Origin of the sequence: Granulicella sp. L56 (assembly GCF_009765835.1) — a bacterium.
GTDB lineage: Bacteria > Acidobacteriota > Terriglobia > Terriglobales > Acidobacteriaceae > Edaphobacter.
Genome location: NZ_LMUS01000001.1, coordinates 973,541 through 1,202,976, shown reverse-complemented (window position 1 = coordinate 1,202,976; position 229,436 = coordinate 973,541). Strand labels below are relative to the sequence as shown.

213 protein-coding genes, 1 tRNA gene, 1 other RNA gene and 1 riboswitch (2 of these 216 running past the window's edge) are annotated in these 229,436 nt (G+C 59.1%); of the genes, 114 read left to right on the top strand and 101 right to left on the bottom strand.

Annotated features, from left to right (window positions below):
* The 3 genes from GSQ81_RS05010 to GSQ81_RS05000 form a co-directional block, all read left to right on the top strand.
* On the top strand, positions 1-814 hold the 3' portion of the coding sequence (locus GSQ81_RS05010; protein WP_158909571.1) for an Fpg/Nei family DNA glycosylase. It extends 98 nt beyond the left edge of the window; the window shows 814 of its 912 coding nt (coding positions 99-912); its start codon lies off the left edge, out of view; it ends in the stop codon at positions 812-814.
* A 61-nt stretch (positions 815-875) separates the two neighbouring features.
* Entirely contained in the window at positions 876-2,114 is a 1,239-nt protein-coding gene (locus GSQ81_RS05005) for a DnaJ C-terminal domain-containing protein (RefSeq protein ID WP_158909570.1), read from the top strand.
* A 17-nt stretch (positions 2,115-2,131) separates the two neighbouring features.
* Positions 2,132-2,584, top strand: coding sequence for a helix-turn-helix transcriptional regulator (locus GSQ81_RS05000; protein ID WP_158909569.1), 453 nt, complete (start codon positions 2,132-2,134; stop codon positions 2,582-2,584).
* A 37-nt stretch (positions 2,585-2,621) separates the two neighbouring features.
* Here the strand turns inward: GSQ81_RS05000 and GSQ81_RS20230 are convergent, their stop codons facing one another.
* Entirely contained in the window at positions 2,622-2,756 is a 135-nt protein-coding gene (locus tag GSQ81_RS20230) for a hypothetical protein (protein ID WP_256369655.1), read from the bottom strand.
* A gap of 52 nt (positions 2,757-2,808) precedes the next feature.
* Here GSQ81_RS20230 and GSQ81_RS04995 point away from each other — a divergent pair, with 52 nt between their 5' ends.
* Positions 2,809-3,996 (top strand): glycosyltransferase, encoded by a 1,188-nt coding sequence (locus GSQ81_RS04995; RefSeq protein WP_158909568.1) that lies wholly within the window; start codon positions 2,809-2,811, stop codon positions 3,994-3,996.
* 88 nt (positions 3,997-4,084) lie between these two features.
* Positions 4,085-4,456, top strand: a complete 372-nt coding sequence (locus tag GSQ81_RS04990) for a PilZ domain-containing protein (RefSeq protein WP_158909567.1) — start codon at positions 4,085-4,087, stop codon at positions 4,454-4,456.
* A gap of 4 nt (positions 4,457-4,460) precedes the next feature.
* Here the strand turns inward: GSQ81_RS04990 and GSQ81_RS04985 are convergent, their stop codons facing one another.
* Both GSQ81_RS04985 and GSQ81_RS04980 read right to left on the bottom strand, forming a co-directional pair.
* On the bottom strand, positions 4,461-6,482 hold the full coding sequence (locus GSQ81_RS04985) for a glycosyltransferase family 39 protein (protein ID WP_254059994.1): 2,022 nt from the start codon (positions 6,480-6,482) through the stop codon (positions 4,461-4,463).
* A 118-nt stretch (positions 6,483-6,600) separates the two neighbouring features.
* Positions 6,601-8,778 carry a glycosyltransferase family 39 protein gene (locus GSQ81_RS04980; RefSeq protein ID WP_158909566.1) on the bottom strand — a complete coding sequence of 726 codons (2,178 nt, stop codon included), beginning with the start codon at positions 8,776-8,778 and terminating at the stop codon, positions 6,601-6,603.
* A gap of 220 nt (positions 8,779-8,998) precedes the next feature.
* On the opposite strand from GSQ81_RS04980, the gene GSQ81_RS04975 reads away from it, so the two are divergent.
* Positions 8,999-10,555 (top strand): Ppx/GppA phosphatase family protein, encoded by a 1,557-nt coding sequence (locus tag GSQ81_RS04975; protein WP_158909565.1) that lies wholly within the window; start codon positions 8,999-9,001, stop codon positions 10,553-10,555.
* Here the strand turns inward: GSQ81_RS04975 and GSQ81_RS04970 are convergent.
* The 4 genes from GSQ81_RS04970 to GSQ81_RS04955 all read right to left on the bottom strand — a co-directional run bounded on the left by GSQ81_RS04970 (position 10,507) and on the right by GSQ81_RS04955 (position 12,151).
* The gene (locus GSQ81_RS04970) at positions 10,507-11,058 is read right to left on the bottom strand and encodes a histidine phosphatase family protein (protein ID WP_318523747.1); all 552 of its coding nucleotides are present in this window, start codon (positions 11,056-11,058) and stop codon (positions 10,507-10,509) included. The genes GSQ81_RS04975 and GSQ81_RS04970 overlap by 49 nt on opposite strands.
* A 56-nt stretch (positions 11,059-11,114) precedes the next feature.
* Positions 11,115-11,438 (bottom strand): hypothetical protein, encoded by a 324-nt coding sequence (locus GSQ81_RS19780; RefSeq protein ID WP_216846381.1) that lies wholly within the window; start codon positions 11,436-11,438, stop codon positions 11,115-11,117.
* 58 nt (positions 11,439-11,496) lie between these two features.
* Positions 11,497-11,769 (bottom strand): hypothetical protein, encoded by a 273-nt coding sequence (locus tag GSQ81_RS04960; RefSeq protein ID WP_158909564.1) that lies wholly within the window; start codon positions 11,767-11,769, stop codon positions 11,497-11,499.
* Positions 11,770-11,971: 202 nt separating this feature from the next.
* A complete protein-coding gene (locus tag GSQ81_RS04955; RefSeq protein WP_158909563.1) occupies positions 11,972-12,151 on the bottom strand; it encodes a hypothetical protein in 180 nt (59 codons plus the stop codon).
* Positions 12,152-12,304: 153 nt separating this feature from the next.
* On the opposite strand from GSQ81_RS04955, the gene GSQ81_RS04950 reads away from it, so the two are divergent.
* Positions 12,305-12,691, top strand: coding sequence for an iron-sulfur cluster assembly accessory protein (locus GSQ81_RS04950; protein ID WP_158909562.1), 387 nt, complete (start codon positions 12,305-12,307; stop codon positions 12,689-12,691).
* A 55-nt stretch (positions 12,692-12,746) separates the two neighbouring features.
* On the opposite strand, the gene GSQ81_RS04945 is transcribed toward GSQ81_RS04950, so the two are convergent.
* Positions 12,747-13,355 (bottom strand): TetR/AcrR family transcriptional regulator, encoded by a 609-nt coding sequence (locus tag GSQ81_RS04945; RefSeq protein ID WP_158909561.1) that lies wholly within the window; start codon positions 13,353-13,355, stop codon positions 12,747-12,749.
* A gap of 84 nt (positions 13,356-13,439) precedes the next feature.
* On the opposite strand from GSQ81_RS04945, the gene GSQ81_RS04940 reads away from it, so the two are divergent.
* The 3 genes from GSQ81_RS04940 (at position 13,440) to GSQ81_RS04930 (ending at position 17,111) form a co-directional block, all read left to right on the top strand.
* Entirely contained in the window at positions 13,440-15,083 is a 1,644-nt protein-coding gene (locus tag GSQ81_RS04940) for a DHA2 family efflux MFS transporter permease subunit (RefSeq protein ID WP_158909560.1), read from the top strand.
* A gap of 77 nt (positions 15,084-15,160) precedes the next feature.
* Entirely contained in the window at positions 15,161-16,360 is a 1,200-nt protein-coding gene (locus GSQ81_RS04935) for a type II secretion system F family protein (RefSeq protein WP_158909559.1), read from the top strand.
* A gap of 52 nt (positions 16,361-16,412) precedes the next feature.
* Positions 16,413-17,111, top strand: coding sequence for a DUF2306 domain-containing protein (locus GSQ81_RS04930; protein ID WP_254059993.1), 699 nt, complete (start codon positions 16,413-16,415; stop codon positions 17,109-17,111).
* Here the strand turns inward: GSQ81_RS04930 and GSQ81_RS04925 are convergent.
* Positions 17,108-17,671 (bottom strand): HdeD family acid-resistance protein, encoded by a 564-nt coding sequence (locus tag GSQ81_RS04925; protein ID WP_158909558.1) that lies wholly within the window; start codon positions 17,669-17,671, stop codon positions 17,108-17,110. The two genes, GSQ81_RS04930 and GSQ81_RS04925, sit on opposite strands and share 4 nt — an antisense overlap.
* 153 nt (positions 17,672-17,824) lie before the next feature.
* Between GSQ81_RS04925 and GSQ81_RS04920 the strand changes: the two genes are divergently transcribed.
* From GSQ81_RS04920 to GSQ81_RS04895, 6 genes are read left to right on the top strand one after another with little or no spacing between them, the layout of a single operon-like run.
* Positions 17,825-19,459: a GspE/PulE family protein gene (locus GSQ81_RS04920; RefSeq protein WP_158909557.1), complete on the top strand. Its 1,635-nt coding sequence runs from the start codon at positions 17,825-17,827 to the stop codon at positions 19,457-19,459.
* A 46-nt stretch (positions 19,460-19,505) separates the two neighbouring features.
* On the top strand, positions 19,506-20,600 hold the full coding sequence (locus tag GSQ81_RS04915) for a hypothetical protein (protein WP_158909556.1): 1,095 nt from the start codon (positions 19,506-19,508) through the stop codon (positions 20,598-20,600).
* Complete coding sequence (locus GSQ81_RS04910) at positions 20,600-21,250, top strand: PilN domain-containing protein (RefSeq protein ID WP_158909555.1); 651 nt, start codon at positions 20,600-20,602, stop codon at positions 21,248-21,250. Before GSQ81_RS04915 ends, GSQ81_RS04910 begins: the two co-directional genes overlap by 1 nt.
* The gene (locus tag GSQ81_RS04905; RefSeq protein ID WP_158909554.1) at positions 21,247-21,930 is read left to right on the top strand and encodes a hypothetical protein; all 684 of its coding nucleotides are present in this window, start codon (positions 21,247-21,249) and stop codon (positions 21,928-21,930) included. Before GSQ81_RS04910 ends, GSQ81_RS04905 begins: the two co-directional genes overlap by 4 nt.
* Positions 21,927-22,517 (top strand): hypothetical protein, encoded by a 591-nt coding sequence (locus GSQ81_RS04900; protein ID WP_158909553.1) that lies wholly within the window; start codon positions 21,927-21,929, stop codon positions 22,515-22,517. The genes GSQ81_RS04905 and GSQ81_RS04900 overlap by 4 nt, the downstream gene beginning before the upstream one ends.
* 13 nt (positions 22,518-22,530) lie before the next feature.
* The gene (locus GSQ81_RS04895; protein WP_254059992.1) at positions 22,531-23,577 is read left to right on the top strand and encodes a type II secretion system protein; all 1,047 of its coding nucleotides are present in this window, start codon (positions 22,531-22,533) and stop codon (positions 23,575-23,577) included.
* Between the two features lie 4 nt (positions 23,578-23,581).
* On the opposite strand, the gene GSQ81_RS04890 is transcribed toward GSQ81_RS04895, so the two are convergent.
* The 4 genes from GSQ81_RS04890 to GSQ81_RS04875 all read right to left on the bottom strand — a co-directional run bounded on the left by GSQ81_RS04890 (position 23,582) and on the right by GSQ81_RS04875 (position 27,891).
* Positions 23,582-24,667: a glycosyl hydrolase gene (locus GSQ81_RS04890; protein ID WP_158909552.1), complete on the bottom strand. Its 1,086-nt coding sequence runs from the start codon at positions 24,665-24,667 to the stop codon at positions 23,582-23,584.
* A gap of 321 nt (positions 24,668-24,988) precedes the next feature.
* Positions 24,989-26,575 (bottom strand): DHA2 family efflux MFS transporter permease subunit, encoded by a 1,587-nt coding sequence (locus GSQ81_RS04885; protein WP_158909551.1) that lies wholly within the window; start codon positions 26,573-26,575, stop codon positions 24,989-24,991.
* Positions 26,576-26,728: 153 nt separating this feature from the next.
* Positions 26,729-27,655, bottom strand: a complete 927-nt coding sequence (locus GSQ81_RS04880; protein ID WP_158909550.1) for a TerC/Alx family metal homeostasis membrane protein — start codon at positions 27,653-27,655, stop codon at positions 26,729-26,731.
* Between the two features lie 50 nt (positions 27,656-27,705).
* Positions 27,706-27,891: a hypothetical protein gene (locus tag GSQ81_RS04875; protein WP_158909549.1), complete on the bottom strand. Its 186-nt coding sequence runs from the start codon at positions 27,889-27,891 to the stop codon at positions 27,706-27,708.
* A gap of 187 nt (positions 27,892-28,078) precedes the next feature.
* On the opposite strand from GSQ81_RS04875, the gene GSQ81_RS04870 reads away from it, so the two are divergent.
* A complete protein-coding gene (locus GSQ81_RS04870; RefSeq protein ID WP_158909548.1) occupies positions 28,079-28,573 on the top strand; it encodes a DUF3761 domain-containing protein in 495 nt (164 codons plus the stop codon).
* A gap of 74 nt (positions 28,574-28,647) precedes the next feature.
* On the opposite strand, the gene GSQ81_RS04865 is transcribed toward GSQ81_RS04870, so the two are convergent.
* From GSQ81_RS04865 to GSQ81_RS20225, 4 genes are all read right to left on the bottom strand, one after another.
* Positions 28,648-29,667 (bottom strand): isoaspartyl peptidase/L-asparaginase family protein, encoded by a 1,020-nt coding sequence (locus GSQ81_RS04865; protein WP_254059991.1) that lies wholly within the window; start codon positions 29,665-29,667, stop codon positions 28,648-28,650.
* Positions 29,668-29,782: 115 nt separating this feature from the next.
* Complete coding sequence (locus GSQ81_RS04860; RefSeq protein WP_158909546.1) at positions 29,783-30,763, bottom strand: M28 family peptidase; 981 nt, start codon at positions 30,761-30,763, stop codon at positions 29,783-29,785.
* Entirely contained in the window at positions 30,760-31,545 is a 786-nt protein-coding gene (tatC, locus tag GSQ81_RS04855) for a twin-arginine translocase subunit TatC (protein ID WP_158909545.1), read from the bottom strand. The genes GSQ81_RS04860 and tatC overlap by 4 nt, the downstream gene beginning before the upstream one ends.
* A complete protein-coding gene (locus GSQ81_RS20225) occupies positions 31,538-32,089 on the bottom strand; it encodes a twin-arginine translocase TatA/TatE family subunit (protein WP_158909544.1) in 552 nt (183 codons plus the stop codon). The genes tatC and GSQ81_RS20225 overlap by 8 nt, the downstream gene beginning before the upstream one ends.
* A gap of 365 nt (positions 32,090-32,454) precedes the next feature.
* Between GSQ81_RS20225 and nadA the strand changes: the two genes are divergently transcribed.
* From nadA to GSQ81_RS04825, 5 genes are all read left to right on the top strand, one after another.
* The gene (nadA, locus tag GSQ81_RS04845; RefSeq protein WP_254059990.1) at positions 32,455-33,606 is read left to right on the top strand and encodes a quinolinate synthase NadA; all 1,152 of its coding nucleotides are present in this window, start codon (positions 32,455-32,457) and stop codon (positions 33,604-33,606) included.
* 12 nt (positions 33,607-33,618) lie between these two features.
* Positions 33,619-34,056 (top strand): DUF2203 domain-containing protein, encoded by a 438-nt coding sequence (locus GSQ81_RS04840; RefSeq protein ID WP_158909543.1) that lies wholly within the window; start codon positions 33,619-33,621, stop codon positions 34,054-34,056.
* A gap of 91 nt (positions 34,057-34,147) precedes the next feature.
* Positions 34,148-34,564, top strand: coding sequence for a transcriptional repressor (locus tag GSQ81_RS04835; RefSeq protein WP_318523749.1), 417 nt, complete (start codon positions 34,148-34,150; stop codon positions 34,562-34,564).
* 102 nt (positions 34,565-34,666) lie between these two features.
* Positions 34,667-35,206: a peroxiredoxin gene (locus GSQ81_RS04830; protein WP_158909541.1), complete on the top strand. Its 540-nt coding sequence runs from the start codon at positions 34,667-34,669 to the stop codon at positions 35,204-35,206.
* A gap of 83 nt (positions 35,207-35,289) precedes the next feature.
* Positions 35,290-35,835, top strand: a complete 546-nt coding sequence (locus GSQ81_RS04825; RefSeq protein ID WP_158909540.1) for a carboxymuconolactone decarboxylase family protein — start codon at positions 35,290-35,292, stop codon at positions 35,833-35,835.
* A 53-nt stretch (positions 35,836-35,888) separates the two neighbouring features.
* Here the strand turns inward: GSQ81_RS04825 and GSQ81_RS04820 are convergent, their stop codons facing one another.
* Positions 35,889-36,956, bottom strand: a complete 1,068-nt coding sequence (locus tag GSQ81_RS04820; RefSeq protein ID WP_254059989.1) for a M28 family peptidase — start codon at positions 36,954-36,956, stop codon at positions 35,889-35,891.
* Positions 36,957-37,039: 83 nt separating this feature from the next.
* Here GSQ81_RS04820 and GSQ81_RS04815 point away from each other — a divergent pair, with 83 nt between their 5' ends.
* The 3 genes from GSQ81_RS04815 (at position 37,040) to GSQ81_RS04805 (ending at position 40,293) form a co-directional block, all read left to right on the top strand.
* Positions 37,040-38,206, top strand: a complete 1,167-nt coding sequence (locus GSQ81_RS04815) for a beta-propeller fold lactonase family protein (RefSeq protein ID WP_158909539.1) — start codon at positions 37,040-37,042, stop codon at positions 38,204-38,206.
* A 300-nt stretch (positions 38,207-38,506) separates the two neighbouring features.
* A complete protein-coding gene (locus tag GSQ81_RS04810) occupies positions 38,507-39,553 on the top strand; it encodes an SH3 domain-containing protein (protein ID WP_254059988.1) in 1,047 nt (348 codons plus the stop codon).
* 65 nt (positions 39,554-39,618) lie between these two features.
* Positions 39,619-40,293: an MgtC/SapB family protein gene (locus GSQ81_RS04805; protein ID WP_158909537.1), complete on the top strand. Its 675-nt coding sequence runs from the start codon at positions 39,619-39,621 to the stop codon at positions 40,291-40,293.
* 327 nt (positions 40,294-40,620) lie between these two features.
* On the opposite strand, the gene GSQ81_RS04800 is transcribed toward GSQ81_RS04805, so the two are convergent.
* Positions 40,621-41,787 (bottom strand): DegT/DnrJ/EryC1/StrS aminotransferase family protein, encoded by a 1,167-nt coding sequence (locus tag GSQ81_RS04800; protein WP_254059987.1) that lies wholly within the window; start codon positions 41,785-41,787, stop codon positions 40,621-40,623.
* A 253-nt stretch (positions 41,788-42,040) separates the two neighbouring features.
* Here GSQ81_RS04800 and hfq point away from each other — a divergent pair, with 253 nt between their 5' ends.
* The 8 genes from hfq to atpC all read left to right on the top strand — a co-directional run bounded on the left by hfq (position 42,041) and on the right by atpC (position 49,297).
* Positions 42,041-42,373 (top strand): RNA chaperone Hfq, encoded by a 333-nt coding sequence (gene hfq / locus GSQ81_RS04795; RefSeq protein ID WP_158909536.1) that lies wholly within the window; start codon positions 42,041-42,043, stop codon positions 42,371-42,373.
* Between the two features lie 488 nt (positions 42,374-42,861).
* Positions 42,862-43,383 (top strand): ATP synthase F0 subunit B, encoded by a 522-nt coding sequence (locus GSQ81_RS04790; RefSeq protein WP_254059986.1) that lies wholly within the window; start codon positions 42,862-42,864, stop codon positions 43,381-43,383.
* Positions 43,384-43,406: 23 nt separating this feature from the next.
* On the top strand, positions 43,407-44,126 hold the full coding sequence (locus GSQ81_RS04785; protein ID WP_158909535.1) for an ATP synthase F0 subunit B: 720 nt from the start codon (positions 43,407-43,409) through the stop codon (positions 44,124-44,126).
* Entirely contained in the window at positions 44,126-44,665 is a 540-nt protein-coding gene (atpH, locus tag GSQ81_RS04780; RefSeq protein ID WP_158909534.1) for an ATP synthase F1 subunit delta, read from the top strand. The genes GSQ81_RS04785 and atpH overlap by 1 nt, the downstream gene beginning before the upstream one ends.
* A 60-nt stretch (positions 44,666-44,725) precedes the next feature.
* Positions 44,726-46,273: a F0F1 ATP synthase subunit alpha gene (gene atpA / locus GSQ81_RS04775; protein ID WP_158909533.1), complete on the top strand. Its 1,548-nt coding sequence runs from the start codon at positions 44,726-44,728 to the stop codon at positions 46,271-46,273.
* A 3-nt stretch (positions 46,274-46,276) separates the two neighbouring features.
* A complete protein-coding gene (locus tag GSQ81_RS04770; RefSeq protein ID WP_158909532.1) occupies positions 46,277-47,368 on the top strand; it encodes a F0F1 ATP synthase subunit gamma in 1,092 nt (363 codons plus the stop codon).
* 49 nt (positions 47,369-47,417) lie between these two features.
* Positions 47,418-48,860: a F0F1 ATP synthase subunit beta gene (gene atpD, locus GSQ81_RS04765; RefSeq protein ID WP_158909531.1), complete on the top strand. Its 1,443-nt coding sequence runs from the start codon at positions 47,418-47,420 to the stop codon at positions 48,858-48,860.
* A gap of 2 nt (positions 48,861-48,862) precedes the next feature.
* Complete coding sequence (atpC, locus tag GSQ81_RS04760) at positions 48,863-49,297, top strand: ATP synthase F1 subunit epsilon (RefSeq protein WP_158909530.1); 435 nt, start codon at positions 48,863-48,865, stop codon at positions 49,295-49,297.
* Between the two features lie 75 nt (positions 49,298-49,372).
* On the opposite strand, the gene aroE is transcribed toward atpC, so the two are convergent.
* Positions 49,373-50,959 carry a shikimate dehydrogenase gene (gene aroE / locus GSQ81_RS04755; RefSeq protein WP_254059985.1) on the bottom strand — a complete coding sequence of 529 codons (1,587 nt, stop codon included), beginning with the start codon at positions 50,957-50,959 and terminating at the stop codon, positions 49,373-49,375.
* Positions 50,960-51,096: 137 nt separating this feature from the next.
* Between aroE and pgeF the strand changes: the two genes are divergently transcribed.
* Positions 51,097-51,948, top strand: a complete 852-nt coding sequence (gene pgeF, locus GSQ81_RS04750) for a peptidoglycan editing factor PgeF (protein ID WP_158909528.1) — start codon at positions 51,097-51,099, stop codon at positions 51,946-51,948.
* A 185-nt stretch (positions 51,949-52,133) separates the two neighbouring features.
* The gene (gene dxs / locus GSQ81_RS04745; protein ID WP_158909527.1) at positions 52,134-54,032 is read left to right on the top strand and encodes a 1-deoxy-D-xylulose-5-phosphate synthase; all 1,899 of its coding nucleotides are present in this window, start codon (positions 52,134-52,136) and stop codon (positions 54,030-54,032) included.
* 51 nt (positions 54,033-54,083) lie between these two features.
* Here the strand turns inward: dxs and GSQ81_RS04740 are convergent, their stop codons facing one another.
* Together GSQ81_RS04740 and GSQ81_RS04735 are read right to left on the bottom strand one after the other, a co-directional pair.
* Positions 54,084-54,632: an SRPBCC family protein gene (locus GSQ81_RS04740; RefSeq protein ID WP_158909526.1), complete on the bottom strand. Its 549-nt coding sequence runs from the start codon at positions 54,630-54,632 to the stop codon at positions 54,084-54,086.
* 101 nt (positions 54,633-54,733) lie between these two features.
* The gene (locus tag GSQ81_RS04735; RefSeq protein ID WP_158909525.1) at positions 54,734-55,291 is read right to left on the bottom strand and encodes a fasciclin domain-containing protein; all 558 of its coding nucleotides are present in this window, start codon (positions 55,289-55,291) and stop codon (positions 54,734-54,736) included.
* Positions 55,292-55,463: 172 nt separating this feature from the next.
* Between GSQ81_RS04735 and GSQ81_RS04730 the strand changes: the two genes are divergently transcribed.
* The 12 genes from GSQ81_RS04730 (at position 55,464) to murG (ending at position 69,456) form a co-directional block, all read left to right on the top strand.
* Positions 55,464-55,997: a DUF2127 domain-containing protein gene (locus GSQ81_RS04730; RefSeq protein ID WP_158909524.1), complete on the top strand. Its 534-nt coding sequence runs from the start codon at positions 55,464-55,466 to the stop codon at positions 55,995-55,997.
* Positions 55,998-56,384: 387 nt separating this feature from the next.
* Positions 56,385-56,825 carry a division/cell wall cluster transcriptional repressor MraZ gene (locus tag GSQ81_RS04725; RefSeq protein ID WP_158909523.1) on the top strand — a complete coding sequence of 147 codons (441 nt, stop codon included), beginning with the start codon at positions 56,385-56,387 and terminating at the stop codon, positions 56,823-56,825.
* 6 nt (positions 56,826-56,831) lie between these two features.
* Complete coding sequence (gene rsmH, locus GSQ81_RS04720) at positions 56,832-57,758, top strand: 16S rRNA (cytosine(1402)-N(4))-methyltransferase RsmH (protein WP_371715217.1); 927 nt, start codon at positions 56,832-56,834, stop codon at positions 57,756-57,758.
* 219 nt (positions 57,759-57,977) lie between these two features.
* Positions 57,978-58,502, top strand: a complete 525-nt coding sequence (locus GSQ81_RS04715) for a cell division protein FtsL (RefSeq protein ID WP_158909522.1) — start codon at positions 57,978-57,980, stop codon at positions 58,500-58,502.
* Positions 58,503-58,551: 49 nt separating this feature from the next.
* Positions 58,552-60,897 carry a penicillin-binding transpeptidase domain-containing protein gene (locus GSQ81_RS04710; protein WP_158909521.1) on the top strand — a complete coding sequence of 782 codons (2,346 nt, stop codon included), beginning with the start codon at positions 58,552-58,554 and terminating at the stop codon, positions 60,895-60,897.
* A gap of 77 nt (positions 60,898-60,974) precedes the next feature.
* Positions 60,975-62,468, top strand: a complete 1,494-nt coding sequence (locus tag GSQ81_RS04705) for a UDP-N-acetylmuramoyl-L-alanyl-D-glutamate--2,6-diaminopimelate ligase (RefSeq protein WP_158909520.1) — start codon at positions 60,975-60,977, stop codon at positions 62,466-62,468.
* Positions 62,465-63,844, top strand: a complete 1,380-nt coding sequence (gene murF, locus GSQ81_RS04700; RefSeq protein WP_158909519.1) for a UDP-N-acetylmuramoyl-tripeptide--D-alanyl-D-alanine ligase — start codon at positions 62,465-62,467, stop codon at positions 63,842-63,844. The genes GSQ81_RS04705 and murF overlap by 4 nt, the downstream gene beginning before the upstream one ends.
* Before the next feature lie 521 nt (positions 63,845-64,365).
* Entirely contained in the window at positions 64,366-65,502 is a 1,137-nt protein-coding gene (gene mraY, locus GSQ81_RS04695) for a phospho-N-acetylmuramoyl-pentapeptide-transferase (RefSeq protein ID WP_158909518.1), read from the top strand.
* A gap of 22 nt (positions 65,503-65,524) precedes the next feature.
* The gene (locus GSQ81_RS04690; RefSeq protein WP_158909517.1) at positions 65,525-65,836 is read left to right on the top strand and encodes a hypothetical protein; all 312 of its coding nucleotides are present in this window, start codon (positions 65,525-65,527) and stop codon (positions 65,834-65,836) included.
* A gap of 55 nt (positions 65,837-65,891) precedes the next feature.
* Positions 65,892-67,247: a UDP-N-acetylmuramoyl-L-alanine--D-glutamate ligase gene (gene murD / locus GSQ81_RS04685; protein WP_158909516.1), complete on the top strand. Its 1,356-nt coding sequence runs from the start codon at positions 65,892-65,894 to the stop codon at positions 67,245-67,247.
* A 15-nt stretch (positions 67,248-67,262) separates the two neighbouring features.
* On the top strand, positions 67,263-68,357 hold the full coding sequence (ftsW, locus tag GSQ81_RS04680; protein ID WP_158909515.1) for a putative lipid II flippase FtsW: 1,095 nt from the start codon (positions 67,263-67,265) through the stop codon (positions 68,355-68,357).
* The gene (murG, locus tag GSQ81_RS04675; RefSeq protein WP_254059984.1) at positions 68,344-69,456 is read left to right on the top strand and encodes an undecaprenyldiphospho-muramoylpentapeptide beta-N-acetylglucosaminyltransferase; all 1,113 of its coding nucleotides are present in this window, start codon (positions 68,344-68,346) and stop codon (positions 69,454-69,456) included. Before ftsW ends, murG begins: the two co-directional genes overlap by 14 nt.
* A gap of 49 nt (positions 69,457-69,505) precedes the next feature.
* Here the strand turns inward: murG and GSQ81_RS04670 are convergent, their stop codons facing one another.
* The 5 genes from GSQ81_RS04670 to GSQ81_RS04650 all read right to left on the bottom strand — a co-directional run bounded on the left by GSQ81_RS04670 (position 69,506) and on the right by GSQ81_RS04650 (position 73,766).
* Entirely contained in the window at positions 69,506-70,387 is an 882-nt protein-coding gene (locus GSQ81_RS04670; RefSeq protein ID WP_158909514.1) for a YXWGXW repeat-containing protein, read from the bottom strand.
* A gap of 119 nt (positions 70,388-70,506) precedes the next feature.
* Entirely contained in the window at positions 70,507-70,830 is a 324-nt protein-coding gene (locus tag GSQ81_RS04665) for a hypothetical protein (protein ID WP_158909513.1), read from the bottom strand.
* A 27-nt stretch (positions 70,831-70,857) separates the two neighbouring features.
* Complete coding sequence (locus tag GSQ81_RS04660) at positions 70,858-71,850, bottom strand: NAD(P)H-dependent glycerol-3-phosphate dehydrogenase (protein ID WP_158909512.1); 993 nt, start codon at positions 71,848-71,850, stop codon at positions 70,858-70,860.
* Positions 71,847-72,458, bottom strand: a complete 612-nt coding sequence (gene plsY, locus GSQ81_RS04655; RefSeq protein WP_158909511.1) for a glycerol-3-phosphate 1-O-acyltransferase PlsY — start codon at positions 72,456-72,458, stop codon at positions 71,847-71,849. Before plsY ends, GSQ81_RS04660 begins: the two co-directional genes overlap by 4 nt.
* Before the next feature lie 51 nt (positions 72,459-72,509).
* Entirely contained in the window at positions 72,510-73,766 is a 1,257-nt protein-coding gene (locus GSQ81_RS04650) for a competence/damage-inducible protein A (protein ID WP_158909510.1), read from the bottom strand.
* A 187-nt stretch (positions 73,767-73,953) separates the two neighbouring features.
* On the opposite strand from GSQ81_RS04650, the gene GSQ81_RS04645 reads away from it, so the two are divergent.
* A complete protein-coding gene (locus GSQ81_RS04645; protein WP_158909509.1) occupies positions 73,954-74,718 on the top strand; it encodes an ABC transporter ATP-binding protein in 765 nt (254 codons plus the stop codon).
* Positions 74,711-76,453, top strand: a complete 1,743-nt coding sequence (locus tag GSQ81_RS04640; RefSeq protein ID WP_158909508.1) for a hypothetical protein — start codon at positions 74,711-74,713, stop codon at positions 76,451-76,453. Before GSQ81_RS04645 ends, GSQ81_RS04640 begins: the two co-directional genes overlap by 8 nt.
* A gap of 6 nt (positions 76,454-76,459) precedes the next feature.
* Here GSQ81_RS04640 and GSQ81_RS04635 read toward each other — a convergent pair whose 3' ends face one another.
* The 8 genes from GSQ81_RS04635 to GSQ81_RS04600 all read right to left on the bottom strand — a co-directional run bounded on the left by GSQ81_RS04635 (position 76,460) and on the right by GSQ81_RS04600 (position 85,301).
* A complete protein-coding gene (locus GSQ81_RS04635) occupies positions 76,460-78,073 on the bottom strand; it encodes a DHA2 family efflux MFS transporter permease subunit (protein ID WP_254059983.1) in 1,614 nt (537 codons plus the stop codon).
* Positions 78,074-78,159: 86 nt separating this feature from the next.
* Entirely contained in the window at positions 78,160-78,771 is a 612-nt protein-coding gene (locus tag GSQ81_RS04630; protein ID WP_158909507.1) for a TetR/AcrR family transcriptional regulator, read from the bottom strand.
* A gap of 129 nt (positions 78,772-78,900) precedes the next feature.
* The gene (locus GSQ81_RS04625; protein WP_158909506.1) at positions 78,901-80,220 is read right to left on the bottom strand and encodes a Gfo/Idh/MocA family protein; all 1,320 of its coding nucleotides are present in this window, start codon (positions 80,218-80,220) and stop codon (positions 78,901-78,903) included.
* Positions 80,221-80,552: 332 nt separating this feature from the next.
* On the bottom strand, positions 80,553-81,605 hold the full coding sequence (locus GSQ81_RS04620; protein ID WP_158909505.1) for a gluconolaconase: 1,053 nt from the start codon (positions 81,603-81,605) through the stop codon (positions 80,553-80,555).
* A 40-nt stretch (positions 81,606-81,645) separates the two neighbouring features.
* Complete coding sequence (locus tag GSQ81_RS04615; RefSeq protein WP_158909504.1) at positions 81,646-82,155, bottom strand: phosphatidylglycerophosphatase A; 510 nt, start codon at positions 82,153-82,155, stop codon at positions 81,646-81,648.
* A 311-nt stretch (positions 82,156-82,466) separates the two neighbouring features.
* Entirely contained in the window at positions 82,467-82,682 is a 216-nt protein-coding gene (locus GSQ81_RS04610) for a DNA gyrase inhibitor YacG (protein WP_158909503.1), read from the bottom strand.
* A 194-nt stretch (positions 82,683-82,876) separates the two neighbouring features.
* Positions 82,877-84,535, bottom strand: a complete 1,659-nt coding sequence (locus tag GSQ81_RS04605; RefSeq protein ID WP_158909502.1) for a hypothetical protein — start codon at positions 84,533-84,535, stop codon at positions 82,877-82,879.
* Positions 84,528-85,301, bottom strand: a complete 774-nt coding sequence (locus GSQ81_RS04600) for an ABC transporter ATP-binding protein (RefSeq protein WP_158909501.1) — start codon at positions 85,299-85,301, stop codon at positions 84,528-84,530. The genes GSQ81_RS04605 and GSQ81_RS04600 overlap by 8 nt, the downstream gene beginning before the upstream one ends.
* 168 nt (positions 85,302-85,469) lie before the next feature.
* Here GSQ81_RS04600 and GSQ81_RS04595 point away from each other — a divergent pair, with 168 nt between their 5' ends.
* Positions 85,470-86,225, top strand: coding sequence for a CAP domain-containing protein (locus GSQ81_RS04595; protein ID WP_158909500.1), 756 nt, complete (start codon positions 85,470-85,472; stop codon positions 86,223-86,225).
* 17 nt (positions 86,226-86,242) lie between these two features.
* On the opposite strand, the gene GSQ81_RS04590 is transcribed toward GSQ81_RS04595, so the two are convergent.
* From GSQ81_RS04590 to GSQ81_RS04545, 10 genes are all read right to left on the bottom strand, one after another.
* Complete coding sequence (locus GSQ81_RS04590; protein ID WP_158909499.1) at positions 86,243-87,550, bottom strand: VWA domain-containing protein; 1,308 nt, start codon at positions 87,548-87,550, stop codon at positions 86,243-86,245.
* A gap of 129 nt (positions 87,551-87,679) precedes the next feature.
* On the bottom strand, positions 87,680-89,224 hold the full coding sequence (gene rimO / locus GSQ81_RS04585; protein WP_158909921.1) for a 30S ribosomal protein S12 methylthiotransferase RimO: 1,545 nt from the start codon (positions 89,222-89,224) through the stop codon (positions 87,680-87,682).
* A 197-nt stretch (positions 89,225-89,421) separates the two neighbouring features.
* Positions 89,422-89,979, bottom strand: coding sequence for a PEP-CTERM sorting domain-containing protein (locus tag GSQ81_RS04580; protein ID WP_254059982.1), 558 nt, complete (start codon positions 89,977-89,979; stop codon positions 89,422-89,424).
* A gap of 334 nt (positions 89,980-90,313) precedes the next feature.
* Entirely contained in the window at positions 90,314-91,453 is a 1,140-nt protein-coding gene (locus GSQ81_RS04575) for an FUSC family protein (RefSeq protein WP_158909498.1), read from the bottom strand.
* Between the two features lie 49 nt (positions 91,454-91,502).
* Positions 91,503-92,270, bottom strand: coding sequence for a hypothetical protein (locus GSQ81_RS04570; RefSeq protein WP_216846380.1), 768 nt, complete (start codon positions 92,268-92,270; stop codon positions 91,503-91,505).
* Between the two features lie 113 nt (positions 92,271-92,383).
* Positions 92,384-92,818: a hypothetical protein gene (locus GSQ81_RS04565; protein WP_158909497.1), complete on the bottom strand. Its 435-nt coding sequence runs from the start codon at positions 92,816-92,818 to the stop codon at positions 92,384-92,386.
* The gene (locus GSQ81_RS04560; protein WP_158909496.1) at positions 92,815-93,306 is read right to left on the bottom strand and encodes a heavy-metal-associated domain-containing protein; all 492 of its coding nucleotides are present in this window, start codon (positions 93,304-93,306) and stop codon (positions 92,815-92,817) included. The genes GSQ81_RS04565 and GSQ81_RS04560 overlap by 4 nt, the downstream gene beginning before the upstream one ends.
* Positions 93,307-93,318: 12 nt before the next feature.
* Positions 93,319-94,170 carry a hypothetical protein gene (locus GSQ81_RS04555; protein ID WP_158909495.1) on the bottom strand — a complete coding sequence of 284 codons (852 nt, stop codon included), beginning with the start codon at positions 94,168-94,170 and terminating at the stop codon, positions 93,319-93,321.
* Positions 94,171-94,270: 100 nt separating this feature from the next.
* On the bottom strand, positions 94,271-94,624 hold the full coding sequence (locus GSQ81_RS04550) for a hypothetical protein (protein ID WP_158909494.1): 354 nt from the start codon (positions 94,622-94,624) through the stop codon (positions 94,271-94,273).
* 45 nt (positions 94,625-94,669) lie between these two features.
* On the bottom strand, positions 94,670-95,719 hold the full coding sequence (locus GSQ81_RS04545) for a pectinesterase family protein (protein WP_254059981.1): 1,050 nt from the start codon (positions 95,717-95,719) through the stop codon (positions 94,670-94,672).
* A 41-nt stretch (positions 95,720-95,760) separates the two neighbouring features.
* Here GSQ81_RS04545 and ffs point away from each other — a divergent pair.
* Both ffs and GSQ81_RS04535 read left to right on the top strand, forming a co-directional pair.
* Positions 95,761-95,858, top strand: an RNA gene (gene ffs / locus GSQ81_RS04540) — signal recognition particle sRNA small type.
* 149 nt (positions 95,859-96,007) lie between these two features.
* Complete coding sequence (locus GSQ81_RS04535) at positions 96,008-97,024, top strand: beta-ketoacyl-ACP synthase III (RefSeq protein WP_254059980.1); 1,017 nt, start codon at positions 96,008-96,010, stop codon at positions 97,022-97,024.
* Positions 97,025-97,123: 99 nt separating this feature from the next.
* Here the strand turns inward: GSQ81_RS04535 and GSQ81_RS04530 are convergent, their stop codons facing one another.
* Both GSQ81_RS04530 and GSQ81_RS04525 read right to left on the bottom strand, forming a co-directional pair.
* Positions 97,124-97,897 (bottom strand): YqaA family protein, encoded by a 774-nt coding sequence (locus GSQ81_RS04530; protein ID WP_254059979.1) that lies wholly within the window; start codon positions 97,895-97,897, stop codon positions 97,124-97,126.
* Positions 97,898-97,940: 43 nt separating this feature from the next.
* Positions 97,941-98,801, bottom strand: coding sequence for a menaquinone biosynthetic enzyme MqnA/MqnD family protein (locus tag GSQ81_RS04525; RefSeq protein WP_254059978.1), 861 nt, complete (start codon positions 98,799-98,801; stop codon positions 97,941-97,943).
* A gap of 39 nt (positions 98,802-98,840) precedes the next feature.
* Between GSQ81_RS04525 and GSQ81_RS04520 the strand changes: the two genes are divergently transcribed.
* The 7 genes from GSQ81_RS04520 to GSQ81_RS04490 all read left to right on the top strand — a co-directional run bounded on the left by GSQ81_RS04520 (position 98,841) and on the right by GSQ81_RS04490 (position 106,299).
* On the top strand, positions 98,841-99,053 hold the full coding sequence (locus GSQ81_RS04520; protein WP_158909492.1) for a DUF3565 domain-containing protein: 213 nt from the start codon (positions 98,841-98,843) through the stop codon (positions 99,051-99,053).
* A 56-nt stretch (positions 99,054-99,109) separates the two neighbouring features.
* Positions 99,110-99,859, top strand: a complete 750-nt coding sequence (locus GSQ81_RS04515; protein ID WP_158909491.1) for a hypothetical protein — start codon at positions 99,110-99,112, stop codon at positions 99,857-99,859.
* Positions 99,860-99,953: 94 nt separating this feature from the next.
* Positions 99,954-101,078, top strand: coding sequence for a DNA-processing protein DprA (dprA, locus tag GSQ81_RS04510; RefSeq protein WP_158909915.1), 1,125 nt, complete (start codon positions 99,954-99,956; stop codon positions 101,076-101,078).
* Between the two features lie 285 nt (positions 101,079-101,363).
* A complete protein-coding gene (topA, locus tag GSQ81_RS04505) occupies positions 101,364-104,183 on the top strand; it encodes a type I DNA topoisomerase (RefSeq protein WP_158909490.1) in 2,820 nt (939 codons plus the stop codon).
* 21 nt (positions 104,184-104,204) lie between these two features.
* Positions 104,205-104,630, top strand: a complete 426-nt coding sequence (locus tag GSQ81_RS04500; protein WP_158909489.1) for a hypothetical protein — start codon at positions 104,205-104,207, stop codon at positions 104,628-104,630.
* 159 nt (positions 104,631-104,789) lie between these two features.
* The gene (locus GSQ81_RS04495) at positions 104,790-105,074 is read left to right on the top strand and encodes a DUF427 domain-containing protein (protein WP_158909488.1); all 285 of its coding nucleotides are present in this window, start codon (positions 104,790-104,792) and stop codon (positions 105,072-105,074) included.
* Between the two features lie 25 nt (positions 105,075-105,099).
* Positions 105,100-106,299, top strand: a complete 1,200-nt coding sequence (locus tag GSQ81_RS04490; protein ID WP_158909487.1) for an acyltransferase — start codon at positions 105,100-105,102, stop codon at positions 106,297-106,299.
* 13 nt (positions 106,300-106,312) lie between these two features.
* Here the strand turns inward: GSQ81_RS04490 and GSQ81_RS04485 are convergent, their stop codons facing one another.
* The 13 genes from GSQ81_RS04485 to GSQ81_RS04425 form a co-directional block, all read right to left on the bottom strand.
* Positions 106,313-107,800, bottom strand: coding sequence for a sensor histidine kinase (locus GSQ81_RS04485; protein WP_158909486.1), 1,488 nt, complete (start codon positions 107,798-107,800; stop codon positions 106,313-106,315).
* A gap of 134 nt (positions 107,801-107,934) precedes the next feature.
* Positions 107,935-108,963, bottom strand: a complete 1,029-nt coding sequence (gene ilvC / locus GSQ81_RS04480; RefSeq protein ID WP_371715224.1) for a ketol-acid reductoisomerase — start codon at positions 108,961-108,963, stop codon at positions 107,935-107,937.
* A gap of 88 nt (positions 108,964-109,051) precedes the next feature.
* Positions 109,052-109,660: an acetolactate synthase small subunit gene (gene ilvN, locus GSQ81_RS04475; RefSeq protein ID WP_158909484.1), complete on the bottom strand. Its 609-nt coding sequence runs from the start codon at positions 109,658-109,660 to the stop codon at positions 109,052-109,054.
* A 393-nt stretch (positions 109,661-110,053) separates the two neighbouring features.
* Complete coding sequence (locus GSQ81_RS04470; protein WP_158909483.1) at positions 110,054-110,485, bottom strand: hypothetical protein; 432 nt, start codon at positions 110,483-110,485, stop codon at positions 110,054-110,056.
* A gap of 86 nt (positions 110,486-110,571) precedes the next feature.
* Positions 110,572-110,847 (bottom strand): hypothetical protein, encoded by a 276-nt coding sequence (locus GSQ81_RS04465; protein WP_158909482.1) that lies wholly within the window; start codon positions 110,845-110,847, stop codon positions 110,572-110,574.
* A 13-nt stretch (positions 110,848-110,860) separates the two neighbouring features.
* On the bottom strand, positions 110,861-112,615 hold the full coding sequence (gene ilvB, locus GSQ81_RS04460; RefSeq protein WP_158909481.1) for a biosynthetic-type acetolactate synthase large subunit: 1,755 nt from the start codon (positions 112,613-112,615) through the stop codon (positions 110,861-110,863).
* 481 nt (positions 112,616-113,096) lie between these two features.
* Positions 113,097-114,794 (bottom strand): dihydroxy-acid dehydratase, encoded by a 1,698-nt coding sequence (gene ilvD / locus GSQ81_RS04455; RefSeq protein ID WP_158909480.1) that lies wholly within the window; start codon positions 114,792-114,794, stop codon positions 113,097-113,099.
* Between the two features lie 77 nt (positions 114,795-114,871).
* The gene (leuD, locus tag GSQ81_RS04450) at positions 114,872-115,510 is read right to left on the bottom strand and encodes a 3-isopropylmalate dehydratase small subunit (protein WP_158909479.1); all 639 of its coding nucleotides are present in this window, start codon (positions 115,508-115,510) and stop codon (positions 114,872-114,874) included.
* A 2-nt stretch (positions 115,511-115,512) separates the two neighbouring features.
* The gene (locus tag GSQ81_RS04445) at positions 115,513-115,992 is read right to left on the bottom strand and encodes a hypothetical protein (RefSeq protein WP_158909478.1); all 480 of its coding nucleotides are present in this window, start codon (positions 115,990-115,992) and stop codon (positions 115,513-115,515) included.
* A gap of 15 nt (positions 115,993-116,007) precedes the next feature.
* Positions 116,008-117,435, bottom strand: a complete 1,428-nt coding sequence (gene leuC / locus GSQ81_RS04440) for a 3-isopropylmalate dehydratase large subunit (protein ID WP_158909477.1) — start codon at positions 117,433-117,435, stop codon at positions 116,008-116,010.
* Positions 117,432-118,124 carry a hypothetical protein gene (locus GSQ81_RS04435; protein WP_158909476.1) on the bottom strand — a complete coding sequence of 231 codons (693 nt, stop codon included), beginning with the start codon at positions 118,122-118,124 and terminating at the stop codon, positions 117,432-117,434. Before GSQ81_RS04435 ends, leuC begins: the two co-directional genes overlap by 4 nt.
* Positions 118,125-118,235: 111 nt before the next feature.
* A complete protein-coding gene (leuB, locus tag GSQ81_RS04430) occupies positions 118,236-119,345 on the bottom strand; it encodes a 3-isopropylmalate dehydrogenase (RefSeq protein ID WP_158909475.1) in 1,110 nt (369 codons plus the stop codon).
* Between the two features lie 27 nt (positions 119,346-119,372).
* Positions 119,373-120,548 carry a 2-isopropylmalate synthase gene (locus GSQ81_RS04425; RefSeq protein ID WP_158909474.1) on the bottom strand — a complete coding sequence of 392 codons (1,176 nt, stop codon included), beginning with the start codon at positions 120,546-120,548 and terminating at the stop codon, positions 119,373-119,375.
* Positions 120,549-120,671: 123 nt separating this feature from the next.
* On the opposite strand from GSQ81_RS04425, the gene GSQ81_RS04420 reads away from it, so the two are divergent.
* The 3 genes from GSQ81_RS04420 to GSQ81_RS04410 all read left to right on the top strand — a co-directional run bounded on the left by GSQ81_RS04420 (position 120,672) and on the right by GSQ81_RS04410 (position 122,993).
* Positions 120,672-121,595 (top strand): LysR family transcriptional regulator, encoded by a 924-nt coding sequence (locus GSQ81_RS04420; RefSeq protein WP_158909473.1) that lies wholly within the window; start codon positions 120,672-120,674, stop codon positions 121,593-121,595.
* 116 nt (positions 121,596-121,711) lie between these two features.
* Complete coding sequence (locus GSQ81_RS04415) at positions 121,712-122,191, top strand: Spy/CpxP family protein refolding chaperone (protein WP_158909472.1); 480 nt, start codon at positions 121,712-121,714, stop codon at positions 122,189-122,191.
* Positions 122,192-122,387: 196 nt separating this feature from the next.
* Positions 122,388-122,993, top strand: a complete 606-nt coding sequence (locus tag GSQ81_RS04410) for an outer membrane beta-barrel protein (protein WP_158909471.1) — start codon at positions 122,388-122,390, stop codon at positions 122,991-122,993.
* 103 nt (positions 122,994-123,096) lie between these two features.
* On the opposite strand, the gene GSQ81_RS04405 is transcribed toward GSQ81_RS04410, so the two are convergent.
* Both GSQ81_RS04405 and GSQ81_RS04400 read right to left on the bottom strand, forming a co-directional pair.
* Entirely contained in the window at positions 123,097-123,933 is an 837-nt protein-coding gene (locus tag GSQ81_RS04405; RefSeq protein WP_158909470.1) for a formate/nitrite transporter family protein, read from the bottom strand.
* Positions 123,934-124,178: 245 nt separating this feature from the next.
* Positions 124,179-124,850 (bottom strand): hypothetical protein, encoded by a 672-nt coding sequence (locus GSQ81_RS04400; RefSeq protein WP_158909469.1) that lies wholly within the window; start codon positions 124,848-124,850, stop codon positions 124,179-124,181.
* A gap of 68 nt (positions 124,851-124,918) precedes the next feature.
* Between GSQ81_RS04400 and GSQ81_RS04395 the strand changes: the two genes are divergently transcribed.
* The 10 genes from GSQ81_RS04395 (at position 124,919) to GSQ81_RS04350 (ending at position 136,484) form a co-directional block, all read left to right on the top strand.
* Positions 124,919-127,444 (top strand): LptA/OstA family protein, encoded by a 2,526-nt coding sequence (locus GSQ81_RS04395; RefSeq protein ID WP_158909468.1) that lies wholly within the window; start codon positions 124,919-124,921, stop codon positions 127,442-127,444.
* Positions 127,441-128,169 carry an LPS export ABC transporter ATP-binding protein gene (gene lptB, locus GSQ81_RS04390; RefSeq protein WP_158909467.1) on the top strand — a complete coding sequence of 243 codons (729 nt, stop codon included), beginning with the start codon at positions 127,441-127,443 and terminating at the stop codon, positions 128,167-128,169. The genes GSQ81_RS04395 and lptB overlap by 4 nt, the downstream gene beginning before the upstream one ends.
* 208 nt (positions 128,170-128,377) lie before the next feature.
* Entirely contained in the window at positions 128,378-130,099 is a 1,722-nt protein-coding gene (rpoN, locus tag GSQ81_RS04385; protein WP_158909466.1) for an RNA polymerase factor sigma-54, read from the top strand.
* A gap of 30 nt (positions 130,100-130,129) precedes the next feature.
* Complete coding sequence (gene hpf, locus GSQ81_RS04380) at positions 130,130-130,765, top strand: ribosome hibernation-promoting factor, HPF/YfiA family (protein ID WP_158909465.1); 636 nt, start codon at positions 130,130-130,132, stop codon at positions 130,763-130,765.
* Positions 130,766-130,808: 43 nt separating this feature from the next.
* On the top strand, positions 130,809-131,714 hold the full coding sequence (gene rapZ, locus GSQ81_RS04375) for an RNase adapter RapZ (protein WP_158909464.1): 906 nt from the start codon (positions 130,809-130,811) through the stop codon (positions 131,712-131,714).
* A gap of 109 nt (positions 131,715-131,823) precedes the next feature.
* Entirely contained in the window at positions 131,824-133,695 is a 1,872-nt protein-coding gene (locus GSQ81_RS04370; RefSeq protein WP_174237931.1) for an ABC transporter ATP-binding protein, read from the top strand.
* Positions 133,692-134,600: a YicC/YloC family endoribonuclease gene (locus GSQ81_RS04365; RefSeq protein WP_158909463.1), complete on the top strand. Its 909-nt coding sequence runs from the start codon at positions 133,692-133,694 to the stop codon at positions 134,598-134,600. Before GSQ81_RS04370 ends, GSQ81_RS04365 begins: the two co-directional genes overlap by 4 nt.
* 53 nt (positions 134,601-134,653) lie before the next feature.
* Positions 134,654-135,313 (top strand): guanylate kinase, encoded by a 660-nt coding sequence (gmk, locus tag GSQ81_RS04360; protein ID WP_158909462.1) that lies wholly within the window; start codon positions 134,654-134,656, stop codon positions 135,311-135,313.
* A gap of 76 nt (positions 135,314-135,389) precedes the next feature.
* Positions 135,390-135,599 (top strand): DNA-directed RNA polymerase subunit omega, encoded by a 210-nt coding sequence (rpoZ, locus tag GSQ81_RS04355; RefSeq protein WP_158909461.1) that lies wholly within the window; start codon positions 135,390-135,392, stop codon positions 135,597-135,599.
* Positions 135,600-135,623: 24 nt separating this feature from the next.
* A complete protein-coding gene (locus GSQ81_RS04350) occupies positions 135,624-136,484 on the top strand; it encodes a uracil-DNA glycosylase (RefSeq protein ID WP_158909460.1) in 861 nt (286 codons plus the stop codon).
* Positions 136,485-136,500: 16 nt separating this feature from the next.
* Here the strand turns inward: GSQ81_RS04350 and GSQ81_RS04345 are convergent, their stop codons facing one another.
* Positions 136,501-137,199: a ribonuclease T2 gene (locus GSQ81_RS04345; protein WP_158909459.1), complete on the bottom strand. Its 699-nt coding sequence runs from the start codon at positions 137,197-137,199 to the stop codon at positions 136,501-136,503.
* A gap of 299 nt (positions 137,200-137,498) precedes the next feature.
* On the opposite strand from GSQ81_RS04345, the gene GSQ81_RS04340 reads away from it, so the two are divergent.
* From GSQ81_RS04340 to priA, 4 genes are all read left to right on the top strand, one after another.
* Complete coding sequence (locus tag GSQ81_RS04340) at positions 137,499-138,857, top strand: Gfo/Idh/MocA family protein (protein ID WP_158909458.1); 1,359 nt, start codon at positions 137,499-137,501, stop codon at positions 138,855-138,857.
* A 21-nt stretch (positions 138,858-138,878) separates the two neighbouring features.
* Entirely contained in the window at positions 138,879-140,183 is a 1,305-nt protein-coding gene (locus GSQ81_RS04335) for a VCBS repeat-containing protein (protein WP_158909457.1), read from the top strand.
* 124 nt (positions 140,184-140,307) lie between these two features.
* Positions 140,308-140,817 carry a hypothetical protein gene (locus GSQ81_RS04330; RefSeq protein WP_158909456.1) on the top strand — a complete coding sequence of 170 codons (510 nt, stop codon included), beginning with the start codon at positions 140,308-140,310 and terminating at the stop codon, positions 140,815-140,817.
* Positions 140,818-140,973: 156 nt separating this feature from the next.
* Positions 140,974-143,460, top strand: a complete 2,487-nt coding sequence (gene priA, locus GSQ81_RS04325; RefSeq protein ID WP_158909455.1) for a primosomal protein N' — start codon at positions 140,974-140,976, stop codon at positions 143,458-143,460.
* A 17-nt stretch (positions 143,461-143,477) separates the two neighbouring features.
* On the opposite strand, the gene GSQ81_RS04320 is transcribed toward priA, so the two are convergent.
* Positions 143,478-143,747: an HU family DNA-binding protein gene (locus GSQ81_RS04320; protein ID WP_121472085.1), complete on the bottom strand. Its 270-nt coding sequence runs from the start codon at positions 143,745-143,747 to the stop codon at positions 143,478-143,480.
* Between the two features lie 230 nt (positions 143,748-143,977).
* Between GSQ81_RS04320 and dcd the strand changes: the two genes are divergently transcribed.
* The 8 genes from dcd to GSQ81_RS04280 all read left to right on the top strand — a co-directional run bounded on the left by dcd (position 143,978) and on the right by GSQ81_RS04280 (position 151,470).
* Positions 143,978-144,532, top strand: a complete 555-nt coding sequence (dcd, locus tag GSQ81_RS04315) for a dCTP deaminase (protein ID WP_158909454.1) — start codon at positions 143,978-143,980, stop codon at positions 144,530-144,532.
* Positions 144,533-144,615: 83 nt separating this feature from the next.
* Positions 144,616-145,263, top strand: a complete 648-nt coding sequence (locus GSQ81_RS04310) for a response regulator transcription factor (protein WP_158909453.1) — start codon at positions 144,616-144,618, stop codon at positions 145,261-145,263.
* A gap of 284 nt (positions 145,264-145,547) precedes the next feature.
* Positions 145,548-146,246 (top strand): lipid-binding SYLF domain-containing protein, encoded by a 699-nt coding sequence (locus GSQ81_RS04305; RefSeq protein WP_158909452.1) that lies wholly within the window; start codon positions 145,548-145,550, stop codon positions 146,244-146,246.
* Positions 146,247-146,335: 89 nt separating this feature from the next.
* Entirely contained in the window at positions 146,336-147,277 is a 942-nt protein-coding gene (locus GSQ81_RS04300; RefSeq protein WP_158909451.1) for a lysophospholipid acyltransferase family protein, read from the top strand.
* The gene (lpxD, locus tag GSQ81_RS04295; RefSeq protein ID WP_254059977.1) at positions 147,238-148,197 is read left to right on the top strand and encodes a UDP-3-O-(3-hydroxymyristoyl)glucosamine N-acyltransferase; all 960 of its coding nucleotides are present in this window, start codon (positions 147,238-147,240) and stop codon (positions 148,195-148,197) included. Before GSQ81_RS04300 ends, lpxD begins: the two co-directional genes overlap by 40 nt.
* A gap of 137 nt (positions 148,198-148,334) precedes the next feature.
* Entirely contained in the window at positions 148,335-148,952 is a 618-nt protein-coding gene (locus GSQ81_RS04290; protein WP_158909450.1) for a hypothetical protein, read from the top strand.
* A 354-nt stretch (positions 148,953-149,306) separates the two neighbouring features.
* Positions 149,307-150,026, top strand: a complete 720-nt coding sequence (locus tag GSQ81_RS04285; RefSeq protein WP_158909449.1) for a TIGR03435 family protein — start codon at positions 149,307-149,309, stop codon at positions 150,024-150,026.
* Between the two features lie 265 nt (positions 150,027-150,291).
* Complete coding sequence (locus tag GSQ81_RS04280; RefSeq protein WP_158909448.1) at positions 150,292-151,470, top strand: GGDEF domain-containing protein; 1,179 nt, start codon at positions 150,292-150,294, stop codon at positions 151,468-151,470.
* A 55-nt stretch (positions 151,471-151,525) separates the two neighbouring features.
* On the opposite strand, the gene GSQ81_RS04275 is transcribed toward GSQ81_RS04280, so the two are convergent.
* From GSQ81_RS04275 to GSQ81_RS04260, 4 genes are all read right to left on the bottom strand, one after another.
* The gene (locus tag GSQ81_RS04275) at positions 151,526-152,503 is read right to left on the bottom strand and encodes a ferritin-like domain-containing protein (RefSeq protein ID WP_158909447.1); all 978 of its coding nucleotides are present in this window, start codon (positions 152,501-152,503) and stop codon (positions 151,526-151,528) included.
* A 12-nt stretch (positions 152,504-152,515) separates the two neighbouring features.
* Positions 152,516-153,445: a ferritin-like domain-containing protein gene (locus tag GSQ81_RS04270; RefSeq protein WP_158909446.1), complete on the bottom strand. Its 930-nt coding sequence runs from the start codon at positions 153,443-153,445 to the stop codon at positions 152,516-152,518.
* Between the two features lie 112 nt (positions 153,446-153,557).
* Positions 153,558-154,271, bottom strand: a complete 714-nt coding sequence (gene bshB1 / locus GSQ81_RS04265) for a bacillithiol biosynthesis deacetylase BshB1 (protein ID WP_158909445.1) — start codon at positions 154,269-154,271, stop codon at positions 153,558-153,560.
* Positions 154,272-154,368: 97 nt separating this feature from the next.
* Positions 154,369-155,913 (bottom strand): hypothetical protein, encoded by a 1,545-nt coding sequence (locus tag GSQ81_RS04260; RefSeq protein WP_158909444.1) that lies wholly within the window; start codon positions 155,911-155,913, stop codon positions 154,369-154,371.
* A gap of 179 nt (positions 155,914-156,092) precedes the next feature.
* On the opposite strand from GSQ81_RS04260, the gene GSQ81_RS04255 reads away from it, so the two are divergent.
* Together GSQ81_RS04255 and xseB are read left to right on the top strand one after the other, a co-directional pair.
* Entirely contained in the window at positions 156,093-158,030 is a 1,938-nt protein-coding gene (locus GSQ81_RS04255; protein ID WP_158909443.1) for a bifunctional homocysteine S-methyltransferase/methylenetetrahydrofolate reductase, read from the top strand.
* Positions 158,030-158,263 carry an exodeoxyribonuclease VII small subunit gene (gene xseB / locus GSQ81_RS04250; RefSeq protein WP_158909442.1) on the top strand — a complete coding sequence of 78 codons (234 nt, stop codon included), beginning with the start codon at positions 158,030-158,032 and terminating at the stop codon, positions 158,261-158,263. The genes GSQ81_RS04255 and xseB overlap by 1 nt, the downstream gene beginning before the upstream one ends.
* A 2-nt stretch (positions 158,264-158,265) precedes the next feature.
* Here the strand turns inward: xseB and pabB are convergent, their stop codons facing one another.
* The 4 genes from pabB to GSQ81_RS04230 all read right to left on the bottom strand — a co-directional run bounded on the left by pabB (position 158,266) and on the right by GSQ81_RS04230 (position 163,635).
* Positions 158,266-160,149, bottom strand: a complete 1,884-nt coding sequence (gene pabB, locus GSQ81_RS04245; protein WP_158909441.1) for an aminodeoxychorismate synthase component I — start codon at positions 160,147-160,149, stop codon at positions 158,266-158,268.
* 204 nt (positions 160,150-160,353) lie between these two features.
* On the bottom strand, positions 160,354-162,828 hold the full coding sequence (locus GSQ81_RS04240) for an alpha-L-rhamnosidase C-terminal domain-containing protein (protein WP_158909440.1): 2,475 nt from the start codon (positions 162,826-162,828) through the stop codon (positions 160,354-160,356).
* 176 nt (positions 162,829-163,004) lie between these two features.
* On the bottom strand, positions 163,005-163,220 hold the full coding sequence (locus GSQ81_RS04235) for a hypothetical protein (RefSeq protein WP_158909439.1): 216 nt from the start codon (positions 163,218-163,220) through the stop codon (positions 163,005-163,007).
* 28 nt (positions 163,221-163,248) lie between these two features.
* Positions 163,249-163,635, bottom strand: coding sequence for an MliC family protein (locus tag GSQ81_RS04230; RefSeq protein ID WP_216846379.1), 387 nt, complete (start codon positions 163,633-163,635; stop codon positions 163,249-163,251).
* A gap of 293 nt (positions 163,636-163,928) precedes the next feature.
* Between GSQ81_RS04230 and GSQ81_RS04225 the strand changes: the two genes are divergently transcribed.
* Both GSQ81_RS04225 and GSQ81_RS04220 read left to right on the top strand, forming a co-directional pair.
* Complete coding sequence (locus GSQ81_RS04225; RefSeq protein WP_158909438.1) at positions 163,929-165,038, top strand: substrate-binding domain-containing protein; 1,110 nt, start codon at positions 163,929-163,931, stop codon at positions 165,036-165,038.
* Positions 165,039-165,048: 10 nt separating this feature from the next.
* On the top strand, positions 165,049-166,182 hold the full coding sequence (locus GSQ81_RS04220; protein ID WP_158909437.1) for a hypothetical protein: 1,134 nt from the start codon (positions 165,049-165,051) through the stop codon (positions 166,180-166,182).
* 3 nt (positions 166,183-166,185) lie between these two features.
* Here the strand turns inward: GSQ81_RS04220 and GSQ81_RS04215 are convergent, their stop codons facing one another.
* A complete protein-coding gene (locus GSQ81_RS04215) occupies positions 166,186-168,912 on the bottom strand; it encodes a family 78 glycoside hydrolase catalytic domain (RefSeq protein ID WP_158909436.1) in 2,727 nt (908 codons plus the stop codon).
* Positions 168,913-169,118: 206 nt separating this feature from the next.
* Between GSQ81_RS04215 and GSQ81_RS04210 the strand changes: the two genes are divergently transcribed.
* Positions 169,119-170,279 carry a M48 family metallopeptidase gene (locus tag GSQ81_RS04210; RefSeq protein WP_158909435.1) on the top strand — a complete coding sequence of 387 codons (1,161 nt, stop codon included), beginning with the start codon at positions 169,119-169,121 and terminating at the stop codon, positions 170,277-170,279.
* 40 nt (positions 170,280-170,319) lie between these two features.
* Here GSQ81_RS04210 and GSQ81_RS04205 read toward each other — a convergent pair whose 3' ends face one another.
* Positions 170,320-171,000 carry a flavin reductase family protein gene (locus GSQ81_RS04205; protein ID WP_158909434.1) on the bottom strand — a complete coding sequence of 227 codons (681 nt, stop codon included), beginning with the start codon at positions 170,998-171,000 and terminating at the stop codon, positions 170,320-170,322.
* A 126-nt stretch (positions 171,001-171,126) separates the two neighbouring features.
* On the opposite strand from GSQ81_RS04205, the gene queF reads away from it, so the two are divergent.
* On the top strand, positions 171,127-171,546 hold the full coding sequence (gene queF / locus GSQ81_RS04200) for a preQ(1) synthase (RefSeq protein WP_158909433.1): 420 nt from the start codon (positions 171,127-171,129) through the stop codon (positions 171,544-171,546).
* A 22-nt stretch (positions 171,547-171,568) separates the two neighbouring features.
* On the opposite strand, the gene GSQ81_RS04195 is transcribed toward queF, so the two are convergent.
* Complete coding sequence (locus tag GSQ81_RS04195; protein ID WP_158909432.1) at positions 171,569-172,810, bottom strand: acyltransferase family protein; 1,242 nt, start codon at positions 172,808-172,810, stop codon at positions 171,569-171,571.
* A gap of 279 nt (positions 172,811-173,089) precedes the next feature.
* Here GSQ81_RS04195 and GSQ81_RS04190 point away from each other — a divergent pair, with 279 nt between their 5' ends.
* The 4 genes from GSQ81_RS04190 (at position 173,090) to GSQ81_RS04175 (ending at position 177,524) form a co-directional block, all read left to right on the top strand.
* Entirely contained in the window at positions 173,090-174,451 is a 1,362-nt protein-coding gene (locus GSQ81_RS04190; RefSeq protein ID WP_158909431.1) for a Gfo/Idh/MocA family protein, read from the top strand.
* A gap of 141 nt (positions 174,452-174,592) precedes the next feature.
* Positions 174,593-175,015, top strand: a complete 423-nt coding sequence (locus tag GSQ81_RS04185) for a fosfomycin resistance glutathione transferase (protein WP_158909430.1) — start codon at positions 174,593-174,595, stop codon at positions 175,013-175,015.
* A 41-nt stretch (positions 175,016-175,056) separates the two neighbouring features.
* Positions 175,057-176,352 (top strand): MFS transporter, encoded by a 1,296-nt coding sequence (locus tag GSQ81_RS04180; protein ID WP_318523886.1) that lies wholly within the window; start codon positions 175,057-175,059, stop codon positions 176,350-176,352.
* Complete coding sequence (locus GSQ81_RS04175; protein WP_158909429.1) at positions 176,349-177,524, top strand: glycosyltransferase; 1,176 nt, start codon at positions 176,349-176,351, stop codon at positions 177,522-177,524. Before GSQ81_RS04180 ends, GSQ81_RS04175 begins: the two co-directional genes overlap by 4 nt.
* A 2-nt stretch (positions 177,525-177,526) precedes the next feature.
* Here GSQ81_RS04175 and GSQ81_RS04170 read toward each other — a convergent pair whose 3' ends face one another.
* Both GSQ81_RS04170 and ispG read right to left on the bottom strand, forming a co-directional pair.
* Positions 177,527-177,874, bottom strand: a complete 348-nt coding sequence (locus GSQ81_RS04170) for a hypothetical protein (RefSeq protein ID WP_158909428.1) — start codon at positions 177,872-177,874, stop codon at positions 177,527-177,529.
* Between the two features lie 6 nt (positions 177,875-177,880).
* Complete coding sequence (gene ispG / locus GSQ81_RS04165) at positions 177,881-179,113, bottom strand: flavodoxin-dependent (E)-4-hydroxy-3-methylbut-2-enyl-diphosphate synthase (protein WP_158909427.1); 1,233 nt, start codon at positions 179,111-179,113, stop codon at positions 177,881-177,883.
* 121 nt (positions 179,114-179,234) lie between these two features.
* Between ispG and GSQ81_RS04160 the strand changes: the two genes are divergently transcribed.
* The 3 genes from GSQ81_RS04160 to GSQ81_RS04150 all read left to right on the top strand — a co-directional run bounded on the left by GSQ81_RS04160 (position 179,235) and on the right by GSQ81_RS04150 (position 183,484).
* Positions 179,235-179,311, top strand: a tRNA-Arg gene (locus GSQ81_RS04160).
* Between the two features lie 90 nt (positions 179,312-179,401).
* A complete protein-coding gene (locus tag GSQ81_RS04155) occupies positions 179,402-182,284 on the top strand; it encodes a protease pro-enzyme activation domain-containing protein (RefSeq protein WP_158909426.1) in 2,883 nt (960 codons plus the stop codon).
* A 225-nt stretch (positions 182,285-182,509) separates the two neighbouring features.
* Positions 182,510-183,484, top strand: coding sequence for a glycosyltransferase family 2 protein (locus GSQ81_RS04150; RefSeq protein WP_158909425.1), 975 nt, complete (start codon positions 182,510-182,512; stop codon positions 183,482-183,484).
* A 36-nt stretch (positions 183,485-183,520) separates the two neighbouring features.
* Here GSQ81_RS04150 and GSQ81_RS04145 read toward each other — a convergent pair whose 3' ends face one another.
* Entirely contained in the window at positions 183,521-184,048 is a 528-nt protein-coding gene (locus GSQ81_RS04145) for a hypothetical protein (protein ID WP_158909424.1), read from the bottom strand.
* Between the two features lie 251 nt (positions 184,049-184,299).
* Here GSQ81_RS04145 and GSQ81_RS04140 point away from each other — a divergent pair, with 251 nt between their 5' ends.
* From GSQ81_RS04140 to GSQ81_RS04130, 3 genes are all read left to right on the top strand, one after another.
* Positions 184,300-185,265: a quinone oxidoreductase gene (locus tag GSQ81_RS04140; protein ID WP_158909423.1), complete on the top strand. Its 966-nt coding sequence runs from the start codon at positions 184,300-184,302 to the stop codon at positions 185,263-185,265.
* 39 nt (positions 185,266-185,304) lie between these two features.
* Complete coding sequence (locus tag GSQ81_RS04135) at positions 185,305-185,790, top strand: group II truncated hemoglobin (RefSeq protein ID WP_158909422.1); 486 nt, start codon at positions 185,305-185,307, stop codon at positions 185,788-185,790.
* A gap of 153 nt (positions 185,791-185,943) precedes the next feature.
* A riboswitch (cobalamin riboswitch) is annotated at positions 185,944-186,155 on the top strand.
* Between the two features lie 35 nt (positions 186,156-186,190).
* Complete coding sequence (locus GSQ81_RS04130) at positions 186,191-188,656, top strand: TonB-dependent receptor (protein ID WP_158909421.1); 2,466 nt, start codon at positions 186,191-186,193, stop codon at positions 188,654-188,656.
* 73 nt (positions 188,657-188,729) lie between these two features.
* Here GSQ81_RS04130 and GSQ81_RS04125 read toward each other — a convergent pair whose 3' ends face one another.
* Complete coding sequence (locus tag GSQ81_RS04125; RefSeq protein WP_158909420.1) at positions 188,730-189,272, bottom strand: DinB family protein; 543 nt, start codon at positions 189,270-189,272, stop codon at positions 188,730-188,732.
* Between the two features lie 368 nt (positions 189,273-189,640).
* Here GSQ81_RS04125 and GSQ81_RS04120 point away from each other — a divergent pair, with 368 nt between their 5' ends.
* Positions 189,641-190,564: a hypothetical protein gene (locus tag GSQ81_RS04120; RefSeq protein WP_158909419.1), complete on the top strand. Its 924-nt coding sequence runs from the start codon at positions 189,641-189,643 to the stop codon at positions 190,562-190,564.
* A 22-nt stretch (positions 190,565-190,586) separates the two neighbouring features.
* Here the strand turns inward: GSQ81_RS04120 and GSQ81_RS04115 are convergent, their stop codons facing one another.
* Genes GSQ81_RS04115 through GSQ81_RS04070 form a run of 10 tightly spaced genes read right to left on the bottom strand, consistent with a single transcriptional unit; the run spans position 190,587 to position 199,727 of the window.
* A complete protein-coding gene (locus tag GSQ81_RS04115; RefSeq protein ID WP_158909418.1) occupies positions 190,587-191,204 on the bottom strand; it encodes a GNAT family N-acetyltransferase in 618 nt (205 codons plus the stop codon).
* Positions 191,205-191,214: 10 nt separating this feature from the next.
* The gene (gene argH, locus GSQ81_RS04110; RefSeq protein ID WP_158909417.1) at positions 191,215-192,630 is read right to left on the bottom strand and encodes an argininosuccinate lyase; all 1,416 of its coding nucleotides are present in this window, start codon (positions 192,628-192,630) and stop codon (positions 191,215-191,217) included.
* A gap of 57 nt (positions 192,631-192,687) precedes the next feature.
* Positions 192,688-193,113: a hypothetical protein gene (locus GSQ81_RS04105; RefSeq protein WP_158909416.1), complete on the bottom strand. Its 426-nt coding sequence runs from the start codon at positions 193,111-193,113 to the stop codon at positions 192,688-192,690.
* 36 nt (positions 193,114-193,149) lie between these two features.
* Positions 193,150-193,656 carry a hypothetical protein gene (locus GSQ81_RS04100; protein WP_158909415.1) on the bottom strand — a complete coding sequence of 169 codons (507 nt, stop codon included), beginning with the start codon at positions 193,654-193,656 and terminating at the stop codon, positions 193,150-193,152.
* Positions 193,657-193,675: 19 nt separating this feature from the next.
* Positions 193,676-195,016 carry an argininosuccinate synthase gene (gene argG, locus GSQ81_RS04095; RefSeq protein ID WP_158909414.1) on the bottom strand — a complete coding sequence of 447 codons (1,341 nt, stop codon included), beginning with the start codon at positions 195,014-195,016 and terminating at the stop codon, positions 193,676-193,678.
* 34 nt (positions 195,017-195,050) lie between these two features.
* Entirely contained in the window at positions 195,051-196,148 is a 1,098-nt protein-coding gene (gene argF / locus GSQ81_RS04090; protein WP_158909413.1) for an ornithine carbamoyltransferase, read from the bottom strand.
* Positions 196,141-197,394 carry an aspartate aminotransferase family protein gene (locus GSQ81_RS04085; RefSeq protein ID WP_158909412.1) on the bottom strand — a complete coding sequence of 418 codons (1,254 nt, stop codon included), beginning with the start codon at positions 197,392-197,394 and terminating at the stop codon, positions 196,141-196,143. Before GSQ81_RS04085 ends, argF begins: the two co-directional genes overlap by 8 nt.
* Positions 197,391-198,173: an acetylglutamate kinase gene (argB, locus tag GSQ81_RS04080; protein ID WP_158909411.1), complete on the bottom strand. Its 783-nt coding sequence runs from the start codon at positions 198,171-198,173 to the stop codon at positions 197,391-197,393. The genes GSQ81_RS04085 and argB overlap by 4 nt, the downstream gene beginning before the upstream one ends.
* A complete protein-coding gene (argC, locus tag GSQ81_RS04075; RefSeq protein WP_158909910.1) occupies positions 198,170-199,246 on the bottom strand; it encodes an N-acetyl-gamma-glutamyl-phosphate reductase in 1,077 nt (358 codons plus the stop codon). Before argC ends, argB begins: the two co-directional genes overlap by 4 nt.
* A 40-nt stretch (positions 199,247-199,286) precedes the next feature.
* A complete protein-coding gene (locus GSQ81_RS04070) occupies positions 199,287-199,727 on the bottom strand; it encodes an arginine repressor (protein ID WP_158909410.1) in 441 nt (146 codons plus the stop codon).
* Between the two features lie 332 nt (positions 199,728-200,059).
* Here GSQ81_RS04070 and GSQ81_RS04065 point away from each other — a divergent pair, with 332 nt between their 5' ends.
* From GSQ81_RS04065 to GSQ81_RS04040, 6 genes are all read left to right on the top strand, one after another.
* A complete protein-coding gene (locus tag GSQ81_RS04065) occupies positions 200,060-204,547 on the top strand; it encodes a glutamate synthase-related protein (RefSeq protein ID WP_158909409.1) in 4,488 nt (1,495 codons plus the stop codon).
* Between the two features lie 229 nt (positions 204,548-204,776).
* On the top strand, positions 204,777-205,385 hold the full coding sequence (locus GSQ81_RS04060; RefSeq protein ID WP_158909408.1) for a TetR/AcrR family transcriptional regulator: 609 nt from the start codon (positions 204,777-204,779) through the stop codon (positions 205,383-205,385).
* An 80-nt stretch (positions 205,386-205,465) separates the two neighbouring features.
* Positions 205,466-206,263, top strand: coding sequence for a class I SAM-dependent methyltransferase (locus tag GSQ81_RS04055; protein WP_158909407.1), 798 nt, complete (start codon positions 205,466-205,468; stop codon positions 206,261-206,263).
* Positions 206,264-206,370: 107 nt separating this feature from the next.
* Positions 206,371-208,161: a long-chain fatty acid--CoA ligase gene (locus GSQ81_RS04050; protein ID WP_158909406.1), complete on the top strand. Its 1,791-nt coding sequence runs from the start codon at positions 206,371-206,373 to the stop codon at positions 208,159-208,161.
* A gap of 9 nt (positions 208,162-208,170) precedes the next feature.
* Positions 208,171-209,040, top strand: coding sequence for a deoxyribonuclease IV (locus tag GSQ81_RS04045; protein WP_158909405.1), 870 nt, complete (start codon positions 208,171-208,173; stop codon positions 209,038-209,040).
* Positions 209,041-209,111: 71 nt separating this feature from the next.
* Complete coding sequence (locus tag GSQ81_RS04040; protein WP_158909404.1) at positions 209,112-209,810, top strand: hypothetical protein; 699 nt, start codon at positions 209,112-209,114, stop codon at positions 209,808-209,810.
* Positions 209,811-209,876: 66 nt separating this feature from the next.
* Here the strand turns inward: GSQ81_RS04040 and GSQ81_RS04035 are convergent, their stop codons facing one another.
* Positions 209,877-210,716, bottom strand: coding sequence for a hypothetical protein (locus tag GSQ81_RS04035; RefSeq protein ID WP_158909403.1), 840 nt, complete (start codon positions 210,714-210,716; stop codon positions 209,877-209,879).
* 274 nt (positions 210,717-210,990) lie between these two features.
* On the opposite strand from GSQ81_RS04035, the gene GSQ81_RS04030 reads away from it, so the two are divergent.
* The 4 genes from GSQ81_RS04030 to guaA all read left to right on the top strand — a co-directional run bounded on the left by GSQ81_RS04030 (position 210,991) and on the right by guaA (position 218,005).
* Complete coding sequence (locus GSQ81_RS04030; RefSeq protein WP_158909402.1) at positions 210,991-212,874, top strand: peroxidase family protein; 1,884 nt, start codon at positions 210,991-210,993, stop codon at positions 212,872-212,874.
* Between the two features lie 75 nt (positions 212,875-212,949).
* On the top strand, positions 212,950-215,478 hold the full coding sequence (gene leuS, locus GSQ81_RS04025) for a leucine--tRNA ligase (protein WP_158909401.1): 2,529 nt from the start codon (positions 212,950-212,952) through the stop codon (positions 215,476-215,478).
* Entirely contained in the window at positions 215,478-216,419 is a 942-nt protein-coding gene (locus GSQ81_RS04020) for a hypothetical protein (RefSeq protein WP_158909400.1), read from the top strand. Before leuS ends, GSQ81_RS04020 begins: the two co-directional genes overlap by 1 nt.
* Positions 216,420-216,445: 26 nt before the next feature.
* The gene (gene guaA / locus GSQ81_RS04015) at positions 216,446-218,005 is read left to right on the top strand and encodes a glutamine-hydrolyzing GMP synthase (RefSeq protein WP_158909399.1); all 1,560 of its coding nucleotides are present in this window, start codon (positions 216,446-216,448) and stop codon (positions 218,003-218,005) included.
* A gap of 65 nt (positions 218,006-218,070) precedes the next feature.
* Here guaA and GSQ81_RS04010 read toward each other — a convergent pair whose 3' ends face one another.
* From GSQ81_RS04010 to GSQ81_RS03965, 11 genes are all read right to left on the bottom strand, one after another.
* A complete protein-coding gene (locus tag GSQ81_RS04010) occupies positions 218,071-219,081 on the bottom strand; it encodes a tagatose 1,6-diphosphate aldolase (protein WP_158909398.1) in 1,011 nt (336 codons plus the stop codon).
* Between the two features lie 178 nt (positions 219,082-219,259).
* Positions 219,260-219,673, bottom strand: coding sequence for a VOC family protein (locus GSQ81_RS04005; protein WP_158909397.1), 414 nt, complete (start codon positions 219,671-219,673; stop codon positions 219,260-219,262).
* A 91-nt stretch (positions 219,674-219,764) separates the two neighbouring features.
* On the bottom strand, positions 219,765-220,073 hold the full coding sequence (locus GSQ81_RS04000; RefSeq protein WP_158909396.1) for a MoaD/ThiS family protein: 309 nt from the start codon (positions 220,071-220,073) through the stop codon (positions 219,765-219,767).
* On the bottom strand, positions 220,070-221,185 hold the full coding sequence (locus GSQ81_RS03995; protein ID WP_158909395.1) for an exo-alpha-sialidase: 1,116 nt from the start codon (positions 221,183-221,185) through the stop codon (positions 220,070-220,072). The genes GSQ81_RS04000 and GSQ81_RS03995 overlap by 4 nt, the downstream gene beginning before the upstream one ends.
* Complete coding sequence (locus tag GSQ81_RS03990) at positions 221,172-221,663, bottom strand: helix-turn-helix domain-containing protein (RefSeq protein WP_158909394.1); 492 nt, start codon at positions 221,661-221,663, stop codon at positions 221,172-221,174. The genes GSQ81_RS03995 and GSQ81_RS03990 overlap by 14 nt, the downstream gene beginning before the upstream one ends.
* A gap of 196 nt (positions 221,664-221,859) precedes the next feature.
* Positions 221,860-222,003, bottom strand: coding sequence for a hypothetical protein (locus GSQ81_RS19695; RefSeq protein ID WP_174237930.1), 144 nt, complete (start codon positions 222,001-222,003; stop codon positions 221,860-221,862).
* Entirely contained in the window at positions 222,000-222,734 is a 735-nt protein-coding gene (ccsA, locus tag GSQ81_RS03985; RefSeq protein ID WP_158909393.1) for a cytochrome c biogenesis protein CcsA, read from the bottom strand. Before ccsA ends, GSQ81_RS19695 begins: the two co-directional genes overlap by 4 nt.
* 176 nt (positions 222,735-222,910) lie before the next feature.
* Entirely contained in the window at positions 222,911-223,594 is a 684-nt protein-coding gene (locus GSQ81_RS03980) for a heme exporter protein CcmB (protein ID WP_158909392.1), read from the bottom strand.
* Complete coding sequence (ybaK, locus tag GSQ81_RS03975) at positions 223,591-224,091, bottom strand: Cys-tRNA(Pro) deacylase (RefSeq protein ID WP_158909391.1); 501 nt, start codon at positions 224,089-224,091, stop codon at positions 223,591-223,593. The genes GSQ81_RS03980 and ybaK overlap by 4 nt, the downstream gene beginning before the upstream one ends.
* On the bottom strand, positions 224,088-224,795 hold the full coding sequence (locus GSQ81_RS03970) for an ABC transporter ATP-binding protein (protein WP_158909390.1): 708 nt from the start codon (positions 224,793-224,795) through the stop codon (positions 224,088-224,090). Before GSQ81_RS03970 ends, ybaK begins: the two co-directional genes overlap by 4 nt.
* Positions 224,796-225,248, bottom strand: coding sequence for a cytochrome c maturation protein CcmE (locus GSQ81_RS03965; protein ID WP_158909389.1), 453 nt, complete (start codon positions 225,246-225,248; stop codon positions 224,796-224,798).
* A 174-nt stretch (positions 225,249-225,422) separates the two neighbouring features.
* Between GSQ81_RS03965 and GSQ81_RS03960 the strand changes: the two genes are divergently transcribed.
* The 3 genes from GSQ81_RS03960 to thiC all read left to right on the top strand — a co-directional run.
* Positions 225,423-225,773 (top strand): PadR family transcriptional regulator, encoded by a 351-nt coding sequence (locus tag GSQ81_RS03960; protein WP_158909388.1) that lies wholly within the window; start codon positions 225,423-225,425, stop codon positions 225,771-225,773.
* On the top strand, positions 225,773-228,433 hold the full coding sequence (locus tag GSQ81_RS03955) for an ABC transporter permease (RefSeq protein ID WP_254059976.1): 2,661 nt from the start codon (positions 225,773-225,775) through the stop codon (positions 228,431-228,433). The genes GSQ81_RS03960 and GSQ81_RS03955 overlap by 1 nt, the downstream gene beginning before the upstream one ends.
* 94 nt (positions 228,434-228,527) lie before the next feature.
* Positions 228,528-229,436: the 5' portion of a phosphomethylpyrimidine synthase ThiC gene (thiC, locus tag GSQ81_RS03950; RefSeq protein WP_158909387.1), read on the top strand. It continues 576 nt past the right edge of the window; only the first 909 of its 1,485 coding nucleotides appear in the window; its start codon is at positions 228,528-228,530; its stop codon lies off the right edge, out of view.

Sequence of the window (229,436 nt, the reverse complement as noted above, 5' to 3'; positions counted from 1 at the left end):
CGATGCGGCGGTAATCGACGGGCGAAAGCTGGTGCGCGTCATGGCCGTCGGCAAGCATCTGGGTTACGACTTTGGCAGGGACCGGATTCTGCATGTGCATCTTGGTTTGCAGGGAGATTTCACGGAGGGCTCAGGGCCGTTGCCTGAGGTGCGTGGAGCGCTGCGGCTGCGGATGTGGAATGCTGCTGCTGTAAAGCGTCCGGCCGAGCCAGGTGTAAGTAAGAGGCATGGCTGGTACTCGGAGGACGATGGCACGGGGCATGTCGCTCCGGAGAAGGTTGCGTGGGTTGAGTTGCGCGGGCCGATGGACTGCTCGGTTTACACGCAGGCGATGTGGGAGAAGCTGCTGAAGCGGCTGGGCCCCGATCCTCTCAACGGCGATGGGCCGGAGCGGGCGATGGAGAAGATTCGCAAGAGCAAGAAGGCGATTGGCGCTTTGCTGATGGATCAGGCGGTAGCGGCAGGGATTGGCAATATCTATCGCGCGGAGCTGCTCTATCGAGCGAGGCTGAATCCGTTTACTCCGGGCAGCGAGGTGCAGGAGAAGCTGTTGCGGTCGATATGGAAGGATGCGGGGATTCTGATGAAGGCGGGAATGGTCGACCGGCGTATCGTCACGACCAGGGCCTCGGACCGCCCTCACCGAAGGGGCAAGGTTTTAAAGGAAGAAGCGCACTATGTGTATCGGCGGCAGGGCAGAGAGTGCTTTGTCTGCGGGACGAAGATTTTGACGCAGGTGATGGCGGGACGGAACCTGTTCTGGTGTCCAACATGCCAGCCTGGGATAAGCAAGGGGAATAAGCAGGAGAAGTAATCAGATTTCGAGGTGCGCGGGGCGCGCGCTGTTGCAGAATGGAAGAGGCTGAAGAGAGATTATGGCGACACAGACAAAAGATTATTACGGCACGTTGGGCGTGAAGAAGACGGCGACGTCGGATGACATTCGCAAGGCGTTCAGGAAAGCTGCGCGCAAATATCATCCGGACGTGAATCCGGGCGATAAGAAGGCCGAGGAGAAGTTCAAGGAGATCTCCGAGGCGAACGATGTTTTGAGCGACGACAAGAAGCGCAAGATCTACGACCAGTTCGGCTTCTACTCCGACAACATCGATCCGGCGGCGGCTGAGGCTGCGGCACGCGGCGGCTACGGCGGCGGATTTACGGGCGCTCCGGGCGGTGGACGGGCGCGTACGAGTGGCGGTGCCGGGCAGGAGGTTCCGTTCGATTTTGGAGGATTCGACTTCTCGGACTTTCAGGGCGGCGCTCGTGGGGGGCAGCAGGAGTCGAGCGGCGGATTTGGCGGCAGCTTCAAGGACATCTTTAGTGGCATGTTCACCGGCGGTGGGCAGAAGGCACAGCAGCGCGGGCCGCAGCCGGGAACGGACCTTGAGTATCAGGTGAGCGTCGATTTCTGGACGGCGGTGCGCGGCGGTGTGACCCGGCTGGAGATTCAGCGGCAGGAGGTCTGCCCAAGCTGCAAAGGGAAGTCAACGACCGGCGGCAGCATCGAGTGCCCGGAGTGCCACGGCAGCGGGCAGGTGACGCAGATGGGTGGCCGGATGAAGTTCAACATCCAGTGCCCGCAGTGCGGCGGCACAGGCAAGATACAGAACTCCTGCAAGACCTGCGATGGCGCCGGTGTCGTCATCAAGCGCGAGCCGCTGGAGTTCCGCATCAAGCCGGGAACGCGCGACGGTCAGCGGATTCGGCTGGCGGGCAAGGGCAACGCCGGGATGCACGGCGGCCCTGCGGGGGATCTGTTTCTGATTATCAAGGCCGGGACGAATCCGGTTTTCAGCCGCAACGGCGACGATATCTATGTAACTGTCCCGGTTACAGTGACGGAGGCGGCACTGGGCGCGAAGATCGAGGTGCCTACGATTGACGGACGGACGCAGTTGAAGATTCCACCGGGGACGCAGGCGGGGCAGAAGCTGCGGCTGCGTGAGAAGGGCGTGCAGAGCGCTGCTCGCGAAGGCACTCGCGGCGACCAGATCGTAGAAGTGAAGGTCGTGGTGCCGAAGGTGCAGGATGAACGGAGTAAAGAGATACTGCGGGAGCTGGCGAAGTTGAATCCCGACGATCCGCGGACCGGGTTGTTTGCTGACGTTTAAATTTTCGAGGTTGTGAGATGGCTACGAAGCGGAAGAGCAAGGGCGCGTACATGATTTCGTCGGTGGCGGAGATGTATGAGATTCATCCGCAGACGCTGCGTCTTTACGAGCGGGAGGGATTGTTGCGGCCTTCGCGCAGTGAGGGCAATACGCGGCTCTATACCGACGAGGACCTGGAGCGGCTGGAGTTCATTCTGAACCTGGCACGCGACCTTGGCGTGAATATTGCCGGTATCGCCATCGTGTTGCAGATGCGCGAGCGCATGGAGGAGATGAACCGCCAGATGCAGGGGTTCGTCGACTATGTGCGGACGGAGATGCTGTCGCGCATGCAGCAGCAACAGGACCCGGGATCGGGGCTGGTGCCTATGCGGCGTCCGATGGTGGTTCCGGTGAAGGTGGTTTCGGTAAAGACGGCTTCAGTGAAGACGGTTTTGGTAAAGACGGCGAAGGTGGGGAAGAAGAAGTAGCCCTGCCGGAGGACGGAGAAATACAGGGGTCTCTCCACTACGCTGCGCTCCGGTCGAGATGACGTGCGGTTGCGGTGAGCGAGATGATTCGAGATGATGTGCGGTTGTGGCGCGTGGGCTGGTCGAGATGCGGCGCGCACTTCTTCGCCGACAAAAGAACTACTTCAACCATCACTGCGATAAACTTGAAGACTGCGTGTTAATCAGGGTTTCGCAAGGGTGAGATGAGTCTTCTGCTTCATATCTTGTTTTGGGTCGCGCTCGTCGGCTCGGTGACGTCTACGATCTACTGCCTGATGGTGATGGCGGCGGCGGCACGCTTCGGCTTGCGTAAGCGGCGGGAAGATGCCGCAGAGACTACATTTTTGCCCCCCTTGAGCGTGTTGAAGCCGCTGCATGGCACCGAGCCGGGGATGGAACGCAACCTCGAATCGTTCTTCGAGCAGGACTATCCCGAGTTCGAGTTGTTGTTTTGTGCCCGGCATGACACCGACGAAGGGTTGCGGCTGGCGCGGCGGGTGGCCGAGCGTTATCCCCATGTCGATGCGAAGTTTGTGACCTGCGGCGAGCCTCAGCCGAAGTTTCATAACGCGAAGGTGTACTCGCTGGCCAAGCTGGATTCGGTGGCGCGGCACGAGCTGTATATCACCAGCGATGCAGATGTCCGGGTAACGCGAGATTATCTGCGGCGCATGGTGCAGAACCTCAAGGACCCGCATGTCGGGCTGGCTTCGTGCGTGTATCTGGGAACGGTGGATGGCGGCGCTTCGGCTGGGTTTTCGGCGCAGTTGGACGCGGTGGGCAAGAGCGTGGAGATGACCTCGGGCGTTCTGGTGGCGGACATGCTGGAGGGAACGAAGTTCGCTCTGGGGGCGACCATGGCGGTGCGCAAAAAGTCGTTCCAGGAGGCAGGCGGCTTCGAGGAGCTGGGCCAGTTCTATGCCGATGACTTTGTGCTGGGCAACCGGCTGGCGGCGCAGGGAACCGGCGTGCAGATGGCGACGCACATCATTCGCCTGATGGTGCAGGACACGCCGTTCGGGCTGTCGTTCCGCAACCAGTTGCGCTGGATGCAGAGCACGCGGCGGTCGCGTCCGTGGGGCCATCTGGGCAGCGGGCTGACGTTTGCCATGCCCTTTGGCCTGCTGGGCCTGCTGTGGGGGCTGTTGAGTGGCCATGCGGTAGTAGGGCTGCTCTGGCTCTCGTGGATGGTGGTGCAGCGCTGGATGCAGGCTGGGGCGATTCTGCGGGTGATGGGCGATCCGGACTGGGTGCGGGGAACGATGCTCTACCCGATACGGGACCTGCTCGGAAGCATCCTGTGGCTGGGAAGCTACGGGGGCGACCGCTTCTACTATAGGGGGAAGATTTATCGGCTCAAGGACGGCGGCAGGGTGGAGGCACCGAAGTAGTTTTCTATGCGAGCTGCGAGCTGCGAGCTGCGAGTGCAGGGTGCGGCTAAGATCGTCGCCACTTTCTGTCGATATATCGAGGATGGAGTTGCAGGAACGCCGGAAGGAAGCGCGCTATCTCTGCTTTGGGCAGGTGAAGCTGCATCGGATGCCCGGCATTGTGCGGTCGGGCCGGATCATCGATCTGAGTCTTAGCGGATGTCTGATCGAGCTGCGGTCGCCCGTCTATGTCTCGCAGGGGTCAGCGATTGAGCTGGCCGTGCAGATGAAGGGAGTCGCCTTGCGCATGTTGGGCGAGGTCACCTTTGTCGACAGGCCAAGGCCGGGGCTGATTGGAATCTCTTTTGTGAGATTGAGCGAGCGCGGGCAGTTGCAGTTATCTGAACTGGTCACAGAACTCGGATTGGTTCCGGCGCGCAATCGAAATCGTCTGTCACTGCGCAGGCTGCGGATTTGGTAGGTCTCTAGCGGTTGGTCAGGACGGTCTTGCCTCCGGCGGCGGCGAGGGTGTGGACGGGTGCGTACGGAGTCAGGTCTTCGATGCGCGCTTCGGGCTTGTAGGTGAAGAGGAAGACGCGCCGCGGGCTGGCCCATAGCTGTCGCAGCGTGGATTCGGTCTCGAAGATATGGGGTGCATCGGGCCAGAAGCTGCCGTACCAGAGGCCGTTGACGCGGCCATCGACGAGGTGAATCTGTTGCTGGGTGTAGAAGACCAGCGTCGAGCCGGAGGTCAGTTCGCCGTCCAGAATAATGAGGTCGTTGGGGGTGGGATGGTCCGCGTTGATGGCTTCGGCGAGTCCTTTTGAGCCGAGGATCGGGTAGAAGCGAGCGAGGCCGACGTGTGCGGCCAGAAGCGTCACGATCATGCCAGCGGCGAGGGTGAGGTTGGCGGCAAAAGTGCGGCCTCTGCGGCGCAGCAGGTAGCTGCCGAGGCCGATCGCGATCATGCTGAGAGCTACTGCCGTCAGCGGACCACGGAAGAGACCCATGGCGGCTCCGGTCAGGTCGAAGAGGTGGCCGAGAGAGAGGTTGTAGAAGCGAGGGTTCGCGGCCAGCAGGGAGGCGATGTCGGTGCCGGGAGCCGGGTGGGGCGCGGTGATGGCGAAGTAGCTGCAGATGATGGCGGCGGCGGTGGCGAGAGGCAAAAGGAAATACAGGGACCAGTTGAGGGCGCTGTTGTGTGCCTTGGTGTCTTGCGGAGAAAGACGAAATACAGGGGTCTCTCCACTTCGCTTCGCTCCGGTCGAGATGACGTTATTTGGGGTGGCAGCATAGACATCGGCGCGTGTGAGTAGGGCAGCGGCGATCAGCGCCAAGGCTGGCAGAGCGGGGAGGCCGTAGTACTCCTGCCGGCTGGAGAGGGTGAAGAAGCCTAGAACTACCAGAGGCCACAGGAGGAGAGACAGGGCGGCTTCGTGCTGGCGTGCTGTGGTGCTGATTTTGCCACGGAGGATGCGAAGGTCCTCTGCCAGAGCGCCGGGCAGGAAGGTGGCCCAGGGCATGATCCAGATGGCGGTGAGCAGCCAGAAGAGAGGGATCGGGACCTGGCCATAGTCGTGGGGGATGCGGTGGCCAAGGAAGCGGGCGATGTGCTCGTTGTAGAGATAGAACCAGGCCCAGCCTCCGGTGGCGGGCAGACCGAGGCCGGTGGGGAGTGCGATGGCCGGGGTGCGCAGGGCCGCGAGGATGTGCCATGGAGCGGCGATGGCGAGAAAGACGGCGGTGCTTGATAGGAGATGGAAGCGGGTGAGGAGGCGGAGCTGCTTTGTGAAGGCAAGGTAGAGGAAGACGAAGGCGATGGGGAAGATGAGACCGATGAGGCCTTTGGTGAGGACGTTCAGGGCCATGACGGCGGCGAAGGCGAGGCAAGGGAGGAGCGGGGATTTTGCTGAAAACCCATGTCCCAGAAGCGGGACATGGGGCATCCGGTTTTGTGTTTGATTTTGAGGTGGTGCGAGCTTGATGCGGTCGAGCGCGATCAGGAAGAGGTGGACGGCGAGCGTCATCCACAAGGCGAGCAGAATGTCGGGGATGTAGAAGCGGGTGTAGAGGTAGGGGCCGATGCTGGTGGCCATGGCGAGCGCGGCGTAGAAGCCTCCTCGGTCGGGGTGGGCAATAAGGGATATCTCCGCGAAGAGGCGGATGCCGAGCGCGTAGACGGCCAACAGCAGGGCGAGCACGGCGAGGGCGAGCGGAAGGCGGGCAGCCCAGTCGTGGACGCCGAAGAGATGCATGGAGCCGGCGGCCATCCAGTACATGAGCGGCGGCTTGTCGAAGAAGCGGATGCCGTTGATGTAGGGGGTGACGAAGTCGTGGCGGCGGAGCATCTCGCGGGCGATCTCGATATAGATCGAGTCGACATCGTCGAGCAGGCCGGGGGTGAAGAGCCCGCCAATCTGGAGGATGAGCCAGGTGACAGTAAGGATGGCGATGGAGAGGGGGCTCCAGCGGCGGGTGGTGGCGGATTGGGTAATGGTTTCGTTCACTCGTGCTTTGGGGTAATGGCGGATTAGGTTGCCGGAGGTGACTTGTTGGATTTGGTGGGAGCGGTTCGCCCTTTGTGTGAAGGCCCATGTCCCAGAAGCGGGACATGGGGCACCCGGTCTATGGGTGGGTTTGAAGACTTGGCTGGTTGAGGGGGCGGTCGGTGTAGAGCGCCTTGCCGGAGGTCTCCTGCAGGAGGATTTTGTTGGTGCCGAGGAGCTGGTCTACGTTATCGCGCTTTTCGAGCGGGACAAAGAGAAGTTTGCGGTCCCCGGTTCCCCAGATCTTGAGCAGATCGGCGTTGCTGAGAAAGATGTGCGGCGCGTCGGGAAAGTAGGAGCCGAAGAGCATGGAGGTGGAACGGCCTTCGACGAGATCGACCTGCCGCCCAAGGTAGAAGGGGATCGACGAGCCGTAGGCCTGGTCGCCGTACAGGAGAACGGTGTTGTCGCGGGAGATGGCCCCGGTGGCTTCGAGGGTTTGGATCTTGTCGGCGACTTTTTTGGAAGAGAGCATCGGAGCGAAGCGCACGAAGGCGATGTGAGCGGCGATGAGGAAGACGGTGGAGGTAAGGGCGATGGTCGTTGTCGCGGCGAGGTGGCGCTTTTTTGCGCGCAGCATCCATGCGATGGCGGGGCCGAGGCAGAAGGTGATGGCGGCGAGGGCGGCGGGCAGGCGCAGGGCGGCGAACGAGGCGTCGGTGAGGTCGAAGAAGTGCGACATGGAGAGGGTGTAGTTGCCGACGTCGCGGTGGGCGAGGAGGTCTCCTATGTCGGGGACGAAGGGCAGATGGCGGGAGCTCCAAAGACCGGAGACGAGGGCGATGGCTACGGCAAAGCCGATGAGCATGAAGGCGACGTGGGCGAAGATGATCCAGCGGCGGGAGGATTTGTCGGTGGCGAAGGTGTCTTCGGCGTGGGTGAGGGCGACGGCGACGAGCAGAAGAATGGCGAGGTAGACGGGGAAGGTGTAGTACTCCTGATTGGTCGAGATGGAGAAGAAGACGAGGACCAGGACGGAGTAGAGCGTGAGGATGAGCGTGGTGCTTTGCTGGAAGGTCGTCACTCCGAGCAAAGGTGTGGGGACGGGAGAGACCTTTTGCCGGTGGTACAAGGCCTGGATCAGGAAGAGCGCGAGCGCGACGAAGACGGTGAAGAGGTATGGGATGTGCTCCGCATCTCTAAGGAAGATCCCGGCGATAGCGACTGCGAACGGCTGCCAGAAGAAATTTTGCGTTTGAAAGAAGGGGTTTGCCCCGGCATAACGCTTGAAGGCGCGGTAGGCCTGCACGATGAGGGCGCCCCCGAAGAGGCTCCACGGGAAGAGCCAGACGATGTGCAGCGACCAGAAGAGATAGCCGGGGAGCTTGTTGTAGTCCTTGGGGAAGCGCTTGCCGAGGAAGCGGAGGAAGTGCTCGTTGACGAAGTAGAACCAGAAGAAGCCGTGGCCGTTCATTCCGTTGGTGTTGCGCAGCCCGGCAAGGATGTGCCACGGCGCGGCGATGGCGAGGAAGAGGAGGGTTCCGGTGAAGGGCTTGAGGGCGCGCCAGTTTTTGTAGTCGCCGGTGAGCGCAAGGTAGACGATGGCTGTGCCGAGGAGGAAGACGATGGCTACGAGGCCCTTGGAGAGGACAGCCAGAGCCAGCGAAGCCCACATGAGGTAGGCGTAGGTGGCGGAGGGAAAAGAAAATACAGGGGTCTCTCCACTGCGCTTCGCTTCGGTCGAGATGACGTGCTTTTTCGGCGCTTCGGTGGAGGAGACAATGTTTGGTTCAGAGGATTGGAGGCAGCGGAGTAGGCAGTAGAGAGAGGTGCAGAGGAAGAGGGTAAGCAGGACTTCGGGGATATAGATACGGGTGAAGAGGAAGACCCCGATGGAGGTGAGGATTCCGAGGCCAGTGTAAAAGGCGGTACGGTTGCCGAAGGCGCGGCTTGCCCAGTGGAAGCCGATGAGAGCGAGCAGGAGGACTGCGATGGCCTGGGGGAAGTGCGCGGCGAAGGTGTTGAAGCCGAAGATGCGGAAGCTGAGCGCGTCGAGCCAGTAGGGAAGCGGCGCCTTTTCGAGATAGCGGATGCCGTTGACGTGCAGGGTGACGAAGTCGCCGGTGAGGGCGATGTGGCGGGCAGCGTTGGCGTGGGTGGCGTCGGCGTCGTCGAGCAGCGGCGGAGCGAAGAGGGATGCGAAGAAGATGACCAGCCAGAGGCCAAGGAGGATGGCGACGGCGGTGGAGCGGCGGGGAGTATCGGCGGGGTTGAAAGAGAGACGGGCGGGTGTTGCGGAGAGAGTTTGGTTGGTCATGAATTTTGAGTGCCTTTGTAAGCATAAATTGTTGAGCACATGAAGGCTGGGGCAAAGACGAAATACAGGGGCCTCTCCACTGCGCTTCGCTCCGGTCGAGATGACGTGCATTGGGGGATGGAAAGAGACGGCACCAAAAAGGAAGTGCGAGGAGAGAAGCTGTGCGGGGATGTATCTTGCTTGTGTTGGGTGATTTTTGGTTTGAGGTGTGTGAAGAGCGATGCCTACGTTTGCCGCAGTCGATATTGGGTCGAATTCGTGCCGGTTGAAGATTGCCTCGGTGCATATGCACCGGCTGAAGACGCTGCACGAAGACCGCGAGGTGACGCGGCTGGGGGAGAGCGTGTTTCAGACCGGGTCGATCTCGCCGGAGGCGATGTCGGTGACGATTCGGGCGCTCAAGCGGTTCTATAAGGCGGTGCAGCTTCATGCGGTGGACAAGGTTCGCGTGGTGGCGACCAGCGCCATGCGCGATGCGCGGAATGCCGCGGCGTTTACGGAGTGGGTGAAGTCTGCGACGGGATGGGACGTGGAGGTCATCTCCGGCCTCGAAGAAGGGCGGCTGATTCACCTGGGCGTGGTCACCCACGAGGCGGGCGCGAAAGGGAAGTGCCTGCTGATCGATCTGGGTGGTGGAAGCTGCGAGGTAACGGTATCCGATGGCGGCAGGATCAAGTCGATGGTGAGCCTGTCGCTGGGCGCGGTGCGGCTGCAGCAGGAGTTTTTGCCGACCGATCCTCCGGCAAAGGAGGAGGTGGCGCGGCTGAAGCAGTATATCGACCGCGAGTTAAAGCGTGGCGAGAAGAAACTAGGCCTGCCGCGGGTAGGACTGGTGATTGCCACCTCGGGGACGGCGGCGGCGCTGGCAGAGGCCAGTGTGGCCATGGCGAAAAAACTGCCGGTGAAGAAGTCCGCTCCAAAAAAGTTTGTGCGGCTGAAGCCGAATGAGGCGACCACAGCAGATGTAAGGACGCTCGCCGACAAGCTGCTGAAGATGAACAATGCGCAGCGCGAGGCGGTGCCGGGAATCGGGCCGCGACGGTCGGAGATTATCGTCGGCGGCGCGCTGGTCTATGCGAGTTTGCTGGAGCGTATGGGGTTGAAGGGGTTTCGTTACTCTCCGCTTGGGTTGCGGGACGGGATGCTGGCGCAGATGCTGGCGGAGTCGGACCTGCGGACCTCGGTGCATCGGAAGATAGAGGACGAGCGGTGGACCGGAGTTCTTGAGGTTTGCCAAAGATATGGGGTCCAGCTAAAGAATGTCGAGCCGGTGCGGCAGCATGTGGTGCAGCTCTTCGATTCGCTGGCGCGGGTGCATGGGCTGCCGGAGGAGTACAGGCTATGGCTGGAGTCGGCGGCCATGATGAACGATGTCGGCAAGTTCATGAACCACCAGGGGCACTATCGTCACACGCAGTACATCATTGCGAACTCGGAGATCTTTGGATTTTCGCCGGAGCAGAGGTCCATCGTAAGTGCGATTGCGCGCTACCTCGGCAAGACGCGGCCGGATGTGACCGACCGGCCGATGCGAACAATTCCTTTGGAGCTTGAGCATGTGCGGCGCGCGGTGGCATTGCTGCGGCTGGCGGTGGCGTTGAATCAGGACAGGGCCAGCGCTGTGGTGCGGATGCGGGTACACGTCTATCCCAAGCGTGTGGTGCTGGAGCTGGTTCCGGGACGCGGTGGAGCGGAGCTGGAAGCGTGGTCGCTGAGGAAAGAGGCGAGCTACTTTTTTGATGTCTTTCGACGGGAGCTCTTGGTCGAAGTGGCGTAGAGGGCGCGGACGGTGCGAGGGTCGAGCAGCCACTGGAGCGTCGCCGGGCCACGGGTGAGCGAAAGTCGCGCGATCGAACCCTTGCGCAGGCGCACCTGAGCGGTGGCGTGGGTAGAAACCGGTACGAGCAGCGAGCCCAGAAAGATGTTGATATTGGGGTTGTGGCCGACAAAGAGGACGTTTTCGCGGTCACGGCACTCGTGGAGCAGGTGCTGGAAGTCGCGGGCCGTGGCCTCGGGTGCAAGCGCTTTGGAGATTTGAATCGGGGACTCGTAGCCCATCTCGGTGCCGACGAGAGAGGCGGTCTGCAGGCTGCGCTTGAGATTGCTCGAAACGATGAGGTCGAACTGGATGTCCATTGCGTTCAGGACGTAGGCGAGCTGGAGGCAATGACGCTTGCCGTCTTTATCGAGTGGCCGTTTGACGTCGAGAAGCGGGTTCGGGCGGCGGGTTCCAGCGCTCGCGTGGCGGAGGATGAACAGGTTCATGGGTCTTGTTTTCATGGTCAGTTTACTGAAAGAAGCAGATTCTGGTGGTTACAGGATAGTAAATATGGCAGCTATGGCTTTGGCGGAGCAGGCTTTGGAGGGGAGTGGCGGAAGACGCCGGGATCGGGCTCGTCGAGGGACGGGCTGGCAGGCTCAGGATCGGGGATAGGGTCCTCGACTTGGTGCTTGGTGGGATCGGGCTTCGACGTGCTCATACTCATGGAGGATGAGATGCTCGCAGTGAGGTGCGCGGCTATCGGCAGAGGAGATTGCGCGGCTGGAGGCGGCTGTACCAGCGGCGAGATCGCAGGAAGCCGTTGTGACCCACACCAGATGGCGATGCTGGACAGCGAAAAGTAGCGGCAGGTTGTTGGCAGAATGGATACAAGGATCAAGGCACTGAGCTGGCCCTGTCGGTGGAACAGGGCCGGCCAGTGAAGAGACGGCAGAGAGCTAGCGCAGGTGCTGCCAGGCGTCGTAGGTGAAGAGGCCGACGATGCCGATGGTCATCAGGGCTGCGGCGTAGCCGAAGAGGTTAACCATAGGTCTGATCTTGTTGACCTTGCGGATGATCTCCGTTTGTTCGTCCTGCTCGTTGGAGTGGGTGTCTCCGAGGAAGAGCTGGTCCTCCTCGTAACGGGTTAGCTGGCCGCGATAGGCGAGCAGCGCCAGGAAGCAGGCTGCGACTGCAGCCCAGACGATGAGCAAAACAGGAAGGTAGCTCATAGCGTATTTCCTCCGCCCTTTGAGAAGGGGTCCGGTTATGGGAAACCTGGGTGTACGGGGCGGGTCCGGTTGGGGGCTCGGAGGGTAGCACTAAGGCTTCCGAGGGCATCATACGCCTGAATCAGAGGAAGGATGCAAGATTTTTCGTAGTGGAAATCGGGCCGAAAATCGAACCGAAGATGGGCTCTGAGGTCTAGGAGATCTAGTGGCGGAAGGCCACGTGAAGCACGACGGCTGCGACTGTTGCCACCGCAGCAATGACAAGGATCAGCATGATCGCGATAAACCAGGCGGTGCGGCGCTCGTCCTTTTGCGATGGCTGGGTGATGCCAAAGGTGTTAATGAAGGCATTCGACAGGAAGAGTAGCGGGCGCATCATCATTGGATGATACCCGACGACAGACGGAGCGGTTTTTGCGTTTTGTGCAGCTTTTCTGCATCCGAGCGGCCGGAGGCGCATCCTATTCGCAGGTGCCTGCCACTCTGGTAGCGGGCACGACTGTGGAGTAGACTAGTAACTAAGGAGATTTGCCCGATGTCCACTGCAACCGTTACCCCTTCTGCTGAAGTCGTTACTGGAGCGCCTACCTCGAATGCGCCGGTGAATCTGACACCTTCCGCTATCACGAAGGTGAAGGAGATTATGGCGACACAGGATCCCGTCCCTGCGGGACTGCGGATCGGTGTGGTTGGCGGCGGATGTTCGGGATTCCAGTATTCGATGTCGTTCGAGAACCAGAGCGGCATGATGGACAAGGTCTATAAGTTCGACGATCTAAAGGTGTTTGTCGATGCTACCTCGGCTGCCTATCTCAGCAATTGCCAGGTGGACTATGTCGAGACGCTTGAGGCCGCGGGCTTCAAGTTCGAGAACGCCGCGGTGAAGAGCACCTGCGGTTGCGGCTCTTCCTTCAGCGTTTAGGTTCAGTTTGTTGGTGGACGCATGGCCCCGGCTTCGGCTGGGGCTTTTTGCTGCTTCAGGGAACCTTGATTTGCAGGGCGCGCAGTAGAAATTCGGTCAGGAACTTCGTGTCGTCTTCCGTTGAACGGCCTTCGGTATAGATGCGGCGCTCGCTGCTGCCGCGAATGGCATCCATTATCGTCCAGGCTGCTCCGAGAAAGTCCTGCTGGGGAATCTCGCCGGATTTCGCGCCTTCAGCGAAGATCGATTGGAGGTAGAGCACGGTCTCCCTCTGCCATGCGATGCTCCGTTTGCGGTACTGGCCCTCGCGGCTGAGACTGAGGATGACGCCATAGAGCGATTGCTGCTCGTCCCAGAAGGCGACGCGGACGCGGATGAAGGCCGCAATCTTGCCTGCGATGGTCGACTCTTTCTGTACCTGCTCCTCGGTCAGCGCGGCGAGTTCGACGAGCGCCTGGCGCACGGTCGCCTGGTAGATGGCGTCCTTTGAGTCGAAGTAGAGATAGAGCGTTCCCTTGGCCAGACGGGCGGCCTTGGCGATGTCCTCCATGCGCGTCGCCTCGAAGCCCTTGTTGCCAAAGACCTTGGTCGCCGCGGCGAGGATCTCCGCACGGCGGAACTCGGCGACGATCTTTTGCTTACGGTCTACTGCGGCTCGCGGCATGGACGGGGCTCTCTGAAGTTCTTCACAAGCATAAACGTGCATCGTAATGACTCATCGGTCATCTAAAATGACTGTAGGGTCATTATGCCAGCGGTCTTAGAGGAAGAAGAGCTTGTACAACCCGAAGCAGCGCTGGCGGAGATAGCGACGCCGTTCGATAACGAGCGCCTTCCCCAGCCTAAAGTCTTCAATCCCTGGATCATCGCGCTGGTGGTCACCATCGGCACGTTTATGGAGGTGCTGGACACCTCGATTGCCAACGTCGCGCTGCCGCATATCTCGGGCAGCCTTTCGGCGTCTCAGGACGAAGGCGCATGGGTGCTGACCAGCTATCTGGTGGCGAATGCCATTGTTCTGCCCATCAGTGGCTGGATCTCGTCGGTCTTTGGCCGCAAGAATTTCTACCTTGTGTCGGTGTTTTTCTTCACGGTCTTTTCTGCTGCGTGCGGCATGGCGCCTACGCTGGGTGTGCTGATCCTGTTTCGAGTGGCGCAGGGGCTGGCGGGCGGAGGATTGCAGCCTTCGGTGCAGGCGATTCTGGCGGACACGTTTTCGGTGCAGAAGCGCGGCATGGCGATGGCGCTCTACACGGTCGCGATTCTTGTCGCGCCGGTGCTGGGGCCGACGCTGGGCGGGTGGATTACAGATAATTACTCGTGGCGCTGGATCTTCTACATCAATATTCCGGTGGGGATCGTCTGCGTCTTTCTTACGCGCATCGTGCTCGAAGATCCTCCGCATATGAAGGAACTGAAGGTGAAGGCGCGGAAGCTTTCGGTCGACTGGGGCGGGCTGGGATTCATCTCGATTGGGCTGGCCACGCTTGAGATTGTGCTGGACAAGGGGCAGGAGCTGGACTGGTTCGGCTCGCCGTTTATCGTTTTCTTCGCCAGCGTCTCTGTGATTGCGCTGACCAGCGCGGTGATCTGGGAGCTGAAGCGCAAGAACCCCATCGTCAACCTGCGGCTGCTCAAGGAGCGGAACTTTCTCGTCTGCTGCCTCATCATCCTGGGGCTCTACGCGGTTTTGTATGCGACGACCTATCTGATTCCTGTCTATTTGCAGCAATTGATGGGATATACGGCGACCTCTGCGGGTATTGTTCTCTCTCCGGCGGGAATCTTCACCATGATCGAAGTGCCGTTTGTCGGATTCATGCTCACCAAGGGCTACGATCCGCGCAAGATGGTCTTTTCTGGGATGCTGCTGATCGCCTCTTCGCTGTGGTGGATGGGCACGCTCAACCTCGATATCACCGAGTGGAACATGATCCTTCCGCGCATTGTGCAGGTGATGGGGCTCGGCCTGATTACCGTTCCGGTCAGCACGATGGTCTTTCGCTTTATCCCCAAGACGGAGAGCTCGCAGGGCGCGGGGCTTTATGCGCTGGTGCGGAACGAGGGCGGGAGTCTCGGCATCGCGCTGGTGAGCACCATGCTGCAACGCCGGACGCAGGTATTTCAACAGGTACTGGGGCAGCACATTACCGCTTCGAACCCGATGGTCCAGCAGGCGGTGGGGCAGATGTCGGCTGGTCCGGGCAATGCGGCTGACAATCATTACTTCGCGCTGGCGCAGCTCTATGCCGGGATGCAGCGGCAGGCTTCGCTGCTGGCGTATATGGACCAGTTCAAGATGCTCTGCATCCTGATGGTCTGCATGATGCCGCTGGTCTTCTTCCTGAAGCGGCCGCCTGTGCAAAAGCATATCGAGCTGGAAGCGCACTAGCTCTCGACGTCTGACAGGCTGTCCCGCTGGGTCGTGATCAGACGGTTGCAGCGGCGAAACGTCTAATATGGACTTCGATGACTGAGTTTGTAATTAAGCTGGCGGATGAACGGGGCCGGGTGCAGGAGCAGACCCATGCGGCGGCGACGGCGGAGGAGCTGCGGGCGCGGTTTACGCAGGCGGGATACTACGTCTACTCGGTGAAGGCGCGGAGTGCGCTGGGGGGATCGAGCAAGAAAAAGGTCAATCTGGAGACATTTCTGATCTTCAACCAGCAATTTTTGACCCTGATTCGAGCCGGGTTGCCGATTCTGGGGTCGATGGAGCTGCTGGCGCGGCGGCAGAAAGAGGCGAGCTTCAGGGCTCAGTTGGAAGATGTTGCAGCGCGAGTGAAGACCGGTGAGTCGATCTCGCAGGCGTTTGAGGCGCAGGGCGGCTTTCCCGTTGTTTATACGACGACCCTGCTGGCTGGCGAGCGGTCGGGAAATCTTGAAGAGGTTTTGCAGCGGTATCTGGACTTTCAGCGGGTCTCGCTGACCTTCCGCAAGAAGCTGAAGGCGAGCCTTATCTATCCGGCTCTGCTGGTGGTGATGGTCGTGGGTCTGCTCATCTTTTTGATCACATTCGTTGTGCCGCGGTTTGCGCAGCTCTACGACCAGTTGGGGACGCATCTGCCCTGGCTGACGCTGATGATGCTGCAGATGGGCCAGTATGCGCAGCACTATGGGATCTATGCGGCGATTGTTGTGGCGGTCGTGGTTTTTGCGGTGTTGCGGTGGATCAAGACCGACTCCGGCGCGACGACGGTGGACCGGATTCGGATAAGCCTGCCCATCTTCGGTAATGTCTGGCTGAAGTACCAAGTAGGGTTGTTCAGCCGAACGTTATCGACGCTGCTGACCGGCGGTCTGCCGCTGGTGCCGAGCCTGGAGACGGCGGCGCGCTCGATCGATTCGCGGCAGATTGCCAATGCGGTTTACCGGTCAGTGGAGACGGTGCGCGAGGGCAGAGGGCTGTCGGCCAGCCTGCAGTCGACCAAGGTCTTTCCGGAGCTGGCGATTGAGATGGTCGAGGTTGGCGAGTCGACGGGTGCGTTGCCGCAGATGCTGAACTCGGTAGCCGAGTTCTTTGAAGAGGACGTGCAGACCAACCTGACGGCGGCGATGAGCCTGATCGAGCCGGCGATTCTTGTCGTGATGGGCATCGTGGTGACCGGCATTTTGATCGCGCTTTATCTGCCGATCTTCAACCTGAGTGCGGGTGGAGTGAGCCACTAGGGCGCGCAGGTCTTATCATTCCACTGTCGATGTCTTCGCAGGAAAGAAGGCCATGATGAGTCCTGTATCCGAACAATCTGCACCAACAGCTGGCATTGAGAAGGCTGGTTATCCTTACTGGCTGAGAATAGGTTTCTGGGCTTGTATCGTTATTGCAATTGCCGTGGTTTTGCGAAGGGTCGTTGAGCTTGCTTATCCTCAGCAGTCCGGACCCCCGCAGTTGGTTCAGACGAACGCTGTATTCGCCTCTCATGCCGGGCTGACACTGGCCCATATTCTTCCGGCACTGGCGTTTGTCGTCCTGGTCCCGGTTGTTCTTCTGCGGTGGTCCAAGGCGGCGTGGCTGGAACAGGCGCTCTTTTTGTTAGGACTGGTGGTAGGCATCACTGCCTATGGAATGAGTGCCTATGCCGTCGGGGGATGGGTGGAACGCTCGGCCGTCCTTTTCTTCAATACCCTGTTTTTGTTTTCGTTGGTGCGTGCCTATTGGCATATGCGCAACGGAACATTCCTTCAGGAGAGGCGGTGGCTGATACGAGCGATTGGAATATTGCTTGGAATTGCCACGACTCGTCCTGTGATGGGGGTATTCTTCGCTACCAGCAGGTTGACGCACCTTGAACCGAGACAATTCTTCGGCATTGCCTTCTGGGTTGGTTTCTCGATCAATACCATTGCGGTTGAACTCTGGTTACGCTCCCGGAACTATCAGATTCAGAGTGCCAAAATGGCATCTGGGCTGGAACCCTAATTGAGTCCGGCAGCTTGGCTGCGGCGGCAGGCGAGCGCGAACATAAGGCGCGAGAAGCCGCTGAAGATCATGCTGATGCCGACCAGCGTACCGATGGCCCAGATGGTGCTGAAGGGCCACGTCCGCCAGATCATGATGGCCAGAATAATCGTGACGACACCTTCGAGAATCATCCAGAAGCGGCCATTGCGGGTAAGTTTGAAGGCGAGCACGATCTCGAAGATTCCTTCGATCAGCAGATAGATGGCCAGCAGCAGCGTCAGCGACAGCAGACCGGCGAGGGGATGCAGGATCAGGTAACCGCCTGCAAACAGATAGACCAGGCCGACGAGCACCTCCCACAGCACGGCACCCGCAGAATGGGACTTCCAGGCGAAGGCGAAGTGCGCGATGGCGCTGAAGATCAGCAGCCAGCCGATGTACAGGGTGACACCCAGGCCCATGAGGGGCGGAAGGAGCATGGCGACAAGCCCGGCCAGGATCAGGAAGAGGCTGAGTGCGATGGACCAGCCGATGGATTTGTGGGGAATCGAGGAACAGGCAGTGGATGCATCGTTCATGGATCGTCTCCAGAAGCTGCGCAGTGCTGTCAGATATCAGGCCACGAGAATACCACGGGAGCCCCCCTTCCTAGATAATGGAGATACGGTCAGAATTTCCGGTTTGAGAGCCATTCGGCAGTGACGGATGGGGTGGAAGGGAGTCTTACAGCTATGGCAAATGTTCCTTTGGCGATCCCAATCAACGAATTGGGCGTGGACGAGACCGAGCGCGCGCAGGGGTTGGCGCGGCGCTACCATGCGGAGTTTGTCGACCTGAAGAACTTCAAGATCCAGCATGAGCTGTTTAAAACGGTCCCGGTGGACATGATGTTCCGCTACAACTTCGTTCCGCTGGAGCAGAGGGACGGGCGGCTGGCGATTGCGGTCTCGGACCCCTCGAAGCTGATGGTGCTCGACGAGATCTCGGGGCTGCTGGGCACGCGGCTGATTACACGGGTGGCGACGCTCTCGCAGATTACCGATCTGCTGAAGAAGACGGAGCAGTCACAACGCGTGCTCGATGAAGCGAGCGAGGGGCTGGCCTTCGATGTGCTTTCGAGCGAGGACAATGCCGATGAGAACATCTCCATCGAGCGGTTGACCAGCGAGGACGATATCTCGCCGATCATCCGGCTGGTGGATACGACCATCTTTACCGCGCTGGAGCGGCGGGCCAGCGATATTCACCTGGAGACGTTCGACGATTGCCTGATGGTGAAGTACCGCATCGACGGCGTGTTGCAGCAGGCCATGGCTCCGATTGCGCGGGAGCACCACCAGACGATTCTTTCGCGAATCAAGGTCATGAGCGAGCTGGATATCGCCGAGCGACGCGTGCCCCAGGACGGCCGTTTCCGCGTTCGCTACAAGGGCAGGCTGATCGACTTTCGTGTCTCGATCATGCCTACGGTGCATGGCGAGAACGCTGTGCTGCGCGTACTCGATAAAGAGTCGATGAGCGAGAAGTTCAAGAAGCTCTCGCTCGATGTGGTGGGTTTTGCGGACAGGGACCTGGAGCGGTTTCGGCGCTACATCAAGGAGCCGTACGGCATGGTGCTGGTCACCGGGCCGACCGGGTCGGGTAAGACGACGACGCTCTACGCCGCGCTCAACGAGATCAAGAGCGAAGAAGACAAGATCATCACCATCGAAGACCCGGTTGAGTACCAGATTCGCGGCATCACGCAGATTCCGGTGAACGAGAAGAAAGGGCTTACCTTTGCCCGAGGGCTGCGGTCGATTCTGCGCCACGACCCGGACAAGATTCTGGTCGGTGAAATCCGCGATGCGGAGACGGCGCAGATCGCGATCAACTCGGCGCTCACCGGGCATCTGGTGTTTACCACCGTCCACGCGAACAACGTGGTCGATGTGCTGGGGCGCTTTTTGAATATGGGTGTCGAGCCATATAACTTCGTCTCGGCGCTGAACTGTATTCTGGCGCAGCGACTGGTGCGGCAGGTCTGCGACTTCTGTGCACACGAGGTGCATTACAGCGATGCGGAGCTGATCGCAAGCGGGCTGGAGCTGGAGGAATGGCGCGGGTTCAACTTCCGCGAGGGCACTGGATGTATCGAGTGCGGCGGCACGGGGTATCGCGGCCGGTCTGCCATCCATGAGCTGCTGGAGCTGGATGACGAGATTCGCGAGATGCTGCTGGCGAAGAAGCCGGGCAGCGAAATCCGCAAGAAGGCGAGAGAGAAGGGGATGGCGTTTCTACGCGATTCGGCGCTGGAGCGGGTTCGCGCTGGGATTACGACGCTGCGGGAGATCAACAAGGTTACGTTTATTGAGGCGGGACGTTAAGTCTGGTTTCGATGGTTGTGCGGTTGGGAAGGTAAGCTAGGACGGCATGGATTTTTTACCGACAAGTTTAGGCACGCGGCCTCGGCTGGCTGTGGAGATACGGGCTGAGGGCATCATCGCTGCGCGTGCCGAGGATGCGGCTGCGCTGTTGACGGCCGTGGCGCGGGTGGATGTGCCTGACGGCGCGGTGGTTCCGGGGTTGAAGGTAGGCAATCTTGTAGATCGCCAAGGCGTGACGACGGCGGTTCGCAAGGCTCTGGATGAAGTTTCAGGGAAGGGCTCGGAGAGAAGTGTTGGCAGGCATGTGACGTTGGTCGTTCCGGATGCGGCGGTGCGTGTGCTGCTGCTGGACTTCGACCAGTTGCCGTCGAAGGCTGTGGAGGCGCTGCCGGTGGTTCGCTTTCGGCTGAAGAAGCTGCTGCCGTTCGATGCGGACGCGGCGGCGGTGAGCTATCAGGTGATGGCGAGCGAGCGCAGCGTGGTGCGGGTGCTGGCCGTGGCGATGCCGAAGGATGTGTTGGACGAGTACGAAGGCGTGGTAATAGCAGCCGGATATCTGCCGGGCGCGGTGGTGCCGAGCACGCTGGCTGCGCTGTCGGGACTGGATGTGGCGGACGCTCCTGCGCTGGTGGTGAATGCGGAGCCGGGAGGCGTAACCACCGCGATTGTGAAGGGTGGAATACTGCTGCTGCATCGCGCCTTGGATTTGAGCGCGAATACGGATGCTGCTACGGCGATAGCGGCGACTGTCGAGGAGACGCAGGCCGCCAGGGAAGTACAGATACTGGGTGACTATGACCGGTTCGAGGCAGAGGCCGCCATGCAGACCGCGGTGATCGAGAAGGCAGAGATGCACGATTGGGTTGCAACCGCTGTTGCACAGGCAACGGCCAGCGAGATTACGCAGACGGTGAGCGTCGCCGCCGCTTATTTTGAAGACACGCTGCAAACTGTTACGGAGAGTCTGCTGGTGGCGGGGACGATAGGAGCTCACGAAGTAGCTGCGATGATGGAAGCGAATGGGCTGGAAGGTTTGCGCGTGCAGGAGATGGTCGATGTGACGATGTTGGAGACGGGTGCGGTATCGGCGAGTGTGCCGCGCGGCTGGCTGGCCGGCGTGCGGGGAGCGTTGAAGAGCTGATGCGTATCTCCGTCAATCTGGCAACACGTCCTTTTGTTGAGCTGCGTCCTCTCTTTGCGCGGCTGCGCCTGGCAATCGTGGCGCTGGTGGCTCTGGCGATTGGGCTGGGGTTCTGGCTCCATGTGCTGAACGGGCGTGCGAGCGTAGCGCAGGCGCAGATGGACGCGCTAAGGGCGAAGACGCAGCAGTTTCAGCAGGAGCGGCAGGCGAACGAAGCGAGGATGCGCCAGCCGCAGAACATGTCCGTGCTGGAGCGGTCGCAGTTTCTCAATGACTTGTTCGAGCGCAAGAGTTTTAGCTGGACCGCGGTGATGATGGACCTCGAAAGAGTCCTGCCCGTCGGCGTCCAGGTCACCAGCATCGAGCCGGTGATTACCAAGGACGGCGACGTCAACATTCGGCTGCGGGTGAGCGGCGACCGCGACCGTGCGGTGGAGTTGGTGAGAAATCTGGAGACATCGCAACGGTTCATTGCTCCACGGCTGGTCAACGAGGCCGCCCAGAAGCAACAGGGCAATCGGAATCAGATGCAGATGCAGATGCCGGCAGCGGTGGAGTTCGATATTTTGAGTGGCTACAATCCGTTGCCCGCGGCTGTGGTGAAGCGTGGCGCCGAGGTCAAAGCAGACCGGACCGGAGGCAAGCGATGACGGTGATGACCCGGAACATGCTGCCGCCGAATATGACCGAGCGTACGCGCGCTTTGCTGACGCGACTGAATATCTACTACGCAGGGATTGCGGTGCTGGCGCTGGTGAATCTTTATCTGCTGATTCATATTGGCTTTGCATGGCAGGCGGCGAACAGCCAGGATGCCACTGCGCTGGAACAGCAGACCGTCTCGATGAAGACGGCGGACATTGCGAGAAAACCGCTCCAGGGACTGGATGCGAAGCTGGACCAGGCGACGACGGAAGCGAATGAGTTTTATGACCGGCGGCTGCCGTTTGCCGACTCTGAAGTGGTGGGTGAGCTGGGCGTGCTGGCGAAGAAGGTTGGCGTGAAGCTCAATCAGGGAGCATATTCGTCGGCGCCGGTGATGACGGGCAGTGCCGGTGCGTTGACGGAGCTTCGCATGGACTACAGCCTCAGCGGAGACTACAGGCCGTTGATGCTGTTTATCAATGGGCTGGAACGCGACAAGATGTTCTTCCTGATTCGCGGAGTTCAGCTGACCGGTGAGCAGAGCGGTACAGTCGGCCTGCGGTTGAAGATGGTGACGTATCTGCGCGCTCCGGTGGGAGCGGAGAGCAAAGAGAAGAATGTGGTCGCGCCCTCGGGCGATGCGGCGGTAGGCGGCTCGCCTGCCGATGGAGGTGCATCGCGATGAAGATGGGAGCGGAGGACAAGAAGAAGCTCAGGATTCTCGTGATCGTCGGTGTATTTGCGTTGGCCGCGATCGTCTATATGTACACGCAGCTTTCTACCCCGGATGCTGCCCGGCCTGTGACAACAACGGTGACGGTTCCGGTGAGAACTCCAGCGAGGGCAGGCGAGGCGAAGAATGTAGGCACGGCGGCGACGCACCTCGATCCGACGCTGCATATGAAGGCGATGCTGGTGACCGAATCGCTGGTCTATTCTGGGAGCGGACGGAATATCTTCTCCGTCAACTCGGCTCCCGTAGTCGTGATTCCGAAGGCGATTGCCTCGGCTCGTCCCAGGGGACCGGTCGGTCCGGTAGGGCCGCTGGGGCCTCCGCCTCCTCCGCCGATCGACCTCAAGTTTTTTGGAACGGCCACCTCGGCCAAAGGAGTGCGAAGGGCGTTCCTGCTGCACGGCGAAGATGTCTTTCTGGCGTCGCCGGGAGATATTGTGCAGCGGCGATATAAAGTCGGAACGATCTCGGCGAACTCCATCGTGGTGGAAGACCTGACCGACAACAATACGCAGACGCTGCCGCTGATTATTCAGTGAGGTGAAGAAGCAGATGCCTAATACCGATCTACACCGATTGCACCGATCAGAGACCATTGACGGTAGATCTGCGTGTGCGGGTGAGCGCGAGGGGGAGCAGGGCTTTCTTCTGCTGGGGCTGATTGTCGCGATTTTTTTGATATTGCTGGCGCTCGGGGTTGCGGCTCCACGAGCCGCACATGAGCTGCGGCGCGAGCGCGAGGTGGAGACGGTGCGCCGAGGCAATGCCTATGTGCGGGCCATCGAGGTGTACTACCTCAAGAATGGCAACTATCCTACGTCGATCGAACAGTTGGAGAAGACCAACAACGTCAGATTCCTGCGCAAACGCTATATGGATCCGATGACCGGTAAGGACGACTGGCGGGTGATCCATTTGGGCGAGGCCAAGACCACGGTAAAGACCTTCTTCGGCAAGCCGTTGGGAGGGATTGAGAGCACCAGTCTTGGCGGCTCGTCTGCTGGCGGAGCGGGTTCAACAGGCTCGGCTTTTGGCTCGTCTGGTTCGTCATCGGGCGGCGGTTTAACCTCCTCTTTTGGATCGTCTTCGTCTTCTGGATCGGGCGGTTTGACCTCTTCCTTTGGCTCGTCTTCATCTGGAGCGGGAGGAACTGGTTCAACAGGCTTGTCATCGTCGAGCACGTCTGGAACCTCGTCCGGTTCAGGATCGAACGGGATTGGAGGCCAGTCAGGGATTGGCTCTGCGGCAACGGCTGGCCCGATTGTCGGGATCGGGCTGGTGAAGAGTGGCAACTCGATCAGGACGCTCAACGAGCAGACGACCTATGAGACGTGGGAGTTTCTCTACGATCCCCGGATCGAGCAGTTGAAGGCCAAGGTGAGTCTGTTCGGCGGCGGAATGGCTTCGACGGATGCCGCAAATCTTGGGTCGGCTGCCGATTCCAAGTCGTCGACTTCAGGAGACCTTAATTTCGGGTCGGGTTCAAGCTCGGGTGGTCAATCTACGGGCGGCGGCTTGGGAAGCGGAAGTTCTGGCAGCAGCGGCTTCGGAAGCGGAACGAGTTCCAGCCCATCTCCGACGACGAATACTCCTCAGTAGCAATTTATGGATTGAGTGCTGTGGGGCGAAGTTTGCCGATTCGACCGTTGGGGCCTACGACGAAGGGGAGTGAGAGAGCGTTCCAGTTCTTATCGGCGTCGGGTGCGTCTTCTTTTGTGGGTTTGAGGGGTTTCCAGTTGCGACCGTCGTCGCGGGAGATGTCGGTGCCATTGGGGCCTACGGTGATCCAGGTCTGAGTTGCGGAATCGAAGACTACTGCACTGCGATAGCCCCCTGGCATCGTCTGAGCAAGGAGCCATGTCTTGCCGCCGTCGCTGGAGGTGGCGGCAGTGCGGTCGGACAGTTGTGGCTTGTCATGCACTCCGCCTATGGCAACTAAAGCGGTCTGCACCTTGCCTGACAAGTTCATTGTTGCGCGCAGGGCGAGGGAAAAGACACCTGAAGCAGGGCTTCCAGCGGCGATGGGTACCTCTGACTTTGCCCAGGCCATTGGACAGTTTCCGCTGGCGCCGCATTTGGAGTAGGAGTAGTACACGTGGGCTGCTGAACCTCCGCCTGTGCCAAAGAATAAGAAGATTGCCTTTGAGGTGAAGGAGCTATTGCTGGCGGCGAAAGCTCCATCGCCTTTGTCGGCATCAAGGCCGGGGTCGTCCGTGCCGAACCAGGTTGCGCCAGCATCGGAGGAAAAGTACATGGAGAACTTGCCGTCGACCGGGTCACCAAGCAGATAGAGCTGTTTGGTCGTGACACGGTTCACGGAGTCGAAGAATCCGTCTGCGTCTGGGTTGGTGAAGACGAGTTTCCAGGTTTGGCAGCCGTCGGTGGTTTTGTAGATGCGGGAGAGGTCGCCTTTGCCGCTGGACATGACGATGGCGGTGTTGGCGTCGAAGACCTGTATGCCGCGGAAATCGAGTTTGTCGGCTCCGGGTGGGATGGTGCAGGCTTGCCAGTGGCTGCCGTCGTCCTGGGTGCGGAGGACGGTGCCGTTGGTTCCGCTGGCCCAGGCGACGCCGTCGCCTATGCTGTCGATGCCGCGCAGGCTGGCGGTGGTGTGGGAGTCTTCGATGTCCCATTGGGCTTTGGCCTGGGAGGTAAGGGTGAGGATGAGAATAAGGATGGCGAGGCGCACGAGGACATCGTAACTGATAGTTCGGCTGTGGCGCTGACGGCTTTTCGTTATGTGCTGCACTGGTACTTTATTCGGTGCAGGAGAGAATACCCAGGGGCTAAAGCCCGTCTTAGTTTGCTGATCGAGAGAACCAAGGCTAAAGCCTTGGTGTACCCAGAAGCACTTGCAATTGCAGTGGCAAATGTAAATGCAGCGGCAAATCTAAATGCGACTACAGATCCTTCGACTCGGCTTCGCCTTCGCTCAGGATGACAAATCTTTCTCTCAGCCAGGATGACAAGGTTTTGTTTGGATTGGTGATCGAAACCGGATGGATGTTGTCTAGTGGGCTCCGGCGGGGCCGCGGCCGGGTTTAACTTTCTTGAAGAGCCAGACGATCACGATGCAGCCGAAGCTGAGCAGCGAGAGCCAGCGGAAGACGTCGACGAAGGCCCAGCTTAGTGCCTGGCGTTGGAGCTGTTGGTAGAGCATCGATTGGGCGGGAAGCGTGGCGTTGGACTTGCCGAAGAAACCGGTCAGCGCGTGGGTGGTAGCTCCAAGGCTGTTCTGGAAGTTCTGCCCGGTTATTGGAACGGAGCCGGAGATGAGGTTCTGGTGGACGTCGCTGCGCCGGGTGAGCAGGGTGGAGGCGAGCGAGATGCCGATGGAGCCGCCGACGTTGCGCATCAGGTTGAAGAGGCCGCTGGCGTTGCCGATCTGCTCGTTGCTGAGGGTGCCGTAGGCTGCGGTGTTGATGGGCACAAAGACGAAGCTGAGGCCGAAGCCGGTGATCAGGATCGGCAGGAGCAGCGTTGTAGGCGATATCTCCAGCGTAAGGCCGCCGAAGTAGAGCGTTGTCAGGCCGAAGGTGAAGAAGCCAAAGGTGAGGAGCCAGCGCGGGTCGGCCTTGTTGGAGAGGTAGCCGATGATGGGCATCCCGCAGATGGCTCCGATGCCGCGAGGCGCGACGACGAGACCGGCGGTGAAGGCGGTGTAGCCCAATAATTCCTGATAGAAGAGCGGAAGGACGACGACGGTGGAGTAGATGGCGATGCCGAAGAGGAAGATGAGCGTTGCGCCGATGGCGAAGTTGCGGTCTTTGAGGACCTTGAGATCGACGAGCGTGTCCTTGTCGTTCCATGAGTGCCAGATGAAGTAGACGAAGGAGACGACCAGAGCGAGAGCGGCCCAGCGGACCCAGGTGGCTCCGAACCAGTCGACTTCCTGCCCCTTGTCGAGGATGACCTGAAGGGAGCCGGTCCAGATGACTAGTGCGGCGAAGCCGTAGCGGTCGAAGAAGGGTGCCTTCGCGTTCTTGATGTAGGCCGGGTCGTGGACGAAGCGGTTGATCATGTACAGCGCAAGGATGCCGATGGGGATGTTGATATAGAAGGCGTAGCGCCATGAATAGGTATCGGTGAGCCAGCCGCCGAGGGTGGGGCCGAGGACGGGAGCGACGACGACTCCGAAGGCGAAGACGGCCATGGCGGCTCCGCGTTTTTTTGGAGGGAAAGACTCGAGCAGGATGGCCTGTGAGAGCGGCTGGAGGGCTCCGCCGCCTGCTCCCTGAACGACACGGGCGATGAGCATGAAGGCGAGCGTGGGCGCGGCTCCGCAGGCAAAGCTGGCTACGGTGAAGATGACGACGCAGGACATGAGGAAGCGCTTGCGGCCGAATTTGAGGGAGAACCAGTTGCTGGCGGGGAGGACGATGGCGTTGGCGACGAGGTAGCTGGTGAGGACCCAGGTGGCTTCGTCGGTCGTGGCCGAGAGCGAGCCGCCGATGTAAGGGAGCGCCACGGCGGCGATGGAGGTGTCGAGTACCTCCATGAAGGTGGCGAGCATGACGGCGGCAGCGATGAGCCAGGGATTGACTCCGAAGGTAGCTTCATTCGACTGGTCTGCCGGTGCTGTTGCCGTTGCGGCCATGTACTGATTTATATCCTCAACTGGGTTCGGCGCAAGCAGGCAAGCGCGGTTCGGTTAAACGGCCATCGATGAGGCTACATATGGTTAGAGGCGCAAACACAGTGTTTTGATGCAAAGTTTGCCGTAAGTGGCGGTGTAGATTTCTTTGGATATTTACGCTTGCGCTGATGGCTTGGCGAGGAGCGAGGCCGTGACCGTGATGGCGAGCAGAGCGACGATCACGCCGAGCGAGAGCAGAGGCCCGATCTCGATCCAGTGGCCGGAGAGCATCTTGAGCGCGGCGAAGGCGAGCACGGCGGCAAGGCCGTAGTGGAGGAAGCGCAGCTTGGCGAGGAAGTGGACGAGCAGGAAGTAGAGCGAGCGTAGGCCCATGACCGCCATGATGTTCGAGGTATAGGCGAGGAAGGGATGGCGGGTGATGGAGAGGACGGCAGGGATGGAGTCGAGGGCGAAGACGACGTCGGCCAGCTCGATGGCGACCAGCGCGAGGAAGAGGACGGTGGCCATGCGGCGGTTGTCCTCGATGACGAAGAAGTGGTCCTGGGTGAGGCTGACGGGGTGGACTTTGGAGAGCCAGCGTATCCAGACTGGGGTCTCCTCGCTGTGAGACGACGGTATGACGAGGCGGATGGCGGCGACGAGCAGGATGGCGGCGAAGACGTAGCTGATCCAGGCGAAGCGGTTGAGGAGACCTAGCCCGGCCGCGATGAAGGCCCCGCGCATGAGGATGGCGCCGAGGACTCCCCAGAAGAGGACGCGGGGCTGCTTGAGCGGCTGGATCTGGAAGAGGCGGAAGAGGAGAAGGAAGACGAAGAGGTTGTCGATGGAGAGCGACTCTTCGATGGCGTACCCGGCGAGGTATTGGACGGCGGACTCGCTGCCGAGGCTATAGAAAACGAAGACGGCAAAAGCGAGGGCGGCGGCGATCCACAGGACGGTCGAGACGACGGCGTTGCGGTGGGCCTTGGCCGGCGAAGGCGCGGAGGTGCGGCGGCGCGTGTAGAAGAACTCGAACGCGAGCAGGACGAGGAGAAAAAGGTGGAAGCCGATCCAGTGGCTGATGGGGGTGGCAGCGGGCATCTGTCTTACGATGCTATCGCGAGGCTGCTACTGAGCGCATATCGATTTAGCTAATGGGCGACGATGAGGGCATAGACGCCGTAGACGGCCAGGGCCAGAAAGATCCACAGAAGTGAGGAAAAGAACACGCCGCGGAGGACGGGAAGCAGGGGGTGAGTCAGCAGAAAATCGGCTGCCGAGGCCCGGTGCGGGGTGGCGGCGTTGTCGTAGGTCGAGTGGAGCGTAGGCGCGTGCATGGTACTACCTCGTTGATTTTGAGAGTAGGAGCGGGGGTTGAAGGGCTGCTATCCCCGAAAAGGGGGAGGGGCTGCACCGTTTGGGTGAGGTGGGAATAGAAATCGTGATGACAGGTTTTCCGGGTTGGCGTAGCATAAGTCCGTATTTCGGCAGAAGTTAGTGATCTCGTTAGTCTCAGGAGAATTTATGAGGATATGTACTCGGTTGTTGGCGGTTGCGGCAGGGCTGCTTGCCGTAAATGTGGCTCTGGCACAGGCGCCTGCGGGATCGACTGGGCAGTGCAAGGACGGAACGTACACGACGGCTGCGAGCAAAAGCGGCGCTTGCCGAGGGCATAAGGGAATTCAGACGTGGTTGGCGGCGTCGGCTGCACCGACTTCGGCCAAGCAGGCATCCCCGGCTGTTGCCCCGGCTCCGATGGCGATGAAGTCAACTGCACCGGCGGCGGCACCGGTTCCAATGACGGCTGCTCCGGCCAAGGCTCCGAAACAGTCAGCAGCTACGATGCAGCAGGCGGCAGGCGGCGGACCGGGGATGGTCTGGGTGAATACCTTGTCGAAGGTCTATCACTGCTCGGGAACGAAGTACTACGGCAAGACCAAGGAAGGGAAGTATATGTCTGAGGCGGATGCAAAGGCTTCGGGCGCGCGCGCCGACCATGGAAATGCCTGCAACAAATAGAGATTGGGCCTGGTTAGAAGAGAGCGGCGGCACAGAGGCTTGTGCCGCCGCTGTTATTTAATGGATGGTTGAAACTACTTCACCCAGACTGTTGCTGCGCTGCCTTCGACCTGCTGTGCATGGAAGATCCCGACCGTATTGTTGCTCCAGACCGGCTCGCCCGTACGGCCCAGCACGATCACGCCGCCTTCGCCGCCTTTGAGCGCGGGCAGTTCGGTGTGGATCATCTGGTCAGCGGCCTGCTGTAGCGTCTTGCCTTGTTCCACCAGCGTACCGACCTGACGCGCCAGCGTGAGCCGAATGAAGTACTCCCCAACCCCGGTGCCCGAGACTGCGCAGGAACGGTCGCTCGCATAGGTACCCGCGCCGATGATCGGCGAGTCTCCCACGCGTCCAGGGAGCTTGCCCTGCATGCCCCCGGTTGAAGTAGCAGCAGCGAGATGCCCTTGCACATCGCGCGCAACCGCTCCCACGGTGCCAAAGCGGTGCGAGAAGATGTGAGGGTCGAGTCCGGAGAGCGCCGCATGGCCGCTTCCTTGAGGCGGCGGCGTGCCGGCGGGGTGAGGGGGCACAGCGCGGCCACTCGTACGCATCACGTCGGCAAACTCCTGCCAGCGCATTTCGGTGAAGAAGAATGCGGGGGGTTCCTGTTGTAAGCCTTGCGCGCGGGAGAAGGCATCGGCTCCTGAGCCCACCATCATGACGTAGGGTGTGTGCTCCATGACAGCGCGAGCCAGTGCGATAGGATGTCGCGTAAAGTGAATGCTCGCTACGGAACCGGCTTCGAGCGTTGCGCCATTCATCAACGCGGCGTCCATCTCGTTGGTGCCGTCGGCGGCAAAGGCTGATCCCCGACCGGCGTTAAAGAGGGGATCATCTTCCAAGACTTCCACAGATGCTTCCACGGCATCGAGAGCGGAGCCGTGACGGGCCAGCACGGCGGAGCCTGCCGCGAGCGCCCTGGCCAGTGAGGCGTGATAGGCCGATGCAGTCGCCGTGTCCATGTGCTTCCACTCCGACTCGCCCGCGCCACCGTGGATGGCGATGGCCCAGGGCTGTGCTTGCGCTACGAGGCTGGTAAGAAGAAGCGGCATAAGGAAGGATAGACGCATGCGGGCAATTGTAGATGCAGACTATGGCCGCCGATGAGGCGATCAGGAGATAAAGTCAACATCGACACTGCGATACATGGCAACATGCCGCACGGTTCTAGCTGTGCTGGTCGATCAGGCGGATCATCTCTAGGAAGAGGTCGCCTGCAATCTGGAGCGAGTGTGCGCTGATCTTGTCGATGGTGTCGAAGGCGGTGTGGTGGTAGCCGTCGGGCAGAGTCATGGTGTGGGGACCGTAGTCGATGTCGATGATGTCGAGGACGGGGACACCGCGCTGCTGGAAGGGGAGATGGTCATCCTGCACGGCGGTCTCGTTTTTGAAGACGTAGCTGGAGTGGCCGGTATTTTTTGCCGCCTGCTTGAGCATGTCGAGGAGCCAGGGAGTTGAGTTCTGGTCCTTGTCTATATTGAGGTCTTTGTCGCCGATCATGTCAGCGACCATAAAGGCCTTGATCTTCTTGAGGGTGCCATCCTGCGACCATTTAGCGGCGAGGTGGCGAGTGCCATAGAGGGAGTCGGAGTCGGACCATGACTGGACGGCCTCTTCGCCGTCGTCGAAGACCAGCCAGACACTGTAGCCCTGCGGCGGATGAGTGCGGAGGTAGTTGCCGATCTCGATGAGCAGGGCAGAGGTGCAGGCGCCGTCGTTGGCGCCGACGAAGCCGATGTCGCGCAGCGGGTAGTTGGTCTCGTAGTGGCTGGCGAGGACGATGACGCCGTCCTTTTTGCCGGGATAGCGGACGATGTAGTTGCGCATGTCCATCAGGCCGGCGGGGGTGCTGGCGGTAAAGCTATCGGTCTCGAAGTGGCCCTTGGCGATCTCGGGTTTGAAGTGGTCTTTGATGAAGGCTTCGGCTTTGGCGTGGCCGGGGGAGCCGATGTAACGCTTGGGCGCTACGTTAAGGAACTGCTGCGTGAGGGCGAAGGCTGCTTGTCCGTTGAAGCGTGCCGGGGCTTCTGCCGGAGCTTTGGCGGCTGCGAGGAGAAGAACAAGCAAGGGCAGAAGCAACCGCAGATCCTTCGACTTCGCTGCGCTTCGCTCAGGATGACAGACGTTTACCAATGCGGCAGAGGTCATGAGGGCTTGAGTTCCTTGGCTTTGCGGCGGGCCGGGTGGACGAAGAAGGCTACGCCGACGCCGACAAAGTAGAGCGCAAGCATAGGAGCGGCGAAGAGGCACATGCTGTACGGGTCGGGCATGGGGCAGATGATGGCCGCGATGAGGAAGATGATGAGGATGGCGTAACGGAAGTGTTTGACGAGAAATTTGGCGTCGACGATACCGAAGAGTGCGAGGAAGAAGATGAGGATGGGCAGTTCGAAGGTGATGCCCAGGCCGAGAATGATGGCGAGGAAGAAGCCGGTGTAGTCCTCGATGGTGATGATGGGGTGGAAGTCTTTGCCGAAGTCGAGGATGAGGACTTTGAGCGCGCCGGGAAGGACCCAGCGATAACCGAACCATGCTCCGATGAAGAAGAGGCCGATGGTTGCGGCCATGAAGGGGATGACGTAACGTTTCTCGTTGGCGTACATGCCGGGCGAGATGAAGAGCCAGACCTGATAGAGGATGAAAGGCGAGGCGAGGATGGCTCCGCCGAGAAAGGCCACCTTGAGATAGAGGTTCAGGCCGTCGGTGGGATGCGTGAAGTTAAGCTGGAGGTGGAGATTGGTGAGCGGCTGCTGCACCCAGCCATAGAGATGCTCGTGAAAGAAGTAGGCGACGGCGAAGCCGACGAGCAGATAGCCGGCAGAATGCATGAGGCGCGTACGCAGCTCGCCGAGATGCTCCATGAGGCTCATGCCGGGAAGTTCTGCGCGATCGGTGACGGCGGCCCGGGCGCGATCGACGAAATCAGCCATGAACGGGGGCCTCGGTCGTCTGGTCAGATACGGGCACCGGCTCCGGTGCGCGCGGGATGGAGCTGAAGGCCTGCGAGATGGAAGAGCTGCTGGCTACGGGAAGGCCGGTCGATGGAGGCATGATGTTGAGGTCGCCTGAGGTTGCGATGGGAAGTGGTTCGGGGGCCGGTTCGGCGTTGGCTTCGGAGACGGGTTCGACTGCAGTTTCGATGCTCGGGGTCGAGTAGTCGTCCTTGAAAGAATCCATGTAGGGATGCTCTTCGATGGGGTCTTCGCTGAGGGGAGGAGCGATGGTGTTTTCGCTGCCGTCGGTGATGGCAGGGGTGACGGGGGCAGCAGCTTCCATGGCGGCGATCTTCTTCTGCTGATCGGCCTGTTCGGCCATGCGCAGCTCGTCCTCCATCTGCATACGGAACTCGTTCGAGGCACGGCGGAACTCGCCCATGAGCTTGCCCAACTGGCGGGCGAGTTCGGGCAGCTTCTTCGGGCCGAAGAGGATCAGGGCGAGAACGAAGATGAGTGCGCTGTCCTGAAAGCTAGGCATAGGTAAGTCTCATGATACGGCTTACGTTGGAGGGTAACAAATAGATGGCTTGTATTGACACTGTTGTAAGATTAATGGAGTAGGGCTGACGGATTGCGGGGCTGAATTGAGGACGAAAGATGCATCTTTTGAGTGCGCCCTTCGTCCAATGAAATAAGAGCGGCGAAGATGGCCGCGAGCGCAGCAAAAGGTAGTAAGGGTTGCAACACCCCCGTGGGTTGGAGGGCGGTTTGAAACGGGCCGCCCCTAGCGAATCCACTGCAGCCTCGGTAGTTCATGCTTTCAACATCCCCGTCTCGGAGGCGAAGGACGGTGCCGGCTTCAGCCGACCCCTAACGACCTCGTGAGACTGAAGGCGGAGTACATTGAACGGACTCATGGAAGAGGTCGCGGCAACGGCCGTGGCAGAGCGTGTTGCGGATACGTGTTCTCTGGATCACTATCTCTCGCAGCCTGATCACACGATGGATGCGCGAATCGCCGCGGCACGGGCTACTCTGGGCACTGACGTGGTTCTGCTGGGGCATCATTATCAGCGCGACGAGGTGATACGGTTTGCCGACTATACCGGCGACAGCTACAAGCTGAGCAAGGCTGCTGCGGAGACCAATGCCAAGTACATGCTGTTCTGCGGCGTGCACTTTATGGCGGAGACGGCAGACATTCTGGCTCAATTGTGGCAGCAGGTGATCCTGCCGGATTTGAACGCTGGCTGCTCGATGGCCGATATGGCCGAGATTGGCCAGGTAGAAGATTGCTGCGATTCGCTGGAGCGCGCCGGATTGACCAGTGAGGCTTCGGGCGGATTGATTCCTCTGACTTATATGAATTCGGCTGCGTCGATCAAGGCTTTTTGCGGAGAGCGGGGCGGATTGGTCTGCACCTCCTCGAACGCTCGTGGGGCCTTTGAGTGGGCATTTGCGCGGGCGGGGAAGATTTTGTTTCTGCCCGACCAGCATCTGGGCCGCAATACGGCGTTTGCCATGGGCATTCCGCGTGAGCAGATGGTGGTCTGGGACCCCTATCAGATCAACGGCGGTCTCTCGCCGGATCGGCTCAAAGCCGCGAAGGTAATTTTGTGGAAGGGACACTGCTCGGTGCATCAGCGGTTTCTGCCGGAGCATGTCGACCGCGTGCGCCGGGAAGAGCCGGGGATGCAGGTGATCGTGCATCCCGAGTGCCGCTGGGAGGTCTGCCAGAAGGCCGATGCGATTGGCTCGACCGAGCGGATTATCAAGTGCATCGAGGATGCTCCCGAAGGCGCGAGCTTTGCCGTCGGTACGGAGATTCACCTGGTCAACCGGCTGGCGAAGCGGTTCGCTCCGCTTGGCAAGCGCGTGATTACGCTGGACGATGCCGGTTGCCTGTGCACGACGATGTATCGCATCTCGCCGCAGCATCTGGCGTGGGCGCTGGAAAATCTCGTCGAAGGGCGTGTGGTGAATCGCATCAAGGTGGAAGATGATGTAAAGCAGTGGTCGCGTGTCGCGCTCGACCGCATGCTGGAAGTTTCGTGAGAGAGGGTGGGCGTGAGTAAGACATTTACATTGGGCGAGGCGCAGACGATGTTGCGGGTGCTGGAGTCCCTGCTGCGCAAGGCGCAGGCCGCGGGACTTCGCGCTGGTGCCTTCGAGGCGGAGATGCAGCAGTTGAGCTACCGGATCTTTCTGTCGGGCGGCATGCATGTGGATGTAACCACCGCGGCCAAGCGACGGGCGCAGCGCGACAAGGCAGCGCAGGAGACGGCCGACACGCTGGGCGAGATCGAAGCGATCGGGGTGCAGGTGCAGGACCTCGACGAAGGGCTGCTCGATTTTCCCTGTGTGATGGACGGCAAGACGGTCATGCTCTGCTGGAAGCTGGGTGAGGATGCGATTACGCACTGGCACGAGCCGGAGGATGGTTTCGCGGGGCGGAAACCGCTCGATGAGGGCTTTGGGAAGTCGGAGCGCGAGCGGCTAAACTGAAGAAATTTTGACAGATAATAATCCTTGGAAAGATTAATCTATCAAACGATAACTATTATCGTTTGATATGAGGTACACTTGTTAAGTGCAAGTGGCGCCCTCCAAAACGTTTCGTGAACTTTGTAGCGAGCATGGCATTGCCGTGACGCATCAGCGGCAGGTCTTGTACGAAGTCATGCAGGGGATGAGTGGGCATCCCAGCCCGGAAGAAGTCTATGTCCGGGTGAAGAAGAAGATTCCAGCGATCTCGCTGGCTACCGTTTACAAAAACATTCATCTCTTCGTCGAGAGCGGTGTCTTTCGCAAGATGAGCATGCACCACGGTTCCGTGCGCGTGGAGATGAACAATGAGGCGCACCATCACATGGTGTGCTCGCATTGCAAAGCGATTACCGATATAGGCGAACGAGAGTTGGGACTGGTGTCCAAGCGCACCCGTCTGCCGGGAGGCTTCCTGGTGGAGCGGTACGCCGTGGATGTCATCGGTCTCTGTCCGAAGTGTCAATAGGCCGGCAACTGGCCGGCAAGTCAGAGTGAAGCAGCAATTGTTTTAAATAGGTCTGCCGATGGGCGGAAGACCTGGAACTGTCTCAAAAAGGAGTTACTTTCTATGTTGCAAATTGGCGAAAAATTCCCCAACTATAGCGTTACGGCCACTGTTTCAACGGACAAGGATGAAGCAAAGGCATTCACTACGATTACCGACGAGTCTTATCCGGGCAAGTGGAAGCTGTACTTCTTCTGGCCAAAGGACTTTACGTTTGTCTGTCCCACTGAGATTGCGGCGTTCGGTAAGTTGAATAGCGAGTTCGCTGACCGCGATTGCCAGATTCTTGGCGGCAGCACAGACAACGAATATGTCCACGCCGCGTGGCGCACGCATCACGCCGACCTGAAGGACCTGCCGTTTCCCATGCTGTCGGATATCCGGCGCGATCTTTGCGGCCAGCTCGGCATTCTGGATGAGCAGGCAGGCGTGGCGCAGCGAGCGACGTTTATCGTCGATCCGGAGAACGTAATCCGGTTTATCTATGTGACCGATCTGTCGGTGGGTCGCAATCCGCAGGAGGTCCTGCGTGTGCTCGATGCGCTGCAGACCGATGAACTGTGCCCCTGCAATTGGCAGAAGGGCGAAGCCACTTTGGCGTAGTTTGTTTTTGGCGGAAGGGCGCGGCTGCTGACTGCCGCGCCTTTTCTGTAGCATGAATCCCTGACGGGGAAAGGATTAATGAGATGGCATTGGAAGATCTGATTGGCGGGCTGCCCGCGTACGCGAAGGACCTGAAGCTGAACTATTCTTCGCTGGTAAAGCAGAACACGGAACTGACTCCGCAGCAGTTGTGGGGAACAGTGGTGGTAGCTGCGATTGCTACGCGAAGCCCGGAGTTGACCACGGAGGTCATCGCAGAGGCTGAGGCGGTGTTGAGCCCGGCTGCTCTGGACGCGGCGAAGGCTGCTGCGGCGATCATGGGCATGAACAATATCTATTACCGCTTTCACCACCTGACGAGCAACGAGAAGTATGCGACGCTGCCGTCGCGGCTGCGGATGAACGTGCTTCGCGGGCATTCGGTTGAAGCGCTTGACTTCGAGCTGTGGTGCCTTGCGGTGAGCGCGGTGAACGCTTGTGGCAAATGTGTGGACTCGCACGAGAAGGTGTTGCGCGAGAAGGGTGCCACGGAAGAGTTGATCAATGCTGCGATCCGCGTTACTTCGGTGATTCACGCGATTGGCGTTGTGCTCGATTCGGAGAAGGCTTCGCCTACGGCTTCCGCATAGGTGTTATATCGACTCATGGTGAAGAGGACGCGGGCATCTGCTCGCGTCCTTTTTTATTTGGGTATTGCCTGATGCCAGGGTTTGCGGCCGAAGTTCCACTGAGGCTTCCAGGTAGTGTTTGCCAGCCAGTTGACAGGGGCGACCATTGAGGCGATGGCATGGGTCATGTGAGTGAAGTCGATGCTGCGGAGTTCGTCGCTGGGCTGGTGGTAGTCCTTGTGTAGACCGAAGCTGGAGACGGTCTGAGCGATGATGCCTTGTAGCGCGAGGGCGTAGTTGTCGGAGCGGCGAAAAAAGTGCTGCCCCATATGAGGATCGTTGACCAGATGGGCACCATGCTTTGCCAGTTCGGGGCCAAGATTGGTGCGGCTGAAGCCTGTAAGCCAAAGAGTTCCAGCGGGAACGGTCGGGTCGGGCCGTCCGATCATCTCGAATTCGAGGTTGGCGACGATGCTGGTCAGCGGGACGGCCGGGTGCGCGAGGAAGGCGCGGTTGCCGAAGCCGCCGATCTCTTCCGATCCGAAGAGCGCAAAGACGATGGTGCGGCGCGGACGGTGGCCGGTGGCGAGGATGTGCGCGAGAGCGAGGACCGCTGTCGTTCCTGAGGCGTCGTCGTCTGCGCCGTTATAGATGCTGTCGCCGTTGACGGCGGGGCCGATGCCGAGGTGGTCGAGGTGCGCGGTGAGCAGGATGACCTCGTTGGGCTCGCTGCTGCCGCGAAGAATCGCGATGGCGTTCCAGGTCTCTTTGCGGGGCGTGTCTTCGAACTTCGAGAGGCGTTGCTTGATGTCCGCAGGAAGAGGATTGGGCAGCGGTACTTTCTGCAGAAAGGTGCCGTTGTCGCCGCCGGGTTCGAGGCCGAGAGACTGGAACTGCGAGGCGGCAAAGAGAGCGGCGATGTGCTCGTCGCGCGTAGCGGAGCCGCGTCCATGAAGCTCATCGTCGGCGAGGAAGGCCATGTCGGCGTGGACTTCGCGTTGAAGTTCAGGAAGAATGGATGCCGTTTGTGAAGGCAGCGAGTCAAACGAGTGGATTCGCTGACCATTCAAAGCAGGACTGGCAATCGGTAGCCAGAGAAGTATTGCAAATCCGAAGAGAGATACGCGCCGGGGCGAAGACATGGCGCAGATTATATCGAAGCATGAGCAAGATCTATTTTGAGAAGTGCATGTCTGCTGCGAAGATAGCTGCAAGAGGATTGAGGATGAGAGTACGGGCCGCAGGTGTGCCATGGTTGATCTGCTTGATGGCAGCGGTAGGGCTAACGGTGCTGACTGGGTGCAGCGGTTTCTTTCCGCCCGTAACTCCGACTCCGCCGCCGGGGTCGACGGGGAATTATGCCTATGTCGCCAATACCACGGGGACGGCGGCCAGTGGAACCAACCCCGCGACAGGCACCGTAAGCGGCTTTGCGGTGGGCACGGGAACCCTGACGGCGGTACCGAGTTCTCCGCTGACGCTGGGGTATCAGCCGGTTGCGATGGCGGTGACGCGAAACAACCAGTTTTTGTACGTGGCGACGCTGGGCAACATCAATGTGTACGCGATTAATTCCGATGGCTCGTTGAGCGCGCCGAGCACCGGCACGGGTGTCGCGATTGTGAACGCGGTCTCGATGGATGTGTCACCGGACGGGCAGTGGCTGGTGGCTCTGGATGGGAACACGCTGCAGGCGCAGGTCGATGTGTTTCAGATCAACACTTCCACCGGCGCGTTGGCGGCTGTATCGAATGGGACCTTCGCGCTTCCGAATGCCGTGATTAACCCCAGAATGGTGAAGATATCTCCGAATGGCGCCTATATCTTTGCTGCGTTTGGGACGGGTGGAGATGTAGTCTTTACCTTCAATACCTCGACCGGTCTTGCGATTGGTGTTCAGAACCTGGCGGTGTCGAGCCAGACCAGCGACAACGGCCTCACAGTCGATAGCGCTTCGGCGTACCTCTACATCGCGCGCAGCGGAACGGGAGGCGGTGTGCGCGTCTTCGCCATCGGCAGCGGCGGAACGCTGAACGAGATCGCGGGCTCGCCTTTTGCGTCGGGAGGTCAGGCGTACTCCGTGGTGCTGGACAATGCCGGCAAGTATGTCTATGCGGCGAACCGAACCAACGGCACGATCTACGGCTATTCCATCGGCACCGGAGGCGCGCTGACGGCCCTGGGCGGATCACCTTACGCGAGCGGTTTGCTGGTGACATCGCTGGGCACGGACAGCAGCGGAGATTACCTGCTGGCAGCAGCGTTTGGCGGCAACGCCGACCTCTCGATGTACAGCTTCGATACGACTACTCCGGGCAAGCTGGACCTCGCGACCAGCACGGCGACGGGAACTGATCCTGCCGGAGCGATTGCCGTCGCGTTGACACACTGAGGGCAGTAACTCATCTTGTTCGCTTGCCGGAATGCGCTGAATCGGTGAACAACTGTGCGTGGGTTCAACGCATCGGCCAGTAGTATGGAGAGAGAAGTTCCTCAGTTTTGCTGGAGTTTTAGGGCCATTCTTTCTTCTTTCTGCCAACCCGTTCCCTCTCGATCTGCTTCCAGTCGATCTGTTTCCAGACGAAATCGAATCTGGCTTGCGGCCTGTGCGCTGCTGTCCGTGTGCCTGCTGGCCGGCATCACCGGTTGCTCGCGGCTACGGCCCAGACCGCATCGTGAATATGTGTACGTGATGGCGAAGAAGACGTACCTGCGCGACCGTGTGGCGGCGGTATCGAACCGGACCGCGGATGTGGCGAACGGCGACAGGCTACAGGTGCTCGATCACGGGCGGCGCTTCTTCAAGGTGCAGACCGACCAGGGCGCGCAAGGCTGGATCAACGAGAAGATGGTGGCGACGCAGGACGTCTTCGACCAGTTTGCCATATTGACGAAGGCGCACGAAAAGGACCCCATCGTGGCCACCGGTGTCGTGCGGGACGATGTGTACATGCACCTCACTCCGGGACGTGAGACGGAGCATTTCCTCCGCCTGGGCGAGGGTGAGAAGCTGAAGCTGCTGCGGCGCGCCACGCTGCCCAAGCCGGTGCCGCCGGGCCTGCAAGCCATTCCGTCCGTCGTGGTGAAGGGCAAGGCGGTGGAGGCCACGCCGCCAGCACCACCGGCGATGGACGACTGGTGGCTGGTGCGCGACTCGAGAGGCAATGCAGGCTGGGTCTATAGCCGTCTCATCGATGTGGACGCTCCCGACTCGCTGGTGCGGTACTCCGAAGGCCAGCGAATCGTGGGCGCCTACATTCTGACCAGGGTATACGACCCCGATGCTCCGCAGGATGACAAGAACATCCCCGAATATGTAACCGTAACCAGTCCATATGTAGCGGGACTGCCCTACGACTTCAACCAGGTGCGCGTCTTCATCTGGAACGTGAAGAAGCACCGCTACGAGACGGCGTACCGTGACAAGAACATTGAGGGCTATCTGCCGCTGAAGGTGACGATGGCGAGCGACCCCTATGGCAAGGCTCCAGCGTCTGCGACGGTGGCGCCCACGTACAGCTACCATGTGCTGGCCGGAGACGCTCCCCGGGTCGTGCCCGATCCTGCCACCGGAGCGATTGTGCCGGGCAAGACGGTGCTGAAGACCTATCGGCTGGAAGGGAACCTGGTGCGGAGAGTTCTGCCTCCGAATACGACCGCGCCAGACGAGGCCCATCCTGAGCCTGTCCAGAAGAAGGCGAAAAATGCCGCGAGGGTGAGAAGCAGGCGCAGGCGGTAAGTCGTCCCATGGATTCCGCAGTGATATAAGTGGCTGTACGATTTACCGCGAACTCGGAGCGCACGATGACTCTTCCCCCGCACGAAATCGCATTGCGGCTGGTTACGGCCACGGTGCTGGCAGGTCTGGTTGGCCTCGATCGAGAACGTCATCGAAGCGCGGCTGGTCTGCGCACCCATGCGCTGGTGGGGATGTCGTCCTGCCTGCTGATGATCGTCTCCGCCTTCGGCTTTGTCGATATTCTGGGCACCCCCGGTGTGGGATTGGACCCCTCTCGCATTGCGGCGCAGATCGTCACGGGCATCGGTTTTCTGGGGGCGGGCACGATCATCGCGCATGGGGACTCTGTTCGCGGATTGACGACTGCCGCCAGCATCTGGTCTGTCGCTGCTCTGGGAGTTGCGGTTGGAGGCGGCATGTATCGCGCTGCCATCCTCGGCACAGCGCTCGCGCTGATTCTGCTTCTGGTGATGCGCCCGATCGAGCGCCGGTTGGATACGCGCTGGCGCAAGCAGACGATCAGGGCACTCTATGATCCACAGCTTGTTACGCCGGAGGTAGTTCTGGGAGCTTTGCGGCGCGCGAACCTCAACGTCATCGGGCTGAGCGTGGAGGCGCAGGGAGACAGCGGTAAAGATGAGATTGAGGTCACGCTTCTCCAAAGCGGAGATGTGGTTCTGGCGAATGCCCTGCAAATCGTCGCTCAGCTTGAGGGCGTGCAGAGCGCGAAGACGCAATAGCTCGCCCTGAGGGCTCGTGTAAAAAACTCGAAGCTGCGTCATCTCGACCCCATCTGTACCGTCCCTGCCATACGTCATCTCGACCGAAGGCGGCGCTTTTGCCGCCGTAGCGGAGAGACCTCTGTATTTCGCCGTTGTTCTGGTCGTTGCCTATTCTTTCTAGCCTGATGCACTACATCCATGACAGCTTTTAAACAAATTCTGACAGAACACATTTGCAGCGTGAACTTCCTTTCCTCTCCCAGAGGGTGAAATACAGGGGTCTCTCCACTCCGCTGCGCTGCGGTCGAGATGACGTGTTCCTTATACGAGAAATTTAAACAATATTCAGGCGTAAAAGGCGGCGATGGCGTCCACCACTGTCTGCTGCTCGTCTTCGCGCAACTCTGGATAGATCGGCAGCGCAAGCACCTCGGCGGCGGCAGTTTCGCTGGCAGGGAAGTCTCCCCGTTGATAGCCCAGCCCGCTGAGGCTCGTCTGCAGGTGCAGCGGCAGAGGGTAGTAGATCTCGCTGCCGATCTCGCGGTCTGCGAGGTACTCGCGCAACGCGTCGCGTCGTGGTGCGCGAATGACGTACTGGTGAAAGACGGGCGTGGCACGAGGATCGGTGATGGGCAGCACGATACCTTCGCCGGTATTCGCAGCGGCAAGCCCAGCCCCGCGAAGCAGTTGATCGTAGCGCGCAGCGCGATCGCGGCGCTGCTGGTTCCACTCCGGCAGATAGCGTAGTTTCACTTCGAGCACGGCGGCCTGCAGCGTGTCCAGCCGCGAGTTCCAGCCCACCTCGTCGTGGAAGTAGCGGCGCCGCATTCCGTGGGCGCGCAACATGCGGGCGTGCTCGTCGTACTCGGCGGAGAGGGTCGTGAGCAAACCGGCATCCCCAAAGGCGCTGAGGTTCTTGGTGGGGTAGAAGCTGAAGGCGGCAAGGTCCCCCAGCGCTCCCGCCGGAGTGCCGTTCCATGCTGCTCCGAAGGCCTGCGCGGCGTCCTCGATCAGCAATAGATTGTAGCGTTGCTTCAGGGCGGCAAAGGCGTCCCAGTCGGCGCACTGGCCGTACAGATGGACGGGGAGGACAGCTTTGACCGTCCTGCCCGCGTGGGAATGCAGCAGCACTTCTTCGACCGCATCGGCTGAGAGGTTGAAGGTCAGGGGATCGATATCTGCCAGAAAGGGTTGCGCACCGCAGCGCAGGATGGAACTGACCGAGGCAAAGAAGCTGAACGGGGTCGTGACGACGGCATCCCCGGGGCCGATTCCGGCTGCGGCCATGGCCAGCCAGAGAGCGTCCGTGCCGCTGGCGCAGCCGATAGCGTAGGGCGCGGCGCAGGCCGCTGCGGCGTCCCGTTCGAAGCTCGTGACCTGGGGGCCGAGGATAAACCGCTGCGAGTCGCAGACTTTTTCGATGGCGGCAAGGACTTCCTGGCGAATCCCGGCAAACTGGCGGGTGAAGTCAAGCATCGGAACAGGTTGGGAGTTATGGCTCACGTCTGTCATGGTATATCGCAGAAAGTGTGCGAGCAGGCGTCCATTTTGCCGTGGGCTGCGTCTAATAAACTCGGCATGGCGAAAGTGTAGCCAAAGCTACAGGCCGCGCCGGTTGATAAATGCAGCAGAGGGTCGTATGGTTTCACAATCTTGGCTTCAGTCCCGGCTGCTACGAAGGTTGGGTTTTTTGCTGAAGTAAATGCGGTATGGCGGACTTTTTACGGAACACAAATTTAGCTCAAAGCTAAAGGAGATCGGCCCTATGGATTCAAAGCCGGCACAGAACATTCAGGACACATTTCTCAACACGGTTCGGAAAGACAAGAGCCCAATTACGATCTATCTGGTGAGCGGCGTCAAGCTGACCGGCAAGATACGGTCGTTCGATAAGTACTCCGTGCTGTTGGAGAACAACAGCCAGGAACAGTTGATCTTCAAGCACGCCATCTCCACGGTGGTGAGTGGCCGTGCCGGGGCCCATCTGGAGCTTCGTTCGGATAAGCCCGACGTGCGGTCGTCGATTCCCCATCCATCGCCCGCAGCCAGTTCCCCTTCGTCCGAGGCGACCGGAACCCAGGGTGCTGTTAGTCGTTGATCAAAACCAGAAATAAGAATGCAGTCGCCGCAAGGCCTGCACGGCGCAGTCTCGTGCCGCGCAGGCCTGGTGGCGATGATCGTTGCGTGCCGTTTGCATGTTGAGAGGGAGCGGTACGAAGAGGGAAGTCTACGCTCCCGCAGAAGTGCGGCATCGCTCCTTAATCGGTTCAACAGATCTTCGGAGCACCCTTAACTAGCATAGGTCGCCTGAATGGGAGCGGAGGTGGTGTCCCAATCACGCGACCTATGTGACCCAGAATATAGGGTCCGGGTGGTATCTTTCAGTTTAACCCCTTTGCCGCAAAAGTCAAAGGGGGGAATTTTGAGAAAAACGGCGTCTGTAACCCTTGCAGCTTGTACGGTTATCGAATCACCCTGATTGCGCGTGTCTGGTTTGACACTCGTGTAAACGCTTTGCTAGAACTAGATGTATCGCATCCAGCAGGTTAAGCCACACACTCGACGTAGGTTGAACAAGATAAGTGTGTGAACTCGGCTGCGAAGGAATCTCTGAACGGCTGCTGCGACCCCTATTCCATGGAAGACATACTCAATCAACTCGGTGGACTTGTGCTCGGCTCCGTGCCGACCATGGTTCTTTTTATCCTGCTGGTCATCTCCTATGGCCTGCTGGTGCGTCGTCCGCTGGACCGTCTTCTCGCCGAGCGCCGCAAGCGCACCACCGGCGCGGTTGAACAGGCGCGGGGCGCCATCGCTGCTGCCGAGGCCGAGACCACCGCATATGAGGACAAGCTGCGCAAGGCAAAGGCCGAGATCTTCAAGGCCCGCGATGAGAAGCTGAAGCAGTGGAACGCAGAGCGCGAGGCCGCCATCGAAGAGGTTCGGAAGGCCACCCAGCAGCGCACGCTCGCGGCAAAGCTCGAGATCGAGCAGAGCGCAGCCGCAGCCCGCGCCCAGATCGAAGGCATGAGCGCTGAACTCAGCTCGCGTATCCTCGCCGCCGTGTTGCCCGCTGGCATGACGCAGCCGGAAGAGGTCGCCCAGTGAAGTTTCCCACTCGATTCCCCGCAATGAGAAAGCTGCTCCCTGCCCTGGTTCTGACGACGCTGCTCTTCGCGCCTGTCTGCCATGCGGTTGCCCAGCAGCCGGCCAGCGTAGCCTCTGTCAACTCTGACAGCGGCCGCATGAGCACGCCCGAGGCCCAGTCTCCCGAGAAGAACCAGCAGGAGAAGGACGAGAACGACGAGTATCGCCACTCTGCCACAGTACGTGCCCTGGGCGCGAAGCTGGGCATGAACGCCGATCAGGCAGCGACCGCCTTTACCGTCACCAACTTCATCGTGCTCGCCATTCTGGTCGGCTGGTTTCTGCTCAAGACGCTCCCCAAGACCTTCCGTGACCGCAGCTCTGCAATTCAGAAGCACCTGGTCGATGCCCGCACCGCGACCGAAGAGGCCAGCGCCCGCCTGAACAGCGTGGAAAACCGCCTCGGCAAGCTCGATGAGCAGATTGCCGCCATGCGCGTACAGGCTGAGAAGGACGCAGCCCTCGACGAACAACGCATCAAGGCCGCTGTCGAAGAGGAGAAGCAGAAGATCCTCAAATCGGCGGAGCAGGAGATCTCTGCGGCAACGAGTCAAGCCCGCAAGCATCTCCAGCAGTACGCTGCCGAGTTGGCCATCGAGCAGGCCGCCCGCAAGCTGGTCGTCACCGCGGAGACCGATCGTCTTCTGGTACAGGGTTTTGCCCGCCGACTCACCGGCGACGAGACGAAGGGCGGCGAAAACTAATGTCAGCGCTCACTCTTCGCTACGCCCACGCCTTTGCCTCGGTAGCTGCATCGAACCATCTGGATGCAACCGCCGCCCAGCAGCAGCTACGCGACTTCAGCGACACCTTCGCCGGTAGCCACGAGTTGCGTGAAGTCCTGATGAATCCGTCGATCGTCAGCGAGCAGAAGTTGAAGGTCCTCGATGCCATCGCCGGTCGTATCGGCATGATTTCGCAGGTGCGAAACTTCCTCGCTGTCATCATGGACCACCAGCGTCTCGCGGAGCTCGATGAGATTCTCGCCGAGTACCACGAGATCGCCGACGAGCAGTCGGGCCTTGCCGAAGCCGAGATCACCAGCGCGCATCCTTTGAACGATGAAGACCGCGTCCAGCTTGAGGCGCAGGTGGCCAAAGTGGCGGGAGGCCGTGTTCGCGCATCGTACCGTCAGGATGCTACATTGCTGGGCGGGGCTGTGGTGCGCATCGGATCGACGGTTTATGACGGCTCGCTCCGGGGGCAGTTCCAGCAACTGAAGCAAAAGCTGGCAAACGCCTGAGTTTCTCCCGCATCGCACCAAAAAATTTTGAGATTGAAACGAATCGAGTAGAAGGAAGACATGGCAAAGATTAAGGCTGATGAGATAACAGAGCTGCTTCGCCAGCAGATTGAGAACTACGAGCAACGCATTCAGGTCGACGAAGTCGGCACGGTCATCTCGCTCGGCGACGGTATCGCCCGCGTTCACGGCCTCGACAAAGTCATGGCCGGCGAGCTGATCGAGTTCCCCCACGGTATTGCCGGACTCGCGATGAACCTTGACGAGGACCAGGTCGGCGCCGTGCTCCTCGGCGATTACACCCAGATCAAGGAAGGTGACGAGGTCAAGCGCACCGGACGCATCATGTCCGTGCCTGTCGGCGAAGCCCTGATTGGTCGCGTCGTCAACGCGCTCGGCGAGCCCATCGACGACAAGGGCCCCATCAACACCGACAAGTTTCTCCCCGTCGAGCGTCTCGCTCCCGGCGTCATCGACCGTCAGTCGGTGCGCGAGCCCATGGCCACCGGCATCAAGGCCATCGACACGATGATTCCTATCGGCCGCGGCCAGCGCGAGCTGCTGATCGGCGACCGCCAGACCGGCAAGACTGCCATCGCGCTCGACACCATCATCAACTCGGCGAAGAACAACCTCATCTGCATCTACTGCGCCGTCGGCCAGAAGCGCTCGTCGGTTGCGCAGGTGGTACAGACGCTCGAAGAGTACGGCGCGATGGCTTACACCATCGTCGTTGCCGCGACTGCTTCCGAGCCCGCGCCGATGCAGTACCTCGCTCCCTTTGCCGCGACCGCCATGGGCGAGTACTTCCGCGACAGCGGCAAGCACGCCCTCATCATCTACGACGACCTCTCGAAGCACGCTGCCAGCTACCGCGAAATCTCGCTGCTGCTGCGCCGTCCGCCAGGCCGCGAAGCCTATCCCGGCGACGTCTTCTATCTTCACTCGCGTCTGCTCGAGCGCAGCTCCAAGGTCTCCGACAAGCTCGGCGGCGGCTCGCTCACCGCGCTGCCCATCATCGAGACCCAGGCAGGCGACGTCTCGGCCTATATTCCGACCAACGTGATCTCGATCACCGACGGACAGATCTTCCTTGAGACTGACCTCTTCAACTCAGGCGTGCGTCCCGCCGTCAATGTCGGCCTCTCGGTCTCGCGCGTCGGCTTCTCTGCGGCTACCAAGGCGACCAAGCAGGTAGGCGCCACGCTGAAGCTCGATCTCGCACAGTATCGCGAGCTTGCCGCCTTCGCGCAGTTCGGCTCCGACCTCGACAAGGTTACGCAGCAGCAGTTGAACCGTGGCCAGCGCCTCACCGAACTTTTGAAGCAGCCGCAGTTCCAGCCGCTCTCGGCAGAGAAGCAGGTAGCCATCCTCTTCGCCGGTGTCAACGGCCTGCTCGACGATGTTGAAGTGAAGGACCTCCGCGCCTTCGAGGACGGCTTCTATCCGTATCTCGAATCCTCACAGGCCTCCATCCTCACCGACATTGCAACGAAGAAAGCGCTCGACGACGACCTGAAGGCCCGCCTCACCGCAGCCATCAAGGACTACAAGTCGAGCTTCCTCGCCGGAATCAAGGACAAGAAGGAAGCGGTCGCGGCTAAATAATCCATGGCAAACGTTCTCGATTTACGGCGCCGCATCCGCAGTGTGAAGAATACGCGGCAGATCACCAAGGCCATGAAGATGGTGTCGGCGGCCAAGCTGCGCCGAGCGCAGGAGCGTGCCATGCTGGCGCGGCCCTACGCGCAGATGGTGTCGAACGTTCTGGAGTCGCTGGTACGCCGCACCGACCTCTACAATCCGCAGACCGGAGATGTCGTTCATCCGCTGCTGGTCGAGCGCGAAGAGAAGAATGTTCTCGTCGTGGTCGTCGCCGGCGACAAGGGATTTGCCGGTGCCTTCAACTCGAACATCGTCAAGGCAGCGCAGGGCTTTATCGACGCCCGCCGCGCACTTGGCCAGACCGTCGATATCGAGCCGGTGGGCCGCAAGGCGCGCGATATGTTTCGCAAGCGCTATCCGGTGGCCAACTACGAGAAGAAGGAAGAGCACTACGACAACGATCTCGCCACCCACTTCGAGATTCTGCGCCATCGCGCCGCCCCCATCGAAATCGTGGGCGACCATCCCACGATGCTGCTCAAGATCGAGATCGACGAAGTATCGGACATGGCACACTCCATCATCGACCGCTATACGCGTTCGGAGATCGATTCGGTCTACGTCGTCTATAACGAGTTCAAGTCCGTCATCTCGCAGCGCGTCGTCGTCGAAAAGCTGCTGCCCATCCGCAAGCTTGGCTCGCACGAGATCACCGTGGCCGAGGTCATGAGCGAAGAGCAGCGCGATGCGGCGGCCCATGCGGCGCGCACCTCGGGCATCACCATCACCGATCAGGGCGAGTCGGCGCTCGACGCCGAGGCAAAGAAGTTCGGTACCGCCGAGGTCGACTACATCTTCGATCAGGAGCCAGAGCGTCTGTTCCGCCACCTGATGCCGCGTTACGTCACCACGCAGATCTTTCATGCCCTGCTGGAATCGGTCGCCGCAGAACATGCCGCCCGCATGACGGCAATGGATGCAGCAACCAGCAACGCCGGAGATATGATCGACGCCCTCTCGCTCACCATGAACCGTGTGCGGCAGGCGGCAATTACGAAGGAAATTATTGAGATTGTGAGTGGCGCAGCCGCTCTGTAACTAACAGGCAACTTCTGTAAAGCAGACCACTGCGAGACGAAAGAGACTTATGGCAGACAACATTGGAAAAGTAATTTCGATCAGCGGCCCGGCCGTTGACGTTCAGTTCGAAGAGGCGCACATGCCGCCCATCTTCCAGGCGCTGCGCATCGTCAGCGAGGGCTTCGACGTTCCCACCCCGCTCGATGTCGTCGTCGAGGTGCAGCAGCATCTCGGTGAAGGACGCGTGCGCTGCATCGCGATGGTCGCCACCGAGGGCATGGTCCGCGGCATGAAGGCGATCGACACCGGTTCGGGCATCATGGTGCCGGTAGGCCGTGAGACGCTGGGCCGTGTGCTCAACGTCCTCGGCGAACCTGTAGACGAGCTTGGCCCGATCAACGCCAAGGTGCACCTGCCCATCCACCGGCAGGCCCCTGCGTTCGACGAGCAGTCCACCAGCGAAGAGATGTTCGAGACCGGCATCAAGGTCATCGACCTCATCCAGCCCTTCCTTAAGGGCGGCAAGATCGGCCTCTTCGGCGGCGCCGGTGTCGGCAAGACCGTCATCATTCAGGAACTGATCAATAACGTTGCCACCAAGCATGGCGGCTTCTCGGTATTCGCCGGAGTCGGAGAGCGCACCCGCGAGGGCAACGACCTCTGGATGGAGTTCCAGGAGTCCGGCGTTATCGATCTCAAGGACCTTCCCAAGAGCAAAGCAACGCTTGTCTACGGACAGATGACCGAGCCCCCAGGGGCGCGTCTCCGCGTGGCGCTCACTGGGCTCACCGTCGCCGAAAACTTCCGCGACCAGGAGGGTGCCGACACGCTCCTCTTCATCGACAACATCTTCCGCTTCACCCAGGCGGGTTCCGAGGTCTCCACCCTGCTCGGGCGTATGCCTTCGGCCGTAGGTTACCAGCCTAACCTCGCCACCGAGATGGGCGAGTTGCAGGAGCGCATCACCTCGACCAAGAAGGGTTCGATCACCTCGGTGCAGGCCGTCTACGTGCCCGCGGATGACTTTACCGATCCCGCTCCAGCCACTACCTTTGCTCACCTCGACGCCACCACCGCGCTCTCCCGTCCTTTGTCGGAGCTTGGTATCTACCCGGCCGTCGATCCTCTGGTCTCCACCTCGCGCATTCTCACCCCGCGAGTCGTCGGTCAGGAGCACTATGATGTCGCGCAGGGCGTCAAGAAGATCCTGCAGCGGTACAAGGACCTTCAGGACATTATCGCCATCCTCGGTATCGACGAGCTTTCAGACGAGGACAAGCTCACCGTCGCCCGCGCCCGCAAGGTGCAACGCTTCCTGTCGCAGCCCTTCCACGTAGCCGAAATCTTTACCGGAATCCCCGGCGCCTACGTCAAGGTCGAGGATACCGTTCGCTCGTTCAAGGAGATCATCGAAGGCAAGCACGATGATATTCCGGAGCAGGCCTTCTACCTTAAGGGCGGCATCGAAGATGTACTCGCCGCCGCAGAGAAGATGAAGCAGATCGCATAACCATGGCAGACACAACCACCAACTCGGGATTGTTAGCGGTCAGGCTGGTAACGCCGGACCGCGTCCTGCTCGACGCAACGGCGGACTCGGTCGAGCTGCCCTCCATGGCAGGCTACCTGGAGGCGCTCTATGGCGCGGCCCCTTTGCTTGCCGAACTCGGCGCAGGCGAAGTGCGTCTCCACGGAGGCACCTCGGGCGACCAGAAGTTCTTCGTGGCCTGGGGCTTTGTCGAAGTGCTGCCGGAGCGTGTCACGATTCTGGCGGAAACTGCTCTTCATCCAGACGAGATCGATCGTAACGAGGCATTGCAGGAGCTTCAGGAGGGCGAAAAGCTCTGGCAGGAAGCAGGCGACGAGGGCGACAAGTACGACGAAGCCAACGCCGTCACCCGCAAGGCCGAGGAGAAGCTGGCCTCAGCCGAAGGCAAGAGCCACTAACCAATCTTTCATCGCAATCAAAAAGGCCACCTCGTTTGAGGTGGCCTTTTCTTTTCAAACAACAAGATTCTAGAACTATTTCTTCTTTGCCTTGGCTTTCACTACAGGCTCGGGAGCTTGGGGAGCAGCTTCGGCCTGTTGCCGCAGCGCATGAATGACTACCCGCAGCATCTCCTCTTCGGGCGCGGGTTTTCCGGTCCAGATCTCGAACTGCCTTGCCCCCTGCTGCACAAACATCTCAACCCCGGTGATGATCGGGATGCTCTGCTGCCGCGCGAGCCGGATCAGCGGAGTCTCAATGGGGTTGTAGACCAGATCGAAGACCAGCTTCGTGTTCAGGTCCTTCGCCTCCAGCATCTGCGTTCCTTTTTGCCCGGCCATGCCGAGGGGCGTCGCATTGATGATCACGTCGAAGGTGGTCTTAGCCAGCGCCTCTTTCTTGATGGTCTTCGATCCGGACTGCCGCGCCAGTTTTTGCGCCGTCTCCGGCGTGCGGTTGAGGATAAACACCTCGGCACCCTTATCACGAACCCCGAAAACAGCAGCCCGCGCCGCGCCGCCAGCGCCCAGAACCAGCACCTTTGCGCCCCGCAGGGACAGCCGCTTCTCCAGCGGCCCGACGATTCCGGCGACATCGGTGTTGAATCCGTAGAGCTTGCCATCCTGCGCCCGCAGCACGGTATTGCAGGCGCCGATCTTGGTCGAAAGCGGATCGGTCTTCTCCAGATGCGCCATGATCTCCTGCTTCAGAGGCATGGTCACGCTGAGGCCCTGAATCGGTATTTCATGGACCAGCTTGAGCAGGTCAGCCAGCTTATGCGTCTGCAGCGCCAGATAGACAGCGTTCACCGTCTCGCGGCGAAAGGCCGCGTTCATCATGGCCGGCGAGAGCGAGCTGCGAATCGGATTGCCTGCAACTCCGTAGACCTTGGTGGCGGCATCGACCTGTTCAATGCGGTAGGTATCGATCAGGGTGCGAGCGGCAATCTGTCCAGGCCCGGTCTCTTCGCCCGTCGTGGCAGCGGCAAAGGTAAAGGCGCTGCCGGCGCGCACGCCGAGCACGCGCGAGATGATTCCCGCATCGCCCATGCAGATGCCGATAATGTTCGAGTGGTCCTCCATATGCTCGATGAAGCGCATGAGGGTCACATTGTCGGTCAGCGTCTTGGCGGTAGGAACGATCTTGTAAAAATCGGGATGGAAGGGCTCGATGCGGTGATAGATGCCCTCAAGATCCTTCGTGGCCGAAAAATCGTGGTAGCTGACGATGATGGCAACGCTGGTATCGCGCAGCTTCTGAATGTCGGCTTTTTTCAGAGACTCTGCCGATTCGAGCTCGAGATCGACGATATGGAAGCCGCTGGTGGCCGCCTTGATAAGAATTTCAAGCTCGGCAGCGAGGTTTCCGGTAAATTTTCCGCCGTTCGCTGAGCGTCGACAGGTCGCAATGCCCGTGGCCGCAGTATTTTCCGCGAAGAAATGCTTAAACTTCGGCAGTGCGGCGAGCGGTTTTTCGAGATAATCGAGCCGAAACTCGATAAAAGGAGTCTCTTTAACAACGGCGATGGCTTTTTCAAGCATTTCGGCTGGTGTGGTGCCAGTAATGGCGACGCAGACTTTGCCGATACGGGAGCGGAGAAATTGGGGGGCTACGGTGGGCACATTCACTCTCATGTCTACAATCGCGGTATATTACAGTGCGATGGGGCAGGATGCAACTTTTTGTTGAAAAAGCAGGAGGTTAGACTTCGTCTGCCGGCTGGGAACTTGGACGTTGAAAACGAGAAAAAGTTAGGTCTATGAACATTGTAAATAAAGGGCTTACGGTTGGCATAGTGCGGGTGGAGCCCTGGGGTTCTTACAAGTGGCTGCGGCACGGATTCAGCACGCGACAAGGTGGAGTTTCCACGGTTTACGGAGGCAATTCGCTGAATCTGGGGTGGACGAAGGACGACGGTCCCGCATTGGTCGCAGAGAACCGACGGCTCTTTTACCGGTTGTCGCAGGGAAGTTTACCCGAAAACCATCGCTTTCAAACCGTCACCTTGAAACAGGTGCATTCAGCACTTGTTCTGCCGATCCGAAAGGAAGAGGATGTCTTCGAGGGCACGCTCCAGACCGCCGACGGAAAGGCCGTGCTGGAGGGCGATGGAGCAGTGACTGACCTCCCGGGAGTCATGCTGGGGGTGCAGACGGCAGACTGTGTTCCGGTGCTAATCGCGGACGTCAATAAGCGAGTGGTAGCGGCGATCCACGCGGGATGGAGGGGCACGGCAGCGCGGATCGTCGAGCAGGGATGCCTGGCGATGCAAGAGCGGTACGGATCGCGCCCTGAAGAGCTGGTGGCCGCCGTGGGGCCATCGATTGGTGCCTGCTGCTATGCGGTAGGCGAAGAAGTGCGGTCTGGATTTGGCGCTCAGTTCGAATATGCGGATGCATTGTTCAGGACGGGAGAGACCGGGCAGATGCATCTCGATCTCTGGGAGGCGAACCGGCGGCAGCTCCTCGATGCCGGAGTTCCGGCGCAGAGTATTACGGTGATTGGAGAGTGTACGGCTTGTACAGTCTCCGGTGGAGAGAAAAAGTACTTCTCGCACCGTGCCGAGCATGGATTTACTGGTCGCATGATGAGCGTAATTGGCGTAGTTTAGGTCTGGGACAGAGGCACCCTTGCGGGGTCTTTTTCCTGTCCAGAGGGTTGGTATACTTAAGGGCTACCGCAATGACGCGAGCTTGTGTTGCGGTAGGTGTCGATGTGGCTGTGTTCTATGTGGCTGTTCTAAGTATCCTGGCAGGCCGCCGCGCTCGATGAGCGGCCTCGCAGAATAGGTTTTGGATGAGCAACCTTCTTGAGACGATTCACTCCCCAGCCGATGTAAAAAAGCTGACGATTCCGCAACTGACGGAGCTGGCGGAGGAGATTCGTGAACGGCTGATCGTTGGGGTCGCCAAAACTGGCGGCCATATCGGGCCGAATCTTGGCGTAGTCGAGCTGACCCTCGCGATGCATTATGTCTTCGATACCCCAACCGACAGCTTCGTCTTCGATGTCAGCCACCAGGCCTATGTGCACAAGCTGCTGACCGGACGCGAGAAGCTCTTTCATACCATCCGCCAGCCGGGCGGGCTCAACGGCTTTATGCTGCGCACCGAGAGCGAGCACGACAGCTATGGCGCAGGCCATGCCGGTACAGCGCTGAGCGCGGCGCTGGGGATGGCGGTGGCGCGGGACATGTCCGGTGGCAAGGAACACATCATTGCGATGGCCGGAGATGCTGCGTTTACTAATGGCATCTCGTTTGAAGCGCTGAACAACATCGCCGCGCAGACGCGCCGGATGATCATTGTGCTGAACGACAATGCCTGGTCGATCGACAAGAACGTCGGCGCCATCGCGGAGTATTTTCACAAGATCGTGACCAACCCCACCGTATCGAGCCTGCATAATCGCGCGGCTGATCTGCTGGAGAAGTATGGCGGCAAGACGGCACGGCACGTCGTCCGCAAGGCCGAAGAAGCGGCAAAGGGACTGATCGGGCCGGGCATGTTGTTCGAGGAGTTTGGCCTGAGCTACTTTGGGCCGCTCGATGGACATAACTTGCCGCTGCTGATCGAGACCTTCAAATTTCTGAAGACGCAGAACCGTCCGGTCGTACTTCATGCGATTACGCAGAAGGGCCGGGGCTTTCAACCGGCGCTGGAGAAGCAGAAGAAATTTCACGGGCTGGGGCCGTATGACGCGGAGACGGGCGAGACGAAATCTGCGGGGCAGAAGACCTACTCCGAGATCTTTGCCGAGTCGCTGACGAAGCTGGCGGATGGCAATGAGAAGGTCGTTGCCATTACGGCGGCGATGCCGAACGGGACGGCGCTCGATCTCTTCCGGCCCTATCATCCGAAGCGCTACTTCGACGTCGGCATCGCGGAAGAGCACGCCGTAATCTTTGCGGCAGGAATGGCGACCAAGGGATATAAGCCCTTCTGCGCGATCTACTCGACTTTTTTACAACGGGCGTTCGATCCCATTGTGCATGACGTCTGCCTCCAGAACCTGCCGGTGGTCTTCTGCATGGATCGCGGCGGACTGAGCGGCGACGACGGTCCGACGCATCATGGGCTGTTCGATATCAGCTATCTGCGCAGTGTGCCGAACCTGATCCACATGGTTCCCAAGGACGAGGACGAGCTGGCGGACATGATGTATACGGCGATGCTGCACGAGGGGCCGTCCGCGATTCGTTATCCGCGTGGAACCGGGCCGGGCGTGGCTGTCAAAGCACAGCCGGTGGCGCTGGAGATCGGCAAAGCTGAAGTCATTCGAGATTCGGGGCGTGCCGATGTTGCCATCTTCGGCCTGGGTGCGATGCTGCCCGAGGCGGTGCGGCTGGCGGAGATGCTGGAGCGGGAAGGGTTCTCCGCCGCGGTGATCAACCCGCGGTTCGCCAAGCCGATTGATCGCGAGTGTGTCGCGAAGTTTGGCGAGCGCTGTGGATTGCTGATTACGCTCGAAGATCATGTGCTGGCGGGAGGGTTCGGCTCTGCGGTGTTAGAGACGCTGAATGCGCTCGAGGTGCAGGTTCCGGTTGTGCGCGTGGGCTGGCCGGATGAGTTTATCGAGCATGGGAAGGTCGAGGCATTGCGGGAGAAGTATGGCCTGACTGCGGAGGCTGCGCTGGAGAAGGCGAGGCCTTACCTGAGTAAGATGATGGAGCAGATTCTGGCGAAGCACTCGTAGATTTTTCGTTTGTGAGAAGCGATGGGCCGCTGTGTGCGGCCCATCGCTTTTTTATGTAGAAAAGTTTGCTGCGAGCAACTCGCGAGTTCGTCGATGACGGTAAACGAAAGTTTGGCGGAGTTGCCGGGTGATAAGGGGATGAGCGAGATTGCCCAATCTGCCGAGAGGGAGCTGATATTGAACTTCGTCTTGCAGCAGTGTTCCGGGAATCGCGTTGCCGGATTCGCCGATGCGCGTTTCAGGTGTGAGTGCGTGGGTGTGATGCCAGTGCGCGAAAGGACCGCGTACTTGAACGTCGGAGAAGTGCTGGTTCCAGACGAAGGAATCGATCTCGGCCTGCCACTTGAGTCGGACAGGTGAGAAGGGGATAGGACGAAAGCTAATCGTAAGCCGAGTACCCGCACCAGCCGCGAGGACGTAGAAGACATCGTTGAGTGCCGATGAATTAGGCGGCGGCGGGGGAGAGACGATGATTGCCTTTTCGATGCGTGCCTGCTGCCACGCCGGCATGAGCCGAGGCAGGTTCGAAGGATTGGCAAAGAAAGCAAAGACAAGTTCTGCCGGAAGAGGAAGCCATTGCTGGGAGTGAAAGGTGTGCATTCGTCGCTGGTCGTTTCGGGGCTAGTGTAGTAGATGCAAAAAAGAGGTGCCCGTTTGGGGGCACCTCAGAAGTGCAGTTGGACGAACCTGGCTTGCGATATCTAGCTGGGCATGAGAACGGTGTCGATGACATGAATGACGCCGTTGGACTGGAAGACGTCTGCTGTAGTGACGGTAGCGGTGCCGCCCTTGGCGTCTGTCAGCATGATCTTGCCGTCGGATGTGGTGGCGGTGAGATCTTCACCCTGCACGGTCTTCAGCATGGCTTTGCCGTGACCCTTTTTAATCATCTTCATCAAGTCCTTGGAGCTGACGCGGCCGGGAACGACGTGATAGGTGAGGATCTTGGTGAGAGTCGCTTTGTTCTCGGGCTTGACGAGGTTATCGACGGTGCCCGCGGGCAGCTTGGCAAAGGCATCATCGGTCGGTGCGAAGACGGTGAAGGGGCCGGGGCCGTTGAGAGTATCGACCAGGCCTGCAGCCTTGACCGCAGCGACGAGCGTGGTGTGAATCGGCGAGTTGACGGCGTTCTCGACGATGGTCTTCTGGGGCGACATGGCTGCGCCGCCGACGTCGGGGTCCTTCATCTGTGCCGATGCGCTGAAAGAGGTGATAGCCAAGGCTGCTACGGCTATGGTGGCGAGGATTGTCTTCTTCATGATTGTTTTCCTTTGTCGTTCTGAGTTTCTAAATTTCGTCCCTTGTTTCGGGTGTTCATTAGCATCTACGTCGGCTGGCGTGGAGTGGATTGCCGCTATTTTGAGAGGGGAGTGTTAAAGCTGCGCGGGATACGTTGACAATTACGGTGCGCCACCGTCAACTGGAAATCAGATGGCAACGCAAAACGAATCCGCGCAACGGCAATCGGTGACGGTGCAAAGACAGGCTCAGCACAGGCCGCGCGATCGCGGCCTGCTGCTGATCGGTTTGTTTAAATTGGCGAAGTCGATCTTTTTTTTCTGCATCGGGATGGGCGCGATTCATCTGCTGCACAAAGACCTTGGCGATGTAGTGATGCGGGTGGCCATGGCGTTGAAGTTCGACCCGGAGAGCCGGTTTGTTTCGTTGTTGCTGGATAAGGTCGATCTGATCGATGTACACCGGCTCAAGCTGATTAGCCTGGGTACGTTCGCTTATTCTGTCGTGGCGCTGACGGAAGGCGTAGGGTTGGTGTTGGAGAAGGTTTGGGCGGAGTACCTGACGCTGATTCTGACGATCTCGTTCCTTCCGTGGGAGCTGTATGAGCTGGCACGGCGGCCCAATTGGTTTCGGTTGAGCCTGTTGCTGATCAATCTTGCTGTGCTCGCTTATCTCGTGTGGCTGTTGCGACGAAAAAAGCCAGTCGCCTCGAGAACGGAGATGTAACCGGATAATAGTTGTTTTACCGGTTACATATTTAATTTTGTAACCGCTAAAAGCTATCCTAAGAGGTTACTTCGCTTTTGATTCGCCTTAGCAGATGAGTTTTGGGTATGCAAGTGTCGTCCTCGGCATGAACCAGCCAGACCAACACTACATATAGTGGTCAATTTATCCATACATACAAATGGCTGAGTTTTCCACATTCCATTGTGGGAAATGCAGTATTTTGCGCAATTTAGTGCTTTACAGCAGGGGGGCACTGGGTAAGGATGGTGGAGCGGAGTGGTAGAAAGTGGTCCAAAAGGGTTGAACTTGGGCACGATCTAAAGAAATTCTACTCCGCTGAGATGCTTCAGAAAGAGATTTAGCTGGGTCCGTATCGAGGTTGCTATGTTTCGCGGAAATCACCCAACACGCGTTGACGAGAAAGGCAGATTGAAGCTGCCTGCTGAGTTCAAGCGCCGTGTGGATGAGCTGTATGGGCCGCAGTTTTATATCACCAGCAAGGACGGGAAGCGGGCTGAGATCTATCCGCTGAAGGAGTGGGAAAAGATCGAGGAGAAGCTGGCCGCGATCCCTTCCATGAACCCGGCGAAGAAGAAGTTTCTGGACGTGACGAACTACTACGGACAGATGGCAGAGATGGACGCGCAGGGCCGGTTGCTGGTTCCGCAGTTGTTGCGAGAGACGGCGAAGGTGACGGGCGAGGTAGTTGTGTTCGGCGTACAGACGTTCCTCGAAGTTGTAAACCACGATCTGTTCAAGGCTGAGATGGATGCAGCCCCGATGACGGAAGCGGATCAGATGGCGTTGTCAGAGTTTGGATTGTAGGCAGAGATGGATGAGGCTCCCCAGGGAGAGCGCGTGGTGCGAAAGATGCAACATGTGCCGGTTCTTTTAGATGAAGCTTTGGAGTATTTGAATGTGCGGCCCGGCGGCGTTTATGTAGATGCCACGCTGGGGCTGGCTGGGCACTCTTCGGCGATTGCGAAGAGGCTGGGCGCGAAGGGCAGGTTGATCTGCTTTGATCGCGATCCGCAGGCGATGGAGGCAGCCAAGGTGAGGCTCGAAGAAGTGAGAGCCGAGATTGGCAGCGAGATGCCGGAGGTGGTGTTTGAGCCTAAGGCGTTCTCGGAGGCTTCGAGCCTGATTAAGCCAGGGAGTCTGGATGGCCTGCTCGCCGATTTTGGTGTGAGCAGCCTGCAACTGGACGAGGCGCACAGAGGATTCAGCTTTCGGTCGGATGGCCCACTTGATATGCGGATGGATACGCGCAGTGGGGAGACGGCCGAGCAAGTGGTAAATCAGGAGGACGAAAACGAGCTCGCCGACCTGATTTACGAATTCGGAGAGGAAAGGAGGTCGCGGAGAATCGCCAGAGCCATTGTGAGGGCCCGGCCGATTACAACGACGGCGGAGTTAGCCAGAGTGGTATCGGCCGCGGCCCCATCAATGAAAGGCGACAAGATTCACCCCGCTACACGGACTTTTCAGGCGCTTCGGATTCGAGTGAATGATGAGCTGGGAGAGATCAGGACGCTGCTTGAGAGCGCGCCGTCTCTGCTGAAGCCGGGAGGAAGGCTGGTGTTGATCAGCTTCCACTCGTTGGAAGACCGGCTGGTAAAGGATGCGTTCCGTGAGGCTGGCCGGGACAAGGTGTTTGAGGTTTTGACGAAGAAGCCGGTTGTGGCCGGTGAGCAGGAAGAGTTGAGAAACCCGCGAGCAAGAAGCGCAAAGATGCGGGCGGCGGAGAAGATTAAGTAACAGGTTTAGTTGCTTGTTTGGGAGGACGATGCCAGATGGGTAACGGCAAGTGATCGGGTCGGGGTTGTCCCACCTTCTTTCAGGCGAAAGACAACTTGTAACAAAAAGTCCCTTCCTTCAAATAGCAGCCCCGGCCCGGTTCGTACGTTTTGAAGAGATGGCAAAGAATTCAGCCCGGACATAAAGAAGCCGGGCAGGTAAGAGTAAAAGAGGTGCGCTATGGCAGCAACGGCGATGGCAGGACAACAGATCGAGATGATGGGCACGCGACGGCAGTCGCAGGGGCGCGCGGCGACCCTGGCCGAGCGGAACCGTGAGCTGTATGAGGCGCAACGGAGAGCGCGGCGCGGACCTACGCCCGAGGTCTTCTTTACCAAGCACATCGACAACAGCCGCATTGTGAAGGCGGACGACCCGGAGCGGAAGCGCGAGATGCGCACCTTCGCCGCAGTGACGAGCGTTTTGTTCCTGCTGGTGATGGTCTATGTGTGGCAGCACTTCTCGGCGATCGAGATGGGCTACAACATCGAAGCGCAGAAGGTTCAGGTCGAACATCTGAGCGAGCAGAACCGGCAGCTTCGGCTGTCGGAGGCTGAGCTGACCGACCCGGAACGGATCGACCGGATTGCCAAACAGCTTGGGCTGGATGCGCCTCAGCCGGGCCAGGTGGTGCGGCAGGATGGCAGCGATTCCATGGCTCCGGTGCTGGCACAGTCCCATGCTCCCGGGTTTGTTGGGCAGTAGGATAGAGATAAGGCAATAAGAGGCAAACGGAGCGGGAGTTAACAGAAGTATGAAGCAGGCGCCACGGCAGACGTTGACGGCTCCGATACGGAGAATCCGTTTCGTCTACGTGACGCTTTTTTTCTGTTTCTGGGCAGCAGTGATTGTGCTGCGGCTGGGGTGGGTGCAGGTTGTGCGGCACTCCGAGTTTGTGCACCGCGCGGCACAGCAGCAGCAGCGAACGTTTGAGGTAGCTCCGCGGCGCGGCATGTTGTACGACCGCAATCTGCGCGAGCTGGCGATGACGGTGCTGGTGGACAGCGTGTACGCGGTGCCGTCGGAGCTGGGAGACAACAGGGAAAACGCGGCGCAGATGCTGTCGCAGATCGTGCACTCCGATCCGGGGGACAGCTATACCTCCGAGAAACGGATTCTGGCCAGACTGAATGCTTCGAGAAATTTTGCGTGGGTGGCGCGAAAGCTCGATCCGGAGACGGCGAATCGGGTGCGCGAGCTGAATCTGAAGGGCGTTTATTTTCAGAAAGAGTTCAAGCGGTTTTATCCGAACAATGACCTCGCGGCTGAGGTGCTGGGCTATGTGGGCACCGACGACGAGGGGCTGGGCGGACTAGAGCTTGAGTTCGACGACGACATGCATGGTACGCCGGGACATATGCTGACTGCGCTCGATGCGAAGCGGCATGTACTGGACAGCGAAGAGCGCCAGCCATTGCCGGGTGAGAACCTTGTTCTGAGCATCGATGCAAACATTCAGTACATGGCGGAGCAAGCGCTGGACGCGCAGATGGCGAAGGTGAAGGCGCTGCATGGAACGGTGGTGGTACAGGACCCGCATACGGGACAGATTCTGGCGCTGGCAATTTCACCTCGGTTCAATCCGAACGATTCGCGGCACATGCAGCCGGGGGCACTGACCGATCTGGCGGTAAGTAACATCTATGAGCCGGGTTCGACATTCAAGCTGGTAACGTACTCTGCCGCAGTGGATGCAGCGGGAGTGCAGCCGGATGACCTGATCGACTGCCAGGGAGGGGCGATTACGCTGTTCGGGCGTACGATCCATGACGACGTCTCCGATGGCCACATGGGCGTGATCACGATCCATAAGGCGCTGGAAAAGTCGAGCGACGTGGCTGCCGTGAAACTGGCGTTGAAGCTGGGACCGGACAAGTTCTACAAATACATCAAGGCGTATGGGTTCGGAGATCGGACCGGGATCGAACTGCCGAGCGAGACGCGCGGGCTGTTGCGGCCACCGAGCCGGTGGGGCGCGACCAGCATCGGTTCGCTCGCCATTGGGCAGGAGATCGGGGTAACTCCGATCCAACTCGTAACCATGGTAAGCACCATTGCGAATGGCGGGGAGTATCTGCCGCCGCATATCCTGCTGAATTCAACCGATGCGATGAAAGGCGATCCTCGCTTGAAGCCAGTGGGCTTTCATCCGGAGAACGAGCTGCCAGACCCTCTGCCGGACGGAGCACATCGCGCAATTTCGGAGCTGACTTCGGCGAAGATGCGGGAGATGATGCGGGGGGTCGTGCTCTATGGCTCGGGGATACCCGCTGCTTTGAATGGATATAGCTCGGGAGGAAAGACGGGTACGGCACAGAAGGTCGATCCTGAGACGCATACCTATTCGCATACGAAGGTGGTTACAAGCTTTGCCGGATTTGCGCCGGTGAGTAATCCCGCCATCTCAGTGACCGTAGTGATTGATACGCCGACAGTCGGCAGCAGATATGGGACGACAGTCGCCGCTCCTGTCTTCGCCGAGGTAGCGCAGAAAGTGCTGGAGTATCTGGGAGTACCGCATGATCAGCCGCTGAAGACAAAGAAAGAGATGAAGGTGCTGACGGCGAACGATCTGGCCGATGACGCTCCTGAGAACAGCACTGCAGATTTGACCGCGATGTTCGACGATGCGAACAATTTGCCTGCGGACGATCCGCTGCGGAACCCGACGGCCACCGCTACGGCCCAGGCGGTCGCGGCAGACAAGGCTGCCGCCGCGGAGACGAAGGCCACTGAAAAAGGGAAGTCGCAGGGAATTGTCGATCTGCTGCCGGCGAAGATACTGTCGGCGTTCAAGGCTAGTGGCGGGACGAGTTCGTCTATGCCGGATACGGCGGCGGGAGAGGCGAAGCGGCTGTCGCCTGCGGATACAACATCCGCGGTGCCTGCGAAAGTTGGCAGCGGCGTTACGGTGGATGCGAGCAAGCGTGTAGCGGTTCCTTCATTTGACGGCGCGGGCCTCCGTGCGGCGGTGGAGCGCGCCGACGCGGTCGGGTTGCGCGTGAAGCCGGTGGGGAGTGGTCTGGCGCGGGAACAGGTGCCGGTCGCGGGAACGATGGTGCCGAGCGGAACCGAGATCGTGGTTCGATTTACGCGGTGAAGAATATTGAGCAGATTTACGCAGTAAAGAACATAGAGCAGAGCAAGTTCTGATTGTCGTCGGCTTTAGAATGATCTATGCGGTGGACTGACTTTATCACTCATGTCGGCGCGGTGGAGAGCGTGAGTGCGCCTGTCGAAGTTGCCGGCGTTGAGTATGACTCGCGAAGAGTGGGGCGCGGCGATGTCTTTGTCGCGATGCGCGGCGGAGCTACGGATGGGAATCGCTACATAGAGGCGGCGGTTGCGCAGGGTGCGGCTGCGGTGGTGACGGATTCGCGTGAGGCCTATGAGGCTTTGCGGCGGGACCATGCGTTGGTGGGCGCTGCACTGGTGGAGCATGGGCGGCGGGCGTTGGCTGAGGCGAGTGCGGCGGTGATGGGGCATCCCGAGCGACGGCTGGCATTGAGCGCGGTGACCGGCACGAATGGGAAGACGACGACGGCGTTTCTGCTGGAGGCCATGCTGCGGAGTGTGCAGCGGACGTGCGTGCTGATCGGAACGATTGAGACGCATGTGGGCGATGAGGTGAGGGTGTCTCCGCATACGACGCCGGAGTCTCGCGATGTGCTGGCGATCTTTGCGGATGGAGTGAAGGCAGGTGCTACTGAGGCGGTGATGGAGATGTCCAGCCATGCGCTGGAGCAGGAGCGGGTGTGGGGGCTGCCGGTCGATGTGGCTATCTTTACGAACCTGACGCAGGACCATCTGGATTATCACGGGACGATGGAGGCCTATTTTGCGGCGAAGGCACGTTTGTTTGAGGGCGTAGGTACGCTGCCGCCGCGAGTGGCGGTGGTGAATGCGGATGACCCTTATGGTGCGCGGCTGGTAGCGGTTGCTGGGCAATCGCAGGTGCTGCGTTACGGTTTGGAGGGGCGAGGCGAGTTTCGTGCCGAGTCGGTGCAGATGCGCGCGGGAGAGACGCGGTTTCGGATGGTGACGCCTGCGGGTGTGGTGGAGATGCTGTCTCCACTGACGGGGCGGGTGAATGTCTACAACCTGCTGGCGGCGAGCGCGGCGGCTTGGGCTCGTGGATTGACGCTGGACGAGATTGTCGCAGGAGCGGCTGCGGGTGCGCAGGTGCCGGGGCGGTTTGAGGTGGTGCCTGCGGGAGATACAGGGATTACGGTGGTGGTGGATTATGCGCATACGGATGATGCTTTGCGGAATTTGATTGCGCTGGGGCGGGAGCTGGTGAAGGAGCGCGGTGGGCGGGTGATTACGTTGTTTGGATGCGGCGGGGACCGGGACCGGACGAAACGGCCACGGATGGGGCGGGCTGCGGGCGAGGGCAGCGATCTGGTGGTGCTGACCAGTGACAATCCGCGAAGTGAAGAGTCTATGGAGATTATCGAAGAGGCCCTGGCCGGAGTGACTACGACGGGGACAACCTGCATCGTAGAAGAAGACCGTGCGGGAGCGATTGAGATTGCGATTCGTTCGGCAAAAGCTGGAGATATTGTGCTGCTGGCAGGCAAGGGACACGAGAAGGTGCAGATTCTGCGAGATGGAACCGTGCCGTTTGACGATGTGGCTGTGGCTGCCGGGGTTTTGGGGGAGATTGCATGAAGCTGACACTGGGTCAGGTTGCAGATTGGATTCACGCGGATGGGGAGTTCGATACCTCTCTGGAGGCATTGGGGTATTCGATCGATTCGCGGACGATTGGGGCTGGCGATCTTTTCTTTGCGGTGAAGGGCGAGCGGCTGGATGGGCATGAGTATGTTCAGGCGGCGCTTGCCGATGGCGCTGTCGCGGCTGTGGTCAGCAATCGCTGGGTGACGCCTGCGGAGGTGGATGAGACGAAGTTGCTGCGAGTCTCCGACTGCGAGGATTGCGTATTGACGGCGTTGCAGAAGCTGGCCCATGCGGTGCGGCGGCAGTGGGGCCGCCGGGTGATCGGCGTGACCGGGTCGGCAGGGAAGACGACGACGAAGGACGCTGTGGCGCAGGTCTTGGGCGCGCGGTTTAAGGTGCTGAAGTCTCAGGGAAACCTTAACAATGGCTTTGGGCTGCCGTTGCAGTTGTTGAAGCTGGAGCCGGAGCATGAGGTTGCGGTGATCGAGATGGGCATGAACCATGCCGGAGAGATTGCGGCTCTGGCAAAGATCGCGGAGCCGGATTGGGCCGTTGTCTCGAATGTGGGGCCGGTGCATTTGGAGTTCTTTCCGGATGGAATCGCCGGTATTGCGAAGGCGAAGTATGAGCTGGTGGAAGCGCTGCCTGCGGATGGGGTGGCCGTGCTGAACTTTGACGATAACTATGTGGCGTCGTTTGGCAGGGGACTGGGCGAGCGAGCGGTCTTTTATGGGCTGAATGAGGGGGCTGAGGTCCGAGCGGTGCATGTCGCCGAAGTTGGAGCCGAGGGGGTGGTCTTTACGGTGGAGGTCGAGGGCGAGCGCGCCAGCGTGCAGTTGCGTATGCTGGGGCGGCATAACGTTCCAAATGCTCTGGCGGCGATTGCGACAGGGCTGCGGAGCGGCATGGGACTGGGCGAATGTGCAGCGGCGGTAGGCGAGTTGCGGGCGGGAGATAAGCGTGGCGAGGTGGTGGAGTGGCGGGGCGCAACGCTGATCAATGATTGCTACAACTCCAACCCTAAGGCGCTTGACGCGATGGTGGATGCGCTGATGGCCATGCCGGGAGAGCGGCACATTGTGGTCGCCGGAGAGATGCTGGAGCTTGGGCCGGAGGGTGAGGCGCTGCATGAGGCCTGCGGGCGGCGGATGGCTGAACGAGGCGTGACTACGGTGGTTGGCGTTCGTGGTGCCGCGGACGCGTTGGTCAAGGCTGCTCTCGATGGCGGTGTCGATGCGGTGTTTGTGGCGGATGCGGATGCCGCCGGTAAGTGGTTGCAGGAGAACGTGCGTGCGGGCGATGCCGTGTTGCTGAAGGCTTCGCGTGGGGTGAAGCTGGAGCGGGCATTCGCGGTGCTGATCTCCTAGAGGTTCGACGCAGCGAGATGGGCCGGCCCTTCAGCCTTCATATTTTGGGGGCTATGGACCTGGGCTGGTGGCCCAGGCTGTTATAGAGCGCGCCTTTGGCGCTCGTCGTGAGCCGCTTAGAGCTGTTCCCCTCTGGGTGTAGTGATGCAAGCCCGGAAGAAACGCAGATTCCTTTCGGGAATGACAACAAAATAGGGCAGAGATGATCCGATAAAGAGATACACCTGTAGGAGAATTGCTATAGAGAGGTTCTCCTCCAGATGTAGTTTTGGTGATTCGAGCAACACGCAGATTCCCTTCGGGAATGACAAACAAAGGAAGCTATCCCTGTTCCCTTTGGAATGACAAAGGAAGCTATACCTGAGAGGAGATAGCTATAGACAGAGGAGACGGAATGCGCCTTGGTTCGCGGAGGAAAATGCCGCGTGGTGAGAGGGCAAACGCCTGTTAAGATAGCGATGAGTTTGCGGCTGGAGCTAAGCGGTCGCCAATCCTGACTGTGGTTTGAAGGCGGAGACGTTTTGCTCTATTGGCTGCTCTATCAGAAGTTGTTCCCTTACTTTCGTCTCTTTCGCATCTTTCGCTACCTCACGTTTCGCACGGTGTTTGCGAGCCTGACGGCGCTGCTGATCGGCCTGCTGATTGGGCCGTATGTGATTGAGAAGCTGCGCGAGTTCCAGATTGGGCAATACATCCGCGAAGAGGGACCGCAGTCGCACCAGAAGAAGAGTGGGACGCCGACGATGGGTGGCGTACTGATTCTGATATCGATCCTGGTCCCGACGCTGTTGTGGTCGGATCTGTCGAACCCTCTGGTATGGCTGGTGATGCTGTCGACGCTGGCCTTTGGCGCGATTGGATTTGCGGACGACTATATCAAGGTGGTGCATCGCAGGAACCAGGGACTGAGGGCTTGGGCGAAGCTGGGATTGCAACTGCTGGTGAGCGGCGGAGTGGCCGTGGCGCTGGTCGCGCTGGAGACGCGTGGCAATTATTCGACCCGTCTGATGGTTCCGTTTGCCAAGCGGTTTCGGCCGGATCTGGTGATCGACAGCCTGTTGCACATGCCGCATGTATGGTGGCTGGGGTATGCGGGTTTTGTCGTTTTCGTGATGATTGTGATTGCGGGCTCGAGCAATGCGGTGAATCTTACCGATGGCCTCGACGGTTTGGCGATTGGCTGCACCATTATCGCTGCCGGCGCACTGACGGTGCTGACCTATGTGAGCGGGCATGTGGTCTTTGCCGACTATCTGGAGTTGCAGCGGATGCCGCTGGTGAGCGAGCTTACGGTGTTTTGCGGGGCGATGGTGGGGGCGAGTATTGGGTTCCTTTGGTATAACGCTCATCCGGCAGAGATCTTTATGGGGGATGTGGGTAGCCTTGCGCTGGGCGGGGCGATCGGGACGGTGGCCGTGGTCATCAAGCAGGAACTGCTGCTGCCATTTATCGGTGGGGTGTTTATTCTGGAGGCAGTGAGCGTGATGCTCCAGGTTGGGAGCTACAAGCTGCGCAATGGGAAACGCATCTTCAAGATGGCTCCGCTGCATCACCACTTTGAGTTGATGGGGTGGTCGGAGTCGAAGGTGATTGCGCGGTTCTGGATTATGGCGCTGGTGTTTGCTTTGTTTGCTTTGACGACGTTGAAGTTGAGGTAGGTTCAATTAGGGGACTCGTCTCATGAGCAATCTTCACGAGGAAGACATGCGCCGCAGAAGTTATGATCCTCTTCGAAAAGTGTCAATCGATTCTCCAACTCTAGCCAAGTCCTGGCTTGCTAATGGCCAATTTCTAACGCCTGTTCAACGATTGGGATATGCGATCTTCTCTTTTGCTTACATTGGCGCGGGTCTTTTTACTTTGGGTGCCAGCATTGAAGACTTCAAAGAAAAGGATGTTTTCTTCTCCTTGGGTTTTGGGGTGGCCACCGCATTTTTCTTTTACTTCGGATTGCGTGGACTTAGAAACGTTTTGCGGTTCCGGAGAAAATAACATAAGGCTCCTGTAGCCTTGTAAAGAGTCAGAATCAGATTAGGAAAATAGAGTTATGGAACTGAAGAATAAGCGGGTTTTGGTGGTGGGGTTGGGGAAGAGTGGGCTATCGTCTGCGCTGTTTCTGCGTGCGCAGGGCGCGCAGGTGACGGTGAGCGATACGCGGAGCGCGGAGGCGCTGGCGAAGGAGATTCCTGCGCTGCTGGATGCGGGGATTATGGTCGAGTCGGGTGGGCATGGGTTGCTGACCTTTCGGCGGCAGGATTTGATTGTGGTGTCGCCGGGAGTGCCGATGGATACTCCCGAGGTGAAGCAGGTGAAGGCGTTCGGCCTGCCCGTGATTGGGGAGCTGGAGTTGGCCAGCCGGTTTCTTCAAGGCAAAGTTGTGGCGATTACGGGATCGAACGGGAAGACCACCACGACGACGCTGCTGGGGAAGATATTTGAAGATGCCGGAGTATCGACGCTGGTGGGCGGCAATATTGGTTTGCCGGTGATCGATCTGGTGGCGAAGAGTGCGGCGGATACGGTGAGCGTGCTGGAGGTTTCGAGCTTTCAACTGGAGACCGTTGAGGAATTCCATCCGTGGATCTCGGTGGTGTTGAACATCACGCCGGACCATCTGGACCGGCATGGCAGCTTTGAGAACTATGCTGCTGCCAAGGCGCGGATTACGGAACGGCAGGAGGCGGGTGACTTTCTGGTTCTGAACGGCGAAGACAAGCCGACTCAGATGGTGGCGGCGAAGACACGGGCGCAAATCTACTGGTTCAGCGCTCGGCGGCCTATCAAGCAGGGCGCGTTCGTTCATGGAGAGAGCATCTTCTTTGTTGCCAACGAGGGCGGCAAGCCGGAGCCGGTGATGCCGGTGGCGGAGATTGCGCTGAAGGGCGCGCACAACGTCGAGAATGTGCTGGCGGCAGTATGCGCGGCGCGGCTGGCGGGGATTTCTGCGGAGAAGATTCGGGCTTCGGTCGCTGGGTTCAAAGGCGTGGAGCATCGGCTGGAGTTTGTGCGGCTGCTGCGCGGGGTGGAGTTCTACAACGACTCCAAGGCGACCAATGTGGACGCGGCCATGAAGGCGGTGGCCTCGTTTGCCGGTGGTATCCATTTGATTCTTGGCGGCAAGGACAAGAACTCCGACTATGGCACGATGGCCGATCTGCTGAAGGAGCGGGTGAAGATTGTTTATACGATTGGTTCAGCCGCCGAAAAGATTGAGCAGCAGTTGCAGGGAGTGGTGAAGATAGTCTCAGCGGCGACGATGCAGACCGCTGTTGCTGAGGCATCGAAGGCTACCGTGGCTGGGGATATTGTTCTGCTGGCGCCTGCCTGCTCGAGCTTCGACCAGTTCGAGAACTATGAGCATCGGGGACAGGTCTTTCGACGGTTAGTGAATGAATTAAGTTAGCAGGAAGCGGACGGAATGGCGAAGAGAGTAGGGGTGGACAAGTGGCTCTTCGGAGTGGTGCTGCTGCTGGTGCTGTTTGGGCTGGTGATGGTGTTTTCCGCGTCGGCGGTGATGGCGAAGTCGCAGTTCGGCTCGGCGTATTACTTTATGATTCGGCAGTCGATCTGGGCCGGATTTGGCATGGTCGCGCTGGTGCTGCTAATGCGGGTCGACTATCGCCACTATAACAACCCCAGGGTGGTCTTTCCGCTGGTCGCGGTGACGATGCTGCTGCTGATGGCGGTCTTTGCCAGTCGCGACTCGCACAATACCCATCGGTGGTTTCGTTTTGGCGGTGGACTCAGTTTTCAGCCCTCGGAGCTGGCGACTCCGGTGCTGATTTTATTTCTTGCCTACTTTTTGCAGACGCGAATGCACAAGATGGATGACTGGCGAGGGACGGTGCTGCGGGCTGCGCTGCCGCCGCTTCTGTTCATTGCGCTGATTCTTAAAGAGCCTGACCTGGGAACGGCGATGGTCTGCGCAGCGGTGACGATGCTGATGCTGTACCTTGCAGGATTGCAGTTGAAATATATCGGCATTGCGCTGGCGTGTGCGTCGCCGGTGCTTTACTACATGCTGTTTCGTGTGCCCTGGCGGCGTGCACGTATGCTGGCCTTTGTTCATCCCGAGGCCGATCCCAGGGGAACTGGGTTCCACATTCTGCAGTCTCTGATTGCCGTCGGTACGGGAGGCATTCGTGGGCTGGGATTGATGGAAGGCAGGCAGAAGTTGTTCTATCTGCCGGAGCCGCACACGGATTTCATCTTTGCGAATATCTGTGAAGAGCTGGGCATGATTGGCGCTGTGGCCGTGGTCGCGATGTTCGCGTTCCTTGGCTATCGCGGTCTGCGAGCGGCGTTTCTGTCCACCGATCCCTTTGCACGGTTTCTTGCCTTTGGGATTACTTCGGCGATTCTGATACAGGCGTTCTTCAATATCAGCGTCGTGGTGGCGCTGCTACCGACGAAGGGAATTACGCTACCCTTTATCTCGTTTGGAGGAACGTCGTTGTTTGTGACGATGGCCTGTATGGGCGTTCTGCTGAATGTAACTCGTGAGATTGACTGACGTGGGGCGAGCAGCGAACAGCCTGCGAGTTTTGATTGCCGGGGGAGGAACCGGCGGACATGTGATTCCGGCGCTGGCGATTGCGCGGGAGTTGCGAGATGCGGCGGGTGCTGAGGTCCGTTTTGTAGGGACGGCGCGGGGGCTGGAGACGCGGCTGGTGCCGGAGGCGGGATTTCCGCTGGAACTGATTCATGTGGGGCAGTTGAAAAATGTAAGTGTGGCGACGCGTCTGCGCACGTTGATGGACCTTCCGTTAGGCGTTGGCCGCTGCATCGGGCTGTTGCGGGAATTTAAGCCGGATGTTGTTGTGGGAGTGGGTGGCTATGCCTCAGGCCCGGCGATGATGGCGGCGATTTTGTTGCGGGTGCCAACGCTGGCGTTTGAGCCGAACGCCGTTCCGGGGCTGGCGAATCGTTTAGTGGGACGATGGGTGTCGGCGGCTGCGGTGAACTTTGCGGAGACGTGCCGTTACTTTCGCAGAGCGCAGGTGACCGGGACGCCGGTGCGGCCGGAGTTTTTTGCGATTGGCAAAAAGGTGCCGAGTGAAAGAAAGAGGCTGCTGGTATTCGGGGCCAGTCAAGGCGCTCGCGTCTTCAATGAACTGATGCCGAAGATTATGGATCGGCTTTTGAGCGCTTTTCCGACGCTCGATGTGGTGCATCAGACGGGCGGACGGCATGGCGATGCGACGCTTGCGATCTACCGCAGCGCTGGGGTTGGTTTTGAGCGGGTCACGGTGACGCCTTATCTCGATGACATGGCAGCGCAGTTTGCTGCCGCCGACCTGATTCTCTGTCGAAGCGGTGCGAGCACCATTGCGGAGCTGGCAGCGGCAGGACGGGCTTCTGTTCTGGTGCCGTTTCCGCAGGCTGCCGACGACCATCAGCGGAAGAATGCGGATGCGTTTGTCGCTGCCGGAGCAGCGGAGATGATGGTTGAGTCTTCGCTGAACGAGGAGCGTTTGCTGGAGGTGTTACTGGATCTTCTGGGGAATGATGCTCGCAGGCAGGAGATGGCGGAGAATGCACGGGCGTTGGCGCATCCTGAGGCGGTGAAGGTGATTGGAGAGATTGTCTTGCGGTTGGTGAAGCGCGGGTGAGAAAACGGGCTGAGGAATTGATCCTCAGCCCGCTTTATGTTGTTAGCTGTTACCGATGGCCACCGCCGCCACCGCCATGGGAGCCGCCGCCACCTCCACCGCCTCCGTGGAAGCTGCCACCGCCACCAGAGTTGCCACGGGGGGCACTGGAGACGCTGCGGCTTTGGCCACCGCTGCTGCGTTGACTTGGCTGCGCGTAGCTGCGCGAACCCTGAGACTGAGAGTAGCTCCGTGCACCGTTGAACGACTGGCGGCTATTTGCGTTATAGGCACTGCGATTGCCAGAGTTGAAGCTGCGCTGTCCGTTCGCGGCGAAACTGCGCTGGCCGTTGTTTGAAAAGCCGCGGTTGCCGAAGTTGCGGCCACCGATGTTCGAGCCACGGTTTCCGGCGAAGTTACGACCTCCACCATTTCTGGTAAAGCTGGCGCCGCCGGGACGGCCGTTGAAGCCATGAACCGGGCGATCATAGATGTTGCCGAAGTGACGGCCACCAAAGTTGTTGTAGCCGCGGTTGTACCAGAAGCGGCCGTGGCCCCAGTATCCGCCGTAGAAGCCGACGCCAAAGTATCCGAAGCCATAGTTGATGCCGCCATAGTAGCCGACATTCTGACCCCAATAACCAGCGTTCCAGAAGTAGCCGCCATCGTCGCCACCCCAGTATCCGGGGGTCCAGAGCGCGTTTTCATAAGGAGGCTCAACCCAGGCTCCATCGACCCATTCGTAGCCTTCGCCAGTCCAGGCCCAATAGCCGGGCGTCCAGATGTAACCATCGCCGGGGATGGGGGGTTGCGCATACACGGGAATGACTGGGGGAGCAATTGCGACAGAGACAAAGACCCCTGCGTGGGCCGGGCTGGGAGCGGCGAACAAGAACGCTCCTGCCAATGCGATGGTGCTGATCGAGTTTTTGACGAGACGAGAAATTTTCATGATTTACCTTCCTGCTTATTCTTCGTTTTGTCCGGTCGTGCCACATTGTGCCGGAGTGCGAGAACAGCAGGCTTCGAGTGTCAGCCTGGGCAGGTTACCCAAGTCCAACTCTCACTCTACTAAACACATGCTTTAGATTTTTGTTGCGTAAATATGAATGGTAATTCAGAAGTGGATTGAGATGCCAATACATGACCTTTCGGAGCTGGAAGTACGAGTTGTGAGGTCGGGTGGGGATCGTGCTTGCCGGGAACGATGTGTTTCCCTACTCCCTTGATGATGACAAAGGCCACGATGAGGCCGATTACAAGGAAGATGCCCGCATAGATCACTACATGCAGAAAATTACCGTCGTCTTCAGGGGGATGGCTGTCGGCGGTTGGATCGTTCGGTTTGCTCGTCTCGGAACTCATCTTGAATAAGATGCCGTTGGGGCAGACCATGGATATTCGCAACGGCAGGATTGGTGGCTATTCGTCGCGTCCGGGGCGGCCCATGAGGTCTCGAATGGCATCTTTTGGCGACTTATTGTGGTGGAGAATTGCGTCCATTTGTTCCGTAATCGGCATTTCGACCCCATAACGAGCGGCCAAACCGAGTGCGGCGGTAGTGCTCTGAATGCCTTCGGCCACTTTGCCGTTGAGGCCGGAGAGGATCTCAGGAAGGTGGCGGCCCTTTCCCAGTTCGATTCCCACAGAGCGATTGCGGGAGAGGTTTCCGGTGCAGGTGAGGATGAGATCGCCGACTCCGGAAAGCCCTGCAAGCGTTTGGCGGCGGCCACCGCAGGCGACCGAGAGGCGAGTAATCTCTGCGATGCCTCGGGTGACGAGCGCGGCGGCAGAGTTGTGTCCGAGATTGAGGCCGTGGACGACGCCAGAGGAAAGGGCGATGACATTTTTCAACGCGCCGCCCAGCTCGACGCCAGTGACATCGTCGTTGGTGTAGATGCGGAGCGTTGGCGAAGAAAATTCGCGCTGAACGATCTGCGCGAGCGCAGATGTGGTGGCGGCGGCGACGATAGCGGTCGGGTAGCCAAGGGCCACTTCCTGGGCGAACGATGGTCCACTGAGGACGGCGCAGGGATTGTTGGTGACCGAAGCGACGACCTGCGACATGCGGAGGAAGGTTGACTCTTCAAGGCCCTTCGACGCGATCAGGATGATCTGGTCGCGCGTCAGCAGGGGAGCGATGTGGCCAATGATGCCGCGAAGATGCTGGGAAGGAGTGACGCAGAGCAGGATGTCGGCTTCGAAGATCGCGCCGGGAAGATCGGAGGTGACCTGAATGTCGGCGGGAAGCGTGAAGCCGGGGAGATAAGGGAGATTTTCGCCTACATCATTAAGCTGCTCGGCGAGCGGAGCAGAGTGCGACCATAGAACAATCTGGTGGCCGCCACGGCGGGCAAGCGAAAGCGCGAGGGCCGTGCCCCAGGCGCCTGCACCGAGGATCACAATGCGGCTCATGCTGTCACCTTGGGAGAGCCAAAGCGGCTCTCTTTCCCAGAGAGGAGGCGGCGGATGTTCTGGTGGTGCTTGACGATGATGAGTAAGGGGATGAAAAAGAAGCCGGTCACAACGATAGGTGTTCTGGAGGTAATGAAATACAAGCCAAAGACTGGGAAGGCCGCCGCCGCAATGATCGAGGCCAGTGAGACGTAGCGTGTCAGCGCGAAGATGACGACAAAAATAGCGAGCGTGGCCAAGGCACTGGGCCAGGTAAGCGCGAGGAAAACTCCGAGAGCGCTGGCGACTCCTTTGCCTCCACGAAAGCGCAGCCAGACAGGAAAGACATGGCCGAGGATGGCAGCTACCGCAGCGGCCACGGCAAGATCGTAGTTGCCGGGCAGAATGTGCTGTGCGATCTTGACCGCAATGAAGGCTTTGCCGAGATCGAGCAGAAGGGTGGCAATGGCTAGGCCCTTCGCTCCGGAACGGGCAACGTTCGTGGCTCCGATATTGCCGCTGCCGGTGGCGCGGATGTCCTGTTTGCGGAAGATCTTCACCAGGACATAGCCAAAGGGGATGGAGCCGAGGAGATAGGCCAGCGAGATGGAGAGGATCCAGGGGGTCATTGTCTACTCGATGAGTTTATCAAGTGATTGTTATGAAATAGTTTGGCACATTTAGAGCAAGTGGCGGCGAATGAGTTCCAGGGCATGTTGAGTAGCCCAGTAGCGGACGCGGGTACGTTCGCCTGTCAGGTTAAGCTCCTTTACTGTAGTTTGCTGGTCATCGGATAGGCCAACATAGATGCGGCCCACTGGTTTTTCTGCGTCGGGACCGGACGCTCCGCCTGCCGGTCCGGCAAGCCCTGTGATGGAGACGCCGATGGACGCGCCTGTGCGTGCGCGGATGCCTTCTGCGAGCTCGCGGGCTACCTCTTCGCTGACCGTTCCTTTGCTGTCGATGGTCTCTTTGGACACACCGGCGAAGGTAGTTTTGAGCTCGGGCGTATAGGCGACTGCACCGCCGATATAGGCGCTCGAGCTATTCGGCACGGCGGTCAGGCGCTGCGCCAGAAGACCGCCGGTGCAGCTTTCTGCAGTGGCGAGCGTGAGATGCCTTATGCCGAGCATCAGCAGCACGACCTCTTCGAGGCTTTCGCCATGAGAAGAGAAGATAGCGTCGTCCATCTCGTGTTCAATCTTCTCGGTCAGCTCGTCTACGCGTGCCTGCGCCTCCGCGAGCGTTGGCTTGGCGGAGAGAAAGTGGAGCTGAATCTCGGCGTGCCCCGCGAGGATGGTGGTTTCGATGTCGGTGTATTGCTTGTAGATAGGCGCAGAGCGGGCGTCGACCTGCGACTCGGGAATCAGGGCCATGCGCAGCATTCGCCGTGCAAGATGGCGCGGAGGAAGTGCGGTGGCGAGACGCGGCTTCACGGCTTCGTCGAAGAGGGGCTTTAGCTCGCTGGGCGGGCCGGGGAGAAGGATGACGATCTTGCGATGCCCCTTGACAGTTGTGTCGAGATATTGGCCGGGAGCGCTGCCATTTTTGTTTTCAAGCAGCACGGCTCCATCGAGCACGTCGGCCTGCTTGGCGTTGTTCGGCGGCATGATCATCTGTCGCGCGGCGAACCGTTTGTACAGCGCTGTGAGGATGGCTGGGTCTGGGTGAAGTTCGATGCCGAGAGCGGAAGCGGCTGCCTCGCGGGTGAGGTCGTCTTCGGTGGGGCCAAGGCCGCCGGAAAAGACGATGATGTCAGCGCGGCCGATGGCTATCTTTGCGGCGTCGATGAGGTGCCGGAGGTTATCGCCGACGATGGTCTTGAAGGCGACTTCGACGCCGAGGTCGTTGAGGCCAGCGGTAAGGTACAGGGAGTTGGTGTCCTGTCGGTGGGGCGTGAGCATCTCGGAGCCGACGGCGATGATTTCAGCGATCATAATTTAGGTGAAATTAGGACTGGAAATAACCTTCTCTTTTGATGTTAGCGGTTTCCGGCTATGTTTGCGCCATCTTGATTTGAAGGCGTGAATTTAAATGCTCAGCCGCGAACAGAGAAGTAATTGCCCGCGATGATTGCTTGACAATCCTATAAGTAGTGAGCTACATAGGGTGCAGGTAAACTCTATGCTCGAAGTTCGAAACGTCTCCAAGCGTTACTCCAGCATTCCGGCCGTAGAGAATGTAAGTTTCTGCGCTCGGACTGGTGAGGTGACGGGCTATCTCGGCCCAAATGGCTCCGGCAAATCGACCACCATGAAGATGATTACCGGACTGATCGCGATGAACTCGGGGTCGATCCTGTTCGACGGCACGCCGATCCACAAGGACCTGATGGCTTACAAGCAGCGAATGGGGTATGTGCCGGAGGAGCCGTATCTGTATACACATCTCAGTGGAGCGGAATACCTGGTGATGGTTGCGCAGTTGCGAAATCTTGCGCACAAGCTGGCCACGGAGCGAATCGATGGGCTGTTGCGTTTGTTTGCGCTCTACGATGACCGGCACGTAGGAATCTCGGCGTACTCGAAAGGAATGCGGCAGAAGATATTGCTGGCGGCGGCATTGCTGCATAATCCTGATCTCATCCTGCTCGATGAACCTTTTTCCGGACTCGATGTTGGGTCTTCTTTAATTCTGCGGAGTTTGATTGAGGAGCTTGCTAGGCGAGGTAAAGTCGTTCTCTTCAGCTCGCATGAGCTGGAGACAGTGGAACGAATTTCTTCGCATATCGTGATTCTGCATCGCGGCAAAATTGTTGCCGACGACTCTATTGAGCGGCTGCGGACGCTCATGTCGCTGCCGACGCTCGAAGGCATCTTCTCGCAGCTCGCGGTTGAACAAGATACGGTGGCAATCTCGAAGCAGATCGCGGACCTTATTCATGCATAAACCTCCCAATATGGAGAAGCGCCAGTTTCGGATTCTTTATAAGGCGTTCCTGCTGCGTGTGGTCGATCTGGAGTTGTTGTCGGCCGATGCGGATACGACAAGAATGCTCGGTCAATTTGCAGCGTTGTTTGCCGGGATCAGCTATCTCTTCACCTTCTGGTTGATCTTTGCGGGCGGAGGATTTTCACCAGACTTCCTTTGGGTAATGGAGCACTTTCTGATTGCGACTACGATGCTGATGGTCGGATTGTTCTCGGTGCTGTGCTGGGAGTCCATCTTTCCTGACCGTAGCGATGTGCTGGTGTTGGCTCCGTTGCCTGTGCGTGTGAGTACGCTGTTCCGGGCAAAAGTATCAGCATTGATCGCGGCGCTGAGTCTCTCGATTCTTTCCTTGAATAGCATCTCGGGCCTTGTGTGGCCAAAGATGTTTTCTGCAACGAACGGCGGTGGCTACCTGGGCATGTTTCATTCGTTGGCAGCCTATTGGGCCACGATGGTGCTCGCCGCGGCATTTATGTTCGGCTGCGTTTTAGGAATACAGGGAGTCGCTTCGCAATTGCTGCCGCGCCGTCAGTTTCTGCGCTTGTCGGCGCTGTTACAGGTAGCGGCATTCTTCCTCTTCATCAGCGTCTACATCCTCGAGCCTTCGCTGGAGACACCAAAGGCCCTGGTTGCAGCGCAAAATCAGCGGGTGCTCGCATGGCTGCCGTCCTATTGGTTTCTGGGGCTGTTTCAGCAGTTCAACGGATCGATGCTGCCAGCGTTTGCGCCGCTCGCGAGACGCGCATGGGTTGGGCTGGCGGTTGCGATCTTCGGTGGTGCGCTCTCTGTCCTGATGGCGTATTTCCGGATGATGGGCAAGATCATTGAGACTCCCGATATCGTGCCAGGTGCTCCCCGAGTCAACTGGTCACCGCGATTCGGGAACCTGCTGCAAACCTCTGTCGTGTTGTTCAGCGTTCGGACGCTGCTACGCAGCAGGCAGCATCGGATGCTGCTCTCCTTTTATCTGGGCGCTACATTCGCCGTCGTGCTGGCGTATTTAAAAACATCTCTTAAGCTATTGAAGTTGCTTCATGGGGCTGCTGGAGACGCGGTCAATGTTTCGTTTCTCGTGGCCAGTATCTGGGGAATGTGTTTTGCGGTGATGGCAGTTCGGCTTGTTATTTCCATGCCGCTGACGCTGCGGGCTAACTGGATCTTTCGCATGACCGAGATTCGCATTGTAGCCGCCTATCTTTCGGCGATCCGGCGGGCATTATTCGCGCTTGCTGCGGTGCCAGTCTGGTTGTTCCTTGCTGTTCTCTTTCTTCTTCGGTGGCCGACGTGGGCGATCGCTGGGCACCTTGTGCTGCTCGCACTCGTAGGAATTATCGTCGTCGAGTTTAGCCTGTACGGTTTTCACAAACTTCCGTTCACCTGTTCTTATCTGCCCGGCCAATCGAAGGTGCATGTTGTTTTCTGGGGCTGCCTTCTTGTGTGGGTTCCACTTGTCGCCGCACGATTTGAGATGCGAATGTTGCATCGACCCATCGCTTTCATCGGCATCCTTACTGTGCTTGCGTTGATCGCAGCCTGTGCTCGGTGGCGCACGATTGCCTCGGCGCAGTCAGCCGGAGAACTGATATTTGAAGAGGAGTACCCGCCGGAACTGTTTACGTTGAACCTGTTGCAAAATGTTGGTGTGCCTCTTACGCATTCCTCAGCTACGGAGTCTTCTTCGCAGCCCTTGTGACGAGCATCAGTGGCCGCCAGATGGTTTGCCGCCGACATGGAAGTGGCGGATGAGGAAGGTGAGCGGCACCATCGCCAGAGTCGCCCAGCCGATGATCCGGAAGCAGTCCATAAAGCCGAGCAGACGGGTTTGCTGTTCAAGTTGAGAGTAGTAGTAGAGGTACGCTGCTTTCACGGAGTCGGCCTGCGAATAACCATGTTGCGCGAGATAGGCCGCTGTCTTGTGAACGTACTCCTGCAGGGTAGGTGAGCTGGGAGTAAGGTTTGCTCCCACCACGGATTGATGGAAGTTTTGCCTGCGCTCGCTGACGGTAGTGATGAAGGCGATGCCAAAACTGCCTCCCCAGTTGCGAAAGAGGTTGGTGAGACTTGATGCACGATTATTTTGATTGGGCTTGAGTTGGGAGTATGCGATGACGCTGACCGGAACGAAGAAGAAGGCGTAGCCAAGACCCTGAAAGGCTCGTGCCAACGCGTAGTGGCTGTAGTCCGTCTGTAGGGTGAAGCCGCTGTAGTAGAGCATTGAGGCGGAGACGATCACGAGACTGATCGCGACCAGGACGCGCGGATGGATGATGCCGCGTTGTATCAATTGAGCGCCGACCGGAGCGAGCAGCGTGATGACAAAAGCTCCCGGCCCGAGGACCAAGCCTGCATCGATGGCGCGGTATCCGTAGAGCGATTGCAGTACCTGCGGAATCATGGTTGTGCTGGCGAAGAGTCCGAAGCCGAAGATGAAATAAAGGGCCGCGGCGATAAAAAAATTTCGGTTGGCGAGCAGGTGCAGATCGATGATGGGGTCGTCGTGCTGCAGCTCCCAATAGATCGCGATCGACCAGCAGATCAGCGCGATGGCGAAGGTCCATGCGATGAAGCTGCTGCCGAACCAGTCGTCGATCTGGCCGCGGTCGAGCACGATTTCGAGCGCAGCGGAGCCTATGCCGATCAGGATGATGCCGAGCGTATCGACGCGAAGCTTGCCGCTGCGGCGAACTGACTTGCGCTCCTCGGCGAACGATGGCGGGTCGTGTACGAAGCGGTTGGTGAGGAAGAGGGACAGCGCTCCGATGGGGATATTGATGAAGAAGACCCAGCGCCAGTTGAAGTTGTCGGTGATCCAGCCGCCGAGGACCGGCCCGATGGCCGGTGCGGTGACGATGGCAACGGTGTAGAGCGCAAAGGCCGAGGCGCGCTGCGCTGGTGGGAACGTATCGACGAGGATGGCTTGTTCGACGGGTGCCAGTCCGCCTCCGCCAATGCCCTGAAGCACGCGGCTGACGAGCATGACGCCGAGCGTAGGAGCGATGCCGCAGAAGAGCGACGTCACGGTGAAGAGCGCGACGCAGGCCATGTAGTAGTTCTTGCGCCCGAAGACGCGGCTGAACCACGCGCTCATGGGAAGGATGACGGCGTTCGCGACGAGATAGGTGGTGAGGATCCACGTCACTTCATCGAAGCTGCGGCCCAGGCCGCCGGCGATGTAGGGAAGTGAGACGTTTGCGATGGAGGTGTCGAGCAGCTCCATGAAGGTCGCCAGCGTGACCGTGAGAGCGATCACCCAGGGATTGATGGCGCGCCGGGTGGCGATCTGAGGTGGGGCGGGGAGTGTAAGGGTTGCCAAGATTGCCTCTCACGCAAAATCAAATAAAAGAAACCGATTGGTCTCTATTAGAGGCAGAGGAGAGGGTTAGGATTCGCGAATATTAACTAGCGATTTTTAGAAGGGGCTTTGGAGGTCTTGCGGACTTGCGATTCGATATAAGAATCGAGGTGTTCGAGAGCAGCGCGCAGGCCTTGATCGTTGCGTTCAATCCGGCTGATCAACATGCCACCTTCGAGTCCGCCGATGAGGAGGTTGGAGACTTGATTGGCATCCACATCTGCCCGAATGGAGCCGTCTTTAATGCCCTCTTTGATAATGTCTTGCAGCAGGGATTGCCAGCCGCGCAGGGCTTTCCGGACCTTTTCTCTTAAGACAGGATTGCCGTTGTCGGAATCGACCGCCGTGTTAAGAAGAGGGCAGCCGCCGGGAAAGCTGGAGCGGGAGACGAAGTTTGCGATGTGCTGTTTCAATCGATCGACGGGATTGGGAATGGAGTCGAGATTTTGCCTGCGTCTGCTGGAGGTCATCGCCCAGGCGAAGTCGAATGCCTCTGCCGCGAGTTCTTCCTTGCTTTCGAAGTGGCGGTAGATGCCGCCTTTTTCAAGACCGGTGGCGTCCATGATGTTCTGCATGGAACAGCCTTCGTAGCCGCGCTGGTTGAAGAGTGGAGCGGCCTCAGCGACGATGCGCAACCGAGTTTCTTCGCCTTTGCTCATTCAGAATCCTTGGAGCCGAACTCCATTGGCAATCTGCCATACGGTTTAGAACCGAACGGTCTCTAAATTTTAGCACAAGGAGAAATAAAGCAGCGCGGTCGCTGGGTGCGACCGCGCCGTTCGTGCAGGTTAGAGGTGGGGAGCCCAGCCCTTTTCGTACTCGCGGCCCCATAGCTTCATTGCTTCGGCGTCGTTGAGGATATGGCCGTTTTGCGGGTTGAGGTGCAGCTCACGCTTCATCTCCCAGGCGATGTTAGAGAGTTGCAGCATGGTGACGGAGATGTTGCCGGAGTCGATGGGCTGATTGAGCTTTTCTCCAGTGCGGATGGCAGCAATGAAGTTGGCGAAGTGGAGGTCCGTCATGTTGTCGGCCCCGGTGAGATCGGAGGAGGCGGCTGCGTTGCCTTCCTTGACCTCGTTGATCTTCTTGCCGTCGAGGTCAAAGACCTCATAGCCTGCGGGATCGAGGATGACACTGCCAGTGGTGCCGACGATGACCGCGCCGCGGTCACGATTGTAGAGCTTCATGCCGTTGCAGCTCTGGTCCTGCCACGAGATGAGCTTATCGTCGTATTCGAAGCTGGTGTCGAGCGTGTCGTAGAACTGCCAGTCGTCCTTGAACTGGTAGCGTCCACCCGATGCGGTGATGCGGTTGGGAAGATCGACCCCGAGCGCCCAGCGGCATACATCAATCTCGTGAGTTCCGTTGTTGAGCGCCTCGCCTGTGCCCCAGATCTTGAACCAGTGCCAATTGTAGGGCTGCACGTTGTCCTTATAGGGCTGGCGCGGAGCGGGGCCTTGCCAGAGATCCCAATCGAGAACGGCGGGAACGGGCGCGGGCTTGCCTACGCCGATGGACTTGCGGGTATTGCTGTACCAGGCCTTGCCGTAGTAAGCACGACCGACGAGGCCGTCGTGAATCTTCTGGACGACATCGATGTAGATGGGGGAAGAACGCCGCTGTGTGCCCATCTGGACCTGTTTGCGATATTTGCGCTGGGCTTCGACGAGCAGAGCTCCCTCGGCAGGGTTGTGGCTGCAGGGCTTCTCGACGTAAACATGCTTGCCGGCCTGGAGTCCGAGGATGGCCATGGGAGTGTGCCAGTGGTCGGGCGTGGCAATCGTGATGGCGTCCACATCTTTGGAGGCGAGGGTCTTGCGGAAGTCTTTGTCGGCGACGGGTGTTTCGCCGAATTTCTTTTGGACGGCTCCCGCGAACTTCTGGAGAGTGTTGCTGTCGACGTCGCAGACGTGGGTGATTTTTGCATGCTTCTCGTTTGCCTTGAGCGAGGCAAGATGGGCATAGGCACGGCTGTGGAGGCCGATTACTGCAAAATTGACACGGTCATTAGCACCAAGAATCTGGGCATAGCTTTTGGCGGTAGAGCTGACAGCAAGGCCCGCCGCTCCTACTGCAAGACTGTCGAGAAATTCACGTCGAGAGATCACATCTCCTCCTTAGGAGTTATTACTGGTTAGCAGACGATGTCTGGTACAGACGCCCTTTGGTCGCGGGATAACTTTACACGAGCAAAGGGGGTTGGTTCAAAGTGAAAACAAATTGAGGGTGCAAGGGGATTTCCTGAAGGACTTGCCAGGTCGTATCGACCTATTCGAAGAGGATAGCTCGGGCCTTCAGCCCTTGAGTTGCCTGTCTTTCCTCTCCATGGTGCTGCACCCCATGCTGGTATAGACCGCGCCTTCAGCGCGGAATTCGCTCTCACCGCTCATTGCCCCAATACAGGATCAATCACTTACCCCAGTTAATCTGTCGATACAACCTAGATCAGCGGACGACCTTCGATGTCGAGCGCTACGTGGTAGAGGGCGTTTCGTGTGGCCAGGGCTGCGCAGCCGTCTTCAAGGAAGGCGAGACCTACGAGGTTCTGTCCGGAGACGGCGAGGGTCGCTTCGCGCTGGGGCGTGATGCGGATGATTCCGCGCTGGCCGTGCAGGCTGGCCGCAACATAAAGGTTGCCGTCTACGTCGAAGGCCATGCCCTGAGCGCGGCCAAGGCCCTGGTAGAAGACCGTCGTATTGCCGTCGCGGTCGATGGCGTGGACGGCTTGATTGCTGCTGGTTGTGGGGCCGGTGACGAAGAGAACGCCTTCGTCGTTGAAGGCCAGGTGATAGGCAGCGACACTGGGCTCGAGGGTCGCGTAGACGAAGATCTCGCCGCTGCTGCCATTTGCGTCTCCGCGCGCTATCTTGAAAATAGTTCCGGAGCGGTCGCCGACGAAGAGGTTGCCGTCGCGGTCGAAGGCGATGCCGGTGGCGATGCCCATGCCTTCGGCGTAGGTAGAGATCGCTCCCTCGGGAGAGATGCGGTAGACAGTGCCCTCGGCGCGGGAGCTGGCATAAAGATAGCCGTCGGAAGAGAAGGCCAATCCGGTGGGATTGAGCAGGCCGCGGACGAAGGGCGTCATCTGGAAATCGCGCTGGATGCGGAAGATGGAGACGGGCGTCTCCTGGCCGCGTCCGCCCGAGAGAGTGGCGTAGACGTTGCCTTCGGCATCGACTGCCGGGTTGGCCACGGGATGTAGATTCTCGGCCATGGGCACGGCGATGCGGAGGTTCAGCGGGTTGCTGGAGGCTCCGTTGCGGTGAAGGACGAGGTCTCCGGTGATGGTGCCGTCGGGGATGCGGACGGTGGCGCGAGTGGGGCGGCTCAGAGTGACAGCCGCGGTAGTGTCGCCGATGGTGGCGCTGGGAATGAGGTGCGAGGCTGGGCCTAGATTGCTGCCGTGGATCTCGGCTTCTCCTCCGGGCATCGCTGCAGGCGGAGTGACGAGGTGGAGATGTGGTGCGTCGGCATGGGGATGAAAGAGGCTCATTGAGTCTTTACGGTATGCGTTGCGGTGAGGGAGCGCAAGGCTAGAAGAAGAGGTGCGCCAGTTGCGCGACGATGAGGGCGAGAATACCGGCGGCTACATCGTCGAGCATGATGCCTGTGCCTTCGGGGAGACGTTCGAGCTGGCGAATCGGTGGAGGCTTGAGGATGTCGAAGAGGCGGAAGAGCAGGAGGCTCAGGGCGGCGTGCTGCCAGTCGGCGGGAATGGCGATGAGGGCGATGAGCTGGCCGGCGACCTCATCGATGACGACGTGACCAGGATCTTCGCGGCCGGATTCGCGGGCTACGATGGTCGCGGCTGGAATGCCGATCAGGGTGACGATAATGGCTGCGATGATCGTGGCGATGGTCAGCCAAAGACTGCTGACGGGGAAGATATGGGCGGCGATGAACCAGAGGAGGACGGCGGCGATGGAGCCGTAGGTTCCAGGGCCGGGTTTGAGCAGACCTGCTCCGAAGAAGGTGCCGATGAGCCAGGCCCAAAGGGTTTTCTTTTCGGAGGGTGGGTGAAGTTGGATGTTGGAGTTGGCCATGTCGTTCAGAGTTTAGTTTAGCGGTCTTGCGCTGTGATTTTCCTCCTTCCCCATCTAGGTAAGCAAAGGCAATAAATACGTTGGCTAACCCATGGTCAAAAGTTGAAAACAAACATCCAAATCAAATAAAGCGTCATACTTGCCGCGAAGCTAAGCCAAAGTTTAGTATTTTTGCTCATGTCCAAGCACAAATCTGGCTAGAGCTCGTAATGACTCTCCGAGCTAGTGGGTTTATCGCATGATCCACTTTTGGAGAGGCTAGACCGGTGCAGTGCGCAGCAACTGCTTCAGCGCAAAGTCCATAGCTGACTTTAGTCTTCGTCGCTAGAGTTGGGATGGCGTTCGGAGTTGGAGCGGGCGAGCTCTTCGAGTTCGTCGGGGTCCTGGATCGGGGAGGAGATCTTGTAGTCGCCGCTGGCCCATTTGCCGAGGTCGAGGATGCGGCAGCGGTCGGAGCAGAAGGGGAAGTACTCGTCGGTGGCGAGGACTACTTTGCGGCAGATGGGGCAAAAGAGTGCTTTGGACATGGCATATCGATTGTAAATCCGGCCCATGGCGGAGGTGAGACAACGGCAAGGGCGAAATACAGGGGTCTCTCCACTGCGCCGCGCGATAAAGCTGCGCGGCTTCGGTCGAGATGACGTGTGTAATGGAGTGAATTGAGTAGAGGATGAGTCGAGATGACGTGAGTCAGAGGCGAGTTGAGGGGTGCACCAGGTTGCTATCGCCAGCTTAGGCCGAGCAGTTGGAACTCGCCGTCGTATCCCTCCATCTCTTCCTCGATCTCTTCGTATCCCTTGCGGAATGTTTGTAAGGCAACATGAATCGCAGCAGTGATGATTGCCAGCAGCAGAAGCTTGCCGAGGGTTCTCTCCATCTGCATCTCTGTGTAGATCACGCCGAAGATGAACGGAGGAAGCACTCCCACATAAAGCGTCAGCATGAGAGGAAAGCTGGTTCTGCCCGGCATTCTTGGCTGGTTGAACGGAACGCTTTGCAGAAAGAAAAAGAAGCCGTCGGTCAGCAGGATGCAAAGGCATAGTCCGCAGACTGCCTGCACCAGAAGTTGCCGCGCGTCCCAACCTGCGAAGTGCAGAGTGGCCACGATGCAGGCCATCACGCCGGTGGCGCATAAGAGCACCCACCGGTGCGCGGCGGCGGTGCACTCGCCAAGGCTTACGCCGGTGATGCGAAAGACCCATCTTGCGGAGAGATTGAGAGGAAAGGCAAAGGCGGTTCGCAGGCCGGCAATGACCCAGAACAAGAGCAGAGGCATCACCGCGTGCAGTCCTTTGCTGGAGAGGGCCAGGTGGACGATGCCATCGTGGACAGGAAAGCTGACCGCACACGCGATTGCCAGCGCGAGACCGGTACCGCCGTACATTGCGAGATAGATCTGATAGCGATTGTTGCGCGCGATGGTCTGTCCGATGAAGTGAAATACGGCGCGTTCGCCGGGCCGTCGAACGATGCTGTGTACAAGTGCGGCGAGCCAGCGCGATGGCTGCCGCCTTCTGCTCGAGATACCTTCGATGGCCATCCTGCGCATTCTTGCCCATGCCATGGGATACGTCAGCAGCGCGAGGGCCGCCGCGATTGCAGTTCCGCGGATGGCGAAGCGTGACATCTCTCGCGCAAATGCCGGTGCGGCGTCTCCATGCAGGAGTTGCTCGTAGATGCCGAGAAACCAGAGCGGCGGCATCCAGCGCATTGTTCCAAGCGGCCCTGATAATAGCGCCTGCATGGAGTCGCCGTATTGCGCATATTGCAGCAGCATCAACGCCAGTGCAGTGATGGAGAGCATCTGCATGATGGGCGAGACGATGCGGAAGCGTGCGGCACCGAGCAGGCAGAGCAGCACGCCGCCCAGCGCGAGAAAGAACAGCGCAGCAAAGACGCCTGCCATCGTCACGGCGATTGCATGGGCGAGGATCTGCCGATAGAAGTTGCCCTTGCTCACCATGGGCAACAGAAGCGTTCCGAAAAAATTGCAGCCGAACAGGAACAGCGCCATGAAGGCGATCAGTGCCGTTGCCTTTGCGGCGAGCATCTGCTTCCGCTTCAGGGAGAGCGGTGAGAGGATGAGAAAGTCCTGGCGATCGGGGAAGAGCATCTCCCATTCGAAGATGGATACCGCGCCCATGACGACAAATGAAAACAGCACAAAGAAGTACTGGTCCTCGATGGATCCCCACAGGGACCTTCGCGGATATTGGTTCTGCAGAAAGAAGGCGACGAAGAGGCCGGGGATGGCTACGACGGAGACGGCACGCACCACGGTGGTCAGCGTGTCGCCATCGACCTGGATGGTGTCGTTGTCGAAGAAGCGGCGGAAGAAGTGGTCGACAAGCACGCGAGTGACGCTGTTTTTCTTAGCCATGGTGCACCTTCATGACGTCTACCATCTGCTGCGCGACCTGCGCCGTGTCGGTCTGCTGCACCAGTTGCGCGAAGACGCTCTCGAGCGTCGGCAGCTCCATGAGCCGGGTGAGGTCGTCGGGCGCGGCATCGGCGACGACCTTGCCTTTGGCAAGAACGATCACGCGATCGCATACGCGCTCGACCACTTCCATCACATGCGAGATGTAGAGGATCGCCTTGCCCTCGCGCGCGAGAATTCCCAGAAGATCTTTGAAGAGGCGCGCTGAAGTGGCATCGAGGCCCGAGAGCGGCTCGTCGAAGACGATGAGTTTGGGATCGTGCAGCAGCGCGGAGGCGATCAGGACCCGCTGCTTCATCCCCTTGGAGTAGTCGGAGAGCGCGGAGTACTGCGCTGCTTCGAGCGACAGGAGATGAAGCAGCTCCCGCGCCTTGCGCTCGATCAGCTTCTCCGACATGCCGCGTAACCGGCCGACCAGTTGCAGGTACTCCAGCCCGGAGAGATGGTTGTAGACCTGTGCCTCCTCGGGCACATAGCCAAGCTGCGCACGGTACGACGCGAGGTCGTCGTGGATGTTCTTTCCTGCAAAGAAGACCTTGCCCTTGCTCGGCTGAATCATGCCGATCACCATCTTCACGGTGGTTGATTTTCCTGAGCCATTGGGGCCGAGGTAGCCCAGTATCTCGCCCGCCTTGAGGGTGAAACTTACATCCTGTACCGCGGGGATGCTGCGGTAGCTCTTCGAGACATTCTTGAGTTCAAGCATGGAATTTTCCCCTGCGCCTTACTATGTAGCTTACTACTTAAAATAGTATACTACATAGGGTAAACATGAGAGAAAGATGCGTTTCAGTCAGAGGGGGATTACGCTTACAGCAGGTTTCGGCGGCGTTGCGGTAGAAAATTTGCAGGTTTCTGAGGAGGCCCGGTGAGTGTGATTCGACGAGTTGTGGCGGTTTTGTTTTGCGTGATGATGGCAGGGTCTACCGGCATGGCGCAAGTGGATGCCTCTCCTGCCGAGAGGGCGCTGCTGCAGATGGCGAACCAGTTTCGGGCTGAGCATGGAGTGGCTCCGCTGGCGTGGAACAGCGCGCTGGCGCGTGCGGCGCGAGAGCATGCGAAGCTGATGGTCGCGGCGTCGGGCGATATGGAGCACCAGTATCCGGGAGAGCCGGATATGATCGCGCGTGCGGCGCAGCAGGGCGCTCAGTTTGGCGCGATTGCGGAGAATCTCGCGGGGCAGGGACAGAAGCCGGAGCAGTTGCAAAAAATTTGGACGACTACGCAGTCGCACCGGACGAACCTTCTTGATCCGAAGATGAATGTTGTTGGGATTGGCGTGATCGAGAGTGGGGGACTGCTGTATGCGGTGGAGGATTTTGCGCACCACGTGCCGACGCCCAAGCGGGATGAGGTAGAGAGCCAGGTGACGGGGGCTTTGCAGAAGGTGGGTATGCAGTCTGTGAAGTCGACGGAAGAGGCGCGAGCAAACTGCGAAAGCCAGAGCAATACGTCGCCGAACGCAAAGCTGGTGGTGCATTGGGAGGGGTCGAATCCGGGGCAACTGCCGGATGCGCTGGTGCAACGGATATCGCAGGGGACGTATCACTCGGCTGCGGTGGGGGCTTGCCCGAGTGCGCAGGCGGGGCAGGGATTCACGACGTATCGCGTGGCTGTGCTGCTGTATTGAGAGTTTGAGGCGGAAAGCTATTTCTTCTTCATGGGCTTGGGCAGGATGTAGCCGCGACGCGCGTGTACCTGGACTCCGCTGCGATCTACCTTCACCTTCAGGCGGTGGTAGGAGCCATTGGGCTTGATGTTGTCGAGTGGCAGTTCGAGAAGGTATACGTACTCGGGTGTTGCGGTGAGTCCCTTGAATCCGGCGTCGAGATCGTTGCTGTTGTTGAAGAAGTTGCCTCCGGTTCCGTCGGCGAGCTCGGCCATCACGTTTCCGACTGACCTCATCGAACCTGCACGGAATTCACTGGCGGACAGGATGGGAGCGCCGTGGACATCATCACTTGCGGTCAATGCCGTGGTGTAAATTCCGCGCGCGTCGAGAGCGCTGATGGTCACGTCTTCCTGGGCGGCGAAGTCGATCAACTGTGATTCCTGAGTCAAGACATCCGATTCAACCGTCAGGAAACCCGGCGATATCAGAATGAGCATACGTCGACCGGGCAGCGTGGCTATTCGTCGTACCAGCTCTCGCATGTTGACAAGTGCCACTTGAGAATCCTGATGGCCCATGATCAGAGCGCGTCGGGCTGCTCCCTCTGCCAGCGACTGAGCGACCCCAATCGTTATTCTGGGGTCGCAGTGGAATGCCTGAGCTACTGCGTCCTGCTCTGCCGTGCTGTTGTGCTTGTTCTCCATCAGGTCGGCCTGGTAGTAGGTGATATTTGGACAATCGTCATTGCCAGTCTGGTAGATCAGTTCCGGTTTAAGGCTCATGATCGCATCGTGCAGCTTTGCGTGATCGCGGGTCAGTCCACTGTTGGTTCGCCCGGAGATCGAGACCACGGCGGCTATATCCGAGTCGGTGAGTGAGCCTGCAAGCAGGGCGGCACCGGCGGTTTTTGCACGTTCCATCTCTTGCACGCTCAGGTGCATGTCGTCGAAGAGGAAGACGATGGAGCGCGGATACACGGTGGCGGGTTGCGGCGGAGTGCGAGAGAGGGCGTTGTTTTCGGAGTTGCTTGCAGTGGCGGTTTCTGTACCGATGCGCTTTTCAATCGTGAAGGCGGAGAGAGGACGGGGTTTGCCGTTATCGAAGACGTGGAAGTCTTCTTCTTTTAAATCGCCTACCGAGTGGCCTTGCTTGTCGCGAACGACGACCGGCACCAGCACCTTTTTTACGGTTACTTGAATCTCGTAGGGGGAGCCCTTAGGCTTTGGTGTCCCTTGAGCTGCGGCGTTTGCGCACGAGAACAATCCTAGACAACATACGACAAAAATCTTGCGCACTGTTGTGCTCGCCCGCATCGGCATGGCTTTGGCGACTTCGTCGGGCATATCCCTCTATCTGCTGCGCCATGCATCGAAGATGCGAGGTTACTGGCACGATGCTCAATCCCGTCAGAAGAAGAACTCTGCTGACGGACGTCATTCTAGTCCAGAGGGAGGTAAGTCGATGCTGGAGATTTAGTCGAGGATGCGGGCGACTACGTCGTAGTCGTGGGACTCGGTGATCTCGGCGCGGTAGAAGGTGCCGGGGACCAGGGCTTCGTGGGGGCCGAAGTCGTTGATGAAGACCTTACCGTCGATCTCGGGGGCGTGCAGCGGGGTGCGGCCTTCCCAAAGCAGGTCGGTCTCTTCGCTGGGGCCTTCGACGAGCAGGTCGATCTCGCGTCCGATCCACTTTGATTTGGACTTGGCGCTGATCTTCTGCTGGAGCTTCATGAGCTTGCGGCGGCGGGATTCTATGGTGCGCTTGGGGACTTTGAGTTCGGAGGCTAGTTCGAAGGCGGCTGCGCCCTCTTCGTCGGAGTAGGTGAAGACGCCAAGCCAGTCGATCTGGGCGGCGGTGATGAAGGCTTCGAGCTGCTTGTAGTCCTCTTCTGTCTCGCCGGGGAAGCCGACGATGAACGATGTGCGGAGGACGATGCCGGGGACGATGCTGCGGGCCTTCTCGGTGAGCTTGAGGAAGACCTCGGGGGTTCCGCCGCGCTTCATGCGCTTGAGGACGCTGGGGCTGGCGTGCTGGAGAGGGACGTCGAGATACTTCGCGATGTTGTCGTGGCGCGCTATGGTCTCGAGCAGCCGCGTGGTGACCTTGTTGGGGTAGGCGTAGAGGAAGCGCAGCCAGCGCAGGCCGGGGAGCGCGGCGAGGGCTTCGAGGAGCTGGGCGAGGCCGTCCTTGATGCCGAGGTCTTCGCCGTAGCAGGTGGTGTCCTGGCCGATGAGGGTGATCTCGCGGACGCCCTGGGCGATGAGGTTTTCCGCCTCTGTGATGATGGACGACATGCGGCGTGAGCGGAACTTGCCACGGAGCTGCGGGATGATGCAGAAGCCGCAGGGGTGGTCGCAGCCTTCGGCGATTTTGATATATGCCGACGCTCTTGGCGTCGTCAGGATTCTGGGTGTGGTGTCGCTGTAGAGGTACTCGGGGAGCGCGGCGGTGGCTCCGTCCCATGCGGTGCGGGAGAAGCGGCCCTGCTGCTCGCGCAGGTCCCCTTCGGGGCGGCTGGCGATATGGCCTTGCTCGATCTGGAGCTGCGGGGATGACTCTTCGGGGCGGCTGTGCTGGTGGACGGCGCTGGGGGCGCGGTCGATCTGTGTCTGGGTGAGGATCTGGAAGGGGGAGTTGTTGGCGTGGCCTGTGGAAGTGAGACCTGCTGCGGCGAGGATGGCTTCGAGTTCGCCTGTGCCCACAACTGCGTCTACTTCGGGAATATTTTTCCGTATTTCGTCACGGTAGCGCTCGACCAGGCAGCCGGCGACGATGAGGCGCTGGGCTTTGCCGCCGTTGGCCTGCTTGTGCTGCACCATCTCAAGGATGGTGTTGACGGACTCCTGCTTGGCGGAGTCGATGAAGCTGCAGGTGTTGACGACCAGGATCTCCGCGTCTTCGGCCTTAGCGGTAAGCTCGCCGCCGGCCTGATGCAGCATACCCATCATGACTTCGGAGTCGACCAGGTTTTTAGGGCAACCGAGGGAGACGAAGCCGATCTTGGGACGGGACTGGATCGCTGTCTGGGCCGGTGCTGGCTGGGTTTGCTCTTCGAGTAGGTTGGGGGGAGTCACAGAAGCTTAATTATAGCGTTTCCCTTGGTTTTTTGTAGCCAGGAGGCTTGAGAGAAGGCTTTAAATGTAGCGGGCACCGTGAACAGATTGATTTTCCAGCCTGTTCACGGTGCCCGCGATGTGGTGTGCTGTTGAAACGGTTATGCCAAGCGGCGCTTGATCACACCGGCGAGACCGACCAGGCCGGTGCCGAGGAGAGCAAGGGTCGAGGGCTCGGGGACAGGAGATGCCGTCGTCGTTGCCGAGAAGGTCACGGTTCCGTTGCCCTGGCTCGAGAACAGAATGGTTCCTGAGGTCGAATCATAACCAGCCGCGTTGGTGGTGATGATACCGGTGCCGGAGAAAAGATCGAAACCCTTGACGCTGGTCTCGGTGAGTGTGTCGATGGTGTAGGTGACAGTTGTTCCATCGATGTTCGTCAGCGTGATGACTCCGCTGCCGGCAACGTAGGGGTTGTAGTCAATGACTTGGGTGATGGTGCCACCCTCGTTCGCAGAGAGCAATGTTGTGAACGAGCCGGTGAGCGTGTTGGCCGCACCAACTGCGATCGAGCTGGGGATGAAGGTGAGGGACGATCCGCTATCTGTCACTGATGCGCCGGTGATGGAGAACTGACCGGTGATCGGAGTGGCATGCATGACGGAAGGGACCGCTACGAGAGCGGCCATAACTGCGAGAGAAGAAAGAATTTTGTGCACTGTGGATGAGTCTCCTAAGTAAATCTCTGCCAATAGATGCAGATACTACAAGAATGTTTTTGGTGAAGTATTTTGCCATATTGGATGCAATAAATTGCATATCGAAAACATGTTGCAGGCCGCATGTGGATCCTTGCATTTCGCATTTTTAGGGTTGAGTCGGCTCGTTTTTTCTTCGGAGTTTGAGTGCAAAAAATTGCAACTTCAACGAAAAATATAGAAATTTTGGATCGCTCTGACTAGATCGAGGGAGTTCAAATTTGATGCATTGTCATCGCCGCCTGCATCATCGCGCTTGCCCCGAGAACGAATTCTCTTTCGCTGTGGCGTCTTCCTATATCTGCGACGGAATCGTGCGTTGGCGATTGCGAAGACGCCGGATGGCATCGATGTGAATGATGAGTGCTATCAGTCCTCCGGCGATGGTGCAGTAGGCGCGGCGATGCGCGATCACGGGGCCGGGAAGCCTATAGAGCGAGAGTAGAAAGACGATGTACGAGGTGAGGAAAAGTGTGTAGAGGCCGTAGTTGACGGTGTTGGTGGCGTACGACCAGAGAGCGAAGAAGGTAGTCAGTGCCGCTAGATAGTAAGGGTCTGGCCGGATGTGAACGAGAAAGATAGTGGAGATGACGGCACCGGCGAGAGTTCCGCCTATGCGGAGGAAGGCCCGGGAGAAGGTCTCGGAGAAGGCTGGCTTTTGCACGAGGAGCGCAGTCATGGGGATCCAATAGCCGCTCTGGACGCCGAGACGGCGATAGACCTCGGCGGAGATGCCTACGGTGAGGGCCATGCGAATCGCGAAGGGAAAGGTGGGGATGTGCCGAAGGTTTTCGGGCATGGCGCGAAGGCGTACCAGCATTCGATAGCGAGCGAAGTTACTGCGGAGCAGATGGCCCAGCTCTTCGCTGCTGGTCTGGCGAATGGCGCGAAGGTCGGCGGCGAGTTCGGGTAGGAGGCGAAGGCAGAGGCTGGTGATGAGGATTTGCAGCGCTCCGCCGCCAGTGAGGAGCAGCGCCCGGAGTAATGCGGAGTGGAAGCTGGCAGGGAAGGCGGAGGCTACGAAGAGGGTGATGGCCGCTTGCTGCCCGACCCAACTGATGCCTGCGGCGCGTGCGGTGAGAATGCCGTAGATGAATCCCCAGATGGCCGCGGCGAGGACAAGCGTGAAGCCGCGGTGGCCGACGAGCATCCCGATCATGGTGGAGAGAAACACAGCGGCAGTAGCCGCGATCATGGGCCAGAGCCGGGAGTCGGCGATGCGCTGGTTGACGCCGAAGCCGATGGTGAAGGCTCCGCCGCCTGCGATCAGACCGGCGGAGGGATGGCCGAGAGCGACTCCGAGGAAGAGGCAGAGGCCGATCGGGATAACGCCGATGAACGGGATGCGAAACGAAAACTGCTTCCAGTCGAAGGTATAGATGTCGGCGAGGTAGCCGTGTCGGGCTGGCGCGGGTGGATTGGCAGTGGTCGGCATTCTTGTCTCTTTTAGGATGCCGCCTTGGGTCGAAGTCAGTTCCCAGGGATTAGTTCATGGAACTGCGGAGATCGATGAAAGTTTGGTCGGTATTCGTCAGACGGATAAGACCTTGGCGGGGGAATTCGATCTCAAGAGTGGCATAGATGGTGAGAGTAACAGCGGCGGCGAGAGCCACGATATAGAGCCAGTTTCGAGGAACGGCGGTCATGCCGTAACCGGCGAGGAAGGCACAGCCGAGGCTGAAGGCAAATAGAAGCAGGAAAACAATCATAGGAGGATGCATGTTGAATGCATTCTGGCGGGTGGCCGTGATGTCGATCATGTCGTTCAGCGCAGGAAGAAGGAGTTTGGAGGCGTCTGGGCTGGCTCCAGGGGCGGATGCGGAGGCGACGGATTGGCGCCAGATCTCGCGCTGCAGACGCTCGCTCTCCGGCGAGACCTCTTCGTGGACCTCATCGAAGAGATGGAGGCGCGAGGTGGTGTAGTCGCGGAAGAGCTGGCGGAGAGCTGGTTGCGCTGGGGGAGCAACCAGGTCGAGGCGGAGATAGGCGGTGCCGATGGCGTTGGTCTCCTGAACGACCAACTGGCGATGCGCATCGTAGCGGGTGACCGCTCCAGAGAAGGTGAAGGCCAGCAGGAGGCCGAAGAGAGCAAAGACCGCACCTTCGACTGCGTTGCTTTGCACGGGATGCTTTCGGCTGGCACGAAAGCGACGCCCAAGCTCAAGCAGGAGGAGCATGGCGGGGAAGAGCAGCAACGCGAGAGGTGGCGGAAAGATCATTGGCTTGAAGATGACGATAGCAAATTGGCTCACTGTGCGGGTAGAACATATGATGCGCACTCATGTTGGTGCCCCTGTCTTTTGCCTGAGGAACGGCGAAAGACAGGGGCCTTGATGGAATAGGGTTTCGAAAAGGCTTGCCGTAACTATGGTCGGTCCATGTGTTGAAGGATTGGAGCCAATAGGTAGGCGACGAAGAAGCCTGCGCTCCAAATCGCGGCTGAGATCCAGAGCAGAACTTTGCTCATTCTGGTTGCCGTTCCGCAGGCTGTAGGGTCGTCTGCTGAACAGGCTTCGCCTTGTTGCAGGCGCGGCGCTATCCAATAGGTCACGACGAAGCTGGTTGCGATCAGCACGCCGGAGATGCTGAAAGTCCAGATCTTGTGGCGTGACAGACTGACGAGCCAGGGTGCGACGGATAAGAGCGAAGCTACCGTCGCTCCCATCCCCAACAGGACAAGTACGGAAGGCAGCGCACAGCAGAGCAGCGTGCTGAACGAACTGAAGAGGGAGAAGTAGTTGAGCAGCGTGGCACGGCGGCTACGCTGCTCGGGAGCATTTGGCAAGGTGAGCGCGTTCATTGTGCCTCCGTGATGGTCTTGTAGTGCAGCGTGTCGGGTAGCTTGCCCTTTGCGGCCTGAGGCAGTAGTCCGTTGACTTCTACCAGCTTGCCTATCAACGAGGCGATGTCTGCCTGTTGCGCAGAAGGCGTGAGCGCGTAGTGGTCGCTGGTGCCTTCTACTTCGAGGATGGGCGCGCCTGCTGCGCCGGTAAGTTTGCCGCGCACGACTACAGTCGCGTCTTTATGAGTGAAGCCGTTCTTTTCGACGGCTTCTTCGAATTGGTGCATCCCGGCAGTATTTCCGGGAGTGAGGGAGATTGTTACCAGGCCGGTGTTGAGGTCTACATTCACCGTGTCCACGCCCTTGATTCCCTTCATGGATACGTGGATGGCGTGGGCGCAGGGGGCGCAGTCCATGCCGAAGACGGTCATGTTGACCTGCCTGTATTCGGCGTGTGCGGCGGAGCTGAAAACCGTAATCAATGCGAGTGCGAAGATCTTCTTCATGTTGAAGTCCTTTCAGTATGCGTGCGAAGAGTATTTGAGATAGCTGAAGTTGATGGCGAAGCGAATGCTCTCGTGGCCATAGAGCGAGGCGGAGGCGTCCCGATAGAGAGGAGCCTGAATGCCGCCTTCGATCGCAACGTCTTTGAGGATGGCGAGGATCGAAGGACCGAGCCACAGGCTGGTCGTTTCGCTGTGAGCCAGCGGGTTTCCCTGGCTGCGTACTGCGCCAGTGTGCTCGCCGGTCAGCTCGGCAAAGCCGCGGTAGTCCCAGTGATTGACGTCGCGACGCAACCGGGGCGGACGATAGCCATAGACCGTGCTCCAGGAGATGGTGTCGGGACGGCGGTCGGTGTGGGCTTCGGCGAAGCGCGTGTAGCCACCGCCAAACCAGAGGTATTGGCTGCGCGAGGCCAGCCCCGACGCAAGGGTTGCGGCTACTCCCGGTGCGCGATGGAGGTTGGCGAGGACGCCGCTATCCTGCTGCGGGCCGGGAACGACGAGCCCAAGGGAGGCGGTGGATTCAATTCGTCGCCCGACCGAGGTAACGGAGTGCTGGAACCTCCATGCGACGGAGCTTGACCACTCGCCTCCTCCGGCCAGACGGGTTTCGGGGAGAGCGGCACTGCCGAAGGTGGCAGGCAGAACCGCGGTGAAGGTGATGTGTGGAGTGATGCCGTAGCCGATTTGTGAACTCTCGGTCAGCGCGTTTCCGAGCGAGCCGTGGCGGCCGATGAGGCCGCTGTCGAAGCTGAACTCGCCTTGCGAATTTACGGGGGTGGCATAGCCGAATACAGGCCCATGCCCAGCGGCCAGCGCGGGACTTGCCAGCGTCAGAGCGCAGGCCAAAGCCAGAATGATCTTCATGGAACGCTTCCTTTTTGGTCTCTTTGATTGCGGGAGAAGTTAACAGAGAAGTTCAGGCACACGTCAGAGTGTGTCTGCTGTCAAAGACCGGAAGCGGAGATCAGATTCGTAGAACGGTGGTTCGAGCGATGAGCAGGCCGGGTGGGGAGTGTTCTGCCATAGATGTCTGCTGGACTGGATTGTCCAGCACTACAGGCATTGTGAGGCTGTCTCCTTGCGTGAAGACGGTCCAATGGACTGCGAGCGATGCCGTCTCGGTGGCGGCCTGAGGCGAGTCGTTGTGAACGACCGTCTGGCAGCAGCCCATCTTTGCCATCTCACCGCATTGGCCGTGCATGGAGCGGCAGCAGGCGCTTTCTGTCTGGCTCATCGCGAGGTTGGTGACGCAGGCCATCACCGGTGCCGCTGAGGCCACCAGAAGTAATACCGCGACGAAGCTGAGGAGGCGGCGCATGAACATCTCAATTATAGAGTTTTTGCCAGATTGAAAGCTTGGAGGTCACGGAAGTTTTTTTGCTTCAGCTTCGGGGTTCCAGTGGTCTTTGCCGCTCAGGAACTTTGCGGGCAGGAATCGCTTTGACTTTGCTGCTGTGAGTTGATGCGACCAGGGAACGCGGGCGGAGGGGTTGGCTCCGGGGCCTGCGCTGTTGGATTCGGCGTAGAAGGTGGTCTGCTCATTAGAGGTCTTGCCCCAGTTGTTCCAGCCTGCGGGTGAAACGTCGCTGGGCAGTTCGGTGTTGATATAGATGACGCGGGAGAAGGGACGCCAGGGACGGCCAAGGCCAATACCTTTCGTCGAGGGATCGATTCCGCTGGTGACCTTGCTATTGAGGATGACGTAGCCGGTGGTTTGGTCGGCTGCGGTGCGGGATTGAGCGGTGAGAAAGCCGGGGCCGTTAGAGTGCAACTCATCGTGGTTGAAGACGGCGGTGGCGTTGCCGAAGATGAAGTCGACACCGCCTTCGATGTACGAGTCGACGTAATATTGGCGGCCGTAATCGGCGAAGAGCGTGTCCTGATGGCCGAGGAAGCGGCAGTGTTTAAAGATGGAGCGGTCGCTGCGGTCGGCTACGGCTACCGCCTGCCCGGTGTTACCTGCGGTGTTCTCGAAGGTGATGTTGTCCGCTTCAAATCCAACGCCGTTGATCTCAACGGTCTCGGTGAAGAAGGTGCCCCCGGCTTGCTTGGCGTTGAGCGAGTTAGTGATAACGACGTCTTCAGGCGACTTGCCCATGCCGAGGAAGGTGATGTTGGCGTGGTTCTGGGTGACGATGACGCGCTCGTGATAGGTGCCGGGAGCGATCTCGATATAGACCCTGCCTCCAGGACCGGCGAAGGGGTGGTGGTCCATCGCCATTTGGATGGTGGGGAACTCGGTGGTGCCCTCGATGCCGGTCTTGACGTTCGGGGAGACGCGGACGTGGACGTCCTGCGCATTGGCACTGAGCGAGAGGGCGAGCAAAAGGGGTAGGACAAATCGCATGATGCATAAGCGTATGTGGTGGAGCAGCTTGCTGGCAATCTCCTGCGCGGCGTAGGCGATTGTCATCGAGTTTTGGCATACGGCCCGGCGATGTTAGGATGGAGTTGTGCCGGGTCCTACGCGACGTAATCCCGCCAACCCCGCCAGGTCCGGAAGGAAGCAACGGTAACGGGCTAGTATGGGCGCAGTGGGTCGCCCGGTACACTTTCTCCCCCTTCTTTCTCCTCTGAAAATCTGAAAGCATGGACGATGGAACGCGGAGACCTGCGTCTGTGGCCGAGTATGGTACGTCTTACAGCGGATAGTGTTGATGGCGAATAGTTTTGTATTCTGGTTGCTGACGAGGTGATGGATTTGAGTTTGACGTTGAAACCGCGGGTACAGGTAAGAGCGAAGATCAGTTCGGTGGGAGCTTATGTTCCGCCGCGGTTGTTGACCAATGCCGATCTCGAAAAGATGGTGGAGACCAACGACCAGTGGATTGTGGAGCGCACGGGAATCCACGAACGGCACATCGTCGAAAAAGGTGTGGCCACCAGCGATCTTGCGGTGGAGGCAGCGAAGCGGTGTCTGGCAGCCCGGGGGATTGAGGCGAGCGAAGTTGAGGCGATTATTGTTGCGACCGTGACCCCGGACATGTTCTTTCCGGCGACGGCTTGCCTGGTGCAGGACAAGCTGGGCGCGAAGGGAGCATGGGGGTTCGATCTTTCGGCGGCCTGTTCGGGCTTTCCGTATGCGTTACAGGTGGCGGCGAAGCTGATTGAGAGCGGCGTTCATAAGAAGGTCATGGTGATTGGAGCGGATGTGATGAGCTCCATTCTGGACTACACCGACCGGTCGACCTGCATCCTGTTTGGCGATGGCGCGGGAGCGGTCTTACTGGAGCCGGCAGAGGAGGGTGAGATCGGCCTGGTGGATTTTGTGCATGAGATCGACGGCTCGGGTGCGTCGTCGCTCTACATGCCGGGCGGCGGCAGCCTGAATCCTTCGACGGCGGAGACGGTTGCGCAGAAGATGCACTACGTTCATCAGGCCGGCGGAGCGGTATTCAAAGTTGCGGTACGCAAGATGGCGGAGTTGAGCGAGACATTGCTGCAACGGAACGGGCTGTCCGCCGATGACGTTGATTGCTTTATTCCTCACCAGGCGAACAAGCGGATCATTCTGGCGACAGCGGAGCGGCTGGGAATGCCGGAGGAGCGGGTGATCATCAATATTGGTGAATACGGCAACACGACGGCGGGGACCATTCCGCTGGCAATGTGTACGGCGCTCGAGCAGGGTCGATTGAAAAAGGGAGATACGGTTCTGCTGGCTTCGTTTGGCGGCGGATACACGGTGGGGACGACACTGTTGCGCTGGGAGATATGAGCCGGGCATGACTGAGTTAAGGAAAGCCTGATCAAAGTCCTACATTCCCTCAGGGACTAAAGCCATGCCCTTTCAAAATTGGGATTCATCAGAGGTCCGTTATCTTGTCGTGTTGGGATGATCGATCAGCTTGGTTGGCTGTGCGCCGAAGGTTTTGGATGTTTTGTAGAGCTTCCAGAAGGCGACGCCGCAACCGATGAGGATGGCTGCCCAGACGACGATGAGGATGGTCGTGGCCCATTTGGCGGAGAAGCGGCTCCAGAGGTGGAGGACGTGCCTGCCATAGTAGATGCCAAGCCACACGGCGAATGCGTGGCGCGCTGCGCGGCTCACGGTGAAGATGGTGAGGAACTTCTTCTTCGACATTTTGAGCGCCCCCGCAGCGAGCACAAAGGGCGAGAGCGGCATGGGTGGCGGCAGAACGGCGGGAAGGGCGATGGCGAGGAAGGCATGTTTTTCCATCCAGCCGCTGATATTTTTGAAGATCCGCGCGGGGACGTGTTTTTCGAGAAACTGCATTCCTCCGGCGTGGCCGACCTGGTAGCTGAGATATCCGCCGAGCGCAGAGCCTGCGGTGGCCAATAGGATGAGCAGTATCCAGTTGGCCTTCTGAGCGGCAAAGACCACCAGCATGATGTCGGTGACGCCGGGGACGGGAAGCGGAACGAACGACGAATCGACGATGGAGACCAGAAAGATGCCGAAGATGCCGAAGCCGGCAAGAAAATAGAAGAACTTGCTGGAGTGGTGATGAGGTGCGGTGGCCAGAAGGAAGGCGAGAAGATGCTTTGCCGGATGAATTGCGGCTGCGTTGGTAACTCCGGTGCCAGCAGGGAACTTCATGGTCAGTATGACGCTAACAGAAGTTCGCAAGTCTCCGCGCGAATCGCAAATATGTTGCGAAGTGTTGATGATGCTATAGAAAGCGGAGTTCAGGGAGCGGTGGGAGGGCGTCGATCTCGGCGGCGTACCGGCGGAATAGTTTCATAGCCTCGATGCAGTCGGGGGTGAGGTTGTAGTGGATGTTCTCGGTCAGATAGTGGCGAATGGTCTCGGCCGGGACAGCGATGCGAGGCGTCCACTGACGCACGAGGTCTTCGGTATGGGCGAGGCCGTGATCGCGTGAAGCGGTGAGGTCGTTGGTGATCTCGGCATTCGTGATGTGGCCGAGGCTGAGGGCCTCGGGCCGGACCGCCCAGACGGCGGCGACCCAGGGCAGGCCGGTGCGGGTAGTCCACTCATGGGCAAGGTCGATCCAATGGCAGGGGCCGATGGCCTGCTCGATCTGCTCGCGGGATTCAAGCGCCAGCAGCGCCGGGTCGCCGATCAGCAATGCCGCATCGGCTTGCTGAAGCATGGCAATGGGATCGGCAGGTTGCTGGAGGAAGCCGGGCTGCGTACCGAGGAACTTGCGGAAGAGAATTTTGGCGTAGGCGAGAGAACTGCGCGACGCGGTATCAGCGGCGATGGTGCGGACGGTCTCAAGGGTGTGGGTATTTTTGACGATGAGCTGGATGGAGCGCACGCGGTCGAGCGAGGCGATCGTGCAGCCGGGCACGATGGCGAGGTCGGGCGTCAGTTCGGCGATGGGGATGAGGCCGAGGTCGGCGCGGGCTGCGAGCAGCTCGTCGGCGCAGAGCGCGGGCCGGGTGTAGTGGAGGGTGTAGCGGTCGGCGAGCTTTGCTGCCAGAGGTGGGTGCTCGAAGTCCCACATGAGAGGTGCGGGGTTGAGGAAGTTGATGGCGGCTACGCGGACGGGATGGGATGATTTAGGCAAACTGCTACTAGTTTAATAGATGTTGATGGGAGGCTTTCGATGCAGTGTGCGATAGTCGGCTTCTATCAGGATGAAGAGGGGCACTGGGCAGCAAAGCTGGAGTGTGGGCATGGGCAGCATGTGCGCCATGATCCGCCGTGGATGGTGCGCGAATGGGTGTTGCGCGAAGAGAGCAGGGCCGAGCGAATTGGCCGAATGATGGAGTGTAGGAAGTGCGATGAGGAATTAAGCCCTCCATCGGGCCAATCGTAGGGTAGGATTCATGACGGTCGCGAAATGGTTGTGTTTGCTGTCTGGAGGGTTCTACTGTGGATGGATTGAGCCGGTTGGGCCGCATCGTGTTTGGTGTGGGGATGGTGCTTTTTGGGCTTCTGTATCTCTTTCATGCGCGGGGGACGGGGCCTGCTCCGGGGCCTCCGTGGACTGCGGAGACAGGGCTTTGGGCGTGGCTGATCGGCGCGGGTTTTTTTGCAGCCGGTGTTTGCATCGTGGCGAAGAAGTGGGCGCGGGCTGCGACGGTTTTATTGGCTGCGGTTTTTCTATTGCGGGTGCTGGTTGTTTTTATGCCGCGGTTGTTTGCAAATCTGCGTGACCCCGGCCCATGGACGAGCGGAGCCGAGGTGATGGCACTGGGCGCGGCTGCGCTGGTGCTGGCCGGTGAACTGGAGTTGTCGAACTCCATGTCGTGGGAGAGCCTGGTATTGGTGGGCCGGTTTCTCTTCGCGGCTGCGTTGGTCGTCGTTGGAGTGCAGCACTTCCTGTATGCGAAGTTCATCGCGATGCTGATCCCTGCGTGGATTCCCGGGCATTTGTTCTGGTCTTATTTTGTGGGAGTGGCGTTTCTCGCCTCTGCTTTGAGTCTTGCGACGAAGATACAGGGGCGGCTGGCTGCGGCATTGCTTGGATTGATGTTTCTGCTGTGGGTCGTTGTGCTCCATGCGCCGAGAGTTGTAGCGGCTGTTCACAATGGCAATGAGTGGACCAGCGGGATGATCGCTTTGGCGATGTGCGGCGGATCGTTTGTGCTGGCAGGGGCCTTGCGGCAAGCTGACCGATAAAGATAAGTTTCAGATTTGCCGGCTCGGAGGAGTGGATTTGTCGCAGCAGAATATTGAGAAGGTGGCGTCGTTGGAGCAAGCTCGGCTGGCATGGATGGCGTTGACTTTGACGCCGGGGATGGGGCCGACGCGGATTGGCAGGGCAGTGAAGGCTCTGGGTGCGGCAGAGCGATTGTTTGAGGCGTCGCTGACAGAGTTGGAAGCGACGGGGATGCCCGCGCAGTCGGCGCAGTTCCTCTTCGAGGGCAAGGCGCGGGCTGCGGCGGAAGACGAGATGCGGAGGGTAGCCGAGGCGGGCGGTAGCATTTTGACGCAGGACGACGAGGCATATCCGCAGCGATTGCGGGAGATCTATGACCCGCCAGCGGTGTTGTGGATTCGCGGTAACGCAGAATTGCTGGCGCGGCCGGGAATCGCGGTCGTGGGAACGCGCCATCCTTCGCCCTACGGTGCGGGCATGTCGGAGATGCTGTCGCGGGACCTCGCGAACCGGCGGTTGGTCATCTTCAGCGGCATGGCGCGCGGGGTCGATACGGCGGCGCACAAGGGAGCGATCGAGGCAGGTGGCAAGACGGTCGCTGTGTGGGGAACCGGGATCGACGTGATCTATCCAAAAGAGAACAAAAAGCTGGCAGAGAATATTGTCGCCTCGGGCGGAACGATCGTAAGCGAATACCCGCTGGGAACGTTTCCGGCTCCGCAGAACTTCCCGATTCGGAACCGGATTTTGAGCGGCATGAGCGTGGGCGTGCTGGTCATCGAGGCGGCGGAGTACAGCGGGACCCGCATCACGGCCCGGCTGGCGATGGAGCAGAATCGCGATGTCTACGCCGTTCCCGGCAACGTGACCAACAAGAATGCCTGGGGGCCTAACACATTGATTAAGCAGGGGGCTAAGCTCACGGCAACGTGGGAGGACGTGTGGGAGGACCTGCCTTCGCAGATACGGCGGCAGTTGGAAGATGAGCTAAGCGCGGTGGGTGGCGATGAATCGAAGATCGCAGAGTCTGCATCTCTATTTAGCAACAAGCCGCTGCCGGAGCATGAGCAGATGGTTCTGGACCAGCTGAGGCACGATGAATCGGTGCAACTGGATGACCTGATTGAGCAACTGGAAGCGAAGTTGGGGTCTGCTGAGATCTTTACGGCGTTGTTTGAGTTGGAGATCGCGGGCCGCGTGAGGCAGTTGCCGGGTAAGAACTATGTGCGCTCGTTCTAGTGGAACCTTGTGGAAAACCCGCCGTATGTTACCCATAGACGATGCAGACGGAATACAGGATGAACAGTCTATTGAGATACAAGATGGACGGTCTATGAATAGAAGATAGGTGGTCTATTGAGATACAAAATCGGTGGTCTTTCAGTAGAGATTTTGGACAAAGTTTGAGTTTTGCAAAACTGCCGGGTTCGCATCTTTCTGGCAACTCGTGTTAGGTTCGCATTGGAATCCTGCACGACGGAACGTTTTGTTAAGGTAGTGCTTTTAGGTGGATGAAGGGAACGAATGGCTAAATCACTTGTGATTGTCGAATCGCCGGCGAAGGCGAAGACGATCAATAAATATCTCGGCAGCGACTATATTGTGGAGGCTTCGATTGGCCACATCATGGACCTGCCAAAGAACGACATCGGTGTGGAACTAAAGAATCGGACGTTCGAGCCGACGCTGATCGTATCTCCAGGCAAAGAAAAGATTGTGGAGCGGTTGAAGAAGCTGGCAGCGAAGTCGGACATGGTCTACCTGGCGCCGGACCCCGACCGCGAAGGCGAGGCGATTGCCGCGCACCTGTCGATGCAGCTTCTGCCGGTCATGAAGGACAAGTCGAAGATTCGCCGTGTGACCTTCAACGAAATTACGCAGAAGGCGGTGAAGGCCGCGTTTGCCCATGCCCGTGACGTCGATGAAAATCTGGTGGACGCGCAGCAGACCCGGCGCGTGCTCGACCGTCTGGTGGGATACCAGGTCTCCCCGCTGTTGTGGGACAAGGTACGCCGCGGACTGAGCGCGGGCCGCGTGCAGACGGTGGCACTGCGCCTGATTGTAGAGCGCGAGCTGGAGATTAATAGCTTCAACCCAGTGGAATACTGGACCATCAATGCGACGTTGAAACCCAGCACCGACGGGCAGGAGTTTGTTGCACGATTTGTAGGGATTGATGGTGTCGCGGCGCGTGTCGCAAATGGAGTCGACGAGAACGGGAAGGAACTCTTCATCGCCAGCTCGCTGCCGACCCAGCAGCGGATCGAGGAGGTCGTCGCCCAGCTTGAACATGCCAAGTGGTCGGTGCGTTCAGTCGAGCGCAAGGAGCGCAAGCGGAACCCTACGGCTCCGTTTACGACCAGCAAACTGCAGCAGGACGCTTCGAGCAGACTGGGGTTCAACGTTCGCCGCACGATGGGCGTGGCGCAGCGTTTGTATGAGGGCGTCGAGATCGGCAAGGAAGGCACAGTCGGCCTGATTACCTACATGCGTACCGATTCAACCCGTGTCTCTCCCGATGCCATCGTCGAGGCTCGCGAGTACGTTCAGAAGAATCTCGGCGCGCACTATCTGCCTGCAAAGCCGAACGAGTACAAGAGCAAGAAGGATGCGCAGGACGCGCACGAAGCGATTCGGCCTACGAACGTCGCGTTTACGCCGGAGTCGATTCGCAAGAACCTCAGCGAGGAGCAGTACAAGCTCTACAAGCTAATCTGGCAGCGGTTCGTCGCTTCGCAGATGGTCCCGGCAGTGTTCGACCAGACGACCGTCGATATCGCCGCGAAGGCAGACAAGACCTACGACTTCCGCGTGTCCGGATCGGTGATGAAGTTCGACGGCTTCCTGAAGGTCTACGAACAGATTGCGGAGAAGAAGGACGAGGACGAGGGTCTCGACAACAAGCTGCCCGTGTTGAACGATGGGCAGGTGTTGACCAGGCAGAAGATCGATTCGGAGCAGAAGTTTACCGAGCCGCCACCGCGCTACAACGAGGCCTCGCTGGTGAAGGTGCTGGAAGAACGCGGCATCGGACGGCCTTCGACCTATGCTTCCATTATCAATACGATTCAGGATCGCGACTACGTCAAGAAGATCGGCGCGAAGTTTGTGCCGACTGAAATTGGCACGGTCGTCACCGGCCTTCTGGTGAAGAACTTTCCGTATATTTTTGACACACAGTACACGGCGACGCTCGAAGGAGAGCTCGATGCGGTGGAAGAGGGTCAGGAGAAGTGGACTGATCTGCTGAACAGCTTCTACGACCACTTCGAGAAGGAGTTGAAGGTCGCCGGCACGCAGATGGAAGACATTAAGCGCATGGAGCATGCGACCACTGAGGTCTGCGATAAGTGCGGCAGCGCACTCATCTTGAAGTGGGGCAAGTTCGGCAGCTTCTACTCTTGCAGCAACTTCACCAAGGTCAAGCCCATGATCGTAGCGATGGGACCTTGGAAGAAGGATGCGAACGCGGTCACGAAGAAGGTGACGGCTGCGTTCGAGTTTCCTGTGATCGTGAAGGCGACGACCGACGATGTGATCGAATACTCGAAAGAGGTCGATGACACGAAGGAGTTGGCAACTGCGATTAACGCAGCAGCCGAGCAGGGCAAGAAAATTATCGTCGAGCCGGTAAGCTGCGACTTCACCAAGGAGAACTTCGCCGCCAAGCCCGACCTCAGCGCTCCGGGCGCAGACGACGTTCCCGAAGAGGAGTTCTGCGACAACTGCGGCCGCGTGATGGTGCTGCGCAATGGGCCGTGGGGGCCGTTTATGGCTTGCCCCGGATATAACGAAGACCCGCCCTGCAAGACGATTCGCAAGCTGACGCAGAAGGTGCAGCAGAAGCCTCCGGTGCAGCTCGAAGAGATGTGCCCGAAGTGCGGCAAGCCTCTGCTGCTGCGCAATGGGCAGTATGGCGAGTTCATCAGTTGCAGCGGCTATCCGAAGTGCAAGTACATCAAGCAGGACCTGCTGGATGTTCCATGCCCGAAGTGCGGCGGCGATATTGCTGTGCGCAAGACCAAGCGTGGCGACACCTTCTACGGCTGCGTGAAGTATCCCAAGTGCGACTTCGCTTCGAACCTGAAGCTGGTCAACCAGGCATGTCCCAAGGGAGACAGCTCTTATCTTCTCGAAGTGACGAACGACAAAGGGACGTACCTGGTCTGCCCCAATAATCGTGAGGCGCTGCCGAAGAGGCGCAAGAAGAAGGGCGCCGCTGAGGAGGAACCGACAACTCCTGAGTGCAGCTACGAGAAGAAGATTGCCGGGCCTGCACCTGCTCCGGTTGCAGAGCGGCCTGACCCGGAGAAGACTCGGCCTATGGTCGAGAGTGTTGCATAAAAGAACGGCAAGGGAGAACGGATGGCAACCGCAGCAGACGCTGAGCTGATACTGCGGCTCTATGAGCTTCGACGGGAAGAGGCACTGAGGGCCGCGCGACGGTTTATGGTCTTCGATTTTCAGCCGAAGACTCTTGAAGAACTGCGGGCGGTGTCGAGGGATATGAAGTCTCCGCACAACCCCGCGTGGCGGCAGACGTTGAGCTATTGGGAGATGGCTGCATCGCTGGTGCTGCGAGGCGCGCTGGATCCCGACTTGTTTCTGGACTCGAACGGAGAGGGCATTCTGCTCTACGCCAAGTTCCACCACTTTCATGCCGAAACCGAGAAGCAGTCTGGCAGTCCGTTCATGGGGCAGACGGCTGCCCTGATTGAAAAATATCCGATCGCGAGGGCCAGATACGAGGGGCTCTTGAAGAGGTTTGGCCCCGCCGCTGCGACGCCATAGAGCCGCTTAAGACGGCCCGTCAGGATGCGGCTGCCTTCCTTTTCGGCATCGCTTCTGTTACAAATAGCTTGGTAGCATTCAGGGTTCAGAACCCCGCTCATTGGCGTGTCTGCAAGAATGATGAGCTGTAACTTATTGAAAAGAATAAGGTAGCGAACAATGGCAAAGGCAGTATGGAATGGCCAGACGCTGGCTGAAAGCGAGACATACGAGACAGTTGAGGGAAACATTTACTTCCCGGAAGAGACAGTTAAGCGAGAGTTTTTGAGACCCAGCTCAACGACCTCCAGTTGCCCGTGGAAGGGGCAGGCTCGCTACTACACCATTGTTGTCGATGATCAGGAAAATCAGGATGCGGCGTGGTATTACCCCGATCCCAAGCCTGCCGCGCGCAACGTGAAGCACCACATCGCCTTCTGGCGTGGCGTGGAAGTCACGAAGTAGGCGAATACCAAATAGGTGGATAAAAATGAGTGAGTCCGTGGTGTCAATGACACTACCGCCCGCGAAAACCGGAGGTGCAAAACCTCCTAAATTTTATATGCCGCAGTTGGACGTCATGCGGTTCTTTGCTTTTTTATCCGTTTTTTTCCTGCATTGCCTTCCAGCAGTCGATGTTTCAAGCCATGTCGGAGGAGCGCGGATAGTCGCTCTATTCGCAAAGACGATCGAATCGACTGGCCGCAATGGCGTGGGACTTTTCTTTCTGCTCAGCTCTTATCTGATAACAGAGCTTTTAGCGCGAGAGAGAAAAGCAACGGGGGCAATTCACCTCAAGATGTTTTATATGCGAAGAATCCTTCGCATATGGCCCCTCTATTACTTTGTTGTGCTGATCGGGCTGCTTATCCAGCCGCTCAATAAGGAATACCACCTTACGTTGCCGGTCATCCTGAGCTTTTTGTTTTTTGTGAACAACTGGCATGTTGTGCTCTATAAATTCATATGGTCGCCCATCCTGCCGCTCTGGACTGTATCGGCGGAGGAGCAGTTCTATCTGATATGGCCCTTTGCGATGTGGAAGTTTTCGCGTCGAACGATGCTGTGGCTCTGTTCCATTGCAATTGTCGTAATTCCCCTGATCACTTATCGAACTACAAGCACGCCCTGGAGAACAGAAACCACTGAGTTGGTGGCGACTCTTCTTTTCTTCCCGCTTGGCGGAATCCTGTCCATGGTTCTCAAGCCAAAAGTTTCTCCATCAACCCTGTTGAAGTTCTGGGCATTGTTCTTTCTCGGACTGGTATGCTGGATCGTTGGTGGTATCTGCTCTCAGCCCAATGGAGACCTCCTGGCTTCGCCGCCGCAGACCCTTCTCGGCAAAGCGATCATTGCTGTTGGCACCGTTATCATCTTCATGGCATTTCTGCGCAGCAACCCGGCAATTTGGCCGCAGCCATTGGTCTATCTCGGAAAGATCTCGTTTGGGCTCTACGTCTATCACCATCTTGTCTATGATCTTGTTGCAGCGCTGACGAAATCTATAGGGCTGGGAGTTCAGACAGGACGGAATCACTCGCTTTACAACGTGCTCATCTTTGGATTGGTGGTACTGCCTGTAACCCTGTTAGGCACGATCGGGGTCTCGGCACTCTCCTACCGTTACCTTGAGACCCCATTCCTGCGCTTGAAGGATCGGTTCGCAGTGGTGCATTCCCGGGACATCTAGAAATGCGGTTGAGCTAATAAGCCTGTGCCTGGTCCAGCGGCAGGCGGACCTGGAAGCAGGTCGCTCCGGGCTTCGATTCGACTGTCAGAAAGCCGGAGTGGCGGCTGACGATGCGCTGAGCGGTATCGAGTCCGAGGCCGAGCCCATGTCCGGGGGCCTTCGTCGTGAAAAAAGGCTCAAAGATACGCGACTGGATGGCCGGATCGATCTCAGGGCCATTGTTCCAGATCTCGATGCTCGCCATCGTACCGGTGAGGCAGGTGCGCAGGCGAAGAATGCCGGGCTCGCCGCTGGAACGGATGGCTTCGATTGCGTTTTCGATGAGCGCAGTCCAGACCTGGCTGAGTTCGCTGCCATAGGCGCTGATCGGCGGAAGTGCCGGATCGAAGTCGCGCTCGATGGTGATGCCCTGCAGCCGCGAGGAGAACATGGCCAGCGTGGCCTCGAGCGACAGTGCAATATCGATGTCCTGAATCGGCGCCTGGTCCATGTAGGAGTAGTCCTTGATGGCGCTGATGAGGTCGAAGATGCGGACGGTCGAGTCGACAATGGCCTCGGTCATGCGCTCGACGCGCAGCGACGTGGCAAAGGTGCCGATGGTGATGGGGACAAGCTCCGGTGGAGCGTGGCGCGCCAGATCGTCGAGATGTTCGAGCGTGATGCGTGTCTCGGAGAGCGAGGGCGCAATCGTCCATGGCTCGGTGACATTGTGGTCGATGAGCCACTTGGTGAGTTGCTCTTCGCGGTCTGAGGAGGCCAGCGGATTCTGAGGCGCGACCGTTTCGCTGGAATACGCCGCCATGCTGGCACGGGTGCGGATCACCCAGTCCTTATAGATCTTGGACTGCTCCGGCGTGAGACAAAGCGAGCCAAGCAGATACTTCTGGTCGCCGTACTTGCGCAGTTCGCCGAAGAGGCTGGCGGCAGAGCGCTGTGCCGCCGACGCTGGATTATTCAGCTCATGCGAGAGGTTGCCCGCGAGTTTGCCCAGTGCGGAGAGCTTCTCTGCCTGCTGCTCCATGCGCGTAACCTCACGTACGCGGTCGAGCAGTACGGAGACGCACCGTTGCGCCATCGAGGGGATAGCGGCCAGCATCTCGGGAAAGAGAGACTCGTGAATGTCGAGGACCCAACTGGGGCCGATGGTGTAACCATCTCCGCCATAGGTTTTCATGCGCGAGTAGGGCAGCTTGCCGGTCATCTGCCCGGCGCGGCCGACGAAGAGCGCCATGGGGCCGGAGTGGCGGCGGCGGACATGGACCTCTCCGCGAAGGATGAAGACGAGGTGCGAGGTGGGCGCTCCTTCGCGAAAGATCAGCGCATCGCCGCCGTCGCTGATACGCTCGGTGCCATGGTTGGCCAGCCACGTGTACTCCTCATCGGAGAGTCCGATGAGCGGAGTGATGGTGCGCAGCGCGGCGATGATCTCAAGCAGCGGCGTGGGTGTTGCAGGTGTGATGGGAGCTAGGTATGGCTCGGCTTGGAGGGTCGCGGTTTCCATAGGGCGTGTGCTCCAGTTCTGTTGTTATGGTAGTCGATGCTGTAAAGTACGCAGATTTTTATGTGCAGGTTCCCTTATAAAAGTACAAAGGGCGGAGCCAGAAGCCCCGCCCTTCGTTTGGTTGCGAATGGCGGTCAGGCCTTGACGACGGCTCCGTCTTTGACGACGACGGGGTCGAGAAACGGCATGGATTTGCGAAGCTCTGCGCCGACCTTTTCGATCTGGTGTGCTGCTTCCTGCTTGCGGATGCGGGCGAATTCGTGGCGTCCGGTCTCGTTCTCTTCGATGAACTTCTTGGCGAAGCTGCCGTCCTGAATATCGTTGAGCAGCCCCTTCATCGCCTTCTTGACCTCAGAGGTGACGATGCGCGGACCAGCAACGTAGTCGCCCCACTCCGCTGTGTCCGAGATGGAGTGGCGCATGTACTCGAGGCCGCCACGATACATCAGGTCGACGATGAGCTTCAGCTCATGCAGCACTTCGAAGTAGGCAAGCTCCGGCTGATATCCAGCCTCGACCAGCGTCTCAAAGCCAGCCTTGACCAGCGCCGAGGTGCCCCCGCAGAGAACTGCCTGCTCGCCAAAGAGGTCGGTCTCGGTCTCTTCGGTGAAGGTGGTCTCCAGAACACCGGCACGCGTGGTGCCGATGCCCTTGGCGTAGCTCAGTGCAAGCGCGAGCGCTGTTCCACTCGCATCCTGCTCGACAGCTACGAGCGCGGGTACGCCGCCGCCTTCGGTGAAAACCTCGCGTACGCGATGGCCGGGAGCCTTGGGCGCAACCAGCGAAACGTCAACACCGGCAGGCGGGGTGATGGTGCGGAAGCGGATGTTGAAGCCGTGCGCGAACATCAGCGTCTTGCCGGGTGCCAGGTTCGGCTCGATGTCGGCGTGATAGACCTTGGCCGCGGTCTGGTCGGGCGTCAGGTTCATGATGACGTCGGCCCACTTCGAAACTTCGGCGACGGTGCCGACCTGAAGGCCAGCCTTGCGCGCGCGCTCCACGTTGGGGCTGTCGGCGCGGAGACCGACGCGCACATCGACGCCGGAGTCCTTGAGGTTGAGAGCATGGGCGTGGCCCTGCGAGCCATAGCCGATGATGGCGACTTTCTTCGCCTGGATAAGAGAGAGGTCTGCGTCTGCGTCGTGGTATGCCTTAGCCATGATGGTGTTCGTGTCCTTTAGGTTAATGGTAGCTCAGTGAATCCGTTGACGACCATGAATTGCGCGGATTTTATTCCGCAGTCGTGAAGTTTTAGTGTTCGTCAAACTGGTTAGGGATGATATCGCTGGTTGGCACAACGGGAATACCGGCTTCGGGACTCCCGTTCGGTGTGCCCAGAGCCTTGAGCACCCTGCTGGTGTGGTGGCCGCGCCGCATGGCCATGCGGCCGGTGCGCGAGACTTCGAGAATGGTGTAGCCGCTCTCGCGCAGCACCTGCAGCAGCCCTTCGATCTTCGAGGAACTGCCCGTCATCTCCAGCATGATCGACTCGGGCGCAAGATCGACGACGCGCGCGCGGAAGACACTCGCCAACTCGAAGATCTGCGAGCGCGACGAGAGCCCGTTCGGCTCCCTCGGCCCGGCGGCGACCTTGATCAGGCAAAGCTCGCGGATGACGGCCTCGCTGCGGCCTACCTCGTCGACATCGACGGTGATCTCGAGCTTGTAGAGCGAGGCGCGAATGCGGTCGGCGGCGTGCTCCGGCGCCTCGCAGACGATGGTCATGCGCGAGGTGTCGACGCGTTCGGACTCGCCGACGGTGAGCGAGACGATGTTGATGTTCAGACGGCGAAAGAGCGAGGCGACCCGGGTAAGAACGCCAGGCTTATCGGAGACGAGGGCTACAAAGGTGTGGAGCATGTCATTATCTCGATTCGTTTATCTTGCTGCTTCAAAATTTGATCGGTTCGGTAACCCAGAAGAACGGTTGCTAAAAGGAACATCCAATTCGAAATTTGCGGCGAAACATAGGGCTGAAAATAGCCGAGTCGATGAAGGGTTAAAGCGATAGTAAGCGCGAATATGATTGCGTTGAGAACCAGAAATATTCTCTCAATCCAGTTGTCAGTTGCGCGTGTTAGCCAAAGAACTATCCAGATGCAAAATAATCGTGCAAAAATCAGATTGAAAAACACGAAAAATGATGGATCGAGATGCGACGTTGGCATGTGAGAATGCCATCTGAATATCCACTGTAGCGTCGATTCCAGATAGAAGCAGAATGCCCAGACATACCATCGTGTCTTCATGCGATTACGGTTTCTCCTGAGGGGTAACAGGTACTGTCGTTGCGCGAGATGCTGGAGGCGCGGGATACGTCGGGATATAAGTTTTGGGAGTCTCAAAGAGGATGAGTTCTCCGGGCTTCGCCTTGGGTCTGGCATTGCTGCACAGATTGCCGGTGGTCATGCCATTGGCCTGAATCTCGGCAATGGAGTAGTTGGTGTAAAGCTCGCCGCGCGAACGGCAGTCGGCATACATGTTCGAGAGGATGCGGATGATGGTCGCGTGGCCCGTGTCCACGTCGATGATGCCGTCTTTATCCGTCTTCATGGCGACGGATCCAATCTGATCGACTCTTAGTGCTACGTTGAGATTCTCGTCGGTGACGGCTTTGTTCGTCTGTGCGTTGATGATTCTGATTTTGACTGAATGTTGCTGTGTCTTCGCAAAGGCTGGTGCCATTGCGAGCAGAAGCAGGAGCGCAGTTGCTCGGGTTGTTGTGCCGGATTTAGCGTTTGATTGGCCTAGGATATGCACATGAATGCCTTTTAGTGGGGCAGCGATTTATTGGATCGCATTCGGAGAACAACTAGAGCAACTAAAGCAAACAACACGGAGTCAAAAATTGTGGCAAAAACGAGAAATGCAATACCGTGATCCGATTCGATACCTTGCGGGAAAAACAGCGCCGCGAGAAGTGTTCCTGGCAACAAAACTATGCCGATGCTGCTGAACCGCTCTATTGAAGCTATCCCTGCAAGAATCGCTACAGAAGCTATTCCAATAAGAGCGGCCCAGCCGAGTTGTAACCTGTCGACGGACATAATTTTGATCTAGCTACTCATCCTCGGCAGTCTCAAGCAGCGGATCCTTTGTCGGTCTGCGAACCATCTCATGCAGGGCAGCACCCGGCGCGATCATCGGATAAACTCCATCTTCTTTCTCTACCTGAAAATTAATCAGAAATGCCTTGCCGCTGGTGCGAGCTTTTGTAACTGTGGGGATTACATCCTTGCGCTGGCTGACGGTTGCGCCCGCGATGCCATGCGCTGCGGCGAGCGCAACGAAGTCAGGCGAGAGGATGGGGCTGGCGGCGTAGTTCTTGTCGTAGAACGCCTCCTGCCACTGCCGCACCATGCCGAGGAAGCCATTGTTGATGACCGCAATGTTGATGGCCAACCCCTCCTGCGCGATGGTCGAAAGCTCGGAGGCGGTCATCTGGAAGCCGCCATCGCCTGCGATCACCCAAACGTCCTTCTCGGGGCACGCGACCTTTGCGCCGATGGCTGCGGGCAGCGCGAAGCCCATCGTGCCCAGACCGCCGCTGGTGACCAGCGTGCGCGGAGAGTCGTGCTTGTAGTACTGTGCCTCCCACATCTGGTGCTGGCCTACGTCGGTCACGATGATGGTCTGGGCTGTTCTTCCAGCGGCTTCGGCTTCGCGCCAGATGTCGTTGATGACGTGCGCGGCGTAGAGATGGCCGTTGTCGGGAAGGTTGATGATGTCGCGCACCGAAGCATCGCCCTTCATCGCATTCACGGCCTTGATCCAGCTTGCGTCGGACTTCTTCGGCAGCAGCGGCAGTAACAGATCAAGCGTCTGGCGCAGGTCGCCGATCAGCGCCACGTCGACCTTGACGTTCTTGTTGATCTCGCTGGGGTCGATCTCGATGTGGATCTTCTTCGCGTTGGGCGCGTAGCTGGCGAGGTTGCCGGTAACGCGGTCGTCGAAGCGCATGCCGAAGGCGAGCAGAAGGTCGGCCTGCTGAATCGCGTTGTTCACCCATGACTCGCCGTGCATGCCCATCATGCCCAGCGACAGCGGATGGTGTGTCGGAAACGATCCAAGACCGAGCAGCGTGCTGGCCACCGGAATCTGCTGGCGTTCGGCGAAGGCGAGCACCTCGGCCTCGGCTCCCGACTGCGTGATGCCGTGACCCGCGAGGATGACCGGGCGCTTGGCCGACTGAATCAGCTCGATGGCCTGCTTGATCGACGAGCTTTCGGCGCGGAGCATCGGATGAGGACGATGCGGCGGCGGCGCGGCAGCCTCGAAGTCGAAGGTGGCTGTGGCCTGCTGCGCGTCCTTGGTGATATCGACCAGCACCGGACCGGGGCGTCCCGACTGCGCGATCTGGAAGGCAGCACGGATGGTCGGCGCGATATCTTCGGCGCGTGTCACCAGCCAGTTGTGTTTGGTGATCGGCATGGTGATGGCGGTGATGTCCACCTCCTGAAACGCATCGGAGCCGAGCACCTTGGAGGAGACCTGTCCCGTGATGGCCACCATGGGAATGCTGTCGAGCATGGCCGTGGCGATGCCGGTCACGAGGTTGGTCGCGCCCGGGCCGCTGGTGGCGATGCACACGCCAGTCTTGCCCGAGGCGCGGGCGTAACCGTCGGCCATGTGCGAGGCTCCCTGCTCATGGCGCACGAGCACATGGTGGATGCTGGGGAACTTGCGCAAGGCATCGTAGACGGGCAGGATAGCTCCGCCGGGATAGCCGAAGACTTTATCTACGCCTTCGCCAGCCAGCGTGGCCCAAACGATTTCGGCTCCGGTAAGGGTGGGGTGCTGATTTTTGTCTACCATCTTGTTCTCCCTCGCTAAGACTACAATTTCAAGTTCAACTTCGATTAGTTTGTCCTACCAGATTCGTTGGTCAATATAAGGTCTTCAAGTCGTTTGGCTGCATTCGATGAACGAGCGATTTCATGCAACGAAGGACTCCAAATCGGAAGGAGGAGATACCGGCTCCAAAAAGGCTTGTTATTCAGTTTGATCAGGATGTAGAAAGCCCATCGTTGTTTGGGTGTTTGGAATGATTCCCAATCGACCTGAATTGGCTTATTCCACCTTCGATAGACAAGTCCGTTTTCATTAAGAGTCGCAAAGACAATGCATGAGAGATAGATTTCGAACCCAATTAGAAAAGGGACAAAAATCCAAAAGGGAATGGATCGCGGACTACCGAAAAAGACAAAAGCAAATGGGAAGAACAATACCTGAAAGACTCTCACCAGATGAGTAGTTGTTCGGCTGCCGAATTTGACTTGATCGGTTTGCATAGCTTTTACGTCGTGACAGCGCCCTTCGATGCGCTGCTTACGGTGTTGGCATATTTGGCGAAGACTCCGCTGTTGAAGTGCGGCACCGGAGCTTTGACAGCTTTGAGTCGCGCTGCAATCTCCTCAGCAGGAACTTCAAGCCGCAGCTCGCGGTTTGGAATATCGAAGGTGATCGTGTCGCCTTCATGAACAGCGGCAATCGGTCCGCCAAGCTGAGCTTCAGGCGCAACGTGACCAGCCATCAAGCCGCGCGTAGCACCGCTGAAGCGTCCGTCAGTGAGGAGCGCGACCGTCTCCGAAAGCTCAGGAATGCCTTTGACCGCAGCCGTAACCGCGAGCATCTCGCGCATTCCCGGACCACCGCGTGGCCCTTCATAACGAATGACGAGAACGTCTGAAGGATTGATCTTGCCCGACTCAACCGCGGCAGATGCGAGATCCTCGGAGTCGAAGACGCGCGCAACGCCCTGATGGAAGAGCCGCTCATGTCCAGCCACCTTGATGACGCAGCCTTCGGGAGCGAGATTGCCCTTGAGGATGACCAGACCTCCGGTCGGCTTCAGCGGCTTGTCCCATGTACGAATGATGACCTGGCCCGGTGTCTCGTGCGCAGCCCTGGCCTCTTCGTGCAGGGTCTTGCCGGTGACGGTGATGGTGTCGTGCAACTGTCCGCGCTCCATCAACCGCTGGGCCAGCAGGCGCGATCCGCCCGCCTCCTGATAGTCCTTGGCGGTGTACTTGCCGCCCGGTGAGAGGTCGCAGATGAACGGCGTGTGCTCGCTGATCTTGTCGAAGTCCTCCATCGAGAGGGGGATGTTCAGCTCGTGCGCGATGGCGATCAGGTGCAGCACCGCGTTGGTCGATCCGCCCGACGCGCAGACTGCGGCGATAGCGTTCTCGATGGACTCGCGGCTCATGATCTTGCGCGGTGTGAGGCCCTTGCGTGCAAGGTCCATCACAAGGCGGCCAGCCTGACGCGAGGCCTCGTGCTTCTCGGGCGACATGGCGGGAACGCCGGTGATCTCGATGGGCGAGATGCCGAGGAACTCGCCAGCCATCGCCATGGTGTTGGCGGTGAACTGGCCGCCGCAGGCTCCGGGGCCGGGACAGGCCGCAGCTTCGAGGGCCTCAAGCTCGGCGTCGTTGATCTTGCCCGCTGCATGCGAACCCATGCCTTCAAAGACGTTGAGGATGGTGATGTCCTTGCTGGTGCCGTCGGGCTGCTGCAGATGGCCGGGAGCGATGCTGCCGCCGTAGAGCATAAGGCCGGGGATGTCGAGACGCGCCAGCGCCATGATGGCGGCGGGCATGTTCTTGTCGCATCCGGCGATGCAGACGATGCCGTCGAAAGAGTTGGCGCGGGTGACGAGTTCGATCGAGTCGGCGATGACCTCGCGGGAGATCAGCGAAGCCTTCATGCCCTGCGTGCCCATGGTGATGCCGTCGTGAACGGTGATGGTGTTGAACTCCATCGGCGTTCCACCGGCTTCGCGGATGCCCTGCTTGACGGCCTCGGCGATCTTGCGCAGGTGGAAGTTGCAGGGGCCGACCTCGGTCCACGTGTTGGCGATGCCGATGATGGGCTTGTGCAGGTCTTCCTTGCTGAAGCCGACGCTGCGAAAGTAGGAGCGCGCAGCGGCGCGGGACGGGCCTTCGGTGAGGGCGATGGAATTTTTCTTTGCGGGATCGAGTTCGTTGCTCAAGATGTCAGCCTTTCAGGGTGGATCGAGTTAGCAAATCGGCTAGCCAGCGAACCGGCGAGTCAGCGTGATGATGACTATTAAGAAGCTTTTGCGGCTTTGGGTGCAGACCAGAAATCTTTATTGTGTTTGGATTCGAAGGCGTCCAGTTCGGATTCGTGGCGCAGGGTGAGACCGATGTCGTCGAGCCCATTCAGCAGGCAGTATTTGCGGAAAGGGTCGATGTCGAAGTGCGCGTTGAAGCCCTTGTCGTCAGTGACCGCCTGGGCTTCGAGATTGATGGTCAGCTTGTGTTCGGGGTCTTTGGTGCAGCGTTCGAGCAGCGTCTGTACATCCTCTTCGCTGAGGCGAACGAGGATGATGCCGTTCTTGCCCGCGTTCGAGAAGAAGATATCGGCAAACGTCGGCGCGATGACGGCGAGGAAGCCGTACTGGTTGAGCGCCCATGCCGCGTGCTCGCGTGAGCTGCCGCAGCCGAAGTTCTTTTCGACGATGAGGATCTGCGCGTTCTTATGTTCGGGCTTGTTGAGAACGAAGTCTGGCCGTTCTTTGACGACGTCAGGCGTTTCGGAGTCGTAGCGCCAGTCGAAGAAGAGGAACTCGCCGTAGCCGGTGCGCTCGATGCGCTTGAGGAACTGCTTGGGGATGATCTGGTCCGTGTCGATGTTGGGCAGCGGCAGCGGGACGGCTTTCGAGGTGAGGACGTTGATGGGTTCCATTGTTAGTTCCTGTCCGAAGTATTTTGCTTCTGCACTTCAAGATCACTGCGACGAAAAAATGGCCAAACTGAAGCATCGCCTTCCGGTTGGTCAAGATAATTAGCAATTCTCTCTTCCACCGACGGAACTCTTGGTATAAGTCCCAGAGTGATGAGAAGAGAGCGAGTAAAACCAGTGCTCATAAAATTTGATTCATGCCATTCGTACTCATAGTTTTCAGCAAGAAACTGGCAACAACGATTGGCAATTTCCCGTGTTTCTGAATCAAGTTCGTATTCGCCTTCGAGCTTGTGAGCATTGAAATCATCAAACCAGTTCCAAGACATTCCATGGATTGCTTTAATAGTTATATCTTTGCTCCCTTTCCTCCCAAATAATTCAGGTAAGGGATACTCAGATTCATAGTCGTCATTTGTAATCTCGCAGTTAAGAAACCGTTGGAGTGCAGCGCGAGCTTCATCACGTGCCTGACGATCAACCATGAAATCTACTCTCGCTCAGCGAGAGCCTCCCTTCCACTTGCGAATGTCGGTGAAGTGGCCGGTGATGGCGGCTGCGGCGGCCATCTCGGGACTGACGAGGTGAGTGCGTCCTCCGCGGCCCTGTCGGCCTTCGAAGTTGCGGTTGCTGGTCGAGGCGCAACGTTCGCCGGGTTGCAGAATATCGGGGTTCATGCCGAGGCACATGCTGCAGCCGGGCTCGCGCCACTCGAAGCCTGCGGTCTTGAAGATCGCATCGAGGCCTTCCTCTTCGGCCTGGCGCTTGACCGCCTGCGAGCCGGGGACGACCATCGCGCGGACGCGAGTCGCGATGTGGTGGCCTTTGACGACAGCGGCTGCGGCGCGAAGGTCTTCGATGCGGCCGTTGGTGCAGGAGCCGAGGAAGACGGTGTCGATGGCGATCTCTTCCATCGGCGTGCCGGGCTTGAGCGCCATGTACTCGTAGGCACGCTCGAAGGACTTGCGGTCGGCTTCGGTCGGGGCTTCGTCAAGCGTAGGAACGCTGGCATCGATGGTGGTGGTCATGCCGGGCGACGTGCCCCAGGTGACTGCCGGAGCCAGCGTGGCCGCGTCGATATGCATCTCGCGGTCGAACGTTGCGCCTTCGTCGGTGGGCAGCGTGCGCCAGTGCGCGACAGCTTCATCCCACGCAGTGCCAGTGGGCGAGAAGCGACGGCCCTTGAGGTAAGCGAAGGTGGTTTCATCGGGAGCGATCATGCCTGCGCGGGCACCGGCCTCGATGCTCATGTTGCAGATGGTCATGCGGCCTTCCATCGAGAGCGCGCGAATGGCCGAACCGGCGTACTCGACGGCGTAGCCGGTGGCCCCGTCGGTGCCGATCTTGCCAATAATGTCGAGGATGATGTCCTTTGCCGTGACGCCGAAGGGAAGCTCGCCATCGATGGTGATGCGGAAGGTCCTGGGCTTGGACTGCGGCAGCGTCTGCGTGGCCATGACGTGCTCGACCTCGCTGGTGCCGATGCCGAAGGCCAGCGCGCCGAAGGCTCCGTGCGTCGAGGTGTGTGAGTCGCCGCAGACGATGGTCATGCCGGGCTTGGTCGCTCCCAGCTCGGGCCCGATCATGTGGACGATGCCCTGCGAGGCGTCCTGCACGTCGAAGAACTCGATACCGAACTCGGCGCAGTTTTTGCGCAGCGCGTTGACCTGCGTGGCCGAGATCTGGTCGACGATATGGAGGCGGTCGTAGGCGCTGGTGGTGGGAACGTTGTGGTCTACCGTGGCGATGGTGCGGTCAGCGCGGCGCAGCTTGCGGCCAGCCATGCGCAGCCCGTCGAAGGCCTGCGGCGACGTGACCTCGTGGACGAGGTGCAGGTCGATATAGAGGATGGTGGGTTCGCCCTCGGGCTCGACGACAAGATGCTGTTGCCAGACTTTTTCGAATAACGTTTTGGGTGTCGCGGTCATGATTTTGCCTTGATTTCAGGTTGCTCGGTGATGGTGTTGGCTCCGATGGCTGCGGGCTTGATCTGGTGCGGCTTGCCGTCGGGATCAACAAGAATTGCGTTGGTGATGATCTGGTGAATCGTGGTGCCGAGTGGTGGCTCGGCGGTCCAGCGGGCGATGCTGTGCGTCAATGCCGCCGGAATGTGGTCGGCATCGATGGTCTTATTGCTGAAGATCCATAAGGTGTACTCGGCACCGGGCTGGTCGGGAGTCTTATTCTGCTGGATCCAGTTGATTGCGGCGAAGACGACGAGCGGCTGCGGGAGACCGAGATCGACAAAGAGCAGGCCACGGTCAGGACAGAAACGAAAGACGCAGCCAGTGACGGTGAGATAGCGGTTCTGATCGGCGAGGACCTTGCCGGGTACCGAGAGATAGTCCAGCGCGGTCTCTGCGAGCGACTTTGGCTTTGGCCCGGTCTGGCTCCAGAAGGTCTGAGGCGTAGTGAGGTATTGCGCCAGAAACGGCTGGAAGTGAGGATCGAGGACGAGAGCGTTTTCGCGGCCATCGGCGGGTGGCGGGCTGTATTGCCACATCCATTCGACGTTTGCCTTGGGCTTCGACTCCTTGTGTTTGAAGAGGTCCGCACGCGTCGCCGCCGTTCCTGTGATGAGGAGGAGAATGGCGGCGAGTTGGAGATGGCGGCGCATTGGATGACTGCATACCCCGGGGCTAAAGCCCCCTAATCATGCTGGTTTAGAAGGCCAAGGCTGAAGCCTTGGCGTACCCAGAAGCAAAAGGAATTGCAAAGAACTCTCGTGTTAGACGGCGTGCATGGACTGGCGGCGGTCGATCGATTCGGTCAGCGCCTGGTGGACTCGCTTGCCCATCTCCTGCGTGGTAACGGTCTGCTGGCTGGAGCTTTGGCCGCGGGCGATATCTGCCGTGCGGTAGCCCTCGTCGAGCACTTTAAGGACGGCCTGTTCGACCGCGCGGGCATCCTGCTCAAGATTTGCGGAGTGGCGAAGGATCATCGCCGCAGTCAGGATTGCGCCGAGCGGATTTGCCTTGCCGGTTCCGGCGATATCGGGAGCGCTGCCGTGGACGGGCTCGAAGAGATTGACTGCGCCGCCGATGGTGGCCGAGGGCAGCATGCCGAGCGAGCCTGTGATGACTCCGGCCTCGTCCGAGAGAATGTCGCCGAAGAGGTTCTCGGTGAGGACCACGTCGAAGTTACGCGGGATGTTCATGATGTGCATCGCCATCGAGTCGACGAGCTGATGCTCGAGGGTGACGTCGGGATATTCCTTCGCAACTTCGGTGACGGTGGCGCGCCAGAGTTGCGAGACCTCGAGGACGTTGGCTTTGTCGACCGAGGTGACCTTCTTGCGGCGTTTGCCCGCAAGTTCGAAGGCGACGCGGGCCACGCGGACGACCTCGTCGCGGGTGTAGCGCATTGTGTTGATGGCTTCGTTGGTCTCTTTATTCCACTCGCGAGGCGCGCCGAAGTAGAGGCCGCCGAGCAACTCGCGGACGAAGAGGATGTCAACGTTCTCTGTGACCTCGGGGCGCAGCGGAGAGCTGGCGCTAAGGGCTTTATAAGCGATAGAGGGGCGCAGATTGGCAAAGCCGCCGAGAGCCTGACGAATCTGCAGGAGGCCAGCCTCGGGGCGCTTGTCTGGAGTGAGCGCATTAAATTTGTTATCGCCTACAGCACCGAGCAGGACGGCATCGGAGTCAAGCGCAGCGTCGAGCGTGGCGGTAGGAAGCGGCGAGCCGGTCTCGGTGATGGCGGTTCCGCCGATCAGGCCTTCGACGAAGGTAAAGTCGTGGCCGCCAAGCTCCGCGACAGCACGCAGAATATTGGTAGCTTCACGGGTGACTTCGGGGCCGATGCCGTCGCCGGGCAGCACTGCAATCTTGAGACGCATGAATGATGTTCCTTTTTTGCTGTGCGGCTAGTGGATGACGGCCGCGGATTTGTCTGGTTGCAGGAGGCCGAGGAGGTCCTGATCGTAGATAGATTTCTTGCGGTCGGCGAGTTCGGTGAAGCGGTGATAGACCTCGTCGAGCTGTTCGCGGGTGAGCGGGTGACCCAGCTTTTCAAAGCGTTCTACAAGGGCACGCCGTCCGCTGTGTTTGCCGAGGACGAGGTTGGTATTGGCGACACCGACCGATGCGGGCGTCATGATCTCGTAGGTCAGCGGATTGGCCATCATGCCGTGCTGGTGGATGCCGGACTCGTGCGCGAAGGCGTTGGCTCCGACGATGGCCTTATTGGGCGAAGCTCCGAAGCTGATGCACTGAGCCAGCATCTGGCTGGTGGGATAGAGCTGCTCCATCTTGATGTTATTGGTGTAAGGGAAGCGGTCGTGGCGCACCATCAGCGCGGCGGCGATCTCTTCGAGAGCAGCATTGCCTGCGCGCTCGCCGATGCCATTAATTGTGCACTCCACCTGACGCGCTCCGCCTTCAACTCCGGCGAGTGTATTTGCCACAGCCATGCCGAGGTCGTCATGGCAATGGGTCGAGAGGATAACCTTCTCGATGCCGGGAACGCGTGCCTTGACCATGCGGAAGATGTTGGCGTACTCCTCCGGCGTGGTGTAGCCGACGGTGTCGGGGATATTGATGGTGGTCGCACCGGCCTGGACGGCGACCGTGATCATCTTGATCAGAAACTCGTGATCGGTGCGGGTGCCGTCTTCGGTCGAGAACTCGACGTCGTCGGTAAAGGCAAGCGCCTGCCGAACAGCTTCGCCAGCCTGATCGAGGGCCTGCTCGCGGGTGATGCGGAGCTTGTATTCGAGATGAAGATCGGATGAAGCCAGGAAGAGGTGGATGCGGTTGCTCGGCGCCGGTGCGATGGCTCGGCCTGCCGCCTTGATGTCCTCGCGCTTACAACGGGCGAGCGATGCGATGCGCGTTCCCTTGACTTCGCGGGCGATGGCCTGAACCGCGTTGAAGTCGCCGTCGGAGGCGATGGCGAATCCGGCTTCGAGGATGTCGACGCCGAGGTTCACCAGTTGATGCGCCATGCGCAGCTTTTCCTCATGGTGCATGGTGCAGCCAGGGGACTGTTCGCCGTCGCGGAGGGTGGTGTCGAAGAAGACGATTTTGTTTGGGTCAACCATATAAAGTTGGCACTCCCGATCTAGACGTCATCATAATGCAGGCTTATGATGACTTCCACGTGTATCAGTAATTCTAATTGATGTATTCAAGCTGGGTAATTCTATTTCTCGCGGGGTAACGGTATGGATCTGGTCCAGATGGAGACATTTCTGGCAGTGGCAGAGGAGCGGAGCTTCTCCCGTGCCGCGACAAGGCTTCATCGCACCCAGCCAGCGGTGAGCCAGGCGATTGCGAAGCTCGAAGGCGAGCTGGGAGAGATCCTTTTTGAGCGGTCGTCGCGGGATGGAACGCTGACCGATGCCGGGGAAGTCCTGCGAGAGTATGCGGCTAAGTTGTTGAATCTAAGGAATGAAGCAGGGGTAGCTTTGACCGAGCTGCGGTCGCTGCACCGAGGGCGGTTGAACCTGGCGGCGAACGAGTACACCTGCCTTTATCTCTTGCCGCTGCTGGATGAATTCCGGCGACAGAATCCGCGGATCAAGCTCGCCGTGCAGCGGTCGTTGGCCAGCCGCATCTCGGACGAGGTGCTGATGCATTCGGTAGAGATTGGCGTGCTGTCCTTCCGGCCGGATGACGCACAGGTGAAGTCGATGGTGGTCTATCGCGATGAGCTGGTGTTTGTCGTGAATCCTCGGCATCCTCTGGCACAGGCGGGGACGGTTTCGATCCGCCAGCTTGGAGCGCAGAACTTTATCGCGCACAATATCTCGTCGCCGCAACGCCTGAAGGTGATTCAGGCGTTCAAGCGGCATAAGACCACGCTGCACATGGGAGTAGAGCTGCCCTCGCTGGAGGCGATCAAGCGCTTCGTAGAGATGGGCAATGGCGTGGCATTGGTGCCCGGGTTGACGGTGCGGACAGAGTTGCAGAGCGGGGCTTTGGTGCGCGTGCAGATTCCCGAATTGCAGATCGAGCGTAAGTTGCGGCTGGTCTATCGGAAACAGGCAAGCTTGTCCCATGTAGCACTCGCTTTTTTGAAGGTGGTAGAGGCCTATGCGGCAGCGCATGGCGATCCCTATTGCTTTCAGCCGGAGCGAGGGATGTAGATTTGTCGTGAAATTTCAGGCTTTGGGAAACCTTTATCCGGAAACAGCGTCTGTACCCGATAGACTTATGCGCCGGAGAAGACCTCTCCGGTGGATGGACACGAGAGAGGTATCCGATGAAGATGAACCTGTTTCATAAACCGATGATGCGAGCGGCTGTGTTGGCGCTCTGTACCGCTACCCTGAGCACGGCGCCGATGCTAATGGCGCAGGATAATACCGCACCTCCTCCACAGCAGCAGGACAACGCGGGGCCACCGCAGGGCGGCCATGGCAGAAGGGGCGGAAATCAGGTCGAGATGCTGACCAAGCGCCTGGACCTGACTCCCGACCAGGTGACGCAGGTGAAGGCCATCGATGCCGATCAGATGAGCCAGATGAAGGCGCTGCACGACGACACCAGCACATCGAGGGAAGACAAGCGCAGCAAGATGGGTGCGATTCGTCAGGCATCGCAGGACAAGATCCGCAATGTGCTGACCGACGAGCAGAAGCCGAAATATGACGCCATGCTGGCAAAGATGCAGGAGCACCGGCAGAACCGTCAGGGCGGCGACGAGGGAGGCGCACCTCCTCCTCCGCCACCACCGCAATAACAGCAGGGAAAATGGGAACAACGAGGCCGGGGGATGCATTGTCCTCCGGCCTTCTTTCGTCCGTGGCCGTTCTGTGGGCCCGTGTGCGGTTACAATGAAGGACAATGACTACGGCGCTCCGTGACTGTTTTCCAAACGCGTTGCCTGTGGGACAGCGTAGAAGGTCATGGACGAATTCGAAGGGATCTAGCGAAGAATGAAGAAGACGATATTGTTGCTGGGCGCACTGATGCTTACAGCAGTTGCCGGTTACGCGCAGGAGAGCCGGCAGGACGTGAGCATAAGCGCTTCAGGAATATTTGCCCCCGAAGTGCACGGAAATGCCATACAGAAGGATACGACCACGACCCTGGGCTTGCTGGCCAGCTACCGCTATATGCTTACGCCGCGCAGCGCGCTCGAGATTAACTACGGGTATGCGCAGAACACGAACAAGTTCATCGTTTCGGGCAAGGCGAACGGAGGCATCCATACTCTGCAGTCGGAGTACAGCGCAGCCTATGTCTATAGCCTGAACTTCGGGAAATTCAATCCTTTCGCGGAAGCTGGCCCGGGCGTGATGGTCTATCACCCGCTGCTGGACAATGGGACCTACCAGATCGACGCGAAGTCGAATACCGAAATCGGCGGTATCTTTGGAGCCGGCGTGGCCTATGAGATCAGTCCCAGCTTCGATATCCGTGCTGAATATCGTGGTTTTGTGGGCAAGACCCCGGATTTCGGCCTTCCGGGCGATATCTTCAAGACCAACCGGTACCAACTTAGCTCGTCGCCCTCAATCGGTATCGCGTATCACTTTTAGTTGAACCCTGAGCTGAATCGGGCTTCGGTATAAAAATAGATAGGGCGAGCTCCCCTCCTTTACGGCACATCGTAAAGGAGGGGAGCTTTGTTCTTTGGCAGGGCTAGGCTTCCTGAAGCTCGACCTCAGCGATGGGTTCTGGAATTACTTCTGGAGTTTGCGATGGGGACATCCAGAACATCGGTAGACCGACGAAGAGTAGTCCGCCGACCAGGTTGCCCAACGTGACGGGAATCTGGTTCCAGAGCCACCACTCGCGATAGCTGACATGGGCGCCCATCCAGATGCCTGCCGGAATGAGAAACATGTTGACGACGGAGTGCTCGTAGCCGAGGGCGAAGAAGGTAAAGACCGGCAGCCAGCAGGCGATAATCTTGCCCAGCGTCGAGCGTGAGGTAAGACCCATGACGACGCCCATGCAGACCATCCAGTTGCACAGAATGGCTTTGAGGAAGGCGAGCGCGATGCCGGAGGTCCCAAGTTTTTCATAACCGAGGGTTTTAGCCTGGGCTGCGGCGACGATCAGCGAGGCTGCACCGGTGGCAGGGACATGATGAAACTGGGTCTGGACCGCGGCATACATCCACGCATAGAGTAGACCGCCGATGAGGTTACCGATGAAGACCCAGAGCAGGTTCGAGCCGACACGAAGGGCGCTGGAGCGTCCAGTGAGCAGCGTGAGCGGGATCATCGAAAAACTGCCCGTGACCAGCTCCAGCCCAAGGACGACGATCATGGCGAAGCTGACGGGAAAGAGGATGGCCCCGACTAGAGGCGCAAGCCCCTGTGAGGTGGCCGTGAAGGCGACCGTGGTGGCGAAGCCGAGCAGCGCTCCGGAGAGAATGCCACGCAGCAGCAGTTGTGGGATAGGCAGCCGGGATTTGGTGGCGGCGGTGGCGAGGAAGGATTCGGCGACTTCCGAGGGCTTGATATAGTCCATGGGATCCTCTTTATGGGGCTGAGAGATGGTTAAGTGCGACCAAAGATGCGGGGGATCGATCCCGGGCATGGAATGGTCGTTGAACTTCAAACTTCAGGATTTGGAGATGGCTCGGCAGGGAGCCTGGAGAAAGACAACTCGTAGGGTGGAGCGAACACGCCGTGGTGTCAGTAGAGTTGTCCCTGTGAAGACAGGGTTACACAAGGCAGTGCGGTTGACAAGCTCGTAGATGCCGGATTCTGCCGCTAATTGAGGCGCTGGAGCCGGGCAATCAGCTTTTCGGCCAGCGGCTCGCCGGACTCCGTCCAGAGCAGACGGCTGCTGATGCCGCAGTGCTTTTCTACCGAGAGAGTGAAGGCCAGCAGCATCTCTACATTTTGCTGGATGCGCTTCTGGGCCAGTTCGTCGAGCTCGGTGTCTTCAAGCGTGTCGTCCATGACCCAGGGGGTATCGAGGCCGAAATCGATGCGGATGTGGCCGTTCTGATCGTAGCTGGCGTCATCGAAGCCGGGGCCGAAGCCGAGGATGCGAACGGTGGAGGGCTGGAGCTTCCAAAGAGTGTCGAGTTCGGCGGCGGGATCACCGGGGGCTCCCGATTCCGGCATCCAGAGCTTCCACTTCATCTCGAACTCGTAGGCCATGTCGTCGTGAAGCTGCTCGGTGGCCTCGGCCACGGCGTTCTCGATGATGGAGGCCTCGGAGTCCTGGGCGCGGTCGTCGTTGACGTAGATGCGCTGGTAGGTCGGAGCTTCGGTGAAGCTGATGGGATAGACGGAGGCGGCGGTGACGCGCTTGCCTTCCGGGCCTCCGCTTCCGCTGATGAGCGCGAACTGGCGCAGGACCGAGACCAGCGCGGCGGGCAGCGCCTCGAAGCGGAAGTTGGGGAACCAGAGGCTTAGGTAGAGCTGATCGGCCATAGATAGAGTTTACAGGGATTAGAAGCTGGAGTGGCTTCCCGGAATGAGAAGATAGGTTGGGCGGTTTGATGCGTATTTCGATGTCTGTCGAGAGGCTTAGAGTTTGGTTGCTGGTGGGCGCGGCCCTGTTGGTGGCGGTGATCGCTGCATTTCTGGGGTATGCGCACTATCGGGCGCACCGGTTTCTGACCGAACTGCCGGCAAAGCTCGGGATCGACATAACGCGGGAGACGAATGGGTTCACCTATTCGCAGTCGGGTGGGCCGAATGGAAAGACCTTGTATACGATCCATGCAGCGAAGGCGATCCAACACAAGGATGGAAAATACACGCTGCACGACGTCGGCATCGTGGTGTATGGGCACGACTCGAACCGGGCCGACCGCATCTACGGCAGCGAGTTCGAGTATGACCTGAAGAATCAGGTAATTCGGGCAGTCGGTGAGGTGCGTATTGATCTGCAGGCCCCGGCCCCGGCGAGCGCCAAGGACAAGCGTGCGTATGCAGCTGGGGGGGAATCGACCGGGACGGAGCCAGTGGGGGGGCAACCGGGGAAGTATGCGCGGATCATCCATGTCAAGACCAGCGGGCTGGTCTTTATGCAGAAGCTGGGGATAGCAGCGACCGACAAAGAGATTGAGTTTGAGTCGGGAGGAATCACCGGCAATGCCGTTGGTGCGGACTACGACTCGGATACGGGCGTGATGGTCTTGCATTCGTCGGTGAGAGTGGTGGGTCTGCAACAGGGGCAACCGGCGACGCTGACGGCGACGCGTGCAGAGCTGGACAGGCCTGCCAAGCTCCTGGTGCTGACGCAGGCGAAGTATGTGCTGGTCGGTGGCGCGAAGGCGGGTGTAGGGCAGACAGTGGAGGCGCAGCGGATGGTCGTGCATCTCCGTGAGGATGGCTCGGCCGAGCGGATGGACGCTGAGGGCGCGGTGACGCTGACCGATGGTGATGGAGGCAGAGTGGTGGCTCCGCGAGGCAATGTGTTGCTGGACGCGCAGAGCAAGCCGCAGTCGGCGGTGCTGTCAGGCGGGCTGCACTATGTCGCGGATGAGTCGTTGCGACAGGCGCAGGGAGAGGCCACTGAGGGAAGGGCTTCGTTCGACAAGGCGGGGCGGTTGCAGCACATGGTGCTGACGGGCGCGGTGAAGCTGCACGAGCGAGTTCGGGCTGCTGACGCAGCCAATGCGCTGTGGAGCGAGCGCGATCTTGGGGGGGGAGTGGTAGAGCTTGCGCTGGTCTCGGATAAGGCAGGGAAGGCGCAGTTGCAGGATGCGAAGGCGAGCGGAGATGCTCGTTTGAAGGTTGTGAGCCCATCGGCTAAGTCGGGACACGCGACGACGACGAGCAGCGATCTGGCCGGGGATGTCTTGACGGCGCATTTCGTGCCTGTGGATGGAGTGCAGCGGATCTCGGTGGTGAATGGAGCGGGGCATACCTCTCTGCGGCAAGTAAATGCCGAGGGCGTGGTGAATACCAGTTCGGGCGATGGGCTTGAGGTGCACTTCAAGCCGGCGGTTGGCCATGCCGGAGGTGCGACGGATGAGATCTCGTCCGCGGTGCAAGAGGGCAATGTGACGATGACGCAGACACCGGTGAAGAAGCCCGGGGATGCGAGCGCGCCGCAGGAAGAGAAGGCTACGGCAGCACGGGCCGTCTATGACGGCGGGACGCAGAAGCTGACGCTCACGGGTAATGTGCAGATGGCGGATGCAGGAAGCATTTTGTGGGCGGATCGCGTTGCTCTGCAGCAGCAGACAGGTGACGCTGAGGCTGACGGGACGGTGAAGGCGAGCTATCAGCTTTCGGGCAAGGAGAGCGAGCCGGTGCATGTGCTGGCAGTGCGGGGTGTGTTCAAGCATGATGCGGGACTGGCGATGTTCTATGGCGGCGCGGGCAAGCCAGCGCGGCTTTGGCAGGGAGCTTCGCAGGTGGAGGCTCCGGTGATTCAGTTTGATCAGAAGAAAAAGGAATTGGTAGCGCATGGAGCCGTGCAGGGCGATGCGATGGCTGTGCATACTGTGCTGGTCAGTGCAGGGAATGCAAAGGCTGGTGCGAAGCCGGGTGCAGCGAAGACTGAGGTCGTACGGGTGGCCAGCCGCGAGCTGAATTATTCCGACGCAAACCGGCAGGCTGAGTTCAACGGTGGCGTACAGGTCGAGAGCGCGGACGGACGTATGCGCGGGCAGGATGCGGTGGTCTACCTGCAGGCGGCCCAGAAGACGGGCGCAGGCGATGCGAATGTGAAGAAGACAGCCTCTGCTCATGCGCTGGCGTCGGCGCCGAGTGGGTTTATGGGCGGCGGGGTGGAACGGATTGTGGCGACCGGGCATATCCAGATCGATCAGCCGGGACGGCGAGCGACGGGTGAGCGCGCAGTCTATACGGCGAGCGATGGAATGTTTGTGATGACAGGCACGGCCGCGGTTCTGCCACAGCTTGTTGACGACATCCAGGGGACCGTGACAGGGACATCGCTGCGATTCCATACGGGAGATGAGAGCGTCATGGTTTCTAATGGAGTTTCCGGCGGAGTGGAAGGCAAACAGAGGGTGCGTACAGAGACGCGGGTGAAAAAGGATCGATGAAGACGTTATCGACGGAGGAGATCGGCAAGTCGTATGGCGGACGCCAGGTAGTGCGTGGCGTGAGCCTACAGATCGAGCAGGGCGAGGTGGTGGGTCTGCTGGGGCCGAACGGCGCAGGCAAGACGACCAGCTTCTACATGATTGTCGGGCTGGTGCGTCCTGATGCGGGACGAGTGTTGATGAACGGCGAGGACATCAGCCGTTTGCCGATGTATCTGCGGGCGAGGAACCACGGCATCAGTTATCTGCCGCAGGAGCCCTCGATCTTTCGCAAGCTGACGGTGCAGGACAATATTCTGGCGGTGCTCGAGGCGCAGCAGTTGAGTTGGGAGAGCCGTCGGATGCGCACCGAGAAGTTGATCGAGCAGTTGAACCTGGGGAACGTTCGCAAGACACGAGGCTATGCGCTGAGCGGTGGCGAGCGCAGGCGGGTGGAGATCGCACGATGTCTCGCGATTGAGCCGGCGTTTATTCTGCTGGACGAGCCGTTCTCGGGAATCGACCCGATTGCCGTGCTGGACTTGCAGGAGATTATCTTCGGGTTGAAGAAGAGCGGGATTGGCGTGCTGATTACAGACCACAACGTGAGGGAGACGTTGTCGGTGACGGACCGTGCCTACATTATCAATGAGGGCAGGATCTTTCGCACGGGAACGCCGGGTGAGTTGGGGAGCGACCCGGAGGTGAGGCGCATCTATCTGGGCGAAAATTTTTCAATGAGTTAGTACGGTACAACTTCTGTTGTAAGGTACGGTTACCTCGGATGCGGCGTGCACAGGGTTTCGCAGGATTAGACTTACAGCGAGAACCGGTCGATGCGTGTAGACTGTGGCCAACTGTGGTTGCCTTGTTCGTTTTCAGCATGATTGAAGTCGATGCCGAGGGGACCGCTGGTACAGAATTTATCGCATGCCAAGTATGAGAGGTTAAGATTTGCTGCTGCAACCCAAGCTGAGTATGAAGGTCTCGCAACGCCAGGTACTGACGCCTGGGCTGGTGCAGATGGTCAGCGTGTTGGCGCTGAACAAGCTTGAGTTGAGGGAGATGATCAACACCGAGATGGTGGAAAACCCGGTGTTGGAAGAGCTTGAGGAGTCGGCGGTCTCGCTCGAAGAGCGGTCAGGGATCGAAGGTGACCGCGAACGTTCTGCCGAAGAGGTAGCGGCGGCGAGCGAGCGGGTGGAGAAAGATCCCTTCGACGAGATCGACTTCGGGAGCTACTTTCAGGACTATCTCGATCCTGGATTTCGGACGGCTTCGAACTTCGAGGAGTATGACAAGCCATCGTTCGAGAACTTTCTTTCTCAGCCGAGTACGCTGAGCGACCATCTGCTGTGGCAGCTTGGCTCGCTAACCTTGCCGCCTGAGGTGCGAGCGGCGGCGGAGCTGGTCGTCGGCAATCTGAATGAGAACGGCTATCTTACCGCCAGCGACGAAGAGCTGATGGAGGGGCTGGCACAGTTCAAAAGTCCGGTTTGGTCGGGCCCGATTCCATTCGAGCGCGGCTTAAAAATGAAGGTAGCTCGTTCGCAGGCAGAGGAAACCGGCAACGACGAAGCGCACGAAGGAGAGATTGAGATTGCCGCGGCAGCCGATGTCGAGAGTGCACGACAAGAGACATTGCTGGCAGTGATTCAGGAGGCGCAATCGATCGTCAATTATCTCGATCCGATCGGAGTGGGCGCCAGGGACCTTCGTGAATGCCTGCTGATCCAGATCTCCGCGCAGCAGGGCGAAGCGGCCATTGTGTTACGTCGAAGGCAGATGGCGATCGATCATCCTGCCGATGGCGATGAGGATTCTGCGGTAACCGAGGAATCCTCGGCACCGGTCGACGATGCCGGGCGCGCCGATGTCTTCAGTATTGCGAACCATATCGTGACGCATTGCCTGGCCCTGTTGCAGAAGAAAGACATGCGCGAGTTGACGCGAAGCTGCAGCCGCACCGCGGAGGAGGTGCAGGCGGCGGTTGAGTTCATCCGCACGCTGGACCCTCGCCCCGGACAGCGCTACAACCAGAGCGAAGCACGGCTGATTGAGCCAGACGTCGCATTTGTGAAGCGCGATGACCAGTACATCGTGCTGATGAACGAAGAGGACATGCCTACGCTTCGGCTGAACCAGAGCTACCGGAAGATGTTGCAGCAGAAACAGACGGAAAAAGAAGTGAAGGAGTACGTGAAGGAGCGGTACAAGTCGGCGATTCAACTGCTGCGAAATATCGAGCAGCGGAAGAATACGATTGTGCGCACCTGCGATGTGATCGTCAGGCGGCAGACGGAGTTTCTGGAACATGGGGTCAATGCGCTCAAGCCGATGATGATCAAAGAGGTAGCCGAAGAGATCGGGGTGCATCCTTCGACGGTGAGCCGCGCGGTCGCAAATAAATATGTGCATACGCCGCAGGGTGTGTTTGAATTACGGTTCTTCTTTTCGGAAGGAGTGAATGGACCTGAAGGTGGAGACCTGCCGCTGGTGCTGTTGAAGCGGAAAGTGAAGAAGCTGATTGAAGACGAAGACGAACGCAAGCCGCTGACGGATGACCAACTGGCGGCTGAGTTGCAGAAGCAGGGAATCCAGGTGACGCGGCGGACGGTGGCGAAGTATCGCGAAGACATGCAGATTCCGAGTACGCACCAACGTCGTGTCCGCTGACCGCATCGAACAGAAGACGAGGTAATCGATATGGATGTTGAGTACACGGGCAGACAGGCAACCATTACGAAGAAGTTGAAATTGCAGACCGAAGCGGGATTGGCCCGGATTGTAAAGATCCTCGGTAATGCAGGCAATGTGCATGTGATTTTGGCGACGGACAAGTATCGGCAGAAGGCCGAGGTGACGATCCAGACGAGAAACCAGAAGCTGGTCTCTGCCTGTGAATCGACCGAGATGGTGCTGGCCCTGCGCGATGCGCTGGTCAAGATCGAGCAGCAGGCGATTCGGCACAAGAAGAAAAAGATGACCATCAAGCGGCATGGAAAATCCGATACCGTGCCCGGCGGCAAGATCGCCGATCAACAGGATGAAGAGATGGTCGCGGCGAAGCCCGCCGCTGCCAAGACAGCAACGAAGAGTAGCTCGGGAAGGAAGGCTGTACCGATGCTGGTGCATTCGTTTCCGTCACACTCGCCTTTGACCGAGCCTCATGTTGCCCGTTCGACAGACGGGGTAGCGTTGCGGCCGATGACGCTGGAGGAAGCGGTGAAAGAGGCGGCGTTTCGCGATCGCGATGTCTTTGTGTTCCGCGATCATGGTGGCCAGGCGATGGTTCTCCACCGCAAGCGCGATGGGAAGATGGAGCTGATAGAGGTTCCGTAACGCAGCTTTTCTGGGAAATTCGTGGTGATGCTAGGATTTGTTCATGCCACGTAAGGTTGCTAAGAAGGCTGCGAAGAAGATATCGGATACGACTGGCAAAGGCGAGTTGGTGATCCTGACAGGATTGTCGGGATCGGGAAAACTCTCTGCGCTCAAGGCGTTTGAGGACCTTGGATATTACTCGGTGGATAATCTGCCGCTTGAACTTGTGCCCCAGTTTGCTGATCTGGTGCGTCAGTCCGCGGAGATTGAGCGAGCTGCGCTGGTGGTGGACGTGCGCGAGGGGATGCGGCTGGACGAGTTTCCTGCGATCCTCAAACGCGTGCGCAGGGCGCTCCCAACACGGGTGATGTTTTTGGAGGCGAACGAGGACGCATTGATCCGGCGCTTCTCGGAGACGCGGCGGCCGCATCCGATGGGGAGGACGAATACGGTGGTCAAGTCGATCCGCGCAGAGCGGAAGCGTCTGGATCCGATTCGTAACGTCGCAGACATTGTGCTCGACACGACGAAGTTCAACGTGCATGAACTTCGCGCACATATTAACGCGCAGTTTCAGCGGGAAGAGAGCGATCAAAATCTGACGATCTCTTCCGCCAGCTTCGGCTTTAAGAATGGCGTGCCTTCAGAGGCTGATCTTGTATTCGACGTGCGTTTTTTGCCAAACCCACATTTCGTGCCGGAGTTTCGCAAGCTGACGGGAAAACACCCCAAGGTGGCAAAGTATGTCCGGCAGTTTCCGCAGACGGCGGAGTTTCTCGATAAGACGATGGACATGCTGAAATTTCTTTTGCCGCACTACATCAAGGAAGGCAAGAGCTATCTCACGGTGGCGTTTGGGTGTACGGGTGGCCAGCACCGGTCGGTGTTTATCGCCGAAGAGATGAAGAAGCGGCTGACCGCTGCGGGCTATCGGGTAAAGACGGCGCATCGGGATATGCCGCGCTAAAAAGAGATCGTCGGTTGGGGATAAAAGAGATAGCCACTCGAAATAAATGAGACAGCCAATAGAATAGTGAGATGCCGAGCACGATGAAGATGACTGGGAGAGTGGCGGCGTGAGGCGCATCTGGCGATTGCTGCTCTATGTACGGCCTTATGCGCTGTACTCGCTGATCTCTGTAGCGCTGATGGCGGTTGTGGGCGCGATGACCGCGTTTCGATTGCTACTGGTTAAGCCGATCTTCGACAACGTATTGAGTCCGCTGGCATCGAGAAGAGTTCTGAACTTTCCCATCCCGCACACGGCCTGGACGCTCGATCTCAATTTTCTTGTTCCCAGCCATTTTCAAAATTCATGGACCATCGTTGCTTATGCGCTGGTCGTCTCTGCGTTGTTGAAGTCAGTCTGTGATTACGCGGGAACGTATCTGGTCAACTACGCCGGGTTCGGCATGATTACCGACCTGCGCAACGATCTCTACGATGCGATTCTGCGGCGCTCGGTCGCGTTCTTTCAGAAGCACAGCACCGGCACACTGCTCTCGACTTTGATCAACGACATTGAGCGTGTGCAGTATGCCATGTCGACGGTGTTGAGCGATTTTCTGCAACAACTCTTCACCTTGCTCTTCACCATTGCCGTAGTAGTTGTAGTCGGCGGCAAGCTGGCCTGGGTCCTGCTGCTGTTTGTCCCGATCGTCATCTCGTCAGCCCGACGCATTGGCCGCGGCGTGCGCCATACCACGCGCAAAGGACAGGATAAGCTGGCGGAAATCCAGAACATTCTTCACGAGACGATTACAGGTAATCGAATTGTGAAGGCCTTCGGAATGGAACTGTGGGAGACCGATCGCTTTCGCAAGGCGGCCACCCGCCTCTTTCAGGCAAACCTGAAATCGGTAAGTGTGCAGGCGATCAGTTCTCCTTTGATGGACGCGCTTGGATCGGTGGGAATCGCGCTCTTGCTGTATATGGGAAGGCAGCGAATTGTTCATGGTGGTATGACGGCCGGATCGTTTGTCACCTTTCTGATCGCAGTGTTTACGCTGTACGATCCGGTGCGAAAGTTCGCGCTCTTTTACAACAGCTTCCAGCAGGCGCTGGGAGCAAGCGAAGACATCTTCAAATTCATGGATGCGCAGGACGATGTGCAGGAGAAGAAACGGGCGCATGTTCTCAAGGGCTTCAGCAAGGAAGTTCGCTTTGAAGAGGTAGGCTTTGCCTATGAAAGCGACGGCGAAAAGACGCAGGTGCTACAGCACATTAACTTCTCGGTACGGCCCGGTGAGGTGCTTGCGTTTGTAGGGCCAAGCGGAGCGGGCAAATCATCCCTGGTGAACCTGATTCCACGCTTCTTCGATGTAAACGAAGGGCGGATATTGCTGGATGGATATGACCTGCGCGATGTGACCATCGTCTCGCTGCGAAAGCAGATTGGCAAGGTGACGCAGGAGACGGTGCTGTTCAACGACACGGTGCGCAATAACATCGCGTACGGCCAGCCGGACGTTCCCATCAGCAAGGTGGAAGAGGCGGCGCGCATGGCGCTGGCGCACGACTTCATCATGAAGATGCCCGAAGGCTACAACACGATGATCGGCGAGAAAGGCGTTCGCCTGAGCGGCGGCGAACGGCAGCGGCTGGCGATTGCACGAGCGATCCTGAAGAATGCGCCGATCTTGATTTTGGATGAGGCTACCTCCGCTTTGGACATGGAGAGCGAGCATCTGGTGCAGGCCGCGCTGGCGAACCTAATGCAAGGGCGGACGGTCTTCGTGATCGCACACAGGCTTTCGACGGTTCGCCGCGCGACGAGAATTGCAGTGATCGAGAATGGCCGCATTACTGAGATGGGGCCGCACGAAGAGCTGCTGCTGCAATCGGGAACGTACCGACGCCTTTATGATCTTCAATTCAGCGGAGATGATGTGAGTGGGCCGGGCAAGAACGAAGTTGTGCCTGCGGCGGATTTGGAAGGGATTGCATGAGCGCTGTGTATTCGATGACGGGGTATGCGAATCTGCGCGGCTCGGTGAGGGAGCAGCTTGGCTTTACGCTGACGATCAAGAGCGTGAACCACAGGTTTCTTGATCTGCAGTTTCGGCTGCCATCGTCCTGCGATGCGCTTGAGATTCAGTTGCGGCGCATGTTGAAGGAGAAGCTGCGGCGCGGTCATGTTGACGTGACCTTGCAACTGGAGCGGAAAGCAAACATTCAGATCCAGTTGAACGCAGGGTTGCTCGACGCTTACGTGAAGGCGTTTCGCGAGGCCTCCGCGTTGCATGGCCTGAGCAGCGAGCCGGACATGAATGCCATCCTGCGCCTTCCAGGCCTGATGAGCGCTGAGAGCAGCAGCGCCAGCGAAGAGGCGACGCAGGGACTCGATGAAGCAGTGCTGTCGCTGCTGGATGAGCTGGTAGGTAAGCTGAATGAGGTTCGCGCACAGGAAGGCGCAGCGCTGGCAGCCGAGTTGCGTGCGTCGATGTCGCGCCTGCTGACGTCTGCGAATGAGGTAGCGGAGTTGCGCAGCGGCGTGCGCGATGCTCTGTTCGAGCGGCTGCGCGCGCGGCTGGCAGAGTTGATGCAGTCCACTTCGGTGAGCGAAGAACGCCTGCTTGCTGAGGCCGCGGTGCTGGCTGAGAAGAGCGATGTTGATGAAGAGATCGTGCGCCTGCGCACTCATGTCGAACACTTTGTCGGGATATTGGACGCGGGTGGAGAGGTGGGCAAGCGGTTGGATTTTCTGTTGCAGGAGTTGAACCGCGAGGCGAATACGATGCTCTCGAAGACCAGCGGAGCGTCAGGTGGAAACAGCCTGCGGATTACCGAACTTGGCCTTGAGATGAAGGCGGAGATCGAGAAGGCGCGGGAGCAGGTTCAGAATCTGGAATAAAGAAACAAGCAGATAGACTGAATAGACATCGCGCAGGCAGGATTTTCAAACGAATGGCAGGCATACTCTTTATTATTTCGGCGCCCTCGGGGTCAGGGAAGTCAACGCTGGTGAGCCAGCTCAGGACGCTGGTTGCGGGTCTCGATTTTTCGATTTCGTATACGACGCGCACGCCTCGCGGATCGGAAGAGGATGGGCGCGAGTATCACTTCACCAGCCGCGAGGAGTTTGAGCGCATGGTTGCGGCGGGAGATTTTCTTGAGTGGGCCGAGGTCTTTGGCAACTACTACGGCACGGCGATGTCGGCGCTCGATCATGCACGCGAGGCGAGCAAAGACCTGTTGCTCGACATCGACGTGCAGGGCGCGGTGCAGGTGATGAAGAAGCTGCCGAAGGCGGTGTCGATCTTTATTCTGCCGCCGAGCCCGGAGGTGCTGGAGATGCGGCTGCGAAATCGTAGCGTGGCCGAGCACGTCACTTCTGAGGCGGTGATCGAAGGCAGGCTGGCCGAGGCGCGCAACGAGTTGAAGCGCATTGGCGACTACAAATATGCGCTGGTGAACGATGTGCTGGAGCAGGCCGTGGCCGAGATGCGGGCCGTTGTTTTGTTTGAACGCGGGGAGCGGAATGGGGTGCAGGCCGTAGCCGAAAGCTGCCGGACAAACGCCGCCTCCCAGCGCCTAAAGAGCGCGTTGCAGACTTTTGGAGCATAATGGTGGCACTATCCGATACAAGTTGTCTGGGACATTCGACCGTTCTGAGGTAAATTCTGTTTACGGGGTGAGACGCATGATGAATCAGAGTGCATTCCACAACAAATACAGCCTGGTCAAAGGCGCGGCACGACGGGCCCGCCAGTTGCAGTCCGGTGCTTCTCCGCTGATTGCCGCGAAGTCCACCAAGGCCTGCCGCGTGGCGCAGGACGAGATCGAACAGGGGCATGTGAAGTTCGTGCTGACGGAGAAACTGGTTGAGCCGACGCTCGATCGCGTAGTTTAGTCGCGCACACGATAGCATAGAGCCATGGCTGGAGATGCAGAGCAGCAACTGCGGGCGTATGTCGAATACTTCCGCGACATGGGGATTCATGACTTCTATCGCCGCGGAGAACCGGTTGCGATAGAGGCGATAGAGCCGGTTGCGGTTATCGCTGCTGCAGCAGAAACCTTGCCGGCGGTTTCGGAGCAGACGGTTGCCGCCGCCCCTGCTGCCGCGCCTTCGAGCCATGGTCTTCAGGAGCCGGTCATTCCCAAATTAATCAGCTTTGATGAACTTGCGCCGTTGCCTCAGAGTCCGATTCCGGTGGCAGGGCGAGAGGCCGCATTGCAGGCCATTCGCGACGAGATCGGCGATTGCACACGCTGCCCTCTGGCCTATGCCGGGCGACGCAATATTGTTTTTGGCGATGGCAATCCCGGCGCGCGGCTGATGTTTGTGGGCGAAGGACCGGGTGCGGATGAAGATGCCTCCGGTCTTCCTTTCGTGGGTAAGGCAGGGCAGTTGTTGAACAACATGATCGGAGCGATGGGGCTGAAACGCGAAGAGGTCTACATCGCCAACATCGTGAAGTGCAGGCCGCCAGCGAACCGCGTTCCCGAGCCGGCAGAGGCCAATACCTGCACGCAGTTTCTGGTGAGGCAGATCGATGTGGTACGGCCTGAGGTGATTGTGGCGCTGGGGGCGACGGCTGCGACCTATCTACTGGGCGTGAAGCAGTCGCTGGCCTCGCTGCGTGGAACGTGGCATAGCTGCCGTGGCGCAAAGGTGGCCGTGACTTATCATCCGGCGTTTCTGCTGCGCGATCCTCGGCAGAAGGGCGAGGCGTGGAAGGATTTGCAGAGGGTGATGGTGGAGATGGGGCTGAAGGCTCCAGCGAAGACATAGCCGAGCTGGAAGCCTGCTAATTGGCAGCCCCGCTTTGTGGAGGTACGATGCGCACAGAGTTGGCTCGGCAGCTTCGGATGGGGCCGCAGGCTATGGGCTGAAGAGTTTTGCTCATGCAGACTTCAATGGCGGTGAGGTAGTTATTGCCGCAGCTCAGCGCGAGACTCTCGCGTGGGAAAGACGGGTTGGCACTGGCGAAGAGGTCAAGGATTTGGTTCGGCGTCATGCTGATCTGGCGATCCAGCGTGGTGAGTTCCGTGGGGATGGCAATGCTCTGCACAGCTTGGCGGGCGAGGTTGAAGAAGGCATCAGGAGCGAGGCCGGAGCAGGTGCCGTGTGTCTTCCACTCGTGGCGCAGCAAGCCCGTGTCAGGGTAGATGTCGCTATAGACGGAGGGATCTCTTGGGCCGGATGCGTTGGAGCAGTTCTCGATGAAGGGGCCGGTGTTGTTCTGCGGCCAGAGACCGTGCAGGGTGAAGGCGCGGTGTTGCGTGCACTCGGCTGCGTTAGGGTGGCTGTAGCAAAACTCGGGTGACCACGACAAGTTGAGGAGGTAGTAGTCGAAGGGCTGGTTGGCGGATGTGGCTTGAGTGACCGATGCTTGCCGCGAGGACGATGCTCGTTGTATGTCAGACGAACGGGTTGGCGTCTGGGATGAGTTGCAGCCGAGCGAGAGAAAGAGCAGAAGGCAGATTGCGATGGACAGGTTCTTCATGGGCTTCGCCTCGGGTGCTGAACTGCATTGAGCTAAAGCTATCGATCGAATGCTAACGGTACACAAGGCAGCCGCGCGCTTCAAGAGTCGCGGTTCTTTTTCAGAGATTGCGAGAGGCATTGATTGACCTCGTATTGTGAGCGCGCGCGATCGATCAATAGAGAAATTGCTGTATATTTCAATGATGTTATCGCTAACATATTTTTGCAAATCACTGGACATCAGCGCCAGGATGACATAAGTTTTTTGTGTCCATCGAAAGACAAATCCTGTGTCGTGAAAAGAGATAGAAACCTGCTATGACGAGTCTGGACCGTAGAGCTTTTCTGAAGGCCGCTGGCGCTGGTATTGCCGCGGCTGGATCCGGGATGCACATGCTTGCACAAGCGCCGCGTGAAGCGGGTCAAACTGTATCTGCCAACGACCACATCCAGCTCGCGCTGATTGGCGCAGGGATTCAAGGCCAGGGCGATACGGGATGGGCGGTGCAAGTGCCGGGCGTGAAGCTGGTGGCGGTGGCGGATTGCTATGATGGCCGGCTGGCGCACTGCAAAGAGCTTTGGGGCAACGATTTATTTACGACGCGGGATTATCGCGAAATCCTGGTGCGCAAAGACATTGATGCCGTATTGATCGCCACTCCGGACCACTGGCATAAGCAGGCTGCGGTCGATGCGATGAACGCAGGCAAAGACGTCTATTGCGAAAAGCCGATGATTCACCTCTATTCAGATGGCCCCGAGATCATCGAGACAGCGCGGACGACCAAGCGGATCATTCAGATCGGCAGCCAGCGCGTCAGCTCCATCATTTATGCGAAGGCGAAGGAGCTGCTTGCCTCGGGCGCGATCGGCCAGTTGAACATGGTGACGGCGCGGTGGGACAGAAACTCCGCTATCGGCGCGTGGGACTATTCCGTTCCGCTCGATGCCAGCACGCAGACCTGCGACTGGCCGCGCTTTCAGGGAACGGCGGCCAAGATTCCCTGGAACCCGGAACACTTCTTCCAGTGGCGCAAGTGGAAGGCCTATGGCAGCGGCGTAGCTGGCGACCTGTTTGTCCATCTCTTCAGCGGGACGCACTTCATTACAGGCAGCCATGGACCGACGCGGGCGATGGCTACCGGAGGCATACGCTACTGGAAGGATGGGCGTGACGCGCCCGATGTGATGCTGGCGCTGTTTGACTATGCCGAAGGCTTCAACTTGAGCCTGCGCGTCAACTTCGTCGATGGCGGCGAGGAGAGCGAAGGTCTGCTTTTCACCGGCTCGGAAGGCACCATCGAGATTGCGGGCAACTCCGTCATCCTGAATCGCGTGCCGCGTGAGAAGGAGCCGGGCTATACCGTCAGCACCTTTACCAACGCGATGCAGAAGGAGTACATCGCGCAGTACCGGCAGAAGTATCCGCTGGAGCCCCTGACGACGATGCATCAGGTGGGAACGGAGCGGTTTGTTGCGCCGAGTGGATACAGCGACAGCTACGACCACTTCCACAACTTCTTCGACTCGGTGCGCACGCGCAAGCCGGTGGTGGAAGATGCGGTGTTCGGATTCCGCGCTGCCGGAGCGGCACTTCTCAGCAACCTGAGCATGGAGAAGGGCAACGTCGTTCATTGGAATCCCACCACCATGAAAATCGTAAACGCAGCTTCGTAAAGAAAGCCCCGGTACAGAATTATGAGAATCACTGCTCTTTCGCTCGCTGTTCTTCTTGTCATGGGTGCCGGCGTTGCTGCCCAGGCGCAGGACCCGGCTCACGCCACCGAATTTCGCAAGCCGACTCCGGGCAACGGACCGGACGGCAAGCCGCGGCTTGCGTTTCTGGCGCATCGGCTCGGCAACGATCATGCCGAGGGCATCAGCACGCTCGACATGAACGGCGACGGCTTCGACGATCTGTTGAGTGGAGCCTACTGGTATGAGAATCCCGGCCCGCATGGCGGCGATTGGAAGCAGCACCAGTACCGCACGGTAGGAACTCACAATGAGTTCGTCTCCGACTGCGGAGAGTGGACGATTGATGTGAACCATGACGGCGCGCCCGACGTGGTAACCACCGGATGGATCTCGAACGGCCTCTGGTGGTACGAGAACCCGAAGAAGCTGGGCGCAACGTGGCAGAAGCACTTCATCACCGACAGCTACGACACCGAAGGCGGCGCGTTTGCCGACATCAACGGCGACGGCAAGCCCGATGTCGCGCTCGCGCACTACAACCATTCAGGCGTCATCTGGGTCGACTTCTCCGGAGCAACACCGAAGGTGCATCACGTCGGCGGCAAGGAGCAGGACGGCCACGGCATCGGCATTGCCGATGTAAACGGAGACGGCAAAGCGGACATCCTCACGCCAACCGGATGGTTTCAGAACGTGGACGCCGACCATGACAAGTGGATTTGGCATCAGGACTGGCGTCTTGGCGATGCCGGGTTTCCGATTCTGGTCTACGACGTCAACAACGATGGCAAGCCCGACGTAATCTACGGGCAAGGACACAGCTATGGCGTCTATTGGCTTGAGCAAGGCGGCACGCCTGCACACCGGACGTGGACGCGGCACACCATCGACGAATCCTTCTCGCAGTCTCATGCACTGAAGCTGGTCGATCTCGATGGCAACGGCGTGCCGGTGTTGATTACGGGCAAGCGATATCGCGGGCACTCGGGCAACGATCCGGGGTCGTATGATCCCGTCGTCATCTATGCGTACAGAATCGATCGCAAGACCGGAACCTTTACGCGGACGGCCATTTCAGTCAATGGCACGGCGGGAATTGGAACGCAGATCATCGCGGAAGATCTGGATCACGATGGCGATATCGATCTTGCGACTGCGGGCAAGCTGGGCGTGCACTTCTTGGAAAATCTGAAGATTGCCACGAATGTTCCCAAGGCGACTCGCGAAGCGCAGCAGCCTATTGAGCGCAAATGGCCGTTCCCAGGCGAGGGCCAGGAAGTTCCGCAGGAGGAAAGCCCACGCTGATTTTGACAATGTAACCAGTAATAAACCCTCTCACCGGTTACAAGGATGCCCCTTGTAACCGGTGAAACGCGTTTAGGCGGTTACATGCTGGCGTGACAGCGTTGGATATGATTCACTTTTTGGCATGGCTAATGTACAAACTCGCCGCAACTTCCTCTGGACGGCCCCCCTCGCCGCCGCTGCTCTTCCTTTAACCGACACGCTGCTTCATGCGCAAGCGCCTGAGGCTGGAGAGGCTGCGACCTTCAAGGTGTTTCCGGCTGCGACGCTCGAAGGCATGGTGAAGAGCCTTGAAGAAGCACCCGCGGCGAAGGATCTGATTACAGCGAAGGTAGGCGTCTCCATCACGATCAGCGCGGAAGAAAAGAAGGCGGCGAAGGAGTTCGAGTATCACCAGCACCGCGACCACGTCTTCCAGGTGCTCGACGGCTCGACGCAGTACGAGCTTGGCGGTACACCGAAGAATGCGCGGCAGACCAAGCCGGGTGAGTGGCTTGCGCCCGAGTCCGAAGGACATACGACGATCACGCTGAATAAGGGCGACATGCTGGTGGTGCCAAGGATGACGCCACACAAGCGGACGACCGAGGGATCGGTGAGCTTGTTGCTGATCAACGCCACTTCGCCAGCGTAGTCCCTGCTAGCACAGCAAAATACAGGGGTCTCTCCGCTGCGGCGGCAAAAGCGCCGCCTTCGGTCGAGATGACGTGAGTCCTATTGCTTGGCGAGAACAGGCAACGGCAAAATCGTTGCCGCCGCAGAGTCTTCCCGCGTCCGCTAAGCTGGAGGGATGCCCTTGTTTTGCGATGTCGCTCTTCCGGTTCCGCTGGACCAGACCTTTACCTATGCGGTGAATGGTGTGACTCCCGTGGTGGGGGCACGGGTGCTGGTGCCGTTCAGCGGGCAACGGTTGATGGGGGTCGTGCTGCGGGTGCATGAGGATGCGCCTGCGGATGGATTTGAGATCAAGCCGGTGCAGCAGGTGCTGGATGACGCGGCCCTGCTGCCGGATGAGTTGATGAAGCTGGCGCAGTGGATTGCCTCGTACTATGTCGCTCCGCTGGGGGAGGTGCTGCGGGGCATGCTGCCGCTGGCCGCCGAGGTGAAGCGGCACTTTTTCTACAGGATCGCCGAGCAGGGGCGCAAGGTGCTCTACGAGGGCGCGGCGAAGGGATCTTCGCGGCGGTCGAAGCTGTCGCCCGAGGAGCAGAACCGCGAGTATGCGGTGCTGAACTATCTGGAGAGCGGCGAGCAGGCGAAGATGTCCGCGCTGCGGTCAGCTACGAGCGCGAATAAGGCGCTGCTCGAGGGAATGGTTCGCAAGAAGTGGCTGACCCGCGAGGCGGTGGCAGAGGAGCGCGATGCGCGGCGTCTGGAGAAGGTCGCGGTGCTGGTGACGGATGCGCGGCTGCCAAAGCTCAATGAGAATCAGACGGCGATTCTGGCGGAGCTGGCTGCGGTGGGTGGGCGGATGCCGGTGCGGGACCTGCGACAGACGCTGCCTGTGGTGCCGGACTCTACGCTGGCGACGCTGGTGAAGCGTGGGCTGGTGACGGTGGAAGAGGTCGCGGAAGATTTTCATATGGGTGGCGTTGGAGCGCATGGAAAGAAGCACGCGCATGAGCACGCCCTGAATGAAGCACAGATGGAGGCGCTGGGGACGATTGCGGCGGCGATGACGAAGGGCGGGTTTGCGCCGCATCTGCTGTATGGCGTGACCGGCTCGGGCAAGACGACTGTTTATTTTGCGGCGATGCAGCGTGCGCTCGATGCGGGAAAGTCCGCGTTGCTACTGGTGCCGGAGATTGGCTTGACGCCTGCGATGACGGGGCAGATGGTGGCAGCGTTCGGCAGCGAGGTGGCGCTATTGCACTCTCAGTTGACGCCCGATGAGCGTGCCGAGCAGTGGCACAGGATTCGGCGGGGCGAGGCGCGGATCGTGGTGGGAACGCGGTCGGCGGTGTTTGCGCCGATGGTGAATCTCGGCCTGATCATCGTCGATGAGGAGCACGACTCCAGCTACAAGCAGGAGGAGACACCACGCTACCATGGCCGCGATGTCGCCGTGATGCGAGCGAAGTTCAACGACGCGACGGTGGTGTTGGGATCGGCTACGCCATCGCTTGAGAGCTGGGCGAATGCGGAGAAGGGGCGCTATGTGCGCGTGGAGATGCGGCAGCGCGTCGCTGATCGCCCATTGCCTGCGGTGGAGCTGGTGGACATGCGCACAGAGTTCAAAGAGACGGGGCAGGAGCAGATTTTTTCGCGCCGATTGATTGAAGAGACGCAGGCGACGCTCGACCGCGGCGAGCAGGCGATTATTCTGCTGAACCGGCGCGGCTACTCGTTCGTGGTGATGTGCCGAAGCTGCGGCGACAAGGTGGAGTGCGAGAATTGCGCGATCTCGATGACGTATCACAAGCCGGTATCTGGCAATGATGCCATTGCGCAGCCGGGGCAGCGACTGGAGTGCCACTACTGCGGGTTTCGGCGGTCGGTGCCGAAGGTTTGTCCCAAGTGCGGGAGCGAGCACCTTTATTTTCTGGGTGCGGGATCGCAGCAGGGTGAGGAACGGTTGCAGGAGATCTTTCCGGCGGCGCGAATAGGCCGCATGGACCGCGATACGGTCCGAGGACGCAGCGATATGGAGCGGCTGCTATCACGGCTTCATGCGGGCGAGATCAACCTGCTGGTGGGCACGCAGATGATCGCCAAGGGGCATGACATTCATGGCGTGACGCTGGTTGGCGTGGTGGGTGCGGACTTTGCGCTGGGGCTGCCGGACTTTCGCGCGGCAGAGCGTGTGTTCCAGTTGCTGACGCAGGTCTCAGGAAGGGCGGGGCGCGGCGATCTGCGCGGCAAGGTGCTGGTGCAGACCTATCATCCGGACCACTATGCGATTCAGTTCGCGTCGCAGCATGACTATCCAGGGTTTGTGGCCAAGGAGATGAACTATCGGCGGTGGATGCACTATCCGCCCAACGCGGTGCTGGCCAATGTGGTGATCCAGAGCGAAAAGCTCGAAGAGGCGACGGGGTGGTCGTCTGCGCTGGGGCGGTGGTTCGAACAGACGCGGCTGGACAAGGTCCGCGTACTGGGACCTGCCGCCGCGCCGATCGTGCGGTTGAAGAGGATTTACCGGTACCACTTCGTGCTGAAGGCGGAGCAGCGAGGAACGCTGGGCGCGACCCTGCGGGCCATGCTGGCATTTGCCGAGACACAGGGGATTGCGCGCCGGAACCTGGTTGTCGACGTGGATGCCGTGCATCTGATGTGATGAGTCGGGGCCCTGTGCTACTCGAGCAGGTGAAGCTCTTTGCCGGGCTTGAAGCGGACGGCTTTTCCAGGGGCGATGGTGACTTCAGCGCCTGTTCTGGGATTGCGACCGATACCGGTTTTACGTGGTTTGACGGTGAAGACGCCGAAACCGCGCAGTTCGATGCGGTCGCCGGCAATCAGGTTTTGTTTCATGCTATCGAAGATGGCGTCGACGGCAGCCTCAGCTTTGGTCCGCGGGAGGCCGGTACGTTCAACAACCCTTTGTATAAGATCCTGCTTAATCATTTGGGGCCGCCGTCCTTTGGCTGTAATTTTTTATCAACACATTTTCTTTTAAAAATGACCGGGTTTAGTACCGTGATGTTAGAAAGTCGAAACGAGATTGTCAATGTAAGAACGCTACCGTAAGATGAAGAATCTAATGAGGCAACGGAAAGAGGGGCGTTTTTGGCCCTCGGTTTGCCGTACCTTAGGTTAAGAGACTCGAATCGGAAGACGAAGGGAAGCAGATTAGCGTGGCCATTAAAAGCGACCGCTGGATTCGCCAACAGGCGACCGAGCACGGCATGATTTCTCCGTTCAGCGAAAAACAGGTCCGCGAAGGCGTGATTTCGTATGGACTCTCGTCCTATGGGTACGACCTGCGGGTTTCGGACGAATTCAAGATATTCACCAACGTCAACAGTGCGATTATTGACCCTAAAGCGTTTGATGAACGGTCTTTTGTGACCGTCCAGTCCGACAGCGTCATCGTGCCGCCAAACTCGTTCGCGCTGGCCCGTTCGATTGAATATTTCAAGATCCCACGGGACGTTCTGACGATCTGCGTGGGCAAATCGACCTATGCGCGATGCGGAATCATCGTGAATGTGACCCCCTTCGAGCCGGAGTGGGAGGGGTATGTGACGCTGGAGATCTCGAACACGACTCCCCTGCCTGCGCGAATCTACGCCAATGAAGGGCTTTGCCAGATCCTCTTCTTCCAGTCCGACGAGGTCTGCGAGGTCAGCTACGCGGACCGCAAAGGAAAGTACCAGCATCAGCAGGGAATCGTTCTGCCGAAGCTGTAGATTGAGGCGATGGCTGAATTTTTCCCTGATGGCAACACCCACTGCCTGCCTGTAAACGTTGAGAAGTAGAGGCTTCAAGGGCGATGAAAGAGACAGCATCGGACGGACATCTGCGTATTGGATTGATCGCGACCGACCCATTGCGGATTATTGGCTTGCAGTCGATGTTTTCCGAGAGGGGGTTCGAGGTGATCGCCCTGTCGGTGCCGGGCGCGCTGGACGCATCCGGAGTGTCGCTGATTTTGATCGACGCTGCCTGCACGGACCACCTCTTTGAGCTGTTGGCCACGTTTCATCGGCGTCGCCCTCGCCTGCGGTTGATCGTGATTGGAGTGCAGGAGGACCACGAATATATCCAGCAGGTGATCGGCGCGGGGGCCAAGGGGTATTTGACCCATATGTCCAAAGAGAGCGAGATCCGGCTGGCAATCGAGATCGTACAGGACGATTCGCTGTGGGCTCCGAGGAAGGTGCTGGCACGGCTGCTGGAGTCGTCGGCGGCAGAGACGGCAAACACCGCGATCGGCAGCGCGCCGAAGTTTACTCAGCGCGAGGTGCAGGTGCTCCGCCTGCTGGTGACGGGCAGCCCGAACCGGGAGATTGCCCGCGTCCTGGGGATCGATGCCGTGACGGTCAAGGCCCACGTTGGCCGGATTATGCGGAAGGTCGGGGTGGCCAACCGGATCGCGCTTACGATTGAGACACTGAACAGAAATCTTTTGGAGAAGTAATTTATCTATTAACTAAATAGTTAACAATAACCGCTCAAAGGTATATAGACCTTCGTACCGTTGTGATGCCCGGGGATGTGATGCAGAGTGTCATAAGCAACACAGACCTGGGAGAGGGGTTGTAGAGAGCGTGTCAGGGGTGACCTTGGCGCTATCTCTACAACCCCCATTTTTTTTGTGTTGGTGCGGGCAACTCTGGTAAGGTACAACTCGGCTTTGGTTCTACCCATCTCACCGAACGTGGGCCACTAAAAAAAGTTTTGGAAAGTGAAAGGCAAAAAATTATGAAGCGGATTACAGCGATTGCATGTGGATTGGCCATGGTGGCAAGTTCTGTCTCGGCGTTTGCAGCGTCGGATAAGGCGAAGCTGGCGGAGCGGCTGACGGATGCACAGAACGTCGTACGGCAGATTATGGCGACCCCGGACAAGGGCATACCGCAGAGCATTCTCGCGGGCGCATCCTGCGTGGTGGTGGTCCCCAGCTATAAGAAGGCGGCTTTCGTCGTCGGCGGCCAGTACGGTCAGGGTGTAGCTACCTGCCGCACGCCGCGCGGCTGGAGCGCTCCGGTATTTGTGCAGCTTGCCGGCGGCAGCTTCGGATTCCAGATCGGCGGACAGTCGACCGACCTCGTTCTGGTGGCGATGAACCAGCAGGGTCTTCAGGACATGCTGAAGAACAAGTTCAAGATCGGTGGCGATGCTGCTGCTTCGGCTGGCCCGGTTGGAAGAAATGCCCAGGCCGGAACGGACTGGAAGCTGAACGCTGAGTTCCTCACCTATTCGCGTAGCAAGGGACTCTTCGCCGGTATCAACCTGGATGGCACAGTGCTCTCGCAGAACCAGGACGACACCCGGACGATCTATGGCACGGACATTCCGTTCCAGACGATTCTGAAGGGCAACCAGGCAACGCCTCCCGAGGCGCGTCCGTTCGTGCGGACCGTGGCTCATTACTTCGTCGTCTCCAAGGCGAACCAGTAAGTTGTAAGCAGAGTTTTTCGAAGGGCGGCCAGATGGCCGCCCTTTGTTTTTGTGGGAACAAGAGTGCGACACGCTAGTAGACTGAATGCTTGAGCGAGGCTACACAGCGACAGTCACGACGGGAAGGAACGGCTCGGGAGTGGGCTGAGTTTTGCGTCGTCAGAGTATTTGTCGCGGTTTTAGGAATTCCTCCGCGATGGTTGGCGCGAAGGATGGGCGCGGGCATTGGATGGCTGGCGTTTAGCCTTTTAGGCCGGTTGCGCAAGGTGGGCCTGCGTAATCTTGAGCTGGCGTTTCCGGAGAAGAGCGCTTCGGAGCGCGAGACGGTTCTAAGGGCGGTCTATCGGAACCTGGGCTGTCTGCTGGCGGAGTTCTGCCAGATGCCGGATTACACCCCGGAGCGGGCGAGTGAGTTTATTCGCTATGACGGGTTGGAGAATTATTTAGCAGCGCGCGAGCGGGGTAAGGGCGTGCTGGTGCTGACCGGGCATCTCGGCGCGTGGGAGCTGTCGAGTTTCTATCATTCGCTGATGGGATATCCCATGGGGATGGTGATCCGGCGGCTGGACAATCCGTTGGTCGATGAGTTTGTGAATCGCATTCGCTGCCTGCATGGAAATCGGGTGATGCATAAGGATGACTTTGCGCGGGGGCTGATTGCTTCCATGCGCGCAGGGCAGACGGTCGGGATTTTGATGGATACGAATATGACGCCGCCGCAGGGTGTCTTTGTGCCGTTTTTCGGGGTTGAGGCCTGCACGGCTTCGGGAATGGCGCGGATTGCGTTGAAGACGGGCGCGGCGGTGGTGCCGGGATTCCTTCTGTGGGAGCCTCGGGAAAAGAAATATATCCTGCGGTTCGGAGCGGAGTTGAATCTGATTCGTACTGCGGACACGGAAGCGGATGCCGTGGCCAATACAGCGCTCTTTACCAGTGTGATTGAACAATATGTGCGGCAGTATCCGGAGCAGTGGTTGTGGATGCACCGGCGATGGAAGACGCGGCCTGCGGGCGAGGCGGGGATCTATTGATGGCGAAGATGAGCGAAGTTGCCGGTTGGGTCGGGGCTGATGCTCCTTCTGCGGATGGAGAGATCGTTGCGGTTTCGAGCGTCGAAGCGGCTGATGAGCGTACGGTGGTGTTTGCCGTCGATGCTGCGGCGCTGAAGGCCGCGCTGGGGTCGAAGGCCGGTGTGATTCTTGCTGGAAAAGCATTGAAGCTAGATGAGGCAGATGCAAGGGTTTGGCGGGTGGCTGATCCTAGATACGCATTTGCGATGATCGCTAAAAATTTGAAAGGGAAGGGCTTTGAGGCTGGGGTTCATGTTTCGGCTGTGGTGGGTGAGGGCGTTGAGATCGGCGATGGAACCAGCATCGGACCTCGGGTTGTGATTGGGGATGGAGTACAGATCGGCAGGGATTGCAATATTCTGGCCGGGGTTACGCTCTATCCAAAGACGGTGCTGGGAGATCGCGTCGTGGTGCAGGCGGGGGCAGTGCTGGGGGCTACCGGTTTTGGGTATGTGCGCCATGCGGAGACCAGCGAGTATGTGGTCTTTCCGCAACAGGGAAGTTTGTATGTGGAAGACGACGTTGAGATTGGGGCGAACACGACTATCGACCGGGGAGCGTTGGGGGAGACGCGGATCGGGCGCGGGACGAAGATCGACAACCTTGTACACATCGGGCATAACTGCGTGATCGGCAAGAACGTGATCATCGCAGCGCAGACGGGAATTTCGGGCTCGAGCGTGGTGGAGGATGGTGCGATTCTGGGCGGGCAGGTTGGGATTGGCGAACACGCCACGGTGGGCGCTGGGGTGATTCTGGGCGGAGGGGCTGGAGTGCTGAGCGGGAAGAAGATGCATGGCGCCGGCCAGGTCTTCTGGGGACGTCCGGCGCGGCCACTGAAGGAGTATCTTCGAGATCTGGCGCGGTTGCGGAAGGGCTGATTGGAGCAACCGGCGAAATACAAGGGCTTCTCCACTGCGCTCCGCTTGCACCCCAACGAGCAGGTGCGCTCGCCGGGGACCCCGCAGCTTCGGTCGAGATGACGTGGTTTTGTGGTGAGGGAGACAGTTGGAAGCCCATGGCGATTCTGGTTGTAGGCGGGCATAGCCGCAATATTGGCAAGACGAGCGTGGTCGCCGGATTGATCGCGGCGATGCCGGAGATGCACTGGACGGCGTTCAAGGTGACGCAGTTTGGGCATGGAGTGTGCTCGGCCAATGGAGAGCCTTGCGATTGCGAGACGGGCGACCATGCCGTCGCGGTGAGCGAGGAGCGGGATGGAGCCAGTGGGACCGATTCTGCGCGGTATCTGGCCGCGGGTGCGGTGCGTTCGTTCTGGGTGCGGACAAGGCAGGGGCAGTTGTCAGAGGCGATGCCTCGGATTCGCAAGGAGCTTGAGCGGGTTGAGAATGCGGTGATCGAGTCGAATAGCATTCTGCGGTTTCTTCGGCCGGATATTTACCTGAGCGTGCTTGATCCGACGGTTGCGGATTTCAAGGATTCGGCGCGGCTCTATCTTGATCGGGCGGACGCTGTGCTGGTTCCAGAGGGAGTGCTGGGGCGACCGGAGTGGAAGGGTGTTTCGCTGAAGCTGGTGGAGGGGACTCCAGTGTTGGCGATGCGGCCTCCGGTATATGTAACCGAGGAAGTGGTGCGGTTTGTCGCGGATCGGCTGAAGGCAGAAGTCAGGCATTAGGCAGTGTCTGACGAATCCATTGGCTGCTGATGCTACCAGTAAAGAGGACATACCCCAGGGGCTGAAGCCCCGTTTTTTGTTGACTTTGAGAGACCCAAGGCTGAAGCCTTGGGCTACCCAGAAGCAATACGGATTCGTCAGACACTACCTAGTGCTTGTTACATCGCTGATGGCGATAGCACCAGCGAAGCGATACTGAATGCGATGTTGTAAGGGGGGAGCTTGATATCGAAAAGCATCGTACCTAATGGAGGCAAGCTTCTGCTGCTTGCGGGATGCATGTGTGTTTTTGTACCGATGATATCGTGCCAGGTATCCACGATGTCAGCGGAGACTGGCTCACAACCTGCGACCATGAAGATGCCTGCATTTGATGTCGCTACCATCAAGCCATCAGACCCGAACAGTGGAGGGGTGAGCGGGTTTTTATCCTACCCGGGCGGCCGGGTAGTCGTTGGGTTCACTACGTTGAAGACGCTGATTTCTTATGCGTTTGACGTTCAAAGTTTCCAGATCGCGGGCGGCCCACCGTGGATTGAGAAGAACCGGTACGATGTGGTGGCCTTGCCGCCGGCCTCTTCTGAATCGAGCAACCTGAAGCAGCCTCCGGAGAAAGCGACTCCTAGTGAAGAGCAGCGGAGGATGCTGCAAACGCTTCTGGTTCAACGATTCGACTTGAAGTTTCATCGAGAGACCAGAGAGGGCCGAGTCTATCTTCTGGTCAGGGGTAATAGAAAGCTCCAGATGGAAGATGCGAAAGATAAGGATAAGGATCCGCGGGGCGGAGTCTTTACGAAGCCGGGAGGAATCGCCGATGGCGAAGCGTTCGGCATCAATGTCTCGATGCCTTTCCTGGCGAGACAGTTGGCCTACGATCTGCAACGTCCTGTGGTGGATGAGACGGCCTTGAAAGGTTCATTCGATTTCTATCTCGAACCTTCCGATCCATCGAATCAAGACATTGCTTCGGCAATCTTCAACGCGATGCTGCGACTTGGACTCAAACTCAAAGCAGGCAAAGGCCCTGTTGAAACCATCGTAATTGACAGTGCGGCCATGCCGACGGAGAACTAGGCAGAAGCAAAAGCCTGCAAGATCAAATTAGAAAAGTGCGGGTTTGTTCGGTACAACTCGAGCGGCTCAACTTGTGGCGTGCAAAGTTTTGCACTTTAAATTGATTTAGAGTGATTCGTTGAGCTACGGTGCTAAGATTCGACTGGCAAATTCAAACGTTTGAAGATATATTCGCCATTCGCCAATGAAAACGATTGGCGAACGTGGTGAAGACAATCGATTTCTAACGTATTGCAACATTTGAGTTGGTTTCCAGGGCTAAACAATGGACACGCACACACTCGTTGTGATGAACGTGCTTTTGTATGTGCTGTATGCGGGCGTGATTGCGCTGAATGCCCGTATGCTTGGATCGGCTAAGGGTGCGGCGTGGTTTGCGGGGGCGAATCTCAGCCGCGGTGGAGCGCTGCTGTTGATACTGCTGGGCGGGATCGTTCCCGTCACTGAGGCGTTGAGCGGCCTGCTGGCAGTGTTGGGCATGATGATGCTGCACTTCAGCTTCGACGAGCTGCTGGAGCGTGGGCCGCTGATGCGGTCGTTACAGTATGTGCTGGTGGGTGGGATGGCGGTGGGCACGATCTACCTGCTGATTGAGCCATCGCATTATCCGGCGGCGCTGTTGCTGTCGTTCGCGACGGAGAGTGTACAGGTGGCGGCGACCGCTGCGGTGGTGTTCCTGTTCGTGGGCGAGGACATTGGTCTGGCCGCGAGCCTCACCGGCGTTTCGCTCGCGATCTATGCGGTCCTGCTGCTGCTTCGCGTGATGGCGAGCTTGAAGTTCGGCACGCCGGACTATCCTGCGCTGGCCAGCGAGATGCGGCGGTTCTGGCTGGTAGGAACGCTGGTGACCAACAGCGCCATCGTTTTTGGCTTCATGTTTCTTTCGGCGGCGAAGCTGCGGGTAGAGCTGCTTTGGCATGCACAGGTGGATGAGTTGACGGGGCTGCTGAACCGGTGGGCGCTTACGCGGATTGCGATGCGAGAGATAGCGCGGTGCGGGCGGACGAAGGGAACGATTGCCGTCGTGATGATGGATCTCGATGGCTTGAAGCAGGTGAACGACTCGCTGGGACATGCCTGTGGCGATGCTGTTCTGCAGGCGGTGGGCAGGGCGTTGCAGGAGACGGTGCGAGGCCAGGATGCGGTGGCGCGGATGGGCGGCGACGAGTTCTGCATTCTGCTGCCGGATACGGGTTCGGTAGAGGCCGGTATGGCGGCGGAGCGGATGCGGTCACGCGTGGATGATCTGTGTGTGCAATATCGCGGAGAGACGGTTCGGGTACGGGCGAGCCTGGGCGTGGCTTCGTCGGAGGGGTGCGGCCAATCGTGGCAGAGTCTTGTGGAACAGAGCGATGCCGCGCTGTATCGGGCCAAGCGAGGAGGGCGCAACCGTGTCGTGGCAGCCGAACAGTTGGAAGAGCTGGGGAACGAGGGTGCTTTTTGAAGGGAAGGCTGGCCGCTGGTTGGCGGACAGCCTCCTCTTTCTTACGCGTTGAGATTTATTTGATATTTCCGTTGAGGCCGGAGGGAAAGAAGACTCCCTTGTGGCTGGTGGCGCTGGGATCGGTGCCGGTGACGATGGCGAGGACCTGGGAGGTGGTGCGGCCCCAGCCGATTGAGTTCGAATCGCAATCGACGATGGTGGATGAGGAGAGCGACGCCGAGGTGCCGTTAAGGCTGACCATGGTGGTGGTCAAGCCGATGTCGTCCGCCATGCTTCCGGTATAGGTGGTTGTCGATGCGCCGGAAGGGTTCGCCAGCATGGAGCGAGCTGCCGAGATCTTCTGCGTGAGCGTGTTGAGGGTTCCGGTTCCGGCATCGAGAGCGTTGATGCTGGTGCGGATGAGACCTGCGTGGTAAGCCTCGACTGCGTGAATCCCTACGGCTGCGGGCAGGATCACTTTTTTGTCTTGAATCAGGCCTGCTGCTCCGTGGTAGGCGCTGACGCCGACGTCCTCGAAGATGTAAGCACCGATGAGGAAGTTGGCGTCGCTGGCGAAGGGATCGAAGGCAGAGCCGATCCCGGCCACGCTGGCAAGTGCGTTGAAGGAGTTGAAGAGGTCGATGTCCGGCATGGACACCGCCGCTGTGCTGAGCGCTCCCTGAAGAAAGCTGACGTGCTTGCCTTCTTCGAGTGCAGTCTCCGTCGCATAGGCTGCGATGGTCGGCAGGGCGAAGGGAACCTTAGCGAAGCTGGGCTTGAGGGTTACCGTTCCTGCAGTCCCACCGTTGACGCTGACCGGGATGGGCGTAGGAAGTTTGTCGATGGTGACGCCTGAGGCGGCGAGGTTATAGAACTGGGCCTCGAGGTACTCCAGGTTGAGGGCGAAGTTGAGGATGTCGGTGTCGGTGATGGCTGCCTGGGCTTCTGCCTTTGGTGCAAAGGCAAGGCCCGCGAGTGCTGCGCCGCCAATGGCCAGCAACGCACGGCGACTGGAGATGATGGAATCTAGCTGTTTGGTCTCTGTATTTGCCATGGTGATCTGTCCTTAGGATGCAGTCGTTGAGATAGAGCCGTTGAGTCCGTTGGGGAAGAAGCCGCCGCTTTTTACACCTGCGCCGGGCGCCGTTGCATAGACGATGTGAAGAACCTGGTCGGTGGTGCGGGAGAAGGCGATGGCGTTGGTGGTGTCGGCTGCGACGATGGTGCTGATGCTGAGCATGGTCTCGTTGCCGCCGCCAAGCTTGCCTCGCAGAGCGGAGACCTGGTTGGCATAGTTGACATAGGTCTGATCGTTATTGGCTGCGGCCATGCCAACGAGCAGGGTACGGATCTCAGCGGCGTGGTAGGCTTCGACGGCCTGAATTCCAGCAGCCGCGGAGAGGATGTCGGTGTTGGTGATGGCGGGAGCAGCACCGGTGTATGCGGTGACGCCGACGTCTTCAAATACGAAAGCGCCTACAAGGAAGGCGCTGGGGCTGGAGAAGGGATTGAAGCTGGATCCGATTCCGGCAGCCGCGGCGAGGGCGTTGAAGGCGTTGGTGAAGTCGATGGCGGGACGCGCTACCGGGGTTCCACTGTTCTTTGTGATGGTGGCCTGAATGGCGCGGACATGGTTGAGCTCGTCCTGTGCGATTTCGACGGCATACTGCTGCATCGCAGTCGAGAATCCCGGGACGGCAGCCCCACCGTTAACGGCACCGGCACCGGAGAGAGCGTCGGCAGAAGAAAGACCGCTGCCGGTGGCGGCGCGGAGGTAAAACTCGGCTTCGAGGTATTCAAGGTTGAGCGCGAAGTTGAGGATGTCGTTATCGGGAACGTCTGTAGGGGGAGGAGTGGTGCCACCGCCGCCTGTGGTCGGAGGTGCGGATGAATTGTTGCATCCGGCCAGAAATGCAGCCGCTGCTGTGGTTCCTGCCCCGGCCATGAATGTTCGGCGGGAGACTGCTCTCTTAATAAGTTCGTTTACTTTTTCCACGATGGACCTCTCCAGAATGCAGGTTGAGTTGCGCGTTCATTCGGAGTACGGTCCCGCTGGAGCGGTGGATGTAAGAGGATTCAAAAAAATCTAAATAGATTTGGCTAGATAGCTAGATAGATTGAACAGGGAGGAGCATCAGGTCTTCGACGAGGCCGACTTCTTTTTGGACGAAAGGCTCGGCGTAGCGCACACCTGCGAGCAGGCCGTAGTGGCGCGCGGTGGCGAAGGTGCGCTCTCGGATGTCGTCTTCGCGCACGAAGATGGAGTCGCCTGTCGATTGGGATGCGTATTGCGAGCGATAGGCTGCCAGCGCCTGGTAGCGCTGCTCGATGTGCGGGGTGATATCGACAACGAAGGAAGGGCGCACGTCGGCGTAGAGCGAGGCGTAGAGGATCTTGTAGGGGCGGTGAGGCTCGCCGGGGATATCGAGCTTTGCCAGGCCGCTGATGAAACAGGATTCGTAACCGAGGGTCGCGGTGGTGTAGTGGTCAGGATGACGGCCCTGCCAGTAAGGCAGGATCACCACGCGGGGACGGAGGCGGCGGAGGACTTCCGCTACTTTGAGGCGATTGGGAAGCGTGTTTTCGACGTTGCCGTCGGGCAGGTCGAGGGCTTCGCGGTGGGCGACGTTGAGGATGCCTGCAGCGGCGATGGCTTCTGCCTCGCGTTCGGCTGCGGTTCCGCGCGTGCCTGACTCGCCACGGGTGAGATCGAGGATGCCGGTGCTCCAGCCGCGGGCGTGCATGGCGAGCAGAGTGCCGCCGCAGGTCTGCTCCACGTCGTCACGGTGCGCGGCTATGGCAAGAATGTCGATGGAGGGCATGGTGGTTATGGTAGCAGCGGGCATGGTTAAAGAGTGAGGCCCTGTTCTTCGCGGTGAACTGTGAAGGACAGGGCCTGATTTGCTTCGAGGCGAAGCTCTAGTTATCGGCGTCGGTGACGGCATCCATGTAGGCGACATCGAGGGCCGTACCCTGTACGGTGACGAACTCGTTGTCGATCTCAGAGCCATCGACGGTGCTGAAGACGTGGACCTGTCCACCGTAGGCGGTGTAGATCTTATTGAAGCCCTGAACCCAGCAGAGGCCGGTGAGATCGCCGTAGTAGTAGAGGTTCTGATTGGTATTGGGATAGCCGACGGTGGAACCAGCCGTTGTGCTGCCCGGGGTGACGTTGGGCACGATCTGGGCAGTCTTGGCTCCGAGGTCGAAGCGGGTGAGGCAGTTGTAGTTCGTGTTGAGCTTCTGACGCTCGCCGGTGGCGCAGAATTGCGAACCGATCCAGAGGGTATTGTTGTCGGCGAAGAGCAGCTTGGTGTGGGTGCCGTCGGAGATGCCGTACTTGCCGGTGACCGCGGTGGAGGGGCTGCTGGCAGCGGCGGCGAGATTGACAGTGGTGAGATAGCCGGTGAAGAGGCCGTCGGGCATCTGCTGCTGGCCCGCCACGTAGAGCGTGGTGGCATCTGAGAGCGCGGTGGTGGCTCCGCCGGGAATGGGCACGTTCGAGACGAAGGCCGAATTGTCGGGAACCATGTTGGGAATGGTGTTGACGTTGAGGGTGCTCTGGTTGAGCAGCGTCAGGCTGGAGGTGGTTCCACCGCACTCGGGGCCGCAGTTGAGGATGAAGGCCGTGGTGCCGTCCAGCGAGAAGTAGGCCCCGGTGGGGCGGTCGAAAGTATTGGCGCCACCCGCACCCGCGCCCGTGGAGTTGACCGGAACGACGCAGTAGACGGGCAGGTTGAGGGGCTGGCAGTCAGCGGCGCCGGTGGTCTGGATGGCCAGTTGCGAGGTCGGGAACTGGTTGGCGTTGAGCTTGACCAGGCGGTAGATGGTGTTGGAGTTGCGCACCATCGCAAGGACGACGGTGTCACCCGCATTCACGGCTACCTTGTCGACGTTGGGGAGATTGAGGCTGTAGGAATTGCCGGTAGTGTTGTCGACGATAGCGAGCACGCCATAAGTCTCTTCGGCGGAGTAGTAGTGCAGGAAGCCGGGCGGAATGGCGATGGACGCGGACCCGGGGAACTTGCCCGCCGAGCCGGAAGAGGCTTCCTTGCTGTAGTCGACGATGCCCAGGCTGCCGTCCGTATTGGAGTAGACGTAGCCGTGGACCTCAGCAGGGAAGTTGAAGATCATGCTGGGGTAGCCGGAGTTATAGCCGGAGATGGCGAAGGTGGGGATAGTGTTCTCAATATTGCTGCGGATGTCGCGCTTGGCGTCGACGATGGCCAGGGCTCCTGAGGCGCTGATCGATGTCGAAGAACCATTGAGCGTATAGGCGATCATGACCCGCTGGGCGAGCTTGCTGGGCGGAACCGGCCGGTCGGCAAAGGTATATTGCGGGAACTTGTAGTAGTAATACTGGGCGCTGTGGCAGGAGCTGAGGGTGAGGCACGCGACGGCGATCAGCAGGCCGCAGTAGATCTGGGCGCTGAGGGACTGGGCAAAGAGACTTCGATTCTTCAACGTGGACAAACTCCAACCTGAGCGCTGCGGCGTATTTATGCGGGCCACGGCTATCCGCTGAGTATAACAAAGGAGGCAGGGGTGTTGGGTTGAGAGGTCTCCCTGGGGGAACCCCGGCGTCCGGGTTTGGAGCGCATCCGGCCGGTGGCTTAGGATGATGAGATATCCGGAGAAGATTGATGAGCGATGGCGCTGGCGGTATTGGCATACGGTATTTGGCGGAACCTACCGCGGTAGACAGGCTGTTTGCGGGCGGAACGGTGTTGTGCGATGGGGCAATGGGGACGATGCTTTACGCGCGCGGCGTGTTCATTAACCGCAGCTACGATGAGCTGAACCTGTCGCAGCCGGAGTTGGTGCACGAGGTCCACGCCGAATATCTGCAGGCAGGCGCGGAGGTGGTGGAGACCAATACCTTTGGGGCGAACCGATTTCGGCTGGAGCACTTCGGAATACAGGATAAAGTCCATGAGATCAATGTCGCCGGGGTAAAGCTGGCGCGGGAGTGCGTGGACCAGATTCGCGAGAAACAGGCCAGCGAGGCGTTTGTGGCGGGCTCGATTGGGCCGCTGGGAGTTCGGCTGGAGCCGCTGGGCAAGGTGGGGCTGGATGAGGCGCGGGATGCGTTTGCGGAACAGATTCGGGCGATGGCCGAGGGCGGGCCGGGAGTCGGCGTTGACCTGTTGATGATCGAGACGATGACCTCGCTATCAGAGGCGAAGCAGGCTATTCGCGCGGCGCGGAGTGAAGCTCCGTGGCTTCCGGTGGTGGTGATGGTGACTGTCGACGAGGAGGGGAACTGCCTCGATGGCGCATCCGCCGAGACTGCCGCTAAAAAGCTGACGGAGTGGGGCGCGGATGCCATCGGATGTAACTGTAGTGCCGGGCCAGCGACGGTACTGAGCGTGATCGAACGGATGCGGAAGGTAAGCTCGTTGCCATTGGCGGCGATGCCGAATGCGGGGATTCCGCGAGCGGTCGAGGGGCGGACGCTCTACCTGACTTCGCCTGAGTATATGGCGAGCTTTACCCGCAAGCTGGTCAAGGCGGGCGCGACCTTTGTGGGCGGCTGTTGCGGCACCACTCCGAGCTATACGCGGGCGATGAAGAGCGCGTTGCGTGCTCTGGGCGCAATGGAGACGGGCGCTCAGGTGATGGAGAGCAGCGATTCCGGGGCAACCGCTGTTGTGAAGAACAAGGTAGAGCCGCCACCGTTGGCGCAGCGGTCGAAGATCGGATCGATGGTGGCTGCGGGCGAGTTCGTCACCATGGTGGAGATTGTGCCGCCCAAGGGGATCGATTGCAGCAAAGAGGTCAACGGCGCGGCCGAGATGCACCGTCTGGGAGTGGACGCGATCAATGTGCCGGATTCGCCGCGGGCCAGCGCGAGGATGAGCGCACAGAGCCTGTGCGTGCAGATCCAGCAGAACGTCGGCATCGAGACGATTCTGCACTACACCTGCCGCGACCGGAACGTGCTGAGCATTCAGAGCGATCTGCTGGGGGCATCGTCGATTGGTTTGAAAAATGTTCTTTGCCTGACCGGCGATCCGCCGAAGCTGGGGAACTATCCCGATGCGACGGCGGTCTTCGATGTGGACGCGATCGGGCTAGTGAACATCGTTCGCAACCTTAACTGCGGTCTCGATATCGGCAAGAACTCGATTGGCGAATCCACTGGGTTTACGGTTGCGGTCGCAGCGAATCCGGGGGTACCGGACATCGATCAGGAGGTCCGGCGGTTTGCCTATAAGGTGGAGGCGGGCGCGGAGTATGCGATTACGCAGCCGGTCTTTGATCTGCGATTGCTGGAGGCTTTCCTGAAGCGGATTGAGGGCTTCCGCATCCCGGTGATTGCGGGGATCTGGCCGCTGACGAACCTGCGCAACGCGGAGTTTATGAAGAACGATCTGCGAGTAAGTATGCCGGAGGAGATCATGGCGCGGATGGCTGCGGCAACTTCGCCCGAGGCGGCGCGGGCTGAGGGCGTGAAGATCGCCCAGGAGATGCTGGCCGAGGCACGGCCCATGGTGCAAGGGGTCCAGGTAAGCGCGCCGTTCGGCAAGTATGCGGCAGCGGCGCAGGTGTTGGGGCTGGTGGAAGTGGGGGTGGCCTGATGGCGGACTTTGAGCAGAAGCTGACAGCGCTGGAGGCAGTGGTCGAGAAGCTTGAGCGCGGAGACCTGTCGCTCGATGAGTCGGTGCGGCTGTTTGAAGAGGGCGTCAAACTATCGGACGCCTGCAAAAAAGAGCTGGAGGCCGCTGAGGGCAGGATTCAGGTGCTGGTCGACCGGGGAAGCCGCATGGTGGCGACCGATCTGGATGTTGAAGTGGAAGAGGATGACGAGTAGCGCTAGTGCGCTGCCGTATGCAATGCACTAGCAGCGGAAGAGAGTTTGACCTCGCGCATTCCGCGCAGAGAGTTGCAGAGATAGATGGCATCTGCTGATTCCAGATCTTTGAGCGTCAAGACTTTTTCTTTCGCGGTGGCATCGGTTTCGAGGATGTGGCGGCGGAAGACTCCGGGGAGTACGCCAGCGCGAAGCGGAGGAGTGAACAGCTCGCCTGCTCTGCGTATGAAGATGTTGCTGATGGCTCCCTCGGTAACCTCGTCTCTTTCGTTGAGAAAAATAACTTCGTCAAATCCATCGTCGCGGCACTTCGCGTATTGCGAATCGTATAACTTGCGCAGCGTCGTTTTATGACGAAGAAATACATCTGCCGATGAAGTGTGTTCCGAGGAAAGACAGATATGTCCCGTCTGCGAAGCTGAGTTTGCGGTATGCTTCGCGTGGCTAATCGTTAGTTCTCCATCTTCGGCGAGCAGCAGGCGCACACGATACAAAACTTCAGGTTCAAATGATAGTGATTCGACAATTAGTCTCTGCGTGATTTCGGTGCGGTCAAAGGTATAGCCGAAGTAGCTGGCAGAGGACTCCATGCGATCAAGGTGCATGGAGAGCAGGCGAAATTCTTCGTTCCAGAGCATCGTCTCGATCAACTGAAAGTCGCGGCGCGGGCGGATGAGGAACTCCGCCTTTAGCAGGCATTCGCTGTACTCGTCCTCGGGGTCGGAGTCGGCGACGATTCCGCCACCTACTCCCATCTGCGCTTTGCCTGTGTGCAGATCGAGTGTGCGAATGGCCACATTGAAAGCAGCGCTTCCGTCGGGAGCCATGTAGCCGATGGAGCCGGTGTAGATTCCGCGGGGAGATGCTTCTAGTTCGTGAATGATCTCCATGGTGCGAATTTTGGGAGCGCCGGTGATGGAGCCGCTGGGGAACACGCTTTTGAAGATGTCGTAGTACCTGAGCCCATGGCGAAGCGTGCCCGAGACTGTTGAGGTCATCTGTAACAGTGTCTGATACGTTTCGACGGAGAAGATATCGTCGACCTGCACGCTGCCCATCTCGCAGATGCGGCCAATGTCGTTGCGCAGAAGGTCAACGATCATCACATGCTCGCAGCGATTTTTTTCATCGTCCTGCAAGCGGATGGCGGCCCGCTCATCTTCAACAGAGTCGAGGCCGCGAGGCATGGTGCCCTTCATGGGGCGAGTGATGATTTTGCCTTGTTCGATCCTGAAAAACAGCTCTGGTGAAAGAGAGAGAATCTGATGCCCGGCTACGTTGAGCAATGCGCTGTAAGCTACGGGCTGCTGATGCAGCAGGGTCGCAAATGCCGCGTCGGAGCTGATTTCAGCAGGCACGGAGACCTTACTGGTGAAGTTGACCTGGTAGGTCTCCCCAGCGGCGATGTATTCCTTGATGCGCTCAATCTTCGCGGTGTAGTCCTCTTGCGAGATCGCCAGCGTAACGCTCTCGGCAAATGTGGACGCAGGTTTTTTTATTGGCTCATCGGTCAGAGGTAGTGGCGGGTCGTCATCGAAGCGGCCGGTTTCGTGATCGAAGATGAGTGGCTTTCGATAGATTCCGAACCATGCTAACGGCAGACTCTGCTCAGTGAGAATGACATCCTTGAAACGTTCGAAGTGGTATCCACATTCGTAACTGAGAAAGCCCGCTGTGTAGAAGCCCTCGGCAAGCGCCTGCTCGATGCGCCGAAAGATATCGGGGACTTCTTCAAGGGTATGGGCCGCTATTATTTGAACAGGGTCGAGGAAGAGAAGGCTTCGCTGGTTGGATGGATCGAACCGTGCAGTCTGGAGCAGGACAGAACCTGGACTACAGGCAACCAGGGTATGCAACTGCTGCGGAAGCTGGTGCCATCGAGTCAAGCTGTCTCCATTGATGCGGCGCGTGGAATTCGATCATCGCCTGTTGCCGCGTTGCCTCCGATCATTTTAAGTCAGGATTGATCTTTGCGGTTTTTGCGCGAGAACAGTTATCTCGTAGCATTCGCTACGGCCACAGCAAAGGGTGCGAGTACCATCGTTTGCTGTGGCCATAGCTTCGCTATGCTGCGTCTGTCGGTGAAATGCCTATTTGCTGCCAAGCGTGTAGTGGCCGGGCGAATCGAGCGTAACGATCAAGCGCGTTCCGTTTTCTGCGGCGACAGCTTTTTGCGCCTTTCCATTCACCAGAACGTGTGCGCTGGCAGAGATTACGGGTACGGCTACCTTGGCGACGACGCCTTCAGGCACATCGATCGCAAGCGCCACCTTGGTGGCGTCGCGGCGGACGTCAACCTTCAGCAAGCCGTGCGGTGTCGGCTCTGCGCCCTTCGCCCAACTGAGATCGGCGAGGTCGGGACGAATGTTCACGGTGCTGAAGCCGGGGCCGGTCGGTTCGATGCCAAGGATCTGTTCCATCAGCCACGCCGTCGGTCCGCTCGACCACCCATGCGCGAGGCTTACAAAGTAGCCCGAGCCGTCGTCGGCCTGCAACGCGGCGTGGAAGTTGCCCTTGTACCAGCTTGGGTCGTAGCCTTCCCAGAAGCTGGTAGCGCCCTCGTCGATCATGCCGCCCCAGTACTGGCGAATCCATGCGAGTGCATCCTTGCGATGGTTCATCTCCGCCATCGCGCTGATGACGTAGTAGTTGTAATACGGCGTGATGATGAGTGCGTTGTACTTGATGTGGCCGACGTTCGAGAGCACATGGTTCCAGATCGCCGGATACTGCTGCGGCCCCGCTGTGCCGCTGATGATTGCCGCAGCATTGGTCTGCCAGCGTGGGCCGTAGGTTTCGGTTGCGGGATCGAGAAGATACTTCTGCGTGCCGGCCTCGATGGCCGCGGCGCGTGCCTGATATTTATCTGCGTTGGCGTTATCGCCAAGCTGGCGCAGCAGCCATACTGCTTCGCGATAGGCACGGTAGAACTCAAGCGTAGTTGCGCGGCGCGTCTCCGGCGTGTCGCCGTTCAGATCAGGAGACCAGTCCACGTAGAGCCACTGCTTCCGCGTATTCGCAAAGACTCCGCGTGCATCGAATTCGCCATCGACGTAGTTCAGTAACTGCAGCAGCCGCGCGTGCTCGCTCTCGAGAAATTCTTTGGAGCCGGTGTGCCTGTAGTAGTCGGCGACCTCGGTAAACCAGAACGAGCTGTATCCAGGAATGCCGTTGACGTGATTTTCGATCGGCGCGGGCCCCATCAGGCGATCCAGCGTGTCTTCCATCAGCGGCTTGTCGCCGAAGACGTCTTCGATGACGCGACCGCTGACATCGGTGTCGCCCATCCAGCGCGCGCGGTCACGCTTGGAGGCGTCCCAGATGTCGTCCTGCATGCACAGGTGCGCGGTATAGGCCCCGGTCTCCCAAATCTTGTTGAGCATGGGATCGGACGACTCGAACGAGCCTGCATACTTCACCGGGTAGTAGATGTCGTCTACATGGATGGCCTTGAAGCGCAGGCTGGGACCGCCGCCGACGAACCGCAGCTTCACATAGCGAAACGCCGACTTCGGTCCATACGCTGTGCCATGTGCGGGAATGGTGAGCTGGTCAACTCCAAGGTATGGCTCATGCAGCGCCTCGGCCTCGGACTCTCCCATCTGAACCGTTACCGTGGCGGGCGAGTCGCTGTCGGAGACGATCTCCACGTGGCCAACAAGCTCTTTGCCGAAGTCGAGAAAGAGGCTAGGTGCTTCTTCATTGGTCAGCGTGGTTGCGGGCAGCTTCACCTCCAACTCGTCCTGTCCGACCTCCGAGGTGATTGCGTTGAGATGGATGAACTGTCCCTGCCCCGGATATTGATCGATGATCTTTTGTGCGGGAACCTTGAGGTGCGCGAGAAAGTTGGAGATGCCATCGTAGCCAGGCCAGTTGTAGAGTCCGGCGTCGGAGTTGCGCTGGAAGAATTCGATCGAGCTTTCGATGCCGCCGAAGCTATGGGCTGGCTGCCAGTCAGCTTCTTTGAAGTCCGGGCTCTGCCAGTCTGTCGCGACCTCGGTGGAAGCCTTCCAACTGCCATCGCTCATCATCAGCGGTGTTGTGTTGCTCTCGTTCACCCATGGTGTGAGCGGCAGAAGCTTCACGACAAGCGCCTGCCCCGTGCCACTCACTCCATCTCCGCGTGTAGCTTCGATGGCAATGGTGTTCTCGCCGGAGCGTAGAAATTTCTTTATCGGCATGGCGAACACATGCGTACTCAGGGGTGACGATGCGTCGCGTTCCGCGTGTCCAGCCATCTTTCCGTTGAGCCATACCTTTACGTTGTGCGGCCCCGCGAGATAGAGCGTCGCCTCAGAAGGTATCGTCGTGACGGAAAATTGATGGCGGAAGAAATATGGCTTGGCTGCGTCGGTTTTCGGAGTTTCAGCATCCGCAGCAACCCAGATGTACTCCTCCGGCAGCGGTTTGTGCAGGCTCGATTCCAACACCGGATCTGTGATGCCTCGCGTCGGATCCAATGACGATTGCCCATTCTGTGCGGACCCTGTTGTTGGTGGAAGGTCCTGCGCCATCGCGCCTATGCCAAATATCGAAGCTGCCAGAACCCCACACGCGAAACGCACACCTATCCTATTTTTCACGAAACCGCCCAATCACTTCAGTATGGAAACAGTTTCAGGTTATACCGTGATGGGGTGCAGTTGGCAATGTTGAAGAGGACTGACCACCCGTGCCGATGCGCATGCCGAGGTCATCGGCAATGGAGTCGAACAGGCCGCGGTAGCAGGCGCAGCCCTCTTTACCAGTCACGTCCGATATGAGGGATTCGTGCGCAGTCGCCCTCGGTGAGATAGCAGCGCAGAAGGCCGCACACGACCGCCATTCCCACGCCGATGATCATGAACCATATGCCCGAGCTGGTCATCATCTTGCCCCTGAAGTAAGGAAGGAGGAAGACAACAACCCCACTGTACATAAGGATCGTCAGCACTATGCGCCATGTACTCCTCGTCATCTTTCAACCTCCTTTGGGAGCGTGTCTTTCATTGCTTCTTCACCAGATGGCATTCGGCCTTGGGATGTCCGTCGACACCTTCGGCATAGAGGGTCACGCCATGAGCTCCGGCGTCCCACCAGATATAGCGACCGGCGGCATAGCGCGCGCCCGAACCGGAGATCACATTCGAAAAGATCAGCGCCTGGCCGTGAACAGGAAGGATTGCCAGATGGTTCTTTCCGGCATTCAGGTATTCGACCGTGAAAGGCCCTGCAGGCAGTCCCAGCGCAACGCCGTCGGCACCGCATTCGAAGCTGGCTTGAATTCGCGTGACCGGAACGCCGGGCAATTGCACGGAGAGGTTCTCCGCAGCGGCGGACGCACCTGTCGCCGCTATCAACATCACACCGGCAATCACAGCCATGGGTTGCATGTGCAATCTCCCGCGCGCACCATGCTATGCCGAAATCGTCCGCCTCGCCACAAATAACAGCGGCCTGGCATCGGTGCTGACTCTCCACCGCGATCCATCAACGCTCTCCGTTTTAGACGATTGGCGCTCTCGTTCGTCTCTTCGCCTGCCAAGATATCGTTTTCCGCGACTTTCAGGTTCCGCTTCGCGGAAAATCCCGGAGTTGAGGGTTCAACTCGAATCATCGACTACGCTATGCTTGTTTCAATCGTTGAGGCATAAGCCCAGCCGCTGCTGCACGAAGGAGATGTATCTTGTCGACCAAGACCTCGAACCACCTCTACCTCATCCCTATCCTGTCCGCCTCGCTCGACGTTCTCGAGTATCTCCAGCGCGAGAACCGCTCCCTGCCTCTGGAGCAGATCTATCGCAACACAGGCCACTCCAAGACCAGCGTCTACCGCATCCTCAAGACCTTCGTCCATCGCGGCTATGTGTCGCAGTCGCCCGACGGCCACTATCGCAGCGCCAGCCGCCCGCGCAAGATGCGCTTCGGCTTTGCCGGCCAAAGCGGCGACCAGCCTTTTTCGCAGGCCGTCACCGAGAGCCTGCGTTCCGCTGCGGCGGCCTCGGGCGTCGATCTGCTCGTCCTCGACAACCGTTACGATGCCTCTACCGCCCTCGCCAATGCCGAGGAGTTCATCCGCGAGCGCGTCGAGCTGGTCATCGAGTTTCAGGTGGAAGACCACGCGGCACCGATCATCGCCGCTCGGCTCGCAGCAGCCGGCATCCCATTGATGGCCATCGACATCCCCCATCCCAACGCGACTTACTTTGGCGTCGACAACTATCGCATCGGCTTTCAGGGTGGCGAATTTCTCGCCAACTACGCCATCGACCATTGGGGCGGACAGGCAGACTGGGTGCTCGGCCTCGACATCGAAGAGGCAGGCACGCTCGTCCAGAGCCGCACCACCGGCGCCTTCGAAGCCGTCCGCACTCTGCTGCCGTCGCTTCCTATCGAGTCTCTCGTCCGCATGGATGGCCGTGGCCTCCGCGACGAGAGCCATCGCCTGATCAGCGACTTTCTGCATCGTCATCCAAACGACAAGCGCATCCTCATCGCGGCGGCCAACGACTCCAGTGCTCTCGGCTCGCTCGACGCCATCCGCGAGCTTAACCGGCAGCACGACACCGTCATCATCGGTCACGACGGTATCCCCGAGATGCTCGCCGAACTCGAAGATCCCACCAGCCCGGTGCTGGCCTCGATCGCTCCCGACGTTCAGCAGTATGGCCCCGGCCTCATTCATCTCGGCGTGCTGCTCGTAACCGGCAACACGGTGCCGCCCTATAACTACATCGACCACAAGATCTTCAGCCGCGCTACCGTCGCAGCCTCTGCCGAAGTCGTATCAAGATAGAACGGCAGGCATGAAGAACACGCGCCGTCAGTTTCTCCGCAACTCTGCCATCGCCGCCACTGCCGCTGCGGCGCCTCATCTTTCGTTCGCATCGAAGGATGAGGTTGCGCCCTTCCGCACGCCGTACAAGTACCCAAATCTCATTCTCAAAGCTACCGGCAAAAAAGGTGATTTCGATGAGCGCAGCGTAGACGACCCCATCGTCTTCCGAGCCAACGACGCTTTCTACATGCTTTACATCGGATGGGACGGCATCGGCTACCAGACCGGCCTCGCCACCTCGACCGATCTTCTCCACTGGGAGCGTGTTGCGCTGGTGGCTCCGCGCGATCCGTCGTCAAAGTTCACAAAGTACAACCTCGCGCTCAGTTCCATTCTTCGCAACAAGCAGCTTCGCTCCGACGGCGAGGCGATCAAGATCAACGGACGCTATCTCGGCGCATGGAATGCCTATCCCGGCGCTGGCTATGAAGAGGGTGCGGCAGTTATCGGTCTTGCATGGTCAGACGATCTCCTGCACTGGCAACTTACCGACCCCATCCTCTATCCGCAGGAGGGCGCGCCGTGGGAGCATGGCGGTCTCTATCGTCCCGATCTCATGCTCGACCGCGGAACCTACTACCTCTACTACAACGCCAAGACCGACACGCTGCCTGAATCCGTCGGCGGAGGCTGGCACGAGCAGACCGGAGTAGCGACCTCCACCGATCTCAAGACGTGGAAGCGTTACGAAGGAAATCCCGTGCTTCGCAATGGCTCCCGGGGCAGCGCAACTTATCCGGCTTCGAATCCCATCCACGCCACGCAGCCTCCCACTCCGGACGCGCGCGACAGCCGCTTTGCCTCGAACCCCTTCGTCGTGCAAAACGGCTGCGACTTCGCCATGTTCTACTTCGGCTTTAACTATGAGCGCCCCGGCCGCGCCTGCGAGCTGCTGGCGCTCAGCGTCGATCCTTACACCTTCGTCAAAGTGCCGGAGGTGCTGATCGACACCGGAGCGCCGGGCACGATCGACGAGACGTTCGCGCACAAGCCGTCCGTCATTACTCACGATGGCGTGCTGTATCACTTCTACTGCGTGGTCTCCGGCAAGTATCCGAACGAGACCCGAGCCATCGCCGTGGGCCGCTCCAAGCCCTGGTAGCGATTACTTCACGGTAAAGTGATAGCTGCCCGACGCCACGCGATACTCCGCCGCGCCATTTTCTCGACGCACGAACACAACTCCCGCAGTCTTCTCTGCTGACGTCGCGCCTTCCATCACTGCAGCACCATTGGTGGCCGGAACCCAGACCGTGCCGGTCTCTCCCACCGGAATAGTCACGTCCATTGCAAGCGTGCCGCCCTCTTTCTTCCAGCCGCTGTCAATCTTTCCCAGCTTCGAATCGTACGAGCACCGCACCCAGTCCACGCCATCGACGACCGCCGGACGAATCGTGATTCGCTCTGCCTTCTCAGGCCGCGAGAGATCGAAATCGATCCCGCCCAGCCCGCGATAGAACCACTCCTCCGCGCCGCCCAGCATGAAGTGGTCCTGCGAGCTATGCGGATTGGCGTCCCATGCCTCCGTCAATGAAGTCGCTCCTGCCTCAAGCTGCGAGCCGTAGCTCGGCGGATCTTTCCGCATCATCATCGCCATCTCCACATCGCTGCGACCAGCCGCCATCAATGCCCGCAACATGTATGGATAGCCGATCTCTCCCGTCGTCACATGGTCGTTGTGTGCGTGGATATCGGCCACGATATGCTCCAGCACCGCTGCGTGTTGCGCCTCCGGCACCAACCCAAGCGATAGCGGCATCGCATTCGCCGTCTGGCTGCCCTTGTCGTACTGTTGCGTCGCTGCATTCCAGAACCGCGCATTGAATGCCGCACCCACACGCGAAGCCAGCGCGTCATAGCCTGCCGCATCCTGCGGCTTGTCGAGCAGCTTGGCAATCTTCGCCATCGTCACCGCGTCCTGATAGAGCATTAGCGTCGCAGTCACGCCCAGCGTCGTCTGCTTGCCAAGCCCCGGGCCGCCGGGGCCGATGTCGTACCAGTCGCCAAGTCCATAGGCGACGATGCCGTCCTTCGCCTTGCTCTCAAGAAACTTCACATACCGCTGCATCACAGGGTAAGACTGCTGTAACTCGCCGATATCGCCATAGGCACGATAGGCCGACCACTCCGCCAGCACACTGGCCGATCCCCACTCGGGTGAGTCGTCAAATACTCCATAGCCGTGCTCCCCAAACACGGTGTACTCCGGCGCAATCGTCGGAACCATCCCATCTGCCTTCTGCGCGTCCGCCATATTTTTTTCAGTCGCGGCGAACAGCCCTTGCAGGTTGCTGTTGAAGATCAGCCCCGGAGCCACCAGATGCGTCTCCTCCAGCCAGCCCAGTTTCTCGCGATGCGGACAATCGGTGAACAGGCTGACCGAGTTGTTCTGCATCGCCATCACGATGAGGTGATGGATGCGGTTCAGTTGTTCATTCGAGCTTGCGAACTCTCCTACCACCTGCGAAGAGGTATGAACCGCATCGCCGGTCAGCGAAGCCACCTCACCTTTTCCCGAGGTCCACTCCACCTGCACATAGCGAAAGCCGTAGTAGCTGAATCGCGGATGCCACTCCTCGATTCCATCGCCCTTCAGCGTGTAGCTGAACCATTGCGGGCTCCCCGAACTCCGCTGCGAGACCGTCCCATCCTCATTCAGCAATTCGCCGGGGACCATCTTCACCACAGCGCCCTTCGCACCGCGAACTTTTATATCGGGCCATCCGGCAAAGTTCTGGCCGAGGTCATAGACCGTCACTCCCGGCTTTACCTCCGTCGTCTTCACCGGCGGATACGTCTTCATCACTTCAATCGGCGGAGCTACCTCCGACTCCAGCTTGCCTCCCGGCCCATCCACCACGCTGACCGCCTGCCATCCCTTGTCTTTAAAGTTGGCCGAGTCCCACCCAGCCTGTTCCTGCGTCGCGTCGTAGTCCTCCCCGCCGTAGGTCGAAGAAAAAGTGATCGGCCCCGCTGCCGCCTTCCATGAGCCATCGCTGGCGATGGTCTCCGTCTTCCCATCGGCGTAGGTCAAGCGTATCTGCAACATCACCATGGGCTGCCCAAAGCTGTTCACCAGCTTCGTGTAGCGCTTCGGAGTCTTCACCACGTTGAACATCCCATTGCCCACCATCACGCCGACGGCATTCTTGCCCTGCCGCAGCATCGAGGTCACGTCATAAGCCTCGTACCGAACCGTCTTGCGATAGTCCGTCCACGACGGAGCCAGTTCGGCATCGCCCACCTTGCTGCCGTTCAGATGCACTTCGCCCTGCCCCAGTGCGGAGACATACAACATCGCCCGCGCCAGCTTGCGCTTCACCGCGAACTGTTGCCGAAACAGCGGCATCTCTGCTGTCTCGTTGGTTGCGCCAGCCTGTGCAATCCATTTGCCCGTCCACTCTGTCGGAGCCATCGTCCAACGCGCCACCGCGCTCCACGGCGCAGCATCCCCGTGTTCGTCCCAGACCATCACCTTCCAGAGATAAGTCTTCTCTGCCGCCAACGGCTTTCCCCCGTAGACGACTCCAAAGCTGTCGCCCGATGCTACCCGTCCGCTGTCCCACATATCGCCTTGTCCCGCGTCCAGTGCCTTCTGCGAAGAAGCCACCAGCACGCGGTAGGCACTTTGCCCAACGCCGCGCATATTGTTGCTTGACGCCGCCAGCCTCCACTCCAACTGCGGTGCAACCTCTTCCACGGCCAGCGGTTGCGTCGTCGCATCGCATTGCAATTTCGCTGCCGCCAGCAGCCGTCCCTCGGCGTGTCCTGCACTACATTGCAGCCCTGCGAACAACGCACACACCACCACCCGCAACCAGAATCCACGCATCCAAAGCTCCTTCCAATATTCCGCGTTACAAAATTACGCGTCCTTTCTCGTTGTGTCTCTGTAAATTCTTCCTTTGGTGAAATTTCAGGGTTCTTTCACAGGTGGCCACCCACTATCCATTGCTCCCTTAAAAGGCGCATACTACGTCAAATGAAGTGTTGAGTTGCGTCTCCCTGCAGGGAGGCAACCCATCAGGAGACCCCCCCATGCGACCCGTCATGCAACTTGCCCTGGCCGCCCTTCTCGTCGTCGCCCCAGCAGCTTTTGCCCAGGTTCAAACCCAGACACCGTCGCCGTCCTCGAAGATGCCGACCGAGTCACCCATCCCCGGCAAGCCCACTGCGACTCCTGAAGAGAGCAAGGCCGCTGCGGCAAAAGCTGCCGCCAAGACCGACTCCCTGCCATCGCCCGGTGAAGACCTCGATCCCCACATTAAAAAGGGCAGCGAAGACGATGTCAGCGCTGTAGGCGACCGCAACATCGGCGGCCGCGGCATGGGCAACTGGTACTCCACCGACTGGGAGATCCGCACCGGCAAGCAGTACTCCATGGAGATCGAGAAGTCGGCCCACATGGTCACCGATCCCGTCATCAACGAGTACGTCAACCGCATCGGTCAGAACATCGTCAAAAACTCTGACTGCAAGGTTCCCTTCACCATCAAGGTCATCGACTCCGACGAGATCAACGCCATGGCGCTTCCCGGCGGTTTCTTCTACGTCAACAGCGGCCTCATCCTCGCCGCCGACGAAGAGGCCGAGCTTGCGGGTGTGATGGCCCACGAGACCGCCCACGTCTGCGCCCACCATGCCGCCCGCGAAATGACGCGGCTGAACTACATGCAAATCGGCTCGGTCCCGCTCATCATCTTCACCCAGGGTTCGTGGACGGGCTACGGCATCTACGAGGCCTCGCAGCTCGCCATCCCCGTCACCTTCCTCCAGTTCTCCCGCAACTTCGAGGCAGAGGCCGACTGGCTCGGCCTTCAGTACATGTACAAGGCCGGCTACGATCCGCAGGCCTTCATCCAGTTCTTTGAAAAGCTCGACGCTCTCGAGAAGCACAAGCCCGGCACGCTGGCCAAGGTCTTCTCCGACCATCCGCAGACGCCCGACCGCATCGGCCGCTCCGAAGACGAGATTGCCACCATCATGCCGCCGCGGCTCGACTACATCGTCACTACAAGCGAGTTCGACGACGTCAAGGCCCGCCTCGCGCGCCTCGAAAACAAACGCAAGCTCAACGACAAGAATGGCGGCAGCAAGCCGACCCTGCGTCGCGTAGGCGGCACCAACAACGATCCCAATAGCCCCAATAACCCAGCCAACTCCGGCGACGACCGTCCAACCCTCAGCCGCCGCGATTAGCCTGAACACAAGGTATAAACCCACACGAAACGCCGCTCTCTCAGGAGACCGGCGTTTCCTGCATGGACTCCGTCATCATCTCCTTCACTCGCACCGGCCGATAGAGATCTTCAGAGATCTCCGCCAGCCGTGAACGATGCACCTGCTCTCCCAGCCCATAGAACTCGCAGAAGCTCATAATCAACGGCCGCCACTTGTTTGGGTCGATGCGATTTCCATCTACCCCCATTAAAATCTCCGGATGCGCATGCACGCGCAGGATGCGAACTTCAAGCGCAATCAGGCTCCCGTTCGTCTCCGGAGCGAAGGGATGGGCCGCCGTCAACTCCGCCTCCATCTGCAACGGGCATTCGCGGACCAGCGGCGCATCGACAAGCTCGGCATTCTCCGGCGTAAATCCCGATGCACCAAACTTGTCTGCACAGAAGGTATATCCGCGAGCCTGTTTGTGCGGAGGCACCGGATCGGAACCCGTAAGCCGCGCCAGCCCATTCACCTGCGACACCTCTGCCACCGACGGAAGATTAATGGTGCACTGTCGTGTGCGTTGCAGATTCTGTGGCGTTTTGGAATTCGCTCCAAAGCCGAGCATGCAGTTCCATCCCAGCCACCATGCCGAAGAGATGGGCGCAAGGTTCGGCGAGCCGTCCTCATTCAACGTGCCGATAAGAACAACGGGAGTGCCAACATAAAGAATCGAAGGGTGAACGGTACGGTGCATTGTGTGATTTCCTTTGCGAGATGAGATTCTCTCGACCATAAGAAAATCCGCGCAACACAACACTCCGAATTTTGCATTCAAACTCGATGCAGCGCCCGGCAAGGGGCGCCGCGATAAAATAGATGCATGACCACCAAGAAGACCACGGGCTACACCGACGACCACGCCGCATCCGGCCTCGACATTAAATTTCCCGCCATCGAGACATGGAAGAACCAGTTCAAGGCCTACGAGATCCTCGTCGACGATCCCGAGTTCACCAGCGTCTGCCCCAAGACCGGCCTGCCCGACTTCGGCCGCATCACCATCCGCTACATGCCCCGCAAGACCTGCCTCGAGCTCAAGTCGCTGAAGGAATATCTTTTCACCTACCGCAACCTCGGCATCTTTCAGGAGAACATCGTCAACCAGGTGCTCGACGATGTGGTCAAAGCCTGCGATCCGGTATGGGCCAAGGTAGTCGGCGACTTCCGCCCGCGCGGCGGCATCTCCACCGTCGTCGAAGCCTTCTACCCACGCCCCAAAAACTCTAAAGGCCCGATGTAATCGCGGAGTGGTTCGTGCGAGTTCAGATGCGCAGGAAAAGACTTCTGCGGTACATCCAGAACAGGATCGACCAGTAGAGCAGCAGCGCTACGATGCCGAACATCAGCGGCTCCAGCGCCGTTCCAAATAACTGGAAGATGCGGTAGCCCAGGTGGATATGCAGGTTGCGCTCGATGGACTCTCCGAACAGATCGGCGATCAGGTACGCTGCAATCGAGTTCATGCCGACCACCACCAGCGGAAACGCCCATCGGCGATACGCCTTCACGTCGATCACCCAAGAGAACACTGCAAGGAAGTAGAAGCAAAGGCCGCCGCTGAACAGCGTCCAGGCCGGTGTCCAGACGCGCTTCACGATAGGGCACACTCCCGTCAGATGCAGCAGCAGCGCCGCCGCGACAAGCAGCGTCCCTGCAATCAAAAACCGCTTCACCGGAATCTTCGGCGCAGCCGCGCGAAACCACTCGCCCGCCCGCAGCCCAAGCAGCATCGTGCCCAGCGTTGGAATGAAGCTCAACGTAAGATAGCCGCCCTCGTTGAAGACGAAGCGTGATGCGCGAGGCAAGAGATTCAGGAACCAGACGTCGAAGGCCTGCCCGAGGTTGCTGTTCTTGTTCCAGTGCGAGGCGAACCCGCTGAAGTTGTGCTGCCAGTCCGCGGGAACGCCAACCGCCGCATAGTTGAAGTTCGCTCCGGGAGCAGGATAGAGCGCCCACGCCAGCCAGTATCCGAAGAGAACCGTGGCCAGCGCAATCCACTGCCACTTCGGTCGGCAACGCGCCAGCAGGAACGCAAACGTGTATCCCATGCCAATCTGCGTCAGCGTGTCTTCAAAAGTGAAGTTGGTCTGCGTGCTATGGGTGGAGCGCAGAAAGATCCCCAGCGCAATCAGGACCAGACTTCGCCACAGCGTATGCGCCAGTTGCTTTTGAAAGCTCTGTCCTTTGCGAATGCGGCTATGGATGGAGTAGGGAAGCGCAACGCCAACCAGAAACGTAAACGACGGCTGGATCATGTCATGAAGACCCACGCCTGCCCACTCCACATGTGTCTGGTTGTAGGCCAATACATGCCAGAAGAGGCTGTGCGGAAACGCCCGCGCGACGACGGCGAAGCTCAACACCTCGCCCATCATCAGCAGCATCACCAGGCCGCGATAGGCATCGACGGCAACGTTGCGCGGAGGCGTCGCGGTCCGCAGTGCTGTCGGCTGGGCTAAGTTGGCCTGTGGGTTAGTGTGTACTTCGCTGACCGTCGCTTGCATGGCATTTCGCTCCGATGGCTTATCTCGTGCCTGTCTCAAAATAGGCGTTACGACTTGAATCTGTAGAGCTTTAGGGTCTCCGTAAGGTAGCACATGGAATCTGGATATGCCTACGAAATCTCAACAGTACGAAATAAAAATGAGTTATAACGAAGCAAAAGCGTATCGCATAAAAGTAAAAACGTAGTATAACGAAACGATCGACAAAGTGCCGTCTGAGACTGCTGCAAGCTAACTCTGTATATCGAATGCATCGAGATTCAAGGGGGAAGAGAAGAGATGAGCGACGAATTGCGTGGCGTATTGGATGATCTTTCAAGAAGGAACTTCCTTCGCCTTGGCGGCATCACCGCTGTAGGCATGAGCGTTCCGCAGCTTCACGCCGAGGCCGCAAAGCCGCAGGGGTCCAGCGTGATCGGCATGAAGTTTGCGGCGAAAAATCCAAAGATCGGCATCATTGGAGTTGGCGGCAGAGGTACCAGCCTGCTTGGCAACCTGCTCGCCGCCGATGCGCAGATCCTCGCCGTCTGCGACATCGCGCAAGAGCACGCCGAGCACGCACAGTCACTCGTCGTGAAGGCCGGTCAGCCCTCTCCAGAGCTCTACACCAAGGGCGATCACGCCTTCGAATCGCTCGTCGCCCGCGACGATCTCGACCTCGTCATCATCGCGACCCCCTGGGACTGGCATGTACCGATGGCCGTCGCTGCCATGACGCACGGCAAGCACGTCGCCGTCGAAGTGCCGGCTGCGGCCACTATCGAGGATTGCTGGAAGCTCGTCAACACCTCCGAGCGCACCCAGCGTCACTGCATGATGCTCGAAAACTGTTGCTACGGCTATAACGAAACCCTCATCCTGCGCATGACCCACGAAGGTCTCTTTGGCGACCTGCTCTACGGTGAAGGTGCCTATCTTCACGACCTTCGCGAAGAGCTCTTCTCCAATAAGGGCGAGGGCCTGTGGCGCCGCACCGTTCACACCGAACGCAATGGCAATCTTTATCCGACGCATGGGCTGGGTCCGGTGGCGAACTACATGGGCATCCAGCGCGGCGACCGGTTCGACTACATCGTCTCCATGAGCACGCCGCAACTCGGGCTCGACGCCTATCGCAAGGCGCACCTGCCGTCTTCCGATCCCCGCTGGTCCGAGCGCTACATCACCGGAGACATGAGCACGTCGCTCATCAAGACCGCGAACGGCCGCACGATCACCCTCCAGAACGGCACCGTCAATCCCCACCCCTACAGCCGCACCAATCTGATCGCCGGCACCAAGGGCCTCTTCGCCGACTATCCGCCGCGCATCTATCTTGATGGACAGGCAGGCGGCGAAGAGTGGGCCACGATCGACTCGTGGAAAGATCACCAGCATCCGCTATGGAAACGCGAAGGCGAGATCGCGCAGAAGCTCGGAGGCCACGGCGGCATGGATTACATCATGCTGTATCGTCTGCTCGAGTGCATGCGCAATGGTCTGGCACCGGACATGGATGTCTACGACGCCGCTACCTGGTCGGCACCCGGGCCACTCAGCAGGCTCTCGGTAGCCGACGGCAGTGCACCGGCCAAATTTCCCGACTTCACCCGCGACCGCTGGAAGGAACGCTCCGTATCGCAGATCGCCACGCAAACCTAGAGTCATCAAAAATGCATGTCATTCTGCCCCTGAGCTTGTCGAAGGGGCAGAACCCCCGCATTTTGCTTTTGCTGTTATTTGTTCTTCGCCCTCTGCATCATCTCTGTGAGTAGCGGTACGCTACTCACAGAGGACTTACTTGTGATTCGCGGCATCAACCACCTCACACTCTCCGTTCGAAACCTGGAAGCGTCTTTCGACTTCTATACAAATGTCCTTGGTCTGCGGCCAGTCGCAAAATGGTACAAGGGCGCCTATCTCGAAGCGGGCAACATCTGGGTATGCCTCAGCCTCGATACTGAAACCCGTTCCGCCAGTCTCCCTGAATACACGCACACAGCCTTCACCGTCTCCGCAGAAGATTTCTCTGCCGCAGTCGAGCGGCTTCGTGACGCGAACGCAATCAGTTGGCAGGAGAACCACAGTCCCGGCGACTCCTTTTATTTTCTCGATCCTGACGGTCACAAGCTGGAGATCCACACCGAGACTCTGCAGGATCGGATTCGGACCATGAAGGCAAGGCCGCCCAAAGATCTTGTCCTCTTCTCCAACTCAGGCAATTAATCTCGCTGCAGCCTTGCGGGGTAGGGGTACCTGCAAATGCGTTGACCAAACAACCACCATCCGCTGCTATCCTTCCCCACATGGCCTCCGCGACTAAACCGAATCCCTCTGCTGCCTCCGTCGTCGGAGCCACCACAGCGCTCGTTCTGCTCACCGCGCTCAACTTCGTCAACTACATCGACCGCTACATCCTGCCCGGCGTGCAGGAGCAGATCAAGGGAGAGTTTCACACCACCGACGCGCAGATCGGCTCGCTCACCCTCTGGTTCATGCTCGCCTACATGCTCACGTCGCCGATCACCGGCTGGCTGGGCGACCGCTTTCCACGCAAGCCCATGATCGTCATCGCCGCTCTCTTTTGGAGCGGCATCAACTTTCTCACTGCAACCGTTCACTCCTACGACTCGCTCAACATCCGCCACGCCGCACTCGGAGTCGGTGAAGCCAGCTTCGGCATCTTTGCTCCCGCGATCCTTGCCGACTTCTACCCCGAAGACCAGCGCAACCGCGTCCTGACCATCTTCAACATCGCCATCCCTGTAGGCGCGGCGCTCGGCTATCTCATTGGGGGCACCGTAGGCGAGCATCACGGCTGGCGCATGTCCTTCATCGTCTCCGCCGTTCCCGGCGTCATCATTGCGCTGCTCATCGCCTTCTTCATGAAGGAGCCAGCCCGCGGAGCCAGCCAGCAGGACAAGGCCAAGCTGAAGAAGGATACGGTCCTTACGCTGCTCAAGAACAAGGCTTACCTCGCTTCCATCCTTGGCTATGCCGCTGTCACCTTCTCGCTCGGTGGCATCTCGTGGTGGATGCCCTCGTTCCTCCAGCGCGTCGATGGCCGCAGCGAATCTTCCGCAGCATTTCTTATGGGAGCTATCACAGTCGTCACCGGTCTCGGTGGCACGATCGTCGGCGGCACCATCGCGCAGAAGTGGTCTTATCGCACTCCGAAGGCCCTCTATTACATTCCGGCCATCGGCTCCATCCTTGCCGTACCTCCCGCGCTGGTCTGCTTCTTCGGCCCCAAGGCGTTCACGCTGCCCGCCCTCGCCGTTGCGATCTTTCTCATCTTCCTCGGCACCGGCCCGGTGAATGCGGCCACGGTCAACGCCGTGCGCCCGGAGATTCGCGCCACTGCGCTCGCTGGACAGCTCTTCATCATTCACGCGCTCGGCGACGCCATCTCGCCGCGCATCATCGGCAGCATCAGTGACCGCAGCAATCTCAACACCGGCCTCGGAGCTACGCTCATTACCCTTGTCCTCGCGGCCATCATCTTCTTCGTCGGATCAAGATATGCTCCAGAGCTGCACTCGTCCGAAGTCCAAACAGCATGAGCCTCTCGCATCTTCTTTCTTATCTGGCGTGGCTCATCGCTGTTTTCTGGGTATGGAAGGCCATCGCCGCCGCGCGCGGCCTTCCCGGTATTCCAGATATCACCTTGCCGCAGTATGACGTTGCTCCTGAAGGCAATCCATCCCTCACCGTCATCGTCCCCGCTCGCAACGAAGCTGCCGATGTCGCGGCCTGCCTGCAATCGCTGCTCGAACAGGACTACGCAAACCTCCAGATCATCGCCGTCGACGACCGCTCCACCGACCAAACCGGAGCGATCATGGAAGCCCTCGCCGCCAAACATCCAGATAAGCTTCACGTCTTGCACATCACCGAACTTCCATCAAACTGGCTGGGCAAGCCGCACGCCATGGCCTTTGCCGCACTCCACGCAAGCTCGGATTATCTCCTCTTCACTGACGCCGACATTCTCTTCCGCCCCGACGCCATTCGCCGCTGCCTCGCGCAAGCCGTTGCCACCAACGCTGACCACTTCGTCACACTGCCTACTCCCATCATCAAGACTCACGGCGAAGGAATGCTGCTCGGCTTCCTTCAGGTCCTCGGTCTCTGGGCCACGCGACCATGGCGAGCCGACAATCCTCGTGCTACGCGTGACTTCGTAGGCATCGGCGCCTTCTGCTTGCTTCGCTCCTCCGCCTATCAGGAGCTTGGCGGCTTCGAGGCCTTTCGCATGGAGATCCTCGAAGACCTGACCCTCGCCCGCCGCGTCAAGTTGATGGAGCTGCGCCAACGTGTCGCTGTCTCCCCCGGCCTCGTGCGGGTGCACTGGGCACCCGGAGCGATGGGCGTAGTCGGCGTCATGACGAAAAACCTCTTCGCCGTCTTCCAGTTTCACATCTCATTTTTACTGATTGCCTGCGGTTGGCTGACTCTCTTCTACCTCGCGCCCGTCGCATTTCTGGCATCGCCCGCGACACGCATTGCAGCCATCGTCACCATCGCAGCCATCGCGTTGTTGTATCGCGTTGCGGGACGACTCAGCGGAATCTCCGCGTGGTACGCCGCTCTTTTTCCTATCAGCGCGATGCTCTTTATCTACAGCCTGCTGTGCTCCATGTTCGTCACGCTCAGGCAAGGCGGAGTCACCTGGCGAGGCACCTTCTATCCTCTCGCCGAACTTCGCAACAATAAATCTACGTCTCTTCGCTAAATCTAAATAGAGTCTTCTGTGCTCGTATGCTGCTTGGAGATATACCCGCATCTGTGCAATCGAGTTTTACACTTTTCTATTTCTTCGGGTGTGAACAGTTGATGCCATTTCTCATTTTCGAGTACCACAGCTTCGACCGTTAGATCGAGTCTTTTCTTGAGCCAGAGAGCCGTGTACCCGTCAGATTCTTTTGGTGCGTTGATTAACTTTCGTGCGGTCATCAATCCGCGTTCGGCATTGAGCATTCCAAGAAATATGGTTGCGGTGTAATGTGCTTCTGATTTTGCTCGACGGTAAATGTCAAACATGGCTTCGTCAAATTGTTCAGAAAGTCGACTTATATCGGTCATCGAAGTCTAAACCTCCACCAGCACCTTGCCGTACCGTTTCTCGACATACTCATCGAGGATCACCTGGAACTCCTCGACGATCCTGTCGCCCTTCAGCGTGGTGAATAGTTTTCCATCGACATAAACCGGAGCTTTAGGCTCCTCGAAAGTTCCCGGCAGGGAGATGCCGATGTTGGCGTGCTTGCTCTCGCCGGGACCATTAACAATGCAGCCCATCACCGCGAGCTTCAGCTCCTCGACCCCCGGATACTGCTTCTTCCACTCCGGCATCGAAGCCACCAGATAGCTCTGAATCCGCTCCGCCAGCTCCTGGAAATAGGTCGAAGTCGTGCGCCCGCAGCCGGGGCAACTAGTCACCTGCGGCATAAAGCTCCGAATCCCCAGCGACTGCAGAATCTGCTGGCCGCAGCGGACCTCTTCGCTGCGATCGCCTCCCGGAGTCGGCGTCAGGCTTACCCGAATGGTGTCTCCGATCCCCGACAGCAGCAGGGGAGACAAGCCAGCCGTCGAAGCGACCACGCCCTTCATTCCCATCCCGGCCTCGGTCAGCCCAAGGTGCAGCGCATAGTCGCAGCGTCCAGCCAGCTCGGTATAAACGTCGATCAGGTCGCGCACGCCCGAGACTTTGGCGCTGAGGATGATCTGGTCGCGCCGCAGGCCGTATCGTTCTGCCGCCGCTCCATTGTCGAGGGCCGACACCACCATCGCCTCCATCATCACGTCGCGCGCGGGCAGGGGATCGGCGGTCTTCGAGTTCTCGTCCATCATCTTGGTCAGCAGTGCCTGGTCGAGCGAGCCCCAGTTCACCCCGATCCGCACCGGCTTCTGGTGCTTGACCGCGACTTCGACCATGGTCCTGAAGTTGTCGTCGTCCTTGCGCCCGATCGAACAGTTGCCCGGATTGATCCTGTACTTCGCCAGTGCCTGCGCCGTGTCGGGATACTTGGTCAGCAACTGGTGGCCGTTGTAGTGGAAGTCGCCGATGATGGGCGTCGTCCAGCCCTTCTTGGCGATGCCTTCGACAATATAAGGAACAGCCTTGGCGGCCTCGTCATTATTAACGGTGACGCGCACCATCTCCGAGCCTGCCCGTGCCAGCGCCGCGACCTGCTGTACCGTCGATTCCACATCCGCAGTGTCCGTATTGGTCATCGACTGCACAACAACCGGCGCATCCGAACCCACGCGAACCCCACCCACATTCACCGTTACCGCACGTCGACGCTGTATCTCAGGCATAAAGTCTCCACCCCCAAGTTTATCACCGCGCCGGACTGGAACCTCACGGTACACTGTCATCTAAAGCCGTCTAAACACCTATCTTGATATCTATTTATCTTGATCTTGCTCTTTTTATTTTGGCCCGGTAGCTCAGTTGCATAGAGCAGCGCACTCCTAACGCGAAGGTCGCAGGTTGGACTCCTGCCCGGGCCACCACCCTCCCCCAAATCTCCCGAAAATGATCTTCTGTCGCAACTACCTCAGGCAAACTGTGTTCAACTCATTCTGCTGCACTCAGGGACGACGATGACAAGAAAGTTTTACCTCTCCAGGCGTAGTTTGTTAGGGCTGACAGCATCCGCTTCGCTCATTTTCGGGTCCACGATCTCCTCACTCGCGCAGAAGCCTCAGTCACGGATCGCCGGAGAGATCACCTCCGAGCGCGTCGAGATGCCCAAATCCCAGCCTCCGCTCGCCAAATTTGCCGAAGACAAGGGAAGCCTCGCGCCCCAGACCCGGCTCGGCAGCATGAGCCTCGTCTTCAGCCGCTCCGCCGCGCAGGAGGCCGACCTTCAGGCCCTGATCGCCGCCCAGCAGAGCCCTGCCTCGCCGCAATATCACGCCTGGCTCACCCCAGACCAGTTCGCCACCCGCTTCGGCATGTCCGACGCCGATATCGCCAAGGCCGAGGCCTGGCTCGAGCAGCAGGGCTTTGCCGTCGAAGCAGTGTCGCGCAGCAAGAACAGCATCACCTTCTCGGGAACGGCGGCGCAAGCCGAAGCCGCCTTTGGCGTCGAGTTGCATAACTATCAGACCGACGGCACCACCCACTTCGCTCCTGCCGGCGACATCAGCCTTCCCGCTGCCCTCTCTCCCGTCGTCCAGGCGGTCACCAATCTTTCGAACTTCCGTCCTCACTCGCACATGCGGGTCCAGCGACCCCAGGTCGTCCCCACCGCCAAATTCACCTCCAGCCAGACCGGCAGCTACTTTCTGACCCCTGCCGATATCGAGACCATCTACGACATCAAAGCCGCCCAGAGCACAGGCCTCAACGGCGCTGGCCAGTCGATTGCCATCATGGGGCAGTCCGCCATCGTCCTCTCTGATATCGAGAACTTCCAGAGCGCAGCAGGTCTCCCCAAAAAAGATCCCACCCTCGTCCTCGTGCCGAACTCCGGCAGCACCGCCGTCTTTACGGGAGACGAATCAGAGTCTGACCTCGACCTCGAATACTCGGGTGCCATCGCACCTGGTGCGACCATCTACTTCGTCTACACCGGCGACAACACCAACGCCAGTGTGACCGACGCGATTGCATACGCCGTCACCAACGACATCGCGCCCATCATCAGCACCAGCTACGGCGGTTGCGAGACCGAGTACTCGACGACTGAATATAACGCCGAGAATAGTGTGCTCGCGCAGGCGGCGGCCCAGGGCCAGACTGTGATCGCGGCCAGCGGAGACGACGGCTCGACTGACTGCTATGGGGTCAGCGGTCTTACGACTGCCCAGCAGCAGGCTCTCTCTGTAGACTTTCCTGCCAGCAGCCAATATGTCACCGGGATGGGGGGCACTGAATTCCCCGCCGCTAACGTCGCCGCTGGCAGCAGCTATTGGGCTGCGGCCAGTGGCAGTGACGTTATCAGCTCCGCGCAGTCCTACATCCCTGAGCAGGTCTGGAACGACGATTCGTCGACTGCCGGTATCTCAGCAGGCGGCGGCGGCGCCAGCGTCCTCACTACCACGCGGCCCACCTGGCAGACCGGCGTGCCCAACATTCCCTCCGGCACCACCCGTCTTGTGCCCGACATCTCTCTCGATGCTTCGCCCAACAACGCAGGCTATCTCTATTGCTCCAGCGACTTTGATGGAACCGGCATCACCGGTAGTTGCTCGAACGGCTTCCGCGACAGCAGCAACACCAACCTGACCGTCGCTGGAGGCACCAGCTTTACTGTTCCCATCTTCGCGGGCATGGTGGCCATGATCAATCAGGCGACCGGTTCGGCAGGGCAGGGCGTCGTCAACCCAACGCTTTACGCGCTCGCTACCAATCCCACAACCTACGCCTCGGCCTTTCATGACATCACCACCGGCAACAACGCCTGCACCGCCGGAACAGCCTATTGCACCACCGCAGCGGCAAACCCATCGCTCTACGCGGCGACCACTGGATACGACGAAGCCACCGGTCTCGGTTCGCTTGACTTCAACAATCTGCTCACCGCATGGAAGGCAGCCGCCGCTCCCGGTACCTCATCGCTGCTCGCCACCATCACAACCGTCACGGCGGCCAGCACTGCTCCTGCCTCGGGCGCTGCGGACGTAATCAGCATCGCCGTCGCTCCTGCGACTGGTGCGGGAACGCCTACGGGTACGGTTACGGTTCTGGTCGATGGCGCGCCGGTATCGCCTGCCCCGGTTCTGTCGAGCGGAACTGCCAGCTATAGCTTCTCTTCCACCACCGACGGCTCACATGTCGTCCGCGTAACCTATTCGGGCGATGGAACTTATGCGCCATCGACCAATACGGTGACCATCAACATCGGGCCTAACTTCTCCATCGCTGCCGCCCCCGCCACCGTTAGCGTCGCCGCCGGTGGTACTGGTACGTCGACGATCAACGTGACCCCGGTGAATGGCTACACGGGAACCGTCGACTGGTCACTCAGTGGCCCCACGGCGCTGTCCACCACCTCCTCCTTCTGCTACGCCATCGGCACCGGTACGAACAGCACCACCACGGTCACGGGCACGGCTCCCGTGCCCGTAACGCTGACCCTCTATACCTCTACCTCACAGTGCTCCGGCGCCAATCTGGCGGCTTCAGGAAGTGGAGCAAAGCGGAGACTTGGCACTTCCACTCCCCAGGCTAGCCGTGGGAAGGCTCCAGCCACGCCCTTCTCTCCGGGGACAGGAGCGGGCGTCGCTTTGGCCGGTCTCCTTTTCTGCGGTCTTCTGGGAGGCCGTTCCCGCAAGCTGCGCCTCTTCCTCGCGCTCGGCGTCATCTCGGTGGCGACGCTCTCGACCTTTGGTTGCGGCAGCAGCAGCTCCACTACCACCGGCGGTTCCACTACAACCAGCAATCTGGCAGCAGGAACCTACGTCCTCACCTTAAGCGGGGCGGACAGCGCATCGTCCATTTCGTCTCAGCCCGTGAACATCACGCTAACCGTTCAATAGTGCAAGGCAACTCTGATTGAAAGGGCGGGGCTTCGGTCCCGCCTTTGTTCTGTAAAATAGACGTAGGTTCAGTCGTCGGGGGCTTTGCCGCTTTTCCTGCCTCAGAAACCTCAATTTTGCCCCTATCAATAAAATTCCTTACCATCTAAAAAATCTGCAACCCCTTCCCCTTCGAATATGTCTAAACAACACAGTCTGCTGCACCTCGGGAGTATCATTAACCTCGTGTCGAAATATTCCATCGTCGTCCCTTTTCATAACGAAGAAGAGAATGTCACCACTCTCTACGACCGCCTGAAGGCCGTCATGGAGCATGTCGGCGACACCTTCGAACTGGTCTTCGTCGACGACGGCTCCCGCGACCGTACCTACCGCCTGCTCGAAGAGATCGCCGCTGTCGACAGCCGCGTTCTGGTCGTCAAGCTGCGCCGCAACTTCGGCCAGACCTCGGCGCTCGCCGCCGGTTTCGATCATGCTACCGGCGACTTCATCCTCGCCATGGACGGCGACCTGCAGCACAATCCCGACGAGATTCCCAACTTCCTCGCCAAGCTCGAAGAGGGCTACGACGTGGTCAGCGGCTGGCGTTCCCATCGCGGCGACAACTTCATCATGCGCCGCATCCCCTCGCGCGCGGCCAACTGGCTGATGGCGACCCTCAGCGGCGTCAACATCCACGACTTCGGCACCACCTTCAAGGCCTATCGCCGCGAGGTCATCCAGAACATCCCCCTCTACGGCGAGATGCACCGCTTCATCCCGGCGCTTGCCTCTTGGTACGGGGCGAGCATCTGTGAGATTCCCATTACCAACCCGGCGCGCGAGTTCGGCAAGAGCCACTACGGCATCTCGCGGACCTTCCGCGTCTTCTTCGACCTGCTGACCATCCGCTTCCTGTTGAAGTACATGACCCGCCCGCTGCACTTCTTCGGCACCATCGGCGCGCTGGGCATGGCCACCGGCTCGGGCCTGGCCATCTGGCTTTTTATCCTGAAGCTTCTTAGCGGCCAGCCCGTCATGGACCAGCATGGCCCCATCTTCGTCATCGCGGGCATTCTCATCCTCGCCGGCATCCAGATGATGGGGATCGGCCTGCTCGGCGAACTACAGGTCCGCCATTTCTTCACCGCAGCCCATCGCGCTCCCTACGCTGTAGACCGGGTCATCCGTCTGCGCTCGGAAGAGAGCCTTCTTCAGTAAGCAGTAAAGCCGCAAAGCCAGTGCAGGCGTTAACTCTTACCGGGAATCTTTCTCTTCCTGCGCCTCGATCTCCTGCTGGGCCTCTTTCTCGGCGTCCTTAAAGGCGAGCAGGTCTTCCTGGCTCTGGTTCTTTGCCTCCGCCACCAGCGGATCGGTCAACTCTTTCAGGTGATCGGCAAAATCCTTCATGCACTGCGCCTGCGCCTCAGGACGCCCGGCAGCCGCTGCTCCCCTCCGCAGTGTCGTCTCCAGCCTCACTGTCGTCGCCAGCCGATAGGGAACGACCGTATACGACACCGGGTCGCGCATCTCGAACACGTCCTCGCTCAGCCTCGTCTCGCCCGCGATCAGTCCCACCTTTGCCGTCGCGAACGACTGTCGGGAACAGACCGCCGCAATCGCGGCTGCCCCCCGGTCGGCCAGCGCCGCTGACTGCTCCACGGGGACACCGGCGATGGATGGCTCCTTCTGCCCATGGCATCCCACGAGTGCTACCGCCAGCCCGACAGCCACCAATCCGGCCCACAGCCCGTGTGCCTGACTACAACTCAGCCCATACCGCATCCGTACACCTCAAAAAAGACCATTCCTGTTATGCGCAAATCCACAAATAAAGTTCAAAACTCCACGAGCCACTCTCTGGCACCTGGAAAACGTAATGCTGCAGTTTACGAGTACCATGCAAACTATCATTCGCGAAGAGCAAAAGCCACGTAAAGCTCAAAAAAATCCCTCGAATAAATCGTACTGTCAGCCGTCGCCATCGTCCTCAAAAAAGACACGGCAAATCGCTCCCCACTCGCATCCAATCCAGAATGCAAGCCATTCAGATTCTCGCTCCCGGCGGCCCCGACGCTCTCCTCCTCCGCGATCTCCCCACGCCAACTCCCGGCCCCGGTGAAGCTCTCGTCCGGCTCGAAGCCTCCGGTGTCAACTTCATCGACGTTTACTTTCGGGAAGGGCGCTATCCGGCCAAACTTCCTTACACTCTCGGTCAGGAGGCTGCGGGGACCGTTGTGGCCATTGGAGATAACGTCACCACTGTAGACGTTGGCGACCGCGTCGCCTGGTGTTCTATTCCGGGAACCTACGCTCAGTTGGCCGTAGCCCCCGCCGATCGCCTGGTTAAAATTCCCGAAGCTATCAGTTTTCAGCAGGCCGCCGGAGCCATGCTGCAGGGCATGACCGCCCACTACCTCGCGCACTCTACCTATCCCATCCGCAGCGGCGACGAGGTCCTTATCCATGCCGGAGCCGGTGGTGTCGGTCTTCTCTTTATCCAGATGGCCAAGTCGCTCGGAGCTCGCGTCTATACCACCGTCTCCAGCGACGAGAAAGCAGATCTCGCCCGTGCCGCCGGGGCCGATGAGGTGATCCTCTACACCAGGGAGGACTTTGCCGCGAAGATCAAAAAATCGAGCCCCTCCGGTCTGCACGCCGTCTACGATTCGGTAGGCAAATCCACCTTCGACAAATCGCTCGAAGTGCTTCGTCCGCGCGGAACCATGGTTCTCTTCGGCGGTTCCAGCGGTCCCGTCCCGCCCTTTGACCTGATCAAGCTCTCCGGCCTCGGCTCGCTCTACATCACCCGGCCCACGCTCAAGGACTACATCGCCACCCGCGCAGAGCTTGAACTTCGAGCCAACGCCGTCCTCAATGCCGTCGCCGACGGCACGCTCAAGCTACGCCTCGAGCACACCTATCCTCTTGCCGATGCTGCCCACGCTCACCGTGACCTCGAAGCCCGCATCACCACCGGCAAGCTCCTCCTCATCCCATAAGAATCGCGCACCGATCTGGTTCGCGCTAAAATTCCACTCATGGCTCCCAAAGTCCCCACGCTCTTTGAATGGCTAGGCGGCTCAGAACCCATCGACCGCCTTATCGACCGTTTCTACCAGAAGGTTCCTTCCGACCCTATTCTTGAGCCTCTCTTTGCTCAGATGCCGAAGGAGCACTTCCAGCATGTGGCCCAGTTCATCGCTGAAGTGCTGGGTGGCCCCGATGATTACTCCAAACTTCATGGCGGACACGCTGCTATGATCCGTCATCACCTCGGTCGAGGCATCACCGAGCAGCAACGCCAACGTTGGGTTGTTCTTCTCCTTGAAACCGCAGACGAACTGGAACTGCCCTCCGATCCCGAGTTCCGCTCTGCCCTCGTAGCCTACCTCGAGTGGGGCTCTCGTCTTGCCGTCATCAACTCAGCGCTCCCCGCTGATACCCCTATCGCCGATGCGCCCATGCCCGCCTGGAACTGGGGTGTTCCTGGCGGCCCCTATCAGCCCGATACCCCTGAATCCTGAAGGCCGCAAACAACAGGGCCTTGTCAGTCCACATTCGATCTACGCATTGATCTACGCATTCATTTTTGACTTCCATCAACCCATGCCTCAAACTTAAGCCTCACCCTTTTTCCCCTGCGGCCTGGCATCGTACCTCCGGCCGTTCCACTTAAACCCTTTGTCCCGATTCGGAATGCTCGGGAAGCGCGGTGAGACTCCGCCACTGCCCCGCAACTGTGATTCGCGCACGCAGCCGCACCACCGCTGCGTGAATGCCAGCCAGCCGCTCCCACTGATGCCAACGCATTGGGAAGGGAAGCAGCCAAGTCCTACGGCCATCATGCATCGCGTCAGTCAGGAGACCGGTTCCGTCTGCGTACATCAACCACATTCCCGAGGGGGGAATGGAGGAGCTTCACTCATGCCTGCACCTCTGCACCGTTCCGCGGTCGCGTCATCTCTTCGAACGCTCGCCGCACTCGCCGCTATCTCATTTCTTGCCGCACCCTGCGCCCGCGCCGTCATCGTTCGCGGCACCGTCACCGACCCGCTCGGCGCAGCTGTCGCCGGAGCCCGCGTCCAGCTCGTCCAGGGCAAGAGCGCCATCGCCGCCTCGCTCACCGGCCCCGACGGCTCCTTCGAGATCCGCAGCACCGCGCCCGGACGCTTCATCCTGCTCACCTCCGCGCGTACCTTCACGCCCAACATCGGCCAGGACTTCTACGGCGGCCGCACCGACGTCGTCACCCGCAACGTCACCCTTGAAGTCGCCTCCGTTACCTCCGCCATCACCGTCACGGCCACCGGAATCCCTACGCCCATCCAGCAGATCAGCTCACCAGTTACTGTCATCCCTCAATCCGATTTCGTCACCCAGGTTGGCATCGTCGACGACCTGCGCCAGTCGCCAGGCGCCGTCGCTGTGCAGACCGGCCAGTACGGCGGAGTCGCCTCGCTCTTTGTCCGTGGCGGCAACTCCGACGCCAACAAGGTCCTCATCGACGGCATTCCCGCCGAAGACGTCGGCGGAGTCTTCGACTTCGGCAACGTCTCCACCACCGCACTCAATGGCCTCGAGTTCTACCGTGGCCCCGACAGTGTCCTCTACGGCTCCGACGCCGGGGCTTCGGTCATCAATCTCTCGACTCCTCGTGGCAGCTCCCTTCGCCCCGTGCTCAACTACTCCGGGGACGCCGGCAACTTCCACACCTATCGCAACGAGGCCATCCTCAGCGGGGCCTACAACCGCTTCGACTACTACGGAGCCTTCTCTCGCTTCGACAGCTCCAACGCGCTTCCCCTCGACCGGTACCACTCCTCCACCAGCGCCGCCAATATCGGCTATAACATCACCGCCAACACTCAGGCGCGCTTCACCCTTCGCAACGCTGTCTCGGCCAGCGGCGTTCCCAACGCGCACGACTTCTTCGGCATCTCCGCCGCAGGCAAGCAGGGCAATCAGGACCTCTACTCCGGAGCCACCGTCGAAAACCGCATCAAGAAGTGGCATAACCTCGTCCGCTACGGCATCGCCCGCAAGCGTGAACAGCTCGTCCAGTTCTATCCCGTCGGCCAGCCTATCGTTTACGACCAATACGGCGACATCGCTTACTTCGGCAACAACGTCACCATCCGCGGAGCCAACGGGTACACCGCCACCGGCCGGGCCGCCATCAATTATCCCGGCACCTATCCCGCAGCCAATGATCAGGACTCCAACCGCGACGAGCTTTACTTCCAGTCCGACTACACCTTCTCCCCGCACATCATCGCTCTCTTCGGCTTCCGTTACGAGAACGAGCGCGGTTCCTTCAACAACCCATCCTATTTCGAGTTTGAGAAGATCGACCGCAACAACTTCGAGTACACTCTCCAGTTCCAGGGCGACATCAAAAATCGCCTCTTCTACTCCGCTGGCGGAGCCGTCGAAAAAAACCACCTCTATGGCGTAGCCGGAACTCCGCGCATCGGTCTCTCCTACGTTCCCGTCCGTCCCCGCGCCGGGTGGTTCCGAGGCACCAAGCTCCGCGCGAACGTCGCGACCGGCGTGCAGGAGCCATCGCTCAGCGTGCAGTTCACCTCGCTCTACCAGCAGCTTCTCGATGCCGGTGACACCGCCGACATCGAGGCCTACAACGTCAAGCCAGCCCAGGCGCTGCGCTCGCGCACCTATGACCTTGGCATCGACCAGAACATCTTCAGCCAGAAGCTCATCTTCAAGGCTGGCTACTTCCACAACCAGTTCAATCACCAGATCGACTACATCGACTCCGGCACGCTGCTCAATGTCTTCGGCATCAATACCAGCACCGCCCAACTCTACGGAGCCGAGTTGAACACCCTAGCCTTCCGTGCTCAGGGCCTCGAGACCGAGCTGCAGTACGAGCCCACCCGCCACATCTTCCTCCGTGGTGGCTACACCTACCTCGCCACGTTGGTGGAGCAGTCCTTCTCCACCGACGCTGCCTATAACGGCACCTCGGCCGAGAACCCCAACCTCCCCGGCATTCCCATCGGCTCCAGCTACCCGCTCGTCGGGGCACATCCGTTCCGTCGTCCCCCCCATACCGGCTTCATGACCGCCCAGTACACCACGTCCCATTTCAGCGCGGCGCTCAAAGGGGCATTCTCAGGCCGTTCCGACGATTCAACCTTCCTCTCCTACTCCGACATCAACGGAGACAACACGCTCCTGCTTCCCAACCACAACCTCGACTATGGCTACGCCAAGCTCGACGCCAACTTTCTCTACGCTGTTACGAACCACGTCACGGTCTTCACCCAGTTGGACAACCTCCTCAGCCAGCAGCACATTGGGCCGATCGGTTATCCAAGCCTGCCCTTCACCTTCCGCAGCGGCCTCAAGATCAGGATCGGCGGCAACTAACCGTCGCGAACAAGCAAAAATAAACGGCCTTTGGGTGACTGAACCCAAAGGCCGTTTATTGCAGGGAAGAAGCTCACCCGGCGACTGGTTCGAGCCGTTGCACCCAGCGAAAGCCCTGGGCCGGGTCTGTTTCGTCGGCGCTCGGTCCCCAGCTTGCCGGAACCGCAACGTTGAGCATACGAAGATAAACGCTGAACTGGCCGCGATGCTGATACCAGTGATTCAGCATGATCTCCCGCAGGAATTGTGCTCTGGGCATAGCGATAAGTTCCTGATCGCCGTGCATCAGACGCCACGTCTCTCTCATGCTGTCATCGTCGAACTGCAGCAATACACTTTGGACCGTGACGATGCTCTGCTCGAATGCCTGGAGGATCTCCTGAAGGTCGCGTGGCTCTGGCACGGTGTTGAAATCGGGAGCCTGCGCCGGGTTCTGCTGAACGCCCCGGACAACGCCTTCCGGCACACGCGCGAGATGCAGGGCGAGTTGCCCGGCCGTCATGGACCGCTCATGCGGCTTCCAGGTCAACTTGTTCTCCGGTAAACGCTCAAGAAACATACGGGTGATCGGTGCCTGTGTTTCAAATTCAGTAAAGAGGGATTCCGCGAGTGACATTGCTTCTTTCTCCTTTTGGGTGACGGCTGAGCCATAACGCTGAAGACATCGTTGTGGTTCAGCTTGTGGCACGAATTCAATATATACCTATATAAGAATATATTGAATTCGCCGAACGAAAATAAAATGATTTGGCTGTTGGAAATTTCTCGCAGATCGCTATAACTCTAATTTATTCAGTATGTTAGATTGGGCAAAGCCGCGCCGCGTGGTTGCAGCGAGATATTGAGGAGGAGATGCCACGCGGGATATTCCAAAAAACGGAACATTCGCATCACAGAAAGAGCGCTGAAGCCTCTAAGATAAGTCGTTCGACCTAGTTGCAATATCCTCAGCTCACCCGTCTAACGATTGGAAGGGAAACACAAATGAACCGCTATCTTCTGGCCCTGACTCTCCTGACTGCCACTACCTTTGCAGTACAAGCCCAGCAGGAAGGTCCCACCCCGACGCAGGCTCTGATAGCTGTCGATTCGAAAAGTCCCGTCACCCCGACCATCCCCGATGTCACCATCAAGGTCAATAATCGCACGACTGAGCTCACCAATCTCACGCCGGTCGAAGCTTCCGGAGCTCAGGTCGCCATCCTCATCGATGACGGTCTTCGTATGAGCATGAGCCGCGAACTTCCTGCGCTGCGCGACTTCATCAAAGGCCTCCGTCCCGGAACCGAAGCCTTTGTGGGATACATGCAGAACGGCCGGGTTATTACCGGCCAGGGTTTCACGACCAATCTCGATGCCGCCGCCAAAGATCTGCGCATTCCCATGGGCTCTCCCGGCCTCAGCGCCAGCCCTTACTTCTGCCTCTCCGACTTCGTGAAGAGATGGCCTGAGAACACAAGCTCCGGTTCAGCTCCGAAGGCCCGGTTCGTGCTCATGATTACCAACGGCGTCGATCCCTACAACGGCAGCACCAGCATCATGAACCAGAACAGCCCCTACGTCGACTCCGCCGTTAAGGATGCCCAGCGCGCCGGCGTTGCCGTCTACTCCATGTACTACTCTGACGCAGGCATGCGTGGAGGCCGCGCCAGCTTCAGTGGTCAAAGCTACCTCGCCCAGATAGCGGAGGGCACGGGAGGGACGGCCTACTACCAGGGCAACGGCAATCCCGTCTCCATGGAGCCGTACCTCAAGCAGTTCCAGCAGGCTATCTCTGAGACTTACATCGCGAGCTTCGTGGCTCCTGGTGGCAAAGGTCTGGTGCAGCTCAAGGTCTCCACCAAGCTGCCCAAGACGAAACTTCACGCACCTGCGTATGTGAATCCCGGCACACAGATACAACAATAGAAAATTTTCCGTTTGAAGAGTCTTACTGCCCGGAATTGGAAGTAATCGTGCCAGCCTGCAACTTCACCAGTTCAGGCTGGTCGAACTTGCTTGGCCCAAGCACGGCGATCTTCGGCAGCGAGCCGCGAACCATCGCCACTTCGTCGCAGGCGTACAGGCGTGGGCAGTTCTGGCAGTCTTTGTAGATCTTGTCCGGCAGAGCGGTGCGGTCCACTACTCTGAACCCGAAGTGAAAGAAGAAGTCCGGGATTCGCGTGAACAGGCTGACGCCGCTTACGCCCTGGCTCTCCGCCTCTTCGAGCAGCGCGCGCAGCAGCTTGCCGCCGGCGCCCTGTCCCTTGGCCTCGGGCTTCACCACGATGGAACGAACCTCGGCCAGATGCGGCCCATAGAGATGCAGCGCACCGCAGCCCAGGAAGACGCCGCTCTCGGATTCAGCGACTTTGAAGTCCCTGACGTTCTCGCAGATCTCGGAGTAGTTCCGGCGCAGCAGCGTGCCGTCGCCGGAGAGAGAGTTGACCAGATCGAAGATGTTCACGGCGTCCTGCAACTTCGCCGTCCGCACGGTAGCGCCGCCCACGCGAGGGCGCGACGATGCAGTCGATTCACTTACTGGCGACAGTGAGCTAAACACTGACATAACAGCCGTCTTAAACCTTTCCAGCCTCGGTTTCAAGCCGCTTGCGAGCTTCCACAAGAGCTTGTTTGACTTGGTGCCGGGCTGTGCCGCCAACGACATCGTGGCAGTCCAGCGTTGCTTCTAGAGTAATTGATGCGTAGAAATCTTCGCTGAACTCTGGTCCGAACTGCCTCAGTTCTTCGAGCGTAAGCTCGCCAAGCTCACGGCCTGTCTCGAGGCCCAGGCGGACGGCGTTGCCGATCTTCTCGTGGGCCTTGCGGAAGGGAACTCCCTTGTTCGAGAGATAGGTGGCGGCGGCCATCGCGTTGAGGTAGCCGGTGGTTGCCGCCGCTTTCATGCGGTCTTGGCGGAACTTGAGTGAGCTGGTAAAGGCAGGAAGTACCTGGAGGATTCCAAGCGCCGTGTCCGCTGCGTCGAAGACCGGCTCCTGCCCCTCCTGAAGGTCCTTGTTATAGGCGAGCGGCAGGCCCTTGATGAGCATGGACAGCGTCGCAGCCGCGCCGAAGAGACGGCCGGATTTGCCGCGGACCAGCTCGGTGAGGTCGGGGTTCTTCTTCTGCGGCATGGCGCTCGATCCAGTCGAAAAGGCTTCAGGAAGGTCGAGAAAGCCGAACTCCGCAGTGGAGAAAAGCGTAAGCTCCTCGGCGAAGCGGGAGGCGTGCAGGCCAAAGATGGAGAGCGCTTGCGTGAACTCGAGGGCGAAGTCGCGGTCGCTTGTGGCGTCCATGCTGTTCGGAGTGGGGGCGTCGAAACCCAGTGCCTTTGCGGCGATGGTGCGGTCGAGCGCAAGGGTGGCTCCGGCGATGGCCCCGGAGCCGAGGGGGCAGAGATTCATGCGCTTGCGAGCGTCGACGAGGCGGCTGGAGTCGCGCTCGAGTTGGCTGACATAGGTGAGCAGCCAGTGGGCGACGAGGACCGGCTCGGCGCGCTGGAGGTGGGTGTAGCTGGGCATGACGTGCTCGTCTGCGGCTTCGGCGAGGGTGATGAGAGCTTCGCGCCAGTTGCGGAGGCCGAGGAGGGTGGCGTCGATGGCGTCGCGCACGAAGAGGCGCATGTCGGTGGCGATCTGCTCGTTGCGGCTGCGGCCGGTGTGGAGCTTGAGGGCGAGATTGCCGATGATCTTGGTTAGTTGCAGCTCGGTGAAGTGGTGGATGTCCTCGGCTTCGGGCGCGGAGGCGACAACGGCGGGGATGAGGGTGGTTTGGGCGAGGACTTGGTCGAGGCCGTCGAGCATGGTGGCCAGTTCGGCGTCGGTGAGGATGCCGGCGGCGGCGATGGCGCGGGCGTGCGCCTTCGAGGCGGCGACCTCTTGCGGGAGGAGACGCCAGTCGAAAGGGAAGCTGCGCTGCCACTCTTCGAAGGTCTTGTTGAGGGGCTCGCGGAAGCGGCCGGACCACATCTTTGCGGGTTGCTGGGTATTAGCCATCTTTCCTCGGTTCTATAGATCCAAAAGCAAAGGCTTTCGCGGACAGATAGAAATTCCTTACTTGTTAGGCTTGCTGACTTCCGTTTCAGACAAGATAGTAAAAAGAGCTCGATATGGTGGTGGAGTGTATTTTTCGGCAGGCCAGAAGCTAATCGAATCGCTAAATATTTTTGCAGCATAGTCATCATTTGCATGGACTCTGGCGCAAGCCATAGCAACGTGCGGAGTGGGTTTGTATGCCACTGTTTCGTCGCAGGTCAACACATATGAGACTCGACTATTTTTGTGCGCACCGTCTGTATAACCCTCAATCGTAAATTTTTTCGTACTGCATTTGTCCGGATCACAATTGGTGGAGTCTTCTTGGCGAACCGATGTGGCATGGAAGGTGATGGGAATTCCTTTTGTTCCGTCGGGCGCAGGAGCTTGTCCGAAACTGAGGATAGTGGCAGACAGGAAGAAAAGGACGGCAAGATAATTCACGGTATTCCCCTTTCAGCAATGCATTCCCAAGACAATCTAGATATTGACTTTCTTTCCACTGTTTTGAAAATGTAAGGCTTGTTCATTAGAGAGGCCTTCCCGGCCTGCTATTTGTTCTAATATTTGACATATGAGATGTAGGGTTGTGTGGGCCTTGTCGAGTATGGGTTGAATTTCTTTTAGTTCAGCAAGCATCAGTTTTCGGCCATCTTCGCTGAATAATGCGAAATTATGTGTTCGAAAAAAGTGGTGAGTAAGGTAGTTCCTCTGTTTAAGTGCTTCATCTATGACGTTTGTGATACTGTCGTCGAAATTTAGTCGTGTCTTTAGGTGCTTCAGGAGTGCCCCTAGTGTCTTTCGATTCACGTCATCATTAACGCTGCGAAATATCTCCGTCAATTCAGGCGTGATTTCATCGGTGTTTACGAAAAGCGTGACGTATGAGAGAGCCACATTTCCGGCCTCAGTCTCCAATACCTGTGCCTTTTCGGCGGTTATACCGAATTCAGCATAGAGAGCGTATTGATCTTCTGGCATATCCATTGTTAAGTTCGATCCGCTACTACTCCTTGTCGTTGCTGCTGTTTAGTTGCGGCATCTCCGATCCTTTGCTTAGGGTGATGAGGCCGCTCTTGGCGTAGGTCATCAGCTTGGCGCGGGTGTCGGTGATGTCGAGGTTGCGCATGGTGAGCTGGCCGATGCGGTCGCGCGGGGAGAAGGTGGATTCTGTCTTCTCCATGCTGAGGCGCTCGGGGTGGAAGGTGAGGTTGGGCGAGTCGGTGTTCAGGATCGAGTAGTCGTTGCCGCGGCGCAGTTCGAGCGTGACCTCGCCGGTGACGGGCTTGGCGACCCAGCGCTGGGCGGCCTCGCGCAGCATGATGGCCTGGGGATCGAACCAGCGGCCCTGGTAGAGCAGGCGACCAAGTTTGCGGCCGTTGTCGCGGTACTGCTCGATAGTGTCCTCGTTGTGGATGCCGGTGATGAGGCGCTCGTAGGCGATGAAGAGCAGGGCGAGGCCGGGGGCTTCGTAGATGCCGCGGCTCTTGGCCTCGATGATGCGGTTCTCGATCTGATCGCTCATGCCGAGGCCGTGGCGGCCGCCGATGGCGTTGGCTTCGAGCATCAGGGCAACGGGGTCTGTATAGTCCTTGCCGTTGAGGGCGACGGGGAAGCCTTCTTCAAAGCGGACAGTAATCTCTTCGCGCTTGATCTCGACATCGTCGCGCCAGAAGGCGACGCCCATGATGGGGGCGACGATCTTCATGCTGGTCGAGAGGTGTTCGAGGTCCTTGGCTTCGTGCGTGCCGCCGAGGATGTTGGAGTCGGTGGAGTAGGCCTTCTCGGACGACATCTTGTAGGCGAAGCCGGACTTCTGCATGAAGGCCGACATCTCAGCGCGGCCACCCAACTCGTCGATGAAGGCTGCATCGAGCCAGGGCTTGTAGACCTTGAGGTCGGGGTTGACGAGCAGGCCGTAACGATAGAAGCGCTCGATGTCGTTGCCTTTGAAGGTAGAGCCGTCGCCCCAGATGTTGACGTCGTTTTCCTTCATCGCCGTCACCAACATGGTGCCGGTGACGGCCCGGCCGATGGGGGTAGTGTTGAAGTAGGTGACGCCCGCCGTGGTGATGTGAAACGCGCCGGACTGGAGCGCGGCGATGCCTTCGCGCACGAGCGGGCCGCGGCAGTCGATGAGGCGAGCCTTCTCCGCGCCGTACTCGAGCGCCTTGCGCGGGATCTCGTCGTAGTCGGCTTCGTCGGGCTGGCCGAGGTTGGCGGTGTAGGCGTAAGGCAGAGCGCCCTTCTGTTTCATCCAGTGGAGCGCGGCGCTGGTGTCCAGGCCGCCGGAGAAGGCGATACCCACCTTCTGGCCGACGGGCAGGGATTCGAGAATTACGGACATATTGATGCGGACCTCAATGGGTGAGCGTGAATGATTAAGAGCGTTTGCGAGGCTGAGTCGAACGGTTGCGGCTGCTGGCAGTCCGCTTGGCTCCGCCGAGCAACATCAGCAGAAGCGCTTTTTGCGCGTGCATGCGGTTCTCCGCCTGATCGAAGACGACCGACTGTGGGCCGTCGAGCACGGCATCCGTTACTTCGGCGTTGCGATGCGCTGGCAGGCAGTGCATGAAGACCGCATCGGGCTGCGCGTGGGACATTAGCTCTTCGTTGACTTGATAGGGCTTGAAGATCGGGGCGCGCTTGGTGGCTTCGTGCTCGAAGCCCATGCTGGTGCAGACATCGGTATAGATTGCATCGGCACCAGTGGCCGCCTTGATGGGATCGTGCATCAGCGTAATGCTCCCGCCGGTCGATTCGCTGATCTCGATGGCCTTGTGAATGATCTCGAGCTTGGGTGCAAAGCCCTTTGGCGATGCCACGATGCAGTGTGCGCCGAGTTGGGCCGCGGTGAGCATCAGTGAGTGGCAGACATTGTTGCCGTCGCCAACGTAGGCAAAACGAAGTCCCTGTGCCGAGCCGAAGCGCTCTTCGAGCGTGAAGAAATCGGCGATGGCCTGACAGGGGTGCTCGAGGTCGGACAGCGCATTGATGACGGGGACCTTGGAGCAGGCGGCCATCTCGGTGATAGTGTCGTGCGCGTAGGTGCGGAGCACGATGATGTTCATCCAGCGCTCGAGGTTGCGGGCCATGTCTGAGAGAGACTCACGCTCGCCGAGAGGGGACTGCGTCTGATCGACGAAGATGGCGTTTCCGCCAAGGGTATTGATTGCGGCCTCAAAGGTCACGCGTGTCCGCAGAGAGGCCTTCTCAAAGAACATCACCATCTGACGGGCGTCGAGCGCGTGCCGGAAGTCTTCGGGATTGGCCTTGACTGCGTGGGCAAGCTCCATGATGGCTGCCATCTCCTGCACGGTCAGGTCGGCGATGGAGCAGAGATCGCGTCCGCTGAGCCGCTTACTTGCTTCACCGAAAGCAGTGTCGGACTGGATGCCTAGAGTTGCTGTCGGCTTGCGCGGGGAAATCTCTTCGCCCTCTGCGGGCTTTGGGTTCATGACGACGGTTTTGCTACCCATGGGCTTTTTCTCCTGCCGGTGCGGTCCCGGCGTATGCTGCTGCAAGATCTTTCAGGATTTCGTCGAGCGCGTTGACGGCAATCTCAACATGCTTCCGCTCCAGAATGAACGGTGGCAGGAAGCGAAGCACGGTCTCGCTGGTGCGGTTGATGATGATGCGGCGCTCCATCATCTGTGCGGCCACCTGCTTGGCCAACTCGGCGGAATTCAATTCGATGCCAAGCATCAAGCCCATGCCGCGAACGTCGATGATGCAGTCGTGGTGCGTCGCCAACTCCTGAAGTTTCGATTTGAAGAAGTCTCCGGTGTCCTGAATATGCTTCAGTATGTTTTCGCGCTGCATCGTGTCGAGAACGGCAATGGCGACTGCGCATGCGAGAGGACCACCACCGAAGGTTGTGCCATGCTGGCCGGGGGTGAAGCCGAGAGCGGCTTCGTCGGTGCAGAGCATGGCTCCCATGGGAATTCCGTTGGCAATGGGCTTGGCGACGGTGGTGATGTCGGGCAGGATGCCGTAGTGCTGGTAGGCAAACCATTTGCCGGTACGGCCAAGGCCGCTCTGGATCTCGTCGGCGAGCAGCAAGGCTCCGGTAGAATCGCACAGCTCGCGTGCGGCGGCGAAGAACTCCTGCGAGACGGGATGGATGCCGCCTTCTCCTTGAAGCGGTTCGATGCAGATGCCGCAGACATCTTGTGAAAACTTCGCGCGGAGATCGTCGACATCGTTGAAGCGCACAAACTCGACGCCGGGCATGACTGGACCGAATGGCTCGCGGTATTTTTCTTTGTGCGTGGTCGAGACCGAACCCATGGTGCGCCCGTGGAAGCTGTGTTCCATGGCAAGGAACTTCGTGCCGATCTTGCGGCCTTTCTCGCGCAGCAGAAGCGCGTGGGAGCGTGCGAGCTTCAACGCGGCCTCCCAGGCCTCGGTGCCGCTGTTGCAGAAGAAGACGCGATCGAGGCCGCTAATCTCGGTGAGGCGAAGCGCGAGGTTCGCCGTGCCCTCGTGAAAGAAGAGGTTCGAGGTGTGTAGCAGGCGCTTGCTCTGATCCTGAATGGCCGCTTCGATGGCCGGATGAGCGTAGCCGAGGGCGGAGACACCGATGCCGCTCAACAGGTCGAGAAAGTCGTTGCCATTCTCGTCGCGCAGGTAGACGCCCTGTCCGCTGACGAAGAGATAAGGATTGCGCTCATAGGTATGGAGAAGCAGTTTGCTCTCCGCTGCCTGTATGGATGCCAGCTTCATGCGACCATTACCTCCGTTCCATCGTTCACCCGGGTCGAGCAGAGATCGGGCAGCAGCGCTGCAGCCTCCGCAGGCAGAATTCGTACACGCTTGACGCCGTGCGTGAGGGCATTGCGGCAGGCGTTGAGCTTTGGCAACATGCCGCCGGAGACGACCTGCTGCTTTTCGAGCGCCGGAATCTGCGACAGCGTTAGCCATCGCATGACATTTCCGTCCGCGCCTTTGACTCCGGGGACGTCGGTGAGAAAGACAAGGGTGTCTGCCTTGGTGCAGATCGCGCAGGCAGCGGCCATCTCGTCGGCGTTGATGTTGTAGTATTCGCCGTCGAAGCCCAGAGCAATCGACGAGATGACGGGAACCGCGCCCATGGTCCAGATGGCTTCGAGCCAGCGGGGATCAGTTCCGGCGATTTCGCCGACAAAGCCGAGGTCGGGGTTCGTCTTCTTCTTGCGGGCGCGAAAGACGTGACCATCGCCACCAGAGAGGCCAACTGCAGCCTGACCGTGCGAGCCGATGGCAGCGACCAGCGCCTTATTGACGCGGCCCGCCAGAACCATGATCGCGGCATCGCGCGTCTCGGCATCGGTGATACGCAGGCCGGAGACGAACTCGCTCTTCTTGCCCATCAGCGCGAGCGTGCGCGTTAGCTGAACGCCGCCACCGTGGACGACGGCAACCTGGTTTCCGTCGGCGACAAGCTCGGCGATTGCCTTGCCGCAGCCGTGAAGGATCTCCTTGTTTTCAAGGGCCGCACCGCCTAGTTTGACGACAAATCTCACAGCAAGCCCTCCTGTTCATTCCAGCCACACATCAGGTTTAGATTTTGAACTGCCTGGCCGGATGCACCCTTCAACAGGTTGTCCAGGCAGGAGACGATGACCAGCCGCTTTCCATCCGCCGCAAGCTCAAAGCCGATGTCGCAGAAGTTAGTACGAACAATATGCTGAATCTGCGGCAACTGTGGCGTTGGGTAGAGGCGGACCATGGGACTGTCTCGATAAAAGTTTGAGAACACGGCACTGATCGTTGCAGAGTCAGTCGATTGCTTAAGCCGTAGATAGTTGGTCGCGAGAATTCCTCGTGGAATTGGCAGCAGATGAGGCGTGAACTGAATCTGATCTGAACTCAGATGAAGCTGTTCAAGCAGTTCGCCCGTATGCCGATGGCCAAAGACGTTATAGGCCGAAAGATTGTCGGCGGCATACATGAAATGAGTCTTTGTCGTCGCTGCCTTTCCGGCTCCGCTTACTCCCGACTTCGCATCGCAGACGATGCCATGATCAAGATCGACCAGCCCGGCCTGAACCAGAGGAGCGAGCGCCAGAATCATGGACGTGGAATAGCAGCCGGGGTTCGCAACCAGACGAGCGCTCTTGATCGCGTCGCGGTGTAGTTCGGGGCATCCGTAGACTGCCTCGGCCTGCAGCGCTGCCGCGAGTTCGGGGTTGGCATCCTTCAGACGGTAGACGTCCCGATTGCGCGTCTCCTGCAACCGCCACGCGCCACTCAGGTCGATGACCTTGATGCCGCGCTCGATGGCTTCGGGGACCCACTCGCGCGATTGCTCATGCGGTGTGGCCAGAAACAGCACCTCGATTCCTTCGCCCACGATCCGATCCCAGCTAAAGGAAAAGACGGGAGTCGACTCGGCTGCGCCCGGGCCGGTGAGATAAGGATGTAGCGCCTCAAGCGAAGTGGAGGGGCCAACCTCGGCCTCGCCGGCGCGGCCCAGAAAGGTCGGCTTCGTTCCTTCGAGAGCGGGATGGCGCAGCAGCAGACGTGCCAGCTCGCCGCCAGCATAGCCGCTGACGCCTGCTACGGCGATCCGTGGTGGATGGGAGCTGGCGGTCAAAGTTCCAACACTTTCGGTCGATGTTTGCAGTGCTTCGAGATTAGCCAATGTAACCTTCAATTCTCGTTTTTAGTGTCTTTGCCTGTTGCTCGTCAGGGCAGATGATAAGGATGGTGTCGTCTCCGGCGATGGTGCCGACGACCTCCGGCCAGTCTTCGTAATCGATTCCGGCAGCGACTGGCTGGGCTCCGCCGGTGGTTGTGACCAGAACAAGGAGGTTTGCCGCCGGACGCACTTCGAGGCCAAAGCTATGGAGGATGTCGCGGATTCCCGGCAACGCATCTTCGGCTGCGTCCTCTCCGCCGGGCAGGGAATAGCCCGCCGGGCCTTTGGAGAGCCGCAGCTCATGGATGTCCCGTGAGAGGGTAGCCTGAGTGACATGAAAGCCTCGCCCTGCAAGTTTTTGCCGCAATTCGTCCTGGTTGGCAACGGAGGCCGATACCAGCAGCTCTCGAATTACGGTATGGCGTTGTTGTTTCATGCCGGTGATTTACCTATTAAAAGACCGCGATGCATTTTTAATTGAAGTCGCAATGCAGTCTTAATTGAAGTAAAGATTGCATTGCATTCATGGAAAAGGTCGACACTCGATGCCAGCCTCAAGCGTAGCGGTATTACATGTATAAATATACAGCATCGTGTATATTTATACATAGTCCGCTTGTTCTGCTTATGAAGCGTATCAAAAAAAAGGAAGGTACCTCTGGCGACACTTGAGCATCGCCCGACGTATAGTGAAGCATGGAACGGTTTTTTACAAATGCGTTAAACCCCGCTGCCCTGACCCCTGCCTCCCAGTCTGCCCAGAGCTTTATGCGTGTGTCTCCGCGTATTCCGACATCTTTGATTGATGAAAAATTTGAGCATGATTCCTGCGGCGTCGGCTTTGTGGCCGCCGTGGATGCCGTGCCGACCCATAAGATTCTTGACCAGGCTTTGACCGCTCTTGGCCGCCTGGCGCATCGCGGCGCGACCGCCGCCGATGGAAAGAGCAGCGACGGCGTGGGTGTATTGACCGCCGTTCCGCGTGCCTTGTTGTTGCGCGCTACGAATATTGAGCTGGATGCCCAGCAGGCGTTGGGTGTGGGCATGTTGCTGCTGCCGCTCGAAGAGACGCGGGCAGAGGCGCTGCTGGAGCGTTGTCTGCTCTCACATGATTTTAAGGTGCTTTGTTGGCGCGACGTTCCTATCTGTACGGAGTGGCTGGGTGAAGAGGCCCTCGGAACGATGCCGAAGATTCGGCAGGTATTAGTGGTGGATTCAGCGAATGCTGAAGCAGGAACGATGGAGCGGAGGCTCTATCTGGCACGGAAGCAATTTGAGCGGTCGCACGAACGTGGGGATGTGACTGGCTATATCTGTTCGCTGTCGTCGCAGACGATTACCTATAAAGCAATGGTTGCCGGAAGTTTTCTGGCCAATTTCTTTCCCGATCTGGCGTCGGAAGAGTTTGTCACGCCGTTCGCGGTCTTTCATCAGCGGTATGCCACGAACACTCTGCCGACGTGGCATCGTGCGCAGCCGGGCCGCAATCTGGGTCACAACGGCGAGATCAACACCATCTGGGGAAATCGCGCGCGCATGACGGCCCGCGATGCAACGCTTCCGGTGGAATGCAAGCCGGTCCTGACCGAGGGCGGCACCGATTCTACAAGTTTGGATGAGGCGATTGAGTTGCTCTCGCAGAATGGCAGAACGCTGGCCGAGGCGGTTCGAATGCTGCTGCCGCCTGCGTCCGAGGGACATGAGAAATCTTCATTCCTGCGTTACCACATCGATTGTGCGGAGCCGTGGGATGGCCCGGCTGCGCTGGCCTTCAGCGACGGCAAAGTCGTGGGTGCAGCCTTGGACCGCAACGGCCTTCGTCCCTGTCGTTTTGCTGTAACGAAGGATGGTTTAGTAGTTGCCGGATCGGAGATTGGTCTGGTCGATCTCGATCCCGAAGAGGTTGTGCATAGCGGTCGCCTTGGGCCCGGCGAGATGTTCCTGGTCGATCTCGAAAGCCACAAGATCTATGAAAATGAGGAGCTGTTGCAGCTTTTCGATGCCGGAGCGACATACGCGAAGCTCGTCGAAGATACTCCGCTGGACCCTGTGTCGTTCCAGCCGATTGAAGCGGCTATCCTTTCGGCGACACACCGCGGATTTGGCTACACGCGCGAAGACGTGAAGATGATTCTGCAGCCGATGGCAACCGAGGGCAAGGACCCGGTGTGGTCGATGGGCGATGACACTCCGCTGGCTTTTCTGGCTCGCTCTCCCCGGCCTTTGTACGCCTACTTCCGGCAGCGGTTCGCGCAGGTGACCAATCCCGCGATCGATCCTCTGCGCGAGGCCTGCGTGGTCTCGCTGCATACACGCCTCGGCCCATGGGCCCATCTGCTGGACAAAAATTCGCCGTTGCCGGGTCTTTCGTTGGCTTCTCCATTCCTGTCGTTGGGGCAGGTCGAAGCTCTGCGGAGCCGCCAATATCCACACGCGGCGGAGTTGAAGTTTGCGGAACTGCAGTGCGTCTTCAAGCCGGAGACCACCCTGATTCAAGGGCTTGACGATATCTGTATGCAGGCCATCCAACTGGTGCGCAATGGCGCGCGCATTCTGATGCTTTCTGACCGTTCGGCGAGCCCGGAGCGGCTGCCGGTCCCAATGGCGATGGCTACCGGAGCGGTGCATCAGGCGCTGGTCGGAGCTGGTCTGCGTACACTCGCAGGAATCGCTGTCGAAGCTGGCGATTGCCGCGATATCCACCATGCTGCCGTCCTCATCGGCTATGGCGCTGGCGTGGTTTGCCCGTGGCTTGCACTTGAGACTGCTTTGAGCGTAGCTCCTGCCGGTACGGATGCAGAGGTTTACGAGCACAAGATGCTGAAGGCGCTCGATGCCGGACTCGCGAAGGTGATGTCGAAGATGGGCATCTCCGTCGTTCACAGCTATCGCGGCGGACATCTGTTCGATATTCTCGGCCTGCACTCCAGCGTGGTCGACCGCTGTTTTGTCGATACACCGGCACCTCTCTCGGGCATCGGATTTGCCGAGGTGGAGCGTCAGCTTCGGCAGACGTGGCTGGTGGGGGAAGGAGCCGTCCCGGCGACCGCAGACCTGCCGGATTATGGATGGGTTCGTTTCCGCAAGACCAATGTCTCTGAGCCTCACGCCTGGCAGCCTCCCAACGTGAAGGCGTTGCAGTCTGTGGTTGGCACGGCGCGCAATGTTCCGCAGCCGACCGATCCGGCGGGAGCGTTTGCCATCTTTACTCAGGAAGTTCTGGAGCACGATCCGGCGGTGCTGCGCGATCTGTTGAAGATTCGCCCGTCGGGGCCAGAGCTGCCGGTGGGCAGTGTCGAGGCTCCGTCGAGCCTGGTCAAGCGGTTCATTGCCAGCGCAATGTCCCTCGGCTCGTTGAGTCCGGAGGCGCATCAGACGATTACTGCCGGCATGAACATGCTGGGAGCACGTTCGAACACTGGCGAAGGCGGCGAAGACCGAGCAGTTTACAAGCTCAATTCGGTTGACGGCGGCAGGATCCATCAGGACGAAGAGTTGATCATGCGCGCTCGCTCCGGCGGCGGCGCAGCGGTGGCAGAGCCCGTGATCGAAGCTCCGGCGGTGCATACTTCTCTGAACAACAAGATCAAGCAGATCGCCTCCGGACGTTTCGGCGTGACTGCTGAATATCTGGCCCATGCCGAAGAGATTGAGATCAAAGTCGCCCAGGGTGCGAAGCCCGGTGAGGGAGGACAGTTGCCCGGTCACAAGGTAAGCGGGATGATTGCGCGTCTGCGCCATGCTCAGCCGGGCGTTCCGCTGATCTCGCCTCCGCCGCATCACGACATCTACTCCATCGAAGACCTCGCGCAGCTCATCTACGATCTAAAGCGCGTGAATCCGAAGGCTGCGGTGGGCGTGAAGTTGGTCTCCGGCTGTGGCGTCGGCACGGTTGCTGCGGGTGTGGCCAAGGCGTATGCGGACTTCATCGTGATTGCCGGCAACGTCGGTGGAACTGGCGCGGCGGCCCTGTCGAGCATCAAGTATGCGGGCAATCCGTGGGAGCTTGGTTTGGCCGAGGTGCAGCAGGTGCTGATGCAGAATGGAATGCGCGGTCGTGTTCGTCTGCGTACGGACGGTGGTCTGGCGACGGCTCACGACATTCTCATTGCAGCCTTGCTTGGCGCGGATGAGTATGCGTTCGGCACTGCGGTGCTGGTGGTTCTGGGTTGCGATATGGCCCGTCAATGCCACCTGAACACCTGTCCCACGGGAATTGCGACGCAGAGGCCGGAGTTGCGGGCGAAATTCCGCGGCAAGCCGGAGCATGTGGTCCGGTTCTTTGAGGAGCTTTCGGCTGACTTGCAACAGTTGTTGGCGAAGTATGGATTCGCCTCGCTCGATCAAGCGATAGGTCGGACAGACCTGCTCGAACAGGTCAGGTTTGACGGCAATCTCGACCTTCAGCCGATGCTGGCGAAGGTGTCTGAAGGCGCGAGCCGGTGGATGGGCGGTCGCAACGACCAGCCTGTCGTTGGTTTGCCGCTGGATGAGGCGTGGGTTGAACCGGCGCTTGAAGCGAGTGAACAGGGATTGCCCTATGTCGTTGAATCTAAAATTGCTAACTGCGACCGTGCGATCGGATCCCGGCTTGCCGGAGAGCTGGTGCTGCGTCGGGCGCAGGCTGATTTCTCCTCGGATGTGACCTTCAACCTGAATGGCACGGCGGGGCAATCGTTTGGCGCCTTCGCGGTCGATGGCATGAAGCTGGTGCTGGATGGACAGGCTAACGACTTTGTTGGCAAGGGTCTGTCCGGTGGCGAGATCGTGATCCGCGCCTGTGGCCTGGCGGCGAAGGACAGCGGACAGCATGTGATTCTGGGCAATGTGGCCTTGTACGGCGCGACGTCTGGAAAGCTGTTTGCCGCAGGTCGGGCGGGAGAACGCTTCGCTGTTCGTAATTCCGGCGCAACTTCTGTGGTTGAAGGAGTTGGCGACCATGGTTGCGAGTACATGACCGGCGGCGTGGTGGCCGTTCTGGGTCGGGTCGGCATGAACTTCGGAGCAGGCATGACGGGCGGTCTGGCGTGGGTTTACGATGCTGACGGCTCCTTCGTATCAGGCCAAAGATACCACCCTGAATTCATTGCAGCGGAAGGGTTTAGCTCGGTCGAGCCGGAGTCGCAGGAGGCTCTGAGGGCGATGATCGTAGCTCACGCGGAGGAGTCTGCCAGCGGATTGGCGAAGGCCATGCTGGCGGATTGGTCGAAGCAGGCTGCGGCCTTCGTTCGGCTCACCCCGGTTCCGCAGGCGTAGATTTTTGCTGCGTTTTTGACGCTCTATGGGTCAGTTTTCCTTTCTGGGAGAACTGGCCTCTCACCCTTTGGAACCTTAATCTGTGGAAAAGTGGAAAATGCATAAAAATGCATTTTGAATGCTGGATGAATTTGCCTGTTGGCAAGTCAGTACAGGTTCATTAGAGTTGCAAGACTAAACCTTTTGCCGAAATTCACGTTACGAAGCGCGGACCAAAGTGGGAGAGGGCTTGAAGAAGACGGAAGAAGAGCTGGCCACCTGTAAAAAGTATCAGCGCATCCTTGACGCGGCGGTGGAGGTCATCGCCGAGCGGGGATACTTCAAATCGCCTGTAAGCGAGATCGCGAAACGCGCCGGGGTGGCGGACGGGACGGTCTATCTCTACTTCAAGAGCAAAGACGATGTCCTGCGCACGGCGATCGACCGCAGATTCGAGACGTTCTATCAGCAGATTGCCGAAGCGTTTTTGACCATTGAGGGACCGCGGGAGCAGCTTGAGTACATTGCGCAGGTGCATCTGGAAAGCTACCAGGTGAACCGGAGCATGGCTGTGTTGCTGCAGACCGAGATGCGGCAGAGCGCGAAGTTCATTGCAGAGTTCTCGCATCGCCATCTGGCAAGGTACATCCAGACGGTTCGCGAGGTGGTTCGGCGGGGGCAGGAAGCGGGGATCTTTCGGCGCGACCTCTCCGATGGCGTGGTGGCGCACTGTATGTTCGGGACGATTGACGAGCTGGTGAGTTCGGCAGTCTTTACCGGGCGAGTTTATGACGCGAAGGCCACGGCGGCGCAGGTGATGGATGTGCTGCTGAATGGGATTACGGAAGCCAGGGAATAGGGCTCAGAAACAGCAAGACGATGTAGCTGGCACCGGCAACTGCTATCAGCCCGGCGGGCCGGAGCAAATACAATTGCGACGTGAGTAAAAACCGTCTGAACGCCTATCTCAAGCATGGCCAATTTCAAGTAAAAGGGTGGCTCTTACCGGGAGCGGCGGAGGCCGTTGTCCTCTTGTCCGAGGAGCAGCGCAGCGCCAACGTGCGGGGAGCAGTGGCCGAGATTGGCGTGCATCACGGAAGGCTCTTCATCCTGCTGTATCTGCTTGGCGCGGTGGATGAACCAGCGGTGGCAATCGACCTGTTCTCCCATCAGGATTTGAACGTGGATCACTCCGGCGCAGGCGATCTTGAGTGCTTTAAGCAAAACCTTCGCAAGCACGCAGATGCCGACCGGCTCATCGTTCATGAAGGTGACTCGACGCAACTCACGTCAGGAGACCTGCTCCAGTTTGGCCGAGGCCCGTTGCGCATGATCAGCATCGATGGCGGACATACGGCCGACATTACCGCGCATGATCTTGCCGTCGGCGAAGGTGCGTTGGCCGAGGGGGGCATCATTATTCTTGACGACTGCTTCAACGAGACCTGGCCCGGCGTGATCGATGGCGTTCATCGACATTTTTCTCAGGCGCGGGCAATCGTCCCGTTTGGGATTGGCGCGAATAAGACGTTCTTTTGTCATCCCTCATTCGCCAGGAAGTATGCCGATGTGCTGCGGAAGATGGATCGGCGTTCGGTCGAGCAGGAGTTTCTTGGACAACCTGTTGTCTGTTTCCACTTTGTCCACCGGTCGTTCTCCCAGTGGTATCGGAGAGTCGATCCGTGGCGATCGCTTCGGCGCACCTACCATGATGCGTTGTCGCGGCTTTCTCGGTAATTGAGCAAACCGGTCAGGGACAAGAGACAGCAGTATTTCTGTCGGAGCCATCAAAACAGCAGGTGGTTTATCGTGGGGTGTGACTTTTTAGCGGCCGAGGTGGCGAGATGTTCGACCTGAAGACTTTGAACGATGTTCTGGTGAAGGTTACGGGGCGGGGCGACCGGGCCGTGATGCGGTGGCAGGATGCGGCGGGAGAGTGGAAGCCTATCTCTGCGGTCGAGCTTTATGGGCGGGTGCGGGCACTCGCCGACGTGCTGCGCGGATGGGGCGTGGGGAAAGGTGACCGGGTTGTGATTCTGTCGGAGAACCGCTGGGAGTGGGCGGTGACGGACTTTGCCACGCTGGCGATTGGCGGGGCCGATGTGCCGCTTTATCCGACGCTGACGGCGGAACATATCGGCTACATGGTGCGCGATTCCGGGGCCAAGGTGGCGGTGGTCTCCTCGAAGGAACAGTATGAGAAGTTAGCCGCCGCCGGCGATATGCCGGAGCTGGAGCATGTGGTGGTGATGGATGCCGGGGAGTTTTCCGGCGCGGAGAGCTTCAGCAAATTAATAGAGGGTGCGCAGGCGAAGCAGCAGCGGGATGCGGCCTTCGATGCATTGGTGAAGGGTGCGCGCGGCGAGGACCTGGCAACGATTATCTATACGTCGGGGACGACTGGCGAGCCGAAGGGCGCGATGCTCACGCATGGCAACCTGGCCAGCAATTTGAATGTCTCAACCGATCCGTTTGGATTTACGGAGAAGGATAGCTGCATCTCATTTTTGCCGCTGTCGCATGTGACGGCGCGCCACCTGGACTACGCCATGATGTGCAATGAGGCGACGGTGGCCTATTGCTCGAAGTTCGATCTGCTGCCCGAGGCCATGAAGGCGCTGAAGCCGACGATCTTTGTGGCGGTGCCGCGGGTCTACGAGAAGATTCGGCAGGCGGTGGAAGGGAAGTCGGCTGCATCGCCAATTAAATCCAAAATTTTAAAATGGGCGATAGCGACAGGAAAGACGCATAGACCGGAGACGCTGGAGGGGAAGACTCCGTCGGGAGTGGGGTGGAAGCTGGCGGATAAGCTGGTGTTTGGCAAGATTCGCGAGGCGTTTGGCGGCCAGGTGGAGGTATTTATCTCGGGCGGAGCTCCGCTGGGGATGGACACGGCAGGGTGGTTTGCCGATGCAGGGATTCGCATCTTTGAGGGATATGGGCTGACGGAGACATCGCCGGTGATCGGGTTGAATTATCCCAAGGCGCACAGGATCGGGACCGTGGGGAAGGCGATGTCGAATGTACAGTGCCGGTTTGCCGCCGATGGTGAGCTTGAGGTGAAGGGGCCTTCGATATTTCCGGGCTATTGGAAGAAAGAGAAGGAGACGGCGGAGGTGTTTACGCCAGATGGGTGGTTCAAGACAGGCGATATCGGGAAAATAGATGAGGATGGATTTCTGTCGATTACGGACAGGAAGAAAGAGTTGCTGAAGACAAGTGGTGGAAAATTTATTGCTCCGCAGCCGATAGAGAACAAGCTGAAGGCTAATACGCTGGTGGCGCACGCGGCGATGGTGGGCGACAAACACAAGTTTGCCTGCGTGCTGATTTCACCTAATTTTGCTGCGTTAGAGGGATGGGCCAAGGGGCAGGGCATCGCTGCGGGAGACCATGCTGCGCTGGTGAAAGATGCCAAGGTGGTGAAGGCCTATCAGGAGATCGTGGATAAGGTGAACGCTGATCTGGCCAGCTACGAGAGCATGAAGCGGATGTGCGTGGTGCCGGATGAGTGGTCGATCGAGGGCGGAGAGTTGACGCCGAGCATGAAGCTGAAGCGGCGGGTGGTGGAGAAGAAATACGAGAAGCAGATTGCGGAGTTCTATGCCGATGAGGCTACTTCGAAGGTGCGGTAGGCTTGAAGGATGGCAGATTCCGTGAAGAAGCGCATTGGTGTGCATGTCGGTACGTCGGGTGGGTGCTGGACGGCGGTGGAAAGGGCGGTAGCAGCAGGGGCGAACACGTTCCAGATATTCTCGGCCAGTCCACGCATGTGGAAGGCTGCGCCGGTGAAGCCGGAAGATGCGGCGAAGATGCTGGCGTTGCGGGCCCAGCATGATGTGGGGCCGGTGGCTGTCCACGCGAGCTATCTGATCAATCTTTGCAGCCAGACCGAGAGCGTAAGGGAGAACTCGACGACAGCGTTTCGCGGAGAGGTGGAGCGTGCGTTGGCGCTGGGCGCGGAGTATCTGGTGCTGCATCCGGGGAGTTGGAAGGGGCTGACGCGAGAGGAAGGATTGCGGCTGGCGGCGCAGTCGATTGAGCGTGCGATTGATGGGATTGATTTTGCGGGGAAGAACTTCAAGATCTTGATCGAGAATACGGCTGGTGCGGAGTTTTCGCTGGGCGGCAAGCTGGAGCAGGTCGCGGAACTGGTGGAGACGTTGAAGGCCTGCGCTCCGGTGGCGGTGTGCCTGGATACGTGTCATGTGCATGTGGCGGGGTATGACATCGTCTCAGCGGATGGATATATCGAGACGATGAAGCTGGTGGAGTCGACGGTGGGGTTCGATGCCGTGAAGGTTTGGCACAGCAATGACGCCAAGGCCGCGATGGGATCGAAGCTGGACCGGCATGAGCATATCGGCGAAGGAACAATTGGAGCGGAGGCGTTTCGGCGACTGTTGCATGATGCCCGGTTTGCTCACGCGACATTTGTCGCGGAGACACCGGTCGATGCTCCGGGGGATGAAGCGAGGAATGTCGGGGTACTGAGGACGCTGGCTGCCGGATGAGGGAAGAGTAGGTGTGATAACCTTAGCGCCGAGTTGGTGGCTGGCGTTGTAGGCGTTCCGCGAGGATCGATATGCCCCGTACGATTTACTCCTTTGCCCTGTTTTTGCTGCTGACCTCAGCATCCTATAAGGCTGTGTCACAGATGCCCACGCCTATTACTGGCGCGCCATTCGAAGCAGCAAAGATTATGAACACTAGCTTAGCCACAGGTGTTCACACAACATTAGGCACCGTGGCACGAAGGTCAGACGGAAGCGCCTACTTCGAACTCAAGAACTTAGATGGGACGGGCATAGTCGTCATCCGTGATGTAGCCCGTCATCAGACAATCGAGCTTTATCTGGATCGTCACATGTTCTCTGTTTGGCCAGTCTCTTGGAAGGCGCAGGCGCGTCCAGCGGGATACGCGCAACAGTACTTTGAGTCAGCGAGAGCGCCGGGGTCGAAGAGAGTTGTAGATGGCGGGCTGGAGATCACGACGATTGGCCGACGCAAAATTGAAGGCGTGGAAACAATAGGATTTTCGGAGAAAGCAGCGGACGGGCGAACAAGCGAACGTTGGTATTCACCGGCACTTGATTTAAATATTGAAAATAAATCGCACGATCCTGCTAAAAATATCGACAGCGAGACACAGATTGAACAGATTCGTTTAGGGGAGCCGGACGCTAAACTATTCGAGATACCGGCTGGATATGTTGAGTACAAATACAAAGGGAAGACTGATAAAGCTTGTTCGGAGTCCGCCGGGCCACCGCGTGGGTGCTGAGCTGAGCCTGATTAGACTCCATTCGCTGCAGTAAAAAAATGAACTCGCCGTAGACTGCGGTGCAATTTACTGCGATTGTTCAAGCAAAGTTGCAGTTGTGGTTTCTTCCGGTGGTAGTTTGGCGCTGATCAGCGCTTCCACTTGGTCCCAGACGCGCGGATCGTTTTCGATCTCGATGTGCGGCCCCATGAAGAGGCGAGCGTACCAGGGATATTTGTCGCAGGAGACGTGGGTGTCCTTGTAGTCCAGTTGATAGTTGCCGAGGATCTGCGTACTGGCTGGATCGACGGCGCGGATGGTGGGACGGCCGTGGAGCAGTCCGTCGAGTTGGTAGAAGTTGACGGCCTCGGCTACATTCGTCGGAATGCGCGGGTCTCCCTCTCCGATCTTCGATACGCGGTCTACAAGAATGGTCAGCAGGACGGGAATTTTATTGTCCTGAAGCTGCCTGGCCATGGTGACTGTCTCCGAGGCTCCCCAACTGTGGCCGTAGATGATGATGCGGGCGCGTTGCTTTTCGGCAAGGGTCAAGTTTCCATCGTGGTTCGCGTCGAGCAGGTGCAGGATTCGCCGGAATGCCCTTTGGCCGTGCGCGTTTTGAAATACTTCTGCATCGACTCCAACCGGGTGGTTCTGGCGGAGATGCATCGCGAGCTGGACCTCGCGGTGGATAAGGTTATTTTTTCCGACGCGGCCTCCAAGAAATCCGATCACGATGACAGGAGAATTTGCGGAGGCTTCTTTTACCGCAGGTCTGGGGGAGGGATGTCTCTCCTGAGGGGGCATCAGCGCCGATGCTGGAGGGAGCGTTGCCGCGATTGCAGGCAGCGGTACGGCTTCGGCGGACTGCTGTTGGAAGGGCATTCCCAGGCATGGCAATGAACCGAGAAGTGTGAAGGTAAGCATTGAGAGTAGAAATATCTCAAACGGGGGTGTCGGCTTCTGGTGGCCTGAATTTGCTGGGACGAATTTGGCAAATCTCAAGTACACAAGACTCCCCGGTGCAGATCACACCGATAACGCGCTTACGCCTGACTTCCGGTAAAGTGTAGTCCTTTTGGGTGTTGTTGGTGTCACATGTCCTGCCGCAATGTTCTTGCTTCACTGCGTGGGCAGTTCTAGTATTGCCGTGCAGTTTCGGGCCCGCTTGTGGAGCGTTCTACGTCACGAGGACACCGCCATGAAAGTGCTGAAAGCAATTGGAATTGCGGCCGGGGGTGCGTTTGCGGCCGCTGCAGCGGTAAAAATTCTTCGCAGCGCGCAGTGCAAGCAGGCGCTCATCGACAAGTTCAACCGGACCTGTGTTCAAGTGGACCAGAAGATCGGCTGGCCTGCATTGCCTGTTCCGTTGGCGCTTGGGGTGCTGGCCGGGGGCCGGAACACGCTACGGGAGAAGAACCTTACCGACACCAATACATCTGACGCTGTGCTGGGAACGCCGCCGGTCTATCCGAATGTGGTAACGGCCCGCACACCGGATGGGACATTCAATGACATGAAGTGTCCGTTCATGGGAAGCGCGGGCGCACGGTTCGGGCGGAATGTTCCTCTGAACGAGACCTGGCAGGAGAAGCAGCCTAACCTCATGACGCCGAGTCCGCGGGTGGTGAGCCTGGAGCTGATGACGCGGAATGAATTTACTCCGGCGAAGACGTTGAACCTGCTGGCGGCGGCGTGGCTGCAGTTTCAGATTCGCGACTGGTTCAGTCACGGCAAGAGCATCAAGGAAGACCCATGGCAAGTGCCGCTGGCGCAGAATGACACCTGGCACGAGAACCCGATGCAGGTTTTGCGCACGATGCCAGACCCAACGCGGACCGCTGTGGATGAGGGCAAGCCGCTTACCTACGTCAACACGGAGACGCACTGGTGGGACGGCTCGCAGCTTTATGGTAGCACCGCGGACTATCGTGCGAAGGTGCGCACGGGAGTAGATGGAAAGATCTTCGTGGGCAAGGACCATCTGGTGCATCCTGACCCGACGGCGCTGGTGCAACTGCAATCGGCTGCGCTGGTGGGATGGTGGGTGGGACTTGAGCTCTTCTATACGCTGTTCACGCTGGAGCACAACGCGATATGCGACAGGCTCAAGCAGGAGTATCCCGAGTGGGGCGATGACGACCTGTTTGAGCACGCGAGGCTCATCAATGCCGCGATTATCGCCAAGATTCATACCGTCGAATGGACGACGGCGATCCTGGGGCATCCGGTATTGCAGATTGCCATGCGCGCAAACTGGTGGGGGCTGGCTGGAGAGCGCATCAAAAATCTGTTTGGCAGGTTGAGTGGGAGTGAACTGGTCAGCGGGATACCCGGCTCGGAGACGGACCACTTTGGCGTTCCTTATTCGCTCACGGAGGAGTTCGTCGCTGTGTACCGGATGCATCCACTGATTCCCGATGACATTACCTTCTGGTCACGGGAGACGGGCGATGTGCTGCAAAAACTCAACTTTCAGCAGATTGCCGGTGATGATGCGCAGAATATCTGCGACAGCATCCACATCGAGGACCTGTTCTACTCGTTCGGGCTGATGAATCCCGGAGCGGTCGTACTGCACAACTATCCGAAGACGTTGCAGCACTTTGTAAGGCCGGACGGCATTTTGATGGACCTTGCGGCGCACGATATTATGCGCTGCCGCGAGCTGGGAGTTCCGCGATATACGAAGTTTCGTAAGCTGCTGAACCTGCGGCCGGTAACGACGTTCGAAGAGCTGACGCCAAATGTGGAGTGGCGCGAGGAGATACGCCGCGTCTACAACAACGACATCGATTCGGTGGACCTGATTGTGGGGCTATTTGCGGAGAAGCCGCCCGAAGGTTTCGGCTTCAGCGATACGGCATTCCGTATCTTTATCCTCATGGCGTCGCGGCGGCTGAACAGCGACCGCTTCTTCACCACCGACTTTACGGAAGATGTCTACAGCAAGGCCGGGATGGATTGGATCAGGGACAGCACGCTTTCTACGGTGTTGCTGCGGCACTATCCATCGCTCGCACCGGCCCTGGAAGGGGTGGAGAACGCGTTTGCTCCGTGGAAGTCCAGGGGCGCGCAAACCTAGCCGTCGGCTGTAATTTGAGAGGAAGAACGCGTTCGTAAGCAGCGTTGGCTTGGTTTTCTTTACAATCAAAGATATATGCCAGAGATGCAGACGAACGAGACGGAGAAGCAGGAGCGGTATAGCCCGGCGGAGATTGAACCGAAGTGGCAGCAGCGATGGGACGCCGATCCGGCGCTCTATGCCGCCGAAGGGCATGATGCGGGTAAGCCGAAGTACTACTGCATCGAGATGCTGCCCTATCCGAGCGGGCAGTTGCATATGGGGCATGTGCGCAACTATGCGATTGGCGATGCGCTGGCTCGGCACATGTGGATGCGTGGGTATAACGTGCTGCATCCGATGGGCTGGGACGCATTTGGTCTGCCTGCGGAGAATGCCGCGCTGAAGAACAACACTCCGCCGCGCGAGTGGACACTGGCGAACATCGCCGCGATGCGCAAGCAGATGCAGCGGCTTGGTTTGAGCTACGACTGGGCCACCGAGGTCACGACCTGCCTGCCGGAGTACTACCGCTGGAACCAGTGGTTCTTTTTGAAGATGTATAACGCCGGGCTGGCCTACCGGAAGAAAAGCAAGGTGAACTGGTGTCCGGATTGCCAGACGGTGCTGGCCAACGAGCAGGTGATCGATGGTCGCTGCTGGCGGCACGAGGACACCATCGTCGAACAGCGGGATCTGACCCAGTGGTTCTTGCGGATCACCAAATATTCTGATGAACTGCTGGATGGATTGGACAAGCTGGAAGGCTGGCCGGAGAAGGTCAGGACCATGCAGCGCAACTGGATCGGGCGCAGCGAGGGGACGCTGGTGGACTTCGCCGTCGATGGCGAGGTGAAGGCGGCGGATTGCGCGAAGATCACGGTATTTACGACACGAGTGGATACGATCTTCGGAGCGACTTCAGTGCAGCTTGCTCCCGAACACGCAGTGGCGAAGGCTTTTGCTGCTGAAGATGCCGCGCTCGCAGCGAAGATCGACGAGTTGCTGGCACAGCAGACGCTCGCGCGTGAGGCCGGAGATGTGGGCGCCATCGAGAAGCATGGTGTGGATACAGGCCGATTTGCGATCAACCCGTTTAATGGCGAGCGCGTGCCGATCTGGGTGGCGAACTATATTCTGGCGGACTACGGCACCGGTGCGATCATGAGCGTTCCGGCGCACGATGAGCGGGACTTTGAGTTTGCCCAGAAGTATGGGCTGCCGATCAAGAAGGTGATTGCTCCCAAAATTGACGCCGATAATATCGTGCTTCCGTATACGGCGGAAGACGACGCTGTGCTCATTGATTCGGGCGGATGGACGGGTGAGAGTTGCGTGGAAGCGCAGCAGAAGATGGCCGGGTTTGCCAAGGCGAATGGATTTGGCACGGCTACAGTTACATATCGTCTGAAGGATTGGGGCGTGAGCCGCCAACGGTATTGGGGAACGCCGATCCCGATGGTCTATTGCGAATGCTCCGGCGAAGAGCCGATTCCGCTGCCGGAGAGCGCATTGCCGGTGCTGCTGCCGCCGCAGGTAGACATTACGCAGCAGGGCGGATCTCCGCTGGGCCGCGTGCCGGAGTTTGTGAATACGATCTGCCCTAAGTGCGGCGGCCCTGCGCGGCGTGAGACCGACACGATGGATACCTTCGTCGATTCGAGCTGGTACTTCTACCGCTACACGGATTCGAAGAACGCGGACGCGCCGTTTGCAAGCGAGAAGGCGAATTACTGGTTTCCGATCGATCAGTACATCGGCGGAGTGGAACATGCGATTCTCCACCTGATCTATTCGCGGTTCTGGACGAAGGTGATGCGCGATCTCGGGTTGATCAAAAACGATGAGCCTGCGACGCGATTGTTTACGCAAGGCATGGTCATCAAAGACGGCGCGAAGATGTCGAAGTCGAAGGGCAACGTGGTCTCGCCCGATGACATGATCGCACGCTATGGAGCGGATGCTACGCGCATGTACGCACTGTTCGCGGCTCCGCCTGACCGTGATCTCGAGTGGCAGGAAGAAGGCGTTGCCGGTATCAGCCGATTTTTGAGCAGGGTCTACCGGTTGATGACGAAGTATGCTTCGATCTCGGGGAACGCGCCTGAGGAAGCGTCTGCGGCTGAGGCACAGCTTCGTCGCAAGCTGCATCAGACGATCGCAAAAATTACGCTGGACTTCAGCGGGCGCTGGCACTTCAACACCAGCATCGCTGCCGTGATGGAACTGGTGAATGAATTTACTGCTGCCGAGCCGCTGATTGATGCGGGCAAGATCTCAGGCGATGCGGTCCGTGAGCTGCTCCGCAATCTTGTGTTGCTGCTGGCTCCCTTCGCTCCGTTTTTTGCTGCCGAGATGTGGGATCAGATTGGCGGCGACGGTGTAACCTTCCGCACGGCGTGGCCTGTAGCCAGTGAAGATCTTGCTCGTGAGAGCGAGATGGAGATTCCAGTTCAGGTGAATGGAAAGCTGGTCAGTGTGCTGAAGTTCCCGGTGGGGCTTCACGAAGATGCGATCAAGGCCGCTGCACAGGCCGATGAGAAGGTAGTCTCCAGGGTTGCTGGAAAGACTGTGGTGAAGATAATTATGGTGCCCGGCAAGCTGGTGAATCTGGTGGTGAAGTAGTGGAGGCGACGCCGCAGGATGGCGTCGTAATCGCTGCGGGGACGGTACGCGGAACACAGTCCTTTGTGCATGTGCTGTTGCAGGGATGGAAACACCCTTCATGGACAGCGCTGGAGGTACTGTGGCGATGGGTGTATGGCATTCCCGCACTGCTGGTGCTTTGGTACGAAGGGGCAAGAATTCTGAAGGCTGCTCCTCTGGATCTGCCCGCGCTGAAGTCGATGTCGATTCTGGACGCGATGGGATCGGCGAAGACGCTGGCGCAGGCAATGGCGGTGGTGCTGCCGTCAGTGGCGCATGTGCTGGCGTGGCTGGGACCGGCGTTGGTGCTGGTGTGGGTGGTGGTGTCCTCTATTGGACGGACGGTGGTGTTGCGGCGCGTGGACAGCAGGCTCCATGCGCGGGTAGGCACGCTGATCGTGTTGCAGGCAGTGCGAGTGGTGGCTCTGCTGGGCAGCTTCGCCGTGTGGTTCGGGTGCATGCAGTGGGCAGCACGAGTGAATATAGACGCACCGATTGCTGCAGGCGGCGAGCCGAACCTGGTGGGCTACTGTGCGATGGCGATTGTTGGCACGCTGGGACTGTTTTCGCTTTGGGCGATTGCGAGCTGGGGGCTGAGTGTGGCTCCGCTGCTGGCCATGCTGCGGGACATTGGTGTCGGCAAAAGTTTTGCTGCGGCATTCCGGCTGGGGCCGCTCAAATCGAAGCTGATGGAGATCAATCTCGTCATGGGGATTGTGAAGATCGCGCTGATCGTGCTGGCGATGGTGCTTTCAGCCTGTCCGCTGCCGTTCGAGGCCGTGGCGACGCCGCAGTTCATGTTCTGGTGGTGGGTCGGAGTAACGGTGATTTATTTTGTGGCCTCGGACTTCTTCCATGTGGCCCGTCTGGTGGCTTATCTGGAGCTTTGGCGCGCCTACGAGGGGTCTTCGCTGGGGTAGGAGCGGATGCCATTTACACTGGATACGTGGACACTTCAACGATAGTCATTCTGGATTTTGGGTCGCAGTATACGCAGCTCATCGCGCGGCGTATTCGCGAGTTCAACGTTTTCTCCGTGGTGCTGCCTTGTACGGCCTCGCTCGAAAAGGTGCGCAAGCTGAACCCGAAGGGCGTGATTCTTTCGGGCGGCCCTTGCTCGGTCTACGACGCGGAGGCTCCGGCGGCGGACCCGGCCGTGCTGGCGATGGGCGTGCCTGTCCTTGGCATCTGCTACGGGCTGCAGTTTGTGGTGCATCATCTTGGCGGCAAGGTGCAACCTGCTGCGGCGCGGGAGTATGGCCATGCCGAGGTATCGATCGTGGCTGAAACTCCCCTGTTTCGTGGGTTGCCGCAGACGCTCGATGTATGGATGTCGCATGGCGATCATGCCGAGCAGTTGCCCGAGGGCTTCTCCCTGACGGCGAAGACGGCCAATGCTGTAGCCGGAATTGCCGACGAGGCGCGGCGAATCTGGGCGGTGCAGTTTCATCCTGAGGTCGCGCATACGAAGCAGGGAATGGCGCTGCTGAAGAACTTCTGCCTCGACATCTGCGGAGCGAAGCAGGACTGGACACCGGAACACTTTATTCAGGCTACGGTTGCTCGGGTGAAGGCCCAGGTCGGCGATGGCCATGCGATCTGTGGGTTGAGCGGAGGCGTTGACTCGTCGGTAGCCGCAGTTCTGGTGGCGAAGGCGATTGGCGACCGATTGACCTGCATCTTTGTGAACAATGGTGTGCTGCGCAAGGACGAATTCGCCAAGGTGCAGAAGACGATGCGCGAGCAGCTTGGGCTGAATGTCGTGGCCGTGGATGCTGGCGAACGCTTCCTGTCGAAGCTGGCAGGTGTGACCGATCCGGAGAAGAAGCGGAAGGTGATCGGCAACGAGTTTATTGCCGTCTTCGACGATGAGGCGAAGAAGATCTTTGAAGCAGAAAAGCATGTTGGCGAAGAGGTTGCGTGGCTGGTCCAAGGCACGCTCTATCCCGATGTGATTGAGTCTTCGAGCGTGCATGGACCTTCGCATACGATCAAGAGCCATCACAACGTAGGCGGTTTGCCCGAGAACATGAAGCTGAAGTTGATCGAGCCGCTGCGTGATCTCTTCAAGGATGAGGTTCGGCGCATCGGCCGCGATCTCGGTATGCCCGAAGACATTATTGAGCGGCAGCCTTTTCCTGGGCCGGGACTTGCGGTCAGGATTCTTGGCGAGGTGACTGCGGATCGCGTCGCCTTATTGCAGGAGGCGGATGAGATTGTCGTTGCCGAGATCAAAGCGGCTGGACTTTACCGCAAGGTCTGGCAGTCGTTTGCAGTGCTGTTGCCGGTGAAGAGCGTTGGCGTGATGGGCGACCAGCGGACGTATGCCTACACCTGCGCGGTGCGGGCGGTGGAGTCCGAGGACGGCATGACCGCGGATTGGGCTCCTTTGCCTTACGAGGTGCTGCGAACGATTTCAAGTCGCATTGTGAGCGAGGTCCGAGGAATCAACCGTGTGGTCTACGACATCACGTCGAAGCCGCCGGGAACGATTGAGTGGGAGTAAACGCTCCCAGAGACGACTACGCCGCGGCTTTTGCCGCGGCGTAGTCATTTTGGAATGGTGATGGTTTAGCCGAGTTCTTCGAGGCTCTTGACGCCGAACTTGAGGTACCAGGGGCTGGCAGTCTTGAGGGCGTTGTTGACGTTGTTGATGTTCTCGACACCGACGGTCTCGAGCCACTGCCGGAAGGCATCTGCGCCCTGCTTGGCGTAGATGGCGATGCCGTCTTTCCAGGTGGCGCGGCCGCAGAGAACGCCGTTGAACTTGGTGCCGGACTCGCCTGCGAGCTCCAGCGTCTCGATGAAGACCGGGTTCGAGACGCCAGCAGAGAGGTAGATGTAAGGCTTGTGAGTCATCGTCTCGGCGTCGCGGAAGTGCTGCAGAGCCTCGGCGCGAGTGTAGGCCTTTTCGCCCTTGAACGCCTTGGTGCCTTCGACGAACTCCATGACGATGGGAACTTCTACCTTGAGCACGTCCACGTTGTAGCGCGCCTTGCCGAACTCGGCCATCCCGCCGGAGACGACGTCGGGCTTCTTCTTGGCATAGCCCAAGGACTTCTCGTCGCCGCCATCGGCGTCATAGCCGACTAATTCCAAGAAGAAGGGGATGTCGTGGGCGAGGCACTCGTCGCCGATGCGCTCCGTCCAGGCGTGTTTGTGATCGTTGATGTGCGACTTCTCCAAGGGGCTGTAGTAGAGAAGGATCTTGATGCAGTCGGCTCCGGCTTCCTTGAGACGGCGAACGCTCCAGAGATCGAGCAAGTCGGGCAGACGGCCAGCAGTCTGCGCATCGTAGCCGGTCTTCTCGTAGGCGAGCAGGAGGCCCTTGCCATTGCGGTGCTTGGAGGCGGGCAGGCCGAACTCGGGGTCGAGCAGGATGGCCGAGGCGTGCTTGGTGAGGACCTCGGTGACGAGGGTCTTGAAGACTTCGAGATCGTGGGAGTCGGCTGCTGCTCCGCGCTCTTTGGCAAGGGACTTCTGGAGGGAGCCGCGCTGGTCCATCGCCGCTGCGGCGATGACGCCGCGGGAATCGGAGACGGATTTGAGTCCGGCGAGCTTACCTGGGGTCAACTTCGACATTGCTGTAGTTCTCCTGTGCGTTTTGCGGTTTATTTGTACGAGGCCATTTTACACAGTGGCATCGTCGAGTGGCTTAACGATGGCTTGTTCCGAGGATCAAGCACGCGATAAAAAGTGGCAAAGCAAAGCCTACGTTCCATTAACGGAACGTAGGCGGTTCGTTGCAGCCAGCTTTTGCTCAGCTTTGCTTCGGGATCTCGAAGTTGAACATCCAGTTGATGCCGAACTGGTCGGTGACCATGCCGAAGTAGGCTCCCCAGAACATGTCTTGTGCGGGCATAACGACTTTGCCCTTTTCGCCGAGCGAGGCAAAGAGTTTGTCGACCTCTTCGCGGCTCTCGCAGTTGATGCTGATGGAGAAGTTATTGCCCTCGGTGAGCGACACGCCGGGAGGGCAATCGGAGGCCATGATGACCTGTGTTCCTTTGCTGAGGCGGGCGTGAAGGACTTTGTCCTTCGTCTCCGGGGTGACTTCCATGGGGCCTTGCGAGAACGGCATGACCTGCAGATCGGCGCCGAGGCATTTGGCGTAGAACTCCATGGCCTGACGACAGTTTCCGTTGAAGTTGAGGTAGGTATTGAACTCTTTCATGGCTGCTCCTTTTTGTGGTGTGAATTGGGGTTACTGCAAGAGCCTAAACAGGGTCTGCTGACAGCGTTACGTCAGTAGGTTTCAGCAGATCTCAACCGCCTGCGATGGCTCCTATGATGAGAAGCGGTTCGCGGGCGGTGACGACGGCTTCGGGGAGTGGCGTGTCCGGGGATTGGTGGGAGAGGTCTTCTTCGCAGGCAAAGAAGCGCAGGAAGGGGCGACGCTGCTGGGTGGTGTGGTCGCGGATGGTCCCGGCGAGCATGGGGTAGCTGGCTTCGAGAGCGTCGAGGACGGAGCGCAGCGTGATGGGTGGCGCTACGTCGAGCGTGACTTCGCCGTGCACTTGTGCGAGAGTGCGGAGATGAGCGGGCAACTCGACGCGGATGCGGTTCGTTGTCATGCGATGGTCTGGACCTCGACGGAAAGGACGGCAGGAAGATCGCGGACGATGGGCGACCAGGTATCTCCGGCATTGGGCGAGACGTAGACCTGGCCGCCGGTGGTGCCGAAGTAGACGCCGCAGGAGTCGAGCTGGTCGACGGCCATGGCGTCACGCAGGACGTTGACGTAGCAGTCGGACTGCGGAAGACCCTTGGTGAGCGGCTCCCACTCGTTGCCGCCGGTGCGGCTGCGGTAGACGCGGAGCTGGCCGTCGAGGGGGAAGTGCTCGGAGTCGGACTTGATCGGAACGACGTAGATGGTCTCGGGCTCGTGGGCGTGGACGTCGATGGCGAAGCCGAAGTCAGTGGGAAGGTTGCCGCTGATCTCGTGCCAGTGGTCTCCGGCGTTGTCGGAGCGCATGACGTCCCAGTGCTTCTGCATGAACAATGTTGTGGGACGCGTCGGGTGCATGGCGATGTGGTGGACGCAGTGTCCGACGTCGGCCTTGGGGTCGGGGATGTATTGCGAGTGGAGACCCTGGTTGATGGGCTGCCAGGTCTTGCCGCCGTCGTCGGTGCGGAAGGCTCCGGCGGCGGAGATGGCGATGTACATGCGCTGGGGATCGCTGGGGTCGAGGAGGATGGTGTGCAGGCACATGCCGCCCGCGCCGGGCTGCCAGCGCGGGCCGGAGCCATGCTCACGGAGGCCGGGGATCTCGTTCCAGTTCTGGCCGCCGTCAGTGCTGCGGAAGATGGCGGCGTCCTCGATGCCAGCGTAGACGGTGTCCGGATCGGTGAACGAAGGTTCGAGGTGCCAGACGCGTTTGAACTCCCACGGATGCGCCGTGCCGTCGTACCACTGGTGGGTGCCGGGGACGCCTTCGTAGGTGAACTTGTTGCCGACCGGCGACCAGGTTTTGCCGCCGTCGTCGGAGCGCTGGATGACCTGGCCGAACCATCCGCTGGTCTGCGAGGCGTAGATGCGGTTGGGGTCGGCGGGCGAGCCTTTGAGGTGGTACATCTCCCATCCGGCGAAGTGGGGGCCGCTGATGTCCCACTTTTCACGCTTGCCGTCGGAGGTGAGGACGAAGGCACCCTTGCGAGTGCCAACTAGGACTCTAACTTTGCTCATGGGTTGCTCCTTTAGGGTTTTTCGGCTTTGTATCGACGAACGGGGGCAGGATGGGGTTGGGATCGCGATCTTTCCAGCGGCGATGGGTTTCGGAGAGGACGGCTTCGCGGCTCTGTGCCATCTGCGCCATCACCTCACAGGGAGCGCCCGTCTGCTCGTGCTTCGCGCTCCAAAGAAGCAACTCGAGCAGCACCGGAGCAAGATCGATCCCCTTTTCGGTGAGGCGATAGTTGATCTTTCTTCCGTCGGTCTCTTCCGGCTCGCGGAGAATGATCTCTCCGGCTTCGAGCTTTTGCAAGCGGTCGGCGAGGATATTGGTAGAGATGCCTTCGCCGGACTCCTGAAACTCCTTGAAGGTCTTGTATCCCCGCACCATGAGGTCGCGGATGATCAGCAGGGACCAGCGGTCTCCGAACTTTTCGAGTGCGACGCTGACCGGGCAGCCGGAGCGGGGCTTCGATTTTGGCTTTTCTGGCACGCCTGAGACGATAGCTAATTCACTTGCTATATGCAAGTGAATTAGGGCGAATGAACGCACCGACTTTTTTTCGAAACCTTTTGGGGGTGACAGTGTTTAGGAGGAGCAGAGGCGGAAATCCGCTTTTAGCGAGTTCCGCGTCATCTGTAATTCTTCTCGGACAACGAAGCTGCGATTTTGTAGCTTCGTTGCTTTTTTAGTCGCGCGGCTTCTTCGACCGCAGCCATCCCCGCAAAATTGAGAGAAAATAGCCGCCCTGGACGATCAGGACAATGGCGTAGACCGCGAGCAGGTGCCTGTGTTCGATGGTGCTCAGGTTGAAGAAGGTGTGCCAGGTCATTGGGCGGTCTCCAGAGAGGCTTCGATGGCACTGAGGGCTGCTTCCTGCTCGGCCAGTTGACGGCGGCGCTCAAGAGCGAAACGGAAGCCGAGGATGAAGATGCCCCACATGGCCCACCCGACGATGTTCCAGATAAATGCAGGCATCATGGAGGGGTCGAGGCCGGAGTCAGGACCGCCGCCAAAGACGGGAGCCGGATGCTGGGTGCGCCACCAGCGGATAGACATATAGACGATAGGGACATCCACAGCGGCGAAGACGGAGAGGACGGCGGCGAGGGTCTGGCTTTGACCGGCGGAGGAGAAACGCCGCAGCATCAGATAGCTGACGTAGAGCAGCCAGAGCAGCAACATGCTGGTGAGGCGCGGGTCCCACGTCCACCAGATGCCCCAGGTAGCGCGTCCCCAGATACTGCCGGTGACCAGGCAGATAGTGGCGTAGACGACGGTCACTTCGGCGGCGGTAAGGGCGAGGGCGTCAGAGGTGAGGGCCTTGAGGGGATCGCGGCGGCGCCAATAAAGATAGGCGAGCGAGGCCACGAAGTTAATGTAGGGAAAGAGCAGGCTCAACATCGAGATGGGGACGTGGTAGTAGAAGATTCGTCCAGCGTCGCCCTGGGCCGCGTCGGTGGGCACAAGGAAGATCGCCTCGCGGAAGCCGATGACGAGGACGACGAGGCTGGCGAGGAACCAGAGCCAGGCGACGGTGCGGAAGATGGCGGGTCGGGACACTATGCGGACAATTTTACCCGAATTGCCTGGCTGGGACGTTTTCACGGATGGAAGAGCTTGGTGAGGCGGGCGAAAGGCGAAATACAGGGGTCTCTCCACTCCGCTTCGCTCCGGTCGAGATGACGTGCTTTTGTTCTGCCTGAGACGGAAAAATGCTGAGTTGCTTTGACCGGGCGCTATTCGGCGTTGAGGACGGTTTCAAAGAGCAGAATGCAGACGATCGTGAAGATGAGATCGTATCCGGCGAGCTGGGTGATCCAGGTGTTGATTTCGAGGGGATCGAGCTGGGCGGTGAGGACTCCGGTGGTGGCTTCGACCATGCCCAGAAGCGCCGGGAGTGAGATGGGAAGGAGCAGCAGGGGCAGGAGGAGTTCGCGGTTGCGGGTGCGCAGGCCGAGCACAGCGAAGAAGGTTCCGTTGACCACCAGCGCCCAGGTGCCGAGGGGGAGAATGAGCGCGAGCAGCCACGCATTGCCGAGGACGTGCAGGTTGTAGAAGACGATGAAGACCGGGGCCAGAACGGCTTCGACGACGAGGACGAAGAGCATGTTGGCGATGGCTTTGCCCAGGAAGAGTGCGGACGCAGGAGCGGGGGCCATGCGTTGGGCTTCGAGGACCTGATGGTTCTGCTCGCGGGTCCATGCTTGGTTGAGCGCGGTGACGGTGGCGAAGAGCAGCGCTACCCAGAGGATGCCTCCGGAGATCTGGCGGGAGACGGCGGCTGTGGGGTCGAAGGCGAGCGAGAAGACGACGACCACCAGCAGCGCGAAGAAGAGCATTCCGTTGATGGAGTCGCGGGAGCGCCACTCGATGCGGAGGTCTTTGCGGAGGTGGGCGAGGACGTGGCCGATATATTTCATTTGGTGAGGTCGGCCAGGGTGGCGTTGGCGGCGCGGAGGTAGTCGGCGGGGGAGAGCAGGATTTGCAGGCCGCGCTGTCCGGCGGAGATGGAGATGAGGTCGTGTAGCTCGATGGTCTCGTCGGCGTAGGCGGGGAAGGGTTTGCGGGCCGCCATGACGGTGACTCCGCCACGGATGTAGCCGGTGAGCGGTTCGACTTCTTTGAGGGATGCCAGCTCGGCCTTTTTTGCGTTGGCGGCGTGGGCCAGCTTTTTCAGATCGAGTTCGGCGTCTCCGGGGATGACGGCGAAGAGATGCTCTATTCCTGCTTTGCCGCTGGCGCCATCGTTGGTGTGGGCGAGGAGGGTCTTGAAGACCTGCTCCGGAGGAAGGCCGATCTTGCGGGCGACCGAGATGGCGGTCAGGTCTTCGAGATCGACCTCGTAGGCGCGCAGCTCGTAGGTGATGTTGAGGCTGTCGAGCAGACGGGCGGCGTTGGTTTTGGCGGGAGGCTTCACTTGGCGACCGCCTCCGGCTGGATGATCTGGCCGTTGCGCATGGAGAGGGTGGTGTCGGCGATGGGCTCAGCGAGATGAGCCTGATGAGTGGTGAGCAGGATGGTGCGTTTGCCGCCGCCAGCTACTGGCCAGGTGCGGAAGTCGGCGAGCAGCTCGACCATGTGGTGAGCGGAGGCTACATCGAGGTTGGAGAAGGGCTCGTCGAGGAGAAGGATTTCTGGATCGGTCTGGAGAACGCGGGCGAGCGAGGCACGCTGGCGCATGCCCTGCGAATATTGGCCGACGGGGCGGCTGAGCGTGGGGTCGAGGCCGACGGCGCGGAGGGCCATCTCAGGGCTGCCTACGCAGGCACACCCGCCATCGCGGTAGAGGGAGGCGAAGTAGTTGAGGTTCTCCATGGCGGTCAGCTCGTCGTAGAGCATGGTGGAGTGGCTCATGTAGGCCATGCGATGACGCTGGCTCTGTGGAGATTCGGAGAAGACGCGGGCGGTGCCACGGGTGGGAGTGATGAGACCGGCGAGGACACGTAGGAGGGTGGATTTTCCGGCACCATTTTCGCCTACGATGACGGTGCAGGTGCCTGATTCAAAGCTGGCGGAGACGTTGCGAAGGGCGGCGAAGGTGCCGTAGATCTTGGAGACGGATTCGAGTTCGGCGGCGGTGCTGCCGGATGCGCCGTTGCTGGGCTTGGCTGACTTCTCCATTTATTTTTTGAAGTCGGCGGGGAGAGCGACTGCGGTGGTGGTCGCGGCGGGCTTTGCCGGAGCGTACTTGGAGGCGCATTTGGCTTGGAGCTGCGTGGCGTGGAAGACGCCGTCGTGTCCGTAGGTGCCTACGGCGAGGGCCTGAGCGTCGTCCTTGAAGGTGTCGGGCGGCGGCTCAATGCCTTTGTAGCTGACCCTGAGGGTGCGGTTCTGCTCCAGCAGAGAGAAGTCGACGTAGGTTCCACTGCGGTGGATGCTGCCCGGAGCTACGTTGCCTGCGACGCGGAGATGGCGGACATAGGCCTTGTTGCCCATGGCTTGCAGCTCGCCGATGGTGACGTAGTAGCTCTTGTTGTCCTGAACGCCGGTGTAGGCCAGGTACCCCATCGTCGCGATGATGATGATCGCGGCGATGACGATCTTGATCGGGCTTTTCTGGGCTGTGCTCGACATAGTATTTGCCTCCAAGTGTACGAGATCGGGGGGGATTTTGATAGGGATCGGCGATTTACGCCCCGCCGATCTGGTGAGAACGGCGCAATTTGCGCGGATGGGAACTTTTCTTTTCCTGTGGCGTAACCACATCAGTTATGGCAGACTGATGTGGTTACGCCACAGGAGGCACTCGTGGGAGATTCGAAGCTCGATTTGTTGCAGGGGACGTTGGATCTGATGGTTTTGCAGACACTGTCTGCGATGGGCGAGATGCATGGCTATGGCATCGCGCGGCGCATCGAGCAGGTGAGTGGCGATGAGGTGCTCCTGAACCAGGGGACGATCTATGCGTCGCTGGTGCGGTTACAGCATCGCGGATGGATCTCGGCGGAGTGGGGAACGTCGGAGAACAACCGCAAGGCGAAGTTTTATTCGATCACGAAGCGCGGGCTGAAGCAGATGGCCGAGGACACAGTCTATTGGCAGAGATTGTCGAGTGTGATGGGGCGGGTGCTGGCGATGGGCGAAAGGGAAGGTGAGTGATGAAGAACTCTATGAGGGATTCGTTACAGCAGGGCTTGCAGCGGTTTGGCTCCTTCTTTCGCAAGCGTCCGCTAGACGTTGATCTGGATGCGGAGATGCGGAGCCATCTGGAGCTGGCAGTCGAGGAGAACCTGAAGCGCGGGCTCTCTGCCAGTGAGGCGCGACGGCAGGCGCTGGTTCAGTTTGGCGGTGTAGAGCAGGCAAAGGAGCAGCAGCGGGCAGCGCGCGGGATGCCGTGGCTGGATATTGCGTTGCAGGATCTTCGCTATAGCCTGCGGACGATGAGGCGCGACTACGGATTCACTCTGGTGGCGGTGGCGATTCTGGCACTGGGCATTGGAGCGAACATCGCCGTGTTCAGCGTGGTGGACACGATTTTGCTGCGGCCTCTGCCGTTTCACAATCCGCAGCGGCTGGTGTGGATCGCGCCGCCTGATGCCAACGGGCTTTCTGCCTCGACTTATTCTGCGGATGCCTATGACGACCTGCTGACGATGAATCGCTCGTTCGAGGATGTGACCGCCTATTATGCGTTTTCGACGAGCGATAATCTCAAGCTGACGGGCAGCGGAGAGCCGACACCGCTTACCGGCATGGGAGTGTTGGGAAACTTCTTTCATGTGCTGGGTGTGGAACCGGAGTTGGGGCGCTCTTTTACAAAGGATGAGACGGTGAAGGGCGGGCGTGCCGTAGTGTTGCTGTCGCACGCCTATTGGGAGCGGCAGTTCGGTGGAGACCGTGGGGTTGTGGGCAGGTCGATCACGTTGAACGGGACGCCGACCACGGTCATAGGGGTGTTGCCGGAGACGTTCGACTTTGGTGCGGCGTTTGCTCCGGGCTCGAAGGTGGATGTCTTCGAGCCGACGGTCCTCGACGATATCCGCAACGAGGGAAATACGCTGGCGCTGATTGGGCGATTGAAGCCGGGTGTGACGGTGGCGCAGTCGCAGGCCGAGGCGACGACGTTATTTCCGAAATTTTACTGGAGCAAGAAGTTTGCGGATTCGGCTGGGAACTATACGGCGCGACCGATGGAGCTGAAGCAATATGTGAGCGGGAAGCTGCGGCGCTCTCTGATTACGCTGTGGTGTGCCGTGGGCGTGATTCTGCTGATCGTCTGTGTGAACCTGTCGAACCTGTTGCTGGCCCGGGCGGCATCGCGGAGCAAGGAGTTCGCGTTGCGCAGCGCTCTGGGCGCGGGGCGCGGACGGCTGGTGCGGCAGTTATTGACGGAGAGCCTGGTGCTGGCCGGGATGGGCGCGGTGCTGGGGCTTGGTCTGGCGTATGCGATCACCTCGTATATTGCGCACCAGGGATCGCTTGCCCTCCCTTTGTTGAACGAGGTGAAGGTGGATGGCACGGCCCTGCTGTGGACGGTGGGAATCAGTGTTGGAGCTGCGGTTCTGTTTGGGCTGTTGCCGGGGCTGAAGATGTCGAGCGGCGATCTACAGGAGGCGCTGAAGGATACCGGGCAGGGAATGAGCGCGGGCAAGAACCATGAGCGATTGCGTTCGGCGCTGGTGATCTCCGAGGTTGCGCTGGCTTGCGTGCTGCTGGTGGGCGCGGGGCTGCTGCTGCGGAGTTTTCTGCGGGTGCTGGATGTCGACCTTGGCTTTCAACCGTCGAATGCGGCGGCGATCAAGATGGACTATAGCGACGGCGGAAGCACGGACAAGAGGAACGCGATCTTCGAGGAGGCCATCCGGCGTGTCAGTGCGATTCCGGGAGTGGAGACGGCGGGCATCTCGGACAATCTGCCGCTGGAACGAAACCGCGGATGGGGCGGACCTAGCGCGAAGGGAAAGACATATCGGAAGGGTGAGGTTCCAGGTGCATTCGTCTATATCGTTTCGCCGGGATATGTGGAGGCGATGGGGATGCGTCTGCATGGGCGCGACTTTACCTGGCAGGACAACATGAAGGGCCAGAGTACGGTGATCCTGAATGAGAAGGCGGCAAAGTTCGTATCCCCCGGAGAAGACGCTGTGGGGAAGGTTGTGCTGATTGGCAATAACGAGGTCCATGTCATTGGGGTTGTCGCGGATGTCCATGAGACCAATGTTGAGGGAGTGTCTGGCGAGCAGATGTATCTGCCAACGACGCGCGATGAGTGGGGGCCGGACGGAGCGGAGATGGTGGTGCGAACGAAGCTGCCGCCTGCCCAGTTAGCAGGGAGTGTGTTGCGGACGCTGCGGGAGTTGAATCCAAATCAGCCTGCGGTCGAGTTCAGGCCGATACAGGGGATTGTGAATCGTGCGGTCTCGCCGAGGCGATTTTTTGTGATGCTGGTTGGAGCGTTCGCGGGGCTGGGATTGCTCCTGGCATCGCTTGGAATCTATGGAGTGATCTCCTACTCGGTGACGCGCCGGACGCAGGAGATCGGGATTCGGATGGCGCTGGGTGCGTCGGCGGGAAGGGTGCAGATGGGCGTGATCTCGAAGACGCTGAAGCTGGCTGCGATCGGGATCGTGGTTGGGATCTTCGCATCGATGCTGGTGGCGAATTTGATCTCGTCACTGCTGTTCGGGACGACTCCTACGGACCCAATTACTTTCGTGGTGATGATTGTGCTATTGGGGGCTGTGGCTGCGCTGGCTGGATATTTGCCCGCGCGGCGCGCTTCGCGAATCAATCCCATGGTTGCTCTGCGGAATAGTTGAGGAGGATGCGCGATAGGCGCACGCAACCGCTTTCGATCGCTCGGGCGGCGTATACTAACTCGATAACAGCGCCGTTTTTGAGCGAGGAAAATTGATGAATAGCAATGGCAACGGGCAGCATTTGGATGGTGGCGCGGCGAACGGCAATGGTTACAAGGTGCCGACGGGGCGAGCGGATTGGATTGTAAAGCGCAAGGCTGAGGCCGAGCGGACGGGCGACACCAACATGTCGCAGATGCACTTTGCGCGCAAGGGATTGATTACCGAAGAGATGGCTTATGTCGCTCAGCGCGAGAAGATTGCGGCCGAGCTGGTGCGGAGCGAGGTTGCGAAGGGCACCATGATTATTCCGGCCAACATCAACCACGTTGAGCTGGAGCCGATGGCGATTGGGGTGGAGTCGCTGTGCAAGATCAATGCGAATATCGGCAACTCGGCGCTGGTGTCGAATGTCGACGAAGAGTTGCGGAAGCTGCATACCGCCGTGCACTTTGGCGCGGATACGGTGATGGACCTTTCGACGGGTGGCGATATTCCGATGATTCGCGAGCAGATCCTGCGGCACTCGCCGGTACCGATTGGGACAGTTCCTCTCTATGAGGCGCTGAGCCGGGTGAAGAAGCTGGAAGACCTGAATATCGACCTGTATCTCGAGGTGATCGAGGAGCAGGCGCAGCAGGGTGTGGACTACTTTACGATCCATGCCGGTGTGCTGATTCAGTACGTTCCGCTGGTGGCCAAGCGCATCACCGGCATTGTGAGCCGAGGCGGCGCGATCCTGGCGCAGTGGATGACGGCGCACCACAAGCAGAACTTCCTGTATGAGAACTTCGACCGGATTACAAAGATCATGGCGAAGTATGACGTGAGCTACTCGCTGGGTGATGGGCTGCGGCCGGGTTGCGTGGCTGATGCCAGCGACGAGGCCCAGTTTGCCGAGCTGAAGACGCTGGGCGAGTTGACGCGGCAGGCGTGGAAGAGCGATGTGCAGGTGATGATCGAA

Excerpts from the sequence above, each read along its gene's own strand:
- GSQ81_RS05005 (WP_158909570.1), top strand. The coding sequence starts at position 876 with ATGGCGACACAGACAAAAGATTATTACGGCACGTTGGGCGTGAAGAAG.
- GSQ81_RS05000 (WP_158909569.1), top strand. The coding sequence starts at position 2,132 with ATGGCTACGAAGCGGAAGAGCAAGGGCGCGTACATGATTTCGTCGGTG.
- GSQ81_RS20230 (WP_256369655.1), bottom strand. The coding sequence starts at position 2,756 with ATGGTTGAAGTAGTTCTTTTGTCGGCGAAGAAGTGCGCGCCGCATCTC.
- GSQ81_RS04995 (WP_158909568.1), top strand. The coding sequence starts at position 2,809 with ATGAGTCTTCTGCTTCATATCTTGTTTTGGGTCGCGCTCGTCGGCTCG.
- GSQ81_RS04980 (WP_158909566.1), bottom strand. The coding sequence starts at position 8,778 with ATGACCAACCAAACTCTCTCCGCAACACCCGCCCGTCTCTCTTTCAAC.
- GSQ81_RS04975 (WP_158909565.1), top strand. The coding sequence starts at position 8,999 with ATGCCTACGTTTGCCGCAGTCGATATTGGGTCGAATTCGTGCCGGTTG.
- GSQ81_RS04970 (WP_318523747.1), bottom strand. The coding sequence starts at position 11,058 with ATGAAAACAAGACCCATGAACCTGTTCATCCTCCGCCACGCGAGCGCT.
- GSQ81_RS04960 (WP_158909564.1), bottom strand. The coding sequence starts at position 11,769 with ATGAGCTACCTTCCTGTTTTGCTCATCGTCTGGGCTGCAGTCGCAGCC.
- GSQ81_RS04955 (WP_158909563.1), bottom strand. The coding sequence starts at position 12,151 with ATGATGATGCGCCCGCTACTCTTCCTGTCGAATGCCTTCATTAACACC.
- GSQ81_RS04950 (WP_158909562.1), top strand. The coding sequence starts at position 12,305 with ATGTCCACTGCAACCGTTACCCCTTCTGCTGAAGTCGTTACTGGAGCG.
- GSQ81_RS04945 (WP_158909561.1), bottom strand. The coding sequence starts at position 13,355 with ATGCCGCGAGCCGCAGTAGACCGTAAGCAAAAGATCGTCGCCGAGTTC.
- GSQ81_RS04940 (WP_158909560.1), top strand. The coding sequence starts at position 13,440 with ATGCCAGCGGTCTTAGAGGAAGAAGAGCTTGTACAACCCGAAGCAGCG.
- GSQ81_RS04935 (WP_158909559.1), top strand. The coding sequence starts at position 15,161 with ATGACTGAGTTTGTAATTAAGCTGGCGGATGAACGGGGCCGGGTGCAG.
- GSQ81_RS04930 (WP_254059993.1), top strand. The coding sequence starts at position 16,413 with ATGATGAGTCCTGTATCCGAACAATCTGCACCAACAGCTGGCATTGAG.
- GSQ81_RS04925 (WP_158909558.1), bottom strand. The coding sequence starts at position 17,671 with ATGAACGATGCATCCACTGCCTGTTCCTCGATTCCCCACAAATCCATC.
- GSQ81_RS04920 (WP_158909557.1), top strand. The coding sequence starts at position 17,825 with ATGGCAAATGTTCCTTTGGCGATCCCAATCAACGAATTGGGCGTGGAC.
- GSQ81_RS04915 (WP_158909556.1), top strand. The coding sequence starts at position 19,506 with ATGGATTTTTTACCGACAAGTTTAGGCACGCGGCCTCGGCTGGCTGTG.
- GSQ81_RS04910 (WP_158909555.1), top strand. The coding sequence starts at position 20,600 with ATGCGTATCTCCGTCAATCTGGCAACACGTCCTTTTGTTGAGCTGCGT.
- GSQ81_RS04905 (WP_158909554.1), top strand. The coding sequence starts at position 21,247 with ATGACGGTGATGACCCGGAACATGCTGCCGCCGAATATGACCGAGCGT.
- GSQ81_RS04900 (WP_158909553.1), top strand. The coding sequence starts at position 21,927 with ATGAAGATGGGAGCGGAGGACAAGAAGAAGCTCAGGATTCTCGTGATC.
- GSQ81_RS04895 (WP_254059992.1), top strand. The coding sequence starts at position 22,531 with ATGCCTAATACCGATCTACACCGATTGCACCGATCAGAGACCATTGAC.
- GSQ81_RS04885 (WP_158909551.1), bottom strand. The coding sequence starts at position 26,575 with ATGGCCGCAACGGCAACAGCACCGGCAGACCAGTCGAATGAAGCTACC.
- GSQ81_RS04880 (WP_158909550.1), bottom strand. The coding sequence starts at position 27,655 with ATGCCCGCTGCCACCCCCATCAGCCACTGGATCGGCTTCCACCTTTTT.
- GSQ81_RS04875 (WP_158909549.1), bottom strand. The coding sequence starts at position 27,891 with ATGCACGCGCCTACGCTCCACTCGACCTACGACAACGCCGCCACCCCG.
- GSQ81_RS04870 (WP_158909548.1), top strand. The coding sequence starts at position 28,079 with ATGAGGATATGTACTCGGTTGTTGGCGGTTGCGGCAGGGCTGCTTGCC.
- GSQ81_RS04865 (WP_254059991.1), bottom strand. The coding sequence starts at position 29,667 with ATGCCGCTTCTTCTTACCAGCCTCGTAGCGCAAGCACAGCCCTGGGCC.
- GSQ81_RS04860 (WP_158909546.1), bottom strand. The coding sequence starts at position 30,763 with ATGACCTCTGCCGCATTGGTAAACGTCTGTCATCCTGAGCGAAGCGCA.
- tatC (WP_158909545.1), bottom strand. The coding sequence starts at position 31,545 with ATGGCTGATTTCGTCGATCGCGCCCGGGCCGCCGTCACCGATCGCGCA.
- GSQ81_RS20225 (WP_158909544.1), bottom strand. The coding sequence starts at position 32,089 with ATGCCTAGCTTTCAGGACAGCGCACTCATCTTCGTTCTCGCCCTGATC.
- GSQ81_RS04830 (WP_158909541.1), top strand. The coding sequence starts at position 34,667 with ATGTTGCAAATTGGCGAAAAATTCCCCAACTATAGCGTTACGGCCACT.
- GSQ81_RS04825 (WP_158909540.1), top strand. The coding sequence starts at position 35,290 with ATGGCATTGGAAGATCTGATTGGCGGGCTGCCCGCGTACGCGAAGGAC.
- GSQ81_RS04820 (WP_254059989.1), bottom strand. The coding sequence starts at position 36,956 with ATGTCTTCGCCCCGGCGCGTATCTCTCTTCGGATTTGCAATACTTCTC.
- GSQ81_RS04815 (WP_158909539.1), top strand. The coding sequence starts at position 37,040 with ATGAGAGTACGGGCCGCAGGTGTGCCATGGTTGATCTGCTTGATGGCA.
- GSQ81_RS04810 (WP_254059988.1), top strand. The coding sequence starts at position 38,507 with ATGGCGAAGAAGACGTACCTGCGCGACCGTGTGGCGGCGGTATCGAAC.
- GSQ81_RS04805 (WP_158909537.1), top strand. The coding sequence starts at position 39,619 with ATGACTCTTCCCCCGCACGAAATCGCATTGCGGCTGGTTACGGCCACG.
- GSQ81_RS04800 (WP_254059987.1), bottom strand. The coding sequence starts at position 41,787 with ATGACAGACGTGAGCCATAACTCCCAACCTGTTCCGATGCTTGACTTC.
- hfq (WP_158909536.1), top strand. The coding sequence starts at position 42,041 with ATGGATTCAAAGCCGGCACAGAACATTCAGGACACATTTCTCAACACG.
- GSQ81_RS04785 (WP_158909535.1), top strand. The coding sequence starts at position 43,407 with ATGAGAAAGCTGCTCCCTGCCCTGGTTCTGACGACGCTGCTCTTCGCG.
- atpH (WP_158909534.1), top strand. The coding sequence starts at position 44,126 with ATGTCAGCGCTCACTCTTCGCTACGCCCACGCCTTTGCCTCGGTAGCT.
- atpA (WP_158909533.1), top strand. The coding sequence starts at position 44,726 with ATGGCAAAGATTAAGGCTGATGAGATAACAGAGCTGCTTCGCCAGCAG.
- GSQ81_RS04770 (WP_158909532.1), top strand. The coding sequence starts at position 46,277 with ATGGCAAACGTTCTCGATTTACGGCGCCGCATCCGCAGTGTGAAGAAT.
- atpD (WP_158909531.1), top strand. The coding sequence starts at position 47,418 with ATGGCAGACAACATTGGAAAAGTAATTTCGATCAGCGGCCCGGCCGTT.
- atpC (WP_158909530.1), top strand. The coding sequence starts at position 48,863 with ATGGCAGACACAACCACCAACTCGGGATTGTTAGCGGTCAGGCTGGTA.
- pgeF (WP_158909528.1), top strand. The coding sequence starts at position 51,097 with ATGAACATTGTAAATAAAGGGCTTACGGTTGGCATAGTGCGGGTGGAG.
- dxs (WP_158909527.1), top strand. The coding sequence starts at position 52,134 with ATGAGCAACCTTCTTGAGACGATTCACTCCCCAGCCGATGTAAAAAAG.
- GSQ81_RS04740 (WP_158909526.1), bottom strand. The coding sequence starts at position 54,632 with ATGCACACCTTTCACTCCCAGCAATGGCTTCCTCTTCCGGCAGAACTT.
- GSQ81_RS04735 (WP_158909525.1), bottom strand. The coding sequence starts at position 55,291 with ATGAAGAAGACAATCCTCGCCACCATAGCCGTAGCAGCCTTGGCTATC.
- GSQ81_RS04730 (WP_158909524.1), top strand. The coding sequence starts at position 55,464 with ATGGCAACGCAAAACGAATCCGCGCAACGGCAATCGGTGACGGTGCAA.
- GSQ81_RS04725 (WP_158909523.1), top strand. The coding sequence starts at position 56,385 with ATGTTTCGCGGAAATCACCCAACACGCGTTGACGAGAAAGGCAGATTG.
- rsmH (WP_371715217.1), top strand. The coding sequence starts at position 56,832 with ATGGATGAGGCTCCCCAGGGAGAGCGCGTGGTGCGAAAGATGCAACAT.
- GSQ81_RS04715 (WP_158909522.1), top strand. The coding sequence starts at position 57,978 with ATGGCAGCAACGGCGATGGCAGGACAACAGATCGAGATGATGGGCACG.
- GSQ81_RS04710 (WP_158909521.1), top strand. The coding sequence starts at position 58,552 with ATGAAGCAGGCGCCACGGCAGACGTTGACGGCTCCGATACGGAGAATC.
- GSQ81_RS04705 (WP_158909520.1), top strand. The coding sequence starts at position 60,975 with ATGCGGTGGACTGACTTTATCACTCATGTCGGCGCGGTGGAGAGCGTG.
- murF (WP_158909519.1), top strand. The coding sequence starts at position 62,465 with ATGAAGCTGACACTGGGTCAGGTTGCAGATTGGATTCACGCGGATGGG.
- GSQ81_RS04690 (WP_158909517.1), top strand. The coding sequence starts at position 65,525 with ATGAGCAATCTTCACGAGGAAGACATGCGCCGCAGAAGTTATGATCCT.
- murD (WP_158909516.1), top strand. The coding sequence starts at position 65,892 with ATGGAACTGAAGAATAAGCGGGTTTTGGTGGTGGGGTTGGGGAAGAGT.
- ftsW (WP_158909515.1), top strand. The coding sequence starts at position 67,263 with ATGGCGAAGAGAGTAGGGGTGGACAAGTGGCTCTTCGGAGTGGTGCTG.
- GSQ81_RS04670 (WP_158909514.1), bottom strand. The coding sequence starts at position 70,387 with ATGAAAATTTCTCGTCTCGTCAAAAACTCGATCAGCACCATCGCATTG.
- GSQ81_RS04665 (WP_158909513.1), bottom strand. The coding sequence starts at position 70,830 with ATGGTCTGCCCCAACGGCATCTTATTCAAGATGAGTTCCGAGACGAGC.
- GSQ81_RS04660 (WP_158909512.1), bottom strand. The coding sequence starts at position 71,850 with ATGAGCCGCATTGTGATCCTCGGTGCAGGCGCCTGGGGCACGGCCCTC.
- plsY (WP_158909511.1), bottom strand. The coding sequence starts at position 72,458 with ATGACCCCCTGGATCCTCTCCATCTCGCTGGCCTATCTCCTCGGCTCC.
- GSQ81_RS04650 (WP_158909510.1), bottom strand. The coding sequence starts at position 73,766 with ATGATCGCTGAAATCATCGCCGTCGGCTCCGAGATGCTCACGCCCCAC.
- GSQ81_RS04645 (WP_158909509.1), top strand. The coding sequence starts at position 73,954 with ATGCTCGAAGTTCGAAACGTCTCCAAGCGTTACTCCAGCATTCCGGCC.
- GSQ81_RS04640 (WP_158909508.1), top strand. The coding sequence starts at position 74,711 with ATGCATAAACCTCCCAATATGGAGAAGCGCCAGTTTCGGATTCTTTAT.
- GSQ81_RS04630 (WP_158909507.1), bottom strand. The coding sequence starts at position 78,771 with ATGAGCAAAGGCGAAGAAACTCGGTTGCGCATCGTCGCTGAGGCCGCT.
- GSQ81_RS04620 (WP_158909505.1), bottom strand. The coding sequence starts at position 81,605 with ATGAGCCTCTTTCATCCCCATGCCGACGCACCACATCTCCACCTCGTC.
- GSQ81_RS04615 (WP_158909504.1), bottom strand. The coding sequence starts at position 82,155 with ATGGCCAACTCCAACATCCAACTTCACCCACCCTCCGAAAAGAAAACC.
- GSQ81_RS04610 (WP_158909503.1), bottom strand. The coding sequence starts at position 82,682 with ATGTCCAAAGCACTCTTTTGCCCCATCTGCCGCAAAGTAGTCCTCGCC.
- GSQ81_RS04605 (WP_158909502.1), bottom strand. The coding sequence starts at position 84,535 with ATGGCTAAGAAAAACAGCGTCACTCGCGTGCTTGTCGACCACTTCTTC.
- GSQ81_RS04600 (WP_158909501.1), bottom strand. The coding sequence starts at position 85,301 with ATGCTTGAACTCAAGAATGTCTCGAAGAGCTACCGCAGCATCCCCGCG.
- GSQ81_RS04590 (WP_158909499.1), bottom strand. The coding sequence starts at position 87,550 with ATGCCCGACGAAGTCGCCAAAGCCATGCCGATGCGGGCGAGCACAACA.
- GSQ81_RS04575 (WP_158909498.1), bottom strand. The coding sequence starts at position 91,453 with ATGCCGACCACTGCCAATCCACCCGCGCCAGCCCGACACGGCTACCTC.
- GSQ81_RS04565 (WP_158909497.1), bottom strand. The coding sequence starts at position 92,818 with ATGAACGCGCTCACCTTGCCAAATGCTCCCGAGCAGCGTAGCCGCCGT.
- GSQ81_RS04560 (WP_158909496.1), bottom strand. The coding sequence starts at position 93,306 with ATGAAGAAGATCTTCGCACTCGCATTGATTACGGTTTTCAGCTCCGCC.
- GSQ81_RS04555 (WP_158909495.1), bottom strand. The coding sequence starts at position 94,170 with ATGAAGATCATTCTGGCTTTGGCCTGCGCTCTGACGCTGGCAAGTCCC.
- GSQ81_RS04550 (WP_158909494.1), bottom strand. The coding sequence starts at position 94,624 with ATGCGCCGCCTCCTCAGCTTCGTCGCGGTATTACTTCTGGTGGCCTCA.
- GSQ81_RS04545 (WP_254059981.1), bottom strand. The coding sequence starts at position 95,719 with ATGACAATCGCCTACGCCGCGCAGGAGATTGCCAGCAAGCTGCTCCAC.
- GSQ81_RS04520 (WP_158909492.1), top strand. The coding sequence starts at position 98,841 with ATGCAGTGTGCGATAGTCGGCTTCTATCAGGATGAAGAGGGGCACTGG.
- dprA (WP_158909915.1), top strand. The coding sequence starts at position 99,954 with ATGGCGTTGACTTTGACGCCGGGGATGGGGCCGACGCGGATTGGCAGG.
- topA (WP_158909490.1), top strand. The coding sequence starts at position 101,364 with ATGGCTAAATCACTTGTGATTGTCGAATCGCCGGCGAAGGCGAAGACG.
- GSQ81_RS04500 (WP_158909489.1), top strand. The coding sequence starts at position 104,205 with ATGGCAACCGCAGCAGACGCTGAGCTGATACTGCGGCTCTATGAGCTT.
- GSQ81_RS04495 (WP_158909488.1), top strand. The coding sequence starts at position 104,790 with ATGGCAAAGGCAGTATGGAATGGCCAGACGCTGGCTGAAAGCGAGACA.
- GSQ81_RS04490 (WP_158909487.1), top strand. The coding sequence starts at position 105,100 with ATGAGTGAGTCCGTGGTGTCAATGACACTACCGCCCGCGAAAACCGGA.
- GSQ81_RS04485 (WP_158909486.1), bottom strand. The coding sequence starts at position 107,800 with ATGGAAACCGCGACCCTCCAAGCCGAGCCATACCTAGCTCCCATCACA.
- ilvN (WP_158909484.1), bottom strand. The coding sequence starts at position 109,660 with ATGCTCCACACCTTTGTAGCCCTCGTCTCCGATAAGCCTGGCGTTCTT.
- GSQ81_RS04470 (WP_158909483.1), bottom strand. The coding sequence starts at position 110,485 with ATGGCACCAGCCTTTGCGAAGACACAGCAACATTCAGTCAAAATCAGA.
- GSQ81_RS04465 (WP_158909482.1), bottom strand. The coding sequence starts at position 110,847 with ATGTCCGTCGACAGGTTACAACTCGGCTGGGCCGCTCTTATTGGAATA.
- ilvB (WP_158909481.1), bottom strand. The coding sequence starts at position 112,615 with ATGGTAGACAAAAATCAGCACCCCACCCTTACCGGAGCCGAAATCGTT.
- leuD (WP_158909479.1), bottom strand. The coding sequence starts at position 115,510 with ATGGAACCCATCAACGTCCTCACCTCGAAAGCCGTCCCGCTGCCGCTG.
- GSQ81_RS04445 (WP_158909478.1), bottom strand. The coding sequence starts at position 115,992 with ATGGTTGATCGTCAGGCACGTGATGAAGCTCGCGCTGCACTCCAACGG.
- leuC (WP_158909477.1), bottom strand. The coding sequence starts at position 117,435 with ATGACCGCGACACCCAAAACGTTATTCGAAAAAGTCTGGCAACAGCAT.
- GSQ81_RS04435 (WP_158909476.1), bottom strand. The coding sequence starts at position 118,124 with ATGCGCCGCCATCTCCAACTCGCCGCCATTCTCCTCCTCATCACAGGA.
- leuB (WP_158909475.1), bottom strand. The coding sequence starts at position 119,345 with ATGCGTCTCAAGATTGCAGTGCTGCCCGGCGACGGCATCGGCCCCGAA.
- GSQ81_RS04425 (WP_158909474.1), bottom strand. The coding sequence starts at position 120,548 with ATGGTTGACCCAAACAAAATCGTCTTCTTCGACACCACCCTCCGCGAC.
- GSQ81_RS04420 (WP_158909473.1), top strand. The coding sequence starts at position 120,672 with ATGGATCTGGTCCAGATGGAGACATTTCTGGCAGTGGCAGAGGAGCGG.
- GSQ81_RS04415 (WP_158909472.1), top strand. The coding sequence starts at position 121,712 with ATGAAGATGAACCTGTTTCATAAACCGATGATGCGAGCGGCTGTGTTG.
- GSQ81_RS04410 (WP_158909471.1), top strand. The coding sequence starts at position 122,388 with ATGAAGAAGACGATATTGTTGCTGGGCGCACTGATGCTTACAGCAGTT.
- GSQ81_RS04405 (WP_158909470.1), bottom strand. The coding sequence starts at position 123,933 with ATGGACTATATCAAGCCCTCGGAAGTCGCCGAATCCTTCCTCGCCACC.
- GSQ81_RS04400 (WP_158909469.1), bottom strand. The coding sequence starts at position 124,850 with ATGGCCGATCAGCTCTACCTAAGCCTCTGGTTCCCCAACTTCCGCTTC.
- GSQ81_RS04395 (WP_158909468.1), top strand. The coding sequence starts at position 124,919 with ATGCGTATTTCGATGTCTGTCGAGAGGCTTAGAGTTTGGTTGCTGGTG.
- lptB (WP_158909467.1), top strand. The coding sequence starts at position 127,441 with ATGAAGACGTTATCGACGGAGGAGATCGGCAAGTCGTATGGCGGACGC.
- hpf (WP_158909465.1), top strand. The coding sequence starts at position 130,130 with ATGGATGTTGAGTACACGGGCAGACAGGCAACCATTACGAAGAAGTTG.
- rapZ (WP_158909464.1), top strand. The coding sequence starts at position 130,809 with ATGCCACGTAAGGTTGCTAAGAAGGCTGCGAAGAAGATATCGGATACG.
- GSQ81_RS04365 (WP_158909463.1), top strand. The coding sequence starts at position 133,692 with ATGAGCGCTGTGTATTCGATGACGGGGTATGCGAATCTGCGCGGCTCG.
- gmk (WP_158909462.1), top strand. The coding sequence starts at position 134,654 with ATGGCAGGCATACTCTTTATTATTTCGGCGCCCTCGGGGTCAGGGAAG.
- rpoZ (WP_158909461.1), top strand. The coding sequence starts at position 135,390 with ATGATGAATCAGAGTGCATTCCACAACAAATACAGCCTGGTCAAAGGC.
- GSQ81_RS04350 (WP_158909460.1), top strand. The coding sequence starts at position 135,624 with ATGGCTGGAGATGCAGAGCAGCAACTGCGGGCGTATGTCGAATACTTC.
- GSQ81_RS04345 (WP_158909459.1), bottom strand. The coding sequence starts at position 137,199 with ATGAAGAACCTGTCCATCGCAATCTGCCTTCTGCTCTTTCTCTCGCTC.
- GSQ81_RS04340 (WP_158909458.1), top strand. The coding sequence starts at position 137,499 with ATGACGAGTCTGGACCGTAGAGCTTTTCTGAAGGCCGCTGGCGCTGGT.
- GSQ81_RS04335 (WP_158909457.1), top strand. The coding sequence starts at position 138,879 with ATGAGAATCACTGCTCTTTCGCTCGCTGTTCTTCTTGTCATGGGTGCC.
- GSQ81_RS04330 (WP_158909456.1), top strand. The coding sequence starts at position 140,308 with ATGGCTAATGTACAAACTCGCCGCAACTTCCTCTGGACGGCCCCCCTC.
- priA (WP_158909455.1), top strand. The coding sequence starts at position 140,974 with ATGCCCTTGTTTTGCGATGTCGCTCTTCCGGTTCCGCTGGACCAGACC.
- GSQ81_RS04320 (WP_121472085.1), bottom strand. The coding sequence starts at position 143,747 with ATGATTAAGCAGGATCTTATACAAAGGGTTGTTGAACGTACCGGCCTC.
- GSQ81_RS04310 (WP_158909453.1), top strand. The coding sequence starts at position 144,616 with ATGAAAGAGACAGCATCGGACGGACATCTGCGTATTGGATTGATCGCG.
- GSQ81_RS04305 (WP_158909452.1), top strand. The coding sequence starts at position 145,548 with ATGAAGCGGATTACAGCGATTGCATGTGGATTGGCCATGGTGGCAAGT.
- lpxD (WP_254059977.1), top strand. The coding sequence starts at position 147,238 with ATGGAAGACGCGGCCTGCGGGCGAGGCGGGGATCTATTGATGGCGAAG.
- GSQ81_RS04290 (WP_158909450.1), top strand. The coding sequence starts at position 148,335 with ATGGCGATTCTGGTTGTAGGCGGGCATAGCCGCAATATTGGCAAGACG.
- GSQ81_RS04285 (WP_158909449.1), top strand. The coding sequence starts at position 149,307 with ATGAAGATGCCTGCATTTGATGTCGCTACCATCAAGCCATCAGACCCG.
- GSQ81_RS04280 (WP_158909448.1), top strand. The coding sequence starts at position 150,292 with ATGGACACGCACACACTCGTTGTGATGAACGTGCTTTTGTATGTGCTG.
- GSQ81_RS04275 (WP_158909447.1), bottom strand. The coding sequence starts at position 152,503 with ATGGCAAATACAGAGACCAAACAGCTAGATTCCATCATCTCCAGTCGC.
- bshB1 (WP_158909445.1), bottom strand. The coding sequence starts at position 154,271 with ATGCCCTCCATCGACATTCTTGCCATAGCCGCGCACCGTGACGACGTG.
- GSQ81_RS04255 (WP_158909443.1), top strand. The coding sequence starts at position 156,093 with ATGAGCGATGGCGCTGGCGGTATTGGCATACGGTATTTGGCGGAACCT.
- xseB (WP_158909442.1), top strand. The coding sequence starts at position 158,030 with ATGGCGGACTTTGAGCAGAAGCTGACAGCGCTGGAGGCAGTGGTCGAG.
- GSQ81_RS04235 (WP_158909439.1), bottom strand. The coding sequence starts at position 163,220 with ATGACGAGGAGTACATGGCGCATAGTGCTGACGATCCTTATGTACAGT.
- GSQ81_RS04230 (WP_216846379.1), bottom strand. The coding sequence starts at position 163,635 with ATGCAACCCATGGCTGTGATTGCCGGTGTGATGTTGATAGCGGCGACA.
- GSQ81_RS04220 (WP_158909437.1), top strand. The coding sequence starts at position 165,049 with ATGAAGAACACGCGCCGTCAGTTTCTCCGCAACTCTGCCATCGCCGCC.
- GSQ81_RS04215 (WP_158909436.1), bottom strand. The coding sequence starts at position 168,912 with ATGCGTGGATTCTGGTTGCGGGTGGTGGTGTGTGCGTTGTTCGCAGGG.
- GSQ81_RS04210 (WP_158909435.1), top strand. The coding sequence starts at position 169,119 with ATGCGACCCGTCATGCAACTTGCCCTGGCCGCCCTTCTCGTCGTCGCC.
- GSQ81_RS04205 (WP_158909434.1), bottom strand. The coding sequence starts at position 171,000 with ATGCACCGTACCGTTCACCCTTCGATTCTTTATGTTGGCACTCCCGTT.
- queF (WP_158909433.1), top strand. The coding sequence starts at position 171,127 with ATGACCACCAAGAAGACCACGGGCTACACCGACGACCACGCCGCATCC.
- GSQ81_RS04195 (WP_158909432.1), bottom strand. The coding sequence starts at position 172,810 with ATGCAAGCGACGGTCAGCGAAGTACACACTAACCCACAGGCCAACTTA.
- GSQ81_RS04190 (WP_158909431.1), top strand. The coding sequence starts at position 173,090 with ATGAGCGACGAATTGCGTGGCGTATTGGATGATCTTTCAAGAAGGAAC.
- GSQ81_RS04175 (WP_158909429.1), top strand. The coding sequence starts at position 176,349 with ATGAGCCTCTCGCATCTTCTTTCTTATCTGGCGTGGCTCATCGCTGTT.
- GSQ81_RS04170 (WP_158909428.1), bottom strand. The coding sequence starts at position 177,874 with ATGACCGATATAAGTCGACTTTCTGAACAATTTGACGAAGCCATGTTT.
- ispG (WP_158909427.1), bottom strand. The coding sequence starts at position 179,113 with ATGCCTGAGATACAGCGTCGACGTGCGGTAACGGTGAATGTGGGTGGG.
- GSQ81_RS04155 (WP_158909426.1), top strand. The coding sequence starts at position 179,402 with ATGACAAGAAAGTTTTACCTCTCCAGGCGTAGTTTGTTAGGGCTGACA.
- GSQ81_RS04145 (WP_158909424.1), bottom strand. The coding sequence starts at position 184,048 with ATGCGGTATGGGCTGAGTTGTAGTCAGGCACACGGGCTGTGGGCCGGA.
- GSQ81_RS04140 (WP_158909423.1), top strand. The coding sequence starts at position 184,300 with ATGCAAGCCATTCAGATTCTCGCTCCCGGCGGCCCCGACGCTCTCCTC.
- GSQ81_RS04135 (WP_158909422.1), top strand. The coding sequence starts at position 185,305 with ATGGCTCCCAAAGTCCCCACGCTCTTTGAATGGCTAGGCGGCTCAGAA.
- GSQ81_RS04130 (WP_158909421.1), top strand. The coding sequence starts at position 186,191 with ATGCCTGCACCTCTGCACCGTTCCGCGGTCGCGTCATCTCTTCGAACG.
- GSQ81_RS04125 (WP_158909420.1), bottom strand. The coding sequence starts at position 189,272 with ATGTCACTCGCGGAATCCCTCTTTACTGAATTTGAAACACAGGCACCG.
- GSQ81_RS04120 (WP_158909419.1), top strand. The coding sequence starts at position 189,641 with ATGAACCGCTATCTTCTGGCCCTGACTCTCCTGACTGCCACTACCTTT.
- GSQ81_RS04115 (WP_158909418.1), bottom strand. The coding sequence starts at position 191,204 with ATGTCAGTGTTTAGCTCACTGTCGCCAGTAAGTGAATCGACTGCATCG.
- argH (WP_158909417.1), bottom strand. The coding sequence starts at position 192,630 with ATGGCTAATACCCAGCAACCCGCAAAGATGTGGTCCGGCCGCTTCCGC.
- GSQ81_RS04100 (WP_158909415.1), bottom strand. The coding sequence starts at position 193,656 with ATGGATATGCCAGAAGATCAATACGCTCTCTATGCTGAATTCGGTATA.
- argG (WP_158909414.1), bottom strand. The coding sequence starts at position 195,016 with ATGTCCGTAATTCTCGAATCCCTGCCCGTCGGCCAGAAGGTGGGTATC.
- argF (WP_158909413.1), bottom strand. The coding sequence starts at position 196,148 with ATGGGTAGCAAAACCGTCGTCATGAACCCAAAGCCCGCAGAGGGCGAA.
- GSQ81_RS04085 (WP_158909412.1), bottom strand. The coding sequence starts at position 197,394 with ATGAAGCTGGCATCCATACAGGCAGCGGAGAGCAAACTGCTTCTCCAT.
- GSQ81_RS04070 (WP_158909410.1), bottom strand. The coding sequence starts at position 199,727 with ATGAAACAACAACGCCATACCGTAATTCGAGAGCTGCTGGTATCGGCC.
- GSQ81_RS04065 (WP_158909409.1), top strand. The coding sequence starts at position 200,060 with ATGCGTGTGTCTCCGCGTATTCCGACATCTTTGATTGATGAAAAATTT.
- GSQ81_RS04050 (WP_158909406.1), top strand. The coding sequence starts at position 206,371 with ATGTTCGACCTGAAGACTTTGAACGATGTTCTGGTGAAGGTTACGGGG.
- GSQ81_RS04045 (WP_158909405.1), top strand. The coding sequence starts at position 208,171 with ATGGCAGATTCCGTGAAGAAGCGCATTGGTGTGCATGTCGGTACGTCG.
- GSQ81_RS04040 (WP_158909404.1), top strand. The coding sequence starts at position 209,112 with ATGCCCCGTACGATTTACTCCTTTGCCCTGTTTTTGCTGCTGACCTCA.
- GSQ81_RS04035 (WP_158909403.1), bottom strand. The coding sequence starts at position 210,716 with ATGCTTACCTTCACACTTCTCGGTTCATTGCCATGCCTGGGAATGCCC.
- GSQ81_RS04030 (WP_158909402.1), top strand. The coding sequence starts at position 210,991 with ATGAAAGTGCTGAAAGCAATTGGAATTGCGGCCGGGGGTGCGTTTGCG.
- leuS (WP_158909401.1), top strand. The coding sequence starts at position 212,950 with ATGCCAGAGATGCAGACGAACGAGACGGAGAAGCAGGAGCGGTATAGC.
- GSQ81_RS04010 (WP_158909398.1), bottom strand. The coding sequence starts at position 219,081 with ATGTCGAAGTTGACCCCAGGTAAGCTCGCCGGACTCAAATCCGTCTCC.
- GSQ81_RS04005 (WP_158909397.1), bottom strand. The coding sequence starts at position 219,673 with ATGAAAGAGTTCAATACCTACCTCAACTTCAACGGAAACTGTCGTCAG.
- GSQ81_RS04000 (WP_158909396.1), bottom strand. The coding sequence starts at position 220,073 with ATGACAACGAACCGCATCCGCGTCGAGTTGCCCGCTCATCTCCGCACT.
- GSQ81_RS03995 (WP_158909395.1), bottom strand. The coding sequence starts at position 221,185 with ATGAGCAAAGTTAGAGTCCTAGTTGGCACTCGCAAGGGTGCCTTCGTC.
- GSQ81_RS19695 (WP_174237930.1), bottom strand. The coding sequence starts at position 222,003 with ATGACCTGGCACACCTTCTTCAACCTGAGCACCATCGAACACAGGCAC.
- GSQ81_RS03980 (WP_158909392.1), bottom strand. The coding sequence starts at position 223,594 with ATGAAATATATCGGCCACGTCCTCGCCCACCTCCGCAAAGACCTCCGC.
- GSQ81_RS03970 (WP_158909390.1), bottom strand. The coding sequence starts at position 224,795 with ATGGAGAAGTCAGCCAAGCCCAGCAACGGCGCATCCGGCAGCACCGCC.
- GSQ81_RS03965 (WP_158909389.1), bottom strand. The coding sequence starts at position 225,248 with ATGTCGAGCACAGCCCAGAAAAGCCCGATCAAGATCGTCATCGCCGCG.
- GSQ81_RS03955 (WP_254059976.1), top strand. The coding sequence starts at position 225,773 with ATGAAGAACTCTATGAGGGATTCGTTACAGCAGGGCTTGCAGCGGTTT.